Genomic DNA, 230,686 nt, shown 5'->3' on the forward strand with positions numbered 1-230,686 from the left:
TTCGATTTAGAAGATTGCGACAAAATTCTTCGCGTTCATGCCCCAGCCTTTTCGAATACCAAAATTATCGACATTTTAAATTCGCACGGTTACTTCTGCGAAGCGCTTCCCTAAAAATTAACACTTCTCAAATACCTGACATATAGTATTTTAATATTTTTTATTGTATATTTGAAGGAGTATCATTTCCCCTAATTCTATAAATTTAATTTCACAGATCCTGTACTGAGGTTTTTATTAAACCAATCGGTATACATCAACTGTCGAATTTTCAATTTCTAAAATTAAAAAAAATGAAGAGCGCTATTCAAAATACTATACTGGAAACCTACAGTAAATTGCACGATTTAGTTTCCTCTTTTTCTAAAGAAGAAATCAATATTGTTCCGTTTGAAGGGAGCTGGACTGCTGGACAAACCACACAGCATATTATTCTGGCCTGCTCTGGATTAACCACACTGTTTGCAGGAAAAACAGAAAAAACAACCAGAGAGCCTGATGAAAATGAAAAACCTCTTGATGCTATATTTTTAGACTTCACTACCAAATACCAATCACCCGAAAACATAAAACCTCCTGATATCGAGTACGAAAAAGGTACGTTGCTGGCTTCTGTCAAAAAAATACAAAATGATTTATTTGAAGCTGCAGAAACTTACGACTTAACCTTGACTTGTTTAGATGCTAAAGTGCCTGGATTTGATTATTTCACAATTTACGAATGGCTGCATTTTGCCATTGTACACACCCAGCGACATATACAGCAGTTAAAAGCGATTTACGAACCTATTAAAGAACAATAAGATCCACTTAAAATTAATTTTATGAGATCAAAAGTTAGAACCATTGTTTCATCTGGTTTAGTTGCAGGAGCATTAGATATTACTGCCGCTATTTTGATTTATGCGGGAATATTACATAAAACAACAGCAGAGAAAATTTTACAGTCTATTGCCAGTGGCATTTTTAAAAAAGAGGCATACACAGGAGGTACAGAAATGACACTTGCAGGTTTAGGGCTCCATTTCCTAATTGCTTTTATTTTTGCATGGTTTTATTTTAAGATTTTCCCTTACATCCCATTTTTCAAAATAAACACTTTACTGTCGGGCATCTCTTATGGTTTCTTTATTTGGGTGGTAATGAATCTTGTTGTTCTGCCCATTGTGTTTCCGGTTTTACCAGAGAAGAATTTAGATTTTCCGCTTTTGCTTTCTATTCTAATAGTAATATGCTGTGTCGGGATTCCGATTGCTTTTATAACTCGAAAGTATTATGCGAAGTGGTATTGAGGTAAGGTGCAAAGGAACAAAGGCTCAAAGGTGCAAAGGCAAAACTTTGAACCTTTGCAACTCTGAACCTTTGACCCTTTAAAATCAAACTTTTCTTCGTCCTGTAATTAGTGAAATAATAAACAGAACTAAAAAGATAAAGAATAAAACTTTTGCGATACTTGCGGCTCCGGCAGCAATACCGCCAAAACCAAAAATTCCGGCTATAATAGCAAGAATGATAAATATAACTGTCCAACGTAACATAATATTGATTTTTTAAGTTCTTAATATGACTGTTTTATAAGCCTTTTTTGTTATTTCAAATTTCTTTTATTCCTACAAATCTTGTTAACTCTATACACTTAATTATTATCCCTATAAAACTAAACTAAAGCTAGAGTATACGCCACTTTCACGATTATTTGCAAGCCTTACAGAATTACCATGTTTATGCTTTTGAGTTAATTTTTTGATCGATTGGATTAATTGCCGCTTTTATACTAAAGTAATTTTAGATAAAATTATTTACAGTAATGAAAGAAGCTAAAAAACATGGTGTCATTTTAGAAAAAACAGATCGAAATTTTGAGGAACTAGGCGTTTTAAATCCAGCCGTTTATCAAGAAGGAAATACTGTTCACCTGTTTTACAGAGCCGCAAAAAGAGGAAATTTTTCAACCATTGGCTATTGCCGTTTTGAAGGGCCAACCACTTTAGTTGAACGAAATACACAGCCAATTTTTGTTCCTGAGTATATATATGAAATTCATGGCGTAGAAGATCCTAGAATTACTAAAATAGACGATCGGTTTTACATGACCTATGTTACGTATGACGGAATTAATGCTTGTGGTGCTTTAGCGGTTTCAAAAGATTTAAAAATTTTTAAGAAGAAAGGAATTATCACACCAAAATTTATGCTAAACGAATTTACAAATCTAATTCGAAAGCATTTGCAAAATCCTAAAGTCGCAAAGATTTTAGCTTTTAATACAGAAAGAAATTATCCTCTAACAGAAACCATCAAAGAGAATCTTTTTGTTTGGGATAAAAATGTGGTTCTTTTTCCGAAAAAAATCAATGGAAAATTTGTTGCTCTGCACCGCTTGTTTCCATCAATTCAGATTTTTTCGTTTGAAAAGAAATCAGAACTGACAGAAGATTTTTGGAAAGACTACCTAAAAAATCTTCCTGATCATATTCTAATGGAACCGAAATACGATCATGAAACAAGTCACATTGGTCCAGGAGCCCCGCCAATAGAAACAGCAGACGGCTGGCTTTTAATTTATCATGCTGCTGAAAGAAGAGAAAAAGGTTTGGTCTACCACGCTGCCGCAGTTTTACTGGATTTGGAAGATCCTTCAAAAGTGATAGCTAGACTGCCTAAACCGATTATCACTCCTTCAGAATATTACGAACGACATGGTTATGTCAATTACGTGGTTTTCCCGACCGGAACAGCCATTTTTGATGACCAACTATATATTTATTATGGCGCTGCCGATGATAAGATTGCGGTGGCATCTTTGAACCTTAACGAGTTATTAACCGAACTAAAAATGAATCCTCATGAAAACAATATCAAATAAATCAAAAATCGTTTTTTTATCTACTTTTCCGCCTACGCAATGCGGCATAGCAACCTATACTCAAGATACTATTAAAGGTATTACAGATGTTTATGGTAAATCTATCAAATGCGAAATATGTGAACTTGTTGATAAACCCAAAGACCAACCAACACAAGCATTTACCTTAAACACAAAAAATCGAGAAGAATATGCTAAAGTAGCTGAAGAAATTAATCAAGATGAAGCCGTGAAATTAGTTCACATTCAACATGAATTTGGTTTGTTTTCAGGAAATTACGGAGATCATCTTTTGGATTTTTTAAATACCATTAAAGTACCTGTTACGTTCACTTTTCATAGTGTAATTCCGAACCCGAATGACGAACTGAGAACATTCGTAAAGTTGCTTTTGAGCTATAGTAATTCGGTTTTTGTGATGACTAATAAATCTAAAGAAATTTTAATTAATGACTACGACATCAATGAAGAAATAATTACTTGCGTACCTCATGGAACCCACATTGTGATCTATGAAACTCCAGAACAGGCAAAAGAAAAATTAAATATTCAAGATAGATTAGTTTTAGCTACTTTCGGACTTTTGGGCGAAGGTAAAAATATAGAAACAGGTTTACAGGCGTTGCCAAAAATTGTCGAAAAAGCACCAAATGCCTTATATCTAATTATTGGCAAAACACATCCAAATTTAATAAAAGATGGAGTTGATGCCTACCGCGATAAGCTAGAAGATTTAGTTAAAGAATTAAATCTTGAAAACAATGTTCGCTTTGTAAATCAATATTTAGATACCGATGCGCTTTTAGAATATTTGAAAGCAACAGACATTTATATGTTTACCTCAAAAGACCCGAATCAGGCAGTGAGCGGCACTTTTGCTTATGCAATGAGCTGCGCTTGTCCGATTGTGGCTTCTAAAATTCCTCACACAAAAGAAGTTTTAACTAAAGATGCCGGAATTTTATGTGACATTGGAGATTCAGATCAATTTGCAGCGGCAGCTATCAAACTAATTGAAGATAAAAATTTAAGAAACGAAATGGGAATCAATTCGTTTACCAAAATGAGAGCTACTTCATGGGAAAATGTCGGAATTACTCAAATGAATACGTATAAAAAACTGATCAAAAATCCGTCAGAAATCAAATACAGCTATCCTCCTATTCAATTAAAACATATCAAAAAACTAACGACCGAATTAGGAATTATTCAGTTCAGTAAAATTTCTATTCCAGATTTAGATTCAGGATATACTTTAGATGATAATGCACGAGCTTTAATTGCGTTCTGTATGCATTACAAACAAACGCAAGACAAAGATGATCTGGCTTACATTTTAATTTATTTGGACTTCATTCAACGTTGTCAAAAACCAAAAGGAGACTTTATCAATTATGTCGATCAGGAAAACCGAGAGCATGTAGAACAAAATGCCGAAGTAAATCTAGAAGATTCTAACGCAAGAGCGATTTGGGCATTAGGCACCGTTGTTTCTATGTCTGATATTCTTCCGGAAGCGATTACTAAAAAAGCAACTACCTGTTTATTGAATTCTTTAAAATGGACAGAAACCATCCAGTCCCCACGTTCTATCGGTTTTGCAACGAAAGGTCTGTACTTATATCATTCTACAATTCCAAACTTGTACGTTGCGGCCATCATTAATAAATTAAATGCTAAACTTTTGGCCAACTACGAAGATACAGCGACAGAAGATTGGCAATGGTTTGAAAATTATCTGACGTACGGAAATGGGATTCTTCCAGAATCTATGCTTTATGCTTACTTGATTACCAACAAACCCGTATACAAAAAAGTAGCACTGGATTCTCTAGATTTCTTGATTTCTAAAACATTTGTCAAAGGAAATTTCAAAGCCATTTCAAATCAAAGCTGGCATCATAAAGGTTCAGAACCACATGAATATGGCGAACAGCCAATTGATGTTACTTATACCATTCAGACTTTAAATGCATTTTATAATGCTTTTAAAACACCTGATTATAAAAAGAAAATGAAAGCAGCCTTTAACTGGTTCTTAGGCAAAAATCATTTAAATCAGATCATGTATAACCCTGTAAGCGGTGGCGGTTACGATGGACTTGAAAAATACAATGTGAACCTAAATCAAGGCGCAGAATCTACTGTTTGCTATTTGACTGCAAGATTATTAATGGAAAAATTAGCTATGTCACAATCACGCGTCATTCCGTTGATGAAATCTCGAAGCGGAATCGCTATAAACTCTTAAATAATATTGAAGCTAACCAAATACTTCACTTTTTTAACCCTGAAAATCCCTTTTACCTAAAAGGGATTTTTTGTTTTAAGACGCAATCCAACGTCACTTTTCCTTTTTTATTGTGGTAATAGCGATGAAAATTATATAAACTTCCAAAAAAGTTGTGTAAGATTTTTTACTCATAAAAAAAGTAATTTTCATATAGAAAAATCAGGTTTTATAGCATTGGTTTTTTCAATTTATATCATTCACATTAAAACAAAACAATTTTGATTCTCGATATTAAAAATACATTCGCCGAAATTGGAGAAACCACCATATTCGCCAAAAGGTTTTTTAAGGAGGTTTTTATTCCGCCTTACGAAACGAGAGAATTCCTAAAACAATGTTATGTTATAGGATACAAATCTCTGCCTTTGGTTGCTATTACAGGTTTTATTATGGGGCTGGTGCTTACGTTGCAATCGCGTCCGACATTGGTAAAATTTGGCGCAGAATCTTGGCTTCCTGGAATGGTGGCGCTTTCGCTAATAAGGGAAATTGCTCCTGTTATTACCGCTTTGATCTGCGCAGGAAAAATTTCGTCAGGAATTGGAGCCGAATTAGGATCTATGAAAGTAACCGAACAGATTGATGCTATGGAAGTTTCAGCCGTTAATCCGTACAACTATTTAGTGGTAACAAGAGTTCTAGCCTGCACTTTAATGGTGCCTATTTTAGTGTTTTTTGCAGATGCAATCGGAATTATTGGCGGGTATGTGGGCATAAACATTCACGGTGATGTCAATTTTTACAGATTTCTAACGCAGATTGTTCAATCGCTAGAATATCTGGATCTACTGCCAGCAACACTTAAAACATTCTTTTTTGGTTTTTTTATCGGAATCATAGGCTGCTATAAAGGCTTTAATGCTTCCAATGGAACAGAAAGTGTGGGCCAGGCTGCCAATTCAGCTGTTGTGACGGCATCGTTAAGCATTTTTATTATAGATATGGTGGCTGTTCAAATAACCGATTTATTCTTTTAAGATGATGGAGGAAAAAGTACATAAGGAACCTAAGAAAAAAGAAAAAGATCAAACTCCGATTATCGAAATTAAAGATCTGCATAAAACTTTTGGAAAAGATAATGCCGTTTTAAAAGGCGTAAATCTCACTTTGAATAAAGGCGAAGACTTAGTCGTTTTAGGACGTTCAGGCTCTGGAAAATCGGTTACTATAAAATGTATTGTTGGGTTAATTGAACCTGACAAAGGAGAAATTAAAGTTTTTGATGAAAACGTTCTAAATATCTCAAAAAGCGAGCTGAATGAAATTAGAGTCCGAATCGGATTTTTGTTCCAAAGTGGAGCACTTTACGATTCGATGTCTGTTAGAGAAAATCTCGCTTTTACATTGACTAAACACAAACGCAATTTAAGTCATGAAGAAGTAGAAAGTGAAGTAATGGAAGCCTTAGAAAATGTTGGTCTCGCCGAAGCCGTAGACAAAATGCCATCTGAACTTTCGGGCGGTATGAGAAAAAGAATCGGTCTGGCGAGAACTTTAATCTTAAAACCAGAAATCATTTTATACGACGAACCCACAACCGGTTTGGATACGATAACGTCAAGGGAAATTAGTGAATTGATCTTGGACATTAAACACAAACAAAAAACTTCTTCGATTATCATTACGCACGATATGGCTTGCGCGAAAATGACTGCCGATCGCATTATAGTTTTAAAAGATGGCGTTATACACGCCGAAGGAACATACGAAGAATTAGAAAAAGACGAAGACGAATGGGTACGCTCATTTTTTGAATAAAGCAAAATAAATAATAGAAATCATGGAAAAGCAATCTGGATATACTTGGAAATTAGGAATGTTTGTAACGATAGGTTTACTGCTTTTTATAATGGCCGTATATTTTATAGGAAAACAACAAAATCTTTTCGGTTCTACCTTTCACATCAGCTCGCAGTTTAAAACAGTAAGCGGTTTAGAGGTCGGAAACAATGTTCGTTTTTCTGGAATTAATGTTGGAACTGTAGAACAAATTCAGTTAAAAAATGACTCGACAGTAGTGGTCATTTTGGTAATGAAAGAAGAAGTTCGAAAATTTATTAAAACAGATGCCACAGCCAGCATTGGTTCTGATGGTTTAATGGGAGATAAAGTATTGACTATTTCGCCAGGCGTAAAATCTCAAAAAATGATTGAAGACAACGGACAGATTGCATCTGTTGACGGCATCGAAATGCACGATATTATGAAAAGCGTAAAGAAAAGCGTGGATAATATTGGGGTAATTTCAGACGAAATTGCCATTTTTAGCCACAGCATGAATAACGGAAACGGCGCTTTAGCACGATTGGTTAAAGATGATAAAATGGCGAATAGCGTTTCAAATACGCTTGAAAATCTTGAATCTGGAACAAAAGGATTTAGTGATAATATGGAAGCCGCAAAAAGCAATTTCCTTTTGAGAGGTTATTACAAGAAAAAAGAGAAAGAAAAAGCTAAAAAAGTAGAAGAAGCAAAAGAGAAACAAGAAGAAGCGAAGGAGAAACAAGAAGAAGAAAAGGAAAAAGCTGCTAAAGAAAAAGAAAAAAAGGATAAAGAATTGAAAGAACAAAAAGAGAAAGAAGAAAAAGAAAAACAAAAACAGGAAGAAGCTAAAAAATAAATTTTAAATCCAAAAAGTCCAAATTCCAAATTCCAAATTCCAAAATCTAAAATCTAAAATCTAAAATCTAAAATCTAAAATTTTAAAAGCCAGTATATCACAATTCAAAATTTACCATTCACAATTCATAATTAAAAGTATATGCCTACTACATTCAAACATACCGTCTTTAAAGTTTTAAAAATTACTGGAATTACGGTTGCGGTGATTTTGTTTCTGCTATTTATTATTCCGTTGCTTTTTCCTGGAAAAATTGCTTCGGAAGTAAAGAAAATTGCGAATGAAAGACTGGATACGAAATTAGATTTTACCAAATCGAAACTTTCCTTTTTTACGCATTTCCCATCACTAACTGTTTCGCTTGACGAATTATCCTTAACAGGCTCTAAACCTTTTAGCAACGATACTTTACTAAAAGCCGATCAGGTTGCTTTTGGAATCGATATAAAAAGATTGCTTTTTGATAATGAAGTCAAAATCAACAAACTGTATATTTCTGATGCCTTAATCAATGTAATGGTTAACGAAAAAGGTCAAGCAAACTATAATATTTACGTTGCTCCAGAAGATAGAAAAGATGAAAAAGAAGATCCAAATGCTCCCGAAGAAGGAACAGCAATTCGACTAGAACGCATTGATTTGCAAAACTGTCATGTAAAATACAACGACCGTTCTGCAAAAATTCTAGTTGATGCAAAAGGTTTCAATTATGTTGGAAAAGGAAATTTAAGCGAAGATATTTTTGATCTCGCTACCGACGCCAAAATCGATAATCTTGATTTCTATTATGATCGAACAGGTTATTTGAGACGAAAAAAAGTTAGTGCCGATTTAATTACCCGAATCAATACGCACGCCCTTACTTTCATTTTGCAAAAAAATGAGCTTCATATTAATAAACTCCCTCTAAAATTTACAGGGATTTTCAGCATTTTAAGAGACGGTTATAAAATCAATATCAAAGCGGCTTCAGAGAATACAACCGTTAAAGATTTGCTATCGGTAATGCCTCCCGAATATCTTACTTGGTTGGAGCGTACAGAAATTTCTGGAAGAAGTGATTTAATGCTTAGCTTTAAAGGTGATTATAACGTTCAGAAAAAGCAAAAACCAAACTTAGCCTTCAATCTAAAAATTAATGAAGGAGCTGTAAATTACAAAAATGCGCCTGTTCCTTTAACCGATTTTCAAATGGATTTGAATGCCATGCTTCCGTCTTTAGACACCGAACAATTATTGGTCAATCTGCGAACATTGAAATTTAAGGTTGGCGAAAAAGATTATTTTAATGCTTATCTACACAGTAAAGGTCTAAGCGAAATGTCGATTAATGCAAGTGTGAAAGGTGCATTAGACCTTGCTGTTGTTGATGCTGCTTTGGGCTTGGAAAATATTGATTTGAAAGGAATTTTAAAAACCGATATTCAAGCACGTGGGCTTTTTAGTACTTCAAAAAAATTATTTCCAAAAACCATTGGAGGTATCTCGCTTCGAAATGGATGGCTTAAAACCAAATATTATCCCAATCCTATTACCAATATCACTTTTGTAGCAAATATGCTTAATAAAGCCGGTACCTATCAGGATTTAATCGTGGCAGTAGCACCTGCTTCTTTTACTTTTGAAGGAAATCCCGTTTATGTAAATGCTACATTATCTGATTTTAGCGACCTGGCCTATAATGCTAAAATTAAAGGCGAATTGAATGTGGGCCGAATTTATCAGGTTTTCTCTCAAAAAGGTCTTGACTTAACAGGTTATGCCAAAGCCGATCTTTCGCTAAAGGGAAAACAAAGTTATGCTACAACTGGCCAGTATGATAAATTGGATAACAGGGGAACTTTGGTGCTAAAAAATATTAAAGCAACTTCAGAGTTGTTTCCAAAAGCCTTTTTTATCAAACAAGGAAATTTCCGTTTTCAGAATGAGAAAATGTGGTTTGAAAAATTCAATGCTTCGTACGGAAAGTCAGATTTTGATATTAATGGTTATCTGTTGAATACAATCAATTATTTCCTAGAATCAAAAGGAACTTTGAGCGGAAATTTCAAACTAAAATCAAAACTGATTAATGTTGACGAATTTATGGCGCTTGAGGAAGGCGAAAACAAAGATCGAAATATTGAAGTGGAGTATGCCAAAGAAGATCATCCAAAAATGAGCGGTGTTGTTATTATTCCCAAAAACCTAAATGTCAACTTAGATGCCAGTGCAGATAAAATAGAATATAACAAATTGGTTTTTAATAAACTAAATGGAAAAATAGGAATAAAAAAAGAAGGATTTTACTTAGAAAACATTACCTTTAATATTATTGATTGTGTATTAGGGATTAATGCGCTTTACAAGGACGAATCTCCAACTTCTGCGCATTTTGATGCTCATTTCACTGCAAAAGATTTTGATGTGCAAAGAGCCTATAAAGAGATTCCAATGTTTCATGATATGGTTACTGCTGCCGAAAAAGCACACGGAATCATCTCTATTGATTATAACGTAAAAGGAGATTTGAACGGAAACATGGGACCCATTTATGAATCGATGCAAGGTGGCGGAACCATTAATTTACGTGATGTAAAAATTAAAGGACTGAAACTTTTTGACGGAATTAGCTCTAAAACAGGACAAGGCGGTTTGAACAATCCCGATATGAAAGGAATTGAAATCAAATCGACTATCGATAAGAATCTTATCAATATTGAGCCATTTACCTTTAGCGTAGCCAGTTTTAGGCCAACCATTAAAGGAACTACAAGCTTTGACGGACTTTTGGATTTGAGAATGCGTTTAGGTCTTCCCCTCTTCGGAATAATAGGATTTCCGATTGTCATCACAGGAACACATGACGCTCCAAAAATTAAAATATTCAGCAAAACAGGACAGGAAATTAACCCTGCTGTATATGATGAAAAAAACAATAAAGTAATTCGTAAAGAAAAAGTAAGTAAAACCAAAACTAAATAGCAATGAATTCTAAACCGCAACATAAGAGCAGTGCATTCGAAAAATTTGCTTCTAAAGTTTCCAAAGCTGCAGGAAGTACTCCTGCGTTTATTGGTGCGCTTTTTCTTGTTATTGGCTGGGCTGTTTCAGGACCTATTTTCGATTATTCTGAAACTTGGCAATTGGTTATTAATACTGGTACAACCATTATTACTTTTTTGATGGTTTTCTTAATTCAAAAAGCACAAAATAAAGATTCGCTTGCCATTCAGCTAAAATTAAACGAACTCGTAGCGTCCAACGATTTATCGAGTAATAGCTTGGTTGATATAGAAAATATGACCGAAGACGAAATGATTATTATTCAGAAATATTATCATCATTTAAGCCAGTTGGCAAAAAAAGATAAAAGCATTCGAACATCACATTCTATTGCCGAAGCCAATGAAGCTCACAGCCGTAAAAACGAAAAAGATACTAAACCAAATAACACCAAAAAAACTACCAAAAATACCTCTAAAAAAATAACCAAAAAATGAAATTGAGCTCTACTGAAACGTATTGGCCTTTAAAAAATGCCATAAAACAAAGTTACCCTTCAATAGATTCTGATATCCACACTGACATTTTAATTATTGGTGGAGGCATAACAGGAGCTTTAACAGCTTACAAATTACTAAAAGAAGGAAAAAAAATTGTTCTTGTAGACCGTCGGGATGTCTGTGGCGGCAGCACTTCGGGCAGTACAGCCTTATTACAGTACGAAATAGATGTTCCTTTACATCAGCTCATAAAACTTCGTGGTGCCAAATGCGCTGTTGACAGTTATCAAAATGGAAAAAAAGCCATTTTTGATCTTCGAAATATAATTGATACTGTAGGTTGTGATTGCGGTTTTGAGTTTAAAAAAAGTGTTTATTTTACCACTTTAAAAAAAGATGTTCCTTATTTAAAAAATGAATACAAAGCGAGAAAACAGCACGGTTTCGAAATAAGCTGGTTGAGCAGGTCAGAATTGCAAAAAATGGGACTGAATGCCATTGCGGGAGTAGAATCTAAAACCGCTGCTGTTATGGATCCGTTTAAATTGGCGAGCGATCTTTTATTTCATTGCCATGAAAAGGGAATGCAGATTTTTGACCGCACTAATATCGCTTCTATTCAGCATCAGAAAGGAAAAATTGTTGCTACTACTGATTCCAAATGCGCCATTACTGCCGACCATATCATACATTGCACAGGTTACGAAAGTACCGAAACACTAAAAGAAAAAGTAGTCGATTTAAAAAGCACGTATGTTATTGCTTCTGAAGCTCAAGCTGATCTTCCTGAGCAATTTAAAAACACCATTTTTTGGGATACGGCATCACCTTATCATTACATCCGCACTACAGAGGATAATCGTATTATTATGGGTGGTGGCGATGAAGATTTTAAAGACACCTCAAAAAGAGATAAATTGCTTCCAAAAAAAGAAAAATACCTTTTAAAACAATTTTTCAAAAGATTTCCTGATTTACATTTTAAAATTGATTATTCCTGGGCTGGCACGTTTGGAGAAACAAAGGACGGTCTTCCCTACTTCGGAAAACCAAATCCGAGAAAGAACGAACATTACATTCTAGGCTTTGGAGGAAACGGAATCACCTTCAGCGTAATCGGAATGAATTCGATTTTGGATTCGCTTAATAATAAGAAGAATACGGATTTAGATTATTATCGATTTGGAAGATGAGATTCTAAGTTGATAAACTTCTAAAATACTAAGTTTTTTTTCAATAAATAATAAAATCCTCATATCTTGAATTCTTCAACATATGAGGATTTTACTTTTATATATTATGCTTTAAAGCTAGCGACAAAACTTAGTATCTTAGCATCTTAGTACCTCAGAACCTTAAGCTATTACGCTGTAATAGCAAGCGAATTCAAATTAAACTTATACTCTTTCGGACTGCAGTTGAATTTTTGTTTGAATATTTTCGAAAAATAGCTTCTGCTGGTGAAACCAATGCAGTATACGATTTCTGAAATATTTAAGTCGGACGTTCTGATTAAGATTTCAGCTTTTAGAACACGCATGTGCGTGATGTAATCGTTGACTGTGCGATTGTGAATCATTTTGAAACCTTCTTGAAGTTTGTTTGGAGACAAACCTGATTTTTTACTCAATGATTTAATCGAAAAAGCTTCTTCTGGACTTGTTTTTATGAACTCTGAAAGTTCTTTTATTTCTTCCAGTTCTCGTAAAGTCAATCCGTTTGATTCATTCGCGAAAGCGTGTAAATCATCCGAATGCTGTTGAATTTCCATTGCTAGAATAATTCTCATTATTCCTTCTTTCAATAGATTTCTAACAATTCCTTTTTGTGTAATAGTATTAAGCTGTTCAATTTTTTCTGCAATCTGTAAGTTGTATGAACCAATGTAAAAGAAATCGGTTACCTCATTGTTTTCAAAAAACGTATCTTTAACCTGCTGATTTAAAGAATGTGCTTCATTTACAGCATCAATCTGAGTCCCTACAATAATTAAGGTAAGTTTTGTTTTCTTTCCTTTTTCAAAAAATAAAACATTATCCTGATTTTCTTTAGAGGTTACAATGGCAGTCTGAAAGGTTTTCAGTTTTCGCTCTTCACCTTTCAATCCAAAACTATGCGAAAGATTTCCTTTAGAACAATATGCAAAATAAATAGGTGACGATTTTACATTTAGAAAATCCAATCTTACATCGGTCGAAAATGTCATATCAAATTGAACGTACGAGATATTATCATTAAAAGAAGCTCCAATGATAGAACCTTCTGCAAAGCTATTTTGTACTTCGAGTCCATATTCATCCAAATCAAGATTCACTTTTCCGCCAAAACTAGTCTGAAGTTCATCAAATATATTTTGAGTTTTTTCTGTATTTATAGTAACTATTTTCATGGTTCGTCGGATTTTAAAAATTCTAAATTTCTTAAACAGATTATTTGCTAAAAATCTGAAAATCAAAGTTCGTTTAAAGACCCGCCAACATTGTTATATAATTTTTATGTTTTGTTTTATAATTCCTTATAAATGCTTATTTTAACATAGATCATTATTATATAAACATGAAAAGTTTTTCCTTCGCTCCTATCAGCACTCCAAAATCTAAAATTCTGATTTTAGGTACTATGCCTGGAACAAAATCTTTAGAACTCAATCAATATTATGGCCACAATCAAAACAACTTTTGGAAATTTATGTTTCAGATTTTGGGCGAATCTTTTTCGAACGATTACGAAATAAGAAAAAACCTATTAATAAAAAATAGGGTTGCGCTTTGGGATGTCTTACAATTTTGCGATCGTGTTGGAAGTTTGGATAGCGCCATCAAAAACGAAATAGCAAATGATTTTGAACAATTCTTAGCAGCACACCCGCAGATAGAAAGCATTATATTTAACGGACAGAAAGCTGCCGCCTTTTTTAAAAAGTATGTGAAGTTGACAAAAGAATACAAAACATTTACATTACCTTCAACCAGTCCCGCCAATGCCAGCAAGACTTTTCAAGGCAAACTGGAAGAGTGGAGCATTCTTAAAACCTTATTATAAGACTGCCATTTTATATAATTATAATGCAAATATTGGAATCATGTAACTTTTTCCTTTTAAAGTATAACAAAATTCAACCACTCTCGACCTAATTTTACATCAAAGAAAAATAAGCCATAGTGAAGATTTGATGAACGAAAAAGAAAGGCTTTCTTCTTATTAAATTTACAAAGCAAACTGTAAAAAGTTTAGTCTATAAAGAGAACATTGGTTATGTTAGTTTATTTTTGGGAAAAAGCTACTCTATAGAAATATAGAGTAGTTTTGTTTTTATAGGCTACCATTTAAAGATTAAAACATGAAAATTCAAACCTATTACAATCATATACGATTCTATACTCCACACCATTTTATATATTATCCTGTTCTAATTTTATTCTTAATCGCAAGCATTTATTTGACGATTACAACAGAAGAGCATTTAATTTGGGGATTTATAAGTGTGGTTTTTATATTCCTTTTTGTATTGGCTTACATGCTGCGCCAACATTACGCGCTAACACTGCAAAACAGAATTGTACGCCTAGAAATGCGTTATCGATATTTTACCTTAACGGGAAAAAGATTCGAAGAATTTGAATACAAACTTACCGACGATCAAATATTTGCATTGCGTTTTGCTCCAGACAACGAATTGATTCCGCTTGTAGAAGATGTGCTAGTACACAATTTAACTGGCGATGCAATCAAAAAAGCAATTGTACATTGGAAAGCAGATTATCATAGAGTTTAGCAAATTTCAATGTCAAAAATCAATGTTCAAATGTCAATAGTAATCTTAAATTGAAATTTGAAATTGACATTTTTATTTCTATTAAACCTTTTTCTTATTGAAAAGAAGATAAAACAAAAATAAGATAATCCAAACTGAAAAGATTACCGCAAAATAGATTGCACTAATATTAGGATGCAAATAATTTGGCTGATAGAACAATTTATCTAAAGTCGTAAATTTTTCAATTAAAGCCTTTCTGTCAAAATTATTTCTAATGGCATTTAGCGGTTCGTCACGGTTATCTTTGTAGTGATAGACATCTTGAGTTAACAATTTCGGAATCAGATTGGTTTCTATATTGTATTTTCTTAAAAGCGTATCTAGTTTTTGAAAAGTATACGATAACGAATCTTTCTTCGTATTGTACAATAATTTATAACGGTCTACAGCCGCTTGGTACTGCTGTTTATCAATTGAATCTCCTTGGACAGGACTAAACAAAGACTTGTTTTCTAAAAAAATACAAATATCCTCATCATGCTCTGGGTGCACAGGTACACTCTTAAAAATAATTGCTGTGCTATCTCCCGCAATCGTTTTTGAGATCACTCTTTTATTCAATTCCACTTTATCAAAACCAATTATATCAAAAATACTATCGGCTTTACTTTGCGTTGCATCAAACGTACTTGTTAATGCTTTTATCGTATCAATACTATAATAATTGGTTTCAATGATAGCATATTCGCCTGGCTCAATTGTATCTTCTTCTTTAATTACCGGATAAGGTTTTGGATATAAGATATTCTCATAATTGAATAATTTCTCCGAGCTATAAGAAGTATATCCATATAAAAACGGGTTCAATACATTCAACAGCCTTTTATCGTCATTAAATTTCTTTTCAGACAACTCCGATTTCAATTTCGCATTCATCCCAAAGCTATAGCTTACAAAAAAAGAAAAGGTCAGAAATGAAACAAGCAATAGACAAGCAGCAATTTTAAGCAGATTTCCCGCTGTATAACTTTCTCTGGAATGGTTTCGAATCAAAAAAATTAAAAAGAAAAGTAAAAACAAACCGCTTACAAAAAAGTGCGAAATCGAAACGTCATCGTAAAATTTGAATCGATAAAATTCGGTGTAGATATCAATTTTCTTTAGCCCTTCAAAAGTAAAGTAACCATATAAAAAGTAAGCTAAATGAATAAAGGCTAATACAATAACAGATTTTACAAAATAACGCTTTAGATTTTTGTTCATGGTTTTGAAAGTTGCTAAGGTTCTAAGATACTGAGACTCTAAGTATTTTTTTGAGGTTTCTAATATACTGAAATTTTATTTTAGCAAAAAAATAGTACAAATAAAAAAGACGCGAAAAAATCGCGTCTTTAAAAAAGTTTGTTACTTATTTAGAGTTTCTGTATTCAGTAAATCTTTGTTGCTTTGGTCCTTTGTCCCTTATTTAGTCAAATCAAATCCCTCCTTAACAATTTCGCTTTCCACTTTATCAATCAATTTGTTGGTTTTGCCTGTAAGCCTTTCTTTCTTCCAATCGCCTTTTACATAAATAAGCAGCGTAATAAGAGCCGTTACAACAGAAGAGATAGGGAAAGCCCACCAAATTCCGATTTTACCCAAAGATGTGTTATGAGACAAGATATAAGCCAAAGGAAACTGAATTACCCATTGTGAGACCAACGTTAGGATCATCGGTAATTTTGTATTTCCAACGGCGCGAAAAACCCCTGTCAAACAAAGCTGTAAACCTAAAAATCCCCAAGAAAGGCACGTAATTCTCAACAATTCTGTACCGCCTTTAATAACCGCTTGATCATTTGGAACAAAAAATGCGATTAAATAGGGTGCAAAAATAAAAGCTATGATTCCGAGCCCCGTTAATAAACCGAAACCTAAATAGGCTCCTAATTTCGAAATTTCTGCTGCACGATCCACATTTCCTGCACCAATATTTTGTCCGACAAGAGTTGCAATCGCCATAGATAATCCTAAGGCAGGAATTAGAATCAGCTGGATTAAATTGGAACCAGCGCCATAAGATGCAACCGTTAACGTACCAAAACGTACAATCAAAAACGTAATTGCCATCATTCCCAAAGCACGCATTGATTGTTCGATCGAAGAAGGAAAACCAATTTCAAAAGCCCTTTTTATGTGTTTATAATCAGGTTTAAAATCGGTAATACGAAGATGAATACCGTGTTTACCTCTAAACAAAATGGCAAATCCAATTATAATAGCGAGAAACTGTGTAGACAAAGTTGCTAAAGCGGCCCCTTTTACCCCCAAAGCAGGAATAAACTTCCAACCGTAAATAAATAGCGGATCCAAAGCAAAATTCAAAATAACCGTACCTAAAACAATATAAACCGGCAACGTCACACGTCCAACTCCACGCATAATAGATTGGAAAATCATAAATCCGAAACTAAATACCAAACCTACAAACGCTACACGCATAAATCCTAAGGCATCAACATAAACAGCAGGCTCTACTTTTAACAGATATAAAAAATACGGACTTAAAATATAGCCAATAATCGATAGGAAAACCGAAACGATAATCACCATCGACAAAGTTTGCGCAGCTACGTGGTTAACCATTTTCTGGTTTCCTGCTCCAAAATATTGTGCGATTAAAATAGAACCTGCAATTGCTAATCCGGTTCCTAAAGCGATGGTCAAAAATATTACAGGCGTACTTATCGAAACCGCAGCAACGGCATCTCCACCTAAACGTCCCACCCAAAAAGCATCAACTAACTGATATGCGGCTTGTAACAAATTAGCAATCATAATCGGGACAGCTAATTTTAATAATGAAGAAAGGATTGGCCCTTCTAACAATTCATTTTTTTTCATTTATTTGAAATAATTATTTAAAAATCAGTTGACATGTCAACTTTTAAAGTTCAAAAAAAAATTAAAGCGTTTCTAGCTTGTCTGCATAAGATCGTACTGCATTCAGCGCTTCGATTCTTTCTTTTGGAGAAAAAACGGACATTACTTCCTCTTCTGCCCTTTTCATTAGCAAACGAATGCTTTTGGCCAATGAAATCCCTTCATCTGTAAGACTTACAATGTTTTTACGTTTGTCCATTTTATCTTTTACCACCTCCACCAGATTTTTTTTCTCTAATGCTGAAATGCTTCTTAAAATAGACGATTTGTCACGCATGGTTTTGTCTGACAGTTCTCTTTGCGAAAGACTTTTATGATGCAGAATCATCAACAATGGCAATTGCTCCAGCTGCAATGTAATTCCTGCTTCAGTCATTAACGCATTTGTCCTTCTAAAAATGGCTCTTTTGATACGGTGAATCTGAAAGAAGAAACTGTCTGCTATTTCTTCTTTCCAAAAATTTGAAAAACTTTCTCTGTCGGTATGTTTTTTTTCCATAATGCAAAATTACAAAAAAGAGTGACATGTCAACTATTTTTAAATCAAAATCGCATTTTACTGATATCCAAATCGTTCATAAAAATAATTCAGATGCAAAAACAAAAATGAACGATTATTTTTACTAACTTTAAATGTTAAATATTACCTAATAAAAACTTAAAAACTACTCTGATGAAACAATTATTTATTTTTTTGGTAATGATGCTCCTTTGGATTCCGTTAAACGCCCAAACTGTTGCCGAGTCTAGTAAAACTGAAGACTTAACAGCAACTCTAAAAACCGAAAATGAAGATTTTCAAGACAATACCATAGAAGATCTGCCCTGGCACAATAGAAAATTTAAAGTTTCTGCTGGTGGTTTTTTTCCTGTAAATAATACTGTAGTTAAAGTGGAAGGCAACAATGGAAATATAGGAACTGAAATTGATCTTGAAAATGACTTAGGATTTTCTAAATCAAGTGCGTCTTTTTTAGGAACATTCGATTGGCGTATATCTAAAAGATCTAGATTAGGTTTTGAGTATTTTGTATTAGACAGAACTGCAACTAAAACGCTGCAAAGAGATATTAATTTCGGAGACCATACCTATCCTGTAGATGGAAGTGTTCGAGGTACGTTTAATGTTCAGATCATGAGAGTTGCTTATGGATACGCCATTCTTTCTAAACCTAAATATCAGGCTGGTTTATTGGTTGGTGCGCATGTGCTTTTTGCCGATTTGGGTTTAAAATTGGAAGCTAATACACAAAGTGTAGAATATCACGATACTTTTGACTTTACTGCTCCACTGCCCGATATTGGGATATGGGGTGAATTTGTTCTTGGAAAACGATGGGGTTTATATGCCAACGTCAATTATCTTGCGGTACAAATTAATGACACTGATGGCCGAATTATAAGCTATGGTTTGTCTGTTTTATATAATGTTCATCAAAACTTTAGCCTTACTGCTGGTTATACTGGATTGAATTTTAGAGTAGATACCATACAGGAACGTTTAAATGGTTTCTTAAAATGGGGTTATAATGGGCCAACAATAACAGCAGTTTATACTTTTGGAAAACATGTTAAGGTTACTAAATAAAGGTTCTAAGCTTCTGAGATACTGAGGTTCTAAGTTTTTTAACCGCAAAGGACGCAAGGAATTACGCAAAGGACGCTAAGTTTTTTTAAAAGAATTATAAAATAAATGTTCGCAAAGCTTGTTTTAGGCAAAGCTTTGCGAACTTATTTTTTAGATTCAGTTTAGATCTCCAATAAAATAACTTTGCGCTCTTTGCGGTTAAATAAACAAACCCGATAACTTTATAGCTATCGGGTTCATTACCAAACTTAAACTTACTTAACTTAACTCAAAATAAAATTTTATAAACTAGAATCTAAGAAACTTAGAACCTCAGCATCTTAGAATCTTAGAACCTTAAAAAAAATCTATTTCTCTATCGGAGTGAATTTTATTGCTGTTCCTCCACCAGCAGCCAATTTGATATTCAAAACCGTTTTGCTGTTTACTTTTTGTTTAGAGATTGTAACCGGATATGGATTTGTTTTATAATTTGCTCCTTCTCCATCTGCATAGATTTCTGCTTCGTATTCTTTGTTTTTATCTAAGAATGAAACTGCAACTTTTAAATCTCTTGCATTTCTATTGGTGATTGAACCTAAATACCAATTTTTCTCCTCCCAATCTTTACGAGCAATTGTAGTATATTCTCCAATTTTAGAATCTAAAACCTTAGTATCAGACCAAGTGCAAGGCACGTCTTTTACGAATTGAAATTCTGGTTTTCCTTCGTAATTTTCTGGTAAATCTGAAGCCATTTGCAACGGACTGAAAATAATTACATACAATGCCAATTGGTTCGCCAAAGTAGTCTGGACTTTTGCACCTGAAGGTGTTTTATAATCAAAATTGAAGTTTCCAGGCGTGTAATCAAAAGGTCCAGAAAGCATTCTTGTAAAAGGCAAAGTGGTTAAATGCTCTGGTGTATTTCCTCCGTCTACAGACCACGCATTATATTCTTGCCCACGTCCGCCTTCTTGAGACATAAAGTTCGGGTATGTACGCTGTAAACCTGTTCCTTTCATTGGTTCGTGGTTATCAATCATAATATGATATTTAGCCGCGGTTTCGATTACTTTTCTGTAATGACGCGCTCCGTATTGGCTATCATGCCATTCTTTTTTATCCAAAAATTTATTGACATAACCTGTTTTTACCGAATTCACGCCCATTTTCTGATATAGTTTAAATGCATCTTCCAATTGGCTTTCATAATTTTTGGTTGCTCCAGCTGTTTCATGATGACCAATTAAACGAACATTTTTCATTGCTGCATATTTGGTGATTTCTTCCAAATTAAAATCTGGATAGGCTTTTACGAAACTAAATGCAGAACCGTCTGCCGTCCAGTCTCCGTCCCAACCTTCATTCCATCCTTCAACCAAAACTCCGTCAAAACCATTTTTCGCAGCAAAATCAATATATTCTTTTGTGTTTTTGGTTGTTGCACCATGTTTTGGCCCTTGTCCCCAAGTGTATTTTTCTAAATGCATTCCCCACCAAATTCCGATATATTTTGAAGGTGTAATCCAAGATAAATCTTCAATTTTTGATGGTTCGTTTAGATTTAGCATAATAGTTGAAGTCGCCACATCGCCTGGAGTTTTGCCTACCACAATAGTTCTCCAAGGTGTTTTAAAAGGGGTTTCGGCATACACTTTTACGCCATCTGCCCACGGCACTAAATCGCTTTTGTATTGTTTGTCTGTAGTTTTTAAAAGTGTCATTGAAGCAAAATCTGTCAGATTGGCTTCGTGAATGGCTACATACAATTTGTCTTTTGTTTCAAAAGTTGCCGGCGTATTAATAGTGTCTGTTTTACTCATTAATGTTTTGCGGTATTCACTTTCGTAATAGCTGTTTTCACGGTGAACTGGGATCCACCACACTTCGTTATTGTCCTTAAAAGTAAATTGTGTTACTTCGTTAGAAATTTTGACTTTTCCTAAATGAGGCTGTTTTGGAAATTCATAGCGAAATCCTACTCCATCATCAAAAACTCTAAAGATAATATCAACCAAACGCTCTTCGCCTTTTGCTTCTTTTAAGTGCACAATTAGTTCGTTATGATGATCTCTCACTTTTTTGAATTCACCCCAAGGCTGCTCCCAAGTTTGATCTGCCGATTTTTCTTCTGTCGAAACAACTTCAAAACCTTCTGTCATTTTGGCTAAACCTTGAAATTCAAATCCCATAAGAGATGGCTCAATTACCGATTTTCCATTAGAAGAAAAACTATATTGAGGCTGTCCAGAAGGTGTTAATTCAAAGACTAATTCTGAGATCTTTTCAGGAGAACTGATTTTATACGTTTTTTTAGTACTGCAAGCCATAACAAGCATGGAGGCAAAAGCTATTAGACAGTATCTATATTTTCTGTTTTTCATTATTTATATTGTATTAATTACAGCTCTATTTTATTTCGCTTAGTATTTGTTTTGCTTTTGCAGGCTGCATAGAAACAAAATAATTAAACGCTTGATCTAGTTTTTTCTGGGCATCGGCATTTCCTTTTTTCTGCACGCGTAAATCAAACAATTTGCTGATGTCTGGAAATACACTTTCTGTATTTTTTACTCCAGCGAAAGCTTTTATTTTTTCTACGAAAGAATACCCAAATTCAACTGTCGGCTCAATCATGGTTCCTTCTCCGAAATCATTCCATGTAATGAGTTGGAGGTAATTGATGTTTGCATTTTTAGCTAAAGCTAATGTCTCATCCAAAGTTGCCCCGTTATTGTGTTCAATCGTCCATCCAATTGCAGCACCACCTCCGCCTTCGGCATAAAAATCTTTAAAACCAGGATAAGCGCTTCCCATTGCTACACCCAATTTTGGTTTGGTATTGGTGTAAAAATTAGTTAGATAACTATTGTCTTTGTACACCCATGCATACTCGCCAGAAGCATTTTCTCCAGCCAATGATGAATGATCCCAAAGTGTCAAGAAGGCTGGTTTTGCTGTTAAAGTATTAAAGACGTTTGTCCATTCAGCTGGGGTCTTGAGAACAATTGGTCCAAAATTCATTAACAGCGGTTTACCATTGATCTTGATATAATTAGCATCAGAAAAATAATTCTTTTCTACATAAGCCAAATCTGTCTTTGCTGCACTAGTTACCGAAATTGCTTTTCCTGCATTGACAACATTGGTCAAAAATCGATCTTCATAGACAATCGCATATTCTAAACCAACTTTGTCGAGCATTTCGATTAACTGATCTGTGTTTTCTTTAACCATTGCATAATCGTTTACATCGTAAGTGCCGTACCAATCAATCAGAATTCCATCAATTCCTGAATATTTCATCAATAGTAAATGATTTTCGATCACATTTTTATCGCCTGAGTGATAAGGGCCAATCAGCGGATAATAGTACGATGCGATTTCTCTTCGGCCGTTTGCTCCTACGTTGTTCGGATTTTTGTTTGCCATTGTCCAATGATATCCCCATTTTTTATCAGCACTGCTTTCGTTGGTTTCAAACCACGGCATATAATGCATATAAATTTTGGTACTGTTGGTTTTCTCAATCGCAACAGGTTCTGTTTTTTCTGGTTCTACCGGTTTGTCTGAACCTTTGTCATCGCTGCTGCATCCGGCAACCATGGCAATGCTCATTAATCCAAAAACCAACGATGTGATATATCTTTTCATATTGAAATTATATTTGTTTGGAACTCTTAATTGTTTTTCCGCCACAGATTAAAGGATTAAAAAGGATTTTTACCAAAAAGAAAAAATCTGTGAAAATCATTTTAATCTGTGGCTAAAAAACTTTAGTAAATTCTTAAAAATAGGTCAGCCTTCCACGACTAACCAACATGGAAGACTGACACTCTAGTAACCTAATTTGGATACCCAGGATTTTGTTTTAGATTTTTATTAGTCGTTAAAACGGTACTTGGAATTGGGAAAATTGCTCTGTATTTTTCCGTTGTACCTTTTGACCACCATGGCAAGAAGAATGTTCCAAAACGGATGTTGTCTGTTCTTCTTCTTCCTTCAAATGTGAATTCTTTCAATAATTCTTGATCGATAAAGGCAAGGTCGATCGTTGCTGGCAATTCTTCTCCTGCACGAGAAGCCACTTGCTGTACAAACGGTCTTGCTAAATCTGGCGAACCCAAACGAACGTAACATTCTGCTTGCATCATTAAAATTTCTGAGTAACGGATTAAAACAAAATCGTGATCACGCTCCCATTGTTCTCCTGCTTTCATTTCATATTTTGCCAAACGAACTCCTTCATTTTCTTTCGCATCTTCCAAACTTGTTAGGTTTTCTGTATAGGTAAGCGGTTCTCCATTGTCCATCATGATTACAGTTCCTGTTGCAAGATTGATCTGATCGCCTTCCAGCATACATTTCTTTCTCTTGTCTGTGTCTGCAAAAGCAGAATAAACTCCAGGTTGCGCGCACATTCCGTTTGCACTCCAAGGATAATTGTTTGGAATGGCAGAAATCGCTAATTTTTGATTGTAATGTGCAGACATCGAGTTCATATAATTTCCAACTGTTCCTGCTTTTGAATCGTAAGGAATAGCAAAAATTATTTCTGTAGAAGTCTGATTCTCTGTTACAAAATTCGAAAAGAAATCTGGCGTCAAGCTATATCCTGTAACCTTCTGGCACATATTGATACAATCTTGCCAACGTGGTTGACCAATAAACGCCTCTGAATTAAGATACAATCTAGCCAAAATAGAATACGCAACATTTCGAGTCATTTTAGAATACACCGCATTTGGATTTAAATGCGGAACAGCGTCTGTCAACTCTTTTTCAACAAAATCGTAAACTTCTTTTCTTGTCGAATTGCTAGGAAGCGCTGTATCTTCAAAATTGGTGACGATGGGCACATTTCCAAATAAATCCAAAAGATTGTAATAATAATAGGCTCTTAGCGCCTTTAATTCTGCATAAATTGGCTCTTTTGACTTATCGCTAAGAGATGATTTGTCTATCTGATAAATGATAGCATTAATCTTAGCAATTCCAGTATAATTGTAACGCCAAGCCGAAAGAATCATTCTATTATCTGATTTCCAAGTGTGTTTTTGTGCGTCTTGATACTGTCCGCCATCGTACCAGTTTGTACCTCTTGTCGGAATTGTAGCTTCGTCTGAAACGACTTCATTCAAAAAGAAAACATATTCGCAAGTTGGAAAATTATTTGAGATTGCATCAGAGAATCCTCTTAACGAAGAATAAGCTCCACCTACCAGCGCATCGATTTCTTTGGATGTATTTCCGAAATTTCCATCTTCTACCTGATCATACAACTGTTCGTTCAAATCAGTACATGACACCGTAAAAAGCATGCTTAAAAGTATTGCTGCTGTTATTTTGATTTTCATTGTTAATATTTTATGGTTATCTATTCGCTTAATTATTCAGCGTAAAATTTAGTCCGACAGAAATGGTAGTTGGACGAGGATAATTGTTGTATCTATCAATTCCAGGAGCAGCCAATCCAGTTTGATCCATTACTCCAGTCTGATTAATTCCGTCCTGAGCATTTAAACCAATCTCTGGATCTACGCCTTTGTAACCAGTAATCACAAATAAGTTCTCCCCCATCACATACATTCTAAACTTCGATTTTTTGTATTTCAATGGTAAAGTATAGCCAAAAGTCAACGTTTGAAGTCTGAAGAAAGAAGCGTCTTCGATCCAGTAATCTGAATATTTAGGAGACGAAGTAATACCACTGCTTAAGAAAGCATCTGGCACATTAAAAGCGGGCAATCTATTTGGGTCGTTTAACATCATGTTGGTCGCATTTAATGCTTTTTGCCCAAACATTCCATATCCAGAAAATCCAAGATCAAAATTTCCGTATGTAAAGTTCATTCCTATACCTAAAGTCAAATCTGGCTGAATATTACCTAAATCCGTTTTGTCGGCATCCACCAATGCACTTTCAGCCACTACTTGCCCTGCTGCATTATAATATTGAATTTTTCCATCAGCATCTAAACCAGCATTTTTGAACCCCCAGAAAGTTCCAACAGGATATCCTTCAGCAATAATTTGAGAATATTGTCCAGACATACCTGCTAAACCATGAAGCGATCCGCTGTAGATGACATCTGTTTTATAGGTTGGATTAGAAAGTTTTTCAATCTTCTGAACGTTGTGACCCAAAGTCAAATTCGCATTCCAATTGAATTTATCCCCTCTAATGATGTCCGCATTTAATGTCAACTCTACTCCTTTATTTGACATTTCGCCAACGTTAGCCAACATCGTACCCACTAAATAAGGCGGTTGAGGCACTTCGTAAGTGTATAATAAATCTTTTGTTTTCTTAGAGTAATATTCAAAAGATCCGGTGATTCTATTGAAAAGTCCAAAATCAAAACCAACGTTAATTTGTTCTGTAGATTCCCATTTCAAATCAGGATTTGGGTTTTGCTTTGGAGAATAAGCCAAACTCCAAGTCTTTGTAACTGGATCGTAGTAACTATCACTTCCAACTCCTAAAATAGAAAGCGATTTATACTCTCCAATTCCATCTTGATTTCCTGTAACTCCGTAGCCAACTCTTAGTTTTAAATTATCCAACCAATCTTTTGAAGATTGCATAAACTCTTCGTTAGAAATTCTCCAAGCGGCAGAAGCAGAAGGGAAAGTTCCCCACTTATTATTTTCTCCAAAACGGCTTGATCCGTCACGTCTTACCGTTGCAGTCAATAAATATTTACCGTCGTAACCGTAATTGGCACGAGCATAAAAAGACACTAAATTTGATTTCCCTTTGTATGAATACACATCTGTTAAACGATAGTTGTAACCGGCACCCAAATTATTATAGCTAAAGGCATCCGTTACAAAACCACCTCTCTGCGCTCCAAAACCTTCGTAGATATTTTCTAGATAAGAATATCCAGCCAAAGCACTGATGTTGTGTTTGTCTATCACTTTGCTGTAATTTACATAAAGTTCGCCTTGCGCATTGGTATATTCTGCATACGTTCTTTGTGCAAAACCACCTTCTGTTTGTCCTTCCATAACGGCATAAGACGGTTTGTAAGTACCTGCTTTTACTGCATTATGTTCTAACGAAATATTTGCTGTAGCCGTAAAATCGTTTAAGAATTTTACATCTGTTTTGAAATAACCTAAAAGTCGATGTCTTTCATTATCAAAAGTTCTGTTTGTTAAAATCTCAACTGGATTCTGATAAATATTTCCTACCACCGCACTAAAATTTCCTTCTGAATCATAAACTGGAATCGTTGGATTTAAGTTGTAAGCTCTTTCAAAAATTCTATAATCAACAGGGTGCCATTTGTCAATATTTGCAAATAATCCCATATCAAATTTCACTTCTTTATTATCTCCAAGAAATTGATAAGCGCTAACATTGCCGCTTAATCTTTCCAATCCAGATCTTTTTATCACTCCTTCATTGTTTAAGTACGAAAGAGAAGTTCTAAAACCGCTATCTGCTTTACCAGAATTGATGCTTAAAGTGTGCGACTGCGAAATAGAAGTCTGCTCGATTGCTTTTTGCCAATTGGTATTTCCACCATAATCTACAGCATCTGCAATTTGATTTTGACGTACATACCCTCTCCATTGATTTGCCGAAAGAAGATCTAAGTTATTATTCACATAACCAATACCAGTTTGCCCATTGTAAACCACAGAAACTCCTTTAGTACCCGATTTTGTAGTAATCATGATTACCCCGTTTGCTCCACGCGAACCGTAAATAGCAGTTGCCGAAGCATCTTTAAGAACATCAACCGACTTAATATCTGAAGGCTGCACTACGTTGATATCAACTCCTGCGATACCATCAACTACAATTAATGGACTATTGCTTGCTGTTAAAGAAGTTCCTCCACGAAGACGGATTGTAGAAGCCGCAGCTGGATCTCCAGAAGGACGAATGATATTCAATCCCGCTACTTTTCCTTGTAAAACCTGCTCTGTAGAACCAATAGTACCTTTTACTAAATCATCTGCTCCAACTGTAGAAACCGCTCCAGTTAAATCTGATTTTTTTACTTTTCCGTATCCTACAGAAACTACTTGTACTTCTGACAATGTATATCCGTCATTTTGCAGGCGCACCTCATAATTAGAAGAATTTGCAGTAATCTGAACTTTCTGTGTTGTAGCTCCGATAAACGAAACTTCGATTGCACTTCCTACGGCTACCTGAAGGCTAAATTTACCATCAAAATCTGTTGTAGTTCCGTTTTTAGTTCCTACTTCAATGATAGAAGCTCCTGGCAATACATTCCCTGTATTGTCGTAAACTGTTCCTGATATCTTTTTCGTCTGCGCGAAAGAACTAGCAGTAAGAAAAAGCATAAATATCATCAATACCGCTGCCTTAGCAGTCCACATTTGATGCAGAACGCTTTTTGTATTTTTACTATTCATATGAAACTATTTATTGTTTTTTTATTTGTCATATGTAATTCGCATATCAACTGTTGGTTTTACGACCAACTTTTCATTTATGCTCATTTCATTAGAATTGGTGTTTTAATTTAATAGTGATTATTTATCTAAAGTTTTTAGCGGAATCGTCGTATCCGAAATCGTTTTGTCTTTGTTGTCTTTTACCAAAACATGAATTTCACTCAAACTCGGAACTCCATTTAATTCTGATACTAGATTAACAAAACCCTTAATTTCTGCTGTTCCTCCAGTAAACTCACCAGAAATTGTTTTTGATCCAGCTGTAATAGTGTAGATTAATTTAGTTACACCTGCTTCGTTATTTTTTCTTGACATTCCAAGAAAATCTTTCTGACTGATTTGTGATGGAAAGAAAGCAAAACTTGGTGGCGGTGGCGGAATAAATTCTCCTGCATAAATAACCTGATCGCCTGAGTTTGCTGTCCAATTCTCTGCTACCATCAGAAAATTGATTTTTTCCATTACAAAATCATCAGGAGCATTGAAGTATTGCTTAGGAACAAAATCCATTTTGTAAAAACCATTGCCTAAATCTTTCAATTTTGTTTTTGCAGCAATCTCTGGTTTTGCTGCTTCATACATTTGCTGAATAGCCCAATCGTTTAAACCAGCATGCATATGTACACTTGGAGTGCCCGCAAATGCAGGGTTAAGATTAGCATTAAATAAAATACTTACAGGCTTATCAATTAACGGTTTTGATGGATATGACCTAAATAACTCTCCCGAAGTATAAAAAGAAGAGAAATCAGTATACGGCATATTTGCCACATCACTTTGTTTCGATCCGTTTTTGTTTTTTAAACGAAACCAAAATCCTGCACTTGCCGCAATTTCATCTGGAGTTTTAGAAAAATAAACTGTTGGAGTTAAAGTAAAACTCCAGATTTTATTTCCTTCGTATTTCAGTTTCGCAAAATCAGAAGAATTTTCCCAATTGCCAGCATCGGGCTCGGATGGAGACCAAATCCAAATATATAAATCTTCTGTTTCGGCAAATGTAGATGCCGACATATCAAAATACCAAGTAACTTTTTCATCGTATTTGTAAACAACAGGAAACGATGACATTGGCCCAACAGCTCCAGCGGCTTCTTGTGCCTGAATAAAATTAGGAGCCATCAACAAGGCAAGTAAAATTGTATATATAAACTTTTTCATATTACTTTTTAATTAATAGCATTTAATTTAAACACGTATGACACGAAATCTACACCGCCAGAAGAATGTGCCAATTGAAACTGCATTTCTTTGCTTTTGCCTGGAACCGCGATCAAGCTCAGTTCATCTGTTTTTTGCGTTTTCTGTGCATCGCTATACAAATAGATTTTTGTTCCAGCACCAGTAGTCGATTGAAATGCTGAGCTAAGTGCCCAAAACCCTTTGGGAGCAAATAACGGCGGAACATTTCCTGTTACTTCATAGCTTGTTGGTTGGTTCTTTTCATCTACGTTAAATTTGATTTTAAAATCTTCGTAGTTAAAATAAGTACTCAAATTTTCTTCGCTTGGTTCGATCTTATTTGCTTTCGCAACTTCATCAACCATTTTCAGATTTGTTAATCCCCAATTCCCATTTACTTTTTCATAAAGGGTAATTGGTTCTACGTAGCTTCCGTCATCTGTGTTATCGCATCCGATTGCAAAAAAACACATCATAAAAGCTAGCCAATAAAGACTTTTACATTTCATAAATTTTTGGTTTTCGTTAGTTTGTTATCCCCCTTCAAAAGGATACAGCGAAACTAGACGTTAAATAAATCCTAAAAAAAAAATCGGAGAAAAATCAAGATGAAATTCAAATAAAAAAAACAATAAAATACTGAATATCAATAAATTACATTTTTAACAAAACGTAAAAAATCAAGATGCTGTTTAGATAAAAAAAGACTGTTTTCAAATGGTAAAAATGACAATATCCAAAATAATCATGATATTTTTTTCACTATACATATATATAAGCAGTTTTTATTGTATAATTGCAAACAAATCACCTGTTTTTAACACTTACTGCTTATTTCAATCTGAAAATCCCCTTCAAAAGCAATGTTATTGAACGAATTACATGATGTTGCAAAAACAGATTTAGCTTTATCTCAAACTTATTCTTATTTTTAAATCGAATTACCTAACTATATCAACCAACTAACTTTTCCCCTAAACCAAAACCAAATCATGCGAAGAATATTGATGCTGCTTTTCTTCCTAGGAGTTTTTTCTCTTACTGCTAAAGAGACTAATCCTTATTTAGAAGAATTAGATCAGGTTCTCTTGAAAAAAGACGTTTACCTGAAACAGAAATATCGAAAAATAGAAGCTTTAAAGAAAAATGTATCTAAATTCACACTTAGCCAAAACAATGAAGAGCTCTACAATTGTTATATGTCTTTATTTGATGAATACAAATCGTTTAAATACGATTCGGCATATTATTATTTAGATGAAGCAAAAATTAAGGCTAAAGCTTTAAAAAATCCGAAGTATTTAGCTAAAAGTCGAATAAAAGAAGGTTTTGTTCTGCTTTCTTCTGGACTTTTTAAAGAAGCAATTGATACTTTAAATGTGATTGATGAAAGTAAATTGGATATCAAAAATGAGTTTGAATACTATAGCATTAAAGCGCGTGCTTATTACGATCTAGCCGATTATAGCAGCGATAAACGGTTTAATATCCATTATATACAGCGAGGAAATCATTTCTTGAAAAAAGCGTTAGAATTAATCGGAACCAATACAAATGAATACTGGGCTGCTGAAAGTTTAAAACGCTTAAAACAGCAAGATTGGCGCGGTGCCGAATTTGCCTTCAGCTACTGGATTAACAACTACAATTTGCCTCCCGATTATTACGGAATCGCAACTTCGAGTTTAGGCTATATTTATTCGGAACGAGGTTATACCAAAAAAGCCATTCAATATTTGGCGCTAGCAGCCATTGCCGATGTTAAAAATGCAACCAAAGAAACGGTAGCCCTACGAAATTTAGCCAATGAACTCTTTAAAATGGGATATTTGGACAAAGCCAACGAATACATCAACATTGCCATGGATGATGCGACTTTTTATAATGCAAGACACCGAAAAATTGAGATTTCGTCCATTCTTCCTATTATAGAAAAAGCACAGCTGAATAATGTAAAGGATAAAAATGATAAATTGGAAAAAATTATTATTCTTCTAACGATTCTTACGGTTATTATTTTTGTTTTTCTCGGCATCATTTTCAAACAATTAAAAGAAAAGAATAAAGCCAGAAAAATCATGGCCGACTCGTACTTGCAATTACAGGAAATGAACGTGAGTTTGAGCGAAGCCAACGCCATTAAAGAAGAATACATTACGTATTTTATTAAAGCAACTTCAGCTTTCATCAATAAAATAGACCATATTCAGAAAAGTACCTTGCATAAAATCATCACTAAAAAAACAGATGAAGTTATTGCCAGTTTAAAACGTTATAATGTAAAAGAAGAACGAGAAAATCTCTTCCATCAATTTGACGAAATCTTCTTGAAACTGTTTCCAACATTCGTAACCGATTTCAATAATTTATTCCCACACGATCATAAATGCATCGTTAAAAAAGGCGAACTTTTGAATACAGAATTGCGAATTTTTGCTCTTTATAGATTAGGAATTCAAGACAGCAGCCAAATGGCAGAATTCTTGGAACTTTCTGTAGCTACAATCTACACGTACAAAACGAGGATTAAAAGCAAATCTGATTTTAAAGATACTTTTGAGCAGAAGATTATGGAGATTAAGACTATTTAAGTTGCTGAGATTCTAAGATGCTAAGATTCTAAGTTTTTTTTAGCCACGACCCGAGCGACAGCGAATAGGAGAAGCAATTCACGAATTTTTATTTAAAAATAATACGTGAAATTATGCGTGATAATTACACGAATTGATTGGAAAAAGAAAATTCGTGAATTCGTAGCTATTTTTTAATCAGCACTTTCTAACTGCAAAATTGTATTCTGATAAATCTTGCTCAACGAAAATAACTGCTCAACAAAAATCATAATTGCAATCGGTACAAAGAAAAATACTAGCAAATCTTTCTCGTATAGAAAATAGGTCGAAATCATAGCTAAACGGGCATATTCCAGATAATAAATCCATTTTCGTTGTTCTAGCAAAGCGCCACAATTGATTAAAGTAAGAATCACCAACGAAAGCACAAATACCTTATCAAAGCTTTCTAAATAATCGAAATAATAGGTAAAGACAGTTAAAATAAGTGTGCAAATTCCTAATTGAATATAAAGGTAATTTTTAAATCGAAGTCGTTGATTTGGCGCTGTTTTATCTTGCAGAAAACGCTTTTCTAAAGTTGGACGAATATCTTGATCCATATCGGCTGGACTTCCGAAAACAGCATTCCATTTTGCTTTGAATCCGCTAGAGCGTTTCCATAGTTCGTAGATTTCAAAGTAATAATGAAAATGCTGCCACAAGAAACTATAGCTTTTTAGCGGATGCGTTAATCCGTATTTTGGTTTTTCTTCTTCGGTTTGGAAAGTTCCAAAAAGGCGATCCCAAAACGTAAACATATCGCCGTAATTTTTGTCTAAATATTTTTCGTCAGACGCATGATGAACTCCATGAACAGAAGGCGTTACAAATACATATTCCAACCATTTTATTTTTCCGATAAGCTGTGTATGAGTAAAAAAAGAATAAGCACCGTGAACAATCAGCATGGCAATAACCATAGCGGGGTGAAAACCAATTAAAGGTAAAATGCACCAAAATCCCGTTCGAATAATAGCTTGAAAAGTAGTAATTCTAGCAGCGGCAGTAAAATTAAATTCCTCACTATGATGATGCACAATATGCGCTGCCCAGAAAAAATTGACTTCATGCCCCAATCGATGGTACCAATACCAGACAAAATCGGTGGCGAGAATTAAAGCAAACCATACTAAAGCATTGCTCGGAATCTCAAATATTCTATAATCATCATAAATCAAATAATACAATTGGTAAAAACTCGCCGCGACAAATAGGTTAATCAAACGCTCTGCAATTCCGATCGAGATATTAGAAACAGAACTTTCATAATTAAAAATTTCAGGCTTTTTTTTGCGTTGAGCAAGCTTATATTCCAAAAACAAAAAAAGAAAAAAGGCCGGCATGGCAAAGGCCAGGAAATTGATATTTTTCATTTGTAAGATACTTTTCGATTCTAAAAATTATATTGAACAGCAAACGAAAAAGACACTTCCATCAATTAAGTTCTTTGCGGGAGGCAAAAAACGTAATCAACGAAAATGATCTTTTACGGAGTAAACCTGATTTTTAATTCTGCTTAAATAAAGGAGCTTCCAAGGCAACTTCTTTAACCGATTGTGTTTCGGCTACTTTTTTTAAAGCAATAATATAAGCTGCGATACGAGGCGTTACGTTGTGTTTTACTGCAACTCTAAAAACAGTATCAAAACCTTTCTCTAAAATATCTTCCAGACGTTTATTAATCTGGTGAATTCTCCAAGACTCTAAAAGCGAATTCTGAAGCCATTCGAAATAAGAAACGGTAACACCGCCTGCATTGGCTAAAATATCAGGAACAACTAATATATTTTTATCGTGCAAAATTTGATCGGCATCTGAAGAAACGGGTCCGTTTGCTGCTTCAATAATAATTCTTGCTTGAATATCTTTCGCATTTTTCTGTGTAATTACATCTTCTTTTGCAGCCGGGATCAAAACATCAACATCCAAAAGCAACAAGTCTTCATGCTTAATGGCAACCGAATTTGGATAACCTTTTATGGTTTTGTTATTCAAATTATAATACAAAATCAACTCCGGAATATTAATTCCACTCGGATTGTAAAATGCTTCGGAAACATCGCTCACGGCAACAATCTTAACTCCTTTTTCGTGCAGAAATAAAGCAGAATGTAATCCGACATTTCCAAAACCTTGAATGGCAGCCGTAGCTCTTGCAGGTCTGATTTTCAATTTTTGAAGTGCTAAAAGCGTAATAATGCTTACTCCTCTTCCTGTCGCTTCTACTCTACCTAGCGATCCTCCAGAATGTAGATGTTTTCCAGTTACTACAGCATGAATTGGCCTTCCATGCAATAGTGAAAATTCATCCATTAGCCAGCCCATTTCGTCAGGCCCTGTTCCCATGTCTGGAGCAGGAACATCTTTTTCTGGTCCGAAAATATCGGCTAAAGCTTTGGTATACGCTCTAGTAATTTTTTCTAATTCTGTTTTTGAATGGTTTCTCGGATCGCAAATAATGCCGCCTTTTGCACCACCAAAGGGAATTCCAGTTACAGCAGATTTCCAGGTCATCCAGGCGGCAAGTGCTTTTACTTCATCAATATTCACAGCAGTATCGTAACGAATTCCACCCTTTGAAGGCCCTAAAGCTGTGTTGTGAATTACACGATATCCTTCAAAATTCTGAACGTTTCCGTTATCCAAAGTGATAGAGAAGTTTACAGTGATTTGTTTTTCTGGACGCTGCAATTTTTGTCTGATAGAATTATCTAAGTTTAAAATATCTGCAGCAATATTAAAGCGATCAATCATCGATTGAAACGGATTGTGTTTTATAATTTCTGAACTCATACTATATAGTTTTAGGTTTGGGTTATCTTTTTATATCTATTGAAAATCTTATGTTGAGAAAAGCCATTTGCTTTATCTCGTAAAACTGACGCAACACGGAATCTTTATCAGGCATCTGCGCATCAAAATTTTCATATTTCTATTGGTTCTCATATCTAGATTTTTTAACTGGTTCAAAAAAAAGCCTTTCATGGTGCAATGAAAGGCTAAAAAAAAAAAATAACTAACAAGTACTTTCTCTATTAACGCCATTTCAAAACGTGATTCATCATACAGCACATCGCAAAGCTGCAATTGAAAGACGTCATACTATTTTGGCTATAGTTTTTCATTGTTGAGACAAAGCTACAAAATTATATTTATAAATTCTATAGAATTAGTAGAATTAAATTCAATTAATTAAAAACACAACATTAAATCATTTAAAAATCAAAGGTTTACCGTTTAAAAAAAATTACTGCAATTGTGACAAAAAGATAAAAACAACAGCCAATAAAGCCAAAACCAATCCCAAAATATTAATTTTAGATAGTTTTTCCTTGAAGAAAAAAGCTCCTATCAGCGTTCCTAAAATAATTACACCCATATTCATTCCTGCAAAAACGGTTGAAGGATTTTCTGCGAATGCCTTATGTGCTTTTAAGTAGAATAATATATTTCCGAAGTTGAAGATTCCAACTAATATCCCAAAAGGAATGCTTTTTAAAACGAAATTTTCTTTCGCTATAAATGACTTATATGCAACAATAAGAATAGAAACCGCGAAAGCAATTAGAAAAACAAAAAACAAAGAGGTTGTGTAAGGAACGACCGTGTATAAAGCGATTTTCTTGAAAAGAATATCAATAATTCCAAAACCAACTAAAACTGCCGCTGGATAAATCCATTTGTTTTCTGTATTGTCTAACGGCTTTTTTAAGATGAATAAAAGTGCCGTGAAACCTACTAGAACACCAATTGTTTTATAGGTATTAAATCCTTCATTAAACAAGAGCCAAGCCGCCAAAATCGGAATAAATAATGATAGCCTTTGTGCCGCATCGGTTTTTGCAATTCCCATATATCTGATGGAAAGCGCTAGAAAGAGAAATAATATTGGAAGCAAAATTCCAACAGAAGTATAAATCCCAAGAGGCGCATTATGATCTAATGCGTTAAGATCTGGCGTAAAAGTAAAGTAACAAAGCGTAATTGCAGCGATATAATTAAACGAAATGATTTGCGAAGGATTAGCATTATATTTTCTAGAAATTTTGAATATAACACCCACAATAACACTGCAAAGAATACTTAATATAAGGAACAACATAAATTTATTTTTGGACTGTAAAAGTAACTATTGTAAAACAAAAAAGCCCAGCCGGTTTTAAAAAACCAGCTAGACCAGATTGTATATTCAGGTTTTTAGTAAAAAAATCTAATTTAATCTGCTAAAATCCTTTTATCCCGATAGTTATCGGGAGCGTGAAATAATTTTACGCTTAGATTTTTCACGCAGATTAAAGCAGATATTATACAGATCAATTCTAAACCTTAGAATTTACTAATGTAACTTCCGTAAATATCCCTAAACTGATTTCCTTTTGCAAAACGGTCTTTGCTCAGTTTTTTATATTCAACCAATCCCCAAAGAATGAACTCTTTCATGAAATACACATCTTCTTTTGCCAATTGAGGCTGGTATTTTTTTAATAATTCGTCAAGCGGAGTTACTTCATCTAAAATAGCTTTGTATTCTTTGTCTGAAGCATCATCTAATAACTCAAATCCGCTTTCCGCGAAAAACCATTCTACAACATCAGAATATGGCGTTTTTTCGTCTGGCTTTTCTAGTTTTTCTATTTTAGGAAAATATTCTGGAAACAATGTTTTTATTGCAGAACCAATCAAAGTTTCTGCCACAACATCGGCTCCCTCCTGCTCTCCTTCGTAAACCAATTCTACTTTTCCTGTGATTGCTGGAATGATTCCGACAAAATCAGATAAACGTAAAGTCGTTCTATCAACACCAGAAATCAAAGCGCGACGTTCTGCTGTACTAATTAGGTTTTCGAATGCTGTGATACTCATTCTCGCACTTACACCGCTTTTGTTGTCGATGTATTCGCTTTCACGAGCTTCAAAACTAATTTGCTCTAAAATATCTCTCGCCAAACTTGGAACGCAAACAACATCAGTTTGATTTTGATCTAATTTTGATTCTTGTTCTGTAATCGTTCTAGCAATCTCAATGCTTTCAGGATAATGCGTTAAAATTTGAGAACCAATTCTATCTTTTAAAGGCGTTACAATACTTCCTCTATTGGTATAATCTTCTGGATTTGCCGTGAAAACAAATTGCATATCTAAAGGCATTCTCAATTTGAAACCTCTAATTTGAATATCGCCTTCCTGCAAAATATTGAATAAGGCTACTTGAATTCTAGCCTGTAAATCGGGTAATTCATTGATTACAAAAATACAGCGATTCGCTCTCGGAATCATTCCGAAGTGAATTACACGATCGTCTGCATAAGATAATTTTAAATTCGCCGCTTTAATTGGGTCAACATCTCCAATTAAATCTGCAACCGTTACGTCTGGAGTTGCCAGTTTTTCAAAGAAACGTTCGCTTCTGTGCAACCAAGAAATCGGAGTTTCATCTCCTTTTTCAGCAATTAAATCTCTTGCAAAACGAGAAATCGGATTTAACGGATCATCGTTAATTTCTGAACCTTCCACAAACGGAATATATTCATCTAACAACTCCACCATTTTACGAGCTAAACGCGTTTTCGCCTGACCGCGAAGTCCAAGTAAATTAATATTATGACGCGATAAGATCGCGCGTTCCAATTCTGGAATTACGGTATTTTCAAATCCGTGAACCCCTTCAAAAACAGGTTTACCCGATTTGATTTTCTCACGAAGATTATTACGCAATTCGTCTTTTATGCTTGTAGTTTTATATCCAGCGGCTTTTAATTGACCAAAGGTCTTTATAGTATTTATTTCCATTGTGTTGAAATGTAAATTTTTATTTTTTTATTTTTTTCGAAAGAGAAAATATTGTGTTTTTACTTTGCGCAGACGCACTGCAGTGCGTATATTCAGTCGCAAAAAAACTTTTTTTCTTTGTCACTTTGTCACTCAGCAACTTAGAATCTTAGAATCTTAGCAACTCAGAACCTTCTAGCGAACTCTCTTCTTCCTATTTGCTTCATAATCCTCAAAAATCATTTCGCCCAAACCTTTTAGTCCCGTATAAAATGCTTTTCCTTGATTTGCTTCGGTAAACTGATTTACAAAACGCTGCAAATACGGATCTCGTGCAATCATAAAAGTCGTAATCGGAATATGAAGTTTTCTAGCTTGTTGCGCTTGTGTGTAACATTTATCGACAATATATTCATCTAAACCATTGCTATTCATATAATAAGATCCATCACGTTCGCGAACGCAACTTGGTTTTCCGTCGGTAATCATAAAAATCTGTTTGTTGGTATTTCGCTTTCTGCGAAGGATATCCATCGCCAATTGCAAACCTGCCACCGTATTGGTATGATAAGGACCAACTTGTAAATAAGGCAAATCTTTAATTGGAATCGTCCAAGCATCATTTCCGAAAACTAAAATATCTAACGTATCTTTAGGGTATCTTGTTGTGATTAATTCTGCTAAAGCCATTGCTACTTTTTTGGCTGGCGTAATTCGATCTTCGCCGTACAAAATCATACTGTGACTGATGTCGATCATTAAAACTGTACTCATTTGGGCTTTGTACTGTGCTTCTTCTACAACCAAATCATTTTCAGTAAGCATAAAACTTTCAACTCCGTTGTTAACTTGAGCGTTTCGAAGACTTTCAGTTAATGAAATTCTTTCTAAACTATCCCCAAAATTAAACTCACGGAATTCGCCAGTATGTTCGTCGCCGTTTCCAGCGTGTTTTGTTTTATGATTTCCGCTTCCAGATCTTTTCAAATTTCCAAAAATCTGATCTAAAGCTTGTTGCCTAATTGCTCTTTCGGTTTTCGCAGTTATTCCAAAACCATTACTTCCATCGCCTTTTACTTCATCTTTTATGTACCCTTTTTTCTTCAGGTCTTCGATAAAATCGTCAATAGTATAATTTTCGTCGGTAAGTTTGTATTCGATATCCAGTTCCCGAAGCCAGCTTATGGCTTCATCAAAATCGCCCGAAGTATGGGTGATTAACTCTTTAAAAATCGTAAAAAGTTTGTCAAACGGAGACTGAAAAGGAGCTTCGTAAGTCTTAAAATAAAAGCCTTTTTTAAATTCGTTTTTCATAAATCTAAAATTACATCTTTTTAGAATTATGAAAAACGAATCGTTTATTAATTTTTAGTTAAAATATTTAACCAAAAATAGAGACTAACAGTGTTAGATATAATAATTATTCAAACTTTCCGTCCAAATAATACCAAGCACCATTTTCAAATTTAAAAGTAGAAAATTCGTAATGCACTTGCGGTTTATTGTCTGAATCTAAAAAGTAAGCTTTGAATTCCACCGTATTTTCAGAAGAACTCAAAATCTCTAATTTCTGCCATTTATTCGAAACAGCCCATCTTAAAATTTCAGGTTTTGAATAATATTTTCGTTCAGAAGCATAAGTGGTTTCCATCAAATAATCGGCATTATGCGCGGCGTACGCCGAATATCTTGATCGCATTAAAGTCAATGCTGAAGGCGCTTTTTGATTGTTGTTGAGATATAATCCGCAACAATTTTCAAAAAGCAGTCCTGTGTCGCAAAAGCATTTTTTACTCTCCATCAACTGGCTCTTCTCCATTAATTTTAACGTGAAGCTGATTCAATAAAACTTGATAACGCGTAATTTCGCGAACTTCTTCATCTTCTTCCGCAAAATCAATCATTTCGTCTAATGTCTCGCTTACTTCCAATAATTTGTTGTTTGCTTCTCTGTCGTTTTTCGCCGCAATCAAATCAATGATTTCCTGCACGTTTGCTTTTAATTCTTCGAATTTACTATTCATGGGTTCTTTTGTTGTTTTTGTTTCAGGTTTCAAGTTTCAAGTTTCAGGTTTGTTGCGTTAACTTGCAACTTTAAACTTGAAACCTGAAACAAATATTCTACTCTTCGTTTTTACTTTCGTTGAATTTCTTCATTATTTCCTTCAACTTTTCTTTGCGTGAAATTTCAGCTTGTTTGGCTTTCGCTTGGGCTTTATGCAATTTATCGTTGTGCTTTTTGATGTTTCTTTCGTTATTTCTTCCCATTACACCTCTCTTTTAATTTGTTCTAACGTTTTTTCCGTGAAAATCAATTCGTTTATAATTTGTTTTCGCAATTCATCAATGTCATCATAATCAAAATGCTTTGCCCAAGAAGTCAGTTGCTGCAGGTTTCGAACTTGTTTTAATCTTTTTGTGGTTTCAAAACTTGTTCTTAAAACTGCTTTTCCGTCATATTCTGGATTATTCTTGTGTTCGTAATTGGCCAAATTATTATCAAAATCAGCTTTTATATAATACAGTTTTTCTTCGGCATTATCTGGATAAAACTCCGTCCATTTTGCAAAACCAATTTTAGTTTTTGATTCCGTTTCTGGATTTCTGGCAATTAAACGCCATTTGCTATTCGCCAACCTTCCCCAATGATTTGAAACGCGATACATTCCTTCTTGAGTATAATAATACGCACTTCCTGCTTTGCTTTCAAATTGCTTTTTCAATCCCTGAATTGAATCTGGAAGTACTTCATTAAAAGCACAAAACGTATTTTTAAAAGAATTAGGATGGGGTTTAAAGTTTTTTTGCATATGCAAATATACTCAGATTACAGTGAACTCCCTAAAACATTAATTGCTTACCTTTGCTCCTTTAATTCAAAACAACAAAATCATGTCTAAAGATTTAGAACAAAAAATGCCCCAAAAAGGAGTTTTTACTGGCATTATCGAAAAAGATGAAAATAATAATTATTTCTGTGGAGAATATCTTTTAGACTATAAAATGGTTCAAGCCAAATTTAAGGAAGGCGATTGGATTACAATAAAGTCTGTTATTGAAAATCCAAGCGACATGAGTTATAAACAGTATCCAAAAAAATCTAGAAACTTCGATAAAGCGAATCATAAACCGGAATAATTTTGTTTCATGTTTCATGTTTTTCTTGTTTCAAGTTGCTTGTTGGGACGTTCTTTTTTTAACCGCAAAAGCCGCAAAGATTTTACGCAAAGTTCGCTAAGATATTTCTAAAGAAGATCTAAATATTAAGTTCGCAAAGCTGTGTCTACACATAGCTTCGCGAACTTTTCATTTTAATGATCTTAAAAAAACTTTGCGAACTTTGCGTAAAATCTTTGCGATCTTTGCGGTTAAATTATTAGGTCAATAATTCTAGTATATCTCAGTTAACATTTTAATAAACCAACTTTCCCTAATATTTTTTGCATCAAAACCAAAAAGTTAAAAAAAAGTGTACCTTTGCAAAAAATTTGTCGATTTGAACTAAAACAAAACGATTTCAAACTAATAGACAAGTAGTTACCTTTTATTTATGAAAAAAATAGTTGAATACCGCAAGTTACTAAACGTAGAAAAAACTGCAGAGTTAAAAGATTTAAAGACAATTTATCGTAATGCGATGAAAGAATCTCATCCTGATAAATTTGTGGGAAATGAAGCTGGTTTAAAAGAAGCAGAAGAAAAAAGTAAAACGATTATCGAAGCTTACCACTTTTTAGTGAGTATTCACCCTGATACTATCAAATTAAACTTACCTGAGTATACAGAGACAATTTCAACTTGTTCTATCACAGATTATAAATTTGTTGAAGGTCGTTTAATTATTGATTTTTCTAACGGAAGTGTTTACGAATACATCAGTGTTCCAAAAGCAACTTACGTAAAAATGGTAAATGCAGATTCTCCAGCAAGATTTGCTAAAAGACATATCTTAAACTCTTTTACTTGGAGAAAGAAAACAAATCAAGAATAGTTTTATACTACTATATTTTACAAAAAAGCACTCTATCAAACGAGTGCTTTTTTTATGTCTAAAATTCAAATAATTGTGTACAGACTATTCAAATAACTTTCATATTAAGAGTTTTCAATCAAATCAAGCCAACAAACACGCTGATTTTAGGCATTTTAGTTTAAAAAAAACTATAACAAAATTTTAGGTTGCAAAATTCTGTATGTTTTATAATTTTAGATACTTTTGTTGCACAAATCAATTAACTAATTAATTTTTTATAATGAAAAAAATACTTTTTGTACTTACAGCTTCTGCAGCTATCATTTCTTGCAGCAAAGTTAAAGATGGAGAATACCTTATTACTGGTACGGCTACAGGAATTGAAAATGGAAAAACTATTATTTTGCAAGGTCAAGACCCTGCTACAAGGATGCCAGTTTCTCTTGATACAGTAAAAGTTGAAAACGGAAAATTTGAAATTAAAGGAAAAGTTACTGAACCAGCTTTCCATACATTAATATTACAAGGTGCTAACGGACCAATCCCATTTATTCTAGAAACCGGAGAAATTAAAATTGCTATTGATAAAGATAGTATCCACAAATCTAAAATCTCTGGAACTTATAACAATGATGAGTATGTAACTTTCATGGAAGACATGAACAAAACTTCAAAGAGTTTAATGGACTTCCAAAAAAAGAATAACGATAAAATGAAACAAGCTCAACAAGCCCAAGATACAGCAACTATCAATAGCTTGATGAAACAATACATGGAAATCCAAAAAGAAGTTCAAGAAGGAAGCAAAAAGAAATATTTAGCTTATGCTGAAAATCACCCAAAATCTTTCATTACAGCTTTAATTATTCAAAGTTTATTGAATGACCCAACAGCTGACATGAAAAAATTAGAAGGACTTTATAATGGTTTAGATGAGTCTTTAAAAAATACTGCTCCTGGAAAAGAAATCAAAACTAGATTTGGTCAAGCAAAAATGCCATCTGTTGGTGCTACAGCTCCAGCGGTAGGTAGCCCTAAATGAAGAGCCGATTTTTCAGCTCCAAATCCAGAAGGAAAAGTAGTTTCGCTTAAAGAAAGTTTAGGTAAAGTAACTATTGTAGATTTCTGGGCTTCATGGTGCGGACCATGCCGACAAGAAAACCCACATGTTGTGGCTCTATATAAAGAGTTTCACTCAAAAGGCTTAAACATCATTGGAGTATCTTTAGATAAAGACGCTGCAAAATGGAAAGAAGCTATTGCAAAAGATGGTTTAACTTGGACTCATGTTTCCAACTTGAAATTTTGGGACGAACCAATTGCAAAACAATATAATGTTGAATCTATTCCTGCAACTTTTATTCTAGATGCATCAGGAAAAGTGGTAGCACAAGATTTAAGAGGTGATGAATTAAAAGCAAGAATCAAAGAATTGCTAGCAAAGTAATCCTTCTTTAAAATAAACAAAAAATCTCCCTAGTGGAGATTTTTTTTGTTTTACACCATATCGGAATAAAATTTAACGCATAAAGAAATAAAAACTTGGCTTAAAAGAGATTTTGAAAAGATAAATTAAGTTGGACTAATTTCGGAATTTAGAAAAGCACATTGCAAAACAATATCATCTAAAACATTTTTTCAACGAATTTTATTTAATACATCAATAAAAGCAGTACCTGACAACTTTATTTAAAAAATAAATCGGAAGTAAAACCAGCAAACTACTTATAAATATATTCTTACTTTTTAAAATAAATCGAAAAAAAGTTCAAAATAACTGTTTTTTATTTTATTCAATTCCAACGGATTAAAAAATAACTTTAAAATAACTTAAAATTAAGTCATTTTTTTGTTTGGAAATGTTGAAAGAGTTCCTATCTTTGCCACCGCTAAGAACAACAAAGCACAACAAGCTGAGATCGGGGAGATACTCAAGCGGCCAACGAGGGCAGACTGTAAATCTGCTGTGTGAACTTCGCAGGTTCGAATCCTGCTCTCCCCACCAAAAGGGTAAAGCCTGCAAATCGTAAGATTCGCAGGCTTTTTGTTTTATTGCAGTTTTTAAATCTTTTAAAAAACGACATTTTTTTTTGGGCGTAATATATATGCTTTTTCGTTTTTTTTAAGACTTGAAATTCAGAAATACTAAAAAAGCTTAAGTTCGAAAAAACTAAATTTTACTTCCTATCTTTCGAAAGAGACTTTTCAAATATCTACGACAATGTTTTAAGGCAGGGCAATCACGACCTTTTTTTAAGGGAGACGCAATAGATCAGTTTTATGTAATGCTCAGACGTGCGCCGAATTATGTACGAAGCAAGATAGTTAACAGAGAGCGCATATTTGAAACTGTGAAACATACTCCACATGGAATAGTTGTTATGGGCAAAAAAAGAAAAAATATAGAAGAAAACTAGCGTCTAAATAAGATTGCAAAACTTTTAAATTCAATCGATAGTTGCACGGAGTCCCAGCACGGCTATTTTTTGTTTTAGTTCCAATAAATTTCGAGCGCAAATAATTGTCCATTCAATTAAATTCCTCCACCACTCCCAACTAGCTCCCAACTAGCTCCTTACTAAAATCAAACTAAAGACATCCGGTCTATTTTTTCAATAATAAAAAAAAACAGCCGTCCGGCTGTTTAAATTGTCTGCTTTATATTTAGGGAAGAATTAAGCCAAGAATCTTTTTGTTTAAACCAAAATTTCCTCCCATCGCTTTGTAGTCTTTACTACAACTTCAATGTCAAGCCGATTCCTGGTGAAAATCCTGAAACGTTCCCGCCACCAATCTCCACATAAACGCCCCACTTCTCGTTCCAAAACCATCTGCCGCCTATCTGCAGGCCGACATTAAAATCACTTCCATCGTGGCCATTATTGTCATGATCGTCCCTCAAATCGAAAGAATAGCCCACATTTGCCCCTCCATATACGTCCCAAGCATCATCGGTGATGCCAAACACATGGTCGAAATAATAATTCCCCTTTACTCCCGCATTAAGCCAGTCAAGATCCAGCGTGGTCCCGACTCCTGGGGCTATGGTAATATCCCTGTGAACCGGTATTTCATAATTGATGCCTACAAGCCCAAAATTCAGCTCCTTTCTGGCTTGTGCAAAAACACTTGCAAAACATAATACTGCAAAAACTGATAGAATAATCTTTCTCATATTTTTCTGTTTTTAATGTTACACTCAAATTTAATAAAAAAACTTTCAACAAAAATTTCAAAATAAAACATATAAAGCTAAATATCAGTAAATTACAAACAAAACCATCCAAATCTCTTTAGCCCGAAACGCCCATTTATCAAGTCGACCTAGTCTTTTGCTAAGGATAAAATTCAATACCACTATTTAAAGATTTCTACTGTAGCCAGCCTCGCATATATTCGCTAATGTTTACTTGGGCTAAACCATCTTCTGGTTCGCATCGCTACTGATAAACATAGCGTTACGATCTTCTGAGGCAATCTCAATAAAGCGCTCAAAGTGTTTCAGCACATCGCTAATCAGCTCATTTTTGGTAAACAACCTCACGTCATACCCTTCACGGGCATCCCCGAAATAAGACTCGGGATAGAAATTATCGCTTGCCGCATAATCTGGCAAATTTTCTTCGCTAACTACATAATCGGACACGGAGCGGGACTGAACTCTAACTCCGTAAATAAAATTATTCACCATACCATACCGAATTACAATCTCAATCCGACGTGGATTCTCAAACTCATGTAGCTCTGCCTGAATATTATTAGCCTTAAATTCCTCCCTAAGCTCCGCAAAAGCCGGTTTAACCACTCCAGCAATAAAATCCGAAACCGTCGCGCTATCTCCGGATGATACGATACCTTTGAGCCTGTCTTTCCAGAATTCGCCTGACCAAGGAACTGTAGAGACTGAAAATTCACGCTCGTAATATTCCAAATCAATGGTCAGTGCCTTAACCAGACTAGCCATAAAAAGCAGCATGATAACGGAAAAAGGCAATGCAGTGATAAGCGTTATGTTCTGAAGCGCTTCGAGTCCACCTGCATTTAACAGCATCAGCGCCAGCACTGCCAGAAGAGCCCCCCAGCCAATAGACTGCCATTTGGGCGATGATTTTGCGTTTCGAGTTGCTATTCCATTCATTACGAAAATACCCGAATCGGCCGAGGTTACAAAGAAAACGATAATGATCAGGATTACCAGCAAGCTGGCAAATCCCGAAAAAGGAAAATAGTCCAAAAAACGGAACATGAGGACATCAGGATTTCCTGCTAACGCGCTTAAAGCCCCTGCCGCAGTATTCTTGTCGATCCATATAGCGCTGTTGCCGAAAACCGACATCCAGATAAAGTTAAAGGCTGTAGGCAACACCAGCACTGCGGCAATGAATTCGCGTATGGTGCGGCCTTTTGAGATTTTAGCGATAAAAAGCCCTACATAAGGCGACCAGGATATCCACCATGCCCAATAGAGTATGGTCCAATTATAAAACCAAGGAAGACTATCCTGTTCATATGCGTGCGTACCAAAGGTAAGTGTAAAAAAATTGCTGAGATAATTCCCAATTCCTTCGGTAAAACTTCCTATTATAAATACGGTGGGACCTGCAAAAAGTATGAAAAGCAGCAGGACAATAGCTACACTAATATTGATATTGCTAAGTATGCGCACTCCTTTATCAAGGCCGCTGACTGCAGAAAATATGGAAATCGACACCAGCACCGCTACGATAGCAATCTGCCATATGAAACTGTTTTCAGATACAAAACCCAGAATCTTCAATCCCGAATTGATCTGCACCACTCCGAAGCCTAACGTGGTGGTAATACCGAAAAAGGTGCTGCAAAGAGCAAAGACATCGATCACATTTCCCCATCTCCCATTAATTTTATCCTTAAGAATCGGATACAAGCAGCTTCGAAGGGAAAGCGGTAAACGGTAACGGTAAGAGAAATAAGAAAGGGATAAACCTACAATAGCATAAATGGACCAAGCGTGGATTCCCCAGTGAAAAAAAGTGTAAAGCTGGGCATTCTTTGCTCTATTGATTTCCCCTGTGCTTTGAAAAACCGCATCGGAATAGTGTGAAATGGGTTCAGACACGCTGAAGTACATCAGGCCTATTCCCATCCCTGCGGCAAAAAGCATCGAAATCCAAGAAAAAAAGGAATATTCTGGTTTGCTATCATTTCTACCCAGCCTGATATTACCATATCTGGTAAACATTAGTACGAGCAGGAAAATAACCACAATGGTCACAACCCAGATATAGATCCAGTTTAGATTGACAAAAATAAAGCGCTGAACAGTTTCCAAAAGAACTTCTGTCAAGGTAGGAAAAAATGCAGAGATAAGACAAATCCCTACAATAAAGAATAGGCTGGGCAAGGTAACACCTATGCTAAAAGTATGCTTCATAATATTCCATATTTAGATCGATACAATTATTTTTATTTCCATATAAATAGCCTAAAAGATGCTTTTGGCAACAACTCAGAATCCAGCTTGCTTAATAAAGTTACAGCGCTCCATCTGTCATATGAGTAATCTTCTCAAGATATCTTAATACTCAATAGATAAGTCATCAACAGTAATCGTACTTGTTGAAATACCGTATTCACTTATCAATATTATGTAGCCCCAATTGCTAATTGGATTGCGTTTCAGCTCATTAATAGTTTTTGATATTTCCAAAGTGTCAGGAAAACGGCTGGAGTATGTCGTTGCCGCCTCTTCTTTGCTAATAAATTTTCCATCAAAAAATGCTTTAGTAATGATCTTCATGGTTTTCTTTTAATAGGTTGACAGTATTTCAATAACAAATTCTAATCGAGAGGATTTTAGCACTTTTGCTAATCGCTATGCATAACATTAAATGCGAAATAAAGAAACTGCTTTTTTTTGATGAAAGCTTCTTCTTATCTAAAAAGCAGTTTGAAGAAAATTCCAATTACGAGAGCCAAACTTCAAAACCATTATTTTTATAGATTTCGTACTCTTTTATTCCTAGTTTTAATTGTTTTTTGTTATCTCGTCTTTCGTATTTGATACGATTCAGAATGTATTGTAAAAATACGATTGCTGATTTTATCTTTTTAAAGAAATTGGTTGCAGATTGTAAAATGCAACATCAATATTCATTATTAGAAAAATAGTAGGAATAGCTATATTCCTAAAAAAACAGTATTACCCTAAACAACCAATCCTACCGAGTAGATTTAGTAAAATTCATTAATTATGAAGGTTAGATTCTTAACTGTTTTAGCATACTTGCATTTTCCAAAAAAAAACCACTCTAAAAAGAGTGGTTTTAAAAAGGACATGAATGTTACTAACTCGATTTAAAAAAAATAACCTACTGTTATTTGAAAAACTCTATTTTTCATGTCGCTGTTTATAATGTAATTGGTATTTGCAGTTGCATCTTTAAAAACATCAGTATAAGACATATTGTATCTAAGATCTGCATAGAATTTATTTCTAAACTGATAGCCCAATCCGAAATTTACAGATGCGTCTACTCCATTGGAGTAATCTGATAAATTCATGTTTTCGTGGTTGTCGTAACCTAGAAAGTTATCTCGATACTCATTATTTGCTTTTAGCAATATTCCGATTTGTGGCCCAGCCTGCAAACTGAAACCTTTTGCGACAAAGTACTTCAACATTACCGGAATGTTTAAATAATTCAATTTTACAGTGCTTGTATAATGCGAATTTTCAACTTCTGAGTCGGAATAAGAAAATTTCATTCCCTGCTGACTGTACAACAATTCTGGTTGAATTGAAAAATTCTTTGCAAGGGGTATTTCAGCCATCAGACCAGCTGTAAATCCTGTTTTATTTGTTGACTTCAACTCACTTTCATCAACCGTAAGACTTGAAACATTAAGCCCAGCTTTTACTCCTAACTTAATTTTTTCCTTTTGAGCCATTACACTTGCACATACTAATAATGCACATACAATTAGCTTTGATTTTTTCATAGTATTTCTTTGTTTTTAAGAATGGTAACTCCAAAAACGGAGTTACCATTTCTATCTCTAATTTTGTTACTTCTTAATAATCTTAGCTGTATACTTTTTGCCCTCTACTGTACAATCTAAAATGTAAACTCCAGTTGTTAGCTCATTCACATTTATAATTGACGGAACATTTGCATAAGTTTTGCTCCATACTGCATTTCCTTCCATTGAGTAAATTTTGATTTGAGCTTCGCCATCCGCTTTTTCTGCCAAGAAGATATTTACTTGATCAATAGCTGGATTTGGGAAAACTCTAAAAGGATTTGTAATTTTTCCAATTAAAAGACCTTTTGAATCAAATGGTACCGACATACTGTTACATCCATTGGTATTTGTGGTCTGAAGACTGTAATTTCCTTCCCAAACTGTTACAATTGTTTTTTGAGTCGCATTTGGAATTGGTCTGTCATTTAAAAACCATTGGTACGAAACGGCATCAGTTACAGCCGTCAGTTTTTTGTCTCCTGCTTGCTGAATTTCTGGAACTTTGTTCTCCAAGATTGAAATAGTCGTCTTGAAAATTTTACCTAGTCCATTTTCGTTGTAAACCGTTACATAATATTCTCCACTTTCTGTCGTAGTGAAAGTCGGTTCTGTTGAACCATCAAACCACTCATAAGCTGAGAACTTACCTGGATTTAAAACTACTTCTGGCCCGCAGACATCACCATTTGGCAAATCAGATTCGAAAGTATCAAAGACCACTTTTACTGTTTCAGAAATAGTACAACCATTTTTTAGCTTTGCTGTTACAGTGTAATCGCCAGCTTTACTTACATTAATATCCGCAGTAGCATCACCGGTATTCCATTTATATGACGTAACATCTAATTCTTTATCTAAGAAATTAGTTTCTGCAGTAACAAATAATGTAGTTCCTGCATAAGCATGAATTACTGGGGCATCAAATATTTTGAAATCTGAAGCTACATTTTGATAGACATAGTTCTTAACTGTATTGTTTTGTTTTATAACATCATTTTCCAATTCTGCATTGATAGTAAACACGTGCGAGTCTCCAGAATCATCCAATTTAGGCTGTTTTATAAAAGTATATTCTATACTTTCTCCAACAGGAATTCCTGAGGCAACATTTTCAGATATTTCTTCTGATGTATTCATGTAATTTAAATCTAATTGAATAGCGTTTGCCGCAATTGGAGTTTGTCCTTCGTTTGTAAGCTTCACTTTGACTTGGTTATTGCCACAAACATCTTTTGGAGATAAAATTTGAACAGATACGTCTAAAACTAAATCATTGTTTACTTTTAAGTCGTCTAATACCAAATAGGAATATCCTGCAGATTTAGCATGTCTAAAACGGAACAATACCGATTTACCTGCATATTTGGTAATATTTACTGCCGCTTTCTGCCATTCTGTATCTACATAAGTTCCTTGGCTAGTAGCTCTCCATGTTTCGTTCCACTCGCCACCAACTTCTTTAACATCAACAATTAAAGCATCATTAACATTACTTTGCAACGCATAGTAAAACTCTAAAATAGTAGAACTAGCATTCAATTTGTAAAGAGGAGAAATTAACTCCCCATAGTAATAAGGTCCTTCTAATTGACTGTATAATAGTTTTCCATCAGTATCACCATTACGGTCTTTTAGCGGAAGTGTCAAATAAGTGTTGTCTGGAGTAGCAAGTGCTCTCCAAGGGTAATTCTCGTCACTCTGATTAGAAACAAAACCTCTTGAACCGAATATAGAACCCTTTGGCAGGTTTGTAAAATTCTCTGATGTTAACTCAAATGCATTTGCAACAACTTCAAAAGTAGCCGTTAAGGTCTTAGAATCAGCAATTACCTGTCCTTCAGCAGCTGCCTGCACTTTAATCTCATAGCTTCCAGCTTCTAATTTTGGAAGTTTCTCAATTTTATAAGCAAGTGTTTCGCCTTGTCTTACAGTTGCCACTTTTTCTAATGAAATTGGTTCGCCAATAGCGTTTCCATTCTGAAAAATTTGATATTTGATGGTAATCTTTTCAAGTGTTTTATAGCCATCATTTCTAGCGTCTATAAAAAATTCATGCGAAGGCGCATCTTCATAAACTTTTTCAGCCACAACTAAATTCGATAACTTTAAATAATCTTTAGTTGGTGTAATTTCGATATTATCTACTGCAAAACCATTAGCAAATAATCCGTTGTCATTTTGCTGAAAAGCAACCATTACACAAGATTTTCCTGCATAAGCGCTCAAATCAACATTATATCCAAACCAGCCGTTGTAATAAGGCATATGAAAAACCTCTTTCCAAGTTGCTCCTCCATCTGTACTTACTTTTACGTAACCGTCAGAAAGGTGTTGTCCGTCTCCAAAACCATCAAATGATAAATGCGCTTCTTTATAATTGCTTAAATCAAATACTGGAGAAACCAGCATGTCATTTGCAGAGTCACAATTGCATTTGTCATCATTGCTCGCCATAAATTTGGTATGGTCTTCTATAAACCATCCTGGAGATCCTAAATCGGCACGAAGACCATGTTTCCAACCGGCAGCGCCTTTGTTTTCTGAAGTTCTCCATCCTTTGTATTTAGAGGCGTCTTCAAAATCCATTTTATAAGGAAGAACAGATACATTTACATCTTCATTGTTCCAGTTGTCGTATGTAAACACATAAGAATTGTTAGCCTGTTTTGCATCAATAGTCATGTCTTCAGGAAAAACAGAAACCGAAATCGTATGTTCTCCTACACTTTGCAAATTGATATTTGGGATCGAATAAGTAATAGTATCTTTAAACTTAGTAAAGTTCAATGTGGCTTTTTCAGTTTTTGAAAAAACTTCTTTTTTTGCAGCGTCAAGAATTTTTATGGTAACATTTACCACCTCGCTGCTAGTCGTAAAATTATTCGTAATTACCGTTTTTACAGTAGCATTGGTATTGTCTACAGTACAGCTGCCAGCATCTAATTTTGTTGAAAGAATTTCTAAATCGTAAGGAGCATTGCTTACTAAAATGTTATCTATAAATCCTCCAATAAAACCATCATTATAATCGTCTGATTTCACATGAAAACGAATTGCAACTTTTTTTCCTGCAAGATCATTTAAACGAATTTGATACGGGTCTTTTTTTAGAACAGTATTTACACCAGTAAACCAAGGCCCGTCAAATAATTCGTTACCGTGTACTGTTTCTGGATAATTTACATTCTCAATTTTTTTCCAGTTTTTACCTTTATCTTCCGAATATTCTACAATTAAACCATCATATCCTCTATGAAGTAAATAATACAAATCGAACTCTACATAAGGAGAAACCACATTTGTAAAATCGAAAATTGGAGATTCTAATACGAAATCAGAATTTAGTCCCATTTTATCACTTGATTTAAAATCTACCATTCCCCACATATATTGTGACTTAATGGTTCTAAATGAGGCTGGATAATTCTGAAAAACAAATTTTTGCGTTCCATCTAAAGCTTTTGTATTCCAACCTCCTGGTGTTCTTTCAAAACCTTCAGAATATGGCAATTGAGTTACAATACCACTGTAAGAAGCGTTTAAAATACTGTTATTTGTTGTAACAGGATCTTGAGCAAATGTCACATATCCTTCGTAAGTATGAAGCCCTAGTCCAGACAAATCAACTGTTTGGTCAAAAGCAATTGTCATTTCTGACTTTCCTTTAAAATCTGTCTGTAAAGTAACATCTTTCCAAACCGTTGTACTTCCCGCAGCAGTATCAGCATATCCAACTTTTAACTGAGAACCTGCTGGGATATCTTTACAGCCTAAATTATAAAATGTAATGGCCAACTGATGATTTGCTGTAAGTGCGTCACCTGTATAATCTGGCATTTTTAATCCCGTTACTTTGATATCAAAATCTTTCTGAGCAGCATTAAGTACAATTTGAGAAACAAAAGTAGATCCGTCTTTTGGACCAAAATCGGTAACAGGATTAATATCCATTTTCACCTCAATGTAATTTACCGCACCTGAACCTTGATAGGGTATATTATTCTTAATCGCTAAAGTAGTTTCTTCTCCAACTTGCAAGTCTTTAGTAAAAGGCACATTGCCATCATTAGTATAAAAAACAACTAATCTTCCTAAAGCGCTACCCATAGCTCTCAATTTGAAGTTTAAAACATCATTTGCTTTTATTACTGTAGTACCAGTATTTTTTAGGGTAACATAAAAAGGTTCATCTCCTTTTAATGCTTCACAAGGCAATGAAGGATTTTCTACAGAAACCAATAAAATTTGTCTGTCCGAATAAGCAGCTCCTACACCAATTGCATACCAAGCATTTGATACTTGCTTGTATTCTTCAGAACCTAAACCGTACAAATCTTCTGTAGCCATTAAAGTTGCCTGACGCATGTCTGAAAAATTTGAAGACGGCGATAAATATTCTGTAAGCGCTATGTAAGCAATTTTTTCGGCTTTAGCCAAACCAATAGCTTTTACACTGTAGCTGTTATTAAGGTCATTTACACCCTCTCCACCATCAACTAAAAGATAAAACCAATAATTAGTAATACCACTATTGATGTGAACTCCACCATTATCATATCCTGTATTTGCAGGATCTGCCCAATTTGTTCCTCCGTAAGTATCTGGCTGACCTTGGGTTTTAGGATCGGCCATGCTTCTTAAACTTCCGTGAGAATACAATTCATCACCTAGCATCCATATATCATTTTTGCTGTCTTTACCAGCATAAAATTCAATAGAAACCCCAAATATATCACTGAAAGATTCATTCATTGCGCCTGATTCTCCCTTATAAATTAAGCCTGCAGAAAACTGTGTTACCGCGTGTGTCAGCTCGTGTCCTGTAATTCCTAAACTCACAAAAGGAGCATTATCTCCATCGCCAAATTGTGTCCATCCTCCAGTCCATGAAGCATTTTCAACCTTGGTTCCTAAATGCGCCAAACCAAACATGATCATTCCTTTATCATCAACACTGTTTCGGTTGAATTTTTCTGCATAATAATCAACAGATTTTGACAATCCCCAATGGATGTCTATTGCAGCTTCATCATGATCTTTATTATACAAATCATTCCAGTTATTATCTTCATCAATAAAATCTGTAAGAACATCATCTGTTGGTTCATCTGCATGATTCATGTTTATAGTATAAACAGGCACTTTAAATTTGCTTTGCTCTGCTTCTAGTCTATAACCATCTGCATATTGTTTAGTATTAAAAGTAACATCTCCTGCATAACGGGCTTTACCTTTTCCAATACTTTGATAAGCCATTTTATTAGCATTTAAAACTTCATTTTGTCCTAAACTCCCTTTCTCTTTGCGAGCACTTGTATTCCCAACATGAACATCGCGTTGCAAATCGATTTTTAAGATCACTTTTCCCGTATTGGCATCTACATAAATAGTCTGGCTAGATTGCGGACTAGTAGCGAAAATATCGTATTTCCAAGCCAAATGATATTCTGTCAATTCAGAAGAAAAATTTGGTCCAACATAAACCAATTCGCCTTCTGGTTTGGTGCTGATCTTTTCATGAACCAAAGAAGACAATCTTTTGTTTTGCCAAACATATTGTTTTGCATTAACAGTATTTAACGCATTTTGTAAAGCAGCCGACGCATTTACTTTATAATTACTGTTTGCAGGCAATTTTTTACTGATATGACCAAAAGCATCAATTTTGGTCTTATTTTCTCTAACTTTATAAATTGCCCCTTCCACAGGAACAGAATTATGCAATTGCTGATACGTTGCCAAACTTCTGCCGTGCTTATCTGAAACCGATTTTAATTGCATTTTATCTGTAGCAGCCAATTCAAAATCAGCTCTTTTAACTTCAAATACGTTTCGAATTGTCAGATTTGAAGATTTCGCAAAAGACCTCACTTTTGTACTATCTACAGTTTGAATGTTTTTGGCTGTTGAAGCATTCTGACCATTAAAAAGCTTCTGGCTTTCATTTGCTTTTTTCGTTATGGCTTTACTTTCTTCTTCTGAAAGTGCGGTTCCATTTACAGCATTTTGGTTCAAAAGAAGATTTGTGTTATCGTCTTGATTACTATTTTGATCTGTTGTTTTCTGAGAAACTTGATCCTTTTTTTGAGTTGCATATGGCGTTTGTACCGCCGTCTGCGCATTTGCTGTTTTGTTTTTTGGTAAAGGTGACTGAGCCATTCCAACGGAACAGACCAAGAAACCTAACAAAAGAAACAAATACCTGGGTTTAGAGTAAATCTGGTTCATTTTTTAAAGTTTAAAATTAGTATTAGACTGCTTGAGTTAATAGTATATCCTACAATGGTTAGCAGAAAACCACAAAAGCAAGTTCTTAGAATCAATTCGGCGGTTGATTCTTAGAACTTGCTTTTGTTATTTTTTGTAGAATTTTTAAGAGTGCGCTCTTTTTTGTTTTTGTCTCTTCCAAAAGCTCTTCAAGACTTTTAGAAGGTTCTTCTTTTTTCTTCGGATTCATCAAACGTATTTATAGCAATAGTTTGGTAAAAATAAATTGATGCCATTAGGCAAAGAAAAAAAGGACTAATGCAAAAACACTCTCAGGCAGAAATACATCACTAAAAAAACACTCATTTCAAAATAAAACCATAATTATCAAACAGTTATATTTGAAATATTTTTACATAAAGTCTCCCTTAAAACTGTTCAAATAAGTGGAAAGATTTACTTTTTCGTTGGTCAAATCGAACTTTTTACGCAGTCGGGTTCGAGCATTTTCTATCGATTTAAACGATTGCCCCGTAATTTGCGAAATTTCTTTGGTAGTTAAATCCAAGTAAAGAAGAGCACAAAGTCGTCGTTCTTTTGGTGTAAGTTCAGGATAGTCGACAGTAAGTTTATCAAAGAAAGATTTATGCACTTGCTCAAAACTAATTTCAAATTCTTTCCAGATATCCGTGTTCAAATCTTTTTCTAATCGTTTCAAAACAATATCAATTGCCTGCTGCAATTCTTTACTGGCTGTTTTAAGTTTGATCATTTTAAGATCAGTCAAAATTTCGTTGATATTATCTGTACGATGAATTTCTGACATTGCTTTTCCTACCAAAACCATATTTTTGGCTTCAAGACTTTGTTTAAGTTCCCGTTCTTTTGCTTTTAATTTTTCTCTTTCAAGCTGATTTTTAATATTCTTATTTCGATATTTAATCAAAAGAATTATTAAAATCAGAATGCCCACAACCAAAATTAATCCCGCGAAATAATATCTAAAACGTGTTTTTTCTTCTTCAAGAGTTCTAATTTTATTTTTCACCTTGTAATCCTGTTCCAGCTTAATTCTTTCCAGATTTACGGCCTTCTGTTCAACATTAATGCTATCGCTTATTTTATTATACTGCTGAAAATAGTGCACTGCATTTTTATAATCCAGTTTCTTCAGATAAGCTTCATAGAGCATTTTATTTAAGCGCATGCTAGAAAAACCAAAAAGTTTGTCTTTATTTAATTCTAAAGCCAATTTTGCATGTGCAATAGTACTCTCGAATTTATTTTCTGCCAAATTGTATTCGGCATATGATTCATTTACAAATGATTTTAAAGAATTATCAGAAATAGAATCAGTTAAACGCAGTGCCTTTTCAAAGTAAAATGCTGTTTTAATCTTGTCTTTCTTCAAAAAATAAGCTCTGGCAAGATTGGTATAGATATAAACAGTAAATTTATCATCTTTTAATCTACTTATCAACAAGTTAGCTTTCTGATAGTAATGCAAAGAAGAATCAGGATTTTTCTGCAAATAAAGAGTCCCGATATTATTTAAGATTTTAACGAGTTCTACTTCATTTTTCTTTGCTTTTTGATATTTATAAACACTCAGAAAAAACTGTAAAGCCTTTTCTTGATTATTAGTTTTTGCATATAATATAGCCAGATTGTTCTCTACTTTTGCGGCTGCTTCTTTGTTGTTTTCTTCTTTATAAATATCATAAGCCTTTAAATAATATTGTAAAGAAATATCGAGAACATCTTTTGAACCATATATCTTTCCAGAAGTTATATACACTTCTGCGAGAGCCTCTTCAGCTTTTGCCGTTTTTTTGGCCTCAATTTCTGCCAGTTCAATGTATTTCACTGCCCTTTCCCAGTCCGAATTTTGGAGTTGTAATGCAATTTTCTGGCATAATGCAGCTTTCTTTTCGTGGCTATCCACAGCATTTAAATTATCTATCAACTCTTTTGTGCCAGATTGAGAATAAATAGTAATTGAAAAAAGAAAAAGCAATCGGAATAATCGTGGTATCATTGTTAAAATATCTATAGAGACATCCCAAAATTAATTAAAAAATGCATAAAACAGTATTGCATATCCCTGCGTGAGAATTTCAAAAAAAAGATATCATTAAAAAGCATACCGCCTAAAATCTCAATAAACATCGCGCTTGACACCTGTATTGTTGCAAAAACTAAGTTTGTTTTTTTAACTATTTTATATCTTCTTGAATCATATAATAAACTACTCACCTACCGCAAATGATCTGAACGAGAATAAAAAAGAAAAAGCTTAGAAGCAATATTTAAACTTTCCTTGAATATTTGCTATTTAAAACAACAAAGAAAAGCCCATCGTATATTTTGTTAATAAATCGATTCCGAGAAGAACGGCGATCAATATTATAAAAATTATAAAATACGTAATGCCTTGGGCTTTTTTATTGAACTCTAAAGTATTTGGATCAATAAAATAATCGGAATAAACAGCAGGAGAAACTTTTAAGTGAGGGCAAAATAAAGCCGCACCTTTCAGAAAATGAGCAATTAATTGATTTCTATTTTTCGGAATATACGACAGTCCATTCTCGGCTGTAGAAAAATGAATCGGAACTCGCACACCATCTTTAAAACCAAAAATATAACTTGGCGAATATTTTGTCCCTATTTTTCTATCGATATCATTTATATACGGTTCAGTACTTTTTCCCAGTTCTTTGTATAAAACACTTTTAATCGTACCATCAAATTGTTGGTGGTGCAAACCGTCACGATCAATATAAATCAAGATTACCTTTTTTCGCCTATGACGCTGGTAATTTTTGTAAAGCCCCCAAATTCCACAAAGTACTAAAGGAAAATAGATGGCATTGAAGATCATCTCATTTTTAGACAATTGGCTATTGTGTTCTAGTTGAATGCTCAATGGAAGTGCAACTAATAAAACAAGCATTGCCACAAATAAAAGTCCAAACAATCCGTACGTTACAGCAGTAAGAATCTGATGACGTTCAGAAGCTATTTCAGGGAAATTTTCTTTGGTATAAATCATTAACTATGTACTACTTAAAAGGACTTATTAAAATTTGAATTGATTATAATCTAAAGATCCGCATTCTTAAATAACGAATTAAGATTTTATCGTTTTTGTCAAATTAAAACAGAATAACTCAAAGAATAAAATTTAGAAACTACTTTTATATCAAAAACATTACAAAAACAAAAAAGAGCTGTTGGCAAAAACAGCTCTTTATAGGTCTTTCAAGTAGTTGTACAAGTTTACTAATTCAAATACTTCTTAAAATTAAAACGAATGAAAAACCTTAATTCGTTTACTATTTTGGTGCCGCAGCTTCAGATTTCGATTTCATAATAACTTCTACGGTACTTGGCTTTGCGAAAAATTCTTTAGCAAAAGTTTTTATATTTTCAGTAGTCACAGAATTTAATGTTTGTTTGTATATCACATCATCCTTAAAAGTCTCATTATTTAAAATCATGTTATTAAGGCTTCCTAACCAAAATCCGTTGGTCATAATCTTCTCTGCTCTGGCCTTTAAAAGTGCATTTTTAACCGATTGAACATCCTCTTCTTTTGGTGCCTCTTTTTGAATACGGTCGATTTGCTCGTAAACAATTTTTGTCAGTTTTTCTTCTTTCTCAGGATCACTGTCAAAATTGATTGTCATTGAATATTCATCTGATGGCAAACGGCTCACTCCTGATTGCACGTGAACGCCATAACTTCCTCCCTCTTCTTCACGAATTAAATCCAAATATTTTTTAGACAGCAATTCAGCCAAAATATGTGACGTAAATACATTTTTATAACTGTATGGAAATTGCTTCACAAATCGGACATAAACACTTGCTTTTGGCACATTCATTTCACGAACCAATAACTGCTTTGCAATTCCAGGTGCTGGATCCAATTTATTGTCGACAAAACTTTCTTTTTTGTTGGCATCTGATGCTATGCTCCCGATATATTTTTCAATTAACGCTAATGTATTCTCAGGAAGATTTCCAGTAAATACAAAAGTAAAATCACTTGCATTTTGAATTCTCTGTTTGTAAAGTTCTGATGCTTTTTCAAAACTCAAACGTTTCAGAAATTCGTCATTTACTAACGGAACTCTTTTGTTATGATTGTAATTTAACTGAGAGATAGTGTCCTGAAAAACTTTCGGATTGGTATTTAAAGTATTTTCTAATGAGTTGCTAAAACTTGTAATCATTCTAGCGTAAGCTTCTTTATCAAATCTTGGTTCTTCAAAATACAGATACAACAATTGCAATAAAGTTTCGAAATCTTTTTGATTGCTTGAACCTCTAAATCCTTCTGTTAATTCTGTGATGTACGGTTTAAGATCCACAATTTTTCCGTTTAGTTTATCTTTCAAATCGGTGCTTTTAAAAGCGCCTAAACCAGAACTTTCTACTAAACTTACTGCAATTTGAGCCGACGGAATGTCTTCTGTTTTTATTAATGAACTTCCTCCAAAACTAAATCCTGAAAATAAAATTTCGTCTTTAGCTAAAGTCGTTGGGTATACAACAATTTTTGCACCGTTTGCTAAAATGTAGCTCTTTGCAGTACCAATTCCTTCAATCGGTGTTTCTTTCACCACTTTAGAACCTTTCAAATCTGATGCGATTAAAGGCTTATCGGTATCCGTTTCATTGTATTTTTCAAGAGGCATTTTCTTTACATCCAACATTACATTTACATAATCTGCCTCTGACGGATAAACCGCTTCGTTTTTATCTGGTCCAGTAACCACTATGACAACGTTATCCTTCGTCTGCAGTTTTTTTACCGCCTGATTAATTTCAGCTAATGTAATTGTAGCCAATCTCTTTTTTACATTGTCATATTGTATTTCGATACTTTCAAACGGTTCTGCCTTCAGGAAATAATTAACCAATTCTTCTGAAAGTGCATCGTTTTCGAACTTGTCTTTATTTTGAAGCATATTTTCATAAGAACTCAAAACTGCTTCTTTGTTACGGTCCAATTCTTTCTGCGTGAACCCATAACGAACAGCTCTTTCAGTTTCAACCATCATTTCTTTGTAACCATCAAGCGTTTTATTGTTTTTTGGCGTCACATACAAATAATACGAATTGGTCAATCTCGAAACTTCTGAAGTTCCTGTTCCAATTCCTAAAACCGAAGTTTCATTATTTTGAATAAATTCCTGATAACGTCTATTCATCATATCCGTGCACAAATTATTCACTAAATCTCTTCTGATGGTTTCGCTGCTTTTTACTTTGTCAAAATCCTTTTTGAAATACAAAACCACATTGGTTTCATTTGCCTCTTTATCTTTCGCTAGAACATAATTAATTCCTTTGTTTTTAGGAACAGAAATATAATAACGTTCCGCAGCATTTTTAGGCATTTCTATTGAAGAAAATGTTTCGATAATCTTCTTTTCAATTTCTTTTGGATCAATATCTCCTACTACAATAACCGCTTGTAAATCTGGACGATACCATTTTTTATAATAATCTCTTAAAACCTGATAATCAAAAGTATTAATCAAATTCAAATCGCCTATTACATCACGTTTTGCGTACTTTGAATCTTTGTACAAAACTTTATCTGTTTCTAAACGCAGCCTGAAATCTGAATTTCTTCTCGTACGCCATTCCTCGCGAATTACACCGCGTTCGGCATCAATTTCCGCATCTTTTAAAGAAAGGAAACCAGACCAATCATGCAAGGCTAAAAGACAAGAATCAATTAGTTTTGAATCGTTTGCAGGAACATTACTTAAATTGTAAACCGTTTGATCTTGGGCAGTGTAAGCATTTATATCTTTTCCAAAACTAACTCCTTTTTTCTCCAGCATATCAATAATGCCTTTTCCTTCAAAGTTCTGCGTTCCGTTAAAAGCCATATGTTCTAAGAAATGCGCCAATCCGTTTTGATCGTCATTTTCTAAAATAGCGCCCACATTTTGGGCAAAATAAAAACAGACACGATCTTTAGGCCATTCGTTATGAAGAACATAATACTTCATTCCGTTTTTCAGTTTTCCCGAAACCACATCTTTGTTCAACGGAACTGTAGTCGAAAACTGAGCGATACTTTTAAATCCGATTAAAAGGACAAAAAGCCAATATTTTGATTGAAAGATTTTCATTTGATACTTTTATTTTTGGGTTGATGGGAACGCGGATTTAACGGATTCGCTTTCGCGAAAACGCGGAAAAAAACGGATTTTTTTAAATTATGAAAATCAGCGAAAATCAGCGTCTTTGCGAAAGCAAATCTGCTTCATCCGCGTACCAAAATTATTTTTTGAAATTCCGGACTCCTTCTTGAAGCCAGTTGTAATAAGCGTTACTATCTGGATTATAAGCCGATGGTTTATTCAGATCCTTTTCGTTATGATCCATTAAAACATAATACGGCTGTGCATTGGTTTTGTATTTTAAGATCTGAAGTTCGCTCCATTTTTGTCCTGTATATTTTAAGACTTTGCCTGTAATTTTAGAAACCACTTGTTCATTTTCTGGCAAAGGCCTTTTGTCGTCTACATACAATGAAATCAAAACAACATCATTATTTAAAACTCCTAAAACCCTTGGATCTGGCCAAACGCGTTCTTCCATTTTGCGACAGTTTACACAAGCATAACCTGTAAAATCAATCATTACGGGTTTGTTTACTTTTTTCGCGTAAGCTAAACCTTGATCATAATCATGGAAAGTCGGAATTCCGTTTGGACCACTTTCTGCGCCTTCAGGCAAATTACTTTTCTCTGAATTTTGAGTTACAATATTTCCAAAGCCATTTGGTGATTCACTGTATTGTTTTGCGGGCGGAAATCCACTAATGTATTGCAACGGAGCTCCCCAAAGTCCCGGAATCATATACACTACAAATGACAGCACGATAATTCCTAAACTCAATCTCCCCACAGAAATAGGAGTAGAAGGTGAATCATGCGACAACTGGATTTTTCCAAATAAATAAAAAGCTAATACCGTAAATATGGCAATCCAAATGGCTAGAAATACTTCTCTTTCTAATAAATGCATTTGTAAAACTAAATCGGCGTTGCTCAAGAATTTAAGTGCTAAAGCCAATTCTAAAAAGCCCAAAACCACTTTAACCGAATTCAGCCATCCGCCAGATTTTGGCAGTGAATTCATCCAGCCAGGAAAAGCTGCAAATAAGGCAAATGGTAAAGCGATGGCTAATGAAAAGCCAAGCATTCCGACAATTGGCGCGATTCCCGCCTGACTTGCCGCTTGGACTAATAAAGTCCCAACAATCGGTCCTGTACAAGAAAACGAAACCACAGCTAGAGCCAATGCCATAAAGAAAATTCCAAAAACACCTCCCATTTCTGATTTCTGATCGATTTTGGTCAGCCATGAACTTGGCAACACAATTTCGAAAGCACCTAAAAATGATAATGCAAAAACCAATAAAAGCAGGAAGAAAACGAGATTAAAAACCACATTTGTTGCCAGAGCATTTAAGGCATCTGCACCAAAAATTGCTGTAACTAAACTTCCTAAAATCACGTAAATGATGATGATGAAAATTCCGTACGTTATGGCATTTCTAATTCCGGCAGTTTTAGTTTTACTTTGTTTGGTAAAGAAACTAACGGTCATCGGAATCATCGGGAATACGCATGGCGTAAACAAAGCAGCAAGACCTCCTAAAAAGCTGAAGAAAAATAGTGTCCAAAGGCTTTCTTCAGGGGCTGTTTTTCCTGAATTTGCTTCTGTAGTCTTTTTTAAACTTTCAGGAGTATCTTTGCTGACAATGCTAACAGAATTTGTTGTGTTGTTTGTGGTATCCTGTTTAGTAATTGATTCCTCTTTTAAAGGTAAATCTGTTTTTTTTTCTTCTGTTACCGCAGCTGCTGTTTCTTCGTTTTTAACTGGTATATCTGATTTTTTAAAAGTAAATTTTACTTCTTTTTCGCCTGGAGGCAAACAACTGTTATCATTGCAAACCGTAAAGAATATGATTGCATTTATGGTAAAAGGTTCAGAAGTTTTACGCTCTATAGTTTGGGTAAAAACTGCTTTATCTGCAAAGTATTTAATTCGCATATTAAAAACAGGATCGTCTACTTCATGTCCCGCAGGCTCGATTACAGAACCGATTGTTTTGTAGTTTTTTGAATTCGGAAAAGTAAAACTTGTTGGAGCCGGTCCGCCAGATGGAACGTTTTGAGAATAAATGTGCCAGCTTTTATCAATTTTGGCAATTATACTCAACGTATATTTGTTCTCTCCTATTTCTTTTACAGAGGTTGTAAACGAAACTGGATCGTAAATTTGGGCAGTAAGGTTGCTGACCGCAAATAAAAATGCGATAAAAAGGAATATTTTTTTCATGATGAAAATATTGATTTTAGATCTTAGATTGTAGATTTTAGATTTTTCATAAAGAATGCTGATTTTGTCATCCTGACGAAGGAAGGATCACACGCGTAATTCGTTAAAGAAAATCGTCAATCTTTGTAGAGCTACTAGTGTGATCCTTCCTTCGTCAGGATGACAAATAGCACTAAATTACTTTTTATAACGGCTCAAAATCCATTTTGAAATATCTGCCAAAACTTCTTCCGCAAAAACTTCGTCAATTTCTTTGGCTTCGTTTTGCGTACACGTTTTACAATGCTGATACATATGATTCAAATTGGGATAAATCTTCGTCGTCAGATCTTTTGTCCCTAAATATTTCTTGAACGAATTAATGTTCTCAATCGCTGGAACTTGAATGTCTTTATCTCCGTTTGCTATGTATACCGGAATGGTAATTTTTGGAAGATAGTTTTCTGGTTTATAATGAATCGTATAACGATACCATTTTCTATCGGCATCTTTTCCGTAACGATACAAGAAAGTCTGGTCACGTCCGTCCAATAATTGCACTTCTTTTAAAGTTGTCGAATCTTGCTTTTGCATCCATTCTTTCAACTTCACCTCCATCGCTGGCTGTGCCGATTCTCCATCTTTGGTATTGTACACCACATTAAACATGATATTATACATTTCCATTTGTTTGGCCACCACTTTGTCAGAGAAATTATAGCTTTTCAAAATTGCTGTATTTTGAAGATTCAACATTTCCAGTCCGCTTACTCCAACACCAGAAAGACTTATCATGAATTTTACGTCTTTATTTCTAGAACTTACAATCGATGCTATCATTCCGCCTTCACTATGACCGATTAAACCAATGTACGAAGCGTCTATATTTTTATCACTTTTTAAATAAGCAATCTGAGCATCAATATCATCTGCAAAATCTCCTGTTGTAGCAGTTTGGAAATCTCCTGTCGTTTTACCAATTCCTCTGTCGTCAACACGCAAAGAGGCAATTCCATTTCTTGCCAGATAATCCGCTAATACAGTAAAAAACTCTCTTCCCATGTACGTGTAATTTCGGTCATGTTGTCCAGTTCCCGAAATTAAAATCGCTAATGGATATTTCTTTTTTCCTTGCGGAATGGTCAATGTTCCTCCGTAAGTCAGTTTTGTATTTTTTCCAAGAAAAGTCATATCAATAACCTGATACGGATATGGTTTCTTTGGATGCTGTGAAAAGAACAAAGGCTCAATACTACTTTGTTTCTTCAAAACAATTGCTGCATTTGGAAACGAATAATTATCAAAAACACCAGAAATTGCAGTTTTATCAGCATTGTACTTTCCTTTAAAAACGAAATTATACACTTCATTTTTAAAGAAAATACTATCCTGTTCTGTTCGAATTCCAATTTTTATTCCGTCATAAGACATTTCAGGAATACTGAGCAAAAGAGAATCTTTTTTACTGTCAAAATCACCTGTAATTATTATACGGGAAGAATGGTATTGCCCCTGCCAGATGGTTTGTGAAAAACCGATCTGACAGCACAATACTAAAATACTGAGATATAAAAAATGAACAATTTTCATTACTTAACCTTTTTTAACTAAATTATTTTTTCTCAGCTTTTAAATAGTCAACGATGATCGAAATTTCGTCAAGCAATTCGCTTGGGCTTCCAAAATAACCATTCGACATCCATCTTAAATTTCCGTTTTGGTCGATAATCATTTTTTCTGGAATTCCAGAGAAATGAAACGCTTTAGAATACTTGTCGTAAACTGCATCAAATTTTCCTGTTTTCGGATTTTTGCTATCGTAAAGAATCGTAAAATCAAATCCTTTTTCTTTGATGAAAGCCTGAGTTTGCGCTTTAAAATCTTTGATGTATTCCATTGTATCAACAAAATAGAATTTCACATTCTCATCAGCTTTGTATTTATTCACCGCCATATTCATTCCTGGCATTGCATTTTTACAAGGTCCACACCACATTGCCCAGAAATCAAGCACCACAATTTTACCTTTTTGGTCCGCTAATTTTACTTTTCCGCCTCGGTTGCTTTCCATTTCAAATCCATCAATTGGAAGATTGATCAATTCTGAAATTAATTTCTTTTTGTGTTCTTCGATATTGCTTGTAGATTTTAGAGATTCTACATAAGCTTGAAAACCTGTTTCTGGTTTTCCTTCTTTCAAATAAATCTCTTTTAAAGAAGCTAATATTGCTGGCGTTACTTGATTTGCTTTTACAGAAAGTGCCATATATTCTTTTGCTTCGGCAGTTTTTCCTTCTCTTAAAAGCATTTTAGAATATACTTCATTGTATGAAGCATTCTGAATTGCCATAATTGGTTTTATTTTCTCTAAATACTTTTTCTCTAAATCGTAATTTTTAAAAAGCCCTTGAAGTTTTGCATACGTAAAAAATTCTCTTGCGCCATTTTGAAGCGTTTGTGCCTGCCATTCTTTTAATGATAATTTTCCAATGTATTCTTTTGGCACAAATGCTTCTCTAGCCTCTAGTTCTGGAATAATTACTTCTGCATATTTTTTCAAGGTTTCTAATGACGTCTTTTCTGCTCCTTCTTGGTCTCTGTCAAACGGAATAGAAATTAAATGCCAAGCATAATCCAATAAAATATTATAGGAAACCTTCTTTACACTATTGATTGAATAGCTGTAATCTTTATTTTTTACGATATAATTATAAGCAATGCCTTTGAACATTTTATCGTAAAACAAACTTTCTGTATCTGTATTTACATCTTGAAAATTACTTTGCGGAAAGTTTTTTTCAAAAGCATTATACATTGCTACTTTTTTATTGAAATCTGCTTCATTAAATATCTTTTTAATTTCGATATCACGAGCCCAAACTCCATTAGGGTATTTTTTCAACAAAACATTCTGAACAGAATCTGCAAAAACTTTATGTTCTGGTGCCAATAAACCAATCGTTTTCTGAATGTTATATTGTGTTGCATTGTCTAAGTTCTTTTCTGTTAAAACAAAACGAACTTCTCTCATAATTAGCTTTGGCTGTGGTTGGCCTGTTTCTAGCTGTTTTAATTTTGAACCTTCATAAAATACATGCGTACGGCTTTCTGGGTGATATTTCAATTCGTTATTAATCCAAAATAAAGAAACTTCTTTTTTGATGTAAGCGCTGTCATGCACAATATTCGGCACCTGATCTTGTAAATCTGGACTTCTTAAAAATCCCCAACCTACATAAGATCCATTACTTTTTTCAAGAATCCAAGAATACGTCATTTTCCCTCCATTATCTTTGATTGTATCCGATTTGAAAACGCAAGTAATAAAAGCCGCCTTGTCTGAAAGTTTCATTTTGGTTTGCCACTTTTTGTTTCCAGCCGATTTTAAAGTAATATCGTCTGCAAGCCATCTGAAATTATCGTAAGTATAAACTACTCCCTCAACGTGGTTTGCATTTTCTAGTGGAGTATCTGCCGCATTGTAAGTAATTGTAATTTCTTCGCCCGCATTTGGGTGTTCAGGCGTAAGAAGGAACTTTTGTTCGCTACTTTGAGCCAGTAAAGTACTTGTGATACCGAAAAAGAATAGTACCAGTTTGAAATTTTTCATTTGTTTGTTTTTTGAAATTTAGTGCACTCAAAAAATGAGTGCACTTTATAAGTCACTTAATTATTTGTTTTGTTCTAAATGTGGAGCATAATCAAAATAAATTGGCGCAAACGGCATCTGATAACGATCTGCATTGGGAGCCAATGTTAAAGTCTGTCCTGAAAAAGTGTGCGTTATCGTTTTTGCAAATTGAGGTTCTTTGTTTAATCTTTTCAAATCAAACCATCTAAAACCACCAGTTCCCATTAATTCTCTTCTTCTTTCTGCTAATACTTTTATTAAAGCATCATTATTGTCTGCAGCTGTTAGAGCCACATACTCTCCAGCTCTAAAACGGCTTTGTCTTAATTTATTAATGGTTGCCATTGCAGCACTTGCAGATCCAGCCCTCGCCTCACCTTCTGCCTTAATCAGCATCATTTCTGGTACGCTTGGCCCGGCATTTCTTCCCTCGTCTGTTATGCTTTCTTTTGCATAAACTCTTCCTTGGGTATAGGAGGAATCAAAATTTGAAGCAGGCTGCGTAAACATCACATAACGCAAATCATTTGGATCAAAAGAATTAAGCAATTCGTTGCTTAACTGTAATACTCTTGGTGCATACTGAAGCCTGTTATAACTTCCTTTCGATAAAATAATTTCCGAATCAAATCGTTTTGTCGGATAACCGCCAGATTCAAATGCAGCCAAATTGACCAGCTTATTTTGCAATGCCAATGCCTTTTCTGCATTTGCTTTTGCTTCAGGATAATTACGCATTAAAAGGTAAGTTCTTGCCAACAGCGCATAAGCCGATGCTTGTGAAGGAAACGCAACATTCAATCCTGAATTTACTGGTTTTAAACCTGAAGTTACAGCATCATTTAAATCTGCAAGAATCAAATTATAAACCTCTTGAACTGATGCTCTTCTAATATCTTGAGAAACCGTCGGAGTTGTAAAAATCGGTACTCCTAAATCTGTATTGGATGTAGCAGCATCATACGCTTTTCCATAAGTATTTACCAACATTAAGTAAAGAAAAGCACGGTGAACTTGCGCTTCTCCTTTTATTGCTAATTTTTCTGCTTCAGTACCTTTCTTACTTTTCATTACTTCAGTAATAACTACGTTTGCATAATACAATCCGTCGTACAAAGATTCCATATCGAAATCTTTTTCGCCGTCATAATAAATTTGATCTGACCATTTATAAGTATTTAAAAACGGACGATAATAGGTTGATGCTTCTAATGACGTAATCTGGGTTTGATTTGTAAAATCAGCGTCGTCTGACGCGGCATCTATTAAATCATACGTATAATCAAACATTCTGGTATTGTTAAGAAGATATCTGTAATTTAAAGTTTCTTCTGGAACCAATTTACCTTCTGTCTGAATGTCTACATAATTGTCGCAGCTTGCCACAAACGCACTTATGGCAGTAATGGCGATATATTTTAAATATTTTTTCATCATCAAAAATTAAAAATTAACATTAAAACCAATTGAATACAATGCTACTGGAGGAGTTTTGATGTTTGCTCCTGTAACTGGTGGAAAATCTGGATCTATGCCTTCTTTATTTTTTCTCCAAAAGAAACCTAGGTTTCTTGCAGAAAAAGTAATTCCTGCATTTCTTACCACACTGCTTTTTATTAAATCTGACAAATCGTATTTTAATGAAAGTTCTCTAAAACGAATATGGTCTCCATCAATAACTTGGCTGTCGCTAAAAACATATCTGCTATAGCTGTAACCTCCCATTCCTTGAACTCCAGGTACATTGGTAGTTGCTTCATCTCCTGGATTTCTCCATCTCTTATCGATATCTGCATTTAAATCATACGATCCAAAAGTTCCACGGCTTACATAACTTGTAAATGTTGGTTTAAACATTACGTAATCTAATTTGTACGTTGCCAAAATGAACAATGAAAGCTTCTTATAGTTAAAAGTATGGCTAAAACTTCCGTAATAAGCAGGAATATTGGTTCCCATATATTTCATATCATCAATGTCTTTTAGCGAAGTAAAAGAATTTACAATATTTCCTGACTTGTCGTAAACCTGAGTCATACCTGTAGCGTCTAATCCTGCAGATCTAAATGCAAAAACACTATTCAATGGATAACCTGCAATTGGAGGCGTTGACCCCGTTCCGTTCAAGTAATTGCTATAGCTTGTGAAACGAGAGTCGGTAACTTCTGTTTTATTATAAGAAACGATTAAAGTTGAATTCCATGAAAAGTCTTTAGCTTTTAAAATGGTTCCTGTTAAACTGAAATCAACTCCTTTTCCTTTTAAATTTGCTGCATTTCGAACAAGGTTATCGTTAACCAATCCGTAAAACGGAGATACTGGAAATTCAACAATTAAATCCTTACTGTCTTTCGTATAATATTCAATTGTACCGCTCAATCTATTATTTAAAATAGCATAGTCAATTCCAAAGTTTAAAATTCCTGTTTTTTCCCAACGCAAATTTGGATTTGCTGGAGAAGTAATACCAGCATAAGGCTGCTGAGAATAATAATCTGAATCGTTTAAAGTAATATTGGTAAATGGGAAAGTTTCCATATTGATGTTTCCATTAAAACCATAGCTTGCTCTAAGCGAAAGGCTATTTACAAGATTTACGTCTTTTAAGAAAGATTCATTTTTAATGATCCATTTTGCACCTGTAGACCAAAGCGGTGTTCTTCTTAATTTTTTATCTACACCAAAATTGTTATAATCGTCTAAACGCGCACTACCCGTTAAAGTATATGTGTTTTTGAAGGTATAACCTGCATTTGCATAATAAGATAAAAATCTTCTGCGGCTTTCTTTAAGGACATTATTATAATTGGCATAACCGATATAACCGCTTACATCTGGATAATTTTGAGCTGGAATATCAATTGAGGTTTGCGTTTTAGGATTGTATCCATACAAGGTACCTCCATCAATATTTTCTTTAATCTGTCTTGCTTCAATACCTCCCATTGCGTTAATCAAATGATCCTCACCAATGATTCCGTCATAATTCAATTGTCCTCTAACTGTGTAACTGTTTTTGTCATACTTACTTCCTTGATAAATTCCACCTCTTGGAATACCGTATGATAATTCGCCAAAACTGTCGACAGAAGTAGCAGTATTAATCATATCTCGAGTAAAATAAGTATTTTCATTATACATATTAGGATTAGAAAGATAAGAGCGTTCAATTGTATAATTTCCAACTGCGTCTAATCCTTTTAACAAAGGAATAGTCGCTGAAATTGTAGCGCCATAATTCTGCTCATCAATAGTTTTGTCCAAATTGTTAAGCTCATCGATATAATTATATTTCCAAGGCAAATAACCTTTTTGCTCTAATGGAATGGTAACTCCGCTATAAAAATGCTGATAATATCCAACAGAGTTTCCGTTGTCATCTACAATTTGATCATAAGGCAATAACGTAGATCTAGATCTAGCTAATGGTCCTAATCCTAATCCGTTTTGATTGAATTTAAAAATCGAACCTCTTAAACTCGTATTCAATTTGATGTAATTGAATAATTTAAAATCCTGATTGGCTAAAAAAGTGAAACGTTGTCCATCTGTTCCTGCTGCTTGAGTTTCTTCTTTCGAATAAGATCCAGAAACTAAATAAGAATAATCGTTTTGTCCGCCTCCGCTAACAGACAAATCATAGTTTTGAGTTGTAGATGCCTGAAGCATGTATTTTTCTAACTGATCATAGGTATTACGCCCTCTCAAAACGTTTAATGCTGCTTCTTTTTCTGATGCTGTAATTTGTCCTCTTTTTTCTTGGAACATTAATTCCATTCCCTGACTAATCGGAGCCGGAAGATAGCTTGTAACACCCGCAGGATCAACAATCATTCTTTTATCAACCAATTCTTGCTCTAGATTTAGAACCTGAGAAGAATTCATTAACGGAAGTTTAGATAATGTTGGTTTATTTGAAAAACCATAGCTTTGAGAAAAATTAATGCTTGGTGCTCCTGATTTTCCTTTTTTTGTATCAATTACCATTACGCCATTTGCTGCTCTTGCTCCATAAATAGAAGCTGCTGCGGCATCTTTTAAGAATGTAATCTTTTCAATATCATTTGGATTTATCGTTCTGATATCCAATTCAGTTGGCGTACCATCCAAAACAATCAAAGGCATATCATTAGAACTATAAGTAGATTTACCTCTAATCGCAAAATTATAGCTTGAAACAGCTGCCGCATTTCCGAATACTGTACCATATACAAATGTATTATCCGATTCCAGTAAATCAATCTGAAGACCAGCGACCTGACCTTCTAACCTATTTATCACGTTAGAAGTTGGAATTTTCTCCAATTCTTTAGCAGTTATAACAGCGAAAGATCCTGTAGAACGCTCTCTATCAATTTTTTGATAACCTGTAGAAACTACTTTTACCTCATCAAGTTTGCTTACATCTTCCAACAAAATTGGATTAATAATCAGGCTGTCAGAAACTGTAACTTCCGTTTTTTTATATCCTAAATACTCAAAAACAAGAACATCTCCTTTTTTAGCCATAATTTCGTAAGAACCGTCAAAATTGGTAATGGCACCATCTTTAGTTCCTTTTACCCAAACTGTTGCACCAATTAAAAACTCTTTTTTCGAATTGGTTACAACACCTTTAATTTTTACTTTTTCTTCTAAAACCGAAGCCGTTCCAATTTTAGCTTTGGTATTTAATGAAATAACAATCAATTTGTTATTTACAAATTCTGCTTTATAATCATCGCCAATTAATTCTTTGATAACGGCCATGACATCAGCTTTATTTACTACTATATTTACTCTTCTCTGTGCATCAAAAACATCATCACTGTAAAAAAACTCTACATTAGTTTTTCTCGTAATTGTTTTTAAAACATTCGATACTGATTGGTTTTTCGCGTTTATGCTTACTTTTTGGGAATAGGCAAAGGCAACAATGTTAAAAAGAAATATGGTTAATATTAGGGATTTCTTCATGAGATCAAGAAATTTATCCCAAAGCGCGGATTTTACCCCACAATCTTTTGCGGATAGGTTTTTTTTCATACTTTTAAAATGTTTTGGTTGGTTAATAGATTTCGAACTCTTTTTTCGACTTGAACAAATACTTGCCGGGAAATGCGCCAACATTTTCCGGTTTTCTTTTTTTTACTTACTTACGGTTACTTCATACGTTTGGTTTACTTTGGTTATTTTATATTTCACATTCGATGTTTTACTAATGATATCCAGAAAATGATCTATAGGTTCATCCTTTAAAACAATTCCGGTAAATTTGATCTGCTCTAATGATTTTTGTTCGAACTTCACATTAAAGTTGTACCATCTTGCCATTTTAATTAAGATGTTTTTCAGGTTCTCATTTTCGAAATAAAATTTACCGTCTTTCCAAGCTGTATAAACAGAAGGATCTACTTCTACAACTTTTAGCCCAGCATTTTTAGAACGAGCCTGTTGTCCTGGTTTTAAAAGAACAGATTGGTTTTCTTCCGTAACTTTTACTTTTCCTTCAGCAAGAGTGGTTTCAAAATTTTGATCTTCACTGTAGGCGCTAACATTAAAATGAGTTCCTAAAACGGTAACATTTCCAGATTTGGTTTTTACCGTAAACGGACTGTGCGGATTCTTACTTACTTCAAAGTAAGCTTCCCCTTCTAAAGTTACATTACGCATTTTTCCATTAAACTCTACAGGATATTTTAAAGTAGATTTGGAATTAAGCCAAACTTTAGTTCCGTCTGAAAGATTTACAGCATAAATTCCACCAACAGGAACAATCAAAGTGTTTTCTCCCACAGAAGCCGCTCCATTAAGTGCTTTTGCATCGTAAACTAAAACATGATTTACATTTGAAATTACTCCGTTTTTAGAAACAATTTTTTCTTTTTTAGGTTCTAAAGAAACTACTGTCCCATCTGCCAAAACCAAAGTTGGATGATTGTATTTTGGCTCAATGCTTTTTACTACAACTTCTTGCTTTTTTATTTCTGTATCCTTCTTATTGAGATAAAAGAAAACAGAAGAGATTCCGACCAAAAAGATTAAAACAGCAGCAAACCTCCATATTTTTCTGTAATTGAACAGCGAAATTTCTGCTTGATCAATAAAGTCAAGTTTTTCTCTAATTCTTTCAAAGGCCAAATCAGTATTGATCGAATTATAAAATCTTTCTTTTGACTTTAAAGTTTCTAAATCAATAACTTTTTGATAATATTCTTGATTTTCGGGTACAGAAAGCCATTTCTGCAAAAAAGCATTTTCTTCGATCGATAATTCTCCTACAAGCAATTCCTTTCTTATAAGATCCGCGATTATAAATTCTTTTTTTCCTGAAGTCATATTTTTGATATTAAGTATCGGTTATTAACACTTTAAATAAATGTTATATAACTAAGAGTACGAAACATCAAAAATGGGTGGAAGGTTTTTTGATTTTTTTTAAAGAAAAAGCAAAATAAATAAAAGTTCTGAGTGATTCTTAAGTTTTTCCTTAAGTAATTCGATGGCTCGGGCGCGTTGTGACTTTACTGTATTAACAGAAATATGAAGCTGTTCGGCGATATCTTTGTACTTCATCCCTTCTAAACAAGAAAGTTCAAAAACTTCTTTACATTTTTCTGGCAATGAGTTCAAAGCTTCGATTAATACACTATATAATTCTTCTTCAAGTATATTAAAATCAAATTCTGTAGTTTCGTCTGAAAGCTTATGGTCTAGTTCGACTATATTTTGTTCTTTTTTTAAAATTAAAAGAGAACTATTTCGAACCATTGTATAGAGGTAAGATTTAACATCTACAATTTTCTCAAATTTTACGCGATTCTCCCAAAGCTGCAACATTACATTTTCTACAACTTCTTCAGCAAGAAAATTATCTTTTACAAAATTGAAACTATAGCTCACAAGTCGTGGATACAAAGAATAAAACAGTTCTTTGTAATATGCTTCATCAATTCTAATATTTCCCTGCTCTAAGCTAATCTTCGTTTTCCTTTATTTCGCAAATATAAATTTAATATCAACAAAACATCAATTTTGCCAAATAATTATCATCAAATCCCTTAAAGTACTGCAAAAAGTAAGAATAAAACACTATTTTGCTCTCTCCTATTTAAATCGAAAATTTGTTTCTTCAGTAACAAAATAAAGATGCCAATACCTTAATTAATTTATTGAGGTCTACATTGCAAACAAGTAACATATAAAAACAATTCTTCCTGTTGGGTTTGAATTCGTATATTCGGCCTTTATTTTGAAAAAAGAGAATGATTGCAAAATTGAATGAAAAAAAATCCTATCCATGGATTGTTGTTGGCTTGCTATGGTTTGTTGCCTTATTGAATTATTTAGACCGACAAATGCTCTCCACTATGAAATCAGCAATGATGGATGACATTACTGAATTGGCAAAAGCAGAAAATTTCGGTCTCCTAATGGCTATTTTTCTTTGGATCTATGCTCTTATGAGTCCTGTTTCCGGAATTATAGCGGATCGCTTTAACCGAAAAAGAATCATCATAGCAAGTCTTTTTATTTGGTCCGGAGTAACTATGGCGATGGGGTATGCCACAACTTTCAATCAGATTTATATTTTGCGAGGCATTATGGGTTTTAGCGAGGCTTTTTATATTCCGGCTGCATTATCTTTAATTGCAGATTACCATCAGGAAAAAACACGCTCTTTTGCGATTGCAATTCACACTACAGGAATTTATTTAGGACAGGCACTTGGCGGTTTTGGAGCCACTATTTCTAAGCATTTCTCTTGGCATTTCAGCTTTCACTCCGTAGGTTTACTCGGTGTGCTTTACAGTTTAGCACTGATATTGTTTTTGCAGGAAAAGAAAACCTACTTCTTTGATCCGACTAAAAAGTCCTCTGTCAACAATGAATTTAGACAAATGTTTAAAGGATTAGGAATATTATTCAGTAACATTTCTTTTTGGGTTTTGCTGTTTTATTTCTCTGCACCAAGTTTGCCAGGTTGGGCGGCTAAAAACTGGTTACCCACCTTATTTACCGAAACTTTACATTTAGACATGTCTCTGGCGGGACCAATCGCAACGGTAACAATTTCGATGTCATCCTTTTTTGGCGTTTTAATTGGAGGTGCCATTTCGGACAGATGGGTAATGAAACACCTTAAAGGACGAATTTACACCAGCGCTATTGGATTATTTCTTACCATTCCTGCATTGTTTTTATTTGGGTACTGCTGCAGTATAGAAGCTATTATATTTGGCGCTATCCTTTTTGGGCTTGGATTTGGAATATACGACACGAACAATATGCCCATTCTTTGCCAGTTTGTTGCGCCACGTTACAGAGCTACGGGATATGGAATTATGAATTTTGTTGGTATTTCAGCAGGAGCTGTCATTACCGAGTTTTTAGGAAAAGCAGCTGATAACGGAGGAATGAGACATGTATTTGTACTCCTTCTATTTGTAGTGGTTACTGCCATCGTTTTACAATTGGTGAGCCTGCATCCAAAAACTATAGATATGACTGAGGAAAATGAAGTAAGAGCGTAAAAGATAAAATACTGAAAAATTCGTGAATGGTTCAATTCCATGATTGAAAATTTCTGAATAAAAACTTCTTGTTTTTTTGGTATAAATGACAAATCTGAAGTTGCCTCCGATTCTTCCACAAAAAATTAAGATCTTACTAAGGACAAAGCACCTTTCAAGAAAAGAATACCTTTTAAAACATCTTCGAACTTAACATCGGTTTTGCTTTACATCTTTAATATAAAAAAAACTGCCTCAAAATTTTGGGGCAGTTTTTATGTTGCAACAGCATCAGATATTATTTTACCAAATCAGTTATTACTTGATGGATGAATAGCCAATATTTCTTCTAACTTCATCTTGAGCGCATCAACACTTTGGTGTCCAAAATATACAGCCAATATATCATGATTTTCCTCGAAAATAATAAATGATGGAGTTCCTTGTAATTGATTGAGTGTAAAGGTTTCAGCTAAAACAGGAATTTGAGAATAATATGATTTTACTTTTGTCACTAAGATCTCTTTCTCAATTTCAGAAAAATTTGCAAAGTTTGGAATAGCTTCACAAATTAATTCAATCTTATTTGAACCAATAAACTCCTCAGAAGTTGTCATACGATCAAAAGCGACAGGAAAATCAGGAATTTCAGAATACTTAGAAGTTCCATACTTTGCAGTATAATACTTTTTTGTTTCTCCAACTAAAGTGCCCTCTTTCAGTAAAAGTTTTAGGCTTGCTTCATTATTATAGTCAAAATCTTCAAAAGCGGTAGCAACTCCAATAAAACCAATTTTTTCATTAAATGCGCTATAAAGATCGTTCATCGTGGGAAAACCATAAATAAAGCATCCAGGGCAATTCACTTGAAATACAAATGCTATGTTTACTTTTTTATTGGTAAATTCTCCTTGAACTAATTCTTGTATATTGAGATGAAATTTTGACATTGATGAAAATTAATTATACTTATTATATATTTATTCTTTGATACGGAAGTAATTACTATGTAAAAGTAGTTAGGACTATTAACAAGTCAATAGTCCAGTTTTTGCAATAATTAGGTTTTTCTGGTTTTAATTATCCCTTCACGACTTTAAACATCTTTTTATTTATGCGAACACTTCGGTCATTTCAATTCCCAAAGCCTTTGCAACGCCTTCTCCATAAGCTGGATCAGCTTTGTAGCAATTTTGAATGTGTCTTATCTGAATAAATTTCTGAGCTCCTCCTACTTGTCGGGCAGTATTTTCAAACAGCAACTGTTTTTTCTCTTCTGCAAGCAAACGGAATAGCAAGCCTGGCTGTGTAAAATAATCATCATCATCTGCTCTGAAATCATACGCATAAGCATCTCCATAAATTGCTAACGGAGGTTCTTTAAATTCTGGCTGTTCTTGCCATTCGCCAAAGCTATTAGGCTCGTAATGTTTTCTTCCTCCGTAATTCCCATCTACACGCATCGCACCGTCTCTGTGAAAACTGTTGTAAGGACATTTTGATGCGTTTACAGGAATCTGGTAATTATTTACTCCTAAACGGTAACGATGTGCATCACCATAAGAGAATAAGCGTCCTTGAAGCATTTTGTCTGGTGAAAAACCAATTCCGGGAACTATGTGAGCTGGATTAAAAGCAGCTTGCTCTACTTCTGCGAAATAATTTTCTGGGTTTTTATTCAATTCAAATTCTCCTACTGGAATCAATGGAAAATCGCTTTTTAACCAAACTTTCGTTAAATCAAAAGGATGGAAACGATACGCTTTTGCTTGCTCTTCTGACATAATTTGAACAAACATTTTCCATTTTGGAAAGTTTCCTTCTTCAATAGCTTCAAAAAGATCTCTTTGGTGGCTTTCTCTGTCTGCTCCAACTACTTTTGCAGCTTCTTCGTCAGAAAGGTTATTAATACCTTGTTGCGAAACCAAATGGAATTTCACCCAATGCCTTTCGTTTTGGGCATTAATAAAACTAAAAGTATGGCTTCCAAAACCGTGCATTTCCCTGTAAGATCGTGGAATTCCTCTGTCGCTCATTACAATGGTAATCTGATGTAAAGCTTCTGGCAATAATGTCCAAAAATCCCAATTGTTATCAGCACTTCTTAAATTAGTTTTTGGATCGCGTTTTACAGCATGGTTCAAGTCAGGAAATTTCATCGGATCACGGAAAAAGAATACTGGCGTATTATTTCCTACCAAATCCCAATTGCCTTCATTTGTATAAAATTTCATGGCAAAACCACGAATATCTCTTTCTGCATCGGCTGCACCTCTTTCTCCTGCAACAGTTGAAAAGCGCACAAACATATCTGTCTTTTTACCAATTTCCGAAAACAAGTCCGCTTTCGAATATTTAGTAATATCATGTGTTACGGTAAAAGTTCCATATGCACCAGAACCTTTAGCATGCATTCTCCTTTCCGGAATAACTTCACGGTCAAAATGCGCCATTTTTTCAAGAAACCAAAAATCTTGCAATAAAACTGGACCACGAGGACCAGCTGTTTGAATGTTTTGATTGTCTGGAACAGGAGTTCCTGTAGCAGTAGTAAGCTTTTTATTTTCCATTGGTTTTAGTATTTAAGTTATTCAAAATTTAATCATAGTAATCTATGACCAATGGATAATTCAATTACAATACCAAACACACAAAACACTAATTAACAACACATTAAATAAAAAATCAGATTTTTTATTTTTTATATTTCGCTAAAACATTAGAAAATTATGAAATATAATAATTAATGCAGAACAACAAATGGATAGAACATAATTGATTTGTAATTACCAAATCATATTAAAAACAAAAGAAGCAACCTTAAGGTTGCTTCTTTTGTATCCTATTACATTTCCTTTAAATTTACTTCTTTTTTATCACCATCTTTATCTATGGTCACACGTTTCTCAATATTAGCTTTATCATTGTAAGACTGTGTAGCTGTGCCATAATTTGTTGTAGAACCCTGATAGCCAAAATAATTGTAATAATTTGTATATCCAGATACATACGAATAATTATAAGAGTTCGTAAAATCAAAACTTACCATGACTACATAAGTACCTGGCATTAGGTCTACAAACTCAAAATGTCCTTGATCGTCGTAAACTTTAGCTTTTTTTATACCATAACCAAAATCACTATGTAAAGGCACTTCTGGCATTTTTTTCTGCTTGCGAATTTTCTTATTGACTTCTACCCACTCCTCATAATAAGCAGTACTCGGAAAAAGTGTAATCTCTGTTCCCTTTGGAGCATATTGTTTTTTAGCGGTATTAACCAAACCTCCTAGTTTTTTCCCAGAGTCTGATCTCGCGTAGGCTGTACCAATTACAACACTATTACCTTTAGAGATTTGCTGCGCAGCCTCTTCTTTGTTAAATTTGTTTTTAATAGGCTGATAGTCTAGCTCTTCGTTAACTGTAATTTCCCACATTCCATTAGCCATAGACATTTCGCGTTGCCAAAGACGATGATCTTTTTTGTCAATAACATAATTATAAGTCGCATTGGTACTTTCTTCCAAAACTGTGACAAGCCACGTTTCGTGTTTACCTGTTCTCGGTGAATTGTAGACAAAACTTTTTACCTCTTTGATAGTGTAATATTCAACAAGTACATTTGATCCGTCATTATAGTAAAATTGTGGAAAGCGAGCTTTGTACCCAACATCCAACGGCAGTGTTCCAATCATGTGATCGGTCCAGTTGAAGTCGAAATATTCTACCTTAGGCTGAAGCTTTAGTTTTTTATCTTTTTTAGTTTTCTTAGAATAATAATTCCCTGTAATAATTTCAGCAAAGTTAAGATTCAGTTTTGCATTTTTGGTTTCATCGGAATAACTTATAGCTCTAAGTGTTTGCGCATCTGCTGTACTTATGCGTGAGGTCGGGAGTCCATTATCTTTTGGAGTAAAAGTATTATTTAAACTCAATTGATTATTAGCCAAAGTTATGTCATACGTCAATGCTCCCATATTTTTCCACTCTGTACCTTTTACATAATAGACTGTGTAAAGTGATTTTTCCGGTTTAATAAACTTTGCATTGATATCCTTGCTTCCTGGAACAATTTCTTTTTGCCCAAATGTCGTAAATGGAAGTAGCATGAATATATAAAAAAGAGGCTTTAAAAAATTAGGAGCTCCATTTCTTAAAAAACTAACTCTTTTTGAGAAAAAACGATCTGTACTGTTATCCTTCATGGCAATTATTTTGATTGTCCGCAAATCTACGGACAACGGACATGAAAAAAAATACCTGATTTCATGGTAGTTTATGCCATCGGCTTCATCCACGACCAATATATTCCTATCTTCCAATCTCTTAATTAAACAATTAGCAAACGTAATTATATAACAGCCAGCAAATAGTTTAGTCTAATTTTATAATTCAATTAGACGAAAACTATTTCGCTGCTAAATTACTTGCTATGAATTTTTCCAATCAAAAAAATAGAATATCCAGCACACGTACATCTGAGAAAAAATATATTTTAAAAAGTACTTCTAGCAGAACAAACGAAAAGAGCACTATTATCTCGTCTAAAAGCAATTTGAGTAACTCATCACAGTAAAATGCGCTTTACGTACTTAATATTTAGAATATGAAAAATACAGATAAAGGCAACAGTATTCTTAAAGGAAAAACAGTTGTTATAACAGGTGCAAGCAGTGGGGTCGGCCGTGCAGCAGCAGAAGCTTTTGCACAGGAAGGATGTAATTTAATTCTAGCAGCTAGAGGCTGGAAAGGCATTAATGAAGTTGTAGATTATTGCCGAACACTAAATGTTCATGTTGTGGGCATTTCAGCAGATATGTCAATAGCTGAAGATGTAGAAAAAGTTGCCGCGGGAGCTCTTGCTACGAGCGGTAAAATCGATATCTGGATCAATAATGCTGGCGTGATGGCAAGCGGAAAATTTGAAGAAATTCCGTTAGAAATTCACCAGCAGGTTATTAAAACCAATCTATTTGGATATATGCACGGAGCTTACAATGCTATCAAAATTTTTAAAGAGCAAAATCAAGGAATATTAATTAATAATGTATCAATTGGCGGTTTTATGCCTGCGCCTTACAGCGCTGTATATTCTGCTTCAAAATTTGGCATTAAAGGCATGATGGAATGTTTGCAAGGAGAAATTTCTAATCATAAAGACATTCACGTTTGCAATCTGTACCCGCAGTTGCAAAATTCTACGGGAAATCTGCATTCTGCTAAATATTCTGGTTTTGATATTACAATTCCTTTTATCGCTTCAGATCCGCGTGAAACGGCTGCTAAAATGGTTTATTTGGCTAAACATCCTAAAAAAGATCTGTTTCCAGATTTTAAAGCTGCCGCGATTACTCGTACCTATAAATTATTTCCAAAAATAATTAGCAATACAGCATCGACAGCACTTCGCATGAAAATGAAATCTAATGAAAATAAAGAAGGTAATCCTGGAAATGTACTTTCAAATTCTAAAGAGCCTTTACGAGTCTATGGAAATCTGCCTTCAAAGAGAGACTTCAATTTTGCTAAAACCGCACTTATGGGATTAGGTTTTGCAGCTGGGTTGTTTTTAGTTCTTAAAAAGTCTTCTTAAAGCTTATTAAAAGATTAAATCTTTTTTCAAATAATCTACTTACTGTCGTCTTGAATATAATAAGGAAAACTACACAAACAACGAACAGGATTTCCGTCTTTTGTAGCTGGAATCCAATTAGGGGATAATTTTAAAACTCTTTCTAGTTCTTTTCCCGTTCCATATCCAATATCGCGAAGAATTTCTATATTAGAAACACGTCCATCTTTTTCAATTATAAACTTGGTAAACACTCCTCCTAAAAGCGGATCATCACTATCTGGGTCTTTTGGAACGATGTAATTTTTCTTCAAGAAAGAATGAAATTTTGCTATGCCTCCAACATAATCAGGCCTAACATCAACTTCCATTGGTTTGTAAATTTTATTATAATCTACTGTAGAATCTTTTTCCTTTTTAACTGTTTTTAGAGGTGTAGTATCTTTATTTTTTTTAGGAAGATCGATTGAATTCACAGCCGAAGATTTCGATGCTGGAACGTTTTTATTCTGACAGCTTAACAACGCTAAACTTAAAATGGCAAAAAATATTCTTATCATAGATTTTTACTTTAAGGTTAAAGTTTTTTAGAAGTAAAAAAACGAAAATTATTCAACTATATAAATAACAATAAGCAAAAAAGTTTGGAAACTTAAAAAGCCAGAACCGTAATTGGTCTGGCTTTTTAAAACTTTCAAAATGAATCAAAACTTATTCTTTTGAATCTACGAAAACATACAATTTCTGCACTTTTCCATTTTCGATTACAAACAAATCCATTCCGCTTACCACAGCTGGTTTTGCTTTTGAACCAAATTGCCAATATAATCTAACAATATTTTGATTGGTTTCTACAGATTTTGCAGTGAATTTGAAATCAGGGTTTTTGGTTTGAAGTTCTACGATAAACTTGCTGATATCGTCTATGCCTTCAGCAATAAAATGACGATCCACCATTTCTACATTAGAAGCATAAACTTGATTTAATAAAGCTTTACGTTTTGCTTCGTCTTTTTCATTCCAAATTTTAAGATGATTTTCTACTATTGCTGTATTCTTTTTAGCATCTAAATCAGCTTCAGAAACTTTTTTTACTGTTGCGTTTTTTGGAGACCATAATATCGTTATTGGATTTGCCTTTTCATATCCTTTTCCGTTTGGATAGGAAACCAATTCCATTTTAGAACCCCAAGGTGTTTCAAAATAAACCCAAGTTTCTCCAGCTGTATCGCCAGAAGGCATTGTAAAAGGTTCACCTAAGATTTTTACGCCTTTGCTTTTTAAATATTGAACCGATGCATTAATATCGTTTACATAAAAAGCAATGTGAGAGGCTCCAATATCATCTGTGTTTGGATGTGTTTTACTTCCTTTATTGTCTGCATATTCAAATACTTCGATACTTGCTCCGTTTCCGGCATTGATCATTTTTATGGTAACCGCTCCAGTATTTGGATTAATATGGTTTAATTTTTTCCAATCAGCATCGAGCGGAATTGGTCCTAATTGCGTTACAGGTTTGAATCCAAGTACGTCGTCGAAGAATGTAACCGCTTTATTAAGATCGGGAACATTGATTCCAACATGATCGATTCCGACAATTCCTGCGTTAGTTTGTGCCACTGTTTTTTCTGAAGCAGAAAATAGTATTAGTAAATTAAGCATTGCTGCTGCTGAAGTTTGTACTTTTTTATTTGATTTATTATGAGTTGTTTTCATGATTACTTTTGTTTATTGTTTATTGTTTATTGTTTATTGTTTATTGTTGATACTGTAATTTTCTACTGTCATTGACATTGTTAATTAATTAGTGTAAGCTGCTACCCATTTTGCTTTAATTGTAGCTCTCGCTTCAATAAATTCTTTGTCGGTTCCTTGTGCGATTGCGTCAAGCGGAAAACGAAGCGGTCTCTCCCCTTTTTTCATACTAACCAATTCTAAAATACCGTTGGCAATAGTCTGCGGATTCATATCGAACTGCGCCATTTTACCGAATAATGCTGTTCCTAAAGCGTTGAATTTGTCTGTCGCAGCATCGCCGTATTCTTCAATAATTGCTGGTTTATCGGCATGAATACCCGCTTTTGATCCGTTGTTCATTTCTGTTGGATAAACTCCTGGCTGAATGCTTACGTTTTCAATTCCATAATCTGCTAGTTCATCTTGCAATCCTTCTGTAAAACTTTCTACCACCAATTTTGATGCGATGTACGGAACCATAAAAGGCAATGTGTGTCCACTCGCTCCTGTGGTAATGTTTATCACCAATCCGTTTCTTTCTTTTCTCATAGAAGGAAGCACTGCTTGATACATACGAAGCACACTGTAAACGTTTACATCAAACATTTTACGAACTTGATCTATTGAATATCCTTCTAAAAGACCAAAACCGCTTACTGCTGCATTGTTGATTAAGACATCAATTTTTCCGTATTTCGTTAATACTTTTTCAATTGCTTGGCTCACTGACGCATCATCTGTAACATCAATATCTGCCACTTCAATATTTTCGATTGCTCCTAGTTCTTTCGCTGCAGCGGCATTTTTATCATTTGTGTTGCGCATTCCTGCAATTACTGAATGACCAGCGTTAGCTAATGTTACCGCTGTTAATTTTCCAAAGCCCGTACTTGTTCCTGTGATTAAAATTGTTTTTGACATGATTTCTATTTTTTAAATGTTTATACTATTTGTTTCTTTTGAACATTACAAAGTTGCGACGAATGCAAAACGTACACATTGATTAGAAATAAGTAAAAACTTGATTTAGATCAAGAGTTTTGAAAAAGGCATAAAAAAAGGAGCTTTAAAAGCTCCTTATCTATTATTTCTTTGCCGTTTGTTTCCGAATACGGCTGAGTGTTTCTGGGGTCATGCCCAAATATGAGGCAATCATGGTTTGCGGAATTCTAGAAGCAAATCCTGGGTATTTATTGACAAAGTTCAAATACTTTTCTTCGGCTGTTAAAGTCAGTGAAGCTTGAATTCTGTTTTGAGCCGCTATAAAACTTCTTTGCAGAATGTTATTGACCATATTATTAAAGGCTGGAATTTCTCTGCACAGCAATTCAAAGTTTTCATGAGTAAAAAGAACCAATTCTGTATCTTCAATAGCGTCGATATTAAAACGAGAAGGCTGTTGCATCATTAAACTCTCACGATCGCCTGTCCACCAATTTTCGATGCTGAAACTGTTTACGTGTTCGCTTCCTTTTTCATCAACAGTATACGTTCTTACACAGCCTTGAGTGATAAAAGCATCGTATTTCCAGACATCTCCTTCTTGAAGCAGATATTGTCTTTTACGAAGTTTTTTAATAATAGCAAAGGATTGTATACGCTCTGATTCTGCTTGAGTCAGTTCGGTTTTTTCTTCTAGATACTTTTGGAATATTTCATACATAGCCTGTAAAATTATACAAAAGGCTTTTGATGAACAAATTTTTGAAGCTCTGGTATTTTAGTTTCTAAACCTCAACTTCCTTTTCTAATAAATTTACATATTCTGTTGGCGTATGCGAAGTGATTTCTTTAAAATATCTATTAAAGGATGATTTCGAATTAAAACCAGATTCGTAAGCCAATTCCAAAATATTAATGCTAGAATTCTGATTCGCCAAATACGTCAGTTTATCTTTTACGTAAAGTATTCGATATTCATTCACGAAAGTGTAAAAAGGCTTATTTACAAAATGATTCAGCGTTTCGCTTACGTGATATTTGTTTAAGTTGGTAAGCTTTGAAAGTTTATCGAGCGTGAGATCGCTTTCCATAAAATACTGCTCCTTTTCCATTGCTTTTTCAAGCTTGAGCAATATTTTAAACATTTCGCTCTGACTTAGTATTTCTTTTCTTTTTTGAGGTTGCGAAGGTTCTTTTTCTTCTACAATTGTGTTTTCAATCACGGAAGGATTTACAAGAAAATCATTATTTGAAGTTGAAGTTATTTCCTCATTTATTCCTGAAATCACACCATAATTTACGCCAGACAAAAACATTTCTGGATTGGAACCTTGCATAGCAGATTCGATTACAGAACCGTATTTAAAGGTTATTATTCGAATCGTAATAATAATTAACAACGTATAAATTATGCTTCTGCTTACATAATTTAAAGAAAATAGAGTCGAACTAAAAATGGTAAACAGAATACCCAAAACTCCAATACACAAGAATAAAGAAGCCAACTGAATAATGAGTTTCTTTTCCTGACAGGTTCTCGGCAGTTTATGAATGGCCAAATAAATGATTCCGCATGAAAATATAATATCTATAGGAAGTAAGGTATAAAGACTGATGGTGTTGTACCAATATAAAACCAAATAAGCTTTTGGAGATGTTACGGTTAAAACGCAAACAGTCGAAAAGTAGCCAATTGCGCCAATGATAAACGGAATAAAAAGATACCATTTTGAAGCGGTAACCAATTCTGGTCGTATTGTTTTTAAAGTGTAGAGATATAATAAAGGAATATAGCAGAATCCGATAAAGGTATTCATCATATTAAGCACCTGCTGATCTTCCACGAAAGTGAAAATAAAAAACTTGATCGAAAGGTGTAATCCAATGCATACTACTAGAGAAATTAATAAATCGTCTGCGTTTTTTCGGTATCGGCTTCTTAAAAGTAAAACTGCGGCTAAAAGAGCCTGAAATATTCCTATGGCAATAATGTATTTCATCTTAAAATCTTTGTGCTAAAGTATCAAGAGCCTGTTAAGTAAATGTTTAGTAATTGAGAAAAAATTGATTCGTAACAATTTAATAACAAAAGTCAAAACCTTAAAAATCAATCAATTAAATAAAAGCAAAAAGATTGATACTTCGACAAAGTAGTTCTAGTTCGACAAAGTCGTTTCGTAGTTGAAATCGTCGCAATCTTTGCAAAAAAACTATTAAACATGACACCAAAAATCGAATTAAAAATTTTATTAAAACGAAAGAAAATATTCCAAAAGGCATTCTTCATAATGATGTTTACCATCGGTTCTTTTGTCTCGTCTTATGCGCAGACTATAAAAGGAATTGTTACCAGCGAATCTGGATCATTGCCAACCGCAAACATTGTTGGAAAAACATTTACTAATTCTACTATTTCAGATTTGGAAGGAGCTTTTACCCTAACAGCGCCTTCTGAAGGAGAAGCTGTAATTGAAATTAGCTACTTAGGCTACGAAACCAAATCGATTACCATTACTGTAGTAAAAGGAATAAACGATTTAGGATTAATTAAAATGAGTCCTGACGGATCAAATGCGCTGAAAGAAATTGTGGTGAGCGGAACAATGGCACCTTCTCAAGCAAAAGCCTATAGCATTAAGAAAAACTCGCTTGCCATAATGGATGTAATGGCAGCCGATGCTATTGGTAAATTACCAGACCGTAATGCTGCCGAAGCGGTACAACGTATGCAAGGTGTTGCTGTTGCGCGTTATCATGGTGAGGCTGATCAGGCTACAGTGCGCGGAACTCCTTTTGCTTGGACTTCTACTTTATTTAATGGAAATCGTTTGCCGAGTTCGAACGTTATGGGAAATCGTTCGTCTGTATTAGATGCTGTTCCTTCAGAAATGATTCAGTACGTTCAGGTTGCAAAAGCCGTCACGCCAGATATGGAAGGTGATGCAATTGGAGGATCGATCAATTTTATTACGAGAACAGCTCCAACAAAACGTACTTTAAATGTAAGTGCAGCGGGTGGTTATAACACTTTTAGCGAAAACGGAACTTACAATGGATCTATTACCTACGGAGATCGTTTTTTCAACAATAAATTGGGTGTAATTGTTTCTGGAGCAATCTGGAGCAGACAATGGGGTTCTGACGAATTTGCAGCAACTTACAACACAGGTGCATCGGTTGTAGAACAAAGAAGATCTTTAAATACCGTATTGTTTAAACGTTATATGGGAGAACGCGAAACGAAAGGATTAAACGTTGGCTTAGAATACAAATTGACGCCTTCTGATAAAATATTCTTTAGAGGAATGGCTAACAAATTTGATGATATTCGTCCTGTTTATGAATCTTATATTGATTATACGAATACACGTTTTCAGTATAACTACAGATATTCTCACTACCAAACGGCTCTAAACGGATTTGAAGTTGGTGGAGAACATCAAATGAACCAGAAATTCAAATTGGACTGGAGCTATAGCAATCATAAATCAGAATATTATTTGGATACGCCTCCAACTTCTGGTAATAAAGGATTGCCAATTGCAACATTCCGTCAGAAAATCTTAGGCGGATTCAGTAATCTTTCTAGCGACGGAAAACGTTACTGGGGATTCGATTCTCCAAACGGAGTTGGTGGTACGGTAGATAATTTTGAAACTGGTCTTGCTTCAAGCGATGTTATGGATCCTTCTAAATTATTATTGAACCAATTGGTAATTGCGCAGCTTGACAACAGCGAAAGAGACCAAATCGGACAGGTAAATTTAAAAGTGGAAGCCAGTTCTAGAGTCAACCTTAAGTTTGGTGCAAAATACCGTCATAAAGACAGAACAAATACTTATGGATCAAATTATGTGTATCTGCCTGCAGCAGCAGTTGGAATTCCAAACTCTCCTGCTCTAGTACCACTTTCAAATTTGCAGACCACCAATTTTCCAAGTGGAAGCAAATTCTTCGGAAACATGAATGGAGATTTCAGCCAATTTATTGTAAATCCGTTAACCAAAAATCAATTGTTTGATACGTACGCGCAGTCTTTCCAGACGGCAAATGGATTTATGGATTTTACGTCTAAAACAAATGCTACAGCTTTTTATACAGGTGACGAAGATGTAATGGCTGGTTATGCAATGGCAGAAATTGATGCTACAGATAATTTAAAAATCATTGGAGGTGTACGTAATGAATATACAAAAATGACTTTGAACGGAACCAAAGCAACTACTGAAGGAACTCCTGCGGTTATTACTCTAAGCCCTTCTGTGGTGGAGAATAATTACAATTCTTTTCTTCCAATGCTGCATTTGAAATATAAATTAAGCGACAAATCAAATCTTCGTGCTGCTTATACCCGCACATTTGTTCGTCCAAATTTTGGAGACATGACGCCTGGAAGTTCAACTAATACAACTTCTTCTCCGATGACAATTACTCAGGGAAATCCTGACTTGAAACCAACTTTCAGCAACAATTTCGACGTGATGGGAGAATATTATTTCGACAACGTAGGACTTATCTCTGGGGGTGCATTCTACAAAAATATTACGGATGTTGTTTTCACTGACATCAGCACACAAAATATTGACGGAAGCGATTATATAGTTACTCAGGCGAAAAACTTAAACAAAGCTTCTCTTGTTGGTTTTGAAGCTGGAATTAATAAAAGGTTTGATTTCTTAAATGGTTTCTGGAGCGGATTTGGAGTTGAATTCAATTACACTTTTATCGATTCTAAAACTGAAGTTCCTCGCGTTACAGCAACCGAAACTGTTAATGACAAAACGAGCTTGCCAAACCAGTCTAAAAACTTGTTTAATGCTATTTTATTCTACGAACGTAACGGAGTAATGGTTCGTCTGGCAGGAAACTACCGCGGTAATTCTGTAGAAAGCATCAACCAGCAATTGGGACCTGATTATTACATCTGGACAGATTCAAACTTTACGATTGATGCTTCTGCAACAGTAAATATTTCTAAAAAACTAAAAGTATTTGTGGAGTTAAACAACTTAAGCGACTCGCCTGTTAAAATGTATATGGGAACTGAAAAGCGCCGTATTACCTCGCAAGAATGGTACGGAAGCCGCGGACAAGTAGGTTTACGCTACGATATTTTCTAAAAAAGTAAAATCATAAATTAAATAAACAATGAAAAATACAATTATTGCAATTGCCATTTTGGTGCAAACCGCTGCAAGCGCACAGCTTACAGATAGTATAAAAAGATTAGTTCCTGTAAAAGGAGGCTTAAATTTCAGAGATGTTGGAGGTTATAAAACGAAAGACGGAAAAGAAGTGGTTTGGGGAAAAGTGTACAGAAGTGCAGGAATCGACAAATTGACTGATGCTGATGTCGCTTTATTAGACAAAAAGAAAATTCACACGGTTGTAGATTTTAGAGGTGTTGCCGAAGCAAAAGCTGCTCCAGACCGTTTGCCACAAAATACAGATTATACCTTAAGTCCAGCTGGAAGCGACAGTATACCGAATGCGATGCAGATGGTAAAATTATTGAAAGAGGGAAACTTTCTTGAAAAATTCTATGGTTCTGATGGTGTTAAATATAGCGGAGACCGTTTTCGCCCTTTATTTGTAAAGTTAATGACAGCAGATAAAAAAGAAGCGGTTATGTACCACTGCACAGGAGGAAGAGACCGTACCGGAATGGCAACAGCTTTGTTCCTGTACATCTTAAATGTTCCGGAAGAAACTATCGAAGCGGATTATGTCGCATCAAACGTTTATTTGAAGAAAATGAATAACATGATGGCTCCGTTAGCCAAAATGAGTGGTTTGACAGAAGCGCAAGTTCAAGAACAAATGGCACTAAAACCAGAATTAATAAGATCGTTTTTTGGCGGAATTAAAACGCAATACGGAAGTATAGAAAACTTCTTGCAGCAAGAAATGGGAATTGGTTCTAAAGAAATTACTTTATTGAGAAAAAAATATACTAAGTAATTTAGTTGTGTTTCTTATTTTTTTACGATGAAAAGCGGTTGATAAATTCAACCGCTTTTTTATTTGCAAATAGATTAAAAAGCAATTTTTGCCAAATGAAAATCACTTGGCAAAAATTAAAAAAAAATAAACACAATATTTTAATTTTCTTTGCTTACCGCATAAATGCTCAAAGAAGAAAACATACAGATTAAAGCAATTGTCATAAACAGGAATTTCGCACTTCGTTACTTTGCTTGTAGTACGCAATCATTTTCTCTACAAACGATTGAGGAATTTTATTGATTAAAGAAACATCTCCATTTTAATTGTTTAATAAATCACTTCTACTTTATCTATACAGCCAATTATCATGATAAAGATTATTTCTTTTAATGATAATTGGCTTTTCTTTTATTTCATTCAAAATTCACAATCTGAATTTGAAGATATTATATAAAAGCTTATTGTAATCTTATAATTATCTGGCTGTTAGGTTTAGTAATTTTAGATTGTAAACGATAAATAAAGAAATCATGGAAAATGAGAACGATAAATTAGATATAAACAGCGACGACTGCACCAATCAAAATGCAAACAGTTCGTATAGCGGTTCTGGAAGCATGCAACCTGGCGGAAGCACAGGCGAAGCAGGCCGATTAAGCGATTATGATGATCAAGAAACAGAAGAAGATAGCACTTCTGATCAAAAGAAAAAACAGCAACCAGAAGGAAAAAGCGTTGAAGAAGCAACCGATCCTTCCAAACTGACTAAAATTTAAAAATTGTATAATAACACTAAACTAAATAGTATGTCAAGAGAAAATTACGATAACTACGATCAGGAAGATCGTACTTATCACGCAGCAGACCATTCAGCAAGCGATGCAATCAATTCTGAAACAATGGAGAAAAAAGATCCCGCGATTAATCAGCATGAGAACGAGTCACAGCGACACAAGCACACGCCTGAGTTTGAAGAAAGAGAAGAAAAAGAAAATGACACTTCAGATCCTTTCTTTCAAAAAAATGCTCCAATAGCACAAGATTTAGACGAAGAGCTAAAAAAGGATGAAGAGGATAATTAAATGGTGAAAACCATCAAAAAAGTTGAAAAAATAAATCCTGAAAAGAACTTTATAAAAATTCTTTTCAGGATTTATTTTTATTAATCTGCCACATATTTATTATTCCAATATAACATCAATAAAAGGGTTACAATAATGCAGGAAGCTGTTCCTTCAAAAAACAAAGAAAGGCAGTAAGAAGTTACAGAAGGTTCTCCTCCAAACATAAAAGCTTCAGATAACGACTTCACGTATTGATTTCCGCCTTTGGCATAACTGTAAATTAGAAGTGCAACAATACTTATAACTACAGCTGAAAATGAAGTAACCATTGCCGAAATAGCGTTGGGAACAAATTCATTTTTCCCTTCAGCAAGATTCATTTTCAAAGTTCTGTTTACGCCCCAAAGAATGAACAAAACATTCAGAAGTCGTAAATAAAATAAATTGGAAAGATTTAAAAGTTCCATCACAAGAAAGAACAGTGCAATTCCAGTAAATATTAAAAATCCGTTGATAATTTCTTTTGGCAATTTCATAATTACATTTTTAATTCGACAATAAAAAACTAATAAACAATGAATTACAAAATAACTTAAGAAATTTTAAAAGTGATTTTACTATTGCTTTTTAAACTTATAAAATCCCCACAGCATTACATATAGCCTTCTCCATCTGTTTTACTTAATTTAGAAAAAGTGAAACTCGAGAAAATCGTAAAGACAGCCAATGCGATAAAAGTATATTGAAATGCTTTTGAAGCATCTAGATTGAAAATGCCTTCTTGAAATAAAGAAAGCGCTAGACTGGCAACCGAAACTCCAAAACTTACTGAAAGCTGTTGCATAATCACCAACATGGTATTTCCTCCACTGGCGGTATCTTGATCTAGATCTGAAAGCGTAATGGTATTCATGGCAGACATTTGTATCGAAGTAAAAATTCCGTAGAATACCATAAGTAAAATGTAGTAGCCAATTGGCGTTTCTTTTGTTACAAATCCAAGCACAATCAAAACGATGCCTAGTAAAATCGTGTTGCTTATCAATACGGTTCTGTATCCAAAAAATTTAATAATGCTTACCATAAAAGGTTTTACAGCGACATTGGACAAAGCAGAAGGCAAGAGCAATAATCCTGACACTGAAGCCGAGTAACCAAAACTCGTTTGAAGCATAAGCGGCAAAAGTAACGGCAATCCACCAATTCCAAGCCTAGTAATTAAACTTCCTGCCAATCCTATTTTTAAGGTTCTAATGTTTAAAAGATGCAAATCGATTATTGGTTTTTCTGTTCTTTTATAATGAATGTAGTAAAAGAGAGAAAGCAATCCTGATAGAAACAATAAACTCAAAATCACAATCATATGCGTTCTTCCGCTTCCTATAAGTTCTAAAACTAAAGTGATTGAAATTAGCGCTAAACTAAAATACACTAATCCTCTAAAATCGAATCTTCCTACGGCATGTTTAAAATTGGGCATAATGCGATAAGCCATTGAAATTCCGATAAGACCGACTGGAATATTGATTAGAAAAATCCAATGCCAGCTGAAATTATCTGACAGAAATCCTCCTAAACTTGGACCAGCAACCATTCCTAACAGTCCGAACAAGGTTATAAAATTCATTGTTTTAAGCAGTTCGCTTTTTGGATATTGATACAAAATAGCCAATCTGGCAATGGGCACCATCATTGAAGCGCCAACTGCTTGCAAAACACGCGCCATATTAAGCGTATTTAAATCAACTGAAAGCGCACAAAACAAAGATCCCATGATAAACAGAAATACGGCAATCATAAACATGGTTCTAGTTCCAAATTTATCTGCCAGCCATCCAGAAAGCGGAATAAACATGGCCAATGTCAGCGTATAGGTTACAATAACCGAATCCATTTCGGTTGCCGAATACCCCATATTTTTGGCTATTGATGGCAGCGAAGTATTTAAAATCGTACCATCTAAAGATTGCATAAACATTGCAATTGCCGTTACCCAAGGCAGCATAAACACTGCCTTCTGTTCTTTTTTTTCTTCTTTATTATCCTGCATTTTTAGTTTTAGATAAAAGCCTAACTTTTAAGACTATGTAAATTAATAAAAAAAAGCTCTTAAAAGTGTTAAGGAATTCAAACCTGTATAATTAGTAACTGTTTCCTAAGCTTATTTCCACTTTTGAAATGTATTCAGCTTCAACATCCAAAATACCATTTCTCAGCTTTAGAACATCTTCCAAATGAGCTTCTGTCCTATTTACATAAAAATTAATAACAGTTTCAATTTCAATATGATTTAATAATTTTAGAGCATCTACTTTTATAATATTTTTTCTAAAGTTGTCTTTCATTATTAGTTTTTCACACAAAGAATCATTTATAATTTTTCGCATTATTGACTCATCCAAATTATAAGACCTAAAGAAAAATGGTTTTGCAATTTTGTCTCTATTATTATATTCAATATTCCTAAAAAAATCAATATTTGGCTTTACTAGTATAATATTTTTAGCATAGGCAGATTGTTTAGAAATTACTTTCAGATTGGAAAAGCTAGAATTATCTCCTTCATTTTCAATGTAAATTCCATATAAATTAGCTGTTTCAAAATCTTTAAAAAACGATGAAATATAATCTATATCCAATATTTCTACAAAGACATTATATTGATTATCCGTTTTATAATTAACCTCCAAAAAGGGAATATCATTATATAGAGCATCAAATCTTTGGGAAATTAAATTATATTTTCTCATTATACTCATATGAAGTTTATTACTTGATTTTCCATAGAACAATTAATCTTTATATACCAAACTTATTCGTGACACTAATTCAGGACTTCTTCCTATTGATATTTCTATTTTTACTCTTTCATTTACAAAATAATCTACAGATTCGCGTGCACTAAATCTATTGAATACTCTGCTAGGAGGCCTTTTTACTTTTATATCCGGAAAATACTTTTCTATATTATCAGACAAAAAAGGAACTTCTAATCTTTTTTCAAAAATAAAAATATCGCCTTTATAATAAGGACTGCTTTGAAACTGATACGAATAAACAGAAATATCAATAATTATATCTTCTAGAGAAGAAATTACAATATTTGGAAAAGCTGAAAACGTAATATAGTTTCTATTTTCATCGGGAATTATCTGTTCTATAGAATATTCTAGAGCATTAAATTCTTCTAGCCAATCGTTTACATTTATTCCAACCGTAATTGGCGTATTTTCCAAATAGATTTTATTTTCTTTAAAGGCAATCCAATTAATGCTATTTAATTTTTTCATGTTCTTAGTAACATCTAAAATAGATTCCGTATCAAAAACAAAATTCTCGATTGGTTTTCGTTCTTCCCAAAGCATTTCTATTTCATTTTGTTCTGCCTTATAAACAGGATCATAACCTTGTTTCGGAAAATCATTAAAATGATTCATTGCTTCCTCCAATGGACGTAAAGTATATTTTCCGTTAAAAGCACTTTCTACAAAAAACTTAAAACCTTTGTAGGTACAAAAAGTACTTACGCTATAGGCACTTTCAATATCATTAAAAGTTACTTCTTTGTATACTTTATTTTTTAGTTCAAGATCATCATATCTTTTAAACCCTTTGCTTAACAAATCCTCACGATAATCTGTTTGCAAAACATAAAAATTATCTTTTTCCCAAAACCTGCATTCGATGCCCAGATATTTTGCAAATGAATCGCTTCTTATCATTTCTATATATTTTTGTTTAGAAAATAGATCTTCTTATCGAATCTAATATATAATCAATATTTTTTTTATCATATACTTTTATCGTATTTTTGATAATACACTAAATACCAATATATTATAATTTTAAGTTTTAAAAGCAAAATGATATAATCAAACCAAAGTATATTATTGTGGAATGTAAGCTTTTTAAAGTAGTTTATTTAAAATTTACAATAAGTAGATTCTCCCTATTCTTTCTACTTTTTTGCGGAGTAAATTTATACGCACAGTATAATAAATCTGGATATACCGATATTGCCAAACAAAGGTTACTAATTCATATTACGTCTGATTATCTTCACACCATCAGTCAAGGGCAAATTGATAAAGACAGCGCCGTGAGAGCTTCTTGCCGACTTTATAATTTGAGCATTTTAATTCCAAATAACGAAAGTTACAGCAATGGCGCAACGAGTCCTGCCATTAAACTTCTCGAACAAGATAAAGTCAATCAAGCCAAAAATTTGCTCGCGAATTTAAAAGGCGAAAATCGTTCTTTATTGCTGCTTGAATTAAGCAATTATTTCATTTTTAAAACTGGCGCCCAAAAAGCAGATCTTGATAAAGCTGAAAAATATCTAAACGAAGTTTTATTACAGAAAAACGGAACGAAATGGAAAATTGGAGCCATGATGCTAAAAGCCCATCTTCTTAATCAAAGAGGAAATTCAGCTGAAAGTCAAAAACTATTTGGGGAAATTGAAACGATTTGCAAACAATCTCATAATAATCTTGATCTAGCCAGAGCACTTTTAGAAGCTGGAAAAACTTTACCATATGGCGATCCAAAAAGATTGGTTTATTTTGAGAAAGCACTTTCTATATTTAAAACTTTAAACGAGAAAGAAAAGGAAATCGAAACACTGTCTCAAATAAATATCGAATATTTCATTGCGCGACGTTTTGACGATTCTCAGAAATTGACAGATAAAATATTACAGCTTCAAAAAGAAATTAAATACTATCACAATCAATATGCTTTTGATGTTCTCTCTCTTTTATCCTATCGAAAAGGAGATTTGGTTAAGGCTTTATATTATTCGAATAAAAGCATTGAAAGCATGCGTACTAAAGAAGATTCAATCTTTAAAGCCTTATTTTTTGTAAGAAGAGGCGGATTGTATCAATACTCCAGCAAAAATCAAGAAGCTTTGCTTTGGTACACTAAAGCATTAGAAAACAAAACCCGTGAAACCAAACTTTACTGGTACAAAGCTTTTCTTTCTAAAGCTTGGATTCTGAATAAATTGAATCGATACAATGAAGCTTTATTTCTTCTGACAAAAACAGAAAAAGAATTTCCTCCCAATACCGATTTTGAAAAAATGCACTTTGCCTTATTGCTTGGAGAAACTTATGAAAATTTGAAAAAGACCGATTTAGCAGAAAAAAACTATTCTGTTTTTCAAAACATTGCGAAGAATTATCCTCTCGAACATTTGCATGACGAATTTCCTTCCGCATTTTTTCAGATATCTTCTTTTTACAGAAATATCGGCAAAACCACAAAAGCCAGACAGTTGCTTAATAATGGTGTTTCGCATACTTTTGAAATAGGCGTTTCAGAGAAGAGCCAGTACTACTACAACTTATTTAAAATTGATTCTACCGAAAAGAAATACGATGATGCTGTTAAAAATCTGCTTTTAAGTCAGAAATATAAGGATTCTGCTTTTACTGAAGAACAGCAAAAAAAGTTTGCCGAATTATTAATTAAATACGAAACCGACGAGAAGGATAAAAACATCAAATTGCTTCATACGCAAAACCAGTTGCAACTTGCTCAATCTCGCGAAACCGAAAGAGAAAAGAGCATTCTTTTGGTTGGTGCTTTGCTATTGCTCGTTATTGTTTTTTTATTGCTGAATCGCTACATCATCAAACAAAAAAGCAATCGAAAATTGGAAGCTAGCCAACGTGAATTGGATCAAAAAAACACCTTTTTGGAAAGCTTAAATAATGAACAGCAAAAGTTATTAAAGGAAAAAGAATGGCTTGTTAAAGAAGTGCATCACAGAGTTAAAAATAACTTACAGATGGTTACCAGTCTGCTTAATTCGCAATCTGCTTATCTAAAAGATAGCGATGCAAAAATGGCTGTAAAAGATAGTCTACGCAGAATGCAAGCCATGTCTATGATTCATCAGAAATTGTATCATGACGATACCATTTCGACCATTGCAATGCCTCAGTATATTGACGAACTCGTTCATTATTTACATGAAAGTTTTGATCACGAAAATCAAATCACTTTCAAAAAGAATATTGAACCGATAAATCTTCATGTTTCACAAGCAATTCCGTTGGGGTTGATTATTACAGAAAGCGTGGTAAATGCCATAAAATATGCTTTTTTAGAAAAACAACACGGCATTATTGAAATCAGTCTTACTTATAAAGAAATCGATTCTATTGTTCTCAAAATTTCAGATAACGGAATAGGTTTGCCTGATTTATCCAACAAAAACGATACTAATTCTCTAGGACTAAATCTTATAAAAGGTCTTGCAAAACAGCTAAAAGGCAGTTTTAGCATTGAAAACAATAACGGCGTACATATAATAATTACATTTATGTATCTAAATAACTGATTTGCAATGAGCAGTAAAGTATTAATTGTAGAAGATGAATTTATAGTCGCAAATGATCTGCAGCTCATATTAAAACACGCTGGTTATATTGTAACCGGTATTGCTGTTTCGGCTGAGGAAGCTCTCGAAAATATCACAAAAAACAAACCTGATCTTATACTATTGGATATTTTTCTAGAAGGCGAACAATCTGGAATTGATCTGGCAAAAAAATTAAAAACCGAAAATATTGCTTTTGTTTACCTTTCTGCCAACTCCAACCAAACGATATTGGAAGAAGCCAAGAAAACAGATCCTTACGGATTTTTGGTAAAACCATTTAGAGAAAAAGATCTACTTGTTACTTTAGAAATTGCTTCTTATAGACATAAAAATAGTATCGAATCACGTTTGAAACAGGAAACGCTTTTGCAGGAAAAATTGAGTGCGATAAGTTTTCAAACACTTTCAGATGAACAATATTTTCAAGAAACGGCTCGTCTATTACAAGCTTTTATTCCTTACGATTTAATTGTATTCGAAACAAAACAAATCGATTTAAATAAACAGAAAAGTGAAGCTTATATGCGAATAGGTTTTGACGAATACCAATACATTGGCGAAAAAGAATTGAAAAACATTACCAATTCAAACACTAATTCTTCTTTTACCGAAAGCTATTATTTGGAAAATGAAACCGTTATTTATGGAAATGATTCTGAATATTTTAATCCTAATTTGTCTTTTATAAAAGACCATTTTAAAGCAGCTTCTTTTCTCGTATTTCCTATTTTATTGAATAATGAATTAACAATTCAATTTATATTTTGCAATCAAAAGAAAAACCATTATTCTCAATATCATATTGACTTACTAACGAGCGCAAAAAAAGATTTTTCAGATCTTCTAAATCAACATAAATTGATTGAATCAAAGACAGAGAATCATAAAGAAATTGTTTCAAATCGATTTACAGATAGTATCGGGAAGCATCCTCTTTTGTTGGATGCTCTGGATCTTATTGCACAAGTTGCACCTTACAACACCTCTGTTCTTATTCTTGGCGAAAGCGGAACAGGAAAAGAAAAAGCGGCGCAATCAATTCATAATTTGTCCACAAGAAAAAACGGTCCTTTTATAAAAGTAAACTGTGCCGCGATTTCGCCCACTTTAATAGAATCTGAATTATTTGGTTACGAAAAAGGCGCTTTTACAGGAGCGATTGAAAGCAGAAAAGGAAAGTTTGAACTTGCTGATGGAGGAACTATTTTTTTGGATGAAATTGGCGAATTATCGAATGAAATGCAGATTCGATTATTACGAGTTTTACAAGAAAAAGAAATTGATTCCGTCGGCGGAAATATAGCTCGAAAAGTCGATATCAGAATTGTTGCCGCAACCAACCGAAATCTTGAAAAAGAAGTTGCGGAAGGCAATTTCAGAATGGACCTTTACTACCGACTTAATGTTTTCCCAATAACTATGCCTGCATTGCGAGAACGTAAAACGGATATTCCAGAATTGGCAGCTTATTTTATAGAAAAATTCAGCAAAGAATTCAGCAAAAAAATTAATGGAATAAACTCAAACATGCTCCAGCAAATGAATGAATACGACTGGCCTGGAAATATTCGCGAATTAGAAAATTTTATCGAAAGATCGGTAATTCTAAACAACGGAAAATCAGAATTAGATTTTAAACCCAATTCTCCTTCAAACTCAGAAACATTCAAAACTGAAAATGTTCAGAACTTAGACGATGTAAAAAATGCTCAGCAACAAATAGAACGCGACTACATTATTTCTATCCTAAAAAAAGTAAACGGCAGAATTCGCGGAACATCTGGCGCTGCTTCTATATTAAATATCAAACCTACAACTTTAGAATCTAAAATGAGTAAGCTGGCCATTAAAAAAGACGATTACGCAAATTAGAATTACTCCACTTTTTTCGGAACTATTTTACATTTCTCCGAAATTTTCGTAGAAATATAAAACGCTGATTTTCTATTATTTTAAAGAATATAAAATTTAAACACAGTCGCAGTCGCAGTTAACATTTCGTTTCTGTTCTTTTTCTGTTAACTAAAATAATTGGCATATTCTTAGTTTCTTTTCAAAGCATAATGATATCTAAATACTTAATCCCCAAAATAATGTATTGTCTATGGATCAGCTGCGAAATCATATTGAAGAAATTACTCCTGTAAGCGATGATGAATTTGCTTATATCAAAACTTTCTTTACCAAAAAGAAAATAAAAAAACATCAATATCTCATTCAAAGCGGCGACAAAGTGCAATGCGAATATTGGATCATAAAAGGTACGCTTAGAGCATTTTATATCAATAAAGACGGCAAAGAACATATTCTTCAATTTGCCATAAAAAATTGGTGGATTTCAGATTATAACGCTTATTTCAATCAATCAGAATCGACCATAAATATTGTTTGTATGGAAGATGCCGAAATACTATGCCTCACACTTTATGCAAGAGAAAAACTAGCTTCTGAACTTCATAAAATGGAGCACTTTTTTAGAATGAAACTTACCCTTCTTTATTCTTCACAGCAAAAAAGAATTATTTCTCTATTATCAGACAATCCGAAAGAGCGTTATGAAAAGTTCGCAAGTTATTACCCGAGCATCTTGCAAAAAATCCCTAAAAAATATATCGCAGAATATCTCGGAGTTTGCCGAGAAACGCTTAGCAGGCTTTATCTTAATAACTAGCTCTGGAAGAGCGCAATATTTATAGAAATAAAACAAGATCCGTAATTAAAAGCTCCAGCGGAGCGGCATATTTCGCACCTACGGAGCTCTTTTACAAACCGCAAAATAAATTCCTACCAATATTCCGTCCCGCTGGGACTTCCCAGTAATCTTCAAAACATAACCAATGGTTTCAACCATTGGGACGCGTCGATAATCGTTTCTGATTGTGTTCCCAAGGTTGAAACCTTGGGCTATGTTTTTAAATCGGAGCTTTTACAAAAACGTTTAAAAGCTCTGGAAGAGCGAAATATTTATAGGCATAAAATTACGTCCCTAAATTAAAAGCTCCAGCGGAGCGACATATTTCGCACCTACGGAGCTCTTTTACAAACCGCAAAATAAATTCCTACCAATATTCCGTCCCGCTGGGACTTCCCAGTAATCTTCAAAACATAACCAATGGTTTCAACCATTGGGACGCATCGATAAACGCTTCTGATTGTGTACCCAAGGTTGAAACCTTGGGCTATGTTGAATAAAATTGTCTAGAATTTAATCTAATTCATAATTCATAATTAAAATACTCTTCTTAACCAAAGTCAATGATTGGAGAAGAATGGGCGATATAATTTTGCCTTGTTTTAAAACACAAAGTGATCGTAATCACACTTTTATAGTGATTTCAATCAACTTCTACCGAATATGTAAAATGGAAATTTGTTTAAGAGATAACCGAAAAATTAGACAGTATGAAAACAATACAACATAAATCAATCACCCAAAAAGTCTTGATAGTTGCGCTTTGCGTGTTTACGACTATTACAGCCAGTGTTAAAGTTAAAAATTCTGATAGCATGAAAAAGAAAATTTTATTCGTGGTAACCAATCACGTTAAAAAGGGAAATACAGGAGAAAAGACAGGTTTTTATCTTTCTGAAGTAACGCATCCTTGGGATATACTCGTGAATGCTGGATATGAAGTTGATTTTGTCAGTCCGAAAGGTGGTAAAGCACCAGTGGAAGGATTCAATTTAAGCGATTCGACCAACAAAAAGTTTTGGCTTGATACAGAATATCGGCATAAAATAGAAAATACGTTGAAGCCAGAAAACATAAATCCTGAAAATTACGTTGCCATACATTTTGCGGGCGGTCACGGTGCCATGTGGGATTTGCCAAACAATAAACAATTGACTGCAATTGCGACAAAAATTTACGCCAATAACGGAATCATTAGCGCAGTTTCACATGGCTCAGCAGGTCTTTTAAATATTAAACTGACTGATGATAAATATCTTGTAGATGGCAAAAAAATCAATGCTTTTACGAATGAAGAAGAAACCGCTGTAAAACTAGATAAAGCCGCACCCTTTTCATTAGAATCTAAATTGATAGAAAGAGGAGCCATTTTTGAAAAATCGGGTTTATGGCAGACACATTTTACAGTTGACGAACGCTTGGTTACAGGACAGAATCCGCAATCGGCAAGAGCGGTTGGCGAAGCACTTTTAGAACAGTTATCAGCTTCTGAAACCATTTCTAAATTAACGATGTATGAAGTAAAAGAAAATGCTTCAGAACAATTCAGAAAAGCTTTGAAAGATTACGTAACCGCTTCTCTTTTGTCTAAAGATAATATAATGGCGGAAGCTTTTTACGAACAGGAAAAACCTAACATTTTATGGTTGATTGAAAGATGGAATGGAAAAAGCCAATTAGAAAATTTCAGCAAAAACAAACAAGCAAAAGCTTTACAGTCTTTAACCGAAAAATCATTAAAAGCTTCGCCTAAAATCTATTATGTAAAAGACCTCGAACCTTTAACAAAAGAACAATGGCGTAAAACCTCCAAAAAAGAAGACAACCAACTTGTGATAATGCTGTTTGTTGATGGAAAAAAGGGAACTGAGCAAAATTTCAAAGACACCTATCACGTCGCAATGCCACAATTTAGAAGTGAACCTGGCGTAGTTACCTATCAGCTTTCTGAAATTGAAGGAGATGAAACCCAGTTTGTAACCTATGAGAAATTCAGAAGCAATGACTCTTTTCAATACCACCTCAACTTTCCTCCTATCAAACCTGTAATTGAATATTTGGAAACCAGCATTAAGAAACCTCCTTTTCAAAACGGACTGCATAATCTTATCGAATTTGCTCCAATGACAAGGGAATAAAAAAAATCAGTAGTAATAGTTAAAATAAAAAATCATGAAAAAATTAAAACAAATTATGACAGCAAGTTTATTAAGTGCCGCAGCATTAACAGATGCTCAAGCTCAAGATATCGATCATAAATTAGAAGTGATCAACCAATTAGCAACAGCATCTCATGTTTCTGTAATGCCCGTTTCTGCATTATTGAATGCACCAGGAAACGAGGCTATGAGAGCTTTCTTTTTTACTCCCGTAAAAGATAAAACGGTTTTAAAAGGAAAAAAAATCGCAGTTCTTGCGGCAGACGGTTTTGAAGAAATAGAACTGACAGGACCTGTTTGGTATTTTAAAGAATTAGGTGCTCAAGTTGACATTGTATCACCAAAATACAATCCAGCACCTGCAAGATATGGATTAAGCAGTCCCGAAATGGCAAAAACACATGTTATGGCGATTCAGTATTTACAGCCTGTTGGATGGATCAAATTTGACCACACAGCAGACCAGATTAAAGTGAGCGATTATGATGCCGTATTTATTCCAGGAGGCGCATGGAATCCTGATAACCTTCGTTATGACAAAGACGTGATTAAATTTATTCAGGATTTTAATAAATCTGGAAAATTGATTGCCGCTATTTGTCACGCTCCAGTTGTATTAGCTTCGGCTGATATTCTAAAAGGAAGAAAACTGACGGGATATTGGAACATTCAAATTGATCTAAAAAATGCAGGCGGAATTGTTTCTGATCAGCCCGTAGTAGTCGACGCTAATCTTATAACAAGCAGACATCCTATCGATGTAGCCGATTTTTCGAAAGCAGTGGAAAGCTGGTTAGTTAAGAAAAAGTAATTCGATACATTACTGCTGAATTATAATAACGGAAGATAATTTTTTGTCTTCCGTTATACTTTAATCACTTCCCAATCATTCGTTTACGAAGTCGGCTAAGAGATTCTGGCTTAATGCCAATGTAAGACGAAAGCTGATTTTGTGAGACCATTTGAAAAAGATGAGGCTCTTTTTTTAAAATGGTTTTATAACGTTCTTCGGGAGTTTGAAAATGAAGCATTTCTTCTCTCTCTATAATGATTAGATAAGCATATTCGGCTATTAATCTTCCAAATTTTGACCAATTGGGACAACTATGATATAGGTTTTCAACCTTTTCGTATTCTAAAGCAATTACTTTCGAATCTTCCATCGCTCTGCAATAGTACTGCGCTGTTCTTTGCGTAATGAAACTAGCGAAATCTACGAGAAAATCATTTGGTTTTGCAAATCGGCAATTGATTTCGTTTCCCTTATAATCAACATAAAACATTCTGAAAAAACCACTTTCGATAAAGTAAATATGACGGCAGATTTCTCCCTGTTGCAAAAGGTCGGTATCTTTTGGCACTTCCCTCCTTTCAATAATTGGAAGCATCAAATTATACTCTTCATCAGACATCGGAACAAAAGATGTTATAACTGTTTTAAGTGCATCCATAGCAATATGTTAAGAAGAATAACTTCTCTAAAATTAGATTTTATTCTGCTAAATAAAAAATGTTTTCTTTCTAAAAATAACAGATTCGTTCTTAACCAAAGTCAATGATGTTTCCGCATTACCCACTCTACCTTTGTCATGTAAATAAATTGAAAATCAAACAATTAAAAGCAATCAATAAAAAAACAACCTATTACTAATCATTAAAAAACTTAATCATGAAAACTAAATTTAACATCGACGCAAAAGCAAACAATCCAAAATTAGGATTCAAAATTCATTTTCTTGCTTTCTTATTAGCAACTCCAATAATCTTCCTTATCTGGTATTTAACAGACACAACTTATCCTTGGCCGCTTTGGTCAACTTCTGCTTGGGCAGTTGGAGTTCTTTTTCATTATTTAGGTGCATTTGTATTCAGAAAAAATAAAATCTAAACCTCGATCATCATGGAAACCAATACAACATTCAGACGCATTGTAACAGGGCATAATTCAGACGGAAAAGCGATTATAGTTTCTGACGAAGTTCCAACGAGAACCTATATGGTTGGCGGACCAAATGGAGCCAAATTTCATGAGGTTTGGAATACCAAACAAACTCCTGCTTTAATAGACAGTATTTCTAAAGATCCTGAAGAAAACGGACTTATCCTAGGTCCTCCAAAACATGGAACAAGAATACGAGTGATTGATTTTCCGCCAGAAGGTGATGAAATTCGAAATCTGACCCAAGAACAAGCTCTTGAACATTTTAAAACCATGAGTGGTGAACAGGCTTCAAAAGCTGGCGGAAATGCTCCTCATCCTTTAATGCATAAAACCGAAACTGTTGATTACGGAATTGTGCTCGACGGCGAGTTGACCTTAATTGTTGACGAAGACGAAACAACCGCAAAAGCAGGAGACATTATTGTACAACGCGGAACCAATCATGCGTGGAGCAATCGATCTGGAAAAGTTTGTCGAGTTGTTTTCATTTTAATTGATGGACAATTTGAAGAAAATCTTCGCTAATCTCTAAGAAACATTATTATGAGAGTGCATCCTATACATCCAGAAGACATGAACGCCGAAGTTCGCTATGTTCATGATGAAGTTGTAAAACTCATTACAACAAGCCAAGGACCAGTTTCAATGGTTAATAACGAAGGCGCTTTAACAGGTCCGTTTCCTCCAATGCTTGGTTTTCCTCAATTCGGAATTCCTGCTCTGAGTTTCGTACGTTCTTTAGACAATCATGCCACACTTGCTAAAAAAGTCCGAGAAGTTGCTATTCTTACGGTTGGTGCTGCTTTTGGCGCTCGCTTCGAACTTTATGCACATGAAATCATGGCAAAACATCTCGGTTTTTCCGATCAAGCCGTGGCATCAATGGCATCAGGAATTCGTCCAACTGAATTAAATCAAGAAGAAGTTATAGCTTATGAAATCGCTACAATTCTAGTCAAAGGCAGAATCGTTCCAGACTCCGCTTATAATCTTGGCAGAGAAATACTAGGACAAGACGGAGTTGCCGAACTTATATTTTTAGTTGGAGCTTACACTCTTCTCGCCACTGTATTAAATGGTTTTGATGTTCTTTCCTAATTAAAAAAGACATCCAATTTTATTAAAAAACAATACAATGAAAATTTTAAAAACAATGAAAAAATCAAAAATGAATTCTCAATCTTTAAAAACAATATCAAAACTTTTTCTGATGTTGTTTACTACAATCTCTAGTGCATCATGTACAAATGATGATAATAATGTAAATGCTAAAAAATCTCCTGTTGTCTTAGTGCATGGCGCGTGGCAAGCATCTTACGTTTGGGATCAAACCGAAAAAGATCTTAAAGCTGCAGGCTATAACGTTACTGTGGTAAAACTTCCTGGACATGGAGAAGATGCAACTCCTGCTTATCAAGTTTCATTTAAAGCGTATGTCGATGAAGTAAAAAAAGCCATTAATGCCTACAACGAACCTGTAATTGTAATTGGTCATAGTTTAGGCGGAGCAGTAATTACTCAAACTGCTGCCGAAGTTCCGCAAAAAATCAAAAAGCTGATTTATGTTGCAGGTTTTATTCCTCAAAGCGGAAAAAGTGTTTTAGATTATTCTCAAATGGATACGGCTTCACTTTTGCCTCCATCATTACAATTATCTGAAGATCAAACTTTGGCAGGAATTGTAAATCCAGAAGTTAATCTTCCTAAAATATTTGCTCAAGATGCGACAGATGTTCAAAAGCAATTTCTTGTTTCCAAATACAATGCAGAGCCTACAATTCCGCTTGGAACTCCTTTAACTTATAAAACAGAAGATTATAATTTGGGAGGAAAAAAATATTACATCTTCACCACTGCCGATAATACGATTACGTACAATTTTCAGCAGAAAATGGCTAAAGATGCCGGAATTACAGATACTTACACGATCAATTCTGGGCATAGTCCGTTTATATCAAAATCTGATGAACTTACGAAATTGATAAAAGAAATTTTAGCGAAATAACTTTTAAATGAAAAAAGGCTGTTTCAAAAAAACTGTCTTTTAGTAAGCTTCAGAGAAGCGAAATATTTGTAGCAAAAAATAAACATTTACAACATAAAGCTCCAGAGGGGCGACATATACTAAGATTTAAAAAGATATGTCGCTCCTCTGGAACTTTTTTTTCATTTGCATTATCGTAATGCTATAAATATTTCACCCCGCTGGGGTTTTTCCTTATAAAAATAATTTTTAAAAATATCCAATTAACTTGTTTTTCTGTAATTATAAATCGCCAAAGCATTCAATACAATAGCAAAAATAAACAAGTATAATAATTCAGACCCAACTTCTGTTAAACCACTTCCTTTTAAAACAATAAGACGAACTACTTTTATAAAATGCGTTACAGGAGTAAATTCAGAAATGGTTCTTGCCCAATTTGGCATGCTGTCGGTACTGGTAAAAAAACCGCTCATGAGCATAAAAATCATCATAAAGAAAAAAGCAATAAACATGGCCTGCAATTGCGTATCGGCAAAGGTAGAAATAAGAAGTCCCAAACCTAATAATGCCGTTAAATAAACGCCTGCAAAGAGATATAAAACCAAAAGACTTCCTGCGGGAAATATGCCGTAAATCAAATACATTACAATCAGACCAATGGTAAAAACAATCATTCCAACAATCCAAAAAGGAATCAGTTTTCCTAAAATAAATTGCCATTTCTGAATTGGCGTTACATTAATCTGCTCGATTGTGCCTATTTCTTTTTCCTTTACAATATTTAATGCCGTGATAAATCCGCCAATCAAAGTAAGCAGCAACACCAAAATACCTGGAACCATATAATATTTATATTCTGCTCTCGGATTATACCAATTGGTGCTATTCAACGTAATGATAGAGGGTGAAACGGCACTTAATTGTTGCGGTAATTTTACCCGAACATCAAGATCATTGCTAAAATCGGCCAGTACAACATTTAGATACGCATTTCCGATATTAGACTTCGTTCCGTTAATGGCATCTGCCGCGATATTCACTTTCTGGCTTCCTTCTCTAACTAAGTTTCGCTCAAACCCAGAAGGGATTTCCAAAATTAAATCGGCATCTGCTCTTTCTATAAATTCCAAAGCTTCTAAATAAGATGATGGCGTTCCAACAATATGGAAATATCCTGAAGAACCAATTTTATTGATTAATTTTTGAGAATAGGAACTATGATCGTGATCGACATAAACAATATTGACGCTTTTTACTTCAAAATTAGCAGCCAAAGGCAAAATAACAAGCTGGAAAATCGGAACAAAAAACATCATTGCCAATATGGTTTTGTCTCGAAATATCTGTCGAAATTCTTTCTGTAATATAAAACGAAGCACTTTCATGAGAGTCTAATTTTAAATTTTTTCAAAGAAATCGTCAGTAATAAAATCGTCATTCCAACAAGAATAAGCGTTTCTTTCCAGACATAAGAAAAACCTAAACCTTTAAGCATAACGGCTTTTACAATGATGTAGTAATAATGTGACGGAATTAAATGCGAAACAGCTTGAAAAATCCAAGGCATATTTTCTAATGGAAACATAAATCCGGTCAAAATTAATGTGGGCAACATCATTCCCATCATCGATATTAACATTGCCGTTTGTTGCGAATCTGTAACATTTGAAATCACTAGACCGAGCGAAAGGCAGGTTATGATAAACAAAATACTTTCTGCAAAAAGCAGCAGGAAACTCCCTTTAATCTCTACATCAAGCAGATAAACCGAAAGAAAAATAATGATTACAAAATTAATTACAGAAAGCACTAAATACGGAATCGCTTTTGCAATCAATACCATTATGGGTTTGAAAGGCGAAACGAGCAGAATTTCCATCGTTCCCAATTCTTTTTCGCGCACAACCGAAACCGAAGTTAATGCAGTACTTACAATCATAAAAATCAAAGCAATTACACCTGGAATAAAGTTAAGCGAACCGTTCTGCTGTTCATTATAAAGCTGTCTTAACTCCGGAACAATTTGATAATTTAGTCTTGCTGTTGGATTTAATTCTTGCTGATAATCTCTAACAATGGCGTTTAAATAATTGGTGACAATGGTTGCCGTATTCGGATCGGATGCATCGGCAATTACTTGAATTTTTGCTCCCCCAAGACGCTTCAAATCGGAACCAAAATTGGAAGGAAAAATGACTGCACATTTGATGCTTCCGTCTTTAAATCTACTCTCAATATCGTTGTAATTTAGAATCGGATTTTCAATATGAAAATAAGAGCTTGATTCTATCTTTCTTATGATTTTTTCGGTATGAATATCATGCGAATTATCCTGAATCGCAATTCCGATATTTTTGACTTCACTGCTCAAAGCATAACCAAAAAGAACAATCTGAGCCACAGGAAGTCCGAAGAGAATCAAAAGTGTCCTCTGATCTCTAAAAACATGATAAAATTCTTTTCGAATAAAAGCCAAAAATCTTTTCATACTAATCTGATGTTCTTTGGGCATTTCGTGCCAATTCATAAAAAACTTCATCCATAGATACGGCATTATAATGTTTCTTCAGTGCTGACGGAGAATCTATTGCAGCCACGCGTCCGTCGACCATAATGCTAATTCTATCGCAATATTCAGCTTCATCCATATAATGCGTTGTTACAAAAACTGTGATTCCGTTGGCAGCGGCCTCATAAATCATTTCCCAAAACTGTCTTCGAGTTATCGGATCTACTCCACCGGTAGGTTCATCCAAAAAAACAATTTTAGGACGATGAAATACGGCAACAGAAAAAGCCAATTTCTGTTTCCAACCCAAAGGCAATCCGCCAACCAACTTTTTTGCTTCTTTTTCGAGACCTAAAGTTTGAATCAAATTATCGCTTCTTTCTTTAATCTCTTGTCGAGAAACCCCATAAACACCTGCAAAAAATTCAATATTTTCTAGAATAGTAAGATTATCATATAGAGAAAATTTCTGACTCATATAACCAATATTCTTTTTAATTTTTTCTTGCTGATTGTAAACGTCAAATCCTGCTACGCTAGCTTCTCCCGAAGACGGATAAGAAAGTCCGCAGAGAATTCGCATTGCGGTGGTTTTTCCAGCTCCATTGGCTCCCAAAAAACCAAAAATCTCCCCTTCGCTGACTTCAAAACTAACTTTATCAACCGCTTTGAAATCACCAAACTGCTTGGTTAAGTCTTTACAAATAATAGCTTTATTTTCCATTCAGCATTTCTTTTGGTTCGGTCGAATTGTTCTGTTCACGCATTAAGCGAATAAAACTGTCTTCGATAGTGGGTTCTATTTTTTTTACTTCTAAATTTTCAGGATTATACTTTTCTATGATCGTTCTAACCGTTTCAACATCTGCTTTTGCCGATATGAGCGTAAGATGTAAAAACTCTCCAAAAGCATCGCAATTCTCAATTTCTTTTTCGGTTCTCAAGTTTTGCAGAAGCTTATAAATATTTTCTGCTTTTACAGCAAAAAGGGGTTTCGGAAAACTTTTTATAATTTGCTCTGGCGTATCAACTGTCATTATTTTTCCGTTTTGGATAAGTGCAATTCGATCGCATAATTTTGCTTCATCCATGTATGGAGTTGAAACTACAATTGTAATATTCTGCATTTTAAGTTTTTCGAGCATTTCCCAAAATTCACTTCGAGAAACTACGTCAACTCCTGTTGTGGGTTCATCCAGAAATAAAATTTCAGGTTTATGAATTAGAGCACAGCACAAAGCCAATTTCTGTTTCATCCCGCCCGAAAGTTTTCCAGCACGTCTATCGTTAAACGGTTTTATCTGATCGTAAATATCTTTAATCAAATCGTAGTTTTCCTCGAGCGTAGTACCAAAAACAGTCGCAAAAAAATCAAGATTCTCTTTTACTGTCAGATCCTGATACAAAGAGAATTTTCCAGGCATATACCCCACTTTATTTCTAATTTCCTGAAAACCTTTTACAACATCATGACCTTCAACCGTAGCACTTCCGCCATCGGGCAACAATAATGTGGTCAAGATTCTAAAAATCGAAGTTTTTCCTGCGCCATCTGGGCCAATTAATCCAAAAAGCTCTCCTTTCTGGACTTCAAAAGAAACCTCATCTACAGCGACAAAATCACCATACTTTTTAGTAATATTTTCTAGGGTAACTGAAGCCATATTTTTATTTTATTTGGACCAAAGAACTTCTCCGTACATCCCAATTTTCAGGTAGCCATCATTTTTTACACGCACTTTAATAGCGTAAACCAAATTGGCTCGTTCATCTTTGGTTGGGATTGTTTTTGGCGAAAATTCCGATTTGTTCGAAATCCAACCAATGGTTCCCTGATACTCTTTGTATTTCTTTTCACCTTGGTCAATACGCACTTTTACTTGCTGTCCTATTTTAATTTGCGGCAATTGCGTTCCTGTAATATAAGCTCTTAAATCTAGCGTTTCAAGATTGGCGATTTTGTATAATGGTTTTCCCATGACGGCCATTTCATATTGTTCGGCATATTTTGCCAACACCGTTCCTTTAATCGGATTTACAATGACACTTTTGCTCAACTGATCTTGAATTCCTTTTAACTGCACTCCAACTGTATTTCCTTGCTGTGTCAAGTTTTCTGTTGTGGTTTCCAACGAACTTTTTTGCGCCGTAATCTGAGCTTGCAATGCGGCAACTTTAGAATTTACATCGTCCAATTGTTTTTGAGAAGCTACTCCACCTTTTACCAATTTTTCAGTTCGATTACGGTCTAAAATCGCATTGTCAAGCTGTCTTTTTAAACTTTCCGTCTGAATTTGTATTTGAGGTTTTCCGCTCAAAATCGCCTTTTCATTCTGTCGCAATTGCATTTTACTAATAGCCAATTGCGTGCTATCTATAAATCCTACTTTTTGTCCTGCTTCCAATTGCTGCCCTTCTTCGACATTCAATTGTAAAATCTGACCGTTTGCTTCTGCTGACAGAATCGTTTCAACAGCTTCAAAAGATCCCGAAGCATCAAAATCATTTTCTGTATTGTGGCACGAAAACATGAAAATCATGGGCGTAAGAAAATATAAAAGCTTTATCTTTTTCATAATATATAGAGTTAATTTCCTTTAATTATTTGATACTCGTATTCTGACATAAGCAATTGAACTTCATGCATGGCTTTTTCAGCGCGTGCGTTTCCTTCTTTTTCAACCGAATTCAGTAAATCAATTAGCGGTCCAGCTCCTGTGTCATATTTTAATTGATATCCTTCTCGAATGGCCTGACGCAGTTTTACAATATCATCGTCGTCTTTCAAAATGGCTTTCTGCCTTTGGATATCTGCTACTTTTTGATTCATTTGAAATCGGGTGTTAAATAGAAAGGTTTCTTCCTGCACTTCTACTTTTTTCAATTGCTGTTTGGTAAGTTCTTTTTCGTTTGAGTTTTTATACAATCCCTTTATATCCCATCCAACACTTACTCCGGCAACTCCAACGGTAGAAATTTTATTGGTTCCCAAATTAATTCCAGGTGCCAAAACTACGCCTGCGCCAAGCAAACCAACTTTTGGCATTAGGCTTACTTTCTGCATTTCGGATTGTGCATTAATTAGATTGCGCTGACTTGCATAAAGCAATTGCTCTGGACGTTTAATAATGGTATCGATCGCTATAGAATTAAAAGGCTTTTCTAATTTTTCTTGATTGATATTTTTCCCAATCAAATACGAAAGCATCGTTTGATAACCTGATTTAGTATATTCAAAATCTTTTTTCTGTCGGCTCAAATTGAGCTGTTCGGCTTTCATTTCATCAACATCTGTTTTGTAGGCCAAACCATTTTCGTGAAGCTTTTTTACCTTGTCTATATTATTAGAAAGGATTTTATTTTGTATTTCCAGCTGTTTGAGCTGTTCATCAATAAGCAATACGCCAAAATAAAGCTGATTGACTCTCGATCGAAGATCATAAAGGGATACTTCTACAGAGGCTTTATCTGTATTTGAAGAAGCTTCAATAATCTTCTTTTGCGTTTTGGTGGCTCCTCCATCCCAAATAGTTTGATTTACTTGTCCAAGGCCTATGAACTTAAATTTGCTATCATTTCCAGAATTTCCTAAAGTTGGAAAATCACCAAAAATATATCCTTCAATTGCTGTAATACTTATTTGAGGCAAATAGGCTTTATTGGCATTACTCAAAGTATATTCTTTGCTTTTTTCAATGAGTTCATATTGTTTGATTAAAGGATAATTTTCGACGGCCAACTTGTAACTTTGATCGATAGTCAAAGTCTGTGCTTGTATCGTCATAAAAAACAAGATTCCGATATATTTAAAATATAATTTCTTCATCATAAAATAAATTAACTCCAGTTAGTATTATACAGCAGCAAACATCATAGCAATCCAAATGGGGATCTTTTTCTTGCGTTCTTGCATCAAATCATGAAACTGAGTCGTTTCTAAATTTTTGCTACCCATAATAATGGGTTTTGCTACAAAAGGGAAAACCACTAATCCCATAAGATTCATTATAAAATGCAACGGATTAGGTTCTGCTATTTTTTTATTCTGAACGGCTTGTTGAAACTGCCTGATAAAAACCGACTCATTTACAATTTCTTTAATAGGCAGTTTCTTCAAAAGTCCATCGGGATTGTTTCGAACTTCAGTCAGAATAAAAGTTGGAATTTCTGGTTCAGCGCTAATAAAATCGATATATCTTTCGGCAATAATTGCCACTTTTTCCTCCAACGAAGTTTTTTCATCATTCAAAATCACTTTCATGCTGCTAATAAAACCCGATAAGGTTTCTGCCATTATAATTTCAAAAAGCTTCGCTTTGCTTCTAAAATAATAGTTCAGCAAAGCAAGATTCAAACCTGCTTCTTCCGCAATATCTCTTGTTCTGGTAGCGGCAAAACCTTTTTTATAAAAAACAGTTTTTGCTGCAGTTTTTATTCTTTCTTCTGTCGTAGCATCTTTTCTTTCAGACATTTAAATTTTTAATTTAATAATTTACTTACAAATATAATTTATTTTACAATGCATTAAACAGATTTTTTAATCAAATGATTAATTTTTTTGATTAAAACCAGTATACAACTACAATCTCTTGATATAAAACACATTAAAACTCCAATTAACAACATAAATTCTCACAAAAAAAGAATATCTTTACGCTATAATTGTTTACGCGATGCCTCTATTTGATTCTAAAAGAAATTTACTTTAACTAATTTCTATCGTTCTATATGAAAAACAATTTTATCGGAATCCTTCTCTTCGTGATTCCTTTAGCGGTAGTAGGACTAACCGATCAAAAAAAAGAAATTAACCAACAGGTTCAGACTTGGGTTTCAATTAATACGGTTACCAAATTTGCAGATCATTGGGGGGTAATTGGTGACTTTCATATTAGACGCAATGATTTTGTTGCCGATCCTAGTTTTTATTTCATAAGAGGCGGTATCAGTTACCTTCCGAATTCAAATGTTTCTATAAATCTAGGATATGCGCATATGTGGCTAGCGCCTTCGAATCCTGACTGGAGCACTTTTGCAGACGAAAATAGAATCTATCAGCAGGCGCAATTGAATGCTAAATTTGGAAACGTAAGCATTTTGCAACGTTTACGAAATGAGCAGCGTTGGCAAGAAAAGATTGTCGATGATAAGCCGAGCGGAGACTGGCGTTTTACGAATAGAATTCGCTATTTAATGAGCTTTACTTTCCGAATTTCAGATAAAAAATCTTGGCCTCAAATGGTTCTTTCAGATGAAATTCTATTGCATTTTGGCGAAGAAGTGGTTTACAATACCTTTGATCAAAACCGTTTTTTTATCGGAATTAAAAAAAATATCAATCCGAAATGGAGTTACGATTTTGGTTATATGAATGTTTATCAGCAGAAATATTCAGGCTATCAATATGACATGAATCATACCATTAGGTTGTTTTTTTACTTAAGCACGAGCATTCGAAAGAAAGCTCCCTCTGAAATTGAAAATTCTGGCGATGAATAGCCTATTGGTTTTTTAGACTTAATGTGTCGCTAAACTTGAACGATTCAAAAAATTCAAAAGCTCTTTTTTCTGCATAAGAATACATAGAATCACGAAGCGGGAAAGCACAATGTCCGCCGTATTTTGGCGTTTCGAGATAAACAAATTTACTGTCTTTCGCAATTGTTCTTGGATAACATCTTTCTCCTAAAAAAGGATCGTCGAGCGAATTAATAATTAAAACGGGCGTGGTAATATCTTTAAGCGAAAACTCTGGAGAAACACGATGGTAATAATCATCTTTGCTTGCAAAACCATGCAATGGCGCAGTAAAATACTGATCGACTTCATCAAAAGAAGTAATTTTATCTATTTGATCACGATTGATAAAATCAGGGAATTGCGCGGCTTTGTATTTCAGTTTCTTTTTAATATCAATGGTAAAGTTCTTTAGATAGACTCTATTAAAACCTTGTTTGAGCACCTCTGCGCTAGTAGCAATATGCGTTGGCACCGAAATAGAAACGGCTGCTTTAATGCGCGTATCGATTTTTGTCCAGCCTAAATAATTCAATAGCTGCACTCCTCCCATAGAATATCCAATTAGATAAATATCTTCGAATCCTTTTTTTAAAACAAACTGAACGACTTCATCCAAATCATCAACAGCGCCATGATGATACAATCTTGGGAGCCGATTCATTTCTCCGCCACAAGTTCGATTGTTCCAAGCAAAAACAGAAAATCCTTGCTCTTGAAAATAGGCAGCACAGCTATTATTGTACGTTCTTCTAGAATCGCCTTCTAAACCGTGACATAAAATAAGCGCTTTTTTACGATCGTTGATTATATAGTCGATATTGATAAAATCGCCGTCGCTTAATTCCTTCTTCTCTCTGGTATATCTAGGAACTTCAAACTTCTTAATCAAAGCAGCATAAATAGTAGAAATATGCCTATTGCGATGAATAATAGAAGGAGAATTATATTCTGATTGTTCAATTAGTGGCATAACGATAATTTTGTGGTACCTACTACAAATCTAAGAAATCATTTTTCATGTAATTTAATTCTTTCTTTTTATTTTGTTTTTTTATAATTTTCAAAAAGAAAATCGCAGTCTAAAAAAATACCCAAAATATATCGGGTTAATTAAAATATAAGCTGCGGTTAATTTTTACAACAGATTATTATTAGAGCATATTTCAAAGAAAACAAATTGTTAAATATGTCGGAACACCGTCCCAGTCCCGCCATTACTGACTTGAATGTTTACTTTATTTGTATATTTGTAAAATCGATTTCTAAAAAGCAAAATCCCTGTAAATGTTCGAACTCTTACCAGTAGATCCAAAAACTATATTTCTACTTTACTTTTGGGGCAATTTATTTACCTGCGTACTTATTTTCAGTTTTTCCTTTTCGTATGCCACTAGCGATAACAGAAAGACTTTAAAATGGTTTGGCTCAGGTAAATTAATACTTACGCTAGCGTGGATATTAGCGCTTTTACGAAATATAATCCCCGATTTTGCTTCTATAAATATTGCAAATTCAATGATTTTTGCTGCCTGTTGTTTTGAAACGATGGCGATGTTGTCTCTTATTAAAACGCACGCAAAAAAGCTTTACCGTTTTCAAATTGCGATAACCGCGGCAGCAATAGTGCTTTTTAATATTGCCACACTTTTTGATGCTACAATGAATACCCGCGTTATTATTGGCGGAGTGGGTATATTTTTCATCTATCTATTACCCACAATCACCTATTTTTCAGAAAAGGAAAAAAGCTTCTTCAAGACTTTTTATGTTTTGTGTTACATGGGATTCGAAATTTTAATTGCTATACGTTCCGTTCATCGTTATTTATATCCTCAAAATCTTATTATTTCTAATGATACATTTGATAGTTTATACAGTATTTGCCTGTTTCTACTAAGTTTAATTGGAATTGTCGGCTTTTTACTTTTGGTTAAAGAGAAGCAAGATCTTAAAATTAAAAAGCTTCTAAATGACAAAAACCAGTTCTTTTCTATTATTTCTCATGACTTAAGAGGACCGTTGGGTTCTTCGGTTACTCTTTCTGAAATTTTACTCGAAAATATAGAACAATACAGCCGAGAAGAAATCAAGGAAATATCTGAAATGCTCCACGATTCAAATAAAAACATTTACAAATTGCTGGAGAATCTTTTGGAATGGTCAAGAGTACAAACCGGAATGATTGCCTTCAATTCGAAAAATATACTTTTAAATGCCTTAATTGAAGAGAATATTGTACTAAGTAAAAATGCAGCTTTAAATAAAAACATCAATATCACATTTGAATCGCCCTATTTGATCGAAACAAAAGTAGATAAAAACATGATTAGCACCATCTTGCGAAATTTGCTAAGTAATGCAATTAAGTTCACGGACAAAAACGGCGAGATTAAAGTAAAACTAGTTAGGACTGGTCAAAAAGCAGAAATCTCTATTGCAGATAATGGAATCGGAGTTCCCGACAGCATAAAAGAAAAACTATTCAAAATCAATGGAAAAGTGCTGCAAAAGGGAACCGAAAACGAACTAGGAAGCGGACTAGGTTTATTGCTCTGTAAAGAGTTTGTAAATATTCACCAGGGAGAAATCTGGGTCGAAAGTGAGCAAGGGAAAGGCAGTACATTTAGGTTTACACTTCCAATTGTAAATTCTAATAATTGAAATTCCAAACGTCTATTAAATTCCAATATTGAAATTCAAAACTTTCGTATAAATTCCAAATTTTTAAAATTCCAAATTTCAAGCTTTGGCGTCAATTCCAATTCTCATTTTATGTCTTCATGAGCGAAGTCGAAGGACAAACTATAAGGAAATACAATAATAATTTAGCATAAAATCCTTCGACTTCGCTTAGGAGGACAAGCGCTATGTGTGAGCAAAAAAAATCCAAACTCCATTTTTAATTGGAATTTGGATTTTTTTATTGGGAATTTAAAATTTCAAACTTGGAATTTGGAATTTTAAAAATTTGGAATTTTACGATTCGTTTAATCTAATACAAAACTTACGCTAACATTTGCTGTAATTTCGATTTCGCCAATTGCTAAAGTTTCGTTTGAAGCTCCCATTGAATCTGCTTCTTTCATTCTCATAGCAGCATACATTGGCTGTGGATGGTACACTTGAGAATTATCTGAAATTGTAAATGCCTTACCCACTTTTTGTCCTAATACAGCAACATATTCTTCTGCTTTAGTTTTAGCATCTTTCATCGCTAATTTTCTAGCTTCAGATTGGTATTGCGCTAATTTAGATGATTCGAAAGAAACTCTGTCAATTCGGTTAATTCCTTGTTGCACCAAACCTTCCATAAGCTCATCGTATTTAGCTAAATCTTTTACTACGATTTCTACCGTTTGCGTAGCGTTATAAGAAGTTTTCTTTTTCTCATAATCGTACTGCGGATTAAGAGCCACTTGTTTTGTTTTGAAATCTGCTGTTGGGATATTCATTTTTTTGATGAATTTTAAAACAGCATCCATCTTTTCGTCGTTTTGTTTTTTAACGTCTTTAGCATTATTCCCTTTTGTTTCAACAGAAGCTGAAATACAAACTTGATCAGGCGCTACTTTTACTTTTCCTTCTCCATTAACATTAATTAGAGGTACTTGTTTGATTTCTTGGCCGTAAGACATAGTCATAAACATGATTGTTAAAAATAATACTAGTTTTTTCATTTTTGTTAAATTTTAATATTTAAAAAAGACATTCCAAAAGTTATGCCAGCATTACAATTTTCCCAATTTTGCCATTCCAAAAAGGATTACAATCGGAATTGCCAAAAGTATAACCATCAATGTATGGTCTGTAAACAAGGATGGCATTTTGATCAAAGTAATCAAATATCCGCCTATAGCACCTCCAAAGTGTGCTGTGTGCCCAATATTGTCATTTTTGGCCTTCATTCCATAAATCGAATATAATAAATACAAAATTCCGAAAATATAAGCTGGCATCGGAATGACAAAAAATATTCCAAGCATCATGTCGGGCTGCAATAATATCGCAGAATATAAAACTCCAGTTACGGCACCAGAAGCTCCGACTGCTCGATAACTATAATCGTTTTTATGAAATAACATAGTCAGAAGGCTTCCAAAAATTAAGCTTCCAAAATAAACTAAAAGAAAAGAAAAATTGCCAAGCCAGTTTAAAACCACAGGAGCAAAAAAATACAAAGTCAGCATATTAAAAATCAAATGCATCATATCTACATGCAAAAAACCAGACGATAACATTCTGATTTGTTCTCCAGAACGGATGCTTCCCACATGAAATTCGTATTTTCTAAAAAAATAAAGATCGTTAAAACCTTTGTAACTAATAACAACGTTCGCAACGATAATCGCTATTAAAATAATATTCATAAGTATTAATTATTGTGAATTGTAAATATAATCATTCTTAAAGATAAGTTAGCAAGAAAGCAAAACATCGATCGATAATCATTTTTAATTTATCTTTGTCAAAAAAATTTGCATGCAGTTTCTTGTTTATATTTTAGCCTACCCATTACTTTGGCTTATCTCTATACTTCCTTTTCCTATTTTTTACCTCTTTTCAGATTTTGTCTGTTTTTTGGTATACAGAGTAATTGGATATCGTAAAAAAGTTGTTCGCGAGAATTTGGCCCTTACATTACCTCATTTAAGCGAGGCTGAAAGAAAAGTGATAGAAAAGAAATTCTACAAACACATGTGCGATATGTTTCTAGAAATGGTAAAAACCATGAGCATGTCTCCAGAAGAAATGGAAAGAAGATTTCATGTAACCAATATCGATCTTGTTTTGGATTATGCCAGAAAAGGAAAAAGCGTAATTCTTGTGGCTTCACATTATGCCAGTTACGAGTGGCTTTTGACCATTAACCCAAAACTTGGATTTCAAGGCGTTGCCGTTTATAAAAAACTGGCAAATCCTTATTTTGATAAATTAGTTCGAAAAATACGATCTAAATACAATACAGAAATGATCGAAACCAGAAAAGCAATTCCAACAATGGCAAAAAACCAGCGTGAAGGCGTTTTAAGCATGTACGGTTTAGCAAGTGACCAATCGCCCAAACTAGAAAGAATTTTTCATTCGATGAAATTTATGGGAGTTGAAGTTCCCGTGCATACAGGCGCCGAAACATTGGCTAAAAAATATGATTTGGCTGTGATATTTGTACAGGTAAGAAAAGTAAAAAGAGGATTTTATGAAGCCACGTTTATTTCTCTTGCCGATAATCCGAAAGATTTTGAAAACTTCAAAATCACCGAAATGTATTTGAAAGAAGTTGAAAAACAAATTCTAGAAGCTCCGGAATTTTATTTGTGGACGCATAAAAGATGGAAACACCGCATTGAATAATATTTTGAAAATAATTCAGACCAGACATTCCTAACGGAATGATAAAAATAAAAGCCTCTTTTGAAATTTCAAAAGAGGCTTTGTTTATTAAAAACTGAAAATCTTAGATTCCAGCAATTACTTTAATTTCATCAATAATTCTTAGTGCTAATTTATCTGCTGCATCTTGAGAAGGCGCTTCAGTATAAATACGAATAATTGGTTCTGTGTTTGATTTTCTTAAATGAACCCATTCTGTAGCAAAATCAATTTTCACACCGTCAATTGTCGAAATATCTTCGTTTTTATATTTCTCTGTCATTTGAGTTAAAATGGCATCAACATCAATTTGCGGAGTCAATTCAATTTTGTTTTTGCTCATATAATATTCTGGGTAAGAAGCTCTCAAAGCAGAAACTGACATTTTCTTGTTTGCCAAATGCGTTAAGAATAAAGCAACTCCTACTAAGCTGTCTCTTCCGTAGTGCAATTCTGGGTAGATAATTCCACCGTTTCCTTCACCACCAATAACAGCATTATTTTTCTTCATTAATTCAACCACATTCACCTCTCCTACAGCACTTGCTTCGTAGCTTCCGCCGTGCGCTTTGGTAACATCTCTTAAAGCACGAGAAGATGACATATTAGAAACGGTGTTTCCTGGAGTTTTGCTCAAAACGTAATCTGCGCAAGCCACCAAGGTATATTCTTCACCAAACATTTCTCCGTCTTCGCTAATAAAAGCCAAACGGTCAACATCTGGATCTACTACGATACCAAAATCAGCTTTTTCTTTTACAACAAGCTCAGAAATATCCGTTAAATGTTCTTTTAAAGGTTCTGGATTATGAGGAAAATGCCCGTTTGGTTCGCAGTACAATTCTACTACTTCAACTCCCATTAATTTTAGCAATTTCGGAATGATAATTCCTCCTGACGAATTTACGCCATCAACAACTACTTTAAATTTAGCTTCTTTTACTGCTTCGATATCAACCAATGGCAAGTTTAAAACTTCATCAATATGAATATCCATATAAGCATCATTAGAAATAACTTCACCCAAACTATCCACATCAGAAAAGTCGAAAGCTTCTGCTTCTGCAATTTCAAGAATTTTTGCTCCGTCAGCACCGCTTAAGAATTCACCTTTTGCATTTAATAATTTTAAAGCATTCCATTGTTTTGGATTGTGAGATGCTGTTAAGATAATTCCACCATCTGCTTTTTCTAAGGGAACAGCCACTTCAACAGTCGGCGTTGTAGAAAGTCCAAGATCGATAACATCAATTCCTAAACCAATTAAAGTATTCACTACTAAATTATGAATCATTGGCCCAGAGATTCTTGCGTCACGGCCAATTACAACAGTCAATTTATCTTTAGCAATATTATTTTTTAAGAAAGTTCCGTACGCCGACGCAAATTTCACTGCATCAACAGGAGTTAGATTATCTCCCACTTTTCCTCCGATCGTTCCACGGATTCCTGAAATAGATTTTATTAAAGTCATTTTTGTGAGTTAGGGTTATTTTTTTACAAATATAAAAAAGTTGCTGAGATATTAAGATACTAAGGTTCTAAGATGCTAAGATGCTAAGTTTCTAAGATGCAAATCTCTAGTATTTTATTTACGGAAGTTTGAAAACCTTAGTGCCTTAGTACCTCAGAACCTTAGCACCTTTAAAAAAGTTTTTATACATTTACTAAATAACTTAGAATCTTAGAAACTTAGATTCTTAGAAACTACAAAAAATGAATTTCTTAGCCCACATATACCTTTCTGGCGAAAATGATTTAATTAAAATCGGGAATTTTATGGCTGACGGAATTCGCGGAAAGCAGTTTGAGCATTTTCCTGAAGATGTACAAAAAGGGATTTTATTGCATCGTTTCATAGATACTTATACCGATTCTCACGATATTTTTAGAAAGAGCACCAAACGGCTTCATGACAGATACCATCATTATGCAGGAGTGATTGTCGACATTGTTTATGATCATTTTTTAGCCAAAAACTGGGCGCATTATTCAGATGAAAAACTGGAGTTTTTTGTCAAACGTTTTTACCATTCCTTACACGATAACTACGAGATTTTAACAGAAAAAACACAAGGTTTAATGCCTTACATGATTGAGCGAAACTGGCTGGTAAGTTATCGCACAACCGAAGGAATTCAGCACATTTTAACGCAAATGGACAGGAGATCCAAAAATATTTCCCAAATGCAGTTTGCAGTTGAAGAACTTATCGAGTTTTATGATGAATTTGAAGAAGAGTTTACCCTTTTCTTTGAAGAAATGAGAGCACAAGCCAAAGAAAAACTGCTTACGCTCTAGCCCAATTTAATTGTACTACACATGAAAAAAATTACATTTTTAATAGCACTTTTATATCTCAACAGCAGTATTGCGCAAGAAATTTCAAAACCAACCGGATTAGTCGTTACGAAAGCAATGGTGGTTTCTGCTCGCGAAGAAGCTTCTAAAATTGGTGCCGACATTATGAAAAATGGAGGAAATGCTTTTGATGCCATGGTCGGAACTGAATTGGCTTTGGCTGTCGCTTTTCCATTCGCAGGAAATATTGGCGGCGGTGGATTTATGGTTTACAGAAAAGCAAATGGTGAGGTTGGTTCTATAGATTACCGCGAAAAAGCACCGTTGGCAGCCACAAAAGATATGTTTTTAGATAGCGAAGGAAATGTAATAAAAGGAAAAAGTACGCAAACGGCACTTGCTATTGGCGTTCCAGGAACAATTGCGGGCGTTTTTGCCGTGCATAAAAAATATGGAACCATGCCAATTTCTAAAATTCTTGAACCCGTAATTGCTTTAGCAGAAAGAGGGGTTGTGGTGACTAAAAAACAAGAGAAAAGCTTAAGAGATTATCATGAAAGCATTGTAAAAATAAACGGAGAAGATTCTCCAGCATCCAAAGCTTATAAAGAAAACGATACCATTAAATACCCTGCATTAGCCAGAACTTTAAAACGAATTCAGAAGAAAGGACGAAATGAATTTTATAAAGGTGAAACGGCAAAGATTCTAGTCGAATATCTGCAGCAGAAAGGCGGCATTATCACTATGGCTGATTTGGCTAAATATGAAGCGAAATGGAGAAAGCCATTACAATTTACATATAAAGATTTAAAAATCACTTCTATGGCTCCGCCAAGCAGCGGCGGAATTTGTTTGGCTCAAATTTTAAAAATGCTAGAATCTTACGATTTAGCCAAAATGGGACACAATTCGCCAGATGCCATTCAAGTAATTGTTGAAGCTGAAAGAAGAGCGTATGCTGACAGAAGCTACTTTTTAGGCGATCCCGATTTTGTTAAAATTCCGACAAAAGAGCTATTGGATGAAAACTACCTGCGTGAAAGAATGGCAAGTTTTAATCCTGAAAAAGCCACTTTATCTACCGAAATCAAAGAAGGAAAAGTAAATTATGCTGAAAGTACAGAAACGACACATTACTCGATTGTAGATCAATTTGGAAATGCAATTGCCGCAACAACAACTTTAAACGATGGTTACGGTTCTAAGTATTATTGCGACGAATTAGGTTTCTTTTTAAATAATGAAATGGATGATTTCAGTGCTAAACCTGGATCTCCAAATATGTTTGGTTTAGTTGGAAATGAAGCCAACAGCATTGCTCCGCAAAAACGTATGCTAAGTTCTATGACACCAACAATTGTAGAAAAGGATGGAAAACTATTTATGGTCGTAGGAACTCCAGGAGGCTCAACCATTATAACTTCTGTTTTACAGACCATTTTAAATGTTTACGAATACAAATTAAGCATGCAAGAAGCTGTAAATGCACCACGTTTTCATCATCAATGGCTACCGGACTTAATTACTTTTGAACCAAATGCTTTTGAAACCAAAACCATCGGCGCACTAAAAGCGAAACATTATATTATTAACGAAAAACCTACTCCAATTATCGGAAAAGTAGATGCTATTTTAGTTTTGCCAGAAAACAAATTAGAAGGTGGTGCCGACTTTAGAGGAGATGATGCTGCGGCTGGTTTTTAATTGTTTCTTGATTTTATTTTTTTAAAACAAGAATTATAATCTAATTTTGTAATACCGATAATTTTAGAACAGAATGATAAAAAAATATTTCAGACGACTTGAAAGTATAATTGCTTTGGCTCAATCTTTAATGACTCCAAAACAGTTCCTTTTTTTATCTAGTGTCTTAACAGGAATCTCTTGTGCTTTTGCTGTAATTATCCTTAAAACATTCGCACACAGCGTTTTTTCTTTTGCAACTTATATTAACGGAATCCTGAAATTGAGCTTCATCAACAGTATTTTGCCTATTATTGGTATTGTATTAACCGTTTTTGTTGTAAAAAAAGTCCTTAACGGAAGCATTCAAAAAGGAACTTCTCAGATACTTTATGCAGTTGCAAAAAAAGCAAGTATTATTCCGAAAAAGCAAATGTATGCACAGATTGTTACGAGTTCGTTAACCGTTGGTTTAGGAGGTTCTGCCGGTTTAGAAAGTCCAATCGTGATTACGGGAGCTGCTTTTGGTTCTAATTTTGCCCAAAATTATAAGCTGCAATACAAAGACAGAACTTTGTTAATTGGTTGTGGAGTTGCTGCCGGAATTGCTGCCGCGTTTAATGCTCCAATTGCCGGAGTACTTTTTGCCATTGAGGTTTTATTGGTCGATGTTAGTATTTCTGCCTTCACTCCTATTATGATTTCTGCTGCTACAGGTGCATTAGTTTCAGCTATTGTTTTGGACGAAAGCATTTTGTTAAGCTTCAAAAAGCAAGAAACATTTGATTATCATAATATACCGTTTTATGTTATTTTGGGAGTCCTTACTGGATTGGTGGCAATTTATTACTCAAGAAATTTTCAAAGAGTCGAACATTATTTTGCCAAACAGCAAATTAATCCATACAAGAAAGCTTTCATTGGTTCGTCGTTATTGGCTCTATTAATCTTTATTTTTCCAACTTTATTCGGTGAAGGTTACGAAAGCATTAAAACATTATCTGAAACAGATCCAGGGAAATTGTTAGACAATACTTTGTTTGCTGATTTTAGAAACAATCAATGGATTTTACTTTTGTTTGTTGGCGCAACAGCAATGGTTAAAGTTTTTGCTTCTGGTTTAACGATCGGAAGTGGTGGAAATGGAGGGAACTTTGCTCCTTCCCTATTTTTAGGATCTTATTTAGGCTATTTCTTTTCTAAACTGATAACACTTATCGGCTTATCAAAACTTCCAATTAGTAATTTTACAATGGTGGGAATGGCCGGAATTTTGAGCGGTTTATTTCATGCTCCGCTTACAGCTATATTCTTAATTGCAGAAATTACGGGAGGTTACGGACTAATGATTCCACTTATGATTGTTTCCTCAATCAGTTTTGCAATTTCTAAACGTTACGAAAAATATTCGCTTGACGTCAAAGGATTGGCCAAAAAAGGACATGCTTTTACCAGTAATAAAGATTCTAATATTCTTTCTACTTTAGAAATTGACACCATCATTCAGTGCGATTATTTGACCGTTCATCCAGATGAAAACCTAAGCAAATTGGTTGATCTTATTTCACATTCTAACCAAGTCGTTTTTGCAGTTGTCAATAATGAAAAAGATTTAATTGGTGTGGTTCACTTTAATGATATTCGCGAAATTATTTTCAATGCTTATCGCGTAAAATACACCTCCATTAGGGATGTAATGAAAACGCCGTTGACAACCATTTCTACCCTAGATAGCATGGAAATTGTAATGAAGAAATTCGAAACCTCAAAATCTGCTTTCCTACCAGTTTTAAGAGACGGAAAATATTATGGTTTTATTTCTAAATCAATCGCACTAGAAGCTTACAGAACAAAACTTCGTTCTATGACGATTGAATAAGCTTAATATCGGATAAGTTAAAAATTTTATTTATCCGATATTAAGACGTAGTTTTGTCGACATTATGTGGAATATCGATTTAACATACCGACCAGAATTTGAATCAACCTTTGAAAGATTGTATCAAAAAAGGCAAGAATTACAAAATAGCAGACCTCTGCCTAATATTGCTTTAAACAAAATTCGAGAAAGCCTTGCACTAGAATGGACTTACAATTCTAATAGCATCGAAGGAAACACCCTTACTTTGAGAGAACCCAAATGGTTATTCAAGAAGGAATTACCATAAAAGGAAAATCGCTTCGAGAACATTTTGAAACACATAATCACGACAAAGCCATTGATTACCTCTACTCTATCGTTGACGAAAATTACAAACTAAGAAGCATAGACATTCTATCTCTTCATGGCTTGGCAATGCGCTCGATCGAAGAAGATTTTGCAGGAAGAATTCGTAACGGAGGAGTCCGAATTTCTGGAGCCAATTTCGTGCCACCGAATGCCAATAAAGTTTCAGATTATCTAGATGAATTGATCGATTTTATTAATACAAATCCTTTAAATTTAAATGATATTGAACTCGCAACCATTTACCATCATAAATTAGTATGGATTCATCCATTCTTTGATGGCAATGGCCGTACGGTTCGTTTGAGCATGAATTTACTCTTGTTGCGTGGTGGTTTTCCGCCTGCTATTATTTTAAAAAATGACAGGAAAAAATATTATGAAGCGCTTAATCAGGCTAACCATGGCAACTATCAAAAATTAACACTTTTGATGTGTCAGGCACTTGAGCGAACGCTAAATATTTATTTAGGAGCAATGCCAGGAAGCAGTTACGATTATCAATCTATTCAAAATATTGTTAGCGAACCTGACACTCCTTATGGTCAAGAATATGTGAGTTTATTGGCTCGCACCGGAAAAATTGATGCTTACAAAGAAGATCGAAATTGGTACACCACCAAAGAAGCTATCGAAAACTATATAGCAACCCGAAAAAGAAAACGCTAATTTATGATTAGCGTTTTTTGTTACTAATTGTAACATAAACTTTTGCTATCGAGCACTAAAAGAACAAATCAAAGTGGTAACTTTGCGTTTTGCTCAAAATTATGTTAGATAAAGATAATACTATAGAAGTTCTTGGTGCAAGAGTTCACAATCTAAAAAACATTGATATATCTATTCCGCGTGAGAAACTGGTTGTTATTACTGGTTTATCTGGTTCTGGAAAGTCTTCTTTGGCATTTGATACCATTTATGCTGAAGGACAGCGTCGTTACGTCGAAACGTTTTCGGCTTATGCGAGGCAATTTCTTGGCGGTTTAGAGCGTCCTGATGTTGATAAAATCGATGGCCTTTCGCCTGTAATTGCGATTGAACAAAAAACTACCAGTAAGAGTCCGCGTTCTACAGTTGGAACCATTACTGAAATTTATGATTTCCTGAGACTTTTATATGCTCGTGGTGCAGATGCCTACAGTTATAACACTGGCGAAAAAATGGTTTCGTATTCTGATGAGCAAATCAAAGATTTAATTATTCAGGATTACAACGGAAAACGCATCAATATTTTGGCTCCCGTTATTAAAGCCAGAAAAGGGCATTATGCCGAACTTTTCCAACAAATCACTAAACAAGGATTCTTAAAAGTTCGTGTAAACGGAGAAGTTCAAGATTTGGTTGCTGGAATGAAATTAGATCGTTATAAAACACACGATATTGAGATTGTTGTAGACAGAATGGTGATCGAAGATAATCAAGACACTCAAAAAAGATTATCTGAAAGCATTAATACTGCCATGCATCATGGCGAAGATGTTTTAATGATTTTAGATCAAGATTCTAATGAAGTGCGTTATTTCAGTAGAAACTTAATGTGTCCTACAACAGGAATATCATATCAAAATCCAGAACCGAATTTATTCTCGTTCAACTCCCCAAAAGGAGCTTGCCCGCATTGCAACGGATTGGGAACTGTTCACGAAATCAACGTAAAAAAGATCATTCCGAATCCGAAATTATCTATTAAAGCGGGTGGTTTTGCACCTCTTGGCGAATATAAATCTTCTTGGATTTTCAAGCAATTGGAAACCATTGGAGAAAAATTCGGATTTAAAATAACCGATCCGATCGAGAAAATTCCCGAAGAAGCCATGACGATGATTTTGTATGGTGGAAAAGATAAGTTTTCTATCAGTTCAAAAGATCTTGGCGTAACTAGAGAATATAAAATTGATTTTGAAGGAATCTCTAATTTCATCAAAAACCAATACGATGAAAGTGCTACAACGAGCATAAAACGTTGGGCCAAAGATTTCATGGACGAAATTAACTGTCCGGTTTGTGACGGTTCACGTCTTAAAAAGGAAGCTTTATTTTTTAGAGTGAATGAAAAAAATATCACCGAATTGTGTGATATGGATATTTCAGATTTGACCGCTTGGTTTTTAGATTTAGAAAATCATCTGACTGACAAACAGCTTTTAATTGCTTCTGAAGTAGTAAAAGAAATTAAAGATCGTTTGAATTTCTTAATGAATGTCGGCTTGAATTATTTGGCTTTAAGCCGAAGTTCTAAATCACTTTCGGGTGGCGAGGCGCAGCGCATTCGTCTGGCAACACAAATTGGTTCGCAATTGGTTGGGGTTTTATATATTTTAGACGAGCCAAGTATTGGTTTGCACCAAAGAGATAACGAAAAATTGATTCAGTCTCTAGAGCAATTACGTGATATTGGAAACTCTGTAATTGTGGTAGAACATGACAAAGACATGATTGAAACTGCCGATTATGTAATTGATATTGGTCCAAAAGCTGGTAAATACGGCGGACAAATCATTAGTACAGGAACTCCAAAAGAAACATTGGCCTCAAACACTATTACTGCTCAATATTTGAACGGTAAAATGAAATTTGACATTCCGAAAGAAAGAAGAAAAGGAAACGGCAAATTCTTAAAATTAACTGGAGCAACAGGAAATAACCTTAAGAACGTTTCGATTGAAATTCCGTTAGGACAAATGACTTGCGTAACAGGAGTTTCTGGAAGCGGAAAATCGACTTTGATTAATGAAACGCTTTATCCAATTCTAAATGCACATTATTTTAATGGCGTAAAAAAACCGCAACCTTATAAAAAGATTGAAGGTTTAGAACATATTGACAAAGTAATTGATATTGACCAAAGTCCGATTGGTAGAACGCCACGTTCGAATCCGGCAACTTATACGGAGGTTTTCACCGAAATCAGAAATCTGTTTACGATGACTTCTGAAAGTATGATTCGCGGTTATAAAGCAGGTCGTTTCAGTTTTAACGTAAAAGGCGGACGTTGCGAAACCTGTGAAGGTTCTGGTGTAAGAACAATCGAAATGAACTTCTTACCAGATGTTTATGTAGAATGCGAAACGTGTCAAGGAAAACGTTTCAACAGAGAAACTTTGGAAATTCGATACAAAGGAAAATCTATTTCAGATGTTTTAGATATGACGGTTGATGAAGCAGTTCCTTTCTTTGAAAATATTCCGAAGATTTACAGAAAAATCAAAACGATTCAAGATGTTGGTTTAGGTTACATTACGCTTGGACAGCAAAGCACAACGCTTTCTGGTGGTGAAGCGCAGCGTATTAAATTGGCTGGAGAATTGTCTAAAAAAGATACGGGAAATACATTTTATATTCTTGATGAGCCTACGACAGGATTACATTTTGAAGACATTCGTGTTTTGATGGAAGTAATCAATAAATTGGTTGATAAAGGAAACACCATTCTAGTAATCGAGCATAATATGGACGTTATCAAACTTGCGGATTACATTATTGATATTGGCCCTGAAGGAGGAAAAGGCGGCGGACAATTGGTTGCCAAAGGAACTCCTGAAGAAGTAGCAAAGAATAAAAAAAGTTATACGGCTAAGTTTTTGAAAAAAGAATTGGAGTAAACGAAACTCACAGATTTAAATAACCTGTTAGGTTTACTACATATAAAGATCTTTGTCAAAGTTTTAAACTTTGACAAAGATTTCCATCTAAACCCAAAAGCTTTTTACAAACTATATATCTGATAATGAATCAAAAACCTTTATTTGATTATTATCATAAGATTACTTTTGGATTATAATTCGTGTTTTCTGTAACAATTCTAGAAAAAAGCGTTAATTTAGTGTCCGCTTTTTTTGAAAAAATCAATACTTTATAGAAAGATCTTTCAATTAAATCAATTGTTTATTTGAAACCAACTGCCCTAGCCCTGATGGGAGCGGCATCCTTTTGTGTCCGCCGCGGCGGACACAAAAGATATAGCGGACAGCAGGAAATAGCTCCTTCTACTACGCTCACAAAAATAAAAGACATAAATAGAATAATAAATTAAAATACCTAAAATGAGATTAGAAGATTTTGATAATGATGAAGATAAAGTAATTCAGGATCGTTTGAAACAAAAAACGTGGAATGAAATTAAAACCAATGACAGCTGGGCGATTTTTAAAATTATGTCTGAGTTTGTAAATGGTTACGAAGCAATGGGACGTATTGGACCTTGTGTTTCGATTTTTGGATCTGCAAGAACAAAACCAGAGGATAAATACTATCAATTAGCTGAAAAAATCGCTTACAAAATCAGTAAAGCGGGTTACGGTGTGATCACAGGAGGTGGTCCCGGAATTATGGAAGCTGGGAATAAAGGCGCTCATTTAGGCGGTGGAACTTCAGTTGGTTTGAATATCGAGCTTCCGTTTGAGCAGCATTTTAATCCTTACATTGACCACGATAAAAACTTGAATTTTGACTATTTCTTTGTGAGAAAAGTAATGTTCGTTAAATATTCGCAAGGATTTGTGGTGATGCCTGGAGGTTTTGGAACTTTGGACGAAATGTTTGAAGCAATCACTTTGATACAGACTAAGAAAATTGGGAAATTTCCAATTATTTTGGTTGGAGTTGAATTCTGGTCGGGACTAATCGAATGGGTCAAAACCGTCTTGGTAGAAAAAATGCATACGGTAAGTCCAGAAGATTTAAATTTATTTAAAATAGTAGATACAGAAGACGAAGTTGTTGAAGCTTTGGATAAATTCTATAAAAAATACGATTTAAGTCCGAATTTCTAAATTTAATTATCAGAAGCGAGATCGAATTTCGCTGAAAACATCATACCCTTTATCGTTAAATTACGTAAAGTATCGTAAAAATTGAAAGCTGTTTTTTTAAACAGCTTTTTTTATCTTATTTTTACACAAATCCGAAGTTTCAATATGTCCGTAAGTTAAGTATACCCGATAATTTTTTAAGCCACTATTTGAAAGCACTTTATAAAATTATTTGTCTCTTTTTAGCTTTATCCTTTTCGATAAAACTAACCGCACAACATCTCTCTAAGATGGAAGTGGCGGTAAATCTTGAGCTTAAAACATTAAATATTAAACACGACATCACGTATCACAACACTTCAAATGATACTTTAGATTCGATTGTACTTAACGATTGGAACAATGCTTTTGCTGACAAAAACACACCGCTTGCCAAACGTTTTTCGGATGAATTCTATAGAGGTTTTCATTTAGCAAAAGCGGCAGATAGAGGAAAAACAACGATTATAAATCTAACCGAAACCAATTATTCGGCTCTTGAGTGGGAAAGAAGTGCTCAAAACCCTGACTACATTGTGGTTAAATTAAATCGAAAACTTCTTCCAAACGAAAAACTCGATTTACATCTAAATTACATAGTAAAAATTCCAAACGACAAATTCACTCATTTTGGTTTTGACCAGAATGGTGGCTTGGCGCTTAAAAATTGGTTCTTAAGCCCTGCACGTTTTGAAAATGGTCTTTTCGTAAAATACAATAATTTCAACTTGGATGATATTGCAAACGCGGTCAGCAACTATGAAGTTGAAATTAAAATCCCTAACCAGTATACTATTACTACCGATTTAAACTCGGTTTCAAAAGACACAAGCAATCTCAATTACAGCATTTACTCTTTTTCCGGCACAAATAGAACAGATTTTAGTCTTTACATAGAAAAGGAAAATAGCTTTAGAACTTATGATAATGGTTCGCTGCTGGTTGAAACCAATTTAAAAAACAAAAAAATAGACGAATATCAAAAAGCTATTATTATCAACCGAGTGGTTTCTTACGCCGAAAAAGTGATTGGTAAATATCCGCATGAAAAAATAACCGTTTCACAGATCGATTACGACCGAAATCCATTTTATGGTTTAAATCAGCTGCCTTCATTTATTAGTCCGTTTGAGGATGATTTTATGTTTGAAATTCAGTTTTTAAAGACGTTTTTAAATAACTATCTTAAAAACAGCCTTCGTTTGGACCCAAGAAAAGACAATTGGGTTTACGACGCCATCCAGATTTATACCATGATGAACTATATGGAGGAACATCATCAGGATGAAAAAATGTTAGGTAAGCTTTCAGATATGAAACTCTTTAAAAGTTACAACATTACCAATCTTACTTTTAATGAGCAATATAGCTATTACTATATGCTAATGGCGCGTAAAAATTTAGACCAGCCATTGGGAGATCCAAAAAACACATTAATCAAATTTAATGAACAAATTGCCAGTAAATATCGCGCTGGCTTGAGTTTGAGTTATCTAGACGATTATCTTAACCAAGATATTGTCACTAAAAGTGTAAAGGAATTTTATAATTTGAATCAATTCGGACAATCGAATCGTTATGATTTCGAAAAAATACTAACGCAAAAAAGTCCAAAAAATATTGATTGGTTTTTTAAAACGATCATCGATTCCAGAGACATTATCGATTATAAATTTTCTAATGTTTCGCGAACCGCAGACAGCATTACGTTTTCTATAAAAAACAAAACAGGAATCTACGCTCCTATTCCGATTTACGGAATTAAAAAGAAAGAAGTTGTTTTTAAAGAATGGATCGAACCAACCACAAAAGATTCCGTTTTTGAAGTAGAGCGAAAAAATGCAGATAAAATTGTCATTAATTACAATAATGAAGTACCAGAATACAACCAAAGAAATAACTGGAAATCTCTAAAACACGTTGCCTTAAATCGTCCTCTAAAATTCAATTTTGCCAAAGATTTAGAAGATCCAAACTATAATCAGATTTTATACATTCCGACATTAAACTATAATTATTATGATGGTTTTACTCCGGGAATTCGTTTTCACAACAAAACCATTTTAGACAAACCTTTTAATTTTGATATCAATCCTGCCTACTCTATAAAAGCAGGTACACTATCGGGTTCATCTGCTTTTTCTTGGAATCAATATTATAGAAATAGCACTTTGTACAATGTTCGTTATTCTATCAGTCAGAATTATTACCATTATGCTCCTGATGCCACTTATTTGAGATTAAATCCAATGGTCGTATTCCGCATTCGTGAAAAAGATTTTAGAGATAATAGAAAACAATATATTATGGCTCGCCAAGTTATTGTAAATCGCGAAGAAAGTGCTTATATCACAGATAATTCTGAACCTAATTATTCCATTTTTAATGCTCGTTATGGCAATGTAAAAACAGAATTAATTGATCATTTCAGTTTTATGACCGATCTGCAGTTTTCTAGCGGATTCGGGAAGATTTCTGGAGAGGTAGAATACAGAAGATTATTTGAAAATAATAAAAAGTTAAACTTAAGATTGTACGCTGGAAGCTTTTTATACAATACAACAAATTCAGATTATTTTAGTTTTGGTTTAGACCGACCGACAGATTATTTATTTGATTACAATTTATTTGGAAGGTCTGAGAGTACAGGCTTTTTTAGCCAGCAATACGTTATTGCAGAAGGAGGCTTCAAATCACAATTACAGCCTTCTTATGCCAATCAATGGATGACAACTCTTAATGCCAGTTATGCGATATGGAATTGGGTAGAGCTTTATGGAGACATCGGTTTCTTAAAAAACAAACATCAAAGTGAGTTTTTTGCTTATGATTCTGGAGTGCGTTTGAACTTGGTTCCAGACTACTTTGAACTCTATTTCCCTGTCTATTCGAATAATGGATGGGAAATATCACAACCTAAATACAATGAAAAAATACGATTTATAATCACTTTCTCACCAAAAACATTAGTTACTCTTTTCACTCGAAAATGGTTTTAATCAAATGAATTTTAAACAAAAACTTGCGAAATTATCAACAAAATTAAATTTTACATAAAAATCACATAAATAAAATACGTAGTTTTCTGAATTTGAATACAAATAATTAAATTATATTTAGTTTAAAGAATTATGATTATTGATTGTTTTTAAGTAATTTCGCGACATAAACAACATGACCCTACAAGATTATGATAAAAGAAAAAAACAATACTACACTGACATTTGAAGATTTCAAAACTGAGGTATTGAATGACTATAGAATTGCGGTAACAAGCCGTGAATGTAGTCTTTTAGGTCGAAAAGAAGTATTAACAGGAAAGGCTAAATTTGGAATTTTTGGCGACGGAAAAGAAGTTCCGCAGCTAGCAATGGCTAAAGCTTTTAAAAACGGAGACTTCCGTTCTGGATACTATCGCGATCAAACTTTTATGATGGCTATTGGCGAATTGGATGCCAAACAATTTTTTGCCGGTTTATATGGTCATACCGATTTAGCTTTCGATCCGATGTCTGCAGGAAGACAAATGGGTGGCCACTTTGTTACGCACAGTTTAAACGAAGACGGTTCTTGGAAAGACTTAACCAAACAAAAAAATTCAAGCTCAGATATATCTCCAACTGCTGGACAAATGCCAAGACTGCTTGGTTTAGCGCAGGCTTCAAAAATTTACAGAAACGTTGACGGAATTACGATTAAAGATAAATTCTCAGTTGATGGAAATGAAGTGGCTTGGGGAACTATTGGTAACGCCAGCACTTCTGAAGGTCTGTTTTTCGAAACGATAAACGCTGCTGGAGTTTTACAAGTTCCAATGGTAATGAGTGTATGGGATGATGAATACGGAATTTCTGTTCACGCTAAACATCAAACCACAAAAGAAAATATTTCTGAAATTTTAAAAGGATACCAACGCGATGAAGATGCTAAAGGTTACGAAATCTTTAGAGTAAAAGGTTGGGATTATGCCGAATTGGTTTCGACTTATGAAAGAGCTGGAGCAATTGCACGCGAAGAACATATACCAGTTTTAATTCACGTTAACGAATTAACACAACCACAAGGCCACTCTACTTCTGGTTCGCACGAACGTTACAAAAGTGCAGAAAGATTGGCTTGGGAAAGAGATTTTGACTGTATTCGCCAAATGCGTTTATGGATGATTGCCATTAATATTGCATCTCCAGAAGAATTGGCAGAACTTGATTTCCAATTAAAGAAAGAAGTTCTAGAAGCTAAAAAAGACGCTTGGAATTCTTTCATCAATCCAATTATTGAAGAGCAAAAAAATCTTCTTGGTTTATTGGAAGAAATCGCTGAAGCAAGCATCAATCATAAAGAAAGAATCAAAAAATTAATTTCTGAATTGGCAGCAATTAAAGCGCCTTTAAAGAAAGAAATTTTAGTTTACGCTAGAAAAATTCTACGTTTTATTGAAGTTCCAAACAGCAAAGTTCTTTTATCAAACTGGATTACACGATTCTTGAATGAAACACAAGAAAAATTCAGCAGCAATCAGCATTCAGAATCTGCGCAAAATGTATTTTCAGTACAAAAAGTGCTGCCAAAATACGCAGAAAATGCCAAGCCTGATTTGGATGGAAGAATGATTCTACGTGATAATTTTGACGCGTTATTTGCAAAATATCCTGAAACTCTAATTTTCGGTGAAGATGTTGGAAACATCGGAGACGTGAATCAAGGTTTAGAAGGCATGCAGGAAAAATACGGAGAACTTCGTGTTGCTGATGTCGGAATTCGTGAAGCGACGATTATTGGTCAAGGTATCGGAATGGCTTTAAGAGGTTTACGTCCGATTGCTGAAATTCAATATTTAGATTACTTATTGTACGCTATTCAGATCATGAGTGACGATTTAGCTACATTACAATATAGAACGGTTGGAAAACAAAAAGCTCCGTTAATCATTAGAACTCGCGGTCACCGCTTGGAAGGAATCTGGCATTCTGGTTCTCCAATGGGAATGATTATTAATGCAATTCGCGGAATTCATGTTCTTGTTCCAAGAGATATGACACAAGCTGCTGGTTTTTACAACACTTTGCTAGAATGTGACGAGCCTGCTTTGGTTATTGAATGTTTGAACGGATACCGTCTAAAAGAGAAAACTCCCCTAAACTTTGGTGAATTTAAAACCCCTATTGGAGTGGTTGAAACTCTAAGAGAAGGTTCTGATATTACTTTAGTTTCTTACGGATCGACTTTAAGATTGGTAATGCAAGCCGCTAACGAATTGGCAGAAAAAGGAATTGAGTGCGAAGTGATCGACATTCAATCTCTACTTCCATTTGACGTTAGCAAAGACATTGTAAAAAGTGTTGCAAAAACAAATCGTCTTTTAGTAATTGACGAAGATGTTCCTGGCGGAGCTTCAGCATTCATTTTACAGCAGATTCTTGAAGAGCAAGATGCTTACAAATATTTAGACAGCAAACCGCAGACTCTAGCCGCTAAAGCACACAGACCAGCTTACGGAACTGATGGTGATTATTTCTCTAAACCTTCTGCAGAAGATATCTACGAGAAAATTTACGACATGATGCATGAAGTGAATCCTTCTAAATATCCTGATTTGTATACGAGATTTTAGATTTTAGATTTTAGATTTTAGATTTTAGATTTTAGATTTTAGATTTTAGATTTTAGATTTTAGATTTTAGATTTTAGATTTTAGATTTTAGATTTTAGATTTTAGATTTTAGATTTTAGATTTTTACATATAAAAAAACGCTCCTGTGGAGCGTTTTTTTGTTGTCTTTACCCAAAGTTTGTCATTTCGACGAAGGAGAAATCGCACTAGAAACTCAACAAAGCTTTTCTCTTCTCATTGCGGAATCCCGCGTGCGATTTCTCCTTCGTCGAAATGACAAGATTGCGTGATATTACTTGCGTAAAAATTTACAAAATCATCGTTTACCATCAACAATCAACCATCAACAATTAACCATTAACAATTAACTAAAGATCCTTCAACATCGCTTTCGCTCTTTCCAAATCTTCGGCCGTATCGATTCCGATTCCCACATGAGCGGTTTCGACCATTTTAATGCGTTTTCCGAATTCTAAATAGCGTAATTGCTCTAACTTCTCAGAAGCTTCTAAAGATTTCATTGGAAGGCTGTAGAAGTCTAATAATGCTTGTTTTCTAAAAGCATAAATTCCGATGTGCTGAAAATATCGTACTCCAACATTTTGCTCTCTTGGATACGGAATCACAGAACGAGAAAAATACAAGGCAAATTGCGATTGATCCACCACAACTTTCACATTATTCGGATTATTGATTTCTTCTTCATCTTTGATTTCACGCATTAACGAAGCCAAATCAATCTTTTTATCTGCATCGTTTTTAAAAACTGATAAAACTTGTTCTAAGGGACCAGCTTCTGTAAAAGGTTCATCACCTTGAACGTTTACTACAATATCAACATCTAAATCTGCAACAGCTTCTGCAATTCGATCGCTTCCAGATTCATGTTCTTTGATGCTCATAATTGCTTTTCCGCCGTTGGAAACAATTTCGTCAAAAATTAAATCAGAATCCGTAACTACAAAAACATCGTCGAATAATTTTGTCGAAACTGCCGCTTCATAGGTTCTAAGAATTATTGTTTTTCCTCCTAAGTCCTGCATTAGTTTTGCCGGAAAACGTGTTGAAGCGTATCTTGCTGGAATTACTGCTATTATTTTCATTTTATTATTTTGAAATTTTAAAATCAAACAAATATACTATTCGGAGAGAGCTTTTTAAAATAAATTTTAAGATATCACTTTTATAAGATTGGGATAAAGTTTCCCTGCCTTTTCGTTCTTTGTTTTAATTGCAAAAATTATGGGCAAAACTATATTTAAAATATACAATGCAATAAAAATATAAAGCAGTATCGAAAACTGTCCATAGTGCATGATTTTAGAAATACCAAAAATTGCTATTGAGACAAACGCCAAAATTGTCCAAACTATTTGAAAATTAAGCAGATTTGCTCCGATTTCTTTCAGTCCAATAATTTTATCTTTTTTGTTTACCCATAAAATAAGAGGTAAAATAATATTTCCGAGAGGAATTGCGAGAAATACTATTACTGAAAGATGAAAAACAATCAGATAGCTTTTGTCTTCATATTTTCCATAATCCAGAATATCTTCCGTATTAATATCTAGGACATCACATATTAGGCTTAGCGTTTTACCGCGCGGTTCATTTTCGTCGTTTTCAATTCGCTGAATGGTTCGCAAATTTACTTTTGAATATTCAGCTAATTCTTCTTGAGAAAGGCCTTTTTTCTTTCTAACTTCTTTAATTTTCTTTCCAATTTCGTTCATGATCAATTTTGATTTATTGTTTTGACAAAACTACTTTTGAAAAGCTCATTTTGATAACGGTTTATTTGTGACATTTTAACGACATTTGTGCCAAAGCCTTGATTTTAAACAACAAAACAGTTCACGAATTACTTCATCTATTCACTATCACTTAAGCAGCAGCGAATAAGCTATTCTTCAAAACTCTCGTCTTTAAACCCTATCAAATATAGCTTATTTTTAGCACGTGTCATAGCAGTATAAAGCCATCTGATATAATCAGTATCAATACCGTTTGGAAGGTACGGCTGTTCGATAAAAACCGTATTCCACTGCCCTCCTTGCGATTTATGACATGTTATCGCATAAGAGAATTTCACCTGCAATCCGTTGAAATATTCGTTTTCTTTTACCTTCTGAAATCTTTTGTATTTAGTCGGTTCATCTTCATAATCTTTCATCACTTCTTCGTACAAACGATTTGACTCTTCGTACGTTAAAGAAGGTGATTCGCTGGTTAAAGTATCCAAAATCAAAACCGTTTCAAAAGGCTTTTGCTCTGGATAATCGACCATTCTGATTTTTACTTTGGCAAACTTAAATCCGTACAATTCTTTGATTCCGAAAAGTTCTAAAACCTCTATAATATCTCCGTTGGCAATAAATCCAGCTTCGTCTGTTTCTTTTAGCCAGAAATAATTATTTTTCACCACCATCAAGAAATCTCCGACCGAAAGTTCGCTTTCTTTAAATAAAATTCGGCTTCTGATCTGTTCGTTATATTGATTGGCACGTTTATTAGAACGAACAATAAAAGCAGTATCTTCTATACTATAATTGCTGTATGCTGTATTTATGGCATCTTGAATATCGTAACCATCAGTCAGTCGAACGATATCTTTAAACTTCTTTACATTAAATTTGAATTCGGTTATAAAACTCTCTTTCAGCAATTCACGTAATTCTGTGGCATTGTATAAAATTCCTGAACTTTCTTCCTGACGCATTACTTCGTCCAACTCAATATGTTCGATTTCTTTATCGTAATGAATGCCCAAAGTCTGAATATCAAGCGCGGGACTAATATCTAAATTTACTGGCGGAAGCTGTGCCGTATCTCCCAAAAGAATCATTTTACAATTGTTTCCCGAATACACATAATTAATCAAATCATCAAGAAGCGAACCGCTATCAAGTGTACTATCTGAAATCATCGAAGCTTCATCGACGATAAAAATGGTGTTTTTATGTTTGTTGACTTGTTTGGTAAAAGCTACTCCGCCGCCAGAAGATTTCTTCGGGAAATAGATTTTTTTATGAATTGTAAAGGCCGGATTATTCGAATAATTGGCAATTACTTTTGCCGCACGCCCCGTTGGCGCCAACAAAACATATTTTTTATTAATGTCGCCAAGATTATTGACAATAGTAGAAATAACGGTAGTTTTTCCCGTTCCGGCATATCCTTTTAAAACGAAAATCGTGTCGTTTTGAGGTTCGGTTAGGAAAATTGCAATTTTCTGAAAAAAAATGTCCTGTTTATAAGTTGGAACAAAAGGAAATCGTTTTTGTAAAGTGCCGTAAAACTGTGCAGAATTCATAAAGTGATATTGAAATACAAAGTTCGGCTTTTTTAATTTTAAATTCCAAAAATCAAATTCCAAATTCCAAACCTTAAATTCTAAGTTTAAAAACACTTAAGAAAACAAACAACATAACCAACTAAATTCCAACTAAATAAACTTTTTCTTAACCTTCTTTTAAACTTAAATCCAAATTGTTTTTTGAAATTGCAATTATAATTGTTCCTTTTTAATTTGTAAGTTTGTGGTCGCTTAAATTCTTTCTTGATTTAAAACAGGTAACGAATTGTAAATCAACTATGTCATTACAAAACACTAACATTACTTCAAAAAATTACAAAAAACTATCGATTCAGGTTTCTCTGAATGGATTTTCATATTGCTGTTTTGATACTTTAAACAATATCATCACTTCTTTTAAAGAAATAAAGTTTGATACTACAGGCAAAACACCTAGAATTGAAGATTTGTTCAACGATGCTTTCAAAAACAATCCCGAATTGAAAAACACTTACGATGAAGTAATGGTTATTCATAGCAATAATCTTTCAACTTTTGTTCCGACTGCTTTGTTTGATGAAAATTATTTAGGAAGCTATCTGCAATACACTACAAAAGTATTTGAAACGGATCATTTTAATTTTGATCAGATTCCTAATTATCAGATGAATTCTGTTTATATTCCACATGTTAGCATCAACAATTTCCTTATTGATAATGTAGGTTCTTTTGACTATAAACACGCTAATAGCATTTTGGTCGAAAAACTTTTGGATAATTCCAGAAATAATGACGATAAGAAAATGATCGTCAATTTTAATCCAGGTAATTTCGAAATTATAATTGTTCAGAATCAAAAACTTTTGCTTTTTAATTCGTTCGAATACAACACTCCAGAAGATTTTATCTACTATATTTTATTTACAGCCGAGCAAATGGGCATGAATCCGGAAAGTTTTAAACTAGAACTTCTTGGAACTATTACAGAAAGTGATCCATTTTATGCTATTGCATACAAATATGTGCGCCATATTTCTTTTATGGATGTGTCAAAACTGCAAGAAAGAAATAGTTTTACAACCGCTCAAAATCAAAAACATTATATCTTATTTCAATCATGAGAATCATTTCAGGAAAATATAAAGGACGACGCATTAATCCGCCAAAAAATCTACCTGTACGACCAACGACTGACATGAGTAAAGAAGCATTATTTAATGTTTTGAATAATCATTTTAATTTTGACAGTTTAAAGGTTTTAGATCTTTTTTCGGGCACAGGGAATATCAGTTATGAATTTGCTTCACGAGGAAGTGCTCCAATTACTTCAGTTGATGGCGATTTTGGATGCGTTAAATTTATCAAACAAGTTTCATCAGAATTTGATTTTGATATTGCAGCAACCAAAAGCGATGTTTTCAAATTTTTAGAAAATTCTAAAACAACTTACGATATCATTTTTGCAGATCCTCCTTACGGATTGGACCAAACAACTTTTGAAAAAATTGTTTTAACGGTTTTTGAAAGAGATCTACTTGAAGAAGACGGAATGATGATTATCGAACATTCAAAATATACGAAGCTAGATCACATGATTAATTTTTCGTTCCAGAAAAGTTATGGCGGTTCGTACTTCAGTTTCTTCGAACTTAATTCTACAGACGATGATGAAGAATTGCCACATGATGTTTCTAAAAAAGAATCTGAAGAAGACGAAGGATAAAATTCTTAATATTTTAATTTTTGAAATTCCAAATTCCAAATTTTAAAATCAAAATCTCAAATTCCAAATTCCAAATTTTTCTCAGATGTAGAAATTGGAATTTGGAATTTTTATTATTGGAATTTTCACTTTTTGGGTTGGAATTTGGAATTTAAAAGAATTGGAATTTAACTTTTATCTAATCCTATTTTCGCTTTCGTTCACATTCTTTTCTTTGTATTCAGAATCTTTAATTTTTCCAAAAGAATAACGAAGCGTGATAGAAAGCTCATTGGCGTCGACTAAATATCTTGCGCGCGAACTTATATTATTGATTGTAAAGCGCTCAGTGTAAATTGTATTTTTAAAAACATCATTGTAATTTAAAGTACAAGTCCAATTTTTACTTATTTTTTTTGCTAGCGACAGGTCAAAAATCAATTTTGCATTTCGTTCAAAAACACCTTCTTTCTGTTTGGTTGCTCCCCAAAATGATAAAACGAATGTAAAATCTTTTGGCAGGTTAAACGTATTATTGGAGTAATAATATAAATATGTTTTTGAAGAATTAAACAATGCCGATTTGTCTTCGATTTTGTTTGTTGCAAAAACTAATGAATTCGTATTGGTCCAAAATTTATAAGTAAACGGAAGTGTAAATTCCACGTTATAACCAGATTCCTTTTGGAAGTTTTTCTCCGTAAAAGTCAGCACATTCGATTGATTATCAAATACAAAATCTTGATAAATTGGATTTTTATTTTGGTACAATGTCAATTTTACAGACTTATCATGATATTGAAAAGAAGCGGAAACCACATCTGCAAATGTTGGTCCTAAATTGATATTGCTTCCATAAATAAAATAAGGATTTATATAAGTTGCAATCATACTCAATGCAGAGTAATTCGGTCTAGAAATACTTTTAGAATAATCAAAACTAAGGTTTTTTGTACTGTCTATTGGAAATGAAAACTGAACCTTAGGAAATAAATTGGTGTAATTTTTATCTATTAAAGCAGTGCTTTCTGTACTGTATTTTCCATTGACATTGGTGTTTTCAACCCTAAGCCCTATTGAAAAATCGACCTTTTTAATTTTTCCTGAAAGTTGCGAATATGCTGCAGTATTGGCTTCTTTAAAATGATAGACGAAAGTTGGGTTTTCATTTTTGCTGTAATCAAAAACATCATAATCAGATTTGGATTTTGCGGCCGAATAAAGTCCGCCGTACTCCCAAATCATTTGATTGTTAAACTTCTTTTCTAAATCTATTCTCCCAGAAAAAACATCAACATTAAACTTCTGATCTCTATTTTGAGATAATTCCAGTTCGGTATCATTGTAGTTATTTTGCACCAAACTCCATAAGTGCTGATTAAAATTGGAGCCTTGAAAACCAATAAACATTTTAGTGTTGATGGCTTTTATTTTTTTCGAATAATTCACAAATGAATTAATAAAATTCTTTGAACTTGTATTATCACTGAAAGTAAAAACATTATTTATTTCATTCTGGTTTTGGTTAAAAGTAAATGTGTTGATATCAAAAGTATCGTTTCGCATTTTACCATTTATATTAAGAGACAAATAATCTTCATCATTAATTTTATAAAATAAACCTGCACCAAAAATATAATCCTTAACTTTTGAAACCGCTGTAACATCATAATCTGAAACAATATTTGCTTGAGGAATCTTATATTCTATGCTATGGTTTTCCCAAGGATTACGGCGATTGTAATTGAAATTAGCTTTCCATTCTAGTTTATCTTTTTTAAAGCTGGAGTTAAAACCTAAATAATTATTATAGTTTCTTTTAAATGAAGCTACTTCAGAAATTTCAGTTTTAAAACTATCCTTTTTGCTCAGTTTTCTCGTAATTAAAATCACAGCGCGACCTTCAGCTTCATATTTAGAAGAAGGATTTTTAATGATTTCTATGGTTTTAATATCTGCAACTGATAAAACGTTTAAATCGTTCATTGTTCCTCTTTGACCATCAATATAAATCAGCGGATTTCCTTTTCCGACAATTGAAATACTTTCACGATCGCTGCTTATTTGAACCGTCGGCAATTTTGAAAGCAAATCAATCGGGTTTGGAATGGAGCTGTAAACCGAATTGGCAACCTCTACTTTTATATTTCCGTTTGAGTTGGTTATCGTTTTTTTCTCTTTACTAATCACAACTTCGTTTAATTCATTTGAAATCGAATCTTTTGGAGTTTCATTTTGGGCATTTGCCATAAACGAAAGACAAAAAAGTAAAAACGTTATAAGTAGTTTTACGGGCAGGTATAAATTCATTTTAAAATTAAAATTGGTTACAGTTGCTGCAAAAATGCTTTGAAAACTCAATTCTGAAAGTTAATCGTAGGTTAATGCAAGGTTAATCTGCTATTTGTTTCTTAAAAGCTGTATTTTTGAAACCGCATTTTAAACTAATATGAAACAAAGAATCAATTTATTAATCGCATTTTCTGTCGTAGCGCTAATTGTGCTTATGACGGTGCAATGTTATTTGGTAAAGACGGCTTATGAATATAAAGTGGCGCAGTTTCATACGCAGATTAAAAACGAAATTGGCGCCATCACAAATGATTACAGTGATATCGATTCGGCTTTGGTTTCCAGAAAAGAAGCGCTTTACAAAAGCCTTTCAGAAAATTACATGAAAGGAAAAAATAGCAAATTGGATATTAAAAATGGTGTTTTGAAAACAGCATTTCAGAGCGCGATTACACAAAAAATTCAAAGAAAGTTCGAAAGAGATTTGCCCGATTTTAAAATTGATTTTGCCATTGTTCTAAACAAATTTATTCTTTACAAAAACGCACAAAAAACCGATACTATTTTTTCTGAAAAGCCTTTTATACAAAACAAATTATACGGAAATCTAGCTTCATTAAATCATGCTTTTTTAGTCCGAAATTATGTTGACACAACAAACGGAACTTTTGAAAATGAAGAATATCGATTATTGACAGAAGATTCGATGTACGTCTCTGTAATTGATTGGGAAATGATTATTTTAAGACGAATGACATTTATCTTGATTCTTTCCTTGTTTTCAATTGCAACCTTAGTCAGCCTATTTGTTATTGCAATTAAAGCTTTAATTAAACAGAAAAAAGTAAGCGATGTAAAAACCGATTTTATCAATAATATCACACATGAACTAAAAACGCCTTTGGCCACGTTAGGAATTTCGACTAAGATTTTAGCACAGCCTAGCATTCGTGACAACGACGAAAATTTCAATTCGATTGTAAATACTATTTCACGCCAGAACAATCGTCTTCAAAATTTGATTGATCAGGTTATGGCAAACTCGCTAGCCGAAAACGAAATTGAATTGCAAAAAGAAAAAATAGAAGCCGAAGATTTTCTCCTTTCTATTGTAAACGATTTTAAAATTACTTTTCCAAAAATCAATCTTAAAACCAATTTTCAGACCGAAAAAACGATTTTGGTTTTAGATAAATTTCATTTGACCACCGCTTTCTTAAATGTTCTAGAAAATGCTGTAAAATATGGTTCTAATACGATTACCATAAATACAAAAATTATCGAAAAACAATTCTCAATCAGTTTTGAAGATGACGGAATCGGGATTGCTAAAAACAAACAGGCCTTTCTTTTTGAGAAGTTTTATCGTGTAGAACAAGGAAACCTGCACAATACAAAAGGTTTAGGTTTAGGCTTGTATTATGTAGACCAAATTGTAAAAGCGCATCAGGGTTCTGTAAGCGTGATTAGCGATTTAGGAAAAGGAACTCAGTTTACTATTTTATTAAAAGTTTAATTCCCTTATTTTGAAAAGATTACTTTTAGCCGAAGACGATTTTGACTTTGCGGCGATTTTAAAACAATATCTAGAACTGCATCAGTTTGAAGTAATCTGGGCAGAAAACGGCGAAATAGCTTTGGATTATTTTAAAAATCAGTCTTTTGATATTTGCATTTTTGATGTGATGATGCCTAAAATGGACGGATTTTCATTGGCTGAAAAAATAATTGCCATCAATCCTGAAATTCCTTTTATTTTTCTAACAGCAAGGAAACTAAAAGAAGACAAAATCATTGGCTTGAAATTAGGCGCAGACGACTACATTGCGAAACCTTTTGAAGTTGACGAATTGGTGCTGCGTTTGCAGAATATCTTAAAAAGAATTGAGCAAAAAAGAAGTCTTGACGGAAATAATACAATCGAAATTGGTTCGTATATTTTTGATAACGAACGTTTAACGCTCAATAATAAAAACCATGTTCAGCAGCTTACAGAAATGGAAGCTGCTCTTATTGAATATTTGTATCTCAATCATAATCAGCTATTAAAAAGAGACCAAATTTTAATGTCGGTTTGGAAAAAAGACGATTATTTTTCTGGAAGAAGTATGGATGTTTTTATTAGCAGATTGCGAAAATATTTCAACTCAGATCCGAAAATAAAAATAGAAAGTGTTCGAAATATTGGATTAGAATTTAAAATAGAAAAATAAACTCCTGCAAATCATATAATTTCCATAAACAATTGTATAACAACAATTAACTTATCAAAATTTAAATTTGTTAGAGAACTTTTAAATCTAACAATCATGAACCTAAAAAGATTTTTCGGCGGACTGCTAACAGTCCTCGGAATTATAGGACTTATTTATACAGCAGTTATTTTTGCTGGAACGTCTGGAGAAACCAGAGATATAAAATCACTTATTATTTACGGAATATTAGGAATTGTCTTTTTCATGTCGGGTATTAGTTTGGTACGAACTACAAAAGACGAATCATAATTTTAAGCAACAAAGTGAAAGAGTTACAAAGCGACAAAGAATTTAAAAACTTTGCAGCTTTGTAACTCTGTTACTCGGTTACTCGGTTACTCAAATCCAGCTCAGTAAAATCTCTTTCTGTTTTTGAAATTATTATCGTTGCGACTGTGTTACCTATAAGATTGGTAATCGCTCTGGCTTCGCTCATAAATTTATCTACCCCCAATAAAAACGCTAATCCTTCAACTGGAATTTTATGTAAAGCCGTTAAAGTTGAGGCCAAAACTATAAATCCGCTACCCGTTACGCCAGCTGCTCCCTTCGAAGTAATCATTAAAATTCCGATAACGGTCATAATTTCGAAGAAACTTAAATGCACATCATACAATTGCGCGATAAACAATACCGACATTGAAAGGTAAATCGAAGTTCCGTCGAGATTAAAAGAATACCCCGTTGGAATCACCAATCCCACAACCGATTTACTGCAGCCCATTCTTTCCAATTTGACCATGATACTTGGCAAAGCCGCTTCAGACGACGAAGTTCCTAAAACCAATAAAAGCTCTTCCTTAATATATTTTAAAATCGAAAGAATGCTTATTTTATAATATCTCAAAATACTTCCTAAAATCAAAAAGACAAAAAGCGCCATGGTCAAATACACGCAAAGCATCAGTTTTCCTAGCGGAATCAAAGTTGCTAGACCAAATTTTCCAATTGTATACGCCATTCCGCCAAAAGCACCAATTGGCGCGAGATACATTACATATTTCAAACCAAAGAAAACCACTTTTGAAAATCGTTCTAGAACCAAAATAGTCTGCTCTCTTTTCTGATAAAAATTCAATGCAATTCCGCAAATAATTGCTGCCAGTAAAACCTGCAACGTAAAATTGGATAAGAAAAATTGCAACCACGAGAAATCCTTTGCTGCTCCATTTGTATATTGGCTAGCATCGCCAAAAGTCAAACCCGATTTATCTATTTTTCCAGGCTTAAATATATAAGCTACTGTTACTCCAATTGCCAAAGCAACTGTAGAAACCACTTCAAAATAAGTCAAAGCTTTTACGCCAATTCTTCCTACTTTCTTTAAATTACCCATTCCCGAAATTCCTAAAACAATTGTCAAAAAAATAATCGGACCAATAAAAAGAGAGATTAACTCGATGAACTTTTTACCCAAAAACTCCATTTTCACACCATTTTCAGGCGAAAAATGTCCTAGCAAAACACCCGAAATAATGGCAATTAAAACCCAAAAAGTAAGATTGGTTACAACAGTTCTAAAAAGACTTTTTTTAGATTGTGAAGAATTTGGAGCGACAGTATTCATGAAAAAAAGTTAGATAGTTTCACAAATATATAAAAAATGCAGACCTGTAAGCCGGATTCTGTTCTTGTGTTATTTTGCAATAAGACAATACCTTATCATTTATCTAGATCCAGCATTACTGCTGGACTCCATCTACCTACCCTTCGGCAACGAACGAGAAGCCCTTAAATGCCGATATACTTGGTATTTCACCGCATAGAGTTTACCTGGTTTCACTACAGCATTACCTGTACATACTTTCTGCTGCACTTGTCCTAACTCTCTCGTTCCAAAAAACGAGAGAGCCGACGGGCGTTACCCGCTATGCTTCTCTATGGTGTCCGGACTTTCCTCCCCTCCGAAAAATCGGAGCGACGATAAGGCGGTCTGCGCTGCAAAAGTAGCGATTTAAGAACTAACAATAATGATTTTAAATTTCTCTTTTTATGAATTTTATCATAACTTTTTAATTTTAAAATAGTTATCTTTAGAAAACTATAATTTAAATTCAGTTTATCATGAAAAGAATGTATCATTACGCAACTGTTTCAAAAGCTTTAGATCAATTGAATGAGAAAGGATTTACGTGCGACTTTAATCGAAATGCAGACGCGATTAAAAAAAATCCTGAGAAATTTGAAATTGTACATGTGTATCGATACGAGGGTAATTCGGACCCAGCAGATGAGGCAGTTGTATACGGAATTAAATCGACTTCTGGTAAAAAAGGAGTCTATGTTGCTGGCTTTTCGGCAGATTCAGATCAGGAAACAGCAAAATTTTTATTTGATTTAAGTATTAGAGGAAGATAATTGTTAGAAGCCGGGAACCTGCTGTCCGCTGTATCTTTTGTGTCGAACCCCGCCACAAAAGGATGCCGCTCCCATCAGGGCTAGGGCAATAAGTTTCATAAGAAAAAATCTTTTAAATCAAATAAAAAACAAAGGAGAACAAAAAACAATTCAATAATCTATGTCATTCCGAAAAACTCAAATTTCGTGGTTTTTCGGAATGACATAAAATACATTTTACAACTTTAAATACGTCATAAAACTGTAGGTATTTTTAACTTCCAACCTGGCTGAATTAAATCAGGATTAGAAATAACATCTTTATTGGCTTCGAAAATATCCTGCCATGTAACTCCGTACGCTTTTGCAATCTTCGAAAGAGAATCCCCTCTTTCAACCGTATATTCTCTCGAAACGCCTTCTTCAACTTCAATATTCATCACAACATCAGCAGATCTGTAATCTGGATCTATTTTTTCGTAAGCTTTCCAAAGTTTGTCTTTATCTGCTGCGGTTTTTGCTTTTCCATCAATGTATAAAACATTATCCTGTTCTCGTATCTGCAGATTTTCAATTCCTAATTGAGAGGCTAAATCTGCTACTTCTTTATATTTATCTTGTAAACTCATAACAACTTATTTTATGATTAATTTGTTATCGACTTTTTTAGGTTTCAATTCCTGAATGCTTTGCATAAGAGGCTGGAGTTTATCTCTCTTAATTTCTCCCGACAGCGTAACAACTCCACCAACAACAGTTGCACTAACTCCATCATAAGCATCTACAACTTTGTGAATCGATTTGTCTAACTCAGCATCCGAATTAATAATAACCGTCGCTGCAGCAGGTTCTTGATTGGCTCTGGCAAGTTCGCAGGTATTAACCACCGATTTTACACCTTTAGTTGCTCTCACGCTTTTTTCAATATTTTTCTTGAAAATTTCGTCTTCACAAGTTCCTGTAATCGTTGCAACTCCATCGTGTACAGCAACTTGAATTGTTGTTGCATCACCAAGCTTTTCCTGTATCGCTTGTTCTATTTCAGCATCGCTAGGCTTACATGACACGAAGGCAACACTAAGGCACATTCCTAATAAAATGGATCTCATTTTCATAATACTTTCTTTTAATAATTAACTTTTTTAAAATTAAAGAGATTAAGTATCAAAAGATTATATGATGTTGCTGTGAGTTTTATATGTTTTTCAGTTAAATTAGACTTTCATTGATCATGCCCAAATAAAAACTTCAATATTAATTTTTCTTTGATAATGTAATCACTAAATCCTCTACCTGAATTAAAGGCATTTTCACAACCGATTCAACTTTAGTATCACTAGAAGCAATAACCAAAACACCCTCATTATCTTCTTCATATCCAGCAGGCACGGCATAAAAACTTGGATTCGAAATTAATATTTCCTTTTTTCCGTCTTTAAACCATCCATAATTAGCTTCGTAAACAATTTTATTTTCTAAAAATTGAATAGTTTCTTGTCCGTAAGTATTCCATAACGATACTCGTAAAGTGTAAAATCCTATAAGAGAACAAACTCCAATTGCTATAAAATAACCAATTTGCAGACCACTTCCGAGAGCAATTCCGAAAATTGTTCCACCAACTGGTAAAACAAAAAGCATAAAAGCGATTAAAAATAGGGTTGCTCGAACTAAAAATGGAGATTTTTTTACTTGTAATCTTAGAGTGTTGTTTTCGTAGTGATAATGCTGCATAATAGTTTAATCAAGTTTAGTAAATTGCTCTTTATGTTTTCGTATATACTTAATTCTAAACTCACTAATTCCTTGCTTTTCCTGCAAATCATAAAATTTATCATCCACTTTATTTAATGGATTATCTTCATAAGATTCACTGAAACTTTTCACGGTTCCGTCTTCATATTGCTGCAACCTAACTTTATTTTCTTTATAAATCTGATTTGCCTCATGAGTTAAATCAGCATATTGTTTAAGTCCAATTATTTGAAATCCATCTTCAGCCATTTGACCAAACTCTTCATCAGAGTTAAAATAAAACTGATTAAATCCGCCATTATTCACTTCTCCTTCTAATTTCCAAGTTGACCAGAACATTTGCTGTCCTTTAGACAAAGATTTAACTCTTAAAAGTTCATTATTATAATCCACGCTAATCCATTCAAGAATGTTATCTGAAATGATCTGTTCTAAATACTCATCAGATGTTTTGTCAATCATTTCAGAGGTTAGTGTTTTTTGCTTTTTATTATTGACAAGAAACATTTCCACATATTTATCTTCAGCTTTTGTCTTCTCTAAAGTTTTAGTGCCTTTATTGCATCCAAAAAAAACCAAAGCACATAAAATCAACAAACTACTTGTTCTTTTTTTCATTTTTGAAGTCGTATATTATTTAGTATTCATATCAAATAATATTAAGATCAAATTGTTTTCTCTAAAATATCATTTTAATTTTTGGATTAAAAATAGTGCATTTTTTATTACAAAAAATTAGTTATTATTGTATTTAAAATCTAATTTATGAAGTTTACTTATCTTCTATTTTTTACAATTATTTTCTTTCCTAATTATTCTTTTTCTTGTGATTGCAAACCAATTGACCGAGAAAACATGGTAGAAATAGGGTTAAAGTATGAAATTGTGTTCTACGGAGAAGTTATAAAAGTAGATTCAATAAAGAGAGTTTATACTTTTAGAATCATAGAACTCTTTAAAGGAAAATATAATTCTCAGTTCATTACTCAAAAATATTCTGGTAATTGTTCTCATATTCCATCTCTAAAACAACTTTGGATTGTTTACGGTTATTTTAATGACGATAAAACTATCGAAGTGAGTAGTTGTTCTCCAAGTACTGGATTTAAACCTTATGGTACTAACTCCGTACCTCCACCACCAGATATCGCCGTCTCTCAAAAAAAAGATGATCAAATAAAAACATTAACTTTCTATGCTTGGGATCTGAAATTTGAAAATCGAAATTTACAAGATTGGATTTACCAATTAGAGAAATTAAGAATCTACAAAAAATCACGAAAAGAAATTTCTGATCAAGAAAAAACAGAGACAAAATTGGAAACATATGGCAGATATATCATCATTTCTTTGATTGTCAACATCGTATTATTGCTAAGTTTAATCTTTATTTTTTTGAAGAAAAAGAATTTTGCCAAATAAGCAAAATCGGTTTTAAACAACGAAACAAAAGTCATATATTTGCTATCCAATAAAAGAGAACATGGAACAATTTGTAGTATCGGCACGTAAATATCGCCCGCAGACCTTTAAGGATGTTGTGGGGCAGAAAGCCATTACCAACACTTTGTTGAATGCCATAGAAACCAATCACTTGGCTTCTGCTCTTTTGTTTACAGGGCCGCGTGGAGTTGGAAAAACTACTTGCGCTCGTATTTTGGCTCGAAAGATAAATCAACCTGGATATGACGATCCTACTGAAGATTTTGCATTTAACGTTTTTGAGCTAGACGCCGCTTCAAACAACTCAGTTGATGATATTCGTAGCTTAATTGATCAGGTTCGAATCCCGCCACAAACAGGACAATATAAAGTCTATATCATTGACGAGGTCCACATGTTGTCTTCGGCCGCTTTTAATGCTTTTCTTAAAACATTAGAAGAACCGCCAAAACATGCTATATTCATTTTAGCAACAACAGAAAAACACAAAATCCTTCCAACGATTTTATCTCGTTGCCAGATTTTTGATTTTAAAAGAATTACAGTAAAAGATGCTAAAGAGCATTTGGCTGATGTTGCTGAAAGTCAAGGAATCGTTTTTGAAGATGATGCACTGCACATTATTGCTCAAAAAGCAGATGGTGCCATGCGTGATGCTTTATCTATTTTTGACCGTGTCGTTTCGTACTGCGGAACAAATTTAACGCGTCAAGCCGTAACCGAAAACCTAAACGTTTTAGATTACGAAACATATATTTCGATTACCGATTTACTTTTAGAAAATGAAATTCCAAAGCTTTTATTAGCTTACAATGACATTCTAGCAAAAGGTTTTGACGGACATCATTTTATTGCTGGTTTAGCTTCTCACTTTAGAGATTTATTGGTAAGCAAAACGCCTTCTACTATTGCGTTATTAGAAGTTGGAGAACAAGCGCAACAAATGTATGCAGCGCAATCTCAGAAATGTTCACAAGAATTTTTATTAAAAGGAATCGACATTGCAAACGACTGCGATTTAAAATACAAATTAAGTCAGAATCAACGACTTTTAGTTGAATTATGCTTGATGCAATTGGCCTCTATCAACTTTGATGGAGAAAAAAAAAAGCTGAGCAATTCATAATTCCGCCCGTTTACTTTAAAAACGGAGGGTATTCTATTGTTGAAGTAGAAAGTCAAAAGTCGAAAGTCGAAAGTTCTGTTGCAACCGAAAATCAAACTTCTCAAGCTGTAACTGAAAATAAAACAGTCGTTTCTCAACCACAACAAGTTACTGAAACACCTAAAGTTCAAACTCCAGAAACACCAAAAGCTGATACGAGTGGTGCTCCAAAAGTTTCTGCTTTTTCTTTGGCAAGTATTCGCAAGAAAAAAGAAATGGAGGCCAGCAGCAAAACATACGTTAAGCCTACTACTGTTTTACTTACTGAAGAATTTAACGAAACCGACATGCGTTTGCATTGGAACAAGTATGCGGAACGTTTAGGCCAAAAGGGTCTTAAGATTATGGAATCGATTCTATTGATTAGTGATCCTGTCTTGAATGGCACAACAATTTCGTACGAACTTCCAAATGAAGGTTCGAAATTGGATTTTGAAGGTCAGATGAATGGTTTGTTAGGGTACCTAAAAGGCCACTTACACAATCATGACATTACGATTGAAGTAATTGTAAACGAAGAAATTAAAACCGTAAGAGCTTTTAACGATCAAGATCGATACAATCGTTTCTTAGAAATCAATCCAAACATTGAACTTTTGCGTACTACATTTGGATTGGATCTAAATCTTTAATTTTTTTGTTTCTGCCACTAATTTCACTAATTCTCACTAATTTTTCTTTACTATTTTGTCCAAATTTGAGTAATTTATGGCGAAATATTATTTGTTTTTAAGTCCAAAAGCATAGACTTTTTCGAGCCATTTTTTTCTTTGTTCTTCGTTTGAGCCTTTTATAATTCCGACATAACTCACTTTTACAGGTTTTATACCGCAGAATTCTAAAGTCGATTTCTTTAATTGATTGACGCTTGGTCTGCTATAAAATAATCTATAATACCAGCTTGGCTGATCTAGTGTTGTAATAATATGAGCTGTTTTTCCTTTTAGTAATTTATCCCACCAAACAGAATTTTCGCGATATTGAAAAGCCATTCCGGGCAAAAATAATCGATCTATAAATCCTTTTGTTATGGCTGGAAGTCCGCCCCACCAAACCGGATGAATCCAAACTAAGTGATTGGCTCTTTTTATTTTCTCCCACGATTCTAATAAATCTGGCTCTAAATCTGTGCGTTTTTGATAACCAAATTTAAGATTGGGATTAAAGTTCAAATTAGCAATTGTAATAGTTTCTACTTGAACGACAGAATTGACAGCACCATTCTTATAAGCTTCTGCAAGGGCGAAATTGAAGCTTTCTGCGTTTGGATGTCCGTTTATAATCAGTATTTTTTTCATATCGAAGTTTTTTCAAAAATACTATTAGTACATTTTCTTTTACTGGACAAATGTCTATAAATCTACCTAAATCTTACTTTACTAAATCCTGAATTTTCTCTCGCAGATTCGGCAGATTGTGCAGATTTTCAGAGTTGTAATAGATTTTAGCAGATTTTAATATCCTCAAATCATTTCAAAATGCTTCTGCAAAAATTTAAACACATAGAAACATATATTTTCTTCTCTTACAAAGAGCGTAAAACAAATCTAGATTTGAACACATAGTTAAAGCCGAAAAAAAATCTCCGCTATCTGCGAAATCTGCGAGAGCAAAAATTTCACACAACAGCTTTTCTAATTCGGCTTAAATGTCTTGGTGTAATTCCTAAATAAGACGCTAGATATTGCAAAGGAATTAGCTGTATGTATTTTTGATGATTTTGATACAATTCTTGGTAACGTTCTGCGCCTGACAGTTTCTGAAAAGAAACCATTCTTTTATGCAGATTTACAAATTCTAATTCGGTCAATTTACGGCCTGTTTCTTGCCAATTAAATCCTGATTGATACAATTTTTCAAGAGCTTTTCTATTTAGAACCTGCAATTCTGTATCGGTTAAAGCTTGGATGTTTTCTTCTGCTTTTTCTTCAGTAATGAAACTAGCAAAAGAGGCCATAAATTCATTTTCAAAAGCAAAACAATTGGTAATTTCATCACCTTTATGATTAACGAAAAAGGAACGGAGAATTCCTTTTTCGATAAAAACTATTTCGTTGCAAACCTGATTTTCCGTCAATAAAAGCTCTCCTTTTTTTAAAGTGCGAAACGTAATTAAATTATCTAAAAGATTTAACTCGTCGGCAGAGAAATCTTGAATGGACTGAAAAACCGATTTCATAAATTATTCATTTGATGCAAAGATTTTTCCAATTCTTTTATCTGGAATAAGCCATAACATAGCCACAGTAAAATAAGCCGCTCCAGAAATCCATTGGTTATAAAATGCGGTAACAATTCCGATTACGTATAAAACTAAGGAGATTTTACCTTTATAATCTTTGTTAAGTGCTTTTCTTAAAGCAGAATTATTCCCTTCACTACACATGATAGTATATTGCAAAATAATATAAGAGATTGCAGAAAGAAGCAACACAACGCCATACATTGTCATTGCTGCCTTCTCAAAATTATGTTCTCCCATCCATGCGGTAGAAACAGGAATTAACGACAGCCAAAACAAAAAGTGCAGATTGCTCCATAATATTTTCCCATTAACTTTTGATAAACTATGAAGCAAATAATGGTGGTTATTCCAGTATATCCCAACATAAATAAAACTCAAAATATAACTTAAAAACTTAGGAATAAGCGGTTTCAAATCTGCAAATTGATGCCCTTCAGGCGCTTTAATTTCCAAAATCATAATGGTGATAATGATTGCCAAAACACCATCACTAAAAGCTTCGAGTCTGCCTTTATTCATTTAACAAAATATAAATTTAAATTTTACCGTAATACATCGCTTTTACGATACCATCTGAAAGTCCGATTTTAGGAACATAAATCTGGCGCGCGCCACTCCATTTCATCGCATTTAAGTAAATGCGAGTTGCGTGGATAATTACGTCGGCACGGTCAGAATTCAGACCCAGTTCGGCGATTCTCTGTTCATATGTCAACGAATTTAAGAAAGCGTATTGCGAATTAACATAAATGTATGAAAGCGGTTTTTCTTGCTGTTTTCCAGACATTTTAAACAATTTATTGATGTTTCCTCCAGATCCTATCAATGTTACTTCGTCATAATCGGCAGTATTGGTTTTAATCCATTTTTCGATTTCGTCCCAAACGACATCGTGCACCATATTGTTTAACAAACGAACGGTACCTGCTTTGAAAGATCTTGATGTTATCATTTTTCCATCAGAAAATAATGTAAACTCGGTACTCCCCCCTCCCACATCTACAAAAAGATATGTTTCGTCTGATTTGATTAAATGATGCAAATCGGTTGAAGCAATAATTGCCGCTTCTTTTTTACCGTCGATAATCTCAATTTTAATATCGGCTTTTTTCTTAATTAAAGCCACAACTTCTTTTGCATTATAGGCTTCGCGCATTGCAGAAGTTGCAAATGCCATATAACGCTCTACTTTATGTACTTTCATCAAAAGGTTGAATGCTTTCATGGCATCTACCATTCGATCTGTATTTTCTGGTGAAATTTCACCAACTGTAAAGGCATCTTGCCCTAAACGAATTGGTACACGAACAAGGGAACTTTTATTAAACTGCGGCTCTTTTCCTTCTTGTTCCACAACGTTAGCGATCAAAAGCCTCATGGCATTTGAACCGATATCTATCGCTGCAAACTTCCTAATATTAATCATGCTCACTTTATGATTTGAAATTGGTTTTTATTATTAATTTACTTTTTGAGGAACCTCATCTATTATTGCCACTTTATTTTGATAATATCTATAGGTCTCAAATTGTGCTCTAAATGGGGCATGATGATTTTTCGGCTTATATTTATTATCCAATTTATAAGAATGGTATCTCACTTTTACATTTCCTTTCCAGCCAATATTAAAGTTATCGATTAGTTCTTTCTTGATTTCAAGATCATAAATTGGACAGGTTACTTCTACCCTTGCATCTAGATTTCTAGTCATGAAATCGGCAGACGAAATGTAAACTTCTGTTAAACCAGCATTTCCAAAAATATAAACTCTTGAATGTTCTAAATAATTATCTACGATACTGATGGCTTCGATATTTTCGCTCATTCCTGGAATCCCCGGAATTAAAGAGCAAATTCCTCTTACTTGAAGCTGAATTTTGACTCCTGCGTTGCTTGCTTCGTATAATTTATCGATCATTTTAAAATCGGATAAACTATTCATTTTCAACTTAATGTGTGTTTTTCTTCCTGCAAGCGCATGAAGAATCTCACGATCAATCAGTTTTATAAATTTGGTTCTTGTATAATGAGGAGAAACAATTAAATGCTTATACCTATGCACTCTATAATTGATATCAAAAAACTCAAATATTTTTGAGGTGTCTTTTAATATTCCTTGATGGCAAGTGAGAAGTGTTACGTCTGTATAAATTTTTGCTGTCGATTCGTTGAAGTTTCCTGTTGAAATAAATCCGTAACGACGGTTTTTACCCTCTTCCAATCTTTCAATTACGCAGATTTTACTGTGTACTTTAAGACCTTTCATTCCAAAAATAAGTTCAATTCCTTCCATCTGCATTTGTTCTGCATACGAAATATTTGAAGCTTCATCAAAACGGGCTTGAAGTTCGATTTGCACCACTACTCTTTTACCGTTTTTAGCAGCATTTATTAACGAGCTAATTACTTGCGAATTTTTAGCTAAACGGTATAAAGTTATTTTGATGCTTGTTACTTTTGGATCTAAAGCGGCTTCACGCAAAAATTTAGTCAAATAAGAAAACGACTGATATGGCGCGTGAACTAAATAGTCTTTTTTACTGATTTTTTCTAAAATACTTCCTTCCAAGCTTAAACCTGGAACCGGCATAGGCTCATTTGGCTTATACAACAAATCGTATCTGCCAAGGTTTGGAAAACTCATATAATCGCGACGATTATGGTATCTTCCTCCAGGAATTATACTATCTGTTTCTACGATTTTCATTTTATCTAAGAAAAACTGCAGGGTGTCTTCTTCAATTAAATTGTCATAAATAAAACGAACAGGTTCTCCAATACGACGATCTTTTACAGAAGAAGCGATTTTTTCAAGCATACTTTTACTCAAATCGCTGTCTATATCCAATTGCGCATCGCGGGTAATTTTGATCATGTGAGCAGAAACGCTCTTGTAATCAAATATATTAAAGATGTTTTTCAGTTTAAAACGAATAACATCGTCAATTAAAATCACGTATTGTTTTTCGTCTTCAGAAGGAAGAACGACAAACCTATTGATGTTTTTCGGAATTTCAATTAAGGCATAACGAACCTCATCGTTTGCCAATTCTAAACGAACTGCCAAATAACCTAAAGTATCTTTAAGAATTGGAAAAACGGCAAGATCATTTAAGATAATCGTAACCAATTCTGGACTTAATTTTTGGGTATAAAAGTCTTTTAAGAAACACTCTTGCTTTGGGGTAATTTGTGTTTCATTAATAATAAAGATATTTTCAGATTCTAGCTCTGCTTCAATATTTCCAAGAATACGCAAACTTTCAGATTGCTGTTGAATAACAATCTCCGTAATATCTTTAATTAATTGGTGAGCAGAAATACCGCCTAAATATTTTTCTCCAGAAATACCTGAGAGGCTTAATCGTCGAATGGCCGCGTACCGAACTCTAAAAAATTCGTCTAAATTGTTTGAAAAAATTCCAACAAAACGCAGTCTGTCTAAAAGTGGCACTGTACTATCTGCAGCTTCTTGAAGTACTCTTGCATTAAACGCTAACCAGCTTTTTTCTCTATCGATATATTTCTGTTCGTACACTGTTATTATTTTAAATCTTTGGGGAAAATAGTTTTATGTGTTTTGCCCTTATGGATCGTGTCCCAGCTATCGGTATCAAATTGTAATGATACAAAGCCTGAAGTTGGAACATTTTCTATAAAAACATCCCCAAATTTATTAACAAAATTTGTAATAGCCTCGTTATGTCCAAAAAGAATAACGCTTTCAAAACTATTATCACACGATTTGATAACTTTTTCGAGTTGGTGGTCATCAAAAGTATATAACTCGTCTTTGAAAACGATACTTTCTATAGGGTAAGAAATGTTTTGGGCAAAAATTAAGGCAGTTTCTAACGCCCTTGCCGCCGTACTGCTCCAAATAATATAAGTCTTCGGAAGATACTGTGAAATATTTAAAGAAACGTCGTGCGCATCTAGAATTCCTCTTTTCATTAGAGGACGATCAAAATCTTTTAGTGGTGCTTCCCAACTAGATTTGGCATGACGAATTAAAATAAGATTTTTCATAAGCAGCAAATTTAAAAACCTGAACTACAGGTTATTTTTTTAATTAAGTTCTAATTTACAAAAGATATTTTAAACCTTTTCTTTTTTTTATTTCTGTTAACATTCTAACTAAATTTTAACAAGAATTAACAATTATCTAAACGTTAAAATCATAAAAAAATTGAAAAGCAATTGTTTACGTTTTATGTACTTCATCCATAAAATTAGTATTTGGTCGATATTATGCAATCTCCCAAAATTTTAACTAAATATCTGATTATTAATCATTTAAATCGTTTTTAAAAAACTCAATTTCATTAATTAAGCAAAAAAAGATACAGAAAAAATTTACTTTTTTGAGTTAAAAAAAAGTGTTTTTGAGTCAATTTTTAATGAAAAAACAACATTTCAACGAGTTTTTAGGTTAGTCACAGATAAAAAAATCATATTAGAAAAACTCTAATATAACTTTGATTCTGTTAAAATATTAAATATATCACAAAGCAGAGAAGTAAATTATAAGAATCAAAAAATGACATTTCAACGGTCCTAAAAAATGTCAAAATTGTAAGTTATTTTTTTGTTAGAAATGTATGATGTGATTAATAACCTATTTGTCCCATTTAAATAAATAGAACCGTTTTTACATCTTCTTGAGGATTTTATTCAACATTAACCTAAAACCTTTTAAAAATCACAAAACACTTTTTTCTATAAGCCTTATTTACAATCCATTCTATAATTTTTATTACGAACAGCCTCGGCAATTTATAATCACTGAAAAACTGATTATAACTCAAAGAATCTCAAAATAAAATTACTAAAGATTAAAAATTAGAGATTATGAAAAACATTACCTATTTCATGAATATTAATGTTAGACACATTTTCATAATGTTGTTTATACTATTTAACATTCACTCATCATTTTCACAGGTAGATTTAAGAACCTGCGGATATAGTTGTACATCAAACAATTATACGCTTACCGATGTCTACCTTAGTCTGTCTAATGTAAACGGAGAACCGATAACCAATTCTACCTGTACCATAGGTCAGGTTCAGCCGGTTTATATTTACCTAAACTATAGTTCAAATGCTAATTCCAGTATTTATTACGCAAGATTAAATACCGATTTAAAAATCAATGGTGTTACGACTTTTTTGAATGTCTTATTAGGAGAAATCATTCCTGGAAGCAATAAAAAGCTAATCTACGGCCCATTTAATTGGACTTGTGGCGACGAACTTATTCTAGCGAATACAATAATTGCCTGGAAAACAAGTAGTAATAATAATCCTGGCTCAAATTACAATTGTGGTTCTTATAGCAATTCACAATGCGATTTTACCAATACTTTTACTATTTCTAAACCTTTGGCAGTACAGTTTACTTATAAAGCCTGTACAGTAGGCAACAATACAACTGTTAATTTTACATCGACTACAAATGGCGGTGTAACGCCCTATACGTATTCATGGGATTTTAATAATGATGGTGGAGTGCCAGATTCTACCTCACCTAATCCGACTTTTACTTATACAACACCAAATAACACAGCCAAATTAACGGTTAAAGATGCGCAAAACCTTACGAATGTTTACATTCTTCCCATTGTTTCGCCCGCAGAATTAACTCTTAGTGAAACACATACCAATGTAAGCTGTACAGGAGGAACCTCCAATATAACATTGACTGCAACAGGTGGTACTCCTGGCTATACATACTCGTGGAATACTGGCGCAACCACCAAAGATCTAACTGGTGTAGGCCCTGGAAGCTATACAGTGACAGTAAAAGACAGTAATAATTGTAGTAAACAACTGACTGTTTTGATATCTGGAGGAGATACGATTAAACCTGTTGTCAATCCTTTACCAGAGGCAAGTACTATAAATTGCCCTAACCCACCTGTTTTTGCTCAAGCAACCGCAACAGATAATAGTGGCACTGTTGCTTCATTAACTTATGTTGATCAGACAACTCAAGGTTCTTGCCCAGGAACTTATTCTATAACTAGAACATGGACAGCAAAAGATTCTTGTAACAACTCCTCTCTTCCTGTAAGTCAAACCATAAATGTGGTAGATGTTACAGCACCAGCGTGGACTACCGCTTCTACCGCTTTGAATGTAACATTAGAATGTAGTAATGCATCTGGATTAGCGGCAGCACAAGCAATGGCTCCAACAGCTACAGATGCTTGTAGTGCTAATGTTACTTATACAAAATCAAGTGGCGCCTTTACAGCATCTCCAACTTGTGCTAATGCGGGAACCTATACCAATACTTGGACAGCAAAAGACAATTGCAACAACACCTCGACTGTTTTCACTCAAGTAATTACAATTCAAGACACTACAGCACCTATTTGGTCAACCCCTATCGGTTCTCTAAATACAACTTTAGAATGCAGTAATACTGCAGGACTTGCCGCTGCTCAGGCAATGTTCCCAACAGCTTCCGACTTATGCGACAATGATGTTTCTAATATTGTTAAAGTTAGCGGAGTATTTGTACCTTCTCAAGGATGCGGAAATGCTGGAACATACACCAACACTTGGACCGTAATCGATAATTGCGGCAACACATCTGCCGCTTTCACTCAAGTAATTACAATTCAAGACACTACAGCGCCTACTTGGTCAACCCCTGTCGGTTCTCTAAATGCAACTTTAGAATGCAGTAATACAGCAGGACTTGCCGCTGCTCAGGCAATGTTCCCAACAGCTTCCGACTTATGCGACAGCGATGTTTCTAATATTGTTAAAGTTAGCGGAGTATTTGTACCTTCTCAAGGATGCGGAAATGCTGGAACATACACCAACACTTGGACCGTAATCGATAATTGCGGCAACACTTCTGGCGCTTTCACTCAGGTAATTACAATTCAGGACACTACAGCGCCTACTTGGTCAACCCCTGTCGGTTCTCTAAATGCAACTTTAGAATGCAGTAATACAGCAGGACTTGCCGCTGCTCAGGCAATGTTCCCAACAGCTTCCGACTTATGCGACAGCGATGTTTCTAATATTGCTAAAGTTAGCGGAGTATTTGTACCTTCTCAAGGATGCGGAAATGCCGGAACATACACCAACACTTGGACCGTAATCGATAATTGCGGCAACACTTCTGGCGCTTTCACTCAGGTAATTACAATTCAGGACACTACTGCTCCAACTTGGACAACTGCTCCAACAGCTTTGAACGTAACGTTAGAATGCAGTGATACTGCCGCTCTTGCAAATGCTCAAGCTATGTTCCCAGAAGCTTCTGACTTATGCGATGCTAATGTTGCTAATATCATTAAAGTAAGCGGATCGTTTGCTGCTTCTCAAGGATGCGGAAATGCCGGAACATATACCAATACTTGGACGGTAAAAGATGATTGCGGCAATACTTCTGCTCCTTTTACTCAGATCATCACTATTCAAGATACAAAAGCTCCTACTTGGACAACTGCAGCTGGTACATTAAACGTAACTTTAGAATGCAGCGATACAGCTGGTCTCGCAAATGCCCAAGCAATGTTCCCTATAGCTAGTGATTTATGCGATGCTAATGTTACTAATATCGTTAAAGTAAGCGGATCGTTTGCTGCGTCTCAAGGATGCGGAAATGCCGGAACATATACCAATACTTGGACGGTAAAAGATGATTGCGGCAACATTTCAGCAGCTTTCACTCAAGTGATTACCATTCAAGATACAACTGCGCCAACATGGTCTACTTCTGCAACAGCTTTGAACGTAACCTTAGAATGCAGTGATACAGCTGGTCTTGCAAATGCCCAAGCAATGTTCCCAGAAGCTTCTGACTTATGCGATGCTGATGTTTCTAATATTGTTAAAGAAACCGGATCTTTTGTTGCGACTCAAGGTTGCGGTAACGCTGGAACTTACACCAATACTTGGACTGTAAAAGACGATTGCGGAAATACTTCAGCAGCTTTCACTCAAGTAATTACCATTCAAGATACCACAGCTCCAACTTGGACAACTTCTCCAGAAGCTTTAAATGTAACTTTAGAGTGTAGCGACACAGAAGGTCTTGCAACTGCTCAGGCTCAGTTTCCTATAGCTTCTGACTTATGCGATGCTGATGTTTCCAATATCATTAAAGAAACCGGATCTTTTGTTTCGACCCAAGGATGCGGAAATGCCGGAACTTATACCAATACTTGGACGGTAAAAGACAATTGCGGCAATACTTCTGCTCCTTTTACTCAGACCATTACTATTCAAGATACAAAAGCTCCTACTTGGACAACTGTTCCAACAGCTTTGAACGTAACGTTAGAATGCAGTGATACTGCCGCTCTCGCAAATGCCCAAGCAATGTTCCCTATAGCTAGTGATTTATGCGATGCTAATGTTACTAATATCATTAAAGTAAGCGGATCGTTTGCTGCGTCTCAAGGATGCGGAAATGCCGGAACATATACCAATACTTGGACGGTAAAAGATGATTGCGGCAATAATTCTGCTCCTTTTACTCAGATCATTACTATTCAAGATACAAAAGCTCCTACTTGGACAACTGCAGCTGGTACATTAAACGTGACTTTAGAATGCAGTGATACAGCTGGTCTAGCAAATGCCCAAGCAATGTTCCCAGAAGCTTCTGACTTATGCGATGCTGATGTTTCTAATATTGTTAAAGAAACTGGATCTTTTGTTGCGACCCAAGAATGCGGAAATGCTGGAACTTATACCAATACTTGGACTGTAAAAGATGACTGTGGCAACATTTCAGCAGCTTTCACTCAAGTGATTACAATTCAAGATACAACTGCTCCTACTTGGAATACTGTCGCGGGAGCTTTAAACCTGACTTTAGAATGCAGTGATACAGCTGGTCTAGCAAATGCCCAAGCAATGTTCCCAGAAGCTTCTGACTTATGCGATGCTGATGTTTCTAATATTGTTAAAGAAACCGGATCTTTTGTTGCAACTCAAGAATGCGGAAATGCTGGAACTTATACCAATACTTGGACTGTAAAAGACGATTGCGGAAATACTTCAGCAGCTTTCACTCAAGTAATTACCATTCAAGATACCACAGCTCCAACTTGGAATACTGCAGCTGGATCTTTAGATGTAACTTTAGAATGCAGTAATTTGGAAGGTCTTGCAACTGCTCAGGCTCAGTTTCCAATTGCTTCTGACTTATGCGATACCGATGTTTTAAATATCGAAAAAGTAAGCGGACAGTTTGCTGCGACTCAAGGTTGCGGTAACGCTGGAACTTACACCAATACTTGGACTGTAAAAGATGACTGTGGAAACATTTCTGAAACTTTCACTCAGGTAATTACAATTCAAGATACCACAGCTCCTACTTGGAATACTGTTGCGGGTACTTTAAACGTGACTTTAGAATGTAGCGACACAGAAGGTCTTGCTGCTGCACAAGCTCAGTTTCCAACTGCTTCTGACTTATGCGATACTGATGTTTTAAACATTGAAAAAGTAAGCGGACAGTTCACAGCTACTGAAGGTTGCGGAAATGCTGGAACTTACACCAATACTTGGACTGTAAAAGACGATTGCGGAAATACTTCAGCAGCTTTCACTCAAGTAATTACAATTCAAGATACCACAGCTCCAACTTGGACAACAGCTCCAGAAGCTTTAAATGTAACTTTAGAGTGTAGCGACACAGAAGGTCTTACAACTGCTCAGGCTCAGTTTCCAATTGCTTCTGACTTATGCGACGCTGATGTTTTAAATATCGAAAAAGTAAGCGGACAGTTCACAGCTACTGAAGGTTGCGGAAATGCTGGAACATATACCAATACTTGGACGGTAAAAGATGACTGCGGAAATATTTCTCAAACTTTCACTCAGATAATTACAATTCAAGACACAACTGCTCCTACTTGGACAACAGCTCCAGAAGCTTTAAATGTAACTTTAGAATGTAGCGACACAGAAGGTCTTGCTGCTGCTCAGGCTCAGTTCCCAATTGCTTCTGACTTATGCGATACTGATGTTTTAAACATTGAAAAAGTAAGCGGTCAGTTCACAGCTACTGAAGGTTGCGGAAATGCTGGAACTTACACCAATACTTGGACTGTAAAAGATGATTGCGGAAACATTTCTCAATCTTTCACTCAGGTAATTACAATTCAAGATACAACTGCTCCTACTTGGACAACAGCTCCAGAAGCTTTAAATGTAACTTTAGAATGCAACGACACAGAAGGTCTTGCAACAGCACAAGCACAATTCCCTGCTGCTTCTGACTTATGCGACGCTGATGTTTTAAATATCGAAAAAGTAAGCGGACAGTTCACAGCTACTGAAGGTTGCGGAAATGCAGGAACATACACCAATACTTGGACTGTAAAAGATGACTGTGGAAACATTTCTGAAACTTTCACTCAAATAATTACCATTCAAGACACAACTGCTCCTACTTGGAATACTGTTGCGGGTACTTTAAACGTGACTTTAGAATGTAGCGACACAGAAGGTCTTGCTGCTGCTCAGGCTCAGTTTCCAACTGCTTCTGACTTATGCGATGCTGATGTTTTAAATATCGAAAAAGTAAGCGGACAGTTCACAGCTACTGAAGGTTGCGGAAATGCAGGAACATACACCAATACTTGGACTGTAAAAGATGACTGTGGAAATACTTCTGAAACTTTCACTCAAGTAATCACAATTCAAGATACTACTGCGCCAACATGGAATACTCAAGCTGGTTCTTTAGATATAACTTTAGAATGTAGCAATACAGAGGGACTTGCAACAGCTCAGGCTCAGTTCCCTACAGCTTCTGACTTCTGCGATGCTGACGTTTTAAACATCGAAAAAGTGAGCGGTTCTTTTGTAGCTTCTGAAAGCTGTTCAAATGCTGGAACTTATACCAATACTTGGACTGTAAAAGACGATTGCGGAAATATTTCTCAAACTTTCACTCAGATAATTACAATTCAAGATACCACTGCTCCAATGTTTACTGGTGATCTTCCTTTAGATATTGAAGTATCTTGCGACGCAGTTCCTGCACCAGCAGAAATGCATGTTTCTGATAATTGCAACGAAGATTTACCAATTGTATACACAGAAGTTAAATCTGGTATCGAAAATGAATGCACTTCTAATTACACTTTAACTCGTACTTGGAAAATTAGCGACTGCGGTGGCAATATTACCACTCACGTTCAAATTATCACAGTAAGAGACAAAACAGCTCCAACAGGAACAGCTCCAGAAAGTATAACAAACGTAGCGACTATTGATGCAATACCTGTTGGAAATCCGTCAGATATCACAGACGCTGCCGATAATTGCAGCCCTACTGTAAATGTCACTGTTGCTGATACAAACAATGGAGGAAACGGTTGCGACGGAGCGCCATATATCTTAACAAGAACGTATACTTTGACAGACTGTGCAGGAAACAAAACCGAATTGGTTCAAACCTTTACAGTAGAAAGCGTAGTTACTGTTAGTGGAGTTGCAACAAATACAAGCTGTTTTGGAGGCACAGATGGTAGCATTGCTGTAACAAGCACTCCAGGCTCTACTGTGGTAATTACCAATGAAAACAATCAAGTTGTAAGCACTACTAATTTGCCAGCAGGAACTTATACGCTCACTGCAACTGCTCCAGTAAACGGCGAAAATCAGGTTTGTACTGCAACTGCTACAGTTATTATTACACAACCTACTTATACAGTAAAAATTTCTGGACAAGTTATTAATGTAGATACCAATACTCCTATTGCCAATGTACCTGTTACCTTAATTCCTCAGGGAACAACTCCAGGACCAATTCAATTGCGCATTACAGGTGCTGATGGAATGTACAGCTTCTTTGGAATGCCTGCTGGAAGTTATTTAGTTCAAGTACAAGACGCCAATTTAAACAGCGCATATCAATTATACCCTGTTGACTCTAGCTTGTTCTTTACTACTCTTGAAGATTGTAAAATCCAAACTCATAATTTCGAATACGGAGCTTCAAAACTTCCTGTTCTTGGAGATTACGTTTGGTATGATACTAATAGCAACGGAATTCAAGATGAATGGTACGATGCTAACAATGATGGAGTTGTAACTAAAAACGTTCCAGACTCTAATGGCGCTGTTGATTACAGCCAATGGGAATGGATCGATCTTAACGGAGACGGAAGCTTTGCTGGTCCTTTAAACGTTGGAGAATTAAATGCTGGAGGTTTTGGAAATGCGCTTAGCCCTAATGTAATTGTTGATGGTCCTAATGGATATCATAAAGAAGTTATCGTGGGAATTGCAGGATATTGGAGAGATCGCCCAGAAAGCGAAAATCCTTACGGACAATATACTGTAAAATTGGTTAGAGATGCAAATTTCGATACCATGGCCGCTAACTTAGGATTTACTGGCTTAGTAAAAGTTATCCCTTCAATGTCTGGTAAAAACATAACTGGAAAAACAAGCAAAACGCAATTGCATACCGTTTGTAAAACAACAACAGAAAGCGGATATGTAGTAAATGTGACTCCAGAAGATTTGGTTCATTTAGATATTGATTTTGGCGTAAGCTGTAAAGAATATCAAGACATTGTTGCCGATGATGACGCGGCAGGTCCAATTGCAGGTGTAAATCATACTACAACTAATGTATTGAATGTATTAACAAACGATACCTTAGAAGGAAATGCCATCACTGCATCTGAAGTTATAATAACAACAGTAACACCAAATGAGTTCTTACACTTAAATAATGATGGTTCTGTAGATGTATTGCCAAATGCTCCAGTAGGAACATTAACTATGGTATACCAAATTTGCGAAGCCGATCAAACAGACAACTGCGACACTGCAACTGTTACCGTTACAATAGAAGCTCCACTAATGACTGTTACAGCAAGCTCAATATGCGTCAACGATGTTCCTTACATTGATTATGTTGTGACTCCTGTAAACTTTACTCCTGTAAATGGTGTAACCATTGCTTGGGCAGACAGTAACAATAATGTCGTAACAACAATGAACAACCAGCCATTAAGCGGTCGCGTATTATGGCCAGGAGCTATTGTAGACGATCAAGGAAAAGGAATTGACTGGCCGGGCTGGATTTTTGAAAACAACAGATGGATTGAAGGTGCTGACGGATTTGAAAAATTACGTCCAACTACAAATGTAACTTTCACTGTAAATCCTAGTCAGACTATTACAATTAGCTATCCACCTGCAGATCCTTTCTGTACTTCAAGACCAACATTTGCAATAGTAGCAAATGATGATAATCCTACACCAATAGTAGCAGGTTCATCACAAACTACATTAGGTAACGTTTTAACAAATGATATGCTAAATGGAACAGCAGTAAACATAAATGATGTAACCTTAACAACAAGTGTTGCCGATCCAACAGGATCGATAACGATCAGTCCTGACGGAACTATAAATGTTGCACCAAATACACAAGGAGGTTCATACACTTTAACGTACCAAATTTGCGAAAAAGCAGATTTTGGAAACTGTGATACTGCTATAGTTACCGTTACTATTATTTCTCCTATAGTTGCAAATGATGACACCTACAGCAATATTGGATGTAACTCTTTTGGACTAGTAGGTAACATATTGAGCAATGACGTAAAAGGAAGAACTCCTATAACAATAGATTTAGTAAACTTTACACTTCTTGCCGAAGGAAATAATACAAAAACAGATCCACACATTAGTGTTGATGGTTCTGGAAATGTAAATGTAACTAGTTTGACTCCAGCCGGAACTTATACTTACAGCTATACCATCTGTGACAAATTAAGTCCTGAAAACTGTGATTCTGCAACTGTAACTATCATAGTAATTCCAAATGGTGTTGTTGAAGTTAGAGGTACAGCGTGTAACGATGATTCTACATTGTTAAATTTAAGTAGTCTACTTCCAGAAGGAAGTCCTACAACAGGAGTTTGGCAAGATAGAAACAATACCAATGCTCTTCAGGGAGGTATTCTTAATCCGTTTGGATTGGCATTAGGCAATTACGTTTTCGAATATGTAATAGCAGATGAAAGATGTCCAAGAAGTGTAGTTTTAAACATGGAAATCAATGATGATTGTAAGGTCTTAGCTTGTGGCAATGTATTAGTTCACAATGCTTTCTCTCCAAACGGTGATAACATAAATGATTCTTTCAAAATTGACAATATTGACGAAACAACTTGTTATCCAAGCAATACTGTAGAAATATATAATCGCTGGGGAGTTTTAGTATTCGAAACTACAAATTACAACAACACAACAAATGCTTTTGATGGAACTTCAAGAGGAAGAACAACTGTTAAGCAATCTGATGGACTACCAACTGGAACTTATTTTTACATTATTACTTATAAATCTCTGGATGGAAACAACAATGTTCAAGATCATAAATTAGACGGATATCTATATCTATCTAAATAGTATAAAAATACGCTGTAAAAAATCTTTTACAGCGTATTTAAAAAAACTCAGATTAAGAACACATTGAATTTCAATGTTTTAAAAATCAATAGTAATTATTAAATTAATAAAATCTACTATGAGAACAAAATTATTTTTCTTCGTCATTATGCTAGTTACATGTTCAGGGTATTCACAACAAGATGCACAGTATACACAATATATGTATAACACAATTAGCGTAAATCCTGCTTATGCAGGTTCTCGTGGAGCACTTAGTATTTTTGGTCTTTACCGTACTCAATGGGTTGGTCTTGACGGAGCGCCAGAAACAAGCAGTTTCTCAATTAACTCTCCACTAAATAATAGCAGACTTGGTATAGGAGCTTCTTTGGTAAATGATAAAATTGGTCCTACCAATGAGAACAACATCTCAGTCGATGTATCTTACACAGTTCAAACATCTGCAGATTTTAAACTTTCATTTGGTATTAAAGGAACCGCAAATATCTTCAATTTAGATGTAAACAAATTAAATCCGGCAGATCAGGGTGACCCTCAATTTCAGGATTTAAATAACAAATTCACTCCAAATGTGGGTGCCGGAGTTTACTGGCATTCTGATAAAGCATATATTGGTTTTTCTATCCCTAATTTTATTGAAACAAATCGTTACGACGATAATGATGTAGCAATTTTTAAGGACAAGATCAATTACTACTTAATTGGAGGTTATGTGTTTGATCTTGATAAATATCAGTATATAAAATTCAAACCTGCTATCTTAACCAAAATGGTTCAAGGCGCACCGCTGCAAGTTGATCTTTCAGCCAATTTTATGTTCTATGATAAATTCATGGTTGGTGCGGCTTATAGATGGAGCGCTTCTTTAAGTGCTATGGTTGGATTTCAAATCACAGACGGACTTTACTTAGGCTACGGCTATGATAGAGAAACCACCAAATTAAACAATTATAATTCAGGTTCACACGAAATCTTCCTACGTTATGAATTCTTCTCAAACAAAGGCAAAATGACAACTCCTCGTTTCTTCTAAAATAAGGTATCATGAAAAACTATACACTACTTTTCGTTACAATTATAGGTGCTTTTTCATTTAGCAGTTATGCACAGCAGTCAAAAATAAATGCTGCAGACAAGAAATATGATAACTATGCTTATGTCGATGCAATCAAAGTTTATGAAAAAGTAGCCAATAAAGGCTACAAATCTGAAGACATGTTTAAAAAATTGGGAAATGCCTATTATTTTAATTCAGATTTTCAAAACGCGGCAAAATGGTATGGTGAATTATTTGCCATGAACCCAAATCCAGAACCAGAGTACTTTTTTCGATATGCTCAGTCGCTAAAATCAACTGGAGATATGGCCAAAGCCAATAAACTTCTAGAAGACTTTAATGCCATTTCAAAAAATGACAATAGGGGAAAGCTTTATAAAGAAGATGTGAATTATATGGACCAGATAAAAGCAAATTCTGGGAGGTACCAGATAGAAAACGCAGGCATAAATAGTAGGTACTCGGATTATGGATCATTTGCTTACAATAATAAAATTTACTTTGCATCTGCGAGAGATACGGGAAATTTCACACAGCGTAAACACAAATGGACAGGAGAATATTTCACCAACATTTACAATGCCGATCTGGATCCTGCAACTGGAACCACATCTAAAGTAAATAAATTTAAATCGGCCATCAATACCAAATTTCACGAGGCCTCTCCTGTTTTTACAAAAGACGGAAAAACCGTTTATTTTACCCGAAATAACTATATTGACGGAAAGAAAGGTAAAGATGAAAATAAAGTTACTTTGATAAAACTATACAAAGCAGAGCTGGGAAAAGATAATAAATGGACCAATATTATGGAGCTTCCTTTCAACAGTAATAATTACAGTACGGCTCACCCAGCTCTTAGTCCAGACGAAAAAACATTATATTTTGCTTCTGATATGCCGGGCTCTTTAGGAGAATCTGATTTGTATAAAGTAAGCATCAATTCTAATGGAGGTTATGGACCACCAGAAAATCTGGGAAATACAATTAATACAGAAGGAAAAGAAACCTATCCGTATTTGACCTCTGAAAATGAGATTTATTTTGCATCCGATGGGCATCCCGGTCTAGGAGGTTTAGACGTTTTTGTTGCCAACATTGATAAAAATGGAAAAATAAGTAATATTCAAAATGTAGGAGCTGATGTCAATTCTCCAAAAGATGATTTCGCTTATATTATTGATCCGGAAACAAGAAGAGGTTTTTTCTCCTCCAATAAAGACGGGGGTCAAGGCTCCGATGACATCTACAGATTCTTAGAAACCAGAAGACTAAGATGTACTCAAGAACTCTATGGTATAATATCAGATGCCGAGACAGGAGAAGCATTGCCAGGAGCAAAAGTCACTTTGTATGATGATCAAATGAATCTTAAAAACTCAGCCGTTGCAGACGGTACAGGATTGTACAGCTTTGAGGTAGAATGTGGTAAAACCTATTATGTAAGAGCTGAAAAACCTGATTACACAACAAGAGAGTTAAGCGTTACTATTGACAAAACAAGCGGTAAAACTAATCTTCCGATTGCTTTGGAAAAAGCGACCTGCAAAGTTACTGTTGGCGATGATTTAGGAAAATGCTTTGGCATTAAAATGATTTATTTCGATTTGGATAAATCTAATATTAGAACCGAAGCCGCTTTAGATCTAGAAAAAATATTAGCTGTTATGAACGATTATCCGAACATGAAACTAGATATCCGTTCGCATACAGACAGTAGAGCTTCTAATCAATACAATGAAGCTTTATCTGATCGCAGAGCAAAATCGACTATCCAATGGCTGGTTAAAAACGGAATTGCACCAAACCGCTTAACTGGAAAAGGATATGGCGAAACAGAGCTAGTAAACAAATGTTCTGATGGCGTTCCGTGTACCGAAGCAGAACATCAAGCAAACAGACGAAGCGAGTTTATAATCACCGCTCTATAACCTAAAATAGATAAACAATAAAAAGCTGCCTAAAAAGCAGCTTTTTTTAATTTAAAAAGTCGTTGCAATTCTATGAATCACAACGACTTCTAAAAAACCAACCTGTTCAATATTTCTTTAAAGCTTAACAAATATGTTAGTATAATATTTTTTTCCAGTAGCAGAATCTGTTGTTACAGATAATCCAAAATGAGAATAATCGCCAACTATATTTTCTTTATGGCCTGGGCTATCAAGCCACGCTCTTACCGCTGCCTCAGGAGTTTTGTAATTGTAAGCAACATTCTCTCCTACTTTTTTAGCTCCTAAAACGTTAGTCATATTGGTAGATCGCGCAACAAAATCGTTATGATCTACAACATTATTCGCAATCATATATTTATTATGCTCTTCACATTTATAAGATATATGGTTAACTCTTTCTAAAGCATTTAAACCAACACTAACACGATAATCGTTTATTAGTTTCATGGTTTCTATTTCGGTATCATTGTAGGTGTAGTTGGCAACAAGCACTTCTGTTGGAGTAGTAGTATCCAAGCTTGCCTCAGCAGTATCAGCAGAACATGCGTTCATTGCGACTAAAGTCGCAATGAACAACATGGTGCGCGTAATCTTTTTCATAATCATCAGCATTTTAGCGGTTTAAAGTAAATGTTGGGGCAAATCCTTTAAATTTATCTTTGAATAAATATCGTTTGCTTTATTTGTATTCCAAACGTATTCAATTTACCGTTAAACTACAAAATTAATCGATGAAATGCACTAATTTTTTATTTAAAAAGGTATTTTCTTACACTATGAGGATAGTCGTTCTATTTTCCAAGAAAAATCGGACTGACTTGTGTAACGAATTCTATCATGAAGCCTGTTAGGTCTTCCCTGCCAAAATTCAACTTGAAGTGGCGTTACGATATAGCCACCCCAATTTTCAGGTCTCGGAATTGGCTTTCCTTCAAACTCCGTTTCTAATTTTTTCAAATTTTCTTCTAAAAAAGTTCTGGACGGAATTACCTCGCTCTGATGAGAAACAATTGCTCCAAGCTTACTCCCTTCAGGACGCGAATCAAAATAATTATCCGAAATAATCTCAGATGTTTTTTGAGCAATTCCTTTTATAATAACCTGACGCTCCATTTCCTGCCAAAAAAAAGACAGACAAATATTTGGGTTTGCTTCTATTGCTTTCCCTTTCTCAGAATTATAATTGGTATAGAAAATAAAACCTTCTTCAGAGAATTTCTTTAATAAAACCACACGAGATTTTGGGAAACCATCCAATCCAATTGTCGAAACCGTCATGGCATTCACCTCCCCGCTTCCGCCAAAATCCTCCACTTCATGAAACCATCGGTTAAAAAGATTAATTGGATCTTCTGGAATATTACTTTCTAATAATTCACTTTTCTCGTAAGACTTTCTATAATTGCTTAAATCATTCATGATTTATTATTTTAGATTGTTGATTTTAGATTTATTTGTTTGAGGTTTCAAGTTTGAGGTTTCAAGTTTTGCGCGTTGTCACCCTGAGCGGAGTCGAAGGACTTTTGTTACAGAATCTAATTTTAAAACGTGGGCTTCGACTTCGCTCAGCTTGACAAACTAAAAAAACTTAGAATCTCAGAACCTTAGCATCTTAGCCTCTTTTTTCATAACTCAAAACTTAAACCATCATCCCCCAAAAGAACATTTGAAAAAACTGTTTCTGCTTCTTTCTTAAAAGGCTCTATTCCATCATAACGTGTTGAATAATGTCCTAAAATCAACTTTTTCACATTCGCTTTTAATGCAATATTTGCTGCTTCTTTTGCTGTGGAATGTAGCGTTTTTTCAGCTAATCTTGCTTCCGATTCCAAAAACGTCGATTCGTGATACAAAACATCAGTGTTCTGAATAATTGGAATGATCTCTTCATTATAAACCGTATCAGAACAGAAAGCGTAACTCTTTGTTGGCGGTGGATCGAAAGTCAGTTTTTTGTTTTCGACTACAGTTCCGTCGTCTAGTGTAATATCGCTTCCGTTTTTGATCTTCTGATAATAGGCCACATGAATATCGTAGCGCTGAACTGCCTCAACATCTAATTTTCGCTCGTCTGGTTTTTCTTGAAACAAAAAACCATTCGTATAAACGCGATGTTTTAGCGGAATCGTCTTTACAATAACCTTTTTATCTTCAAAGATCACTTCACTTTCTTTCGATTCTAATTCATGGAAAAATAACGAATAAGTTGTCCAAGATTCTGTCAATTTCAATTGAAGCAGAATTAATTCCTTAATTCCTTTTGGACCATAAACATGTAAGTCTGTCGTTCTTCCTAAAAGCGAAAAAGTCGAAATTGTTCCAATCAATCCATACAAATGATCTCCATGAAGATGCGAGATAAAAATGTGATTGATTTTAGAGAATTTAATCTTGTTTTTGCGAAGCTGCACCTGAGTTCCTTCGCCACAGTCAATTAAAAACAATCTGTTCTTAATCTCTAAAACCTGCGAAGTCGGATTAGTAAGCGTTCTGGGAGTTGCGGCATAACAGCCAAGTATAGTTAATTTCATTTATTGATTTTAGATTTTAGATCGTAGATTTTAGATTACAAATATTTTAGATTCAGCATTCAAAAATCTAAAATCTAAAATCAGAAATCTAAAATCAGAAACCTAGGTCTCTCTCGATTTCTTCCATTTCGATAATATCGTGCGCTTCCAAAAGAGAAGGAACCACCGCTAATTTATCTGAAATAGCATTAAAGTCAAGATCTGTTGCAACAATTACAAACGATTTTTTTGCTTTTTTTTGAAGCTTAGCAAGCGGTAAAAAAGCTTTCAAATCTTTTTCAGTAATTGCAGCATCTGAAGACAAATCGATTATAATATTTTGTTTTTCAAAGGTTTTAAATTGTTGCGTCACTTTTTCCAAGAAAGCATTTACATCTCCTTGCGTATCTTTAATCGTAACGGTATGTCCTTTTTGATCTACTTTCATTTTATAATTTGTGGGGCTTATAATTTATGAAGCTAATGTACGAAGATTTTTTATTTGTTGTTTTTTTTAGTTTCAAGTTTCAGGTTTCAAGTTTCAGGTTTCAAGTTTTACTTTGCCTTCAATATTTGTTTAGTTTTTTGTCATTTCGAGGAACGAGAAATCGCACTCGTTTATCAACAAAGATTGGCTCAAACTTTACGGAATATCTAGTGCGATTTCTCGTTCCTCGAAATGACAAACGTAACGCAATTTGAAACTTTAAACTTTAAACTAAAATTAAGCCTGTATCTTAGAAGCCAAAAGATAAATAACCGCCATTCTAATCGCTACACCATTTTCTACCTGATTTAAAATCACAGAATGTTCAGAATCGGCAACTTCAGAAGTAATCTCTACTCCTCTATTGATTGGTCCTGGGTGCATGATTACGATTTCTTTACTTAGCGAATCCAAAAGCGGTTTGTCTACTCCGTATTGTTGTGCATACTCGCGCGTTGACGGGAAGAAATTTACATCCATACGTTCGTTTTGCACGCGAAGCATATTCGCAACGTCACACCATTCAAGAGCTTTGCGCAAATTCGGTTCAACCGTAATACCAAGCGATTCGATATATCTCGGAATCAACGTTTTTGGTCCGCAAACTTTTACCTCAGCACCTTGCATTTGCAAAGCGTATATGTTTGATAAAGCTACCCTCGAATGCAGAATATCACCCACAATCACCACTTTTTTCCCAGCCACATCGCCCAGTTTTTCTCTGATAGAATAACTGTCCAATAAAGCTTGCGTTGGGTGTTCGTGCGCGCCGTCACCCGCATTTACAATACTTGCTTTGACATTTTTAGATAAAAAATAAGCCGCTCCGGGATTGGAGTGGCGCATTACAACCATATCCACTTTCATAGAAAGGATATTATTTACAGTATCAATCAAGGTCTCTCCTTTTTTAACCGATGATTGAGCTGCAGAAAAACTGATAACATCAGCAGATAAACGTTTCTGCGCTAATTCGAAAGAGAGTTTGGTTCTGGTACTGTTTTCGAAGAAAATATTGGCAATGGTAATATCTCGTAATGAAGGAACTTTTTTAATCGGTCTATTAATGACTTCTTTAAAATGATCTGCCGTTTCAAAAATCAGGTTAATATCATTCTCGTTGATATATTTTATTCCTAATAAATGATTTACGCTTAATTCTTTCATGTTTAATGTTTAACTGTTTATTTGTTTAATCGTTTAATCGTTTGCTTTGCGACTAAACAGTTAACCGATTTAACGATTAACCTATTTTAATATTTTTAATTGTTTAAACGTCTTCTTCCCGATTAAACAATTAACCGGTTAACCGATTAAACTAATTTGTCACTAAGTGAACAACATCTTCACCATCATTTTCTTTCCAGCTCACAATCACTTTTTCGCCATTAATTGCATCTACCTGACGACCGCGATAATCAGGCTGAATTGGTAAATGACGGCTGAAACGTCTGTCGATTAAAACTAACAATTCGATTTCTGAAGGTCTTCCGAAAGATTGAATGGCAGTTAATGCAGAACGAATGCTTCGGCCTGTAAACAAAACGTCATCTATAAAAATGACTTTTTTGTCTTCGACTATAAAATTGATTTGAGTTTTATTGGCTTCAAGTGGCTTTTCTGTACGACGGAAATCATCTCTAAAAAAAGTGATATCCAAATAACCCAAAGAAATCTCAGGAACTTGGTATTCGTTTTCTAATATTTGTTTTAAACGTTCAGCTAAAAAAACGCCTCTTGGCTGAATTCCCACTAAAATAGTATTTGAAAAATCAAGATGTTTTTCGATTAACTGACAAGCCAAACGGTGAAGTATGATAGTAACTTCTTTTGAATTAAGTAATACTTTCTGGCTCATAATTAATTGTAATGATTGATCGGGCAAATATACGGAATCTGATTTTATTTGTTGAACAAATGAAGTTGTAAATGTTTTATATTTTAGTAAATCTCCCTAAAACGAAAATATTATATACAATTTTCAAAATTTTATATTCTGCAATAAAACCTTACTTTTATAATATGATCTTAAGAGTATAAACAAGTCACTTAACAAAAACATATATAATGAAAGAGCTTAACTTAGATTATAATTCAACTTATATTAGTCTAAACCTCATTGATGAATTAGATTATATAATTGGAGGATATGGAAAACCCGATATTGTATTTCTTTACACTTTAAACTCTTTTATTGAATCTTTTATACTAAACAGCATTTTTTATGTTTCTGACCAAGAATTAAAACATGCACAGATTGTTTCTAAAACAATATTCCCAAATGGGCGACCAATTCTAGAAATGCTTTCAAGAACAGGATGTCTAAAAGTAATTATGGGTATTGGTAATAATATTGGAACTGTTGTAAGTATAGGGCAAACTGATCCAAACAAAAGCTATCAAGAAACAATTACTGATTTTATTAATAATAAAAAAAGTATACCTCATGCTAAGGAAAAATATTTAAGAATTGCTTCACTTGACGAAGATGTAAAAAACATCTCATTCATAAATATTGGAAAAGTAGATGATGGTTTTATTGCTGTAGAAAGTAAAAATAGTCCTGAACAATTTTATCAAAAAATAAATGAAATAACTTTTCATTCGAATGTACAAGCGGTATTACCATTTTATTCATATGAATTTCAAATAAATGAAATTCCAAAACGAGGAATAGGAAAAGACATCATATCCAAACTGACAGAAAGCTATAACATTAATCATTCCGAAATAAACTCTTATTTAGGTTATAAGAATCAACAAATACCTCCTTTAGTAAGTATTTTACTGGGGCAATGCGAAAAAGTTACTGAAATTTCGACAAACCTTTTTCAATTACGAGACGATTTTACAAATTTAAGAAATTCAATAGTGAAATATGAGAAAAGAATCGCAGAAGCAGATACAATGAAAGATCAATTAGATGCTATTAATGAAATAAATTCTTTTTGGGAAGTATTCAATAAAAAATATTCAACAAGCAGTAGAATTTTATATAATTTTTGGGAAATAGCTGAAAGCTCAGAATATGAAAAATCAATCGATAATATAGTAGATAACGAATCCTTATCAAAAATAATAGAAGATTTCAATATTGGTAAAGTAGTTGGAAAAAGCGCAAAAAAAACTATTGATTACTTCAGAGAAAAAAAAGTAATTAATCGTTTTAGAGGCGTGAGCGATTTATCTTTATTATTTAAAAACACTCCAAACATTAAAGATCATTTTAAGAATTACGAAAAAATATTTGACACGAAAATTGAAAGTGATTCTTTAAGCAAATTACAAACTAAACTTTCAAAAATAAAGACAAATAATACTCCTAAAGAATAATTATTGAGAAAAGTCATAAAATAAAATGTCAAAGCAAAAATTAATCAAAATAAAAAAACTTAATAAGGAATTAGAAAGAGGCGAAAAATCTGGATTTCTAAAAAAGTTCAATCGCATAAACTTCATTAAGGACTTAAACGAAAAATATTCAAACTCCAAATCCTAAAACATTTCCAAAAAATTCTATAACACATTTCCCTGATTCTTGAAGTAATTTTAATAATGAATTTAAAAACTCAAGATCATGCAAAATAAAATACTTAGATTGTTAATGGTATTCGTTATACTGTTTTCATTTACAAGCTGTGAAGTTATAGGAGACATTTTTAAAGCCGGAATGGGATTCGGGATATTTATCGTAATCTTTATCATTGCGATTATTATCTGGATCTTTGCCAGAGTTTTCAAAAAGTAAAACATAAAAAAATCCCAAATTCCATATTGAAATTTGGGATTTTTTATTTTGTAAAACTTTGTCAAAGTTTGAAACTTTGACAAAGTTGTAAGTTCAGTTTGGAATTTGGAATTTGTGATTTCCAAAATTGTAATTTTATAGATTGTACATCTTCTTTCTTTGTTCTTGAATCTTTTCATCATCAAGATATTCATCAAATGTCATGTAACGGTCGATAACTCCGTTTGGTGTCAATTCTACAATTCGGTTACCAACAGTTTGAGCAAACTCGTGGTCGTGCGTTGTAAAAATTACAGAACCTTTAAAGTTTTTCAAAGAGTTGTTGAAAGCTGTAATAGACTCCAAATCTAAGTGGTTTGTTGGCTCATCAAGCATTAAAACGTTAGCGCGCTCCATCATCATTCTAGACAACATACAACGCACTTTTTCTCCTCCTGATAAAACTCTAGACGTTTTTAAAGCTTCTTCTCCAGAGAAAATCATTTTCCCTAAGAAACCTCTAATGAAAACCTCATCACGTTCTTCTTCCGTTTTAGCGTACTGACGTAACCAGTCTACTAAAGTTAAATCATTTTCGAAGTATTTATGGTTTTCAGCTGGCAAGTACGCTTGGTTTGTTGTAATTCCCCAGTCGAAAGTTCCAGAATCTGCTTTTTGCTCACCGTTTAAGATTTCGTAGAAAGCAGTTGTTGCACGTGAATCTTTAGAGAAAAGAACGATTTTATCGCCTTTCGCCATATTCAAATCCACATCTTTGAATAGCACTTCACCGTCTACAGAAGCAGATAAGTTTTGCACATTCAAAATCTGATCTCCAGCCTCACGATCCTGATCGAAGATAATCGCAGGGTAACGACGGCTAGAAGGTTTGATTTCGGCAATATTTAATTTCGAAATCATTTTTTTACGAGAAGTTGCTTGTTTCGATTTCGCCACGTTTGCACTAAAACGACGAATAAATTCCTCAAGCTCTTGTTTCTTCTCTTCTGCTTTTTTGTTTTGCTGTGCACGTTGTTTTGCCGCTAATTGACTAGACTCGTACCAGAAAGTATAGTTTCCTGAATAGTGATTGATTTTTCCGAAATCAATATCAGAAATATGTGTACAAACCGCATCTAAAAAGTGACGGTCGTGAGATACAACAATTACAGTGTTTTCGTAGTTTGCTAAGAAGTTTTCTAACCAAGCGATTGTCTCAAAATCCAAATCGTTGGTAGGCTCATCCATAATCAATACATCAGGATTTCCAAAAAGTGCCTGCGCCAAAAGCACACGTACTTTCATTTTTCCTTCCATATCGCTCATTAAAGTATAATGATCTGCTTCTGTGATACCTAAGTTAGATAACATTGATGCTGCATCAGAATCAGCGTTCCATCCGTTCATTTCTTCAAACTGAACTTGAAGCTCTCCAATTCGGTCAGCATTAGCATCATTATAATCTAAATAAAGCTCATCCATTTCTTTTTTAACAGCATACAACACTTTATTCCCCATTAAAACGGTTTCCAACACGGTATGCTCGTCGAACATGTTGTGGTTCTGGTTTAAAACCGACATACGTTTTCCTGGCTCTAAATGAATATGCCCTGAAGTTGGGTCCATATCACCTGAAATGATTTTTAGAAAAGTAGATTTTCCAGCACCATTGGCTCCAATAACTCCGTAGATGTTTCCGTGAGTGAAAGTTGTATTTACCTCATCAAATAAAACTCTTTTACCAAATTGAACTGATAAATTATTGACTGTTAACATGAATGTCTTTTTAATTAATTTGGTGCAAAAGTAGTGAAAAAGGTTCTAAGTTGCAAAGATGCTGAGGCGCTAAGGTTTTTATTTTAACCATATAAGTAATATAAGTTCATTTAAAACTAAACTTAAAATTTAAATGCACTTAAGATTGTAATTTAAAACTTCATCAAACCAAACTTATAATCCCTTATATGAACTTATATGGTTTAAAAAATTTACAATTTGCTTTCTTTTGCTAAAGCAACTTCCAAACTCTCAAAATTTGGTAGCACTTTTGAAATAATTCCTTCTTTGTTGATGATGAAATGTGTTGGAAAAGAATTCAGCTGTAAAGCATTATTCATGTATTCTTTCATATCTGGAATTACAGAATAAGACAAAGGTTTTCTAGTTAAAAACGTTTTTAATTGTTCTGAAGAATCTTCGGCTAGACTCATGAAAACAATGTCTTTTCGGTCTTTGTAATCTTCAACTAATTTATTGACTTGCGGGAATTCTCTAATGCATGGCGTGCAGTGTATGTACCAGCATTTTATTACGATGATTTTTCCTTTCATGGATTCATTTGTAACCAAATTTCCGTGTAAATCTTTAAATGAAAACTGTGGAAAAGCAGTTCCTTCCATCTTGTAGTTTTTGTAAGCATCAAAACCAATTTGGTTCATGGTTGCTTTTATGCTTGTATCGGTTTTGGGCTGAATTTTGAAGAGTTTATAAACGTAAACATTCGCTTCTGATTTCAATCGAACAGGAATGAAGTTTCCGTTTGCCAATTGGTCTAAAAAAACTTCTTTTGAGATTTCTTTTGATGCAGAATCTAAAGCAGTAAAATCTCTGGAAAGCATAATTCCTTTATTATAAACCGACCATTGTTCGTAGGTTTTCTGAATTTGTAAAGGATCAACTTCTGGATTTCCGAATTTTGTTTGAGCGGTGCTTATGGCGAAAATAAAAAGAAGTGTAATTAGGCTAATGAATTTCTGCATGGATTCTGAAACGTATTTTATTTCAAAAGTAGTGAAAGTTTTTTAACTGCGAAGACGCTGGGGTTTACGCAAAGCTAGCTAAGTTTTTTTCTACATTAGTCATTTGTTTTCTTATGAAAACGATTGACCTAGTCTTGATGGAAGCGTCCTTTCATGTCTCGTTTCTTTAACGAGACCATAAAAGATAGAGCGGACAGCAGGACATGAGCGATAGCGACTAACGAAGTAAATAGCTCCTGAAAAAACTAATCTTTATTAATCTAATTTTCTAAATATACACAAATGAAATATCCATATAATATGTCTTTATATTGTTTGGATCAATCAAAACCATAATTTCATTTTTCACATCAAATTCTGTAGGATCTAGCCAAATATTTTCGCTTTCAAACACGTACATTTTGTTCGTTTCTGGATCTAACCATTTACTACAAATAATATAGGGGTAACTACCGTTTGCCTTTTCGTTTACATTAAGTTTTAATTGACTAAACTTTGTAATAATATGTCTGCCATTTTGTTTCAAAAATTGTATCTTTTTTTGTTTCAAAAAATCAGATCTAAAAAAGGAGAAGCCTGTCACAAAGAAAACACTGCCCATAAGTGCAAGAATCAATACACCAAGATATAAAACACTAAAACTATTTATCTTCGCATTATATGGATTTTCGGGATCATAAAAAACTTCAATACTTTTTCCCGCGTCATAACCTCCAAAATTATTATAGGACGAAAATGTAATCTGCTTACCTCCTTTTGTGGTAAAAGCTGCAAAAGTTTTATCGTTTGATGAGCTATCTAAAACAATTCCTTGCGCAACATTTGCTTTTTCTATAAAACTTATTTTTTCATAAAAAACAATAAGAGCCTGTACTAACAGTACCAAACCAATTATACAGAAACCGTATTTAAAGATAAAATTGCTATTTTCCATTTCTCTTTACCAATTATTTTATAATGCAAAATACTGTTTTTATCATTAAAAAAATAAAAAGCCTGACAACGAATTGTCAGGCTTATACATGATCTCCTTTGAGCAAAAACCAAATAACAAATTACCCAAAATTGATACATTGTTTTGAAATAAAATTAGATTAAAACATAAATAACCAAACTCAATTCTAATCCACCAAATATTTTATTCCACTTAATTTTCATGAACTTTGTTATTAACTCTTGAAAATATATTTTATCCCTTAATTGGGAAAAATGTCTTTTGTAAATATCTCTGCCAGAATGAATCTGGCGGAGATACATCATTTTAAATTAATAAAGGCACTAAATCACTAACACTAATTCAAATTTAATTTTACAATAATTTTTTCAAGCTTGTATAAACAGCTAATTCAACATCTGCATGATCTTTTGTATTACAATCTTCTATTAATTGCTTTAAGCTTTCAGATTTTAAAGTTGATTTATTGTCTAAAACCAATAGCAATTCTTTAGAGGCATCATTCAATTTTTTAGACAAAGGCAAAATTGGCTGTACTAATGGTGCATTGGCACTTAAAGCTGTCAAGTCGTTGTGCACGGTTATCCATTTGTTAAAAAATGCCGTTACCTTCGTCTTATTGTCTACCGATTTATTGGCTAAATATTGATTTACTGCAACATCAAATGCAAGAGCATCTTTTGCATCTGGTCCGCATGCATCTGCAAACAAAGTAAACGGAGAATACATTTGATATTCTGTTCCACCTTTGTTACGAGTATATCCTTTTAAAGGCTCGCTTACTTTAGAAAATTCTTCAAGCGATTGAATATTTTGATTGTTTGCAATATTTCTTAAAATAACATCTTTGTTACGAATATGTGTGATGCCCAATTCTTCCAATCTAAAAGAAATATTTTCTAAACGTTTACGCATATTTTCAACATCTACTATATCTTCTGCAGACCAAAGTCTTTCAGCAATAGCTGCCGTTCTAGGCCAAACTCTTGAATCTATTGTTGTTGGTGTGGCCAATTCGGTCCACATTGTAGCTTCTCCACCCAAAATTCTCGCTCTTTCGTCGTTTGTTAAATTAGCTCCTTTTGGCATCGGATCATTTAAATAATGACTGGCAATCGGGTACATCAAATCGATATAATAGCCATTTGAAAGTACCGTTTTATATCCTTTTTTAACGGCATCCACCAAAGATTGCCCAGCAGGCATTCCTTCATTTGGCCCTCTCCAAGAATGTACGATTGCTTCTTTAGATAAATCTTTGGTTAGAATTTCTTCCCAACCCATTAATTGTTTTCCATGTTTCTTTAACATTGGAGCCAATTGCATCGTGAAATACGTTTGTAGTTCGTGGTTGGTCTTTAAATTATGTTTCTTTTTGAATTCTTGAATTTTCGGATTTGCATCCCAATCTTTTCCTTCGTTTTCATCTCCTCCAATGTGGAAATAAGCACCTGGAAATAATGGGCAAACCTCATCAAAAACTTCACTTAATAATTGATATGTTTTAGGATTTGAAGGATCTAATGTTGGAGTAAAAATTCCAGCATTTCTTTCAATTCCATAGGTTGCAATTGCTGTACCTTGAATATTTTTTTCGGATGTTCCTCCTGTCAGTGTGATTACTTTACTGCCAATTTCTGGGTAAGCCGTTAAAATTGCAGATCCGTGACCTGGAACATCTATTTCTGGAACAATTAAAATACCGCGCTCATCTGCATATTTTACGATATTTTTAATTTCCTCTTGTGTGTAATACATTCCATCAGATGCTAATTGCGTAAACTTTGGATGCTTTTTCATTTCGATTCTCCAGCCTTGATCGTCTACCAAGTGCCAGTGAAAAACATTCATTTTCATAGCAGCCAATGCATCAATATTTCTTTTAATTACATCTACTGGCTGAAAATGTCTTGACGCATCAATCATTAAGCCTCTCCAAGTAAATCTAGGGAAATCTGAAATTTTTGAAACCGGAAAATAAAATGATTTTGAGTTATTTTGAAGCATTTGCAACAACGTTTCTAAACCGTGTAAAGCCCCCAAATCGCTTGATGCGTTTAAAGTGATTTTGTTTGAAGTGATATCTAAATGATAGCTTTCGTCTTCGTACAAACCAATTTTTCCACTTTTCGTGCAATTGATTTGTAATTCTGCATTCGGAACTTCATTTAATTTGATTATAAAACCTTGTTCAAAGAAAATACCTGTTCTACCATCTAAGCGACGCAAAAAACGAGTTACTCCTCCAAATATTCTTGCATTTGGATTTCCTGTAATGTTTACTTTAAAATTTTTAGTTAAGTTAAAATTACCTTCATTAATAACAACATTCTGAGGCCAAGGCATAAGATTCAGCTGCTCTTTCTGGACTTGAGCACCTGCAGTTAAGCCTGCTAACAATAGTACAAATAGATATTTCATTTTTCTTTTTTTTTTGGTTGGATAGTTTTTTAATTCGTATCCTAAATTTATAAAAAAAGACAAAATCCAGAATGACTTCTGCGGTACCTCACTTTTACAAGCAATCATCTGAATTTTGCCATTTGATTCATTGGTGTAGAATCATAAAATTTTAATAATCAAAACGTTTAAATGCTTCGATCGCTTCATATTCAGCCAAACCTAACTCATCATATAAAATAGCTGTATTTTTATTTCGATCTTCTGCTCTAACCCAAAATTCACGAGAATCATTTCCTTGAAACATTACCCTGTCTTTTTGAGATTGGTGGTGCAAAATAGCATGACGTTTTAATAAAACTTCTGATGGGCTTAACGGAACTGCCATATCAATTTCGTGAATGTCCCACTCGTGCCAAGCTCCTCTATAAAGCCATAACCAACAATCCTTCATGTACGGTTCTGGCTTAAGTTCTTTTAAAGCGGCAAAAATGGCATTTAAACAAACCTCATGCGTTCCGTGCGGATCTGCCAGATCTCCTGCAGCAAAAACCTGATGCGGTTTTATTTTAGCGATAATATCTTTTACAATAGCAATATCTTCTGGTCCTAACGGATTCTTTTTAACCTGTCCTGTTTCATAAAAAGGAAGATCTAAAAAGTGCGTATTCTCATCTTTCAATCCGATATATCTTGTTGCTCCGTAAGATTCTCTTCTTCTGATAAGTCCTTTTAATTTTCGCACTTCTAAAGAATCGATTTGATTTTCAGATTTATTATTTAAAAATTCAATAACCGATTTGAAATTGATATCTGCTTTTTCATCTCCTATAAAATCACTAGCCACTTCTGCAAATTTTAATGCTTCATCGTCTGAAACCGCAATATTTCCTGAAGTCTGGTACACTACATGAACATCGTGTCCCTGTTTGATTAGCTTAGAAAATGTTCCTCCCATAGAAATTACATCATCGTCTGGGTGCGGACTAAAAAGTATAACTCTCTTTTTTGCCGGATTTGCCCTTTCTGGACGAAATGAATCATCTGTATTAGGTTTTCCTCCTGGCCAACCCGTAATAGTATGCTGTAAGATATTGAACATATTAATATTCATATCATAGGCAGAACCTTCTTGAGCCAAAAGATCAGACATTCCGTTATTGTTATAATCACGGTCTGTCAATTTCAAAATAGATTGTTTTGTTTTTTGACACAACCAAACAATCGCTTTACTCTTTAATTCAGGAGTCCACAGACATTCTCCCACTAACCAAGGCGTTTTGAAACGCGTTAATTCTGAAGCAGCAGACTGATCTAAAACGAAAGTTGCATTTGGATGATTTTGTAAAAATGTTGCTGGAACTTCAGAACTGATATCACCTTGAACTGTTCTTTTGATGATGTCGGCTTTGTTTTGCCCCCAAGCCATCAAAACAATACGCTTTGATCTCATGATGGTTGAAACTCCCATTGTTATGGCGCGTTTGGGCACATTATCAATACCGTTAAAAGCTGATGATGCATCGACTCTTGTAATATGATCTAAGGTAATAATTCTTGTCCCTGAATTGATGTGCGAACCTGGCTCGTTAAATCCAACGTGTCCTGTTCTACCAATTCCTAGCAATTGAAAATCAAGGCCACCTGCATTTTTAATATTCATTTCATAATCAATACAATATTGATTGATTTCCTCAATTGCTACTGTACCATCAGGAATATTAATATTTTCAGGTTTGATATCAATATGATTAAAAAGATGCTCATGCATGAAATAATGATAGCTCTGATTGTTCTCCTTAGTCATCGGATAATATTCATCCAGATTAAAGGTGATTACATTGCTAAAACTAAGTCCTTCTTCTCTGTGCATTCTCACTAGTTCTTCATAAACTTTGATAGGAGAAGAACCTGTTGCCAGACCTAAAACACAAGCTTTATTTCTCTCCTGCTTAGATCTAATTAGCTGCGCAATTTCCTGTGCTACAATTACAGAGGCTTCAATAGAGCCTTTAAAGATTTCGATATGTATTTTTTCAAATCGAGTTTCTTCAAATTTTCCCGCGCTTTTGTAACTAATATCAGGTTTTATTTCTAAAGCACTTTTCATTTCTTTTCTTTTTTGTAGTAAGTACCATTTTGGTTTTAAGAATGGTATAGAAAGCTTTCGCCATCTATACCAATACTACTAACCAAACTTAATATTCTATTTTTTTTTTAGAAGTTTGCTTTATCAACATCCCACCAAAGTCTTGTAGCTCCGTTATCTGCTCCACCAAGAACTGCAACTCCAGATTCTACTCCTTTAGGGTTATTTGTTACTTCAGACAAAGGGAAAGGCAATCTTCGCACTCCTAATGCAGTACTTATAATTCCACCACTTTTATTATTCGTAATTCTAAACAATTTCGGATATCCTGTTCTTCTATATTCAGACCAAGCTTCTTGTCCATCAGGATATGTAGCAATCCACTTCTGAGTGATGATTTTTTCTAAATTAATTTCATTTGTTGCACCCCAAGCTACTGTAACTTTAGAAACCGCAGGAGAATTATTTACAGCATTAATTGGATCAACATAATCTTTCGCAACTTTAACATTATCCGCAATGTAAGCTGACGCGCCTTCTACGCCATTCTGATCAAAAGATGCTTTAATTCCTGCTTCGTATAGATTTTGAGCAACACCATCCATATTCCATCCTCTTAAAGCCCCTTCTGCTCTTAAGAAATAAACCTCGGCTGTTGACATCCACGTAACTTCGCCTGTTTTTGTACGAGCTCCAGTTTGTGAAAAATTAGCATATGTTGAAGGTGTTGGATAAACGATTCCTGTTCTAACTCCCTTATATTCACCCGCAACTTGCACAGATGGCTCCCAATACTTAGCCATTCTAGGATCTTGATATCCGCCTAAAATAGATTCCATATCTGCTCCCATAAACAAACCAACCCAAGCGTGGCTCATTACATCGATAACATTTAAATCAAGTGGCGATTTAATTTTTAACACATCTGTGTTTAACTTAAATACACCTATAGAGTGACTTACTGCTTTTTCTGCTTCCGTTTTTGCTAGTGATGGATTCACTTTAGAAATACGCATAGCCAATCTTAAACGAAGAGAGTTTGCATATTTAACCCACTGAGAATAGCTTCCTCCATAATTAGATTGATCTGTTTCTGTAAAATTTGAAACCTCACCTTTTACTACTCTGGCTGTCAAGTCCGCTACTGCAAAATCTAAATCTTTAAACATTTGAGTATAGATTTGTTCTTGAGAATCATAAGTCGCTAATCCATCTCCCCCAAACTTAGAATATACGGCTGGACCATACATATCAGTAATACGCTGCATAGTAGCTACTTTAATAATAAGTGACCATGCATAAAATTGATCATACTTTCCTTTTGCTCGTTGCTCTATTTTAAACAAATTTGCAATAATATTTACATATGCATCATCCCAAGCATAACCATTCCAGTTCTGATTTAAATTGTAGTTATGATTGTTTATTCCACCAAACTCATTTGGAGTAGTCATATAGCCTGACCATCCATCGGCCTGTAAACTTTGTTGCAATTGATATTGCCAAGTTACGTCTGATATATAAAGTCTGGTAAATGCAGGTTTTATTAAACTTTTAATATTATTAAAGTTTTGTTCCAAATCCGGTGTAGTTGCTCCTACAGGATTTTGATTCATCTCGTCAAAATTATCTGTACAACTAAAAGCTGCAAGAAGAGAGAAGCATATCGCTGTTCTTTTTATTATATTTAATGTCATGATTGTAAAATTAGAATGTTAAGTTTAAATTAAGACCGATACTTCTTGTTGACGGCATTCCAAACACGTCAACACCTTGTAAACCTTCACCTGTACTTAGCGCCACATTTGGATCAAATGGAGCATCTTTATAAATAAAGAATAAATTTCTGGCAATTAAAGAAACTGTAGCCGATTGAAAAACTGGTAATTTTGTTTTATTGAATGTATATCCGATAGAAACCTCTCTTACACTAACATTAGTTGCGTCATAGATGTACTGGCTACTAACACCATTTCTACCTGCCACATTACTGTAATATTCATATGGATCCATTGAAGTCACTGCTGTGCCATCGCTAGCTCTAACACCATTAAGTTTTACAGCTCCTGCGTTTCTTGCATCTCCAGTAACTTTAGAAACTCCATTAAAATCATTGATTGCTTGGGTTAAACTAAGTACCTCTCCTCCAAAACGACCATCAAGCAAAATATTAGCTGTAAAAGCTCCTAATTTAAAAGTATTAGACCAACCTAACATAAAATCAGGATTTGCGTTTCCAATTTCTTTCCAATCTGTTCTTTGTAATGTGTTATCATCATTAACCAAGATTCTGCCTTGCGCATCTCTTTGAAAATCAAAACCTTCAATTACACCAAATGGTCTTCCTTCAATTAATGAATATCTGTAAGAGTTAGAACCTGGATCTGTAAGTACGATTCTTCCACCTGTACTTTCTGAAGGAATATCATTTACTCTACTCTTATTTTGTGAGTAATTAATTTTTGACTCCCAATTGAATTTTTCACCTCTAATAATGTCAGCATATATAACAGCTTCAAAACCTTTATTTGAAATACTACCAGCGTTGATAGCATAGAAAGTGTATCCGTTAGCATTTGTCGATTCAGCAGGAACCTGAAGAAATTGATTTTTAGTTTCAGAAGTATAGTAAGAAAGTTCAAAACCTAATCTGTTATTAAACATTCTCCATTCTGTACCAATCTCTAATTCCGATTTTAATTCATTTTTCAAACTAGTACCTGGTCTAGGCCCTACTGTAGGATTTACAATGTTTCCTGCTACTATACTAGATGTTGGACTTGTAATTGTAGATGCAATATCATTACCAACCTGAGCAAAAGTTGCGCGTACTTTACCATAATTGATAAACTCTGGCATTGTAGCCATTTCACTTACAATTGCAGTCGCACCAACAGCTGGGTAAAAATATCCTGGATCTTGAGTATTTGCCAATGTAGATGACCAGTCATTTCTTCCTGCTACATCTAAAAACAAATAATCTCTGTATCCAAAAGTTGCTGCAGCAAATACAGACTGTACTTCTCTCTCAGATCCTGTCTGAACATTTCCGTTATTGTTTACAAAGTTTCCTAAAGTAAAAATATTATCATAAACAAGTCCACCACCAATTCCTGAATCAATCGTTAATCCAGTTGTTTTCGAGTGATTTATACTTGTTCCTAAAGTACCATTAAAACTAAAGTTGTCGTTAATTTTTGTATTAAACAAAGCAATCAAATCAGCATAATTCTGTGTTCCAATAAGATTTGAATTGATATATCTTCCCGTTGGGTGCACCAATGAAGTTGCAGAACTTCCGTACATTCCTTTTTGGAAATTACTTTCGTTTCTATTATAGCTATATCTTGACGTTAAATGAAACCACTCAGCAATTTTATAATCTAAAGCGATTGCTCCTGTAAAGAAATTATTCTTATCAACAGATTTCTGTCTGTTAATCTGCCAGTATGGATTTTCATTGCTTTCATTTACTGTTGCAAATCCCGGGTAGTTTTGCTGCATCATATTTTTTACTGGATCAAAAACTTCATACGTTTTCAAATCATTCAAAGTAAATGCTCTTGGATGACTGTAAACTCCTGAGATTGGATTAAAGTATAAACCATTTGTTGGTCTATTATTAATCGTCTGAGTAACATAATTTGCGGTTACTGCAACACTTAATTTATCATTAAAGAATTTACTTGTTTGGCGAATTCCAAAGTTATTTTTCTTGATGTGATTTCCAGGAATAATTCCAGAACCGTTTGTATTAGCATAACTCAAAGCAGTAGAAGCTCCTTCTGTAGCTTTTGTAAAAGTCATAGAAGTAATTTGAGTATTACCTACTTCAAAAAAATCTTTAATCTCTTTATCACCTTCTACTTTTTGTTTTGGTCCCCAAGATCTTGGATCTCCTGCGTTAGAAGTATAATCAGATTGGAATTCTGGAAGATATGCTGCCGATTCGAAAGTTGTAACTGAATTTACATTAAATGATTCTGCTCCAGCTTTAGCTTTTTTAGAAGATAATAAAATAACTCCATTAGCTCCTTGTGAACCATACAACACAGAAGCTGCAGCTCCTTTAAGAACGGTCATCCCCTCATAATCGTCTGGATTTATTAATGAAACTACATCTCCTCCATCTTTATTACCTCCATTTAAATCTCCAAAAGTTCCATTTGGCTGTCCCGCTCCACCATTATACAACGGAATACCATCAATTACATATAATGGCTGGTTATTTACGAAAGATGAATTACCACGAATAGTAACTTTTGTAGTTCCTCCTGCTCCAGATGAACTTCTTGTTACAGCAACACCCGCAATTTTACCAGCTACAGTATTAATAAGGTTAGCATCTTTAACACGTGTTAGCTCTTCTCCTTTAAGCTCTTGAGCTGCATAAGCCAAAGATTTTTTAGATTTTTTAATACCTAAAGAAGTAACCACAACCTCATTCAATGCATTTGAAGCTCCTTGAACCATCTTCACATTAATTGTAGCGGCATCCCCTACAACGATCGTCTGAGTTTCTAGTCCTACGTAAGTAAAAACTAAACTTTGACCCTTTTGAACTTCAATAGTATACAATCCGTCAAAATCGGTAGTGGTTCCCTTTTGACCTCCTTGTACAGCAACAGAAGCTCCTGGTAATGGCATACCGTCAGAATCTGTAATCACACCCTTGACATTTTTTACTTGTGCAAGCGAAACTTGCGCCGTAAAAACAATCATAAAGATTAAGAAAATTTTTTTCATGTTATTTTTATTTTGTTAGTTATGATGTAAAATTATTCTTAAGGCATTGTTAAAAAAAATAAATTAAACCAACAGCAACAAAATTTAAACGAACGACATAAATCATTCAATAATACGCTTTACGAAAACGTTCTAATACAAAAATTAAGCACCAATATCCTTTTATTTAGAAATTTTATTCAAAAAAATTGGCATTTAGCAGTTAATTGTTTAAAGTTGCAGAAGATTTGAATACTGTTAAGAAAAACCAAAATCCTTCAAATAACTTAAAACCAATTGAAAGAAATAAGAAAAGTTAAATTTGATATTAAATTGCAAAATCATTTTTGGTTTTGGGGTGTCTATTTTACTTTAAACTTTTTAAGATGGGGTGCTTACTTTAATGATTATCCTTATGCATTCAAATCCAACTTAATCGAATTCTCTTTGGTGATTCCTTTAGTATATTTGAATTTATTTGTTTTGGTTCCTAGATATGTGTTGAAGCAAAAATATATCATGTATACATTTTTACTGCTTCTAAGTTTATTTGCCATTTATTTAGCCAAAACCGCCCTTACCTATTACATCATCTCTGAAAACATCTGGCCAGAAGCCAATAGAGAATATCATCCTTTTGAAATCAACCACATAGTTGCAGTTTGCATTGGAGAATTATATGTTTTAGCAATGGCCTCTTCTGTATATCTCACTTTGACTTGGTTAAGAGAACGAGAAAGAAATAGATCATTGCGAGAAAATCAGTTTAAAATAAAACTGAAATATCTTGAAAATCAGATTCAGCCGCATTTTTTCTTCAACACCTTAAATAATCTGTATGCTTTATCATTAGAGTCTTCGAAGAAAGTACCAGACGTGATCATAAAACTTTCTAATTTGATGGAGTACGTTTTGTACGATGTTAAAGGAACCAAGTTTGTCCCACTGATTAAAGAAATCGATTATATCCAGAATTACATCGAGATTGAAAAGCTTCGTTTTGAAAATGTAGAAGTTACCATAAACCTAGAATCAAATATTGAAGAGGTTGTGGTGCCACCTTTGATTTTTATTTCGTTGGTCGAAAACGCTTTTAAACATGGAGGTTTAAACAACAAAAATTTAAAAATAAAAATCAACTGCAAAGTCATCGACAACAAAATACTCGATTTTGAAATCTTAAATAATTTTGTAATTTCACAAAGTCATAATCCGAAAAGAGGAATTGGTTTGGTTAATACAAAAAAAAGACTGAAACTAATTTACAGAAACAATTTCAGCCTTAAACACCAAACCAAATTAAATTTCTACATAATCCGATTACAAATACCTACATCTAATGAAGATTAAATGCGTGTTAATTGATGATGAGCCTTTAGCTATCAAAGTTTTGCAAAATTATTTCACCAATTTTACAGATTTTGAAGTTATCGCAACATTCAATAACTCTTTAGAGGCGCTGGATTTTATTAACAGCACTCCTGTTGATGCCGTCTTTTTAGATATTAACATGCCTATGATGACAGGTTTTGAATTAATTAGTTTAATAGAAAACAAAACCAAAGTTATCATTACCACTGCTTTTAGAGAATTTGCTGCTGAAAGTTATGATTTGGACGTCTTAGATTATTTGGTAAAACCTATTCCGTTGCCAAGGTTTATCAAATGCATCAATAAAATTACTACCGAATACAATCTCAAAAACAATATTAAGGTCGAAACTGCAAAAGGCGACTCTCATATTTTTATTAAAGTCGATAAAAAAATGATGAAAATTAATATTGAAGAAATTCTATTCGTTGAAGGAATGAAAGAATATATAAAAGTCGTCACTCCAGACAAAACCTATATTACACATAAATCTCTCACATCCCTATCAGAAGAATTACCGGCAGATCGCTTCCTTAGGATTCATAAATCTTATGTAATTGCCTTAAACAAGGTAAAATCTATAGAAGGAAATCGTGTTCAAATACAGTCTTACAACATTCCGATAGGAAGAAACTATAGCAAAGAGGTTAAAAATAAGATATTGGAATAAATATAATTACGAATTACATTTTCTAAGTGGGTTAAAATTAACACTTTGTTGAAAAAACACTGTCGTTGGTTTAATTTTAACATTATTTATACCTTTTTATTTTTTTTTGATAATCCTAACAAATATATTTACGGTCTTCAAAAAACAATAAAATAAAAAATTAACCTTATTATTATGAGTTCAGAAAATGTTCAAACCAAATGGGGACAATTTATCTCTTTGATAATCGTCTTCTTCTTTTGGGGTTTTGTTGGTTCTGCTAATGACATCCTGATTCCAGTATTTAAAAAAGTATTTACGTTATCGCAAGTACAATCTCAATTAGTAGCATGGGCTTTTTATGCTGCCTATTTTGTTGGATCAATTATATTTTTTATAGTTTCTTTAAAAGTAGACGTTTTACAAAAATACGGTTACAAAAGAACGTTATCAGCAGGATTAGTTTTGTCTGCAGTTGGTTCCTTCTTATTCATTCCAGCAGCTACAATCCAAAGTTTCCCTTTCTTTTTAACAGCTTTATTTACAGTAGGTTTAGGATTCTCTATCCAACAAATCGTAGCTAATCCGTTAGCGATTAAAATGGGAAGTCCAGAAACGGGAGCACACCGTTTAACACTTGCTGGTGGAATCAATTCTTTCGGAACAACAATCGGAGCTATTTTATTAGGTATCGCTTTGTTCGGAATGGGAGACAACAAAAAAACTGCTCTTTCATTAGAAGATATTAAATTGCCTTTCATCATTTTAGGTCTTGCTTTTATCGCTGTTGCTGTATTCATGAACTTCTCAAAAATCGAAGATCCTGTAAAAGAGGAAGAAGCAGTCATTAAAGACAAACACAGTAATTTCAACATTCTTGACTATCCACAATTATACTTGGGTATGTTAGGAATTTTTATTTATGTAGGAACTGAAGTAACAATCATCAGTAATTTACCTGCTTTATTACATACTAACGAGTTTGGAAACATCTTAGAAGACGCTGTTGCACCATTTATTGCGCTTTACTGGGGTAGTTTAATGATCGGTCGTTGGAATGGTGGAGCAAACGTATTCAATACTTCAAACATGGTAAATACGGCACTTAAATTTATCGTTCCTGCTGCTGCTTTTGGAGTAATCATTGGAGCAAACATCTTCGCTGCACATGATGTTTCTTCATTTTATATTTACCCATTCTGGATTTTACTATTTATTGCAGTAAGTTTTGTTGGTGGTAAAAACGCTGGAAAAACATTAATGCTTTTCGGAATTTCAGGATTAACTATGATGGCATTAGGATTAGCATGGCCAAATCCAGAAATTGCTAAATTCTTCTTTATCTCTGGAGGTTTATTCTTATCTATCATGTGGCCGTCAATCTTCGATTTAGCGATTGCTGGATTAGGAAAAAATACAGGAAAAGCATCTTCTTTCTTAATCATGATGATTCTTGGTGGTGGAGTTATTCCATTGGTTCAAGGAAGTATTTGTGATTTGGATGCAACAAATCCAGGAGGAATTTTCGGTATTACATACACTCATTTCTCGTACATTATACCGCTTCTTGGTTTTGCTTATTTAGGATTTTATGGTTTCTATTGTCCTAAAATTTTAAAAAGACAAGGCATCAGTCACGTAGAAAGTGCTGGTGGTGGACACTAAAAAATTTAAAATAACAATATAAAAAAATCCAAATTCCAATCTCCAATAGGAATTTGGATTTTTTTTATTTCCAAAGGAAAAAACTTTGAGCCTTTGCAGCTCTGAACCTTTGAACCTTTTATTTCGCATTAATTATATTACTCAAATTCTTTTTAAAAACAGCCTTATTTTGCGCCGTTAAAGAATAAACCACATCTTTATCCGCATGGACTATTACTTTGTCTATATCGGCATTTAAAAGCGCTTGAGGATCTTTTATTTTCAAAGTGCAAGCTCCATCAAAAAAACCGTCATCTTCAATAGTTTTTCTAGCCTCTATTTTGGTGCCATCACTTAAAACTGCCGAAATCGTCATTTCGCTATTTAATGTTTTAGAATAAAATCCGTCCATTACCAACATAAGACGATACGTGTTTTTTAATTCTGGCCCTTTAAATTCATGCCTCGTAATATTATAACGAAGACCTTTTGCAAGAGTTTGAAATTTAACAGAGCAATCTAATTCATAAGTTGCAACATCTCCCGCATCGTTTACAGAAGTAATAACTTTAGCGGCTTGAGCGTTTACAGAAAAACTCGCTACAAAAAAAGACAACATAAGTAGGGCAACTTTCATATTTAACTGTTTAAGATTCCCTATAAAAGTAAAAAAAATCGTCTTTTCTCGTTAGAAAAAAGACGATTTTTATTTTGTAAGTATCTAAGGATTATTTATTTCCTTTTTCAAAGTCCGCTACGAATTGTGCTAAACCGATATCTGTTAATGGGTGTTTCAATAAACCGTAAATTGCAGAAAGTGGTCCAGTCATAACATCAGCACCAATTTTAGCACAGTTTACAATGTGCATTGTGTGGCGCACAGAAGCTGCTAAAATTTGAGTTTCGTAACCGTAGTTATCGTACACTTCTCTAATTTCTTGGATTAAGTTTAATCCGTCAGTAGAAACGTCATCTAAACGTCCAACGAAAGGAGAAACATAAGTAGCTCCAGCTTTAGCTGCCAAAATAGCTTGTCCTACAGAGAAAACAAGAGTTACGTTAGTTTTAATTCCTTTATCAGAAAAATATTTAGCTGCCATAACACCTTCCTTAGTCATTGGAAGTTTTACAACAATCTGCTCGTGTAATTCAGCTAGCTCCTCACCTTCTTTAACCATACCGTCAAAGTCAAGCGCATTAACTTCAGCACTTACATCACCATCAACAAGATTGCAAATGTCAACATAATGCTTAAGGATATTGTTTTTTCCAGTAATTCCTTCTTTTGCCATTAATGACGGATTAGTTGTTACACCATCCAAAACACCTAAAGCTTGTGCTTCTTTAATTTGAGCTAAATTAGCTGTGTCTATAAAAAATTTCATAATTTGTTTAATTAAAAATGGTTTGTTCGTATTTATAAATTTGCAAATTTCCCAGCAGATAAAAATCTTTGAAGAAAATCTAGCTGCAAAATTACGAAATCAATATCAATAACGTTTTTAAAATTAAAACCATTTTCAAATTATATGTTAAAAATAAGTGTATTTTTTACATTTTTTAATCCCTCCTTAGGTTTTGTAAGGATTATCCCTGAAGTTATAGCCGAATAATTTTTATTCAAAGCCCAAAATTATTTCGAATTATTTCTATTCAATTCTTTCAATTCATCTCTAATTTCTTCAAGAACCCTGAGAGTGTCTTGTTTGTAAACTTCAGAATTATTGATTTTGTCACTTATAGAAGCAAACAGTCTTCGAATTACAAACCAAATAATAACTAAAAATAAAACGCCAAAAATAGTTGGCAAAAATTCATTAAAATTCCCCATAACATTATAATTTATAGTGGTTCATTAACATTTTCTCATACATTTTATCTGGAAGCGCACGTTTCAAAACAATTGAAAACTTTTGCATGAAAGCACCAACTTTATAATGCACATTTGGTTTTTTAGTCTGAATGATTTTGTAAACAGCCTCAGCCATTTCATTCGGATTACTTCCTGCATCAACATGATCATTCATTGTCGCTAAAACTTCTCCGTAAACCTTTTCATAAGCAGAATCTTTAATCACTGGCGCATGATAACGTCCTGCAGCAATATTAGTGGCAAAATCTCCCGGAGCAACGTTTGTAATTTCGATACCAAAAGCTTTTACTTCCATTCTCAAAGCTTCGGTTATTAATTCTAAAGCTCCTTTTGAAGCCGAATAAACACTTCTGTACGGAAGTCCCATATAACCAGCAATCGAAGTAATATTGATAATAAGTCCCGAATTTTGTTTGCGCATTTGCGGCAACGCTGCTTTCATAACCTCAATTGGACCGAAAAAGTTCGTTTCAAAATTATTTCTAATCTCTTCGGTTGGAATTTCTTCCAGAGGCCCCGTAATTCCAACTCCAGCGTTATTAATTACAATATCTAATCTTCCAGAAGTCGCAATAATTTTATCTACGGCAGTTTTTATAGATTCAGAATTTCGAACATCTAAAGCAACCAAAGGAAAAATGGAGTTTAAAACTTTCTCAGGATTTCTGCTTGTTCCATACACAACAAAACCTTTTTGATGTAAAAATTCACCAATAGATTTTCCAATTCCTGACGATCCTCCTGTAATTAAAACGACTTTGCTCATTTTTAATTTAGATGTTAAATGTTAAAGATAAAATGTATTTCTAAATTCTTAAAATCATTCTAATAGTTAAAACTTTTATCTATAAAATTTGATTTCAGAAAGGTCCAAAAATAAAAAAATCTTCCAGAAGGAAGATTACAAATTAAATAATTCTAAAAAAATAAAAAATGGCAAGCGACCTACATCGCACCGCTCAACCACGTACCCTTGCTATGTTCCCATCCTGGGGGAGTCTGCAGGAGCTGGTCGTGTAGGACTTGCCGGTGCAAATATACAACCTTTTTATATTTTTGCAAGACCTTTGCGACAATAAAAATATCGTCGTATATTGCCTTATTCAAATTTTAAACTATGAAAAAATATAACTTCCTAGCTGTCATTTTATTAGGAATTACATTAACTGGATGCGGAGAAAAAAATAAAGGTGAAAATTCTTTATTTACTATCGATGATTCTGCTTTTCCAGCTCATCTTACGAAAAAAGAAGTGCTAAATATTGGAATTTTAAACCCAAAATCGAAAGAAATTGACAGTGTTGCCTACTTTGTAAACGACCAAAGAGTTGGAGGAACAAAAGGCACTGAAAATTTTAGATTTGAATTATTAGACCAAAAATTAGGCTATCAATACCTAAAAGCGAAAGTTTATTTTGGCGGAGATTCTTCTGATGCAACTACAAGAATCGAGGTAGTTTCAGATATTGAACCTAAATTGTTAAAATATAAAATCGTAAATACTTTTTCTCATGACAAAAAAGCGTTTACTGAAGGTTTAGAATTTTACAAAGACACTTTATATGAAAGCACTGGACAAGAAGGCGCTTCATTTATAAAAAAATACGATTATAAAACTGGAAAAGTTTTCAATCAGATTGATCTTGACCAGCAATATTTTGGAGAAGGAATTACATTTATAAACGATAAATTATTCCAACTGACTTACAAAAACAAAAAAGGGTTTATTTACAACGCTAAAACTTTAAAGCTTGAAAAAACCTTTGATTACGAAAAAGATATTGAAGGTTGGGGAATGACAAATGACGGAAAGTACATTTACCAAACAGATGGAACTGAAAAAATTTGGAAAGTTGATCCGGCTACTCAAAAAATGATTGATTACATCAACGTTTATTCTGGTGCTTCAAAAATTAAAGCCGTTAATGAAATTGAATGGATTGATGGAAAAATCTACGCAAACGTATGGTTCAAAGATGCTATTGCTGTTGTAGATCCAAATTCGGGAGCTGTTGAAGGAATTTTAAATCTATCTGATTTAAGAAAAACAATGACAGACATCACAAAGGACGATGTTTTAAACGGTATTGCATACAATCCTAAAACTAAAACCATTTTTGTAACTGGTAAAAACTGGAGCAAAATGTTCGAAATTACAGTTTCGGAATAATTTTTAGATAAAAACATTTTTACGAATTTCACAAGTTTTCACTTATTCATAAGGGAAAATTTGTGAAATTTGTGTTTTATAACAATTCTACTAATGATCACTTTAATCACAAACATACAAGAACTGTTGCAAGTTCGCGAAACTTCGGTTGCCAAAGTCTCAGGTTCTGAAATGGCCAAACTTCCAACAATTAAAAATGCTTTTTTAGTTTTAAAAGACAATTTAATTGAAGATTTCGGTTCAATGGACAATCTTCCAAAAATAAATGCTGACGAAATTATTGATGCAACAGGAAAAGTTGTGCTTCCGTCTTGGTGCGACAGCCACACGCATATAGTTTACGCGGGAAATCGCGAACAAGAGTTTGTAGACCGCATTAACGGACTTTCTTATGAAGAAATAGCTAATCGCGGAGGAGGAATTCTAAATTCGGCTAAAAAATTAAACGAAACTTCTGAGGAAGAGATTTACGAGCAATCTAAAACCCGTCTTGAAGAAGTAATGCATCTAGGAACTGGAGCAGTTGAAATTAAATCAGGCTACGGCTTAACAGTTGATGGTGAATTAAAAATGCTTCGAGTTATTAAAAGATTATCAGAAAATTATCCTGTTGCAATAAAAGCAACTTTTCTTGGGGCACATGCTTTTCCTTCTCATTTTAAAGAAGATAAAGCAGGATATCTAGATGAAATTATTAATGAAATGTTGCCTGAAATTGCTAAAAGCAAACTAGCAGATTATGTAGATGTTTTCTGCGAAAGCGGTTATTTTTCTGTAGAAGAAACCGAAAAAATTATGCAGGCTGGAATTGAATTTGGCTTAAAGCCAAAAATTCATGTGAATCAATTTAATTCTATTGGCGGAATTCAGGCTGGAGTTAAATTTAATGCACTTTCTGTAGATCATCTTGAAGTTATGAATCCAGAAGACATTCAAGCATTAAAAGGCACTGAAACAATGCCTGTTGCTTTGCCTTCTTGTTCTTATTTTTTAAGCATTCCGTACACGCCAGCGCGCGAAATGATAAAAGCAGGACTTCCTTTAGCATTGGCTACAGATTTTAACCCTGGTTCTACTCCATCAGGAAATATGAATTTTGTTGTGGCCACGGCATGCATCAAAATGAAAATGACGCCAGAAGAAGCCATAAATGCCGCAACAATAAACGGCGCTTACGCAATGGGACTTTCAGAAACTCACGGAAGTATTACAAAAGGCAAAAAAGCCAATTTAATCCTCACAAAACCTATTTCTTCTTATTACCAAATTCCTTATGCATTTGGAAGCAATCTCATCGAATCTGTTTTTGTTGAAGGCAAAATTTTAAAATAATCTTTTACGGCTTATTGTTCACTTTCAACTTTCAACTTTCAACCTTCAACTTTCAACCTTCAACTTTCAACTTTCGACTTTCAACTTTCGACTTTCAACTTTCGACTTTCAACTTTCGACTTTCAACTTTCGACTTAAAATACTGCATAAAAAAAGGTCTGTGAAAATCACAGACCTTTAATATCTTAAGTGGTATTTTTCCCTTCGGCTGAATTATCTTAAGCTGAAACTAGTTTTAGAAACCAATTCATCGTTATCAAAAACATTGATAAAGTAAGTTCCTTTAGCAAAATCTTTTCCTGGAAGATCTTCACTTACTTGCACCGTTTTGTTTTCGTATTTAACTGTAGTTTTAAAGCTGTACGTTAAAGTATTATCTCCAAAGTTTTCTGTTTTCTTTTCGCCTAAAACATTGTTTTTAGCATCGATAACTTGAACATAATACGTTTTATCTCCAGATTTTGCAATTTGGTTTTCAGCAATTGTAAAACTAACTTTCAAAACATCAGCACGACTTGCTTTGTCTGTTTCAATTTGTTTACCAGAGCTTTTCAATTTGTAAGCTGAAGTTTTAGTATTTAATACAGATAATTTAGAACCTTTTTCTACAGTTTTAGCCAATTCTTCGTTTTGACCAACTAATACTTCATTGTATTTTTTTGATTCTCCTAAAACTACAATAGTACTATCTCTTTGAGTAGTTAAAACACCATTTTGTTTTTTCAACTCATCGTTTTCAGCAACTAAAGTTTTCATTTTGCTCTGCATTGCTTGAACTTGAGATCTGTATTTAGAAACATCTCCTTTAGATTTGTTCAAATCATCCATTAAAGCAACTACTTTATCTCTTTCTTGGATTAATTCGTCAGACATAGAAGTGTTTTCAGCAATAGCAGCATCATAAGTCGCTTTTAACTCCTGTAAATCTTTCATTACAGATTCTTTTTCAGTCAAAGTTGTGGTAAGTTCTGTCTTAACTACGTCTGAATCAGAAGACAATTTAAAAATATACACTAAGCTACCAATCAGTAGGACTGCTAAAACTGCGATTACCGCCTTTAGACTTGAATTGTTGTTCTTTGGGTTTTCCATATTTAAATAATTTTCTTTAATAACAAATTTAAGAATTAATATAAGGTAATAACGTAAGTTTCTACAATTATATTATTTTTGGAAAATAAATTTTTTTCATGGAAAAATTAATCCCTTTCACTATAAATGATTTAGCTAAAATCACAAATCACAGAAGTGGTGAAATAAAGTTCGGCGAAAAAATGATTGTCATTCCCCCAGGAATTGATAAGATTAATTTTATTAAAGAAAGTGAAGCTAAATATGTGCTTTTAGGAATTCCTGAAGATATTGGTGTACGTGCCAATTACGGAAGACCTGGGGCTGCCTCTGCATGGCAATGTGCTATAAAAAGCATCGCCAATATTCAGCATAATCGATTCTGTAAAGGAAGCAACATTATTGTTTTAGGACAAATTAATGTTGCAGCAGAAATGCGCGAAGTAGAAAATCTCGATTTTAATGACATCGACGACCGTTCAAAATTAAGTCAGCTGGTTGAAAAAATAGACAAAGAAGTTTCTCATATCATTTTTACAATTATTAAAGCAGGAAAAACACCAATTATCATAGGCGGAGGCCACAATAATGCATACGGAAATATTAAGGGTGCCGCTCTTGCGAAAGGAAAACCAATAAATGCCATCAATTTTGATGCACATTCTGATTTTAGGATTTTAGAAGGCCGTCACAGTGGAAATGGATTTTCATACGCGTATGAAGAAGGTTTTTTAAAGAAATACTTCATTTTTGGTCTTCACGAAAATTACACTTCAAAAAGTGTTTTAGACATTATTAAAAAACTAGAAGACCGCGTTCGTTACAATACGTACGACAGCGTTAATATTAGAAAAGAAAAAGACTTTAATCGTGAAATGATTACCGCTTTGGATTTCATTAAAAATGATGCTTTCGGAATCGAAATCGATCTTGATGCAATTCCTAACATCGCCAGCAGCGCCATGACCATAAGCGGATTTTCAGTTGAAGAATTGAGACAATTTGTTTCTTTTTTTGGAGAACACAAACATGCTGCTTATCTACATATTTGCGAAGGCGCACCAGATTTAGACAACGCTCCAAACAACAATTTAATTGGAAAATTAATTGGTTATCTCGTAACCGATTTCATCAAAGCTAACATCGAACCTGCCTGATTTTAAATACCCTGTTTGATTACACTGCAAGGCCTGTTTGCCAAATAAAAGCAAAATCAAACAAACGATTGAACGAATAAACATATCTTTGCACAGCATTTTAGTAATTAAAACTAAAATAGTTAATACCTAAGATATGTTATTCGAAGATCTATCACTTTCAAAAAGTATACAAAAAGCCGTATTTGAAGAAGGCTATTTAAATCCAACACCTATTCAGGAAAAATCTATTCCTGTCGTTTTAGAAGGTCGCGATTTAATTGGCTGTGCGCAGACAGGAACAGGAAAAACGGCTGCTTTTGCTATTCCAATTATACATCAATTGCACCGAATTGTAGGTTCATCAAAAAAAGCAAAAGTAATTCGCGCATTAGTGGTTACCCCTACTCGCGAACTTGCAGTGCAAATCGGACAAAGTTTTGACACCTATGCTAAATATACTAATTTAACACAACTAACCATTTTTGGAGGAGTTTCTCAAAATCCACAAGTAGACGCTTTAAAAAACGGCGTTGATATTTTAGTGGCTACTCCAGGACGTTTGCTTGACTTACACAAACAAGGTTTTCTCGATCTAAACCATTTACACACTTTAGTGCTAGATGAAGCTGACCAGATGTTGGATATGGGTTTTATAAACGATGTAAAAAAAATCGTAAAACTGACTCCTAAAAATAGACAAACATTACTTTTCTCTGCAACAATGCCAATTGCAATTCGCGAACTAGCAGAAATGTTTCTTCAAGATCCAGAAAAAGTAGAAGTTTCTCCAGTTTCATCTACAGCAGAAAATGTAGAACAACGTATTTATTTTGTAGATAAAACCGAAAAAAGAAACTTATTATACACTTTAATTAAAGAGCAAAACTTATCAAACGTACTTGTTTTTTCGAGAACAAAACATGGAGCTGACAATGTTGTAAAAGCGCTTCGCAAAAAAGATATTCCGGCAGAAGCAATTCACGGAGACAAGTCGCAAAACGCAAGACAACGTGTTTTAGACGCTTTTAAAAATAAAGAAGTTGGTGTTTTAGTAGCAACTGATATTGCAGCAAGAGGAATCGATATTGAACAACTTCCTTATGTAATCAATTTTGATTTACCAAATATCCCTGAAACTTACGTGCACCGTATTGGTCGTACAGGTCGTGCAGGAAATGGCGGTATAGCAATTTCTTTCTGTGGAAAAGACGAACTTCCTTATTGGAAAGACATTCAGAAATTGATTAAAGTTGATGTAAAAACGATTGTCGATCATCCGTACCAATGGCATTCTGGAAGTCCAGAAGCTGGAGAAAAGCCGAAAAACTCAAATAGAAGCGGTGGTGCTCACAAATCGAGAAAATCAAATAATGCTAAGAAAAATAAAAAACGCTGGTACTAAACAGCGTTTTTTTCACTTATCAAGAAATTGATTATTTTAAATAATTTAACCGGTTCAAAAGGTTTAATTATAATATCATTCATTCCAGACGAAATCGCTTCATCTGTTATTTCATCTTTATCAAAAGCAGTTAAAGCGACAATTGGCGTTTCTATTCCTTGAAGACGTATTCTTTTTGTAGTTTCAAATCCGTTCATTAAAGGCATATTAATATCCATTAAAATCAAATCGAATGTTTCGTCTTCTAATATTTTAAGCGCTGCAAAACCGTCATCAACTACTTTGCAAGCATAATTATTTTTTTCAATAATCTTTTTCGTAACAAGCTGATTAATCAAGTTATCTTCAACTACCAAAATTTTATACACTTCGCTTGAAGTCAGATCCACTTCAATCTCATCAATAATACTTTTCGTTTTGGCTAAGTCGTGCTCAAAAGCGATTGTAAATGAAAAAGAAGTTCCTTTTCCTAAATCACTATCCAACGTAATTGTACTTCCAAAAAGTCCTAAAAGTCGTTTTACAATACTGAGTCCTAAACCAGTACCTTGATAATCTGCATCTTTTCTACCAACCTGTACAAATTTCTCAAAAATCTTATTTTGATCGACAATTGCAATTCCAATTCCATTGTCTTTGATCAAGAAATCTAAATAATGAAGCTTTCCTTCTACTTTATTTAGCTTTATGATGATTTCAACCTGTCCGTCTTTGGTAAATTTCAGAGCATTACTCACCAAGTTCATTAAAATCTGAGCCAAACGCAGTTTATCTCCAATTAAATATTCTGGAATATTCGGGTCAATATCAATAGAAATACTGTTATTATTTTTCTGAGAAAGAAACGAAAGCGAATTCTTGATCACCGTAATTTCATCAGAAATATTAAAAGTCAGATTTTCTAATACAATTTTATTCTCTTCAATTTTATTAATCTGCAAAATATCATTAACAAGAGACAATAGATATCTAGCAGAAAATTTTAAAGAACTTAAATGCTGACTCCTCGAAATCTCTTTATGTTCCTCAAGAAGCATATTTGTAATCCCTACAACCCCATAAAGCGGTGTGCGCAATTCGTGACTTATCGTGGATATAAATTGTGTTTTGAGCAATGAGGCTTCTTCTGCAATTTCTTTCGCTTTAAGAAGCTCTAAATTGTGTTTTTTCTTGAATCTAATATTCTTTATAAGGGTAATAATCAAAATCAATAGAATCAACGAAATCAAGATAAAAAGGATAACAATGATTTTTGATTTTTTCAAACTCTGAGACTGCTCTACTTTTTCTCCTTCAACTTTATCAATTTGTCGTTTGTATTCATCCAATTCAAGACTCAAACCTGCTTGTGACGCTTTCTTAAGCTTTTTGACATCGTATAATTTATCTGAAAGATTGTAATGATTGACCAAGGCATCGTAAGCCTCTTTATGCCTATTAATTTTATTCAAAAAATGCGAATATTCTAAATAGGCATGCGCAAGATCTGTTTTCTCCTGGCATTTTTTCCCTGTTTCAATAGCACTTAAAAAATAAGCATTTGCGGCTTTATTATCATTTTTATAGCTCGAATAAATACCATTGAGCATATCGACAATAACTTCTGTCGATCCGTCATTGTACTTTATTTTAGTGCTATTTACATACTTTAAAAAAAGATGCCCCTGATTGAAGTTTCCGATATCAAAATATGCCCAAGCAATATTGACATTGGTAAAATAAACCTCTTTTAAATCATTAATTTTCAAAGCATAAGCAACTGCTTTTTTGTAATTACGAATTCCTTCGTCAAACTGTTTCTTTTCGAAACAATACATATTCCCTAAATTATTATAGAGAAGACACTTAATAGAATCATTATTGGTTTTATTGGCGTAAAACAAACCTTTTTTATAGAAAAAAATAGCTTTATCAAATTCTGTTAGTTCGTTATAATTCGCAGCAATAATATTATACGAACGCGCAATAAGGCAATAATCTTTTATCGCTGTTGCAGCACTTAAAGCGGCTCTCGAATAAATAAGTGATTTTTCGAAATTAGATTCCCTAAAATTCAAAAGCGCCTTCTTGACCGTCTTATCAATTTTAGGATCGAGGTTACAATTAGATTGTGCGATTGCCGAATTGGCAAAGCAATTCAGAACCAAGAGTAGAAGTAAAAAAATCCGTTTTGGGGGCATTAATCGGCTAATTTGATCAAATATACACTTTAAAATAAAAAAAAGCTGTATTTCATAAAAAAATACAGCTTTTCAAATATTATTTCGATAACTAAGATAAAAAAATTAAAATCTCAGTCGTTTTTTTACTCTTTATTGCTCTCCCATTGTCCTACAACAGAAGTCGCTAAAGCATTTCCTAATACATTTGTTGCACTTCTAAACATATCGCAGAAATGGTCAATTGGCAGAATTAAAGCAATTCCTTCAATTGGAATATCAAACATACCGCATGTTGCAGCCACTACTACCAAACTCGCACGCGGCACTCCCGCAATACCTTTACTGGTAAGCATTAAAACCAAAAGCATCGCCATTTGTGTTCCTAAATCTAAATGCACATTATAAAACTGCGCAATAAAAATACTGGCAAAAGTCATGTACATCATACTTCCGTCAAGATTAAAGGAATAACCAAGCGGCAACATAAAAGAAACGATTTTATCTTTTACTCCAAAACCTTCTAATTCTTCGGTTAATTTAGGAAATACAGCCTCGCTACTTGTTGTTCCAAATGCAATTGCCAACGGTCCCGTAATACGTCTTAGCAATTCTGTCATTCTTCCTTTAAGGAAAATATATCCAATAAGAATTAAAATTGCCCATAAAGTACTGATACCGATTAAAAACGAACCAAAAAATTTAAAGTATGTAATAACCAACTCTTCTGCATCTCGGATAGCAAACACACCTGCAATAGCGCCAAAAACTCCAATTGGAGCAAACTTCATTACATAGTTTACCATTTTCAAAACAACATGCGAAAGTCTATCGAAAGCGTTGATGATTGGTTTTACAGTATCTCCTAAAGAAGCTGCTGCTAATCCAAAGAAAATAGAGAAAACGACAATCTGAAGGATTTCATTAGTTGCCATTGCTTCAACAATACTTTTTGGCACAATATGCTCAACGAAGTTATCAAAAGAAAGGTTTTGTGTTTTACCTGTAACTTCAGAAGCCGCTGCCATATCAACGTGCTCTAGTTTTAAACCAACACCTGGCTGCAGAACATTCACGTAAAACAATCCGATTAAAAGAGAAATAAATGAAGCTGTAAAAAACCACCCAATAGCTTTTCCTCCAATTCTTCCAACGGTTTTAATATCTCCCAATTTTGCAATTCCCACTACCAAAGTGGTAAAAACTAACGGAGAAATAATCATTTGCACCAAACGAATAAAGATGGTCGCCAGCATTTTAATTTTACTGCTAAATGCCTGTGCTGCTTCTGGAGAAATGGTATTGTGCAATATAATTCCCAAAATGGCTCCAAGAACCATAGCAATTATAATTTGCCCTGTTAATCCCGAAAGAAATGATTGTTTTTTAGTTTCTGTAACTTCTTGCATTAAATTATTTTTTAATTATTAAAATATAAGACCCTCACTGTCTTACCTTTTATTAATATGTTTTGTTGATCAAATAAAAATCGGCCAAAACAATTGCCGCCATCGCTTCTACGATTGGCACTGCGCGAGGCACTACACACGGATCATGACGTCCTTTTCCTGTCATTGGTGTAATGTTTCCTTTATTATCTAAAGAATCCTGAGTCTGCATAATAGTTGCAACAGGTTTGAACGCTACTCTAAAATAGATATCCATTCCATTGCTTATACCACCTTGGATTCCTCCAGAAAGATTTGTTTTTGTAGTTCCGTCAGGATTGTATAAATCGTTATGTTCGCTTCCTTTCATTTCAGATCCAGAAAAACCGCTTCCGTATTCAAAACCTTTTACTGCATTAATCGACAACATTGCTTTTCCTAATTCTGCATGAAGTTTATCAAAAACTGGTTCTCCTAATCCAACAGGAACATTCTGAATCACACATGTTACAACACCCCCAACAGTATCTCCCTGCTTACGGATATCGCGAATATATTCTTCCATAATCGCTGCAGATTTCTCATCTGGACAACGAACAGGATTGCTTTCAATTTTAGAAAAATCCAATTCTTGATATGGCGTATCTAAATGAATTGGACCAACAGAAGAAACATAAGCATTAATTTTAATTTCAGGCAACATTTGTTTTGCAATTGCACCCGCCACTACTCTACTTGCTGTTTCTCTTGCAGAACTTCTTCCGCCACCGCGATAATCTCGCAAACCGTACTTCTGATCGTAAACATAATCAGCATGGCTTGGTCTGTAATTATCTTTTATATGAGAGTAATCGTCTGATTTCTGATTGGTATTTGGAATAATGAAACCAATTGGAGTTCCAGTAGTTTTTCCTTCAAATATTCCAGATAAGAATTGAACGCTGTCTGGCTCTTTTCTTTGTGTAACAATTGCCGACTGACCTGGCTTTCTTCTTGCCATATCTACTTCAATTGCTTCAAAATCTAATTGTATTCCTGGAGGGCATCCATCAATAATACCGCCTAACGCTTCACCGTGAGATTCTCCAAATGTAGTTACTTTATATAGTGTGCCGAAGCTATTTCCTGCCATTGTGTTTTGTTTTGAGCAAATGTAAGTTTTATGAATTAAATTAAAAAATTTAAAACTGGTATTATTAACGAAACATTAAATGGGATAAAAATCACAATTTGGTAAAATTACCCACTTTTTAATAACCTTTTAATAAAATCAAATTTCACAAACTTCCTTTCATTTGTAAAACTTCAAATCAAGAAAAATTGAAAAAAAGAAATGTCGAATTGGTCATTCTTTCTGATGTCCATTTAGGAACTTACGGAAGTCACGCTAAAGAATTAAATAACTATCTTTCAAGCATTAAACCAAAAACTCTAGTCTTAAACGGCGATATTATTGATGCTTGGCAATTTCGTAAATCGTACTTCCCAAAAGCACATTTACGAGTAATTCAGCGTATTATCGGAATGGCCTCTAAAGGAACAAAGGTGTATTATATTACTGGAAATCACGATGAGATACTTCGAAAATTCAGTGATATGAATATGGGAAATTTTGCTTTAGTAGATAAATTGGTTCTAGAATTAGACGATAAAAAAGCCTGGATTTTTCACGGAGACGTTTTTGACGCTTCAGTTCAACATTCAAAATGGATTGCAAAATTAGGCGGATTAGGTTACGATTATTTAATACTAACAAATCGATTTGCCAATTGGTGTTTGGCAAAACTGGGCCGCGAACCATATTCATTTTCTAAAAAAATAAAAGCCAGCGTAAAGAAAGCAGTAAAATTTATTTCTGACTTTGAAACCACAGCAACCGATTTAGCGATCGAAAAAAACTACGACTATGTAATTTGTGGGCATATACATGAACCAAAGATCATGACAAAAGAAAACAAACACGGCTCTACTTTATACCTAAATTCAGGGGATTGGGTAGAGAATTTAACCGCACTGGAATATCATAAAAAACGCTGGAAACTGTTTTCTTATAAAGCCAGTAATTTTGCAGAAGAAGAAAATCTTTTAGAAATGGAAGATTTGCTCACCTCTCAACTAATTTCTTCTATAATCCTAAAATAAACGCCTCATAAGCAGTTTTTTAAGAATTTTAACGCGCCAAATTCGTGAAAATGTAAATTATGTAACAATTTTCAAAAATATTATACGTTCTCTATCTGACTGTAATTATACATTTGAAAAAAATTAATTAACCATTTTTATGAAAAAGATACTTTTATCTGCCCTTATGCTTCTTGGTTTAGCATTTACGGCTCAATCACAAGAAATTTCGAAACACGCCTTAGGATTACGTCTAGGAGACAATAACGGATTTGGAGGAGAGATCTCTTACCAATTAGGATTAAATCAAAAAAACAGATTAGAGTTTGATTTAGGATGGAGAAACAGCAGTGATGTAGACGCAATCAAAGGAGTTGCTCTTTACCAATGGGTTTGGAACATCGATGGAGGTTTTAACTGGTATGCTGGTGTCGGAGGAGGACTAGCAGCTTGGGATCACGATTACTACAACAACAATTACAGATATAGTGATAGCGGAACTTATGTTTTTGCAGCTGGAGATATCGGTATAGAATATAGATTTGATGAAGTGCCAATTACTTTATCACTAGATGCACGACCTGAAATTGGTTCTGGATATTATGACGACGATAATTTTGGATTTGACGTTGGTTTAGGCGTTAAATTCAGATTCTAATTAAAATAAAAAATAATTGTAAGAAGAAACCTGTCGTTTAAAAGCGACAGGTTTTTTTTATGTTTGAAGTTTCATGTTTCATATTCACATCTAACATTTCACATTTCACCCTTTCCAATCAACTACTTAATAATAATTTCTTTCTTAGAATGAATTTTCACAACAGTATATGGATATGAAATAACCTGCATCGTCATCGCATCTTTTGCAGGACTGTTTTCCTTTACTGTAATAATGATATTCCGATCTGTTTCCTCTACTTTTTCAACATCTATAGAATAACCGCTTGTGTTTTTTTCTCCCATATTCAAAATCACATAATTATAATCCTGAATATCTGAATCCTTCATTTTATGCGCTAAAAGCGGATCATTTTCAAGCATTTTAATTTCATTCGGCTCACTTAAAATTTCAAAAAACTTGATATTTCCACCGCCATCCGATTGTACGGTTAAAACTTCATACAATGCATTTGATTTTTCAACCTTTTTTACACCACAGGAAATCACAACCAAAATTGCTAAAACAGAAATTACTTTTTTCATTTTTATCCTTTTAGATTAATGCTTCTCATATTTATAATCATCCACTGCTTTCTGATATAAAGCTTCGTATTTAGGAAGAATATTTTTGATGTCGAATTTTCTAGCCACTTCTAGCGCATTTGCTTTAAACTGACTTAAAACAGCATCATCTTTTAAGATTTTAAGTGCATTTTGAGCCATTTCTTCCACAGCGCCAACATTACTTAAATACCCAGAAAAACTGTCAAAGTTAACTTCAGGCAAACCTCCAGAATTACTCGAAATTACAGGAACACCACACGCCATTGCTTCCAAAGCTGCCAAACCAAAACTTTCTGTCTCAGAAGGAAGCAAAAACAAATCGGTCATGCATAAGATTTTATCAATCTCATGGCTATTTCCGAAGAAAATAACTTTATCTAAAATCCCTAATTCCTGACATAAAATCTCAGCTTTTTCTTTTTCAGGTCCATCTCCAACCATCATCAATTTAGCTGGAATTTCTTTCTGAATGTTATAGAAAATTTTAATAATATCTGGAATGCGTTTTACTTTTCTGAAGTTACTAATGTGCGTAATAATGCGTTCGTTCTCGTTTGCCATTACATAACGATGACAAGGTGCGCTCGGATCTTTCTTCACTTTATCCAATTCGATAAAATTCGGAATTACTTTGATTTTATTCTTGATTTTAAATAATTTCAAAGTATCGTCTTTCAAACTCTGAGAAACCGAAGTCACATAATCTGACTTATTGATGCTAAAAGTTACCGCAGGCTTGTAGAACGGATGATTTCCAACAAGCGTAATATCAGTTCCGTGAAGTGTTGTAATCATCGGAAGATTGATACCTTCATTCTTCAGCATTTGCTTTGCCATATATCCTGCATACGCATGCGGAATAGCATAATGAACATGCAAAAGCTCTATTTTGTACAATTTTACCATATCGACCAATTTGCTCGATAATGCTAATTCATAAGGCTGATAATGAAACAATGGATATTCCGGAACATTAACTTCGTGGTAATGGACATTCGGGTTTAAAAGCGCCAATCTAACGGGCTGGCTGTATGTGATAAAATGTATTTCGTGTCCTCTTCTGGCTAACTCGAGACCTAACTCAGTGGCTACTACCCCACTACCTCCAAAAGTCGGATAACAAACTATTGCTATTTTCATGGATAAAATTTAATTCTACGAAAATACTCAAAAATAGCGTTTCATCAGGCTTTTAAATTGTTAGATTTTTGACAAAATTAGATCAATTCCAGTTAATAAGTATTTTTAGAAAAAGATTCTTTTCTCCAACTCGAAAGTTTAAAACTTTGACAAAGTTTCAATTCTAAACATAACACAACAATAAACCAGACAGGTTTTAAAAACCTTTCAGATTTCGAACGTCAACTTCAAACTTGAAACGTGAAACTTAAAAACTTGAAACCACAAAAAAAAGGCACAAAACCTAAATTTCATGCCTTTTAAATATTTTATAAATTCACCTTAGAAAAATCTACTATGCCAACTATCAGCAGCAGGAACTTCCCAAGATTCATTAAACTCTTCAATGTTGTTTACAAGATTATTAAAAACAATCGTGTTTTCAGAAACTGATTTATCTTTAACCATCTTTTTAAAATCAATTAATGGTTTGTGAGCAATATGTTCTCCTAATTTAAAAGTCACGTTCATTTTATCTAACAAATCAACGTTATATTTTTTCTCTAAACTTTGAATAAACTCAACAGAACTATCTATAGAACATCCTGTAGCAGCTTGCACTTCTTGGTTTACCGCCAATATAATAAATCGATTGTATTTCAATAAAAACGAAGCCTCCAGACTTGTGCCGTGTGCAGCCCATTGTTCTACAAAAGCTTTTAAATCTGTTTCTATTTCAGAAAACTCTTCCTCAGAAAATTTTCTGTTCGATTGGTAAATCCAAACTCTAGATTCACCTGGTAAATTTTCAAAAGGTATATACATTTTTTACTTTTTTATCTGTTTTTTTTTTGTTTCAAGTTTCAAGTTAAAAACTTTGTCCCTTTGTCCCTTTGTCCCTTTGTTACTTTGAACCTTTGATTACAAATCTTGCGCATTTGCAATAAGCTCTGCAATATCAAGAACTTTAACTTGACCTTCTTTTTCTTTATTTTTAATTCCGTCGGTTAACATTGTGTTACAGAACGGACAGCCAGCAGCAATAATATCCGGTTGAGTTTCTAGCGCATCTTCTGTACGAAGAACGTTTACTTCTTTGTTTCCAGGTTCAGCATCTTTAAACATTTGTGCTCCACCTGCTCCACAGCACAATCCATTTGCTTTAGAACGTTTCATTTCAACCAACTCAACGTCTAATTTCTGAATTAAATCTCTTGGTGCTTCGTAAACTTTATTTGCTCTACCTAAGTAACAAGGATCATGGAAAGTAATTTTTTTACCTTTAAATTGTCCGCCTTCAACCGTTAATCTTCCATCATCAATTAATGATTTCAAAAATTCCGTATGATGAATTACCTCATAATTCCCTCCTAATTCCGGGTATTCATTTTTAATTGTATTAAAACAGTGTGGGCAAGCCGTAACAATTTTTTTCGCTTCATAAGCATTTAAAACCTCGATATTCATCATGGCTTGCATTTGAAACAAAAATTCATTTCCAGCTCTTTTAGCAGGATCTCCAGTACAACTCTCTTCTGTACCTAACACTGCAAAAGAAACATTTGTACGATTTAAAATTCGTACAAACGCTTTAGTAATTTTTTTTGCTCTATCATCAAAACTTCCTGCGCAACCTACCCAAAACAAAACCTCTGGCTGTTTTCCTTCGGCAAGCATTTCTGCCATTGTTGGTACTACTAAATTTTCTGACATTTCTCTCACTTTTGTTTAATCGGTTAATCGTGAAATTGTTTAATCGCTAAAAGCAAATGACAATTCTATAAAAACCGAAATATTATTTTAAAATCGATTAAACGGTTAAACAACTAACCGATTAAACAATAAACTTTAATTATCGTTTTTCCAATTTAAACGGTCTTGCTGACTGTATTGCCAAGGTGCACCGTTGTTTTCAATATTAGTCATCATAGCGTTTAACGACATTGGCGCAGCACTCTGCTCCATTACCAAATAACGGCGCATATCCATAATAATAGACAACGGACTAATATTTACAGGACATTCCTCAACGCAAGCGTTACAAGAGGTACATGCCCATAATTCCTCTGGAGTGATATAATCATTTAAAAGCGATTTATTGTCTGGAACAAAAACACCTTTATTAGCATCGATATTTTTTCCAACTTCAGTCAAACGATCTCTTGTGTCCATCATAATTTTACGTGGAGACAATTTTTTGCCCGTTTGATTTGCTGGACAAGAAGAAGTACAACGCCCGCACTCTGTACACGTATAAGCATTTAATAGCTGTACCCAATTTAAATCCTGAACATCGCTTGCACCAAATTTAGCTGGATGTGCATTCTCATCTGCCGGCGCCGCTGCAAAAGGATCTGCATTTGGATCCATCATTAATTTCACCTCTTTTGTAACCGATTCTAAATTATCAAATTGCCCTTCTGGCTTCAAGTTTGCAAAATACGTATTCGGGAAAGCTAAAAGAATATGCAAGTGTTTTGAGAAGTATAAATAGTTCATAAAAACTAAAATACCAACGATATGCAACCACCAGAAAACTTCAAATAATAATCCAACAACTTCATTAGAGGTACCATTAAAAATTGGAGCAATAAACTGGCTTATCGGATAGCTTCCTGCTTTATGAAAATGAGAATATCCACCTGGAACATTCTGTAAGTGCAAATCTGAAGCATTCATCAATAAAAACAGAATCATTAAAACTGTTTCAAAATACAAGATATAATTTGCATCGCTTTTAGGAAATCCTGTTAAATCAGAATGTATAAAACGTTTCAATCTGATAAAGTTTCTTCTTAGCCAAAAAACAGTAACTGAAAAAATTACCAATATTGCCAATATTTCAAATGAAGCAATTAAAACATCATAAACTACACCTAAATACGGCGCAAAAACTCTATGTGTTCCAAAAAGTCCATCGATAATAATTTCTAATAATTCGATATTAATTATTACGAAACCTACATAAACAAAAATATGAAGGATTCCTGCAACAGGGCGTCTCACCATTTTTGACTGCCCAAGAGCAATCAAAGCCATGTTTTTCCAACGAGCTTTAGGATTATCTTTTCGATCTACATCGACTCCCAAATTAATATTTCGGATGATTTTTTTTACGCTCGCTGCAAAAAAACCGAAACCTATTACAAGAAGTACTGCGAATAAAATATTATCTAAATAACTCATTTATAATTATTTTTTATCAGTTGAGTTTGTTTCTTCTGTTGGTGCAACGTAAGGTTTATTTTTCTTTCCAAAAAGAGAAACGTTTACGTAACGGGTTGGATAAAGACGAACATCTTGCAATAACAATTCAAGCTCTTTTGAAGTTTTTGCCAGATTATTGTACAATGCATCATCATTCAATAATTTTCCTGCTGTTCCTTTTCCTGAATTCAAATTAGCCATTAAATCATCAACTTTAGCTAAAGTCTGGTTTAAGTTTCGAACCGTTTTCCCTAAATCTGCTTTGTTTAATGAATCTGAAATTTTATTAAAGTTGTTAGATACTTTATTAAAGTTAGAAACCATTCCATTAATCTGCCCTTTATTGGTATCCAAAATAGTATTAAGACTTCCGGAAGCTTTATGAAATTGTGTCATTGTCTGACTTAACTCAGCAATTGTTTTCTTTAGATTTTCTTGAGTATTTTTATCTAAAGTATTATTCAGGCCTGAAACCAGAACATCAATATTCACCAGCATTTTTTCTAGCTTTTGCTGAATCGGTTCAAGTTTTCCCCCTAAAGATTCTGTTAATCCCAATTCAACAGTCGAAGTTAATTTCTGTCCGTCTTCTACCAATTCTTTACTAGTAAAGTCTGGAACAATTTTAATTTGTTTCCCAGCAATTAATCCAGGAGAATAAATCGCAGCTGTACTGGTTTTTGTAATTGGAAAATCTGTTTTAAGCTGAAGTTCTACCAGTAATCTACCCGTTACTTCATTAATTGTAATTTTATTTACTTTACCAATCGCAAGTCCGTTTAGCGTTACTGGAGCTGATGGTGATAAATCTTCAACATTATCATATTCAGCATATAAAATGGTATAATTTGTAAAAAGGTCTCTTCCTTTTAAAAAACTATATCCCCATATAAATAATAAAATAGACGCGATGACTAAAATAGCCGTTTTAATTTCTCTTGTTAGTTTCAAAATTCTAAGTGTTTGTACAAAATTAATATAAATATTCGAACTTGCGCTTATTATTTAATCGCCTCCTGAATACTGATTTTTTCACCATCTTTAGTTGCCACTAAAAATGCAGCGCCATACCCTTTACTTTTAGCTTCTTGCAGATATTTCTGTGCTGTTTCGTAACTTGTAGTTTCTTCGTAGAAATATTTGTAAATATTATTTTCATATACCATTGTTACATTCTTCAAGCCTTTAAAGTTTTTAGGCTCTAAAGGTGTCTTTTTGACGCTTGCAATAAGTTGTACTTTAAAAAAAGTCCCTTTAGGTGCATTTTTCGCTACTGCAACTGGAGTCGTTGCTTTTGGTTTTGCAGGAGTAGTATCTCTTACGGGCCGACTCTCAGTAGCTTCCGCTCCTGACCCAAAATATTCACGTTTATAACTTAAAATTGCTTCTGCAATAGCTCTTGCGATATCATCTTGGCCTTCTTCAGAATTTAGGATGTTTCCTTCTGTAGGATTTGAAACAAATCCAGTTTCAACCAAAACTCTTGGCATGTAAGCTTTATGCAATACCATGAAAGGCGCTTGTTTTACTCCTCCATGACGAAGTTTTTTTCCTAATTTCTCAAAATTCTCTTCAATTTTAGTTGCAAGCGTGATACTATTATCTAGATATTCTTCTTGCATTAAAGTCATACCAATCATCGATTCTGGAGAATTAGGATCGTAACCTTCATATTTACGTTTGTAGTCTTTCTCTAATGTAATTACAGAGTTCTCTTTTTTCGCTGCTTCAAGATTAGATGCCACTTTACTTAAACCCATCACATATGTTTCGGTTCCGTCAGCAGCCGTATTTTTATTGGCATTACAGTGAATAGAAACAAAAATATTCGAATTTGCTCTGTTGGCAATATTAGCTCTCTCGACCAAATCTATGAAAACATCTGTTTTACGCGTATAAATTACATTAACATTAGGATTAAGTTCCAAAATCTTTCCCACCTTTAAAACAATAGCTAAAGCAATATTCTTTTCAATTCGCCCGCTGTAAACTGCTCCAAAGTCATGATCTCCGTGTCCTGCGTCAAGTGTAACCTTAAACACATTTGACTGACTATGAGCATAAAAGGACGATATCATTAGAAATAAAGTAAATATTACTTTAAATTTGTTAATTCTATTCATAAATCTAAAAGTTAATTTTAATAAAATGCAGCTGTTATAATTTTTAGAATTGATTATTTTTGCCAAAAAATTATATGTAAGTTTGACATGTCAAAAAACAAGCCATAATTTTACAAAAATAGCATTTAAACCTTTGCATACAAACTTATTTAATATCGTTTTAATATCATTTTTCCTAACTATAGGTTGTGGTAATTTATATTCGCAAGAAATAAAAAACAAAAAAAAGCCTTTACCTGCTGTAAAACAATCAGATAAAGAAACTCCTGCGATTACAGATACCATAAAACTAGATACTGTTAAACCAAAAAAGACTTTTTTGGATGGAAAAGTTAGGTACAAAGCAAAAGATTATGCTAAAATCGATCAGAAAAAAAAGCTGATCACTTTGTACAATGAAGCCGAATTATACTATAAAGATGTAGAATTAAAATCGGGTATAATTGTGCTTAATTACGAAAAAGACGAGGTTTATGCCGGAAGAATTAAGGACTCTACAGGAGCTTTAAGCCAATATCCAAATTTTAAACAAGGTTCAAGTGAAGTACAACCCGATTCTATTCGCTTTAATTTTAAAACAAAAAAAGCTTTAATTTATAATTCGAGAACAAAACAAGGCGAATTAAACATCAAAGCTGCCGTTACCAAAAAAGAAAATGACTCTGTATACTTTTTAAAAGGAGCACGTATTACAACCGCTCAAGATATTGACCATCCTGAATACTATTTTCAGACTAGCAGAATTAAATTTGTACCAGGCAAAAAAATTGTTGCCGGTTTAACGCAAATGGTAATTGCCGATGTACCAACTCCTCTTGCTTTACCGTACGGCTTTTTCCCATTAAGCAAAGAAAAAAGTGTTTCTGGTATTATCATTCCAAGTTATAACGATTCTAACACACGAGGATTTTCATTGCAGAATGGAGGTTATTACTTTGCCTTAAGCGACAATTACGATCTAACCGTACTTGGAGATTATTATACCAACGGAAGTTACGCTATGCGATTTGAATCGGCGTATGCCAAACGATATAAGTATAGAGGAAACGTTAATATTCGTTTTGAAAATCTCATAAACAGTGAACGCGGTTATCCGGATTATTCGAAACAAAATATTTACAACATTCAGTGGTCGCATTCAAAAGATACAAAGTCGAATCCTAATTCTACTTTCTCTGCTTCTGTTAACATGGGTAGTAGTAAATACTTTAAACAATCTATTAACCAAGCAAATATTGGATCGAACTTAAACAACACTTTAAACTCTTCGATTTCTTATAACAAAACCTTTAATACAATTCCAGGTTCTCGTATTTCGTTATCTGCAACCCATAGCCAAAATACGCAAACAGAAGATATCGTTATGACGCTTCCGTCTTTACAAGGAAGTATTGACCGTGTATATCCATTTGTTGGAAAGAATGGCGTAAAAAAGGGATTAATCAAAAACATCAACTTACAATACAACGTAAGCGGTAAAAACTATTTTAAAACAAAAGATTCGCTGTTTTTCAAACCTCAAATGTTTGATGATGCACAATTAGGATTGCAACAAACGATTCCATTGAGCACCAACTTTAAGATTTTCAAATATTTTAGTGCCGGAGCTTCTACTACCTATCAAGAAACATGGGTAAACAAAACAATCCAAAAAGTTTACGATCCAACTGTCGGACAAACTGTAAACAAAAGCGTAAATGGTTTTGATTCATTCAGAACATACAATTTCAGCACCAATTTAGGTACTACAATTTATGGAACGTTTAATTTTGGAGATGATAAAAAAATCCAATCTATTAGACACGTAATGCGTCCAAGCATTACCTATGCTTACACACCTAGTTTTGAAAAATATTACGACACTTATGCAGTCGATGCCTCTGGAATAATTACCTCTCAATATACAAGATTTGAAAACGGTCTTTACGGAACTCCCGGAAAAGACAATTCTAACATTGTTGGTTTTGCCTTGAGCAATACTTTTGAAGCTAAAGTAAGAGACCGAGACAGTACAAAAACAGAACCTAAGAAAATAATGCTGTTGAACAACTTGAACTTCAGCACAAGCTACAATTTCAATGCTGATGGAAAAACAACATTTGGCTGGCAACCTGTACTGGTAAGTGGTGGAACTCAGTTTTTCGACAATAAAATGAACATGAACTTTGGTGCCACATTAGATCCTTATGCGATTGATAATGGAGGTAATAAAATTGACAAATTCAACATTGATAATGGCGGAAGTTTATTTAGAATGACAAGTGCCAACGTAACTGTAAACTACTCATTCTCAAATAAGGGAGACAACAAACAGAAAACCAATACACAAAGTCAGCGTAATGGTGGACGAGACGATGATTTGTTTGGTACCAATACCGACTTAAATGACAGTCGTAACAGCCAGTTTGAAAACGACACTGAAAATGATGTAATTACAGAATTTTTTAATTCTAAAGTTCCATGGGATATGACACTTGCTTACTCGTTAACCTATTCAAATGTAAAGCGAGAAAGTACTATTTCTGGAAACTCAATCATGATTTCTGTTAATACTGATCTTACTCCTAAATGGAAGGCAGGGGTTTCTACTGGTTACGATTTTGTTCAAAAAGGAGTTACTTTTACACAATTCCGTTTTGAGAGAGATTTGTTAAGCTGGAGAATGGCTTTTAACTGGCAGCCATTAGGAACAAATTCCAACTGGAACTTCTTCATTGGAATTAAATCAGGTATGTTAAGTGACATCAAATGGAACAAACGAAGCGTTTCAAATAGATAAACTACTTTCGAATCAAAATACTTTCATTATGAAAAAAATCATTTTTACCGAAAAAGCTCCGGCTCCAATCGGACCTTATAATCAAGCTGTATTATCAGGAAACACACTTTATGCTTCCGGACAGATTGCAATCAATCCTGAGTCAGGAGAATTGATTACAGACAATATTAATGATGAAACGAATCAAGTGATGAAAAACATTGCTGCTATTCTTGAGGCGGCAGACATGACTTTTGAGAACGTTGTAAAGTCAACAATCTTCATCATGGACATGAACAATTTTGGCGCAATAAACACTGTTTACGGATCTTATTTTAACGAAAAAACCGCTCCAGCTCGTGAAACGGTTCAAGTGGCTTGTTTGCCAAAAAATGTTAATGTAGAAATCTCTATAATTGCAGTGCAATAGCTTCTAATAATAATTGTGCCGTTGCTTCATTGGTTGCCAGCGGCACATTATGCACATCGCAAACTCGAATCAGCATATTAATATCTGCTTCGTGTGGATGACTTGACAGAGGATCTTTAAAAAAGAAAACCATCTGTGTAATCCCTTCCGCTACTCTTCCTGCAATTTGCGCGTCGCCTCCAAGAGGTCCAGAAAGCATTCTCTGAGTTTTAAATCCAGCAGCTTCTGCTTTTCCTCCAGTAGTACCAGTACCGATAAGCCTTATTTTTTCATTGTGTAAAACAGCTTCGTTTTTGATTAAGAAATCAATTAAATCTGCTTTTTTACCATCATGGGCAATAATGGCAATTTCCATAAAACCAGAACTATTGATTAGCGACATGGTAAGCAATTAATCCATCAATAGGTCTTCTTAAAACATTCCCTAATTGAAGTTCATATTTATTAAATGTCTCTTGTAATTCGTCTTTCAAATAAAAGGCAATAGAACCAACAAAATGCACGGGAACTTCTTTACAGTTATCGAATTGTTTGATGTAATTCTTAACAAAAGATTTCATTCCTTTGAAGATGATTTTTCTACAGAATTCAGTTTCTTTATGCTTAATTAAGAATTTAGCGTAAGTTGCTAAATAAGCATTCGGATTTGGTTCTTTATATAATTTATTTTTAATAAAATCTGGATCAACGTCATACTCTTTTTCAAGCTCCACAGCCAACTCCTTAGGCATTTTATTAAAATAGTATTTTCTAATTAATTCTTTTCCAAAAACGTTACCGCTGCAATCATCCATAACGATGTATCCTAAAGATTGTACTTTTTGATGCAATACTTTTCCATCAAAATAACTGCAGTTAGAACCTGTTCCTAAGATAGAAACGATAGCTTCTTCACCTTTTGGAGTTGTTGCATAAACAGCCGCATAAGTATCTTCTTGAACGTCTACAATTGCGTTAGAAAAATATTCTTGAAAAATTCGTTTCAACCACTCTTTCATTCTATCAGTACCGCAACCAGCACCATAAAAGAATAAATGTGTAGCATTTTTTTTGTTTTGTAAGATATCGAAACGATCATTTAATCTATCAATGATTTCAGGCTCGTCTAGAATTTCAGGATTTAATCCTAAAGTTTGTGTTGTGAATAATACTTTTCCATTATCATCTATTGCAATCCAATCGGCTTTAGTAGATCCACTATCAACTATTAATTTCATTTGTTTAGTTTTTGGAATTAGGTTTTTCTATCCTTAATTTAAAAGTGTGATTTTTACATTAATTATAGAGGTAACAAAATAAGAAAATCCCGTTATTATAAGTAACGGGATTTTGCAAAAATATATATTATTATTTTAAACCTGCAATATGTACAGATAAATCAATTAATTTGCTTGAGTATCCGTACTCATTGTCATACCAAGATACTAACTTGAAGAAAGTTGAATTTAAACCAATTCCTGCACCAGCATCAACGATAGAAGTTCTTTTATCTGAGATAAAGTCTTGAGAAACAACTGCATCTTCAGTATATCCTAAGATACCTTTTAATTCATTTTCTGAAGCTTTTTTCAATACAGACATAATTTCTTCGTATGAAGTTTCTTTAGCCACTTTCACAGTTAAATCTACTGTAGAAACGTCAGCAGTAGGTACACGGAAAGCCATACCAGTTAATTTTCCATTTAATTCTGGAATTACTTTTCCAACCGCTTTAGCAGCACCTGTTGAAGAAGGAATGATATTGATAGCAGCAGCACGTCCACCTCTCCAGTCTTTTCTAGAAGGTCCGTCAGCTGTCATTTGAGTTGAAGTAGTTGCGTGAACAGTAGTCATTAAACCTTCAACGATTCCGAAATTATCATTGATAACTTTAGCTAATGGAGCTAAACAGTTTGTAGTACAAGAAGCGTTAGAAACAACTAAATCAGAAGCTTTTGCAGTTTCGTGGTTAACTCCCATTACAAACATTGGAGCATCAGCAGAAGGAGCAGAAATGATAACTTTTTTAGCTCCACCTTTTAAGTGCTCGCTTGCAGTTTCGATAGTTGTGAAGATACCAGTACATTCAGCAACAACATCTACATCAACTTCGTTCCATTTTAAGTCGGCAGGATTTCTCTCTGCAGTGATACGGATGTTTCTTCCGTTTACATATAATTTTCCTTCTTTAACTTCTACAGTTCCGTTGAAACGACCGTGAACTGAATCATATTTTAATAAATAAGCTAAGTGATCTACGTCTAATAAGTCGTTGATTGCAACAACCTCTACATTATCTCTATTGAAAGACTCTCTAAAAACGATTCTTCCGATACGTCCAAATCCGTTTATTCCTAATTTTACTTTTGACATTTTACTAAATTTTTTGCTTTTGTTTTTATTACACTAATTCAAAGTCTAATTTCCTCACAATAAACTTCTCTTCTTTTTTAAACTTTATATTGGTTATGTCGACATGATGTCAGACACTCTTAATAATTCTCTATCAATTTCTGATTTACCTTTAATTGCTTGTTCAAGTGGTGTTAAAATCACTTTATCCTCGCGAAGTCCAACCATATAATTCGATTTTCCTTCAATTAAAGATTCCACAGCTTTAACTCCTAAACGGCTTGCCAACACACGATCAAAGCAAGATGGAGAACCGCCACGCTGCATGTGTCCTAATACGGAAACACGCACATCGTACTCTGGTAAATTAGCTTCAACATAATCTTTCAATTCGAATACGTTTTTACCAATTTTATCTCCTTCAGCAATTACAACAATACTTGATGATTTCCCTGAAGCTTTACTTTTCTGAAGTGAATCTAAAAGACGATCTAAACCTAAATCTTCTTCAGGAATAAGAATTTCTTCTGCTCCAGCACCAATACCGGCATTAAGAGCAATATGCCCAGCATCTCTACCCATAACCTCTACGAAGAAAAGACGGTTATGCGAACTCGCCGTATCTCTAATTTTATCGATACAGTCTACAACAGTATTTAAAGCAGTATCGTACCCTAAAGTAAAACTTGTACCATAAATATCATTATCAATTGTACCAGGAATTCCCATTACTGGGAAATCAAATTCTGAATTAAAAATTAATCCTCCAGTAAAACTACCGTCACCACCAATAACAACTAAAGCATCCACACCTGCCTTAACTAGGTTTTCGTGTGCTTTTTTTCTACCTTCAGGGGTTCTAAACTCAACTGAACGAGCCGATTTTAAGATCGTTCCACCCTTGTTTACAATATTATTTACGCTTCGTGGTCCCATCTCCTTGAAGTCTCCTTCAATCATTCCTTGATACCCTCTATAAATTCCGATGCATTCTATATTATGGTATGCGCAAGTTCGAACAACTGATCGTATTGCAGCATTCATTCCAGGTGAATCTCCTCCTGAGGTAAGAACACCTACTTTTTTTATTGTTTTTGGCATTATTTAAGTATTAAAGTGTAAAATTAGCAAACATTCATCACTTTTCAGGTTGTGATTATCATAAATTAATAAATACTGTTAAATTCAAACGTTTTCGTTAATAAGTTTTTTCAAGGAAAAAATTTCATTAAAAATAATAAAACGCTATTTTTTTAATTAAATCGTCAAAATTAACAATACCCTGATGAAGTGTTACAAAAATCAGAATTTCCCGCTCACATGGAAAATTTTATTAGAGGGCTTAAATTTAGCACAAAAAAAACCATTATGAGAATAATGGTTTTATAAAAGTATATTTTTAACAAAGTGTTAATAATCGTTATCTGGAATTAATCCTTGATTAGTATTGCTTGGCACTTGCTGCTGGTCTTTTTTCTTCTTTTCTTCTTCTTTTTTTCTTTTCTCCTCGTCTTCTTTTGCTTTCTTCTTATTTTTCTCCGAATCTTTTTTGCTTGTAAAATTCATATAATCCGGATTCAAATTAGAATCTTGCAATTCATTAGAAGTAGACCCTTTTACCGCTTTTTCGATTTTATGGTTTTTAAACAGCTTATTTACAAGTTCGCTAAAGGTATCAAAATCCACCTCGTAAGAAATACCAACTCCTTGTGTATAACCAATTCCCTGTCCTATATAATTAATGTCATTCTCTTTATTGAACAAACGAAGATTCATCGTGCCATCTTCATTTACACGATACAGGATCTCAATATCACCCACAATTGCGGATTCGTTTACACCTCCAACCGGAACCCCCAATTTACCATTAATAGTAATTCGTTCATTTACCTGTGAAGAGATGTTAGCCACAAACTGACCATCAACTTCCTGTCCTGTTCTTCTATCTGCTGCAATATAATTTAAGTCGATATTTACCTTATCATTGTCCGATTTAATAATACCACCTAATAAACTCGAAGCGGTTTCTGTTAATGTTCCGGAGAAATCTCCCTGACTAAATCCGTCTGTACTCATAAACGAACCTGTCGATAATAAATACAATGCTTGCGTTTGGCGAATATCTTTATCGTCAAGCTTATACTGAATCTCCGATTTTAAAACATTACTTACCGAAGGAAACTGAATATCAAAATTAGGCTCTGGACTTGCCAAATCTCCCCTTAACCCAATAACTACCTCTACAGGAACTTTTTTATTAAATGAAGAAGTATTATCTAAAAGTACAGCTGGATTGGCCTGTGTTTTATAAACAGCTTCCAGATTTAACTGAGCACGCATTGGGTTTCCTTCCCAAATAATCGAACCTCCTTTTTTAACTGTAAACTTTTTATCGATAAGCCCACCATATTTAAAATTATAAGTTCCTTCATATGCCTGGAAATCCCCCCACATATTAAATTTACCCAATGTATTAATTTTAAACAAAAGTGATCCGTATCCTTTTCCTTTCATACCATGACCAGAATTTCGATCTAGAATAACTTCTACCTCGGCATCGGGCGTGATATCAAAATCAAACTCCAGTTCAAGTCCGTTATAGTCACGCGTTTTTTCAATGATTCCATTCGCAAGATTATATTTTTCTTTTGGCGTTACAAAATGTATCCAGCTACTCTCCCCTACACTTTGTGTATTATTAATCGGAATCTTTACTTCTGTTCCTTTTTCGGATTTTGCGTCTACCTTAATAAACAAAGCATCAACAGGACCTTTTATACTAGCCGTTCCATTTATAAATGCTGTACCAAAATAAGCGGCATCATCACTGTCTTTTGTATCAAGTGCAAGTAATCTTTTAGAGCTAATATTTAAATCTAATTTCCAATCGCCAAAATTATTATGTTCAATGCTTCCATTCAGCAAACCTTTGGTGCCGTATTTAGTATCTGTCAACTGATTATTTCTAAACAAAAACTTTTCGTTTGTCAAATCTATTACGGTACGGTCGCTAAGCTCGTAATCTGTATTTAGATACGGAATAGTCATTCCAGCTTTTTCGACATACAAACGTCCGTTGATTTCAGGTTTTTTTAAATTTCCAACAACTGCTGCATTTCCAGAAACAGAACCACGAACATTAGATAAAACATCTCCCCCAATGGTTCCTAAAGTAGCCAAATTGAAACCTTCAAGCTTCAGGCTCATATCCATTATCGTCTCTTTGTTTTCTACTGCAAAAGTTCCATTTGCTCTAAACGATTCTGTAAAGCCATTCTGAATTGATGAATTAACAGTGAATTTTCTAAAACTTTCATCTCCAGAAATATCAAAATTAAGCGTTCCTAATTCTGTTTTATTCATCACTAAATGATCAATTTTTATGGATGCCGTGGGCTGATAAACACTTTTATTCTGCTTATAATTGACATTACCATTCAAATTACCATTAAATACAAACTTGGAATTTACAGGCGTAATTTTATTAATGTCAACATCTTCAAAAGTGAGGACGAGATCTTTATAATCCGTTCCTTTTATAACTCCGTTTAAATCAATTTTCTGATTTTCGTGCGACAACACAATATTATCAAATGTGAAATTTTTAAAGTATTGGTCAATAAGAATCTGATTATCTTTCTCAGCATTTTCGTTTAAGTACCAGAGATAGTCTTTAAACTTCATCTCTGATTTCTTGATTCCGACAATATTATTCTTATTCTTGTCTATTGTATGATACAAATCTAGATTAAAGTAATCTTCACCCTTATCTCCTCCTTTAAATTCAGAACGAACATACAGCGTATCATTTGCCGTAACATTAATTAAATTGAAATCCCGTACTTTATAATATGGTGTTTTAATACTGTCTAATTCGACATAGGCATTATAAAGCGGGTTTTTATTATCAATATTGATGCGAATGTTATCGAATGTATTTTTGTCTGCCGTAATTTTTTTCGACCTAAAACGAAATTTAAATTCTTGTAAATCGGAATCTATTTTACCACGGACAACGGTAGACGAATCAATATTTATTTGTGGATAAAGCATTTCAACCACTTTATCATAAACACGGAAATTAAATCGCAGAAACTGCCCTTTTCGAACTTTATATGGCTTATAATTCGTGTATAAACTTCCAACAGAATTCATAACCAACTTATCTAACTGATCAAATCTAAACTTACCTACAATTTTTCCATCCACAACATCATTCGAGCTTATGGTAATGGTTCTCAAACGATCAGCATCAAAACTAGAATTTAAATTCACTTGATCAAAAACATATGTCGCTTTTGGATTTTGATATTTAGCATCATTGATAAAAATATCTCCCTGAAGGTTTTCTATCGAATTTCCTGTCAGCTGAACCACGACATCACCTCTAAAATGCGAAATAGAATCGCCTACGAATTTCAGTTTTCGCAAATCTGAATTTTCGACAGTGATATGAAAGTCGTAACGATTTTCTTTTTTACTCAAATCCAGCAGACCATCAAAATTTAAATTTAAGTTTGGGTCGTTTATTGCAATCTGTCCTTTATAATATGGAAGCTTAAAATTTCCGTTTACGACAATATTATTATAAGTGTATTTATTATAATCCAATTTTGAAATATCTCCTTTAATAACCGTATTCAAGTATTTTTCAGTAAAACCAACTCCATCAACATCAAGATTTAAAGTTGTCCTTCCAATATCTTTTCGGCTTAAAGCAGTTCCCACATCAAAGTTTGTCAATATAATATTTCCAGAATACGAAGCTCTATCAATAAAGTCCATATTATTCATATGAAGATCGACTTGTCCATTTCCGAGATCGGTTGCTATCTTAAAATCAGTTTCTAGTGCTGTGGTAGAAACTTTTGCTTTTCCGACAATATTAAATTTACCGATTTTCTTCATCTCTTTTGGAAGCCTTTTCCCTAAAACTCCTGGAAGCAAAACCACTAAATCATTATAACTAGAAAGCAGTTTATCAAACTTTCCATCCATAGAAAACTTTTGCTCCTTACTGCCTAAAAGATTTCTAAAATTGATCGTTCCATTAATTTTTGATCCGTTTGTATCGCTTAATCTCAATTTGGTAAGCGTCATATTATTTAACGGACCATCTAATTTAGTTTTTAATTTAAAATGCTGATTTCTACCTAAACCATCATAAAAATGACGGATATCGTTTGTCGCAATAGAAGAAGAATCTATCAAAACATCAAATCGAACTTTATCTGTGAAATCAAGAAAATCTGACGGTTTATAATTCAAAATTGCCACACCATAAATAGATGATCTTTTGGTTTTAATGGCCAGATTTTCAACTATAATCTGTTTTTTAGTATAACTAAATTTTCCAGCAAAATTAGAAACATACAAACCGCGATGATCCATAAAAGAAAATCGGTGGATATTGGTATTTACATTAGGTCCATACAATTTGAACTCACTGATGTAAGCATTCAATTTTGTAAAATCCAAAAACTTAGGAGTATTTTTATTTTCGTCTACAACAGAAAATCTACCTTTTTCGATGTAAGCGTTTTTAGCAGTTAAGAGAAAGTGTTTTGTTGATTTCTTCTTAGGTGTATTTTCAACTTCAAAAGCTTGGATAAACTTATTGATATTGTTCTCATCTTCGCCTTTATAGGTTTTCAGATTAAAAATCAAACCTGTCAAACGCAAATCTCCAAAAATTAAATCTCCATCTAACAATCTGCTAAAGCTCGCAATATCAGTCGTAATGATATCCGAATAAATCATCGTTTTTTTATGATGATCTAAAATCGTTACATTTTTCAATTTTACACCGCCAAAAATATTAATTGCTGTTTTTTCAACATTAATATTAACCTTGTAATCTTCGTTTAATCGGTTGGTAACATAATTGGCTATCTGTGTTTGAACCACAGGAAGAGAGAGCGTGATAGCGAGTGCTAACAAAAGTAAAATCAACCCAATTAGGGTTCTTGATATTATTTTCTTTACTTTTTTGATAGCTTCTTTAATTTTAGTTTTTTTTTAAATTTATTTTGAACAGACAAAGAACGGCTGTTTTTGATAAAAATTCTTTAATTTTGGGGCACTGCTTAAATCAAATAAATAGAATCATTTGATTTGTCAAATATAATTCAAAATTTGTGCCTTTATATGCAAAATCCAGAGGTTTTTATTCTAGCCATCGAAAGTTCATGCGATGATACTGCTGCCGCGGTTTTACATAACGACAAAGTATTGTCAAATGTTGTAGCCAATCAATTAATTCATAATCAATACGGAGGTGTTGTTCCTGAATTGGCCTCACGCGCGCATCAGCAGAATATTGTCCCTGTGATAGATGCTGCACTTCGCAAAGCAAATGTACAAAAAGAACAGTTAAGCGCAATCGCATTTACGCAAGGTCCAGGCTTAATGGGCTCTTTATTGGTGGGCACTTCTTTCAGCAAATCGTTATCTTTAGCCTTAAATGTGCCGTTAATTGCTGTAAATCATATGCATGCTCATATTTTAGCTCATTTTATTGATGAAGAAGGTTACGACAAACCCGAATTTCCATTTTTGGCTTTAACCATCAGTGGCGGACATACGCAAATTGTAAAAGTGAAGAGCTTTTTTGATATGGAAATTATTGGAGAAACCACCGATGATGCTGTGGGTGAAGCATTTGACAAGAGCGCAAAGATCCTTGGACTTCCTTATCCTGGCGGACCTTTAATTGATAAATATGCGAAAGAAGGGAATCCTAAAGCGTTTCCTTTTACAAAACCAAAAGTTCCGGGATTGGATTTTAGTTTTTCTGGATTGAAAACGGCTATTTTGTATTTCATTCAAAAAAATAAACAAACAAATCCAAATTTCATCGAAGAAAATCTGAATGATATTTGCGCTTCTATCCAACATACGATTATCGAAATTTTGATGGATAAAATAAAATTGGCTGTAAAAGAAACTGGAATTACACAAATAGCAATTGGCGGTGGAGTTTCGGCAAATTCTGGAATTAGAGCAACTTTAAAAGAAACTGAAAGCAAATACGGCTGGAAGACTTTCATTCCGAAATTTGAATATACCACAGACAATGCTGCAATGATTGGAATTGTAGGATACCAAAAATACTTATCTAATCGTTTTGAAACTTCTGCTGTAGTTTCTAAAGCAAGAATCGAATTTTAAATCATGCAGTTATTTTTTAATCCGAATATAGACGAAACAACTGAAAGTTTTTCTTTTGATAAAGAAGAAAGCCGTCACATTATAAAAGTTCTAAGAAAGAAAGATTCAGATATTCTGCATGTTACCAACGGTTTTGGATTATTGTTTGAAACCCAAATTACATTGGCTTCAGATAATAAATGTACTGTTGAAGTGCTTTCTATAACGAATGCAGAAAAAACAAAATTTCACTTGCATCTAGCTGTTGCACCAACTAAAATGAATGATCGTTTTGAGTGGTTTTTAGAAAAAGCTACCGAAATTGGCATTCAAGAAATTACACCTATTTTCTGCGATCGTTCTGAACGAAAAGTGATTAACAGAGATCGTTTTGAAAAAATCATTTTATCGGCAATGAAGCAATGCAACGAAACATTTCTTCCAAAATTAAATGAAGCCGTTTCGTTTAAAGAATTCATCAAGCAGCAACAAAATGGTTTACAACTAATCGCTCACTGCGAAGAAACGGACAAAAAATCATTAAAAGAGGTTTTAAAACCAAATGAAGATGTTACTATTTTAATTGGTCCAGAAGGCGATTTTTCTGAAAAAGAAATTGCATTGGCATTAGAAAACAATTACAAGCCTGTAACTTTAGGAAATACACGTTTAAGAACAGAAACAGCTGCAGTTGTAGCTTGTCACAGCGTTGTTTTTTTTAATGAAGTTCCTAATTAATTCATTCTAAAGTATTATGAAAAAAATATATCTGCTGTTTTTATTAATTTCAGTTTCATCTTTTTCACAAGAAATT

Annotated in this window: 178 protein-coding genes, 1 tRNA gene, 2 other RNA genes and 2 pseudogenes (2 of these 183 running past the window's edge); 74 read left to right on the forward strand and 109 right to left on the reverse strand. The window is 34.0% G+C overall.

Annotated features, from left to right (window positions below; all coding sequences use genetic code 11):
* The 3 genes from ABTV69_RS19810 to ABTV69_RS19820 all read left to right on the forward strand — a co-directional run.
* Nucleotides 1-114: the 3' portion of a hypothetical protein gene (locus ABTV69_RS19810; RefSeq protein ID WP_433831887.1), read on the forward strand. Its footprint begins 96 nt before the window's first position; only the last 114 of its 210 coding nucleotides appear in the window; its start codon lies off the left edge, out of view; the stop codon is at nucleotides 112-114.
* A 179-nt stretch (nucleotides 115-293) separates the two neighbouring features.
* Nucleotides 294-803 (forward strand): DinB family protein, encoded by a 510-nt coding sequence (locus tag ABTV69_RS19815; RefSeq protein WP_433831889.1) that lies wholly within the window; start codon nucleotides 294-296, stop codon nucleotides 801-803.
* 21 nt (nucleotides 804-824) lie between these two features.
* Nucleotides 825-1,292 (forward strand): DUF1440 domain-containing protein, encoded by a 468-nt coding sequence (locus ABTV69_RS19820; RefSeq protein WP_433831891.1) that lies wholly within the window; start codon nucleotides 825-827, stop codon nucleotides 1,290-1,292.
* Between the two features lie 84 nt (nucleotides 1,293-1,376).
* Here ABTV69_RS19820 and ABTV69_RS19825 read toward each other — a convergent pair whose 3' ends face one another.
* Nucleotides 1,377-1,538: a DUF1328 family protein gene (locus tag ABTV69_RS19825; RefSeq protein ID WP_008467744.1), complete on the reverse strand. Its 162-nt coding sequence runs from the start codon at nucleotides 1,536-1,538 to the stop codon at nucleotides 1,377-1,379.
* A gap of 269 nt (nucleotides 1,539-1,807) precedes the next feature.
* Between ABTV69_RS19825 and ABTV69_RS19830 the strand changes: the two genes are divergently transcribed.
* The 8 genes from ABTV69_RS19830 to ABTV69_RS19865 all read left to right on the forward strand — a co-directional run bounded on the left by ABTV69_RS19830 (nucleotide 1,808) and on the right by ABTV69_RS19865 (nucleotide 12,457).
* Nucleotides 1,808-2,866 (forward strand): pesticidal protein Cry7Aa, encoded by a 1,059-nt coding sequence (locus tag ABTV69_RS19830; protein ID WP_433831893.1) that lies wholly within the window; start codon nucleotides 1,808-1,810, stop codon nucleotides 2,864-2,866.
* Nucleotides 2,847-5,117, forward strand: a complete 2,271-nt coding sequence (locus ABTV69_RS19835) for a glycosyltransferase (protein ID WP_433831894.1) — start codon at nucleotides 2,847-2,849, stop codon at nucleotides 5,115-5,117. Before ABTV69_RS19830 ends, ABTV69_RS19835 begins: the two co-directional genes overlap by 20 nt.
* A gap of 260 nt (nucleotides 5,118-5,377) precedes the next feature.
* Entirely contained in the window at nucleotides 5,378-6,136 is a 759-nt protein-coding gene (locus ABTV69_RS19840; RefSeq protein WP_306159480.1) for an MlaE family ABC transporter permease, read from the forward strand.
* A 4-nt stretch (nucleotides 6,137-6,140) separates the two neighbouring features.
* A complete protein-coding gene (locus tag ABTV69_RS19845) occupies nucleotides 6,141-6,917 on the forward strand; it encodes an ABC transporter ATP-binding protein (protein WP_433836734.1) in 777 nt (258 codons plus the stop codon).
* Nucleotides 6,918-6,939: 22 nt separating this feature from the next.
* Complete coding sequence (locus ABTV69_RS19850; RefSeq protein ID WP_433831897.1) at nucleotides 6,940-7,779, forward strand: MlaD family protein; 840 nt, start codon at nucleotides 6,940-6,942, stop codon at nucleotides 7,777-7,779.
* A gap of 141 nt (nucleotides 7,780-7,920) precedes the next feature.
* A complete protein-coding gene (locus tag ABTV69_RS19855; protein WP_433831899.1) occupies nucleotides 7,921-10,743 on the forward strand; it encodes an AsmA family protein in 2,823 nt (940 codons plus the stop codon).
* Between the two features lie 2 nt (nucleotides 10,744-10,745).
* Complete coding sequence (locus tag ABTV69_RS19860; RefSeq protein ID WP_433831901.1) at nucleotides 10,746-11,261, forward strand: low affinity iron permease family protein; 516 nt, start codon at nucleotides 10,746-10,748, stop codon at nucleotides 11,259-11,261.
* Entirely contained in the window at nucleotides 11,258-12,457 is a 1,200-nt protein-coding gene (locus ABTV69_RS19865) for an NAD(P)/FAD-dependent oxidoreductase (RefSeq protein WP_433831903.1), read from the forward strand. Before ABTV69_RS19860 ends, ABTV69_RS19865 begins: the two co-directional genes overlap by 4 nt.
* A gap of 170 nt (nucleotides 12,458-12,627) precedes the next feature.
* Here ABTV69_RS19865 and ABTV69_RS19870 read toward each other — a convergent pair whose 3' ends face one another.
* Entirely contained in the window at nucleotides 12,628-13,653 is a 1,026-nt protein-coding gene (locus ABTV69_RS19870; protein ID WP_433831905.1) for a helix-turn-helix domain-containing protein, read from the reverse strand.
* Nucleotides 13,654-13,820: 167 nt separating this feature from the next.
* Here ABTV69_RS19870 and ABTV69_RS19875 point away from each other — a divergent pair, with 167 nt between their 5' ends.
* Nucleotides 13,821-14,306, forward strand: coding sequence for a DNA-deoxyinosine glycosylase (locus ABTV69_RS19875; protein WP_433831907.1), 486 nt, complete (start codon nucleotides 13,821-13,823; stop codon nucleotides 14,304-14,306).
* Between the two features lie 298 nt (nucleotides 14,307-14,604).
* Nucleotides 14,605-15,039, forward strand: a complete 435-nt coding sequence (locus ABTV69_RS19880) for a DUF6526 family protein (RefSeq protein ID WP_433831909.1) — start codon at nucleotides 14,605-14,607, stop codon at nucleotides 15,037-15,039.
* An 81-nt stretch (nucleotides 15,040-15,120) separates the two neighbouring features.
* Here ABTV69_RS19880 and ABTV69_RS19885 read toward each other — a convergent pair whose 3' ends face one another.
* The 3 genes from ABTV69_RS19885 to ABTV69_RS19895 all read right to left on the reverse strand — a co-directional run bounded on the left by ABTV69_RS19885 (nucleotide 15,121) and on the right by ABTV69_RS19895 (nucleotide 18,442).
* On the reverse strand, nucleotides 15,121-16,284 hold the full coding sequence (locus tag ABTV69_RS19885; RefSeq protein ID WP_433831911.1) for a hypothetical protein: 1,164 nt from the start codon (nucleotides 16,282-16,284) through the stop codon (nucleotides 15,121-15,123).
* Between the two features lie 198 nt (nucleotides 16,285-16,482).
* On the reverse strand, nucleotides 16,483-17,904 hold the full coding sequence (locus ABTV69_RS19890; RefSeq protein ID WP_433831913.1) for an MATE family efflux transporter: 1,422 nt from the start codon (nucleotides 17,902-17,904) through the stop codon (nucleotides 16,483-16,485).
* A gap of 61 nt (nucleotides 17,905-17,965) precedes the next feature.
* Nucleotides 17,966-18,442 (reverse strand): MarR family winged helix-turn-helix transcriptional regulator, encoded by a 477-nt coding sequence (locus ABTV69_RS19895; RefSeq protein WP_433831915.1) that lies wholly within the window; start codon nucleotides 18,440-18,442, stop codon nucleotides 17,966-17,968.
* Nucleotides 18,443-18,616: 174 nt separating this feature from the next.
* On the opposite strand from ABTV69_RS19895, the gene ABTV69_RS19900 reads away from it, so the two are divergent.
* Nucleotides 18,617-19,531: a hypothetical protein gene (locus tag ABTV69_RS19900; RefSeq protein ID WP_433831917.1), complete on the forward strand. Its 915-nt coding sequence runs from the start codon at nucleotides 18,617-18,619 to the stop codon at nucleotides 19,529-19,531.
* Nucleotides 19,532-19,878: 347 nt separating this feature from the next.
* Here the strand turns inward: ABTV69_RS19900 and ABTV69_RS19905 are convergent, their stop codons facing one another.
* The 6 genes from ABTV69_RS19905 to ABTV69_RS19930 form a co-directional block, all read right to left on the reverse strand.
* On the reverse strand, nucleotides 19,879-21,897 hold the full coding sequence (locus ABTV69_RS19905) for a glycoside hydrolase family 97 protein (RefSeq protein ID WP_433831919.1): 2,019 nt from the start codon (nucleotides 21,895-21,897) through the stop codon (nucleotides 19,879-19,881).
* A gap of 25 nt (nucleotides 21,898-21,922) precedes the next feature.
* The gene (locus ABTV69_RS19910) at nucleotides 21,923-23,167 is read right to left on the reverse strand and encodes a glycoside hydrolase family 71/99-like protein (RefSeq protein WP_433831921.1); all 1,245 of its coding nucleotides are present in this window, start codon (nucleotides 23,165-23,167) and stop codon (nucleotides 21,923-21,925) included.
* A 191-nt stretch (nucleotides 23,168-23,358) separates the two neighbouring features.
* Nucleotides 23,359-24,870 (reverse strand): RagB/SusD family nutrient uptake outer membrane protein, encoded by a 1,512-nt coding sequence (locus tag ABTV69_RS19915; RefSeq protein WP_433831923.1) that lies wholly within the window; start codon nucleotides 24,868-24,870, stop codon nucleotides 23,359-23,361.
* Between the two features lie 28 nt (nucleotides 24,871-24,898).
* Nucleotides 24,899-27,913 carry a SusC/RagA family TonB-linked outer membrane protein gene (locus ABTV69_RS19920; RefSeq protein WP_433831925.1) on the reverse strand — a complete coding sequence of 1,005 codons (3,015 nt, stop codon included), beginning with the start codon at nucleotides 27,911-27,913 and terminating at the stop codon, nucleotides 24,899-24,901.
* 120 nt (nucleotides 27,914-28,033) lie between these two features.
* Nucleotides 28,034-29,116, reverse strand: coding sequence for a hypothetical protein (locus ABTV69_RS19925; RefSeq protein WP_433831927.1), 1,083 nt, complete (start codon nucleotides 29,114-29,116; stop codon nucleotides 28,034-28,036).
* A gap of 8 nt (nucleotides 29,117-29,124) precedes the next feature.
* On the reverse strand, nucleotides 29,125-29,646 hold the full coding sequence (locus ABTV69_RS19930) for a DUF5004 domain-containing protein (protein WP_433831929.1): 522 nt from the start codon (nucleotides 29,644-29,646) through the stop codon (nucleotides 29,125-29,127).
* A 483-nt stretch (nucleotides 29,647-30,129) separates the two neighbouring features.
* Between ABTV69_RS19930 and ABTV69_RS19935 the strand changes: the two genes are divergently transcribed.
* Nucleotides 30,130-31,728, forward strand: a complete 1,599-nt coding sequence (locus ABTV69_RS19935; RefSeq protein ID WP_433831931.1) for a DUF6377 domain-containing protein — start codon at nucleotides 30,130-30,132, stop codon at nucleotides 31,726-31,728.
* Nucleotides 31,729-31,901: 173 nt separating this feature from the next.
* Here ABTV69_RS19935 and ABTV69_RS19940 read toward each other — a convergent pair whose 3' ends face one another.
* From ABTV69_RS19940 to ABTV69_RS19980, 9 genes are all read right to left on the reverse strand, one after another.
* Entirely contained in the window at nucleotides 31,902-33,125 is a 1,224-nt protein-coding gene (locus ABTV69_RS19940; RefSeq protein WP_433831933.1) for a sterol desaturase family protein, read from the reverse strand.
* Between the two features lie 133 nt (nucleotides 33,126-33,258).
* A complete protein-coding gene (locus ABTV69_RS19945; RefSeq protein WP_433831935.1) occupies nucleotides 33,259-34,545 on the reverse strand; it encodes a Glu/Leu/Phe/Val family dehydrogenase in 1,287 nt (428 codons plus the stop codon).
* A gap of 454 nt (nucleotides 34,546-34,999) precedes the next feature.
* Nucleotides 35,000-35,854 (reverse strand): EamA/RhaT family transporter, encoded by an 855-nt coding sequence (locus ABTV69_RS19950; RefSeq protein ID WP_433831937.1) that lies wholly within the window; start codon nucleotides 35,852-35,854, stop codon nucleotides 35,000-35,002.
* 224 nt (nucleotides 35,855-36,078) lie between these two features.
* Nucleotides 36,079-37,542, reverse strand: coding sequence for a magnesium chelatase (locus ABTV69_RS19955; protein ID WP_433831939.1), 1,464 nt, complete (start codon nucleotides 37,540-37,542; stop codon nucleotides 36,079-36,081).
* 174 nt (nucleotides 37,543-37,716) lie between these two features.
* Nucleotides 37,717-38,835 (reverse strand): vWA domain-containing protein, encoded by a 1,119-nt coding sequence (locus ABTV69_RS19960; RefSeq protein ID WP_433831941.1) that lies wholly within the window; start codon nucleotides 38,833-38,835, stop codon nucleotides 37,717-37,719.
* Nucleotides 38,836-38,941: 106 nt separating this feature from the next.
* Nucleotides 38,942-39,340, reverse strand: coding sequence for a YchJ family protein (locus ABTV69_RS19965; RefSeq protein WP_433831943.1), 399 nt, complete (start codon nucleotides 39,338-39,340; stop codon nucleotides 38,942-38,944).
* Nucleotides 39,312-39,545, reverse strand: a complete 234-nt coding sequence (locus tag ABTV69_RS19970; protein ID WP_095931642.1) for a hypothetical protein — start codon at nucleotides 39,543-39,545, stop codon at nucleotides 39,312-39,314. Before ABTV69_RS19970 ends, ABTV69_RS19965 begins: the two co-directional genes overlap by 29 nt.
* A 97-nt stretch (nucleotides 39,546-39,642) precedes the next feature.
* Nucleotides 39,643-39,789 carry a hypothetical protein gene (locus tag ABTV69_RS19975; RefSeq protein ID WP_167330310.1) on the reverse strand — a complete coding sequence of 49 codons (147 nt, stop codon included), beginning with the start codon at nucleotides 39,787-39,789 and terminating at the stop codon, nucleotides 39,643-39,645.
* On the reverse strand, nucleotides 39,789-40,331 hold the full coding sequence (locus ABTV69_RS19980; protein ID WP_433831945.1) for a hypothetical protein: 543 nt from the start codon (nucleotides 40,329-40,331) through the stop codon (nucleotides 39,789-39,791). Before ABTV69_RS19980 ends, ABTV69_RS19975 begins: the two co-directional genes overlap by 1 nt.
* A gap of 82 nt (nucleotides 40,332-40,413) precedes the next feature.
* On the opposite strand from ABTV69_RS19980, the gene ABTV69_RS19985 reads away from it, so the two are divergent.
* The 5 genes and pseudogenes from ABTV69_RS19985 to ABTV69_RS20005 all read left to right on the forward strand — a co-directional run bounded on the left by ABTV69_RS19985 (nucleotide 40,414) and on the right by ABTV69_RS20005 (nucleotide 43,499).
* Nucleotides 40,414-40,659 carry a hypothetical protein gene (locus tag ABTV69_RS19985; RefSeq protein ID WP_433831948.1) on the forward strand — a complete coding sequence of 82 codons (246 nt, stop codon included), beginning with the start codon at nucleotides 40,414-40,416 and terminating at the stop codon, nucleotides 40,657-40,659.
* A 412-nt stretch (nucleotides 40,660-41,071) separates the two neighbouring features.
* Complete coding sequence (locus tag ABTV69_RS19990; RefSeq protein ID WP_095931645.1) at nucleotides 41,072-41,512, forward strand: KTSC domain-containing protein; 441 nt, start codon at nucleotides 41,072-41,074, stop codon at nucleotides 41,510-41,512.
* A 262-nt stretch (nucleotides 41,513-41,774) separates the two neighbouring features.
* Nucleotides 41,775-42,536, forward strand: a complete 762-nt coding sequence (locus tag ABTV69_RS19995; protein WP_433831950.1) for a DUF4369 domain-containing protein — start codon at nucleotides 41,775-41,777, stop codon at nucleotides 42,534-42,536.
* An 18-nt stretch (nucleotides 42,537-42,554) separates the two neighbouring features.
* Nucleotides 42,555-42,941 (forward strand): annotated as a pseudogene (locus ABTV69_RS20000) (TlpA family protein disulfide reductase); the annotation flags it as partial.
* Nucleotides 42,942-43,415: 474 nt separating this feature from the next.
* Nucleotides 43,416-43,499 (forward strand) — tRNA-Tyr (locus ABTV69_RS20005).
* 729 nt (nucleotides 43,500-44,228) lie between these two features.
* Here the strand turns inward: ABTV69_RS20005 and ABTV69_RS20010 are convergent.
* From ABTV69_RS20010 to ABTV69_RS20080, 15 genes are all read right to left on the reverse strand, one after another.
* Entirely contained in the window at nucleotides 44,229-44,669 is a 441-nt protein-coding gene (locus tag ABTV69_RS20010; RefSeq protein WP_433831952.1) for a hypothetical protein, read from the reverse strand.
* Between the two features lie 240 nt (nucleotides 44,670-44,909).
* Nucleotides 44,910-46,907 carry a BCCT family transporter gene (locus ABTV69_RS20015; protein WP_433831954.1) on the reverse strand — a complete coding sequence of 666 codons (1,998 nt, stop codon included), beginning with the start codon at nucleotides 46,905-46,907 and terminating at the stop codon, nucleotides 44,910-44,912.
* A gap of 144 nt (nucleotides 46,908-47,051) precedes the next feature.
* The gene (locus tag ABTV69_RS20020; RefSeq protein ID WP_433831956.1) at nucleotides 47,052-47,273 is read right to left on the reverse strand and encodes a hypothetical protein; all 222 of its coding nucleotides are present in this window, start codon (nucleotides 47,271-47,273) and stop codon (nucleotides 47,052-47,054) included.
* A gap of 557 nt (nucleotides 47,274-47,830) precedes the next feature.
* The gene (locus ABTV69_RS20025; protein WP_433831958.1) at nucleotides 47,831-48,475 is read right to left on the reverse strand and encodes a porin family protein; all 645 of its coding nucleotides are present in this window, start codon (nucleotides 48,473-48,475) and stop codon (nucleotides 47,831-47,833) included.
* A 66-nt stretch (nucleotides 48,476-48,541) separates the two neighbouring features.
* Nucleotides 48,542-54,727, reverse strand: coding sequence for a M4 family metallopeptidase (locus tag ABTV69_RS20030; RefSeq protein WP_433831960.1), 6,186 nt, complete (start codon nucleotides 54,725-54,727; stop codon nucleotides 48,542-48,544).
* Nucleotides 54,728-55,118: 391 nt separating this feature from the next.
* The gene (locus ABTV69_RS20035) at nucleotides 55,119-56,744 is read right to left on the reverse strand and encodes a tetratricopeptide repeat protein (RefSeq protein ID WP_433831962.1); all 1,626 of its coding nucleotides are present in this window, start codon (nucleotides 56,742-56,744) and stop codon (nucleotides 55,119-55,121) included.
* A gap of 297 nt (nucleotides 56,745-57,041) precedes the next feature.
* The gene (locus ABTV69_RS20040) at nucleotides 57,042-57,761 is read right to left on the reverse strand and encodes a hypothetical protein (RefSeq protein ID WP_433831964.1); all 720 of its coding nucleotides are present in this window, start codon (nucleotides 57,759-57,761) and stop codon (nucleotides 57,042-57,044) included.
* A gap of 283 nt (nucleotides 57,762-58,044) precedes the next feature.
* Nucleotides 58,045-60,864, reverse strand: a complete 2,820-nt coding sequence (locus ABTV69_RS20045; RefSeq protein WP_433831966.1) for a M16 family metallopeptidase — start codon at nucleotides 60,862-60,864, stop codon at nucleotides 58,045-58,047.
* A gap of 151 nt (nucleotides 60,865-61,015) precedes the next feature.
* The gene (locus ABTV69_RS20050; RefSeq protein ID WP_433831968.1) at nucleotides 61,016-63,085 is read right to left on the reverse strand and encodes a cytochrome c biogenesis protein CcdA; all 2,070 of its coding nucleotides are present in this window, start codon (nucleotides 63,083-63,085) and stop codon (nucleotides 61,016-61,018) included.
* Nucleotides 63,086-63,262: 177 nt separating this feature from the next.
* Nucleotides 63,263-64,654: an alpha/beta hydrolase family protein gene (locus tag ABTV69_RS20055; RefSeq protein WP_433831970.1), complete on the reverse strand. Its 1,392-nt coding sequence runs from the start codon at nucleotides 64,652-64,654 to the stop codon at nucleotides 63,263-63,265.
* Nucleotides 64,655-64,676: 22 nt separating this feature from the next.
* Complete coding sequence (locus tag ABTV69_RS20060; RefSeq protein ID WP_433831972.1) at nucleotides 64,677-66,674, reverse strand: TlpA family protein disulfide reductase; 1,998 nt, start codon at nucleotides 66,672-66,674, stop codon at nucleotides 64,677-64,679.
* A 60-nt stretch (nucleotides 66,675-66,734) separates the two neighbouring features.
* On the reverse strand, nucleotides 66,735-68,129 hold the full coding sequence (locus tag ABTV69_RS20065) for a RagB/SusD family nutrient uptake outer membrane protein (RefSeq protein WP_433831974.1): 1,395 nt from the start codon (nucleotides 68,127-68,129) through the stop codon (nucleotides 66,735-66,737).
* 9 nt (nucleotides 68,130-68,138) lie between these two features.
* Nucleotides 68,139-71,651: a SusC/RagA family TonB-linked outer membrane protein gene (locus ABTV69_RS20070; RefSeq protein ID WP_433831976.1), complete on the reverse strand. Its 3,513-nt coding sequence runs from the start codon at nucleotides 71,649-71,651 to the stop codon at nucleotides 68,139-68,141.
* 171 nt (nucleotides 71,652-71,822) lie between these two features.
* Nucleotides 71,823-73,013, reverse strand: coding sequence for a FecR family protein (locus tag ABTV69_RS20075; RefSeq protein WP_433831978.1), 1,191 nt, complete (start codon nucleotides 73,011-73,013; stop codon nucleotides 71,823-71,825).
* 99 nt (nucleotides 73,014-73,112) lie between these two features.
* Nucleotides 73,113-73,655 carry an RNA polymerase sigma-70 factor gene (locus tag ABTV69_RS20080; protein WP_433836736.1) on the reverse strand — a complete coding sequence of 181 codons (543 nt, stop codon included), beginning with the start codon at nucleotides 73,653-73,655 and terminating at the stop codon, nucleotides 73,113-73,115.
* A 284-nt stretch (nucleotides 73,656-73,939) separates the two neighbouring features.
* Between ABTV69_RS20080 and ABTV69_RS20085 the strand changes: the two genes are divergently transcribed.
* The gene (locus ABTV69_RS20085) at nucleotides 73,940-75,208 is read left to right on the forward strand and encodes an MFS transporter (protein WP_433831980.1); all 1,269 of its coding nucleotides are present in this window, start codon (nucleotides 73,940-73,942) and stop codon (nucleotides 75,206-75,208) included.
* A 290-nt stretch (nucleotides 75,209-75,498) separates the two neighbouring features.
* Here ABTV69_RS20085 and ABTV69_RS20090 read toward each other — a convergent pair whose 3' ends face one another.
* The 3 genes from ABTV69_RS20090 to ABTV69_RS20100 all read right to left on the reverse strand — a co-directional run bounded on the left by ABTV69_RS20090 (nucleotide 75,499) and on the right by ABTV69_RS20100 (nucleotide 79,391).
* Nucleotides 75,499-76,137: a hypothetical protein gene (locus ABTV69_RS20090; RefSeq protein ID WP_433831982.1), complete on the reverse strand. Its 639-nt coding sequence runs from the start codon at nucleotides 76,135-76,137 to the stop codon at nucleotides 75,499-75,501.
* Nucleotides 76,138-76,299: 162 nt separating this feature from the next.
* Nucleotides 76,300-77,757: a catalase gene (locus ABTV69_RS20095; RefSeq protein ID WP_433831984.1), complete on the reverse strand. Its 1,458-nt coding sequence runs from the start codon at nucleotides 77,755-77,757 to the stop codon at nucleotides 76,300-76,302.
* A gap of 275 nt (nucleotides 77,758-78,032) precedes the next feature.
* Entirely contained in the window at nucleotides 78,033-79,391 is a 1,359-nt protein-coding gene (locus ABTV69_RS20100) for a hypothetical protein (protein ID WP_433831986.1), read from the reverse strand.
* Nucleotides 79,392-79,792: 401 nt separating this feature from the next.
* Between ABTV69_RS20100 and ABTV69_RS20105 the strand changes: the two genes are divergently transcribed.
* Nucleotides 79,793-80,779 (forward strand): SDR family NAD(P)-dependent oxidoreductase, encoded by a 987-nt coding sequence (locus tag ABTV69_RS20105; RefSeq protein ID WP_433831988.1) that lies wholly within the window; start codon nucleotides 79,793-79,795, stop codon nucleotides 80,777-80,779.
* A 35-nt stretch (nucleotides 80,780-80,814) separates the two neighbouring features.
* Here the strand turns inward: ABTV69_RS20105 and ABTV69_RS20110 are convergent, their stop codons facing one another.
* The 5 genes from ABTV69_RS20110 to ABTV69_RS20130 all read right to left on the reverse strand — a co-directional run bounded on the left by ABTV69_RS20110 (nucleotide 80,815) and on the right by ABTV69_RS20130 (nucleotide 85,440).
* Nucleotides 80,815-81,318: an energy transducer TonB gene (locus ABTV69_RS20110; protein ID WP_433831990.1), complete on the reverse strand. Its 504-nt coding sequence runs from the start codon at nucleotides 81,316-81,318 to the stop codon at nucleotides 80,815-80,817.
* Nucleotides 81,319-81,469: 151 nt separating this feature from the next.
* Entirely contained in the window at nucleotides 81,470-82,477 is a 1,008-nt protein-coding gene (locus ABTV69_RS20115; protein WP_433831992.1) for a VOC family protein, read from the reverse strand.
* An 84-nt stretch (nucleotides 82,478-82,561) separates the two neighbouring features.
* Nucleotides 82,562-83,419 (reverse strand): SDR family oxidoreductase, encoded by an 858-nt coding sequence (locus ABTV69_RS20120; protein ID WP_433831994.1) that lies wholly within the window; start codon nucleotides 83,417-83,419, stop codon nucleotides 82,562-82,564.
* Nucleotides 83,420-83,582: 163 nt separating this feature from the next.
* Nucleotides 83,583-84,161, reverse strand: a complete 579-nt coding sequence (locus tag ABTV69_RS20125; RefSeq protein ID WP_433831996.1) for a Crp/Fnr family transcriptional regulator — start codon at nucleotides 84,159-84,161, stop codon at nucleotides 83,583-83,585.
* Nucleotides 84,162-84,225: 64 nt separating this feature from the next.
* The gene (locus ABTV69_RS20130; protein WP_433831998.1) at nucleotides 84,226-85,440 is read right to left on the reverse strand and encodes a helix-turn-helix domain-containing protein; all 1,215 of its coding nucleotides are present in this window, start codon (nucleotides 85,438-85,440) and stop codon (nucleotides 84,226-84,228) included.
* Nucleotides 85,441-85,659: 219 nt separating this feature from the next.
* Here ABTV69_RS20130 and ABTV69_RS20135 point away from each other — a divergent pair, with 219 nt between their 5' ends.
* From ABTV69_RS20135 to ABTV69_RS20150, 4 genes are all read left to right on the forward strand, one after another.
* Nucleotides 85,660-88,560 (forward strand): TonB-dependent receptor, encoded by a 2,901-nt coding sequence (locus ABTV69_RS20135; protein WP_433832000.1) that lies wholly within the window; start codon nucleotides 85,660-85,662, stop codon nucleotides 88,558-88,560.
* A 28-nt stretch (nucleotides 88,561-88,588) separates the two neighbouring features.
* Nucleotides 88,589-89,401, forward strand: a complete 813-nt coding sequence (locus tag ABTV69_RS20140; protein WP_433832002.1) for a tyrosine-protein phosphatase — start codon at nucleotides 88,589-88,591, stop codon at nucleotides 89,399-89,401.
* A 515-nt stretch (nucleotides 89,402-89,916) separates the two neighbouring features.
* The gene (locus ABTV69_RS20145) at nucleotides 89,917-90,162 is read left to right on the forward strand and encodes a hypothetical protein (protein ID WP_433832004.1); all 246 of its coding nucleotides are present in this window, start codon (nucleotides 89,917-89,919) and stop codon (nucleotides 90,160-90,162) included.
* Nucleotides 90,163-90,192: 30 nt separating this feature from the next.
* Nucleotides 90,193-90,468 (forward strand): hypothetical protein, encoded by a 276-nt coding sequence (locus ABTV69_RS20150; RefSeq protein WP_433832006.1) that lies wholly within the window; start codon nucleotides 90,193-90,195, stop codon nucleotides 90,466-90,468.
* 80 nt (nucleotides 90,469-90,548) lie between these two features.
* Here ABTV69_RS20150 and ABTV69_RS20155 read toward each other — a convergent pair whose 3' ends face one another.
* From ABTV69_RS20155 to ABTV69_RS20170, 4 genes are all read right to left on the reverse strand, one after another.
* On the reverse strand, nucleotides 90,549-90,986 hold the full coding sequence (locus tag ABTV69_RS20155) for a hypothetical protein (protein WP_433832008.1): 438 nt from the start codon (nucleotides 90,984-90,986) through the stop codon (nucleotides 90,549-90,551).
* Nucleotides 90,987-91,102: 116 nt separating this feature from the next.
* Complete coding sequence (locus tag ABTV69_RS20160) at nucleotides 91,103-92,500, reverse strand: DHA2 family efflux MFS transporter permease subunit (RefSeq protein WP_433832010.1); 1,398 nt, start codon at nucleotides 92,498-92,500, stop codon at nucleotides 91,103-91,105.
* Between the two features lie 91 nt (nucleotides 92,501-92,591).
* Nucleotides 92,592-93,200 (reverse strand): hypothetical protein, encoded by a 609-nt coding sequence (locus ABTV69_RS20165; protein ID WP_433832012.1) that lies wholly within the window; start codon nucleotides 93,198-93,200, stop codon nucleotides 92,592-92,594.
* A 42-nt stretch (nucleotides 93,201-93,242) separates the two neighbouring features.
* Complete coding sequence (locus tag ABTV69_RS20170) at nucleotides 93,243-94,172, reverse strand: hypothetical protein (RefSeq protein WP_433832014.1); 930 nt, start codon at nucleotides 94,170-94,172, stop codon at nucleotides 93,243-93,245.
* Between the two features lie 170 nt (nucleotides 94,173-94,342).
* Here ABTV69_RS20170 and ABTV69_RS20175 point away from each other — a divergent pair, with 170 nt between their 5' ends.
* From ABTV69_RS20175 to ABTV69_RS20195, 5 genes are all read left to right on the forward strand, one after another.
* On the forward strand, nucleotides 94,343-96,802 hold the full coding sequence (locus ABTV69_RS20175; RefSeq protein WP_433832016.1) for a histidine kinase dimerization/phosphoacceptor domain -containing protein: 2,460 nt from the start codon (nucleotides 94,343-94,345) through the stop codon (nucleotides 96,800-96,802).
* A 6-nt stretch (nucleotides 96,803-96,808) separates the two neighbouring features.
* Nucleotides 96,809-98,716 carry a sigma 54-interacting transcriptional regulator gene (locus ABTV69_RS20180; RefSeq protein ID WP_433832018.1) on the forward strand — a complete coding sequence of 636 codons (1,908 nt, stop codon included), beginning with the start codon at nucleotides 96,809-96,811 and terminating at the stop codon, nucleotides 98,714-98,716.
* Nucleotides 98,717-98,948: 232 nt separating this feature from the next.
* Nucleotides 98,949-99,515: a Crp/Fnr family transcriptional regulator gene (locus ABTV69_RS20185; RefSeq protein ID WP_433832020.1), complete on the forward strand. Its 567-nt coding sequence runs from the start codon at nucleotides 98,949-98,951 to the stop codon at nucleotides 99,513-99,515.
* A gap of 836 nt (nucleotides 99,516-100,351) precedes the next feature.
* Entirely contained in the window at nucleotides 100,352-101,674 is a 1,323-nt protein-coding gene (locus ABTV69_RS20190; protein ID WP_433832022.1) for an antibiotic biosynthesis monooxygenase, read from the forward strand.
* Nucleotides 101,675-101,708: 34 nt separating this feature from the next.
* Complete coding sequence (locus tag ABTV69_RS20195) at nucleotides 101,709-102,506, forward strand: DJ-1/PfpI/YhbO family deglycase/protease (RefSeq protein WP_433832024.1); 798 nt, start codon at nucleotides 101,709-101,711, stop codon at nucleotides 102,504-102,506.
* Nucleotides 102,507-102,570: 64 nt separating this feature from the next.
* On the opposite strand, the gene ABTV69_RS20200 is transcribed toward ABTV69_RS20195, so the two are convergent.
* Nucleotides 102,571-103,146: a Crp/Fnr family transcriptional regulator gene (locus tag ABTV69_RS20200; protein WP_433832026.1), complete on the reverse strand. Its 576-nt coding sequence runs from the start codon at nucleotides 103,144-103,146 to the stop codon at nucleotides 102,571-102,573.
* A gap of 218 nt (nucleotides 103,147-103,364) precedes the next feature.
* Between ABTV69_RS20200 and ABTV69_RS20205 the strand changes: the two genes are divergently transcribed.
* Genes ABTV69_RS20205 through ABTV69_RS20220 form a run of 4 tightly spaced genes read left to right on the forward strand, consistent with a single transcriptional unit; the run spans nucleotide 103,365 to nucleotide 105,642 of the window.
* Nucleotides 103,365-103,583, forward strand: a complete 219-nt coding sequence (locus tag ABTV69_RS20205) for a 2TM domain-containing protein (RefSeq protein ID WP_433832028.1) — start codon at nucleotides 103,365-103,367, stop codon at nucleotides 103,581-103,583.
* 12 nt (nucleotides 103,584-103,595) lie between these two features.
* A complete protein-coding gene (locus ABTV69_RS20210; RefSeq protein ID WP_433832030.1) occupies nucleotides 103,596-104,162 on the forward strand; it encodes a cupin domain-containing protein in 567 nt (188 codons plus the stop codon).
* An 18-nt stretch (nucleotides 104,163-104,180) separates the two neighbouring features.
* The gene (locus tag ABTV69_RS20215; RefSeq protein WP_433832032.1) at nucleotides 104,181-104,735 is read left to right on the forward strand and encodes a carboxymuconolactone decarboxylase family protein; all 555 of its coding nucleotides are present in this window, start codon (nucleotides 104,181-104,183) and stop codon (nucleotides 104,733-104,735) included.
* 37 nt (nucleotides 104,736-104,772) lie between these two features.
* The gene (locus ABTV69_RS20220) at nucleotides 104,773-105,642 is read left to right on the forward strand and encodes an alpha/beta hydrolase (RefSeq protein ID WP_433832034.1); all 870 of its coding nucleotides are present in this window, start codon (nucleotides 104,773-104,775) and stop codon (nucleotides 105,640-105,642) included.
* A gap of 242 nt (nucleotides 105,643-105,884) precedes the next feature.
* On the opposite strand, the gene ABTV69_RS20225 is transcribed toward ABTV69_RS20220, so the two are convergent.
* From ABTV69_RS20225 to ABTV69_RS20255, 7 genes are read right to left on the reverse strand one after another with little or no spacing between them, the layout of a single operon-like run.
* On the reverse strand, nucleotides 105,885-107,009 hold the full coding sequence (locus ABTV69_RS20225; protein WP_433832036.1) for an ABC transporter permease: 1,125 nt from the start codon (nucleotides 107,007-107,009) through the stop codon (nucleotides 105,885-105,887).
* Nucleotides 107,006-108,112, reverse strand: coding sequence for an ABC transporter permease (locus ABTV69_RS20230; protein WP_433832038.1), 1,107 nt, complete (start codon nucleotides 108,110-108,112; stop codon nucleotides 107,006-107,008). Before ABTV69_RS20230 ends, ABTV69_RS20225 begins: the two co-directional genes overlap by 4 nt.
* A 1-nt stretch (nucleotide 108,113) precedes the next feature.
* On the reverse strand, nucleotides 108,114-108,857 hold the full coding sequence (locus tag ABTV69_RS20235) for an ABC transporter ATP-binding protein (protein ID WP_433832040.1): 744 nt from the start codon (nucleotides 108,855-108,857) through the stop codon (nucleotides 108,114-108,116).
* On the reverse strand, nucleotides 108,847-109,797 hold the full coding sequence (locus ABTV69_RS20240; RefSeq protein WP_433832042.1) for an ATP-binding cassette domain-containing protein: 951 nt from the start codon (nucleotides 109,795-109,797) through the stop codon (nucleotides 108,847-108,849). The genes ABTV69_RS20235 and ABTV69_RS20240 overlap by 11 nt, the downstream gene beginning before the upstream one ends.
* Before the next feature lie 9 nt (nucleotides 109,798-109,806).
* Nucleotides 109,807-110,709 (reverse strand): HlyD family secretion protein, encoded by a 903-nt coding sequence (locus ABTV69_RS20245; RefSeq protein WP_433832044.1) that lies wholly within the window; start codon nucleotides 110,707-110,709, stop codon nucleotides 109,807-109,809.
* An 11-nt stretch (nucleotides 110,710-110,720) separates the two neighbouring features.
* Nucleotides 110,721-111,962 (reverse strand): TolC family protein, encoded by a 1,242-nt coding sequence (locus tag ABTV69_RS20250; RefSeq protein WP_433832046.1) that lies wholly within the window; start codon nucleotides 111,960-111,962, stop codon nucleotides 110,721-110,723.
* A gap of 24 nt (nucleotides 111,963-111,986) precedes the next feature.
* Complete coding sequence (locus ABTV69_RS20255; RefSeq protein WP_433832048.1) at nucleotides 111,987-112,604, reverse strand: TetR/AcrR family transcriptional regulator; 618 nt, start codon at nucleotides 112,602-112,604, stop codon at nucleotides 111,987-111,989.
* A gap of 257 nt (nucleotides 112,605-112,861) precedes the next feature.
* On the opposite strand from ABTV69_RS20255, the gene ABTV69_RS20260 reads away from it, so the two are divergent.
* Complete coding sequence (locus ABTV69_RS20260; RefSeq protein ID WP_433832050.1) at nucleotides 112,862-113,632, forward strand: DUF2490 domain-containing protein; 771 nt, start codon at nucleotides 112,862-112,864, stop codon at nucleotides 113,630-113,632.
* Nucleotide 113,633: 1 nt separating this feature from the next.
* Here the strand turns inward: ABTV69_RS20260 and ABTV69_RS20265 are convergent, their stop codons facing one another.
* Nucleotides 113,634-114,623 (reverse strand): YheT family hydrolase, encoded by a 990-nt coding sequence (locus ABTV69_RS20265; protein ID WP_433832052.1) that lies wholly within the window; start codon nucleotides 114,621-114,623, stop codon nucleotides 113,634-113,636.
* A gap of 314 nt (nucleotides 114,624-114,937) precedes the next feature.
* Here ABTV69_RS20265 and ABTV69_RS20270 point away from each other — a divergent pair, with 314 nt between their 5' ends.
* Complete coding sequence (locus tag ABTV69_RS20270; RefSeq protein ID WP_433832054.1) at nucleotides 114,938-116,314, forward strand: sensor histidine kinase; 1,377 nt, start codon at nucleotides 114,938-114,940, stop codon at nucleotides 116,312-116,314.
* A 326-nt stretch (nucleotides 116,315-116,640) separates the two neighbouring features.
* On the opposite strand, the gene ABTV69_RS20275 is transcribed toward ABTV69_RS20270, so the two are convergent.
* Both ABTV69_RS20275 and ABTV69_RS20280 read right to left on the reverse strand, forming a co-directional pair.
* Nucleotides 116,641-117,330, reverse strand: a complete 690-nt coding sequence (locus ABTV69_RS20275) for an SIMPL domain-containing protein (RefSeq protein ID WP_433832056.1) — start codon at nucleotides 117,328-117,330, stop codon at nucleotides 116,641-116,643.
* Between the two features lie 51 nt (nucleotides 117,331-117,381).
* Nucleotides 117,382-118,020 carry a rhomboid family intramembrane serine protease gene (locus tag ABTV69_RS20280; RefSeq protein WP_433832058.1) on the reverse strand — a complete coding sequence of 213 codons (639 nt, stop codon included), beginning with the start codon at nucleotides 118,018-118,020 and terminating at the stop codon, nucleotides 117,382-117,384.
* Nucleotides 118,021-118,132: 112 nt separating this feature from the next.
* Between ABTV69_RS20280 and ABTV69_RS20285 the strand changes: the two genes are divergently transcribed.
* On the forward strand, nucleotides 118,133-119,005 hold the full coding sequence (locus ABTV69_RS20285; RefSeq protein ID WP_433832060.1) for a lysophospholipid acyltransferase family protein: 873 nt from the start codon (nucleotides 118,133-118,135) through the stop codon (nucleotides 119,003-119,005).
* Between the two features lie 103 nt (nucleotides 119,006-119,108).
* Here the strand turns inward: ABTV69_RS20285 and glmM are convergent, their stop codons facing one another.
* The gene (gene glmM / locus ABTV69_RS20290) at nucleotides 119,109-120,497 is read right to left on the reverse strand and encodes a phosphoglucosamine mutase (protein WP_433832062.1); all 1,389 of its coding nucleotides are present in this window, start codon (nucleotides 120,495-120,497) and stop codon (nucleotides 119,109-119,111) included.
* 242 nt (nucleotides 120,498-120,739) lie between these two features.
* Here glmM and ABTV69_RS20295 point away from each other — a divergent pair, with 242 nt between their 5' ends.
* The 8 genes and pseudogenes from ABTV69_RS20295 to ABTV69_RS20330 all read left to right on the forward strand — a co-directional run bounded on the left by ABTV69_RS20295 (nucleotide 120,740) and on the right by ABTV69_RS20330 (nucleotide 135,638).
* Complete coding sequence (locus ABTV69_RS20295) at nucleotides 120,740-121,324, forward strand: ACP phosphodiesterase (protein WP_433832064.1); 585 nt, start codon at nucleotides 120,740-120,742, stop codon at nucleotides 121,322-121,324.
* A 21-nt stretch (nucleotides 121,325-121,345) separates the two neighbouring features.
* Nucleotides 121,346-123,031, forward strand: a complete 1,686-nt coding sequence (ggt, locus tag ABTV69_RS20300) for a gamma-glutamyltransferase (protein ID WP_433832066.1) — start codon at nucleotides 121,346-121,348, stop codon at nucleotides 123,029-123,031.
* 73 nt (nucleotides 123,032-123,104) lie between these two features.
* Nucleotides 123,105-124,889: a chloride channel protein gene (locus ABTV69_RS20305; protein WP_433832068.1), complete on the forward strand. Its 1,785-nt coding sequence runs from the start codon at nucleotides 123,105-123,107 to the stop codon at nucleotides 124,887-124,889.
* A 64-nt stretch (nucleotides 124,890-124,953) separates the two neighbouring features.
* Nucleotides 124,954-125,906 (forward strand): annotated as a pseudogene (locus tag ABTV69_RS20310) (Fic family protein).
* 101 nt (nucleotides 125,907-126,007) lie between these two features.
* Nucleotides 126,008-128,839 (forward strand): excinuclease ABC subunit UvrA, encoded by a 2,832-nt coding sequence (uvrA, locus tag ABTV69_RS20315; RefSeq protein ID WP_433832070.1) that lies wholly within the window; start codon nucleotides 126,008-126,010, stop codon nucleotides 128,837-128,839.
* A gap of 441 nt (nucleotides 128,840-129,280) precedes the next feature.
* The gene (locus ABTV69_RS20320) at nucleotides 129,281-130,009 is read left to right on the forward strand and encodes a TIGR00730 family Rossman fold protein (RefSeq protein WP_111363553.1); all 729 of its coding nucleotides are present in this window, start codon (nucleotides 129,281-129,283) and stop codon (nucleotides 130,007-130,009) included.
* A gap of 269 nt (nucleotides 130,010-130,278) precedes the next feature.
* The gene (locus ABTV69_RS20325) at nucleotides 130,279-133,026 is read left to right on the forward strand and encodes an aminopeptidase (RefSeq protein WP_433832073.1); all 2,748 of its coding nucleotides are present in this window, start codon (nucleotides 130,279-130,281) and stop codon (nucleotides 133,024-133,026) included.
* A gap of 191 nt (nucleotides 133,027-133,217) precedes the next feature.
* Nucleotides 133,218-135,638, forward strand: a complete 2,421-nt coding sequence (locus tag ABTV69_RS20330) for an alpha-ketoacid dehydrogenase subunit alpha/beta (RefSeq protein ID WP_433832075.1) — start codon at nucleotides 133,218-133,220, stop codon at nucleotides 135,636-135,638.
* 368 nt (nucleotides 135,639-136,006) lie between these two features.
* Here the strand turns inward: ABTV69_RS20330 and kdsB are convergent, their stop codons facing one another.
* From kdsB to ABTV69_RS20345, 3 genes are all read right to left on the reverse strand, one after another.
* Nucleotides 136,007-136,741 (reverse strand): 3-deoxy-manno-octulosonate cytidylyltransferase, encoded by a 735-nt coding sequence (gene kdsB, locus ABTV69_RS20335; protein ID WP_433832077.1) that lies wholly within the window; start codon nucleotides 136,739-136,741, stop codon nucleotides 136,007-136,009.
* A 66-nt stretch (nucleotides 136,742-136,807) separates the two neighbouring features.
* Nucleotides 136,808-137,371, reverse strand: a complete 564-nt coding sequence (locus ABTV69_RS20340; RefSeq protein ID WP_433832079.1) for a DUF4870 domain-containing protein — start codon at nucleotides 137,369-137,371, stop codon at nucleotides 136,808-136,810.
* Nucleotides 137,372-137,541: 170 nt separating this feature from the next.
* Nucleotides 137,542-138,951 (reverse strand): ATP-dependent DNA helicase, encoded by a 1,410-nt coding sequence (locus ABTV69_RS20345; protein WP_433832081.1) that lies wholly within the window; start codon nucleotides 138,949-138,951, stop codon nucleotides 137,542-137,544.
* A gap of 281 nt (nucleotides 138,952-139,232) precedes the next feature.
* Here ABTV69_RS20345 and ABTV69_RS20350 point away from each other — a divergent pair, with 281 nt between their 5' ends.
* A complete protein-coding gene (locus ABTV69_RS20350; RefSeq protein ID WP_433832083.1) occupies nucleotides 139,233-140,054 on the forward strand; it encodes a DUF3822 family protein in 822 nt (273 codons plus the stop codon).
* The gene (locus ABTV69_RS20355) at nucleotides 140,051-140,656 is read left to right on the forward strand and encodes an RsmD family RNA methyltransferase (RefSeq protein WP_433832085.1); all 606 of its coding nucleotides are present in this window, start codon (nucleotides 140,051-140,053) and stop codon (nucleotides 140,654-140,656) included. Before ABTV69_RS20350 ends, ABTV69_RS20355 begins: the two co-directional genes overlap by 4 nt.
* Before the next feature lie 174 nt (nucleotides 140,657-140,830).
* Here ABTV69_RS20355 and ABTV69_RS20360 read toward each other — a convergent pair whose 3' ends face one another.
* The gene (locus tag ABTV69_RS20360) at nucleotides 140,831-142,945 is read right to left on the reverse strand and encodes a TonB-dependent receptor domain-containing protein (protein WP_433832087.1); all 2,115 of its coding nucleotides are present in this window, start codon (nucleotides 142,943-142,945) and stop codon (nucleotides 140,831-140,833) included.
* Nucleotides 142,946-143,084: 139 nt separating this feature from the next.
* Between ABTV69_RS20360 and ABTV69_RS20365 the strand changes: the two genes are divergently transcribed.
* From ABTV69_RS20365 to ABTV69_RS20375, 3 genes are all read left to right on the forward strand, one after another.
* Entirely contained in the window at nucleotides 143,085-144,443 is a 1,359-nt protein-coding gene (locus ABTV69_RS20365) for a sensor histidine kinase (protein ID WP_433832089.1), read from the forward strand.
* 10 nt (nucleotides 144,444-144,453) lie between these two features.
* Nucleotides 144,454-145,140 carry a response regulator transcription factor gene (locus ABTV69_RS20370; RefSeq protein ID WP_433832091.1) on the forward strand — a complete coding sequence of 229 codons (687 nt, stop codon included), beginning with the start codon at nucleotides 144,454-144,456 and terminating at the stop codon, nucleotides 145,138-145,140.
* A 96-nt stretch (nucleotides 145,141-145,236) separates the two neighbouring features.
* Nucleotides 145,237-145,431: a hypothetical protein gene (locus ABTV69_RS20375; protein WP_433832093.1), complete on the forward strand. Its 195-nt coding sequence runs from the start codon at nucleotides 145,237-145,239 to the stop codon at nucleotides 145,429-145,431.
* 70 nt (nucleotides 145,432-145,501) lie between these two features.
* Here ABTV69_RS20375 and ABTV69_RS20380 read toward each other — a convergent pair whose 3' ends face one another.
* Both ABTV69_RS20380 and rnpB read right to left on the reverse strand, forming a co-directional pair.
* A complete protein-coding gene (locus tag ABTV69_RS20380) occupies nucleotides 145,502-146,749 on the reverse strand; it encodes a cation:dicarboxylate symporter family transporter (RefSeq protein WP_433832095.1) in 1,248 nt (415 codons plus the stop codon).
* A gap of 31 nt (nucleotides 146,750-146,780) precedes the next feature.
* Nucleotides 146,781-147,122: RNase P RNA component class A (gene rnpB, locus ABTV69_RS20385), an RNA gene on the reverse strand.
* A 124-nt stretch (nucleotides 147,123-147,246) separates the two neighbouring features.
* Here rnpB and ABTV69_RS20390 point away from each other — a divergent pair.
* Entirely contained in the window at nucleotides 147,247-147,540 is a 294-nt protein-coding gene (locus ABTV69_RS20390) for a hypothetical protein (RefSeq protein WP_111283442.1), read from the forward strand.
* 233 nt (nucleotides 147,541-147,773) lie between these two features.
* Here ABTV69_RS20390 and ABTV69_RS20395 read toward each other — a convergent pair whose 3' ends face one another.
* The 4 genes from ABTV69_RS20395 to ABTV69_RS20410 all read right to left on the reverse strand — a co-directional run bounded on the left by ABTV69_RS20395 (nucleotide 147,774) and on the right by ABTV69_RS20410 (nucleotide 149,892).
* Nucleotides 147,774-148,148, reverse strand: coding sequence for a LysM peptidoglycan-binding domain-containing protein (locus ABTV69_RS20395; RefSeq protein ID WP_433832097.1), 375 nt, complete (start codon nucleotides 148,146-148,148; stop codon nucleotides 147,774-147,776).
* Nucleotides 148,149-148,154: 6 nt separating this feature from the next.
* Nucleotides 148,155-148,634, reverse strand: coding sequence for a BON domain-containing protein (locus tag ABTV69_RS20400; protein ID WP_433832099.1), 480 nt, complete (start codon nucleotides 148,632-148,634; stop codon nucleotides 148,155-148,157).
* 139 nt (nucleotides 148,635-148,773) lie between these two features.
* Nucleotides 148,774-149,253 carry a hypothetical protein gene (locus ABTV69_RS20405; RefSeq protein ID WP_433832101.1) on the reverse strand — a complete coding sequence of 160 codons (480 nt, stop codon included), beginning with the start codon at nucleotides 149,251-149,253 and terminating at the stop codon, nucleotides 148,774-148,776.
* A 6-nt stretch (nucleotides 149,254-149,259) separates the two neighbouring features.
* The gene (locus tag ABTV69_RS20410) at nucleotides 149,260-149,892 is read right to left on the reverse strand and encodes a DMP19 family protein (protein WP_433832103.1); all 633 of its coding nucleotides are present in this window, start codon (nucleotides 149,890-149,892) and stop codon (nucleotides 149,260-149,262) included.
* Nucleotides 149,893-150,039: 147 nt separating this feature from the next.
* On the opposite strand from ABTV69_RS20410, the gene ABTV69_RS20415 reads away from it, so the two are divergent.
* From ABTV69_RS20415 to ABTV69_RS20425, 3 genes are all read left to right on the forward strand, one after another.
* Nucleotides 150,040-150,696, forward strand: a complete 657-nt coding sequence (locus ABTV69_RS20415) for a hypothetical protein (protein ID WP_433832105.1) — start codon at nucleotides 150,040-150,042, stop codon at nucleotides 150,694-150,696.
* 61 nt (nucleotides 150,697-150,757) lie between these two features.
* Nucleotides 150,758-151,843, forward strand: coding sequence for a DNA polymerase III subunit gamma/tau (dnaX, locus tag ABTV69_RS20420; RefSeq protein WP_379697708.1), 1,086 nt, complete (start codon nucleotides 150,758-150,760; stop codon nucleotides 151,841-151,843).
* A gap of 254 nt (nucleotides 151,844-152,097) precedes the next feature.
* A complete protein-coding gene (locus tag ABTV69_RS20425; protein ID WP_433832107.1) occupies nucleotides 152,098-152,514 on the forward strand; it encodes a DNA polymerase III subunit gamma/tau in 417 nt (138 codons plus the stop codon).
* An 87-nt stretch (nucleotides 152,515-152,601) separates the two neighbouring features.
* On the opposite strand, the gene ABTV69_RS20430 is transcribed toward ABTV69_RS20425, so the two are convergent.
* The 6 genes from ABTV69_RS20430 to ABTV69_RS20455 all read right to left on the reverse strand — a co-directional run bounded on the left by ABTV69_RS20430 (nucleotide 152,602) and on the right by ABTV69_RS20455 (nucleotide 158,156).
* Nucleotides 152,602-153,180 carry an NAD(P)H-dependent oxidoreductase gene (locus tag ABTV69_RS20430; RefSeq protein WP_433832109.1) on the reverse strand — a complete coding sequence of 193 codons (579 nt, stop codon included), beginning with the start codon at nucleotides 153,178-153,180 and terminating at the stop codon, nucleotides 152,602-152,604.
* Between the two features lie 320 nt (nucleotides 153,181-153,500).
* Nucleotides 153,501-154,061: a Crp/Fnr family transcriptional regulator gene (locus ABTV69_RS20435; RefSeq protein WP_433832111.1), complete on the reverse strand. Its 561-nt coding sequence runs from the start codon at nucleotides 154,059-154,061 to the stop codon at nucleotides 153,501-153,503.
* A 3-nt stretch (nucleotides 154,062-154,064) separates the two neighbouring features.
* Complete coding sequence (locus ABTV69_RS20440) at nucleotides 154,065-154,646, reverse strand: TMEM175 family protein (protein WP_433832113.1); 582 nt, start codon at nucleotides 154,644-154,646, stop codon at nucleotides 154,065-154,067.
* Between the two features lie 16 nt (nucleotides 154,647-154,662).
* Nucleotides 154,663-155,553 (reverse strand): Ppx/GppA phosphatase family protein, encoded by an 891-nt coding sequence (locus tag ABTV69_RS20445; RefSeq protein WP_433832119.1) that lies wholly within the window; start codon nucleotides 155,551-155,553, stop codon nucleotides 154,663-154,665.
* Nucleotides 155,554-155,586: 33 nt separating this feature from the next.
* The gene (gene ppk1, locus ABTV69_RS20450; RefSeq protein ID WP_433832121.1) at nucleotides 155,587-157,665 is read right to left on the reverse strand and encodes a polyphosphate kinase 1; all 2,079 of its coding nucleotides are present in this window, start codon (nucleotides 157,663-157,665) and stop codon (nucleotides 155,587-155,589) included.
* Between the two features lie 5 nt (nucleotides 157,666-157,670).
* Nucleotides 157,671-158,156, reverse strand: coding sequence for a SixA phosphatase family protein (locus ABTV69_RS20455; RefSeq protein ID WP_433832123.1), 486 nt, complete (start codon nucleotides 158,154-158,156; stop codon nucleotides 157,671-157,673).
* 822 nt (nucleotides 158,157-158,978) lie between these two features.
* On the opposite strand from ABTV69_RS20455, the gene ABTV69_RS20460 reads away from it, so the two are divergent.
* The 3 genes from ABTV69_RS20460 to ABTV69_RS20470 all read left to right on the forward strand — a co-directional run bounded on the left by ABTV69_RS20460 (nucleotide 158,979) and on the right by ABTV69_RS20470 (nucleotide 171,536).
* Nucleotides 158,979-168,545 carry an HYR-like domain-containing protein gene (locus tag ABTV69_RS20460; protein WP_433832125.1) on the forward strand — a complete coding sequence of 3,189 codons (9,567 nt, stop codon included), beginning with the start codon at nucleotides 158,979-158,981 and terminating at the stop codon, nucleotides 168,543-168,545.
* 118 nt (nucleotides 168,546-168,663) lie between these two features.
* Nucleotides 168,664-169,581 (forward strand): PorP/SprF family type IX secretion system membrane protein, encoded by a 918-nt coding sequence (locus ABTV69_RS20465; protein WP_433832127.1) that lies wholly within the window; start codon nucleotides 168,664-168,666, stop codon nucleotides 169,579-169,581.
* Nucleotides 169,582-169,592: 11 nt separating this feature from the next.
* Complete coding sequence (locus tag ABTV69_RS20470; RefSeq protein WP_433832129.1) at nucleotides 169,593-171,536, forward strand: OmpA family protein; 1,944 nt, start codon at nucleotides 169,593-169,595, stop codon at nucleotides 171,534-171,536.
* Between the two features lie 117 nt (nucleotides 171,537-171,653).
* Here ABTV69_RS20470 and ABTV69_RS20475 read toward each other — a convergent pair whose 3' ends face one another.
* From ABTV69_RS20475 to pyrR, 6 genes are all read right to left on the reverse strand, one after another.
* The gene (locus ABTV69_RS20475; protein ID WP_433832131.1) at nucleotides 171,654-172,160 is read right to left on the reverse strand and encodes a CAP domain-containing protein; all 507 of its coding nucleotides are present in this window, start codon (nucleotides 172,158-172,160) and stop codon (nucleotides 171,654-171,656) included.
* A 174-nt stretch (nucleotides 172,161-172,334) separates the two neighbouring features.
* Nucleotides 172,335-172,979, reverse strand: a complete 645-nt coding sequence (pdxH, locus tag ABTV69_RS20480) for a pyridoxamine 5'-phosphate oxidase (protein WP_433832133.1) — start codon at nucleotides 172,977-172,979, stop codon at nucleotides 172,335-172,337.
* 206 nt (nucleotides 172,980-173,185) lie between these two features.
* Nucleotides 173,186-174,091, reverse strand: coding sequence for a ribonuclease Z (locus ABTV69_RS20485; protein ID WP_433832135.1), 906 nt, complete (start codon nucleotides 174,089-174,091; stop codon nucleotides 173,186-173,188).
* Nucleotides 174,092-174,185: 94 nt separating this feature from the next.
* Entirely contained in the window at nucleotides 174,186-174,518 is a 333-nt protein-coding gene (locus ABTV69_RS20490) for a ribonuclease Z (RefSeq protein ID WP_433832137.1), read from the reverse strand.
* 276 nt (nucleotides 174,519-174,794) lie between these two features.
* Complete coding sequence (locus ABTV69_RS20495; protein WP_433832138.1) at nucleotides 174,795-175,724, reverse strand: aspartate carbamoyltransferase catalytic subunit; 930 nt, start codon at nucleotides 175,722-175,724, stop codon at nucleotides 174,795-174,797.
* Nucleotides 175,725-175,875: 151 nt separating this feature from the next.
* Nucleotides 175,876-176,415, reverse strand: a complete 540-nt coding sequence (gene pyrR, locus ABTV69_RS20500) for a bifunctional pyr operon transcriptional regulator/uracil phosphoribosyltransferase PyrR (RefSeq protein ID WP_144219125.1) — start codon at nucleotides 176,413-176,415, stop codon at nucleotides 175,876-175,878.
* A 209-nt stretch (nucleotides 176,416-176,624) separates the two neighbouring features.
* On the opposite strand from pyrR, the gene ABTV69_RS20505 reads away from it, so the two are divergent.
* Both ABTV69_RS20505 and ABTV69_RS20510 read left to right on the forward strand, forming a co-directional pair.
* On the forward strand, nucleotides 176,625-177,890 hold the full coding sequence (locus ABTV69_RS20505; protein ID WP_433832140.1) for a hypothetical protein: 1,266 nt from the start codon (nucleotides 176,625-176,627) through the stop codon (nucleotides 177,888-177,890).
* Nucleotides 177,891-178,134: 244 nt separating this feature from the next.
* Nucleotides 178,135-178,305: a hypothetical protein gene (locus ABTV69_RS20510; protein ID WP_290965645.1), complete on the forward strand. Its 171-nt coding sequence runs from the start codon at nucleotides 178,135-178,137 to the stop codon at nucleotides 178,303-178,305.
* Nucleotides 178,306-178,440: 135 nt separating this feature from the next.
* On the opposite strand, the gene ABTV69_RS20515 is transcribed toward ABTV69_RS20510, so the two are convergent.
* From ABTV69_RS20515 to ABTV69_RS20545, 7 genes are all read right to left on the reverse strand, one after another.
* On the reverse strand, nucleotides 178,441-180,060 hold the full coding sequence (locus ABTV69_RS20515) for an ABC-F family ATP-binding cassette domain-containing protein (protein ID WP_343535026.1): 1,620 nt from the start codon (nucleotides 180,058-180,060) through the stop codon (nucleotides 178,441-178,443).
* A 212-nt stretch (nucleotides 180,061-180,272) separates the two neighbouring features.
* Nucleotides 180,273-181,043 carry a TlpA family protein disulfide reductase gene (locus ABTV69_RS20520; protein WP_433832143.1) on the reverse strand — a complete coding sequence of 257 codons (771 nt, stop codon included), beginning with the start codon at nucleotides 181,041-181,043 and terminating at the stop codon, nucleotides 180,273-180,275.
* Nucleotides 181,044-181,311: 268 nt separating this feature from the next.
* A complete protein-coding gene (locus ABTV69_RS20525) occupies nucleotides 181,312-181,977 on the reverse strand; it encodes a DUF3592 domain-containing protein (protein ID WP_433832145.1) in 666 nt (221 codons plus the stop codon).
* A gap of 375 nt (nucleotides 181,978-182,352) precedes the next feature.
* Nucleotides 182,353-184,419 (reverse strand): beta-N-acetylhexosaminidase, encoded by a 2,067-nt coding sequence (locus tag ABTV69_RS20530; protein WP_433832147.1) that lies wholly within the window; start codon nucleotides 184,417-184,419, stop codon nucleotides 182,353-182,355.
* A gap of 151 nt (nucleotides 184,420-184,570) precedes the next feature.
* Nucleotides 184,571-186,508 carry a glucosamine-6-phosphate deaminase gene (gene nagB / locus ABTV69_RS20535; protein ID WP_433832149.1) on the reverse strand — a complete coding sequence of 646 codons (1,938 nt, stop codon included), beginning with the start codon at nucleotides 186,506-186,508 and terminating at the stop codon, nucleotides 184,571-184,573.
* Nucleotides 186,509-186,615: 107 nt separating this feature from the next.
* The gene (locus ABTV69_RS20540) at nucleotides 186,616-188,184 is read right to left on the reverse strand and encodes a RagB/SusD family nutrient uptake outer membrane protein (RefSeq protein ID WP_433832151.1); all 1,569 of its coding nucleotides are present in this window, start codon (nucleotides 188,182-188,184) and stop codon (nucleotides 186,616-186,618) included.
* A 10-nt stretch (nucleotides 188,185-188,194) separates the two neighbouring features.
* Nucleotides 188,195-191,233 (reverse strand): SusC/RagA family TonB-linked outer membrane protein, encoded by a 3,039-nt coding sequence (locus ABTV69_RS20545; protein ID WP_433832153.1) that lies wholly within the window; start codon nucleotides 191,231-191,233, stop codon nucleotides 188,195-188,197.
* Between the two features lie 276 nt (nucleotides 191,234-191,509).
* On the opposite strand from ABTV69_RS20545, the gene ABTV69_RS20550 reads away from it, so the two are divergent.
* From ABTV69_RS20550 to ABTV69_RS20560, 3 genes are all read left to right on the forward strand, one after another.
* Nucleotides 191,510-192,562, forward strand: a complete 1,053-nt coding sequence (locus ABTV69_RS20550; protein WP_433832155.1) for a sensor histidine kinase — start codon at nucleotides 191,510-191,512, stop codon at nucleotides 192,560-192,562.
* Nucleotides 192,552-193,253 (forward strand): LytR/AlgR family response regulator transcription factor, encoded by a 702-nt coding sequence (locus tag ABTV69_RS20555; protein ID WP_433832157.1) that lies wholly within the window; start codon nucleotides 192,552-192,554, stop codon nucleotides 193,251-193,253. Before ABTV69_RS20550 ends, ABTV69_RS20555 begins: the two co-directional genes overlap by 11 nt.
* 174 nt (nucleotides 193,254-193,427) lie before the next feature.
* Entirely contained in the window at nucleotides 193,428-194,897 is a 1,470-nt protein-coding gene (locus ABTV69_RS20560; protein WP_433832159.1) for an MFS transporter, read from the forward strand.
* A 118-nt stretch (nucleotides 194,898-195,015) separates the two neighbouring features.
* Here the strand turns inward: ABTV69_RS20560 and ABTV69_RS20565 are convergent, their stop codons facing one another.
* The 5 genes from ABTV69_RS20565 to ffs form a co-directional block, all read right to left on the reverse strand.
* Entirely contained in the window at nucleotides 195,016-195,513 is a 498-nt protein-coding gene (locus ABTV69_RS20565; RefSeq protein ID WP_433832161.1) for a hypothetical protein, read from the reverse strand.
* A 91-nt stretch (nucleotides 195,514-195,604) separates the two neighbouring features.
* Nucleotides 195,605-196,261: a fructose-6-phosphate aldolase gene (gene fsa / locus ABTV69_RS20570; protein ID WP_433832163.1), complete on the reverse strand. Its 657-nt coding sequence runs from the start codon at nucleotides 196,259-196,261 to the stop codon at nucleotides 195,605-195,607.
* A 248-nt stretch (nucleotides 196,262-196,509) separates the two neighbouring features.
* A complete protein-coding gene (locus tag ABTV69_RS20575; protein ID WP_433832165.1) occupies nucleotides 196,510-196,707 on the reverse strand; it encodes a hypothetical protein in 198 nt (65 codons plus the stop codon).
* Nucleotides 196,708-196,711: 4 nt separating this feature from the next.
* Nucleotides 196,712-197,515, reverse strand: a complete 804-nt coding sequence (locus ABTV69_RS20580; protein WP_433832167.1) for an SDR family oxidoreductase — start codon at nucleotides 197,513-197,515, stop codon at nucleotides 196,712-196,714.
* A 165-nt stretch (nucleotides 197,516-197,680) separates the two neighbouring features.
* An RNA gene (gene ffs / locus ABTV69_RS20585) (signal recognition particle sRNA small type) lies at nucleotides 197,681-197,778 on the reverse strand.
* A gap of 88 nt (nucleotides 197,779-197,866) precedes the next feature.
* Between ffs and ABTV69_RS20590 the strand changes: the two genes are divergently transcribed.
* Both ABTV69_RS20590 and hutI read left to right on the forward strand, forming a co-directional pair.
* Nucleotides 197,867-198,919: a glutaminyl-peptide cyclotransferase gene (locus tag ABTV69_RS20590; RefSeq protein WP_433832169.1), complete on the forward strand. Its 1,053-nt coding sequence runs from the start codon at nucleotides 197,867-197,869 to the stop codon at nucleotides 198,917-198,919.
* Between the two features lie 93 nt (nucleotides 198,920-199,012).
* The gene (hutI, locus tag ABTV69_RS20595) at nucleotides 199,013-200,251 is read left to right on the forward strand and encodes an imidazolonepropionase (RefSeq protein WP_433832171.1); all 1,239 of its coding nucleotides are present in this window, start codon (nucleotides 199,013-199,015) and stop codon (nucleotides 200,249-200,251) included.
* 213 nt (nucleotides 200,252-200,464) lie between these two features.
* Here hutI and ABTV69_RS20600 read toward each other — a convergent pair whose 3' ends face one another.
* Complete coding sequence (locus tag ABTV69_RS20600) at nucleotides 200,465-201,343, reverse strand: hypothetical protein (protein ID WP_433832173.1); 879 nt, start codon at nucleotides 201,341-201,343, stop codon at nucleotides 200,465-200,467.
* 98 nt (nucleotides 201,344-201,441) lie between these two features.
* On the opposite strand from ABTV69_RS20600, the gene ABTV69_RS20605 reads away from it, so the two are divergent.
* Both ABTV69_RS20605 and ABTV69_RS20610 read left to right on the forward strand, forming a co-directional pair.
* On the forward strand, nucleotides 201,442-202,479 hold the full coding sequence (locus ABTV69_RS20605; protein ID WP_433832175.1) for a formimidoylglutamase: 1,038 nt from the start codon (nucleotides 201,442-201,444) through the stop codon (nucleotides 202,477-202,479).
* Nucleotides 202,480-202,615: 136 nt separating this feature from the next.
* The gene (locus ABTV69_RS20610) at nucleotides 202,616-203,863 is read left to right on the forward strand and encodes a DEAD/DEAH box helicase (RefSeq protein WP_433832177.1); all 1,248 of its coding nucleotides are present in this window, start codon (nucleotides 202,616-202,618) and stop codon (nucleotides 203,861-203,863) included.
* Here ABTV69_RS20610 and ABTV69_RS20615 read toward each other — a convergent pair.
* The 3 genes from ABTV69_RS20615 to aroC all read right to left on the reverse strand — a co-directional run bounded on the left by ABTV69_RS20615 (nucleotide 203,860) and on the right by aroC (nucleotide 208,542).
* Nucleotides 203,860-205,920 (reverse strand): response regulator, encoded by a 2,061-nt coding sequence (locus tag ABTV69_RS20615; protein WP_433832179.1) that lies wholly within the window; start codon nucleotides 205,918-205,920, stop codon nucleotides 203,860-203,862. The two genes, ABTV69_RS20610 and ABTV69_RS20615, sit on opposite strands and share 4 nt — an antisense overlap.
* 248 nt (nucleotides 205,921-206,168) lie before the next feature.
* On the reverse strand, nucleotides 206,169-207,431 hold the full coding sequence (locus tag ABTV69_RS20620; protein WP_433832181.1) for a dicarboxylate/amino acid:cation symporter: 1,263 nt from the start codon (nucleotides 207,429-207,431) through the stop codon (nucleotides 206,169-206,171).
* Between the two features lie 52 nt (nucleotides 207,432-207,483).
* A complete protein-coding gene (gene aroC / locus ABTV69_RS20625; RefSeq protein WP_111285244.1) occupies nucleotides 207,484-208,542 on the reverse strand; it encodes a chorismate synthase in 1,059 nt (352 codons plus the stop codon).
* Nucleotides 208,543-208,730: 188 nt separating this feature from the next.
* On the opposite strand from aroC, the gene ABTV69_RS20630 reads away from it, so the two are divergent.
* Nucleotides 208,731-209,552: a UDP-2,3-diacylglucosamine diphosphatase gene (locus ABTV69_RS20630; protein WP_433832183.1), complete on the forward strand. Its 822-nt coding sequence runs from the start codon at nucleotides 208,731-208,733 to the stop codon at nucleotides 209,550-209,552.
* A 139-nt stretch (nucleotides 209,553-209,691) separates the two neighbouring features.
* The gene (locus tag ABTV69_RS20635) at nucleotides 209,692-210,189 is read left to right on the forward strand and encodes a hypothetical protein (protein WP_433832185.1); all 498 of its coding nucleotides are present in this window, start codon (nucleotides 209,692-209,694) and stop codon (nucleotides 210,187-210,189) included.
* Between the two features lie 122 nt (nucleotides 210,190-210,311).
* On the opposite strand, the gene ABTV69_RS20640 is transcribed toward ABTV69_RS20635, so the two are convergent.
* From ABTV69_RS20640 to ABTV69_RS20670, 7 genes are all read right to left on the reverse strand, one after another.
* The gene (locus tag ABTV69_RS20640; protein ID WP_433832187.1) at nucleotides 210,312-210,734 is read right to left on the reverse strand and encodes a protease complex subunit PrcB family protein; all 423 of its coding nucleotides are present in this window, start codon (nucleotides 210,732-210,734) and stop codon (nucleotides 210,312-210,314) included.
* A gap of 15 nt (nucleotides 210,735-210,749) precedes the next feature.
* Nucleotides 210,750-211,895, reverse strand: a complete 1,146-nt coding sequence (gene bshA, locus ABTV69_RS20645; RefSeq protein WP_433832189.1) for an N-acetyl-alpha-D-glucosaminyl L-malate synthase BshA — start codon at nucleotides 211,893-211,895, stop codon at nucleotides 210,750-210,752.
* A 321-nt stretch (nucleotides 211,896-212,216) separates the two neighbouring features.
* A complete protein-coding gene (locus ABTV69_RS20650; RefSeq protein WP_026730146.1) occupies nucleotides 212,217-212,699 on the reverse strand; it encodes a hypothetical protein in 483 nt (160 codons plus the stop codon).
* 96 nt (nucleotides 212,700-212,795) lie between these two features.
* Nucleotides 212,796-213,587: a (Fe-S)-binding protein gene (locus tag ABTV69_RS20655; protein WP_433832191.1), complete on the reverse strand. Its 792-nt coding sequence runs from the start codon at nucleotides 213,585-213,587 to the stop codon at nucleotides 212,796-212,798.
* Nucleotides 213,588-213,722: 135 nt separating this feature from the next.
* On the reverse strand, nucleotides 213,723-215,060 hold the full coding sequence (locus ABTV69_RS20660) for a 4Fe-4S dicluster domain-containing protein (protein ID WP_433832193.1): 1,338 nt from the start codon (nucleotides 215,058-215,060) through the stop codon (nucleotides 213,723-213,725).
* Nucleotides 215,061-215,066: 6 nt separating this feature from the next.
* Complete coding sequence (locus ABTV69_RS20665; RefSeq protein ID WP_433832195.1) at nucleotides 215,067-216,032, reverse strand: MlaD family protein; 966 nt, start codon at nucleotides 216,030-216,032, stop codon at nucleotides 215,067-215,069.
* Between the two features lie 50 nt (nucleotides 216,033-216,082).
* The gene (locus tag ABTV69_RS20670) at nucleotides 216,083-217,204 is read right to left on the reverse strand and encodes an N-acetylmuramoyl-L-alanine amidase family protein (RefSeq protein WP_433832197.1); all 1,122 of its coding nucleotides are present in this window, start codon (nucleotides 217,202-217,204) and stop codon (nucleotides 216,083-216,085) included.
* An 82-nt stretch (nucleotides 217,205-217,286) separates the two neighbouring features.
* On the opposite strand from ABTV69_RS20670, the gene ABTV69_RS20675 reads away from it, so the two are divergent.
* Complete coding sequence (locus ABTV69_RS20675; RefSeq protein ID WP_433832199.1) at nucleotides 217,287-219,983, forward strand: putative LPS assembly protein LptD; 2,697 nt, start codon at nucleotides 217,287-217,289, stop codon at nucleotides 219,981-219,983.
* Between the two features lie 28 nt (nucleotides 219,984-220,011).
* Nucleotides 220,012-220,392 (forward strand): RidA family protein, encoded by a 381-nt coding sequence (locus ABTV69_RS20680; protein ID WP_248727521.1) that lies wholly within the window; start codon nucleotides 220,012-220,014, stop codon nucleotides 220,390-220,392.
* Here ABTV69_RS20680 and ABTV69_RS20685 read toward each other — a convergent pair.
* The 5 genes from ABTV69_RS20685 to ABTV69_RS20705 all read right to left on the reverse strand — a co-directional run bounded on the left by ABTV69_RS20685 (nucleotide 220,373) and on the right by ABTV69_RS20705 (nucleotide 228,675).
* Nucleotides 220,373-220,747, reverse strand: a complete 375-nt coding sequence (locus tag ABTV69_RS20685) for a methylglyoxal synthase (RefSeq protein WP_433836738.1) — start codon at nucleotides 220,745-220,747, stop codon at nucleotides 220,373-220,375. The two genes, ABTV69_RS20680 and ABTV69_RS20685, sit on opposite strands and share 20 nt — an antisense overlap.
* Nucleotides 220,748-220,757: 10 nt before the next feature.
* Nucleotides 220,758-221,609: an N-acetylglucosamine kinase gene (locus ABTV69_RS20690; protein WP_433832202.1), complete on the reverse strand. Its 852-nt coding sequence runs from the start codon at nucleotides 221,607-221,609 to the stop codon at nucleotides 220,758-220,760.
* Between the two features lie 130 nt (nucleotides 221,610-221,739).
* Nucleotides 221,740-222,744, reverse strand: coding sequence for a type I glyceraldehyde-3-phosphate dehydrogenase (gap, locus tag ABTV69_RS20695; protein WP_433832204.1), 1,005 nt, complete (start codon nucleotides 222,742-222,744; stop codon nucleotides 221,740-221,742).
* Nucleotides 222,745-222,837: 93 nt separating this feature from the next.
* The gene (pfkA, locus tag ABTV69_RS20700) at nucleotides 222,838-223,824 is read right to left on the reverse strand and encodes a 6-phosphofructokinase (RefSeq protein WP_144219088.1); all 987 of its coding nucleotides are present in this window, start codon (nucleotides 223,822-223,824) and stop codon (nucleotides 222,838-222,840) included.
* Between the two features lie 309 nt (nucleotides 223,825-224,133).
* Nucleotides 224,134-228,675 (reverse strand): translocation/assembly module TamB domain-containing protein, encoded by a 4,542-nt coding sequence (locus tag ABTV69_RS20705; RefSeq protein ID WP_433832206.1) that lies wholly within the window; start codon nucleotides 228,673-228,675, stop codon nucleotides 224,134-224,136.
* A gap of 195 nt (nucleotides 228,676-228,870) precedes the next feature.
* On the opposite strand from ABTV69_RS20705, the gene tsaD reads away from it, so the two are divergent.
* The 3 genes in view from tsaD to ABTV69_RS20720 are tightly spaced (at most 16 nt apart) and all read left to right on the forward strand, a layout consistent with a single transcriptional unit that may run on beyond the window.
* Entirely contained in the window at nucleotides 228,871-229,893 is a 1,023-nt protein-coding gene (gene tsaD / locus ABTV69_RS20710; protein ID WP_433832208.1) for a tRNA (adenosine(37)-N6)-threonylcarbamoyltransferase complex transferase subunit TsaD, read from the forward strand.
* 3 nt (nucleotides 229,894-229,896) lie between these two features.
* Nucleotides 229,897-230,610 carry a 16S rRNA (uracil(1498)-N(3))-methyltransferase gene (locus ABTV69_RS20715; protein WP_433832210.1) on the forward strand — a complete coding sequence of 238 codons (714 nt, stop codon included), beginning with the start codon at nucleotides 229,897-229,899 and terminating at the stop codon, nucleotides 230,608-230,610.
* Between the two features lie 16 nt (nucleotides 230,611-230,626).
* Nucleotides 230,627-230,686 carry the beginning of a DUF4159 domain-containing protein gene (locus tag ABTV69_RS20720; protein WP_433832212.1) on the forward strand. 579 nt of this gene lie beyond the right edge of the window, so only the first 60 of its 639 coding nucleotides appear in the window; the start codon lies at nucleotides 230,627-230,629; the stop codon falls past the right edge of the window.

The organism is Flavobacterium anhuiense (assembly GCF_050990855.1).
GTDB lineage: Bacteria > Bacteroidota > Bacteroidia > Flavobacteriales > Flavobacteriaceae > Flavobacterium > Flavobacterium anhuiense_C.

What these genes read in the sequence shown, in the direction of transcription:
- ABTV69_RS19890 (WP_433831913.1), bottom strand. Translation starts at nt 17,904, where the DNA reads ATGAAAAAAAATGAATTGTTAGAAGGGCCAATCCTTTCTTCATTATTA.
- ABTV69_RS19950 (WP_433831937.1), bottom strand. Translation starts at nt 35,854, where the DNA reads ATGTTGTTCCTTATATTAAGTATTCTTTGCAGTGTTATTGTGGGTGTT.
- ABTV69_RS19980 (WP_433831945.1), bottom strand. Translation starts at nt 40,331, where the DNA reads ATGCAAAAAAACTTTAAACCCCATCCTAATTCTTTTAAAAATACGTTT.
- ABTV69_RS20135 (WP_433832000.1), top strand. Translation starts at nt 85,660, where the DNA reads ATGACACCAAAAATCGAATTAAAAATTTTATTAAAACGAAAGAAAATA.
- ABTV69_RS19970 (WP_095931642.1), bottom strand. Translation starts at nt 39,545, where the DNA reads ATGAATAGTAAATTCGAAGAATTAAAAGCAAACGTGCAGGAAATCATT.
- ABTV69_RS20620 (WP_433832181.1), bottom strand. Translation starts at nt 207,431, where the DNA reads ATGCAAGAAGTTACAGAAACTAAAAAACAATCATTTCTTTCGGGATTA.
- ABTV69_RS20145 (WP_433832004.1), top strand. Translation starts at nt 89,917, where the DNA reads ATGGAAAATGAGAACGATAAATTAGATATAAACAGCGACGACTGCACC.
- ABTV69_RS20200 (WP_433832026.1), bottom strand. Translation starts at nt 103,146, where the DNA reads ATGGATGCACTTAAAACAGTTATAACATCTTTTGTTCCGATGTCTGAT.
- kdsB (WP_433832077.1), bottom strand. Translation starts at nt 136,741, where the DNA reads ATGAAAATAATAGCAGTAATTCCAGCAAGATACGCTTCAACACGTTTT.
- ABTV69_RS19940 (WP_433831933.1), bottom strand. Translation starts at nt 33,125, where the DNA reads ATGAAAAATATCAATTTCCTGGCCTTTGCCATGCCGGCCTTTTTTCTT.
- ABTV69_RS20430 (WP_433832109.1), bottom strand. Translation starts at nt 153,180, where the DNA reads ATGAAAAAAATACTGATTATAAACGGACATCCAAACGCAGAAAGCTTC.
- ABTV69_RS19935 (WP_433831931.1), top strand. Translation starts at nt 30,130, where the DNA reads ATGCGAAGAATATTGATGCTGCTTTTCTTCCTAGGAGTTTTTTCTCTT.
- ABTV69_RS19860 (WP_433831901.1), top strand. Translation starts at nt 10,746, where the DNA reads ATGAATTCTAAACCGCAACATAAGAGCAGTGCATTCGAAAAATTTGCT.
- ABTV69_RS20100 (WP_433831986.1), bottom strand. Translation starts at nt 79,391, where the DNA reads ATGAAGGATAACAGTACAGATCGTTTTTTCTCAAAAAGAGTTAGTTTT.
- ABTV69_RS20115 (WP_433831992.1), bottom strand. Translation starts at nt 82,477, where the DNA reads ATGAAAACAACTCATAATAAATCAAATAAAAAAGTACAAACTTCAGCA.
- ABTV69_RS20125 (WP_433831996.1), bottom strand. Translation starts at nt 84,161, where the DNA reads ATGTATGAAATATTCCAAAAGTATCTAGAAGAAAAAACCGAACTGACT.
- ABTV69_RS19870 (WP_433831905.1), bottom strand. Translation starts at nt 13,653, where the DNA reads ATGAAAATAGTTACTATAAATACAGAAAAAACTCAAAATATATTTGAT.
- ABTV69_RS20015 (WP_433831954.1), bottom strand. Translation starts at nt 46,907, where the DNA reads ATGAAGCATACTTTTAGCATAGGTGTTACCTTGCCCAGCCTATTCTTT.
- ABTV69_RS20260 (WP_433832050.1), top strand. Translation starts at nt 112,862, where the DNA reads ATGAAAAACAATTTTATCGGAATCCTTCTCTTCGTGATTCCTTTAGCG.
- ABTV69_RS20360 (WP_433832087.1), bottom strand. Translation starts at nt 142,945, where the DNA reads ATGAATTTATACCTGCCCGTAAAACTACTTATAACGTTTTTACTTTTT.
- ABTV69_RS20650 (WP_026730146.1), bottom strand. Translation starts at nt 212,699, where the DNA reads ATGTATATACCTTTTGAAAATTTACCAGGTGAATCTAGAGTTTGGATT.
- ABTV69_RS19915 (WP_433831923.1), bottom strand. Translation starts at nt 24,870, where the DNA reads ATGAAAATCAAAATAACAGCAGCAATACTTTTAAGCATGCTTTTTACG.
- ABTV69_RS19830 (WP_433831893.1), top strand. Translation starts at nt 1,808, where the DNA reads ATGAAAGAAGCTAAAAAACATGGTGTCATTTTAGAAAAAACAGATCGA.
- ABTV69_RS20530 (WP_433832147.1), bottom strand. Translation starts at nt 184,419, where the DNA reads ATGAAATATCTATTTGTACTATTGTTAGCAGGCTTAACTGCAGGTGCT.
- ABTV69_RS20245 (WP_433832044.1), bottom strand. Translation starts at nt 110,709, where the DNA reads ATGAAAAAGATAAAGCTTTTATATTTTCTTACGCCCATGATTTTCATG.
- ggt (WP_433832066.1), top strand. Translation starts at nt 121,346, where the DNA reads ATGAAAAAAATTACATTTTTAATAGCACTTTTATATCTCAACAGCAGT.
- ABTV69_RS20350 (WP_433832083.1), top strand. Translation starts at nt 139,233, where the DNA reads ATGTCATTACAAAACACTAACATTACTTCAAAAAATTACAAAAAACTA.
- ABTV69_RS20545 (WP_433832153.1), bottom strand. Translation starts at nt 191,233, where the DNA reads ATGAAAAAAATTTTCTTAATCTTTATGATTGTTTTTACGGCGCAAGTT.
- ABTV69_RS20520 (WP_433832143.1), bottom strand. Translation starts at nt 181,043, where the DNA reads ATGCAGAAATTCATTAGCCTAATTACACTTCTTTTTATTTTCGCCATA.
- ABTV69_RS20580 (WP_433832167.1), bottom strand. Translation starts at nt 197,515, where the DNA reads ATGAGCAAAGTCGTTTTAATTACAGGAGGATCGTCAGGAATTGGAAAA.
- ABTV69_RS20495 (WP_433832138.1), bottom strand. Translation starts at nt 175,724, where the DNA reads ATGAAAGAATTAAGCGTAAATCATTTATTAGGAATAAAATATATCAAC.
- ABTV69_RS19965 (WP_433831943.1), bottom strand. Translation starts at nt 39,340, where the DNA reads ATGGAGAAGAGCCAGTTGATGGAGAGTAAAAAATGCTTTTGCGACACA.
- dnaX (WP_379697708.1), top strand. Translation starts at nt 150,758, where the DNA reads ATGGAACAATTTGTAGTATCGGCACGTAAATATCGCCCGCAGACCTTT.
- ABTV69_RS20160 (WP_433832010.1), bottom strand. Translation starts at nt 92,500, where the DNA reads ATGCAGGATAATAAAGAAGAAAAAAAAGAACAGAAGGCAGTGTTTATG.
- ABTV69_RS19895 (WP_433831915.1), bottom strand. Translation starts at nt 18,442, where the DNA reads ATGGAAAAAAAACATACCGACAGAGAAAGTTTTTCAAATTTTTGGAAA.
- ABTV69_RS19835 (WP_433831894.1), top strand. Translation starts at nt 2,847, where the DNA reads ATGAAAACAATATCAAATAAATCAAAAATCGTTTTTTTATCTACTTTT.
- ABTV69_RS20400 (WP_433832099.1), bottom strand. Translation starts at nt 148,634, where the DNA reads ATGAAAATGAGATCCATTTTATTAGGAATGTGCCTTAGTGTTGCCTTC.
- tsaD (WP_433832208.1), top strand. Translation starts at nt 228,871, where the DNA reads ATGCAAAATCCAGAGGTTTTTATTCTAGCCATCGAAAGTTCATGCGAT.
- ABTV69_RS20575 (WP_433832165.1), bottom strand. Translation starts at nt 196,707, where the DNA reads ATGGGGAATTTTAATGAATTTTTGCCAACTATTTTTGGCGTTTTATTT.
- ABTV69_RS20485 (WP_433832135.1), bottom strand. Translation starts at nt 174,091, where the DNA reads ATGAAATTAACTATACTTGGCTGTTATGCCGCAACTCCCAGAACGCTT.
- uvrA (WP_433832070.1), top strand. Translation starts at nt 126,008, where the DNA reads ATGTTAGATAAAGATAATACTATAGAAGTTCTTGGTGCAAGAGTTCAC.
- ABTV69_RS19990 (WP_095931645.1), top strand. Translation starts at nt 41,072, where the DNA reads ATGAAAAAAATAGTTGAATACCGCAAGTTACTAAACGTAGAAAAAACT.
- ABTV69_RS19845 (WP_433836734.1), top strand. Translation starts at nt 6,141, where the DNA reads ATGGAGGAAAAAGTACATAAGGAACCTAAGAAAAAAGAAAAAGATCAA.
- ABTV69_RS20275 (WP_433832056.1), bottom strand. Translation starts at nt 117,330, where the DNA reads ATGAAAAAACTAGTATTATTTTTAACAATCATGTTTATGACTATGTCT.
- ABTV69_RS20515 (WP_343535026.1), bottom strand. Translation starts at nt 180,060, where the DNA reads ATGTTAACAGTCAATAATTTATCAGTTCAATTTGGTAAAAGAGTTTTA.
- ABTV69_RS20470 (WP_433832129.1), top strand. Translation starts at nt 169,593, where the DNA reads ATGAAAAACTATACACTACTTTTCGTTACAATTATAGGTGCTTTTTCA.
- ABTV69_RS20250 (WP_433832046.1), bottom strand. Translation starts at nt 111,962, where the DNA reads ATGATGAAGAAATTATATTTTAAATATATCGGAATCTTGTTTTTTATG.
- ABTV69_RS20025 (WP_433831958.1), bottom strand. Translation starts at nt 48,475, where the DNA reads ATGAAAAAATCAAAGCTAATTGTATGTGCATTATTAGTATGTGCAAGT.
- ABTV69_RS20610 (WP_433832177.1), top strand. Translation starts at nt 202,616, where the DNA reads ATGTTATTCGAAGATCTATCACTTTCAAAAAGTATACAAAAAGCCGTA.
- ABTV69_RS20355 (WP_433832085.1), top strand. Translation starts at nt 140,051, where the DNA reads ATGAGAATCATTTCAGGAAAATATAAAGGACGACGCATTAATCCGCCA.
- ABTV69_RS20195 (WP_433832024.1), top strand. Translation starts at nt 101,709, where the DNA reads ATGAAAAAATTAAAACAAATTATGACAGCAAGTTTATTAAGTGCCGCA.
- ABTV69_RS20375 (WP_433832093.1), top strand. Translation starts at nt 145,237, where the DNA reads ATGAACCTAAAAAGATTTTTCGGCGGACTGCTAACAGTCCTCGGAATT.
- bshA (WP_433832189.1), bottom strand. Translation starts at nt 211,895, where the DNA reads ATGAAAATAGCAATAGTTTGTTATCCGACTTTTGGAGGTAGTGGGGTA.
- ABTV69_RS20095 (WP_433831984.1), bottom strand. Translation starts at nt 77,757, where the DNA reads ATGGAAAATAAAAAGCTTACTACTGCTACAGGAACTCCTGTTCCAGAC.
- ABTV69_RS20050 (WP_433831968.1), bottom strand. Translation starts at nt 63,085, where the DNA reads ATGAAAAAAATATTCCTTTTTATCGCATTTTTATTTGCGGTCAGCAAC.
- ABTV69_RS20490 (WP_433832137.1), bottom strand. Translation starts at nt 174,518, where the DNA reads ATGAAAGTAGATCAAAAAGGACATACCGTTACGATTAAAGATACGCAA.
- ABTV69_RS20640 (WP_433832187.1), bottom strand. Translation starts at nt 210,734, where the DNA reads ATGAAAAAAGTAATTTCTGTTTTAGCAATTTTGGTTGTGATTTCCTGT.
- ABTV69_RS20070 (WP_433831976.1), bottom strand. Translation starts at nt 71,651, where the DNA reads ATGAAGAAATCCCTAATATTAACCATATTTCTTTTTAACATTGTTGCC.
- ABTV69_RS20060 (WP_433831972.1), bottom strand. Translation starts at nt 66,674, where the DNA reads ATGAAAAATTTCAAACTGGTACTATTCTTTTTCGGTATCACAAGTACT.
- ABTV69_RS19905 (WP_433831919.1), bottom strand. Translation starts at nt 21,897, where the DNA reads ATGAAAAACAGAAAATATAGATACTGTCTAATAGCTTTTGCCTCCATG.
- ABTV69_RS19855 (WP_433831899.1), top strand. Translation starts at nt 7,921, where the DNA reads ATGCCTACTACATTCAAACATACCGTCTTTAAAGTTTTAAAAATTACT.
- ABTV69_RS20380 (WP_433832095.1), bottom strand. Translation starts at nt 146,749, where the DNA reads ATGAATACTGTCGCTCCAAATTCTTCACAATCTAAAAAAAGTCTTTTT.
- ABTV69_RS20215 (WP_433832032.1), top strand. Translation starts at nt 104,181, where the DNA reads ATGAGAGTGCATCCTATACATCCAGAAGACATGAACGCCGAAGTTCGC.
- ABTV69_RS20465 (WP_433832127.1), top strand. Translation starts at nt 168,664, where the DNA reads ATGAGAACAAAATTATTTTTCTTCGTCATTATGCTAGTTACATGTTCA.
- ABTV69_RS20040 (WP_433831964.1), bottom strand. Translation starts at nt 57,761, where the DNA reads ATGATTTATACCAAAGAAAATTTCCCTGAAATAGCTTCTGAACGTCAT.
- ABTV69_RS20445 (WP_433832119.1), bottom strand. Translation starts at nt 155,553, where the DNA reads ATGATTAATATTAGGAAGTTTGCAGCGATAGATATCGGTTCAAATGCC.
- ABTV69_RS20715 (WP_433832210.1), top strand. Translation starts at nt 229,897, where the DNA reads ATGCAGTTATTTTTTAATCCGAATATAGACGAAACAACTGAAAGTTTT.
- ABTV69_RS19850 (WP_433831897.1), top strand. Translation starts at nt 6,940, where the DNA reads ATGGAAAAGCAATCTGGATATACTTGGAAATTAGGAATGTTTGTAACG.
- ABTV69_RS20605 (WP_433832175.1), top strand. Translation starts at nt 201,442, where the DNA reads ATGGAAAAATTAATCCCTTTCACTATAAATGATTTAGCTAAAATCACA.
- pyrR (WP_144219125.1), bottom strand. Translation starts at nt 176,415, where the DNA reads ATGAGCCAGAAAGTATTACTTAATTCAAAAGAAGTTACTATCATACTT.
- ABTV69_RS19910 (WP_433831921.1), bottom strand. Translation starts at nt 23,167, where the DNA reads ATGAAAAGATATATCACATCGTTGGTTTTTGGATTAATGAGCATTGCC.
- ABTV69_RS20425 (WP_433832107.1), top strand. Translation starts at nt 152,098, where the DNA reads ATGGAGGCCAGCAGCAAAACATACGTTAAGCCTACTACTGTTTTACTT.
- ABTV69_RS20680 (WP_248727521.1), top strand. Translation starts at nt 220,012, where the DNA reads ATGAAAAAAATCATTTTTACCGAAAAAGCTCCGGCTCCAATCGGACCT.
- ABTV69_RS20660 (WP_433832193.1), bottom strand. Translation starts at nt 215,060, where the DNA reads ATGAGTTATTTAGATAATATTTTATTCGCAGTACTTCTTGTAATAGGT.
- ABTV69_RS20030 (WP_433831960.1), bottom strand. Translation starts at nt 54,727, where the DNA reads ATGAACCAGATTTACTCTAAACCCAGGTATTTGTTTCTTTTGTTAGGT.
- ABTV69_RS19960 (WP_433831941.1), bottom strand. Translation starts at nt 38,835, where the DNA reads ATGAAAAACGAATTTAAAAAAGGCTTTTATTTTAAGACTTACGAAGCT.
- ABTV69_RS20225 (WP_433832036.1), bottom strand. Translation starts at nt 107,009, where the DNA reads ATGAAAGTGCTTCGTTTTATATTACAGAAAGAATTTCGACAGATATTT.
- ABTV69_RS20180 (WP_433832018.1), top strand. Translation starts at nt 96,809, where the DNA reads ATGAGCAGTAAAGTATTAATTGTAGAAGATGAATTTATAGTCGCAAAT.
- ABTV69_RS20155 (WP_433832008.1), bottom strand. Translation starts at nt 90,986, where the DNA reads ATGAAATTGCCAAAAGAAATTATCAACGGATTTTTAATATTTACTGGA.
- ABTV69_RS20475 (WP_433832131.1), bottom strand. Translation starts at nt 172,160, where the DNA reads ATGAAAAAGATTACGCGCACCATGTTGTTCATTGCGACTTTAGTCGCA.
- ABTV69_RS20455 (WP_433832123.1), bottom strand. Translation starts at nt 158,156, where the DNA reads ATGAAAAATCTTATTTTAATTCGTCATGCCAAATCTAGTTGGGAAGCA.
- ABTV69_RS20130 (WP_433831998.1), bottom strand. Translation starts at nt 85,440, where the DNA reads ATGAAATACATTATTGCCATAGGAATATTTCAGGCTCTTTTAGCCGCA.
- ABTV69_RS20600 (WP_433832173.1), bottom strand. Translation starts at nt 201,343, where the DNA reads ATGGAAAACCCAAAGAACAACAATTCAAGTCTAAAGGCGGTAATCGCA.
- ABTV69_RS20090 (WP_433831982.1), bottom strand. Translation starts at nt 76,137, where the DNA reads ATGTCAAAATTTCATCTCAATATACAAGAATTAGTTCAAGGAGAATTT.
- ABTV69_RS20295 (WP_433832064.1), top strand. Translation starts at nt 120,740, where the DNA reads ATGAATTTCTTAGCCCACATATACCTTTCTGGCGAAAATGATTTAATT.
- gap (WP_433832204.1), bottom strand. Translation starts at nt 222,744, where the DNA reads ATGTCAAAAGTAAAATTAGGAATAAACGGATTTGGACGTATCGGAAGA.
- ABTV69_RS20010 (WP_433831952.1), bottom strand. Translation starts at nt 44,669, where the DNA reads ATGAGAAAGATTATTCTATCAGTTTTTGCAGTATTATGTTTTGCAAGT.
- ABTV69_RS20440 (WP_433832113.1), bottom strand. Translation starts at nt 154,646, where the DNA reads ATGAATAAAGGCAGACTCGAAGCTTTTAGTGATGGTGTTTTGGCAATC.
- ABTV69_RS20220 (WP_433832034.1), top strand. Translation starts at nt 104,773, where the DNA reads ATGAAAATTTTAAAAACAATGAAAAAATCAAAAATGAATTCTCAATCT.
- ABTV69_RS20235 (WP_433832040.1), bottom strand. Translation starts at nt 108,857, where the DNA reads ATGGAAAATAAAGCTATTATTTGTAAAGACTTAACCAAGCAGTTTGGT.
- ABTV69_RS20325 (WP_433832073.1), top strand. Translation starts at nt 130,279, where the DNA reads ATGGAAGTGGCGGTAAATCTTGAGCTTAAAACATTAAATATTAAACAC.
- ABTV69_RS20405 (WP_433832101.1), bottom strand. Translation starts at nt 149,253, where the DNA reads ATGCAGCATTATCACTACGAAAACAACACTCTAAGATTACAAGTAAAA.
- ABTV69_RS20415 (WP_433832105.1), top strand. Translation starts at nt 150,040, where the DNA reads ATGAAGTTTACTTATCTTCTATTTTTTACAATTATTTTCTTTCCTAAT.
- ABTV69_RS20435 (WP_433832111.1), bottom strand. Translation starts at nt 154,061, where the DNA reads ATGAAATCGGTTTTTCAGTCCATTCAAGATTTCTCTGCCGACGAGTTA.
- ABTV69_RS20565 (WP_433832161.1), bottom strand. Translation starts at nt 195,513, where the DNA reads ATGAAAGTTGCCCTACTTATGTTGTCTTTTTTTGTAGCGAGTTTTTCT.
- nagB (WP_433832149.1), bottom strand. Translation starts at nt 186,508, where the DNA reads ATGAAAAGTGCTTTAGAAATAAAACCTGATATTAGTTACAAAAGCGCG.
- ABTV69_RS20150 (WP_433832006.1), top strand. Translation starts at nt 90,193, where the DNA reads ATGTCAAGAGAAAATTACGATAACTACGATCAGGAAGATCGTACTTAT.
- ABTV69_RS19880 (WP_433831909.1), top strand. Translation starts at nt 14,605, where the DNA reads ATGAAAATTCAAACCTATTACAATCATATACGATTCTATACTCCACAC.
- ABTV69_RS20190 (WP_433832022.1), top strand. Translation starts at nt 100,352, where the DNA reads ATGAAAAAGAAAATTTTATTCGTGGTAACCAATCACGTTAAAAAGGGA.
- ABTV69_RS20555 (WP_433832157.1), top strand. Translation starts at nt 192,552, where the DNA reads ATGAAGATTAAATGCGTGTTAATTGATGATGAGCCTTTAGCTATCAAA.
- ABTV69_RS20510 (WP_290965645.1), top strand. Translation starts at nt 178,135, where the DNA reads ATGCAAAATAAAATACTTAGATTGTTAATGGTATTCGTTATACTGTTT.
- ABTV69_RS20035 (WP_433831962.1), bottom strand. Translation starts at nt 56,744, where the DNA reads ATGATACCACGATTATTCCGATTGCTTTTTCTTTTTTCAATTACTATT.
- ABTV69_RS19820 (WP_433831891.1), top strand. Translation starts at nt 825, where the DNA reads ATGAGATCAAAAGTTAGAACCATTGTTTCATCTGGTTTAGTTGCAGGA.
- ABTV69_RS20205 (WP_433832028.1), top strand. Translation starts at nt 103,365, where the DNA reads ATGAAAACTAAATTTAACATCGACGCAAAAGCAAACAATCCAAAATTA.
- ABTV69_RS19945 (WP_433831935.1), bottom strand. Translation starts at nt 34,545, where the DNA reads ATGAGTTCAGAAATTATAAAACACAATCCGTTTCAATCGATGATTGAT.
- ABTV69_RS20505 (WP_433832140.1), top strand. Translation starts at nt 176,625, where the DNA reads ATGAAAGAGCTTAACTTAGATTATAATTCAACTTATATTAGTCTAAAC.
- ABTV69_RS20185 (WP_433832020.1), top strand. Translation starts at nt 98,949, where the DNA reads ATGGATCAGCTGCGAAATCATATTGAAGAAATTACTCCTGTAAGCGAT.
- ABTV69_RS20305 (WP_433832068.1), top strand. Translation starts at nt 123,105, where the DNA reads ATGATAAAAAAATATTTCAGACGACTTGAAAGTATAATTGCTTTGGCT.
- ABTV69_RS20590 (WP_433832169.1), top strand. Translation starts at nt 197,867, where the DNA reads ATGAAAAAATATAACTTCCTAGCTGTCATTTTATTAGGAATTACATTA.
- ABTV69_RS19825 (WP_008467744.1), bottom strand. Translation starts at nt 1,538, where the DNA reads ATGTTACGTTGGACAGTTATATTTATCATTCTTGCTATTATAGCCGGA.
- ABTV69_RS19920 (WP_433831925.1), bottom strand. Translation starts at nt 27,913, where the DNA reads ATGAATAGTAAAAATACAAAAAGCGTTCTGCATCAAATGTGGACTGCT.
- ABTV69_RS19925 (WP_433831927.1), bottom strand. Translation starts at nt 29,116, where the DNA reads ATGAAAAAGTTTATATATACAATTTTACTTGCCTTGTTGATGGCTCCT.
- ABTV69_RS20560 (WP_433832159.1), top strand. Translation starts at nt 193,428, where the DNA reads ATGAGTTCAGAAAATGTTCAAACCAAATGGGGACAATTTATCTCTTTG.
- glmM (WP_433832062.1), bottom strand. Translation starts at nt 120,497, where the DNA reads ATGACTTTAATAAAATCTATTTCAGGAATCCGTGGAACGATCGGAGGA.
- ABTV69_RS20330 (WP_433832075.1), top strand. Translation starts at nt 133,218, where the DNA reads ATGATAAAAGAAAAAAACAATACTACACTGACATTTGAAGATTTCAAA.
- ABTV69_RS20045 (WP_433831966.1), bottom strand. Translation starts at nt 60,864, where the DNA reads ATGAAAATCTTTCAATCAAAATATTGGCTTTTTGTCCTTTTAATCGGA.
- pfkA (WP_144219088.1), bottom strand. Translation starts at nt 223,824, where the DNA reads ATGCCAAAAACAATAAAAAAAGTAGGTGTTCTTACCTCAGGAGGAGAT.
- ABTV69_RS20410 (WP_433832103.1), bottom strand. Translation starts at nt 149,892, where the DNA reads ATGAAAAAAAGAACAAGTAGTTTGTTGATTTTATGTGCTTTGGTTTTT.
- ABTV69_RS20655 (WP_433832191.1), bottom strand. Translation starts at nt 213,587, where the DNA reads ATGTCAGAAAATTTAGTAGTACCAACAATGGCAGAAATGCTTGCCGAA.
- hutI (WP_433832171.1), top strand. Translation starts at nt 199,013, where the DNA reads ATGATCACTTTAATCACAAACATACAAGAACTGTTGCAAGTTCGCGAA.
- ABTV69_RS20390 (WP_111283442.1), top strand. Translation starts at nt 147,247, where the DNA reads ATGAAAAGAATGTATCATTACGCAACTGTTTCAAAAGCTTTAGATCAA.
- ABTV69_RS20690 (WP_433832202.1), bottom strand. Translation starts at nt 221,609, where the DNA reads ATGAAATTAATAGTTGATAGTGGATCTACTAAAGCCGATTGGATTGCA.
- ABTV69_RS20140 (WP_433832002.1), top strand. Translation starts at nt 88,589, where the DNA reads ATGAAAAATACAATTATTGCAATTGCCATTTTGGTGCAAACCGCTGCA.
- ABTV69_RS19985 (WP_433831948.1), top strand. Translation starts at nt 40,414, where the DNA reads ATGTCTAAAGATTTAGAACAAAAAATGCCCCAAAAAGGAGTTTTTACT.
- ABTV69_RS19885 (WP_433831911.1), bottom strand. Translation starts at nt 16,284, where the DNA reads ATGAACAAAAATCTAAAGCGTTATTTTGTAAAATCTGTTATTGTATTA.
- ABTV69_RS20020 (WP_433831956.1), bottom strand. Translation starts at nt 47,273, where the DNA reads ATGAAGATCATTACTAAAGCATTTTTTGATGGAAAATTTATTAGCAAA.
- pdxH (WP_433832133.1), bottom strand. Translation starts at nt 172,979, where the DNA reads ATGAATGATTTAAGCAATTATAGAAAGTCTTACGAGAAAAGTGAATTA.
- ABTV69_RS20170 (WP_433832014.1), bottom strand. Translation starts at nt 94,172, where the DNA reads ATGATAAGAAGCGATTCATTTGCAAAATATCTGGGCATCGAATGCAGG.
- ABTV69_RS20065 (WP_433831974.1), bottom strand. Translation starts at nt 68,129, where the DNA reads ATGAAAAAATATTTAAAATATATCGCCATTACTGCCATAAGTGCGTTT.
- ABTV69_RS20340 (WP_433832079.1), bottom strand. Translation starts at nt 137,371, where the DNA reads ATGAACGAAATTGGAAAGAAAATTAAAGAAGTTAGAAAGAAAAAAGGC.
- ABTV69_RS20285 (WP_433832060.1), top strand. Translation starts at nt 118,133, where the DNA reads ATGCAGTTTCTTGTTTATATTTTAGCCTACCCATTACTTTGGCTTATC.
- ABTV69_RS20165 (WP_433832012.1), bottom strand. Translation starts at nt 93,200, where the DNA reads ATGAGAAAATATAATTTAATTTCCCAAAGATTTGATGCTCTATATAAT.
- ABTV69_RS20055 (WP_433831970.1), bottom strand. Translation starts at nt 64,654, where the DNA reads ATGAAAATTGTTCATTTTTTATATCTCAGTATTTTAGTATTGTGCTGT.
- ABTV69_RS20255 (WP_433832048.1), bottom strand. Translation starts at nt 112,604, where the DNA reads ATGTCTGAAAGAAAAGATGCTACGACAGAAGAAAGAATAAAAACTGCA.
- ABTV69_RS19995 (WP_433831950.1), top strand. Translation starts at nt 41,775, where the DNA reads ATGAAAAAAATACTTTTTGTACTTACAGCTTCTGCAGCTATCATTTCT.
- ABTV69_RS20320 (WP_111363553.1), top strand. Translation starts at nt 129,281, where the DNA reads ATGAGATTAGAAGATTTTGATAATGATGAAGATAAAGTAATTCAGGAT.
- ABTV69_RS20280 (WP_433832058.1), bottom strand. Translation starts at nt 118,020, where the DNA reads ATGAATATTATTTTAATAGCGATTATCGTTGCGAACGTTGTTATTAGT.
- ABTV69_RS20230 (WP_433832038.1), bottom strand. Translation starts at nt 108,112, where the DNA reads ATGAAAAGATTTTTGGCTTTTATTCGAAAAGAATTTTATCATGTTTTT.
- ABTV69_RS19955 (WP_433831939.1), bottom strand. Translation starts at nt 37,542, where the DNA reads ATGGAAATAAATACTATAAAGACCTTTGGTCAATTAAAAGCCGCTGGA.
- ABTV69_RS20365 (WP_433832089.1), top strand. Translation starts at nt 143,085, where the DNA reads ATGAAACAAAGAATCAATTTATTAATCGCATTTTCTGTCGTAGCGCTA.
- ABTV69_RS20085 (WP_433831980.1), top strand. Translation starts at nt 73,940, where the DNA reads ATGATTGCAAAATTGAATGAAAAAAAATCCTATCCATGGATTGTTGTT.
- ABTV69_RS20240 (WP_433832042.1), bottom strand. Translation starts at nt 109,797, where the DNA reads ATGGCTTCAGTTACCCTAGAAAATATTACTAAAAAGTATGGTGATTTT.
- ABTV69_RS20120 (WP_433831994.1), bottom strand. Translation starts at nt 83,419, where the DNA reads ATGTCAAAAACAATTTTAATCACAGGAACAAGTACGGGCTTTGGAAAA.
- ABTV69_RS20540 (WP_433832151.1), bottom strand. Translation starts at nt 188,184, where the DNA reads ATGACATTAAATATAATAAAAAGAACAGCGATATGCTTCTCTCTTCTT.
- ABTV69_RS20635 (WP_433832185.1), top strand. Translation starts at nt 209,692, where the DNA reads ATGAAAAAGATACTTTTATCTGCCCTTATGCTTCTTGGTTTAGCATTT.
- ABTV69_RS20345 (WP_433832081.1), bottom strand. Translation starts at nt 138,951, where the DNA reads ATGAATTCTGCACAGTTTTACGGCACTTTACAAAAACGATTTCCTTTT.
- ABTV69_RS20525 (WP_433832145.1), bottom strand. Translation starts at nt 181,977, where the DNA reads ATGGAAAATAGCAATTTTATCTTTAAATACGGTTTCTGTATAATTGGT.
- ABTV69_RS19975 (WP_167330310.1), bottom strand. Translation starts at nt 39,789, where the DNA reads ATGGGAAGAAATAACGAAAGAAACATCAAAAAGCACAACGATAAATTG.
- ABTV69_RS20460 (WP_433832125.1), top strand. Translation starts at nt 158,979, where the DNA reads ATGAAAAACATTACCTATTTCATGAATATTAATGTTAGACACATTTTC.
- aroC (WP_111285244.1), bottom strand. Translation starts at nt 208,542, where the DNA reads ATGGCAGGAAATAGCTTCGGCACACTATATAAAGTAACTACATTTGGA.
- ABTV69_RS20210 (WP_433832030.1), top strand. Translation starts at nt 103,596, where the DNA reads ATGGAAACCAATACAACATTCAGACGCATTGTAACAGGGCATAATTCA.
- ABTV69_RS19815 (WP_433831889.1), top strand. Translation starts at nt 294, where the DNA reads ATGAAGAGCGCTATTCAAAATACTATACTGGAAACCTACAGTAAATTG.
- ABTV69_RS20075 (WP_433831978.1), bottom strand. Translation starts at nt 73,013, where the DNA reads ATGACTTCAGGAAAAAAAGAATTTATAATCGCGGATCTTATAAGAAAG.
- ABTV69_RS20265 (WP_433832052.1), bottom strand. Translation starts at nt 114,623, where the DNA reads ATGCCACTAATTGAACAATCAGAATATAATTCTCCTTCTATTATTCAT.
- ABTV69_RS19865 (WP_433831903.1), top strand. Translation starts at nt 11,258, where the DNA reads ATGAAATTGAGCTCTACTGAAACGTATTGGCCTTTAAAAAATGCCATA.
- ABTV69_RS19875 (WP_433831907.1), top strand. Translation starts at nt 13,821, where the DNA reads ATGAAAAGTTTTTCCTTCGCTCCTATCAGCACTCCAAAATCTAAAATT.
- ABTV69_RS20110 (WP_433831990.1), bottom strand. Translation starts at nt 81,318, where the DNA reads ATGATAAGAATATTTTTTGCCATTTTAAGTTTAGCGTTGTTAAGCTGT.
- ABTV69_RS20105 (WP_433831988.1), top strand. Translation starts at nt 79,793, where the DNA reads ATGAAAAATACAGATAAAGGCAACAGTATTCTTAAAGGAAAAACAGTT.
- ABTV69_RS19900 (WP_433831917.1), top strand. Translation starts at nt 18,617, where the DNA reads ATGAAACAATTATTTATTTTTTTGGTAATGATGCTCCTTTGGATTCCG.
- ABTV69_RS19930 (WP_433831929.1), bottom strand. Translation starts at nt 29,646, where the DNA reads ATGAAATGTAAAAGTCTTTATTGGCTAGCTTTTATGATGTGTTTTTTT.
- ABTV69_RS20670 (WP_433832197.1), bottom strand. Translation starts at nt 217,204, where the DNA reads ATGAATAGAATTAACAAATTTAAAGTAATATTTACTTTATTTCTAATG.
- fsa (WP_433832163.1), bottom strand. Translation starts at nt 196,261, where the DNA reads ATGAAATTTTTTATAGACACAGCTAATTTAGCTCAAATTAAAGAAGCA.
- ABTV69_RS20685 (WP_433836738.1), bottom strand. Translation starts at nt 220,747, where the DNA reads ATGGAAATTGCCATTATTGCCCATGATGGTAAAAAAGCAGATTTAATT.
- ABTV69_RS20395 (WP_433832097.1), bottom strand. Translation starts at nt 148,148, where the DNA reads ATGAGTTTACAAGATAAATATAAAGAAGTAGCAGATTTAGCCTCTCAA.
- ABTV69_RS20270 (WP_433832054.1), top strand. Translation starts at nt 114,938, where the DNA reads ATGTTCGAACTCTTACCAGTAGATCCAAAAACTATATTTCTACTTTAC.